193 protein-coding genes, 1 tRNA gene and 4 pseudogenes (2 of these 198 running past the window's edge) are annotated in these 230,686 nt (G+C 58.1%); 116 read left to right on the plus strand and 82 right to left on the minus strand.

Translation table 11 applies throughout. From position 1 onward, the window contains the following. A protein-coding gene (locus tag ACA061_RS13635; RefSeq protein ID WP_497299384.1) for an arylsulfatase crosses the window boundary here: on the plus strand, window positions 1–1,038 show its 3' portion. 606 nt of this gene lie to the left of the window's left edge; the window shows 1,038 of its 1,644 coding nt (coding positions 607–1,644); its start codon lies beyond the left edge, outside the window; its stop codon occupies window positions 1,036–1,038. 56 nt (window positions 1,039–1,094) lie between these two features. Here the strand turns inward: ACA061_RS13635 and ACA061_RS13640 are convergent, their stop codons facing one another. Continuing rightward, a complete protein-coding gene (locus ACA061_RS13640) occupies window positions 1,095–2,174 on the minus strand; it encodes a Rieske 2Fe-2S domain-containing protein (protein ID WP_497299385.1) in 1,080 nt (359 codons plus the stop codon). A 36-nt stretch (window positions 2,175–2,210) separates the two neighbouring features. Continuing rightward, complete coding sequence (locus ACA061_RS13645) at window positions 2,211–3,164, minus strand: PDR/VanB family oxidoreductase (protein WP_497299386.1); 954 nt, start codon at window positions 3,162–3,164, stop codon at window positions 2,211–2,213. Window positions 3,165–3,456: 292 nt separating this feature from the next. Here ACA061_RS13645 and ACA061_RS13650 point away from each other — a divergent pair, with 292 nt between their 5' ends. Together ACA061_RS13650 and ACA061_RS13655 are read left to right on the plus strand one after the other, a co-directional pair. Further along, window positions 3,457–3,927, plus strand: a complete 471-nt coding sequence (locus ACA061_RS13650; RefSeq protein ID WP_210554786.1) for a MarR family winged helix-turn-helix transcriptional regulator — start codon at window positions 3,457–3,459, stop codon at window positions 3,925–3,927. Window positions 3,928–3,991: 64 nt separating this feature from the next. Beyond that, window positions 3,992–4,615, plus strand: coding sequence for a dTMP kinase (locus ACA061_RS13655; protein WP_497299387.1), 624 nt, complete (start codon window positions 3,992–3,994; stop codon window positions 4,613–4,615). A gap of 38 nt (window positions 4,616–4,653) precedes the next feature. Here the strand turns inward: ACA061_RS13655 and ACA061_RS13660 are convergent, their stop codons facing one another. Together ACA061_RS13660 and ACA061_RS13665 are read right to left on the minus strand one after the other, a co-directional pair. Beyond that, entirely contained in the window at window positions 4,654–5,529 is an 876-nt protein-coding gene (locus ACA061_RS13660) for a LysR family transcriptional regulator (RefSeq protein ID WP_497299388.1), read from the minus strand. After that, window positions 5,530–5,664, minus strand: coding sequence for a hypothetical protein (locus tag ACA061_RS13665; RefSeq protein WP_497299389.1), 135 nt, complete (start codon window positions 5,662–5,664; stop codon window positions 5,530–5,532). A 127-nt stretch (window positions 5,665–5,791) separates the two neighbouring features. On the opposite strand from ACA061_RS13665, the gene ACA061_RS13670 reads away from it, so the two are divergent. Both ACA061_RS13670 and ACA061_RS13675 read left to right on the plus strand, forming a co-directional pair. After that, the gene (locus tag ACA061_RS13670) at window positions 5,792–7,132 is read left to right on the plus strand and encodes a nucleobase:cation symporter-2 family protein (protein ID WP_150615617.1); all 1,341 of its coding nucleotides are present in this window, start codon (window positions 5,792–5,794) and stop codon (window positions 7,130–7,132) included. Between the two features lie 31 nt (window positions 7,133–7,163). Further along, window positions 7,164–7,673, plus strand: coding sequence for a nucleoside deaminase (locus tag ACA061_RS13675; protein ID WP_150596364.1), 510 nt, complete (start codon window positions 7,164–7,166; stop codon window positions 7,671–7,673). A gap of 144 nt (window positions 7,674–7,817) precedes the next feature. Here ACA061_RS13675 and ACA061_RS13680 read toward each other — a convergent pair whose 3' ends face one another. The 7 genes from ACA061_RS13680 to xylA form a co-directional block, all read right to left on the minus strand. Next, window positions 7,818–8,939: an SMP-30/gluconolactonase/LRE family protein gene (locus tag ACA061_RS13680; RefSeq protein ID WP_497299390.1), complete on the minus strand. Its 1,122-nt coding sequence runs from the start codon at window positions 8,937–8,939 to the stop codon at window positions 7,818–7,820. A gap of 185 nt (window positions 8,940–9,124) precedes the next feature. Further along, a complete protein-coding gene (locus tag ACA061_RS13685) occupies window positions 9,125–10,258 on the minus strand; it encodes a pyridoxal-phosphate-dependent aminotransferase family protein (protein WP_497299391.1) in 1,134 nt (377 codons plus the stop codon). Window positions 10,259–10,349: 91 nt separating this feature from the next. After that, the gene (locus ACA061_RS13690; protein ID WP_210554790.1) at window positions 10,350–11,648 is read right to left on the minus strand and encodes an MFS transporter; all 1,299 of its coding nucleotides are present in this window, start codon (window positions 11,646–11,648) and stop codon (window positions 10,350–10,352) included. A gap of 378 nt (window positions 11,649–12,026) precedes the next feature. Beyond that, window positions 12,027–13,163 (minus strand): sugar ABC transporter permease, encoded by a 1,137-nt coding sequence (locus tag ACA061_RS13695; RefSeq protein ID WP_210554791.1) that lies wholly within the window; start codon window positions 13,161–13,163, stop codon window positions 12,027–12,029. Next, a complete protein-coding gene (gene xylG / locus ACA061_RS13700; RefSeq protein ID WP_497299392.1) occupies window positions 13,164–14,720 on the minus strand; it encodes a D-xylose ABC transporter ATP-binding protein in 1,557 nt (518 codons plus the stop codon). A 150-nt stretch (window positions 14,721–14,870) separates the two neighbouring features. Further along, window positions 14,871–15,872 carry a D-xylose ABC transporter substrate-binding protein gene (xylF, locus tag ACA061_RS13705; protein ID WP_150603518.1) on the minus strand — a complete coding sequence of 334 codons (1,002 nt, stop codon included), beginning with the start codon at window positions 15,870–15,872 and terminating at the stop codon, window positions 14,871–14,873. Between the two features lie 148 nt (window positions 15,873–16,020). Beyond that, window positions 16,021–17,337 (minus strand): xylose isomerase, encoded by a 1,317-nt coding sequence (gene xylA, locus ACA061_RS13710; RefSeq protein WP_210700013.1) that lies wholly within the window; start codon window positions 17,335–17,337, stop codon window positions 16,021–16,023. 175 nt (window positions 17,338–17,512) lie between these two features. On the opposite strand from xylA, the gene ACA061_RS13715 reads away from it, so the two are divergent. After that, window positions 17,513–18,694 (plus strand): XylR family transcriptional regulator, encoded by a 1,182-nt coding sequence (locus ACA061_RS13715; protein ID WP_497299393.1) that lies wholly within the window; start codon window positions 17,513–17,515, stop codon window positions 18,692–18,694. On the opposite strand, the pseudogene ACA061_RS13720 reads toward ACA061_RS13715, so the two are convergent. Then, window positions 18,670–18,837 (minus strand): annotated as a pseudogene (locus ACA061_RS13720) (DUF4113 domain-containing protein); the annotation flags it as partial. The gene ACA061_RS13715 and the pseudogene ACA061_RS13720 sit on opposite strands and share 25 nt — an antisense overlap. A gap of 166 nt (window positions 18,838–19,003) precedes the next feature. On the opposite strand from ACA061_RS13720, the gene ACA061_RS13725 reads away from it, so the two are divergent. From ACA061_RS13725 to ACA061_RS13740, 4 genes are read left to right on the plus strand one after another with little or no spacing between them, the layout of a single operon-like run. Beyond that, entirely contained in the window at window positions 19,004–19,438 is a 435-nt protein-coding gene (locus ACA061_RS13725; RefSeq protein WP_224450910.1) for a hypothetical protein, read from the plus strand. Beyond that, window positions 19,435–20,895 (plus strand): ATPase domain-containing protein, encoded by a 1,461-nt coding sequence (locus ACA061_RS13730; protein WP_150603521.1) that lies wholly within the window; start codon window positions 19,435–19,437, stop codon window positions 20,893–20,895. Before ACA061_RS13725 ends, ACA061_RS13730 begins: the two co-directional genes overlap by 4 nt. A 10-nt stretch (window positions 20,896–20,905) precedes the next feature. After that, window positions 20,906–21,970: a sensor histidine kinase gene (locus ACA061_RS13735; protein WP_497299394.1), complete on the plus strand. Its 1,065-nt coding sequence runs from the start codon at window positions 20,906–20,908 to the stop codon at window positions 21,968–21,970. Between the two features lie 43 nt (window positions 21,971–22,013). Then, window positions 22,014–22,877: a diguanylate cyclase domain-containing protein gene (locus tag ACA061_RS13740; RefSeq protein WP_497299395.1), complete on the plus strand. Its 864-nt coding sequence runs from the start codon at window positions 22,014–22,016 to the stop codon at window positions 22,875–22,877. A gap of 10 nt (window positions 22,878–22,887) precedes the next feature. Here the strand turns inward: ACA061_RS13740 and ACA061_RS13745 are convergent. Next, window positions 22,888–22,984 (minus strand): annotated as a pseudogene (locus tag ACA061_RS13745) (DUF190 domain-containing protein); the annotation flags it as partial. Window positions 22,985–23,151: 167 nt separating this feature from the next. Here ACA061_RS13745 and ACA061_RS13750 point away from each other — a divergent pair. Then, window positions 23,152–24,594 (plus strand): ATPase domain-containing protein, encoded by a 1,443-nt coding sequence (locus ACA061_RS13750; RefSeq protein ID WP_191627652.1) that lies wholly within the window; start codon window positions 23,152–23,154, stop codon window positions 24,592–24,594. 23 nt (window positions 24,595–24,617) lie between these two features. Further along, entirely contained in the window at window positions 24,618–24,980 is a 363-nt protein-coding gene (locus ACA061_RS13755) for a response regulator (RefSeq protein WP_150603525.1), read from the plus strand. Window positions 24,981–25,187: 207 nt separating this feature from the next. On the opposite strand, the gene ACA061_RS13760 is transcribed toward ACA061_RS13755, so the two are convergent. Further along, window positions 25,188–25,649, minus strand: a complete 462-nt coding sequence (locus ACA061_RS13760; RefSeq protein ID WP_210700012.1) for a PAS domain-containing protein — start codon at window positions 25,647–25,649, stop codon at window positions 25,188–25,190. A gap of 145 nt (window positions 25,650–25,794) precedes the next feature. Between ACA061_RS13760 and ACA061_RS13765 the strand changes: the two genes are divergently transcribed. Continuing rightward, window positions 25,795–27,366, plus strand: coding sequence for a gamma-glutamyltransferase family protein (locus ACA061_RS13765; protein WP_497299396.1), 1,572 nt, complete (start codon window positions 25,795–25,797; stop codon window positions 27,364–27,366). Between the two features lie 114 nt (window positions 27,367–27,480). Continuing rightward, complete coding sequence (locus ACA061_RS13770) at window positions 27,481–28,173, plus strand: GntR family transcriptional regulator (protein ID WP_210554799.1); 693 nt, start codon at window positions 27,481–27,483, stop codon at window positions 28,171–28,173. Between the two features lie 19 nt (window positions 28,174–28,192). Here ACA061_RS13770 and ACA061_RS13775 read toward each other — a convergent pair whose 3' ends face one another. The 4 genes from ACA061_RS13775 to ACA061_RS13790 are packed head-to-tail and all read right to left on the minus strand — an operon-like array spanning window position 28,193 to window position 33,972. Next, window positions 28,193–29,419 (minus strand): amidohydrolase family protein, encoded by a 1,227-nt coding sequence (locus ACA061_RS13775; protein ID WP_210554800.1) that lies wholly within the window; start codon window positions 29,417–29,419, stop codon window positions 28,193–28,195. Continuing rightward, window positions 29,416–31,908 (minus strand): branched-chain amino acid ABC transporter ATP-binding protein/permease, encoded by a 2,493-nt coding sequence (locus ACA061_RS13780; protein WP_497299397.1) that lies wholly within the window; start codon window positions 31,906–31,908, stop codon window positions 29,416–29,418. Before ACA061_RS13780 ends, ACA061_RS13775 begins: the two co-directional genes overlap by 4 nt. After that, window positions 31,905–32,774, minus strand: a complete 870-nt coding sequence (locus ACA061_RS13785) for a branched-chain amino acid ABC transporter permease (protein WP_497299398.1) — start codon at window positions 32,772–32,774, stop codon at window positions 31,905–31,907. The genes ACA061_RS13780 and ACA061_RS13785 overlap by 4 nt, the downstream gene beginning before the upstream one ends. Before the next feature lie 10 nt (window positions 32,775–32,784). Next, window positions 32,785–33,972, minus strand: a complete 1,188-nt coding sequence (locus ACA061_RS13790) for an ABC transporter substrate-binding protein (protein WP_497299399.1) — start codon at window positions 33,970–33,972, stop codon at window positions 32,785–32,787. Window positions 33,973–34,160: 188 nt separating this feature from the next. Between ACA061_RS13790 and ACA061_RS13795 the strand changes: the two genes are divergently transcribed. After that, window positions 34,161–34,559, plus strand: coding sequence for a nuclear transport factor 2 family protein (locus ACA061_RS13795; protein ID WP_497299400.1), 399 nt, complete (start codon window positions 34,161–34,163; stop codon window positions 34,557–34,559). Between the two features lie 163 nt (window positions 34,560–34,722). Here ACA061_RS13795 and ACA061_RS13800 read toward each other — a convergent pair whose 3' ends face one another. Beyond that, window positions 34,723–35,967: a saccharopine dehydrogenase family protein gene (locus tag ACA061_RS13800; RefSeq protein WP_150603534.1), complete on the minus strand. Its 1,245-nt coding sequence runs from the start codon at window positions 35,965–35,967 to the stop codon at window positions 34,723–34,725. A 27-nt stretch (window positions 35,968–35,994) separates the two neighbouring features. Further along, a complete protein-coding gene (gene nspC, locus ACA061_RS13805) occupies window positions 35,995–37,092 on the minus strand; it encodes a carboxynorspermidine decarboxylase (RefSeq protein ID WP_150603535.1) in 1,098 nt (365 codons plus the stop codon). 466 nt (window positions 37,093–37,558) lie between these two features. Between nspC and ACA061_RS13810 the strand changes: the two genes are divergently transcribed. Together ACA061_RS13810 and ACA061_RS13815 are read left to right on the plus strand one after the other, a co-directional pair. Next, window positions 37,559–37,633 (plus strand) — tRNA-Lys (locus ACA061_RS13810). A 55-nt stretch (window positions 37,634–37,688) separates the two neighbouring features. Next, window positions 37,689–39,980, plus strand: coding sequence for a hypothetical protein (locus ACA061_RS13815; RefSeq protein WP_497299401.1), 2,292 nt, complete (start codon window positions 37,689–37,691; stop codon window positions 39,978–39,980). Window positions 39,981–41,347: 1,367 nt separating this feature from the next. On the opposite strand, the gene ACA061_RS13820 is transcribed toward ACA061_RS13815, so the two are convergent. The 4 genes from ACA061_RS13820 to ACA061_RS13835 form a co-directional block, all read right to left on the minus strand. Next, window positions 41,348–43,750, minus strand: coding sequence for a TonB-dependent siderophore receptor (locus ACA061_RS13820; RefSeq protein ID WP_497299402.1), 2,403 nt, complete (start codon window positions 43,748–43,750; stop codon window positions 41,348–41,350). Between the two features lie 67 nt (window positions 43,751–43,817). After that, the gene (locus tag ACA061_RS13825) at window positions 43,818–44,765 is read right to left on the minus strand and encodes a FecR domain-containing protein (RefSeq protein WP_497299403.1); all 948 of its coding nucleotides are present in this window, start codon (window positions 44,763–44,765) and stop codon (window positions 43,818–43,820) included. Further along, window positions 44,765–45,274 carry a sigma-70 family RNA polymerase sigma factor gene (locus tag ACA061_RS13830; RefSeq protein ID WP_210552752.1) on the minus strand — a complete coding sequence of 170 codons (510 nt, stop codon included), beginning with the start codon at window positions 45,272–45,274 and terminating at the stop codon, window positions 44,765–44,767. The genes ACA061_RS13825 and ACA061_RS13830 overlap by 1 nt, the downstream gene beginning before the upstream one ends. 84 nt (window positions 45,275–45,358) lie before the next feature. Beyond that, a complete protein-coding gene (locus tag ACA061_RS13835) occupies window positions 45,359–46,267 on the minus strand; it encodes a helix-turn-helix domain-containing protein (protein WP_497299404.1) in 909 nt (302 codons plus the stop codon). A 161-nt stretch (window positions 46,268–46,428) separates the two neighbouring features. Between ACA061_RS13835 and ACA061_RS13840 the strand changes: the two genes are divergently transcribed. The 5 genes from ACA061_RS13840 to ACA061_RS13860 all read left to right on the plus strand — a co-directional run bounded on the left by ACA061_RS13840 (window position 46,429) and on the right by ACA061_RS13860 (window position 52,934). Beyond that, a complete protein-coding gene (locus ACA061_RS13840) occupies window positions 46,429–47,787 on the plus strand; it encodes a glutamine synthetase family protein (protein WP_150603546.1) in 1,359 nt (452 codons plus the stop codon). Window positions 47,788–47,938: 151 nt separating this feature from the next. Then, window positions 47,939–49,027 carry a polyamine ABC transporter substrate-binding protein gene (locus tag ACA061_RS13845; protein ID WP_497299405.1) on the plus strand — a complete coding sequence of 363 codons (1,089 nt, stop codon included), beginning with the start codon at window positions 47,939–47,941 and terminating at the stop codon, window positions 49,025–49,027. After that, a complete protein-coding gene (locus tag ACA061_RS13850) occupies window positions 49,024–50,325 on the plus strand; it encodes an NAD(P)/FAD-dependent oxidoreductase (RefSeq protein WP_497299406.1) in 1,302 nt (433 codons plus the stop codon). Before ACA061_RS13845 ends, ACA061_RS13850 begins: the two co-directional genes overlap by 4 nt. A gap of 385 nt (window positions 50,326–50,710) precedes the next feature. Further along, window positions 50,711–52,366, plus strand: coding sequence for a PqiB family protein (locus ACA061_RS13855; protein ID WP_210552756.1), 1,656 nt, complete (start codon window positions 50,711–50,713; stop codon window positions 52,364–52,366). A gap of 16 nt (window positions 52,367–52,382) precedes the next feature. Next, window positions 52,383–52,934 (plus strand): PqiC family protein, encoded by a 552-nt coding sequence (locus tag ACA061_RS13860; RefSeq protein WP_497299407.1) that lies wholly within the window; start codon window positions 52,383–52,385, stop codon window positions 52,932–52,934. On the opposite strand, the gene ACA061_RS13865 is transcribed toward ACA061_RS13860, so the two are convergent. Then, window positions 52,935–53,780, minus strand: coding sequence for a site-specific integrase (locus tag ACA061_RS13865; RefSeq protein ID WP_224788436.1), 846 nt, complete (start codon window positions 53,778–53,780; stop codon window positions 52,935–52,937). 384 nt (window positions 53,781–54,164) lie between these two features. Between ACA061_RS13865 and ACA061_RS13870 the strand changes: the two genes are divergently transcribed. The 5 genes from ACA061_RS13870 to ACA061_RS13890 all read left to right on the plus strand — a co-directional run bounded on the left by ACA061_RS13870 (window position 54,165) and on the right by ACA061_RS13890 (window position 60,273). Continuing rightward, window positions 54,165–55,544, plus strand: coding sequence for a UDP-glucose dehydrogenase family protein (locus ACA061_RS13870; RefSeq protein WP_497299408.1), 1,380 nt, complete (start codon window positions 54,165–54,167; stop codon window positions 55,542–55,544). A gap of 195 nt (window positions 55,545–55,739) precedes the next feature. Further along, window positions 55,740–56,918 (plus strand): MFS transporter, encoded by a 1,179-nt coding sequence (locus ACA061_RS13875; protein ID WP_210552759.1) that lies wholly within the window; start codon window positions 55,740–55,742, stop codon window positions 56,916–56,918. Window positions 56,919–57,073: 155 nt separating this feature from the next. Next, on the plus strand, window positions 57,074–57,769 hold the full coding sequence (locus tag ACA061_RS13880) for an HPP family protein (RefSeq protein ID WP_150615579.1): 696 nt from the start codon (window positions 57,074–57,076) through the stop codon (window positions 57,767–57,769). A 242-nt stretch (window positions 57,770–58,011) separates the two neighbouring features. Continuing rightward, window positions 58,012–59,118 carry an enoyl-CoA hydratase/isomerase family protein gene (locus ACA061_RS13885; RefSeq protein WP_497299409.1) on the plus strand — a complete coding sequence of 369 codons (1,107 nt, stop codon included), beginning with the start codon at window positions 58,012–58,014 and terminating at the stop codon, window positions 59,116–59,118. A 3-nt stretch (window positions 59,119–59,121) separates the two neighbouring features. Further along, window positions 59,122–60,273, plus strand: a complete 1,152-nt coding sequence (locus tag ACA061_RS13890; protein ID WP_497299410.1) for an acyl-CoA dehydrogenase family protein — start codon at window positions 59,122–59,124, stop codon at window positions 60,271–60,273. A 137-nt stretch (window positions 60,274–60,410) separates the two neighbouring features. On the opposite strand, the gene ACA061_RS13895 is transcribed toward ACA061_RS13890, so the two are convergent. The 6 genes from ACA061_RS13895 to ACA061_RS13920 all read right to left on the minus strand — a co-directional run bounded on the left by ACA061_RS13895 (window position 60,411) and on the right by ACA061_RS13920 (window position 67,429). Beyond that, window positions 60,411–61,184, minus strand: coding sequence for an enoyl-CoA hydratase (locus ACA061_RS13895; protein ID WP_210699994.1), 774 nt, complete (start codon window positions 61,182–61,184; stop codon window positions 60,411–60,413). Window positions 61,185–61,199: 15 nt separating this feature from the next. Next, window positions 61,200–62,327, minus strand: coding sequence for an acyl-CoA dehydrogenase (locus ACA061_RS13900; protein WP_150603557.1), 1,128 nt, complete (start codon window positions 62,325–62,327; stop codon window positions 61,200–61,202). Window positions 62,328–62,478: 151 nt separating this feature from the next. Continuing rightward, window positions 62,479–63,672 (minus strand): acetyl-CoA C-acyltransferase, encoded by a 1,194-nt coding sequence (locus ACA061_RS13905; RefSeq protein WP_497299411.1) that lies wholly within the window; start codon window positions 63,670–63,672, stop codon window positions 62,479–62,481. A 12-nt stretch (window positions 63,673–63,684) separates the two neighbouring features. Further along, window positions 63,685–64,446: an SDR family NAD(P)-dependent oxidoreductase gene (locus tag ACA061_RS13910; RefSeq protein WP_497299412.1), complete on the minus strand. Its 762-nt coding sequence runs from the start codon at window positions 64,444–64,446 to the stop codon at window positions 63,685–63,687. A 16-nt stretch (window positions 64,447–64,462) separates the two neighbouring features. Next, complete coding sequence (locus ACA061_RS13915; RefSeq protein WP_497299413.1) at window positions 64,463–66,127, minus strand: AMP-binding protein; 1,665 nt, start codon at window positions 66,125–66,127, stop codon at window positions 64,463–64,465. Between the two features lie 285 nt (window positions 66,128–66,412). After that, window positions 66,413–67,429 (minus strand): AraC family transcriptional regulator, encoded by a 1,017-nt coding sequence (locus tag ACA061_RS13920; RefSeq protein WP_497301936.1) that lies wholly within the window; start codon window positions 67,427–67,429, stop codon window positions 66,413–66,415. A gap of 306 nt (window positions 67,430–67,735) precedes the next feature. Here ACA061_RS13920 and efeU point away from each other — a divergent pair, with 306 nt between their 5' ends. Genes efeU through efeO (ACA061_RS13940) form a run of 4 tightly spaced genes read left to right on the plus strand, consistent with a single transcriptional unit; the run spans window position 67,736 to window position 71,951 of the window. Further along, window positions 67,736–68,575, plus strand: a complete 840-nt coding sequence (efeU, locus tag ACA061_RS13925; RefSeq protein WP_497299414.1) for an iron uptake transporter permease EfeU — start codon at window positions 67,736–67,738, stop codon at window positions 68,573–68,575. A gap of 8 nt (window positions 68,576–68,583) precedes the next feature. After that, complete coding sequence (gene efeO / locus ACA061_RS13930; protein ID WP_497299415.1) at window positions 68,584–69,783, plus strand: iron uptake system protein EfeO; 1,200 nt, start codon at window positions 68,584–68,586, stop codon at window positions 69,781–69,783. A gap of 17 nt (window positions 69,784–69,800) precedes the next feature. After that, window positions 69,801–71,099: an iron uptake transporter deferrochelatase/peroxidase subunit gene (gene efeB / locus ACA061_RS13935; RefSeq protein ID WP_497299416.1), complete on the plus strand. Its 1,299-nt coding sequence runs from the start codon at window positions 69,801–69,803 to the stop codon at window positions 71,097–71,099. A gap of 27 nt (window positions 71,100–71,126) precedes the next feature. Beyond that, window positions 71,127–71,951: an iron uptake system protein EfeO gene (gene efeO / locus ACA061_RS13940; protein ID WP_150603564.1), complete on the plus strand. Its 825-nt coding sequence runs from the start codon at window positions 71,127–71,129 to the stop codon at window positions 71,949–71,951. A gap of 150 nt (window positions 71,952–72,101) precedes the next feature. Here the strand turns inward: efeO (ACA061_RS13940) and pssA are convergent, their stop codons facing one another. After that, window positions 72,102–73,445 carry a CDP-diacylglycerol--serine O-phosphatidyltransferase gene (pssA, locus tag ACA061_RS13945; protein WP_210552768.1) on the minus strand — a complete coding sequence of 448 codons (1,344 nt, stop codon included), beginning with the start codon at window positions 73,443–73,445 and terminating at the stop codon, window positions 72,102–72,104. Between the two features lie 215 nt (window positions 73,446–73,660). Here pssA and ACA061_RS13950 point away from each other — a divergent pair, with 215 nt between their 5' ends. The 5 genes from ACA061_RS13950 (at window position 73,661) to ACA061_RS13970 (ending at window position 77,910) form a co-directional block, all read left to right on the plus strand. Then, window positions 73,661–74,224 carry a TetR/AcrR family transcriptional regulator gene (locus ACA061_RS13950; RefSeq protein WP_210699986.1) on the plus strand — a complete coding sequence of 188 codons (564 nt, stop codon included), beginning with the start codon at window positions 73,661–73,663 and terminating at the stop codon, window positions 74,222–74,224. 55 nt (window positions 74,225–74,279) lie between these two features. Next, a complete protein-coding gene (locus ACA061_RS13955) occupies window positions 74,280–74,759 on the plus strand; it encodes a nuclear transport factor 2 family protein (RefSeq protein WP_497299417.1) in 480 nt (159 codons plus the stop codon). A 211-nt stretch (window positions 74,760–74,970) separates the two neighbouring features. Further along, entirely contained in the window at window positions 74,971–75,828 is an 858-nt protein-coding gene (locus tag ACA061_RS13960; protein WP_150603568.1) for an SDR family oxidoreductase, read from the plus strand. Window positions 75,829–75,999: 171 nt separating this feature from the next. After that, complete coding sequence (locus ACA061_RS13965) at window positions 76,000–77,373, plus strand: cation:proton antiporter (RefSeq protein ID WP_497299418.1); 1,374 nt, start codon at window positions 76,000–76,002, stop codon at window positions 77,371–77,373. Window positions 77,374–77,613: 240 nt separating this feature from the next. Next, window positions 77,614–77,910, plus strand: a complete 297-nt coding sequence (locus ACA061_RS13970) for a hypothetical protein (RefSeq protein ID WP_150615566.1) — start codon at window positions 77,614–77,616, stop codon at window positions 77,908–77,910. A gap of 80 nt (window positions 77,911–77,990) precedes the next feature. On the opposite strand, the gene ACA061_RS13975 is transcribed toward ACA061_RS13970, so the two are convergent. The 4 genes from ACA061_RS13975 to ACA061_RS13990 all read right to left on the minus strand — a co-directional run bounded on the left by ACA061_RS13975 (window position 77,991) and on the right by ACA061_RS13990 (window position 84,497). Then, complete coding sequence (locus ACA061_RS13975) at window positions 77,991–78,527, minus strand: hypothetical protein (RefSeq protein ID WP_150603888.1); 537 nt, start codon at window positions 78,525–78,527, stop codon at window positions 77,991–77,993. Window positions 78,528–78,604: 77 nt separating this feature from the next. Next, complete coding sequence (locus ACA061_RS13980; protein ID WP_497299419.1) at window positions 78,605–80,524, minus strand: hybrid sensor histidine kinase/response regulator; 1,920 nt, start codon at window positions 80,522–80,524, stop codon at window positions 78,605–78,607. A gap of 5 nt (window positions 80,525–80,529) precedes the next feature. After that, window positions 80,530–82,848, minus strand: a complete 2,319-nt coding sequence (locus ACA061_RS13985; protein WP_497299420.1) for an ATP-dependent DNA helicase — start codon at window positions 82,846–82,848, stop codon at window positions 80,530–80,532. Beyond that, on the minus strand, window positions 82,845–84,497 hold the full coding sequence (locus ACA061_RS13990) for a VRR-NUC domain-containing protein (RefSeq protein WP_497299421.1): 1,653 nt from the start codon (window positions 84,495–84,497) through the stop codon (window positions 82,845–82,847). Before ACA061_RS13990 ends, ACA061_RS13985 begins: the two co-directional genes overlap by 4 nt. Window positions 84,498–84,691: 194 nt before the next feature. Between ACA061_RS13990 and ACA061_RS13995 the strand changes: the two genes are divergently transcribed. Beyond that, entirely contained in the window at window positions 84,692–84,916 is a 225-nt protein-coding gene (locus ACA061_RS13995) for a YgdI/YgdR family lipoprotein (RefSeq protein WP_150603884.1), read from the plus strand. Between the two features lie 113 nt (window positions 84,917–85,029). Here the strand turns inward: ACA061_RS13995 and ACA061_RS14000 are convergent, their stop codons facing one another. From ACA061_RS14000 to ACA061_RS14065, 14 genes are all read right to left on the minus strand, one after another. Then, the gene (locus tag ACA061_RS14000) at window positions 85,030–85,404 is read right to left on the minus strand and encodes a hypothetical protein (RefSeq protein ID WP_150615562.1); all 375 of its coding nucleotides are present in this window, start codon (window positions 85,402–85,404) and stop codon (window positions 85,030–85,032) included. Window positions 85,405–85,661: 257 nt separating this feature from the next. After that, window positions 85,662–87,515, minus strand: coding sequence for a polyurethane esterase (locus ACA061_RS14005; protein ID WP_497301937.1), 1,854 nt, complete (start codon window positions 87,513–87,515; stop codon window positions 85,662–85,664). A gap of 258 nt (window positions 87,516–87,773) precedes the next feature. After that, window positions 87,774–89,462, minus strand: a complete 1,689-nt coding sequence (locus tag ACA061_RS14010; protein ID WP_497299422.1) for a polyurethane esterase — start codon at window positions 89,460–89,462, stop codon at window positions 87,774–87,776. A 23-nt stretch (window positions 89,463–89,485) separates the two neighbouring features. Next, entirely contained in the window at window positions 89,486–92,572 is a 3,087-nt protein-coding gene (locus tag ACA061_RS14015; RefSeq protein WP_497299423.1) for an autotransporter domain-containing protein, read from the minus strand. A gap of 173 nt (window positions 92,573–92,745) precedes the next feature. Further along, the gene (gene eprS, locus ACA061_RS14020; RefSeq protein ID WP_497299425.1) at window positions 92,746–95,700 is read right to left on the minus strand and encodes an autotransporter serine peptidase EprS; all 2,955 of its coding nucleotides are present in this window, start codon (window positions 95,698–95,700) and stop codon (window positions 92,746–92,748) included. 177 nt (window positions 95,701–95,877) lie between these two features. Then, window positions 95,878–97,245, minus strand: a complete 1,368-nt coding sequence (locus tag ACA061_RS14025; protein WP_150615558.1) for a TolC family outer membrane protein — start codon at window positions 97,243–97,245, stop codon at window positions 95,878–95,880. Window positions 97,246–97,247: 2 nt separating this feature from the next. Continuing rightward, window positions 97,248–98,597, minus strand: coding sequence for an HlyD family type I secretion periplasmic adaptor subunit (locus ACA061_RS14030; protein ID WP_497299426.1), 1,350 nt, complete (start codon window positions 98,595–98,597; stop codon window positions 97,248–97,250). Further along, the gene (locus ACA061_RS14035; protein WP_210552777.1) at window positions 98,594–100,372 is read right to left on the minus strand and encodes a type I secretion system permease/ATPase; all 1,779 of its coding nucleotides are present in this window, start codon (window positions 100,370–100,372) and stop codon (window positions 98,594–98,596) included. Before ACA061_RS14035 ends, ACA061_RS14030 begins: the two co-directional genes overlap by 4 nt. A 205-nt stretch (window positions 100,373–100,577) precedes the next feature. After that, entirely contained in the window at window positions 100,578–101,003 is a 426-nt protein-coding gene (locus ACA061_RS14040) for an AprI/Inh family metalloprotease inhibitor (RefSeq protein ID WP_497301939.1), read from the minus strand. Window positions 101,004–101,096: 93 nt separating this feature from the next. Beyond that, entirely contained in the window at window positions 101,097–102,563 is a 1,467-nt protein-coding gene (locus tag ACA061_RS14045) for a serralysin family metalloprotease (protein WP_497299427.1), read from the minus strand. A 449-nt stretch (window positions 102,564–103,012) separates the two neighbouring features. Beyond that, the gene (locus ACA061_RS14050) at window positions 103,013–104,098 is read right to left on the minus strand and encodes a polyamine ABC transporter substrate-binding protein (protein ID WP_497299428.1); all 1,086 of its coding nucleotides are present in this window, start codon (window positions 104,096–104,098) and stop codon (window positions 103,013–103,015) included. Window positions 104,099–104,154: 56 nt separating this feature from the next. Continuing rightward, a complete protein-coding gene (locus ACA061_RS14055) occupies window positions 104,155–104,499 on the minus strand; it encodes a cupin domain-containing protein (RefSeq protein WP_150603870.1) in 345 nt (114 codons plus the stop codon). Window positions 104,500–104,529: 30 nt separating this feature from the next. Further along, window positions 104,530–105,936, minus strand: a complete 1,407-nt coding sequence (locus tag ACA061_RS14060; RefSeq protein ID WP_497299429.1) for an NAD(P)/FAD-dependent oxidoreductase — start codon at window positions 105,934–105,936, stop codon at window positions 104,530–104,532. Window positions 105,937–105,988: 52 nt separating this feature from the next. Further along, window positions 105,989–106,804, minus strand: coding sequence for a helix-turn-helix domain-containing protein (locus tag ACA061_RS14065; protein ID WP_210552782.1), 816 nt, complete (start codon window positions 106,802–106,804; stop codon window positions 105,989–105,991). A 263-nt stretch (window positions 106,805–107,067) separates the two neighbouring features. Between ACA061_RS14065 and ACA061_RS14070 the strand changes: the two genes are divergently transcribed. Further along, entirely contained in the window at window positions 107,068–107,340 is a 273-nt protein-coding gene (locus tag ACA061_RS14070; protein ID WP_150603867.1) for a DUF1652 domain-containing protein, read from the plus strand. Between the two features lie 50 nt (window positions 107,341–107,390). Here the strand turns inward: ACA061_RS14070 and ACA061_RS14075 are convergent, their stop codons facing one another. Next, a complete protein-coding gene (locus ACA061_RS14075; protein ID WP_497299430.1) occupies window positions 107,391–109,865 on the minus strand; it encodes a UvrD-helicase domain-containing protein in 2,475 nt (824 codons plus the stop codon). A 277-nt stretch (window positions 109,866–110,142) separates the two neighbouring features. On the opposite strand from ACA061_RS14075, the gene ACA061_RS14080 reads away from it, so the two are divergent. After that, window positions 110,143–110,838 (plus strand): pirin family protein, encoded by a 696-nt coding sequence (locus ACA061_RS14080; RefSeq protein ID WP_150603865.1) that lies wholly within the window; start codon window positions 110,143–110,145, stop codon window positions 110,836–110,838. 75 nt (window positions 110,839–110,913) lie between these two features. On the opposite strand, the gene pgm is transcribed toward ACA061_RS14080, so the two are convergent. The 4 genes from pgm to ACA061_RS14100 all read right to left on the minus strand — a co-directional run bounded on the left by pgm (window position 110,914) and on the right by ACA061_RS14100 (window position 117,140). Then, complete coding sequence (gene pgm, locus ACA061_RS14085; protein ID WP_150615550.1) at window positions 110,914–112,560, minus strand: phosphoglucomutase (alpha-D-glucose-1,6-bisphosphate-dependent); 1,647 nt, start codon at window positions 112,558–112,560, stop codon at window positions 110,914–110,916. A 105-nt stretch (window positions 112,561–112,665) separates the two neighbouring features. After that, window positions 112,666–114,066, minus strand: coding sequence for an aminotransferase-like domain-containing protein (locus ACA061_RS14090; RefSeq protein ID WP_150615549.1), 1,401 nt, complete (start codon window positions 114,064–114,066; stop codon window positions 112,666–112,668). Window positions 114,067–114,115: 49 nt separating this feature from the next. Beyond that, window positions 114,116–115,570, minus strand: a complete 1,455-nt coding sequence (locus ACA061_RS14095) for a hypothetical protein (protein WP_497299431.1) — start codon at window positions 115,568–115,570, stop codon at window positions 114,116–114,118. A 547-nt stretch (window positions 115,571–116,117) separates the two neighbouring features. Next, entirely contained in the window at window positions 116,118–117,140 is a 1,023-nt protein-coding gene (locus tag ACA061_RS14100; RefSeq protein WP_150603861.1) for a zinc-dependent alcohol dehydrogenase family protein, read from the minus strand. Between the two features lie 269 nt (window positions 117,141–117,409). Between ACA061_RS14100 and ACA061_RS14105 the strand changes: the two genes are divergently transcribed. Next, a complete protein-coding gene (locus ACA061_RS14105) occupies window positions 117,410–118,327 on the plus strand; it encodes a LysR family transcriptional regulator (RefSeq protein ID WP_224450859.1) in 918 nt (305 codons plus the stop codon). 50 nt (window positions 118,328–118,377) lie between these two features. Here ACA061_RS14105 and ACA061_RS14110 read toward each other — a convergent pair whose 3' ends face one another. Next, complete coding sequence (locus ACA061_RS14110; RefSeq protein WP_191623970.1) at window positions 118,378–118,530, minus strand: hypothetical protein; 153 nt, start codon at window positions 118,528–118,530, stop codon at window positions 118,378–118,380. Window positions 118,531–118,864: 334 nt separating this feature from the next. Here ACA061_RS14110 and ACA061_RS14115 point away from each other — a divergent pair, with 334 nt between their 5' ends. The 9 genes from ACA061_RS14115 (at window position 118,865) to ACA061_RS14155 (ending at window position 133,256) form a co-directional block, all read left to right on the plus strand. Then, the gene (locus ACA061_RS14115) at window positions 118,865–120,604 is read left to right on the plus strand and encodes a dipeptidase (protein WP_497299432.1); all 1,740 of its coding nucleotides are present in this window, start codon (window positions 118,865–118,867) and stop codon (window positions 120,602–120,604) included. 193 nt (window positions 120,605–120,797) lie between these two features. Then, window positions 120,798–121,145 carry a DUF4190 domain-containing protein gene (locus tag ACA061_RS14120; protein WP_150615545.1) on the plus strand — a complete coding sequence of 116 codons (348 nt, stop codon included), beginning with the start codon at window positions 120,798–120,800 and terminating at the stop codon, window positions 121,143–121,145. Window positions 121,146–121,160: 15 nt separating this feature from the next. Continuing rightward, window positions 121,161–121,613 (plus strand): DUF805 domain-containing protein, encoded by a 453-nt coding sequence (locus tag ACA061_RS14125; RefSeq protein WP_210552788.1) that lies wholly within the window; start codon window positions 121,161–121,163, stop codon window positions 121,611–121,613. A 272-nt stretch (window positions 121,614–121,885) separates the two neighbouring features. After that, the gene (gene mexE, locus ACA061_RS14130; protein ID WP_497299433.1) at window positions 121,886–123,139 is read left to right on the plus strand and encodes a multidrug efflux RND transporter periplasmic adaptor subunit MexE; all 1,254 of its coding nucleotides are present in this window, start codon (window positions 121,886–121,888) and stop codon (window positions 123,137–123,139) included. Between the two features lie 15 nt (window positions 123,140–123,154). Further along, the gene (locus ACA061_RS14135) at window positions 123,155–126,346 is read left to right on the plus strand and encodes an efflux RND transporter permease subunit (protein WP_150603856.1); all 3,192 of its coding nucleotides are present in this window, start codon (window positions 123,155–123,157) and stop codon (window positions 126,344–126,346) included. Further along, window positions 126,343–127,764, plus strand: coding sequence for an efflux transporter outer membrane subunit (locus ACA061_RS14140; RefSeq protein WP_150603855.1), 1,422 nt, complete (start codon window positions 126,343–126,345; stop codon window positions 127,762–127,764). The genes ACA061_RS14135 and ACA061_RS14140 overlap by 4 nt, the downstream gene beginning before the upstream one ends. A gap of 1,114 nt (window positions 127,765–128,878) precedes the next feature. Then, window positions 128,879–129,934 (plus strand): HEAT repeat domain-containing protein, encoded by a 1,056-nt coding sequence (locus ACA061_RS14145; RefSeq protein WP_497299434.1) that lies wholly within the window; start codon window positions 128,879–128,881, stop codon window positions 129,932–129,934. 155 nt (window positions 129,935–130,089) lie between these two features. After that, window positions 130,090–131,589 carry an ATPase domain-containing protein gene (locus ACA061_RS14150; RefSeq protein WP_210552790.1) on the plus strand — a complete coding sequence of 500 codons (1,500 nt, stop codon included), beginning with the start codon at window positions 130,090–130,092 and terminating at the stop codon, window positions 131,587–131,589. Beyond that, window positions 131,586–133,256, plus strand: a complete 1,671-nt coding sequence (locus ACA061_RS14155) for an ATP-binding protein (protein ID WP_497299435.1) — start codon at window positions 131,586–131,588, stop codon at window positions 133,254–133,256. Before ACA061_RS14150 ends, ACA061_RS14155 begins: the two co-directional genes overlap by 4 nt. A gap of 106 nt (window positions 133,257–133,362) precedes the next feature. Here the strand turns inward: ACA061_RS14155 and ACA061_RS14160 are convergent, their stop codons facing one another. The 5 genes from ACA061_RS14160 to ACA061_RS14180 are packed head-to-tail and all read right to left on the minus strand — an operon-like array spanning window position 133,363 to window position 139,910. Next, a complete protein-coding gene (locus ACA061_RS14160; protein ID WP_100846045.1) occupies window positions 133,363–133,740 on the minus strand; it encodes a response regulator in 378 nt (125 codons plus the stop codon). 44 nt (window positions 133,741–133,784) lie between these two features. Continuing rightward, the gene (locus tag ACA061_RS14165) at window positions 133,785–134,999 is read right to left on the minus strand and encodes a hybrid sensor histidine kinase/response regulator (protein WP_150615539.1); all 1,215 of its coding nucleotides are present in this window, start codon (window positions 134,997–134,999) and stop codon (window positions 133,785–133,787) included. Next, window positions 134,993–135,586 (minus strand): chemotaxis protein CheB, encoded by a 594-nt coding sequence (locus tag ACA061_RS14170; RefSeq protein ID WP_150615538.1) that lies wholly within the window; start codon window positions 135,584–135,586, stop codon window positions 134,993–134,995. The genes ACA061_RS14165 and ACA061_RS14170 overlap by 7 nt, the downstream gene beginning before the upstream one ends. Next, window positions 135,583–136,416: a CheR family methyltransferase gene (locus ACA061_RS14175; RefSeq protein WP_150615537.1), complete on the minus strand. Its 834-nt coding sequence runs from the start codon at window positions 136,414–136,416 to the stop codon at window positions 135,583–135,585. The genes ACA061_RS14170 and ACA061_RS14175 overlap by 4 nt, the downstream gene beginning before the upstream one ends. Beyond that, window positions 136,416–139,910 (minus strand): response regulator, encoded by a 3,495-nt coding sequence (locus tag ACA061_RS14180; RefSeq protein WP_497299436.1) that lies wholly within the window; start codon window positions 139,908–139,910, stop codon window positions 136,416–136,418. Before ACA061_RS14180 ends, ACA061_RS14175 begins: the two co-directional genes overlap by 1 nt. A 264-nt stretch (window positions 139,911–140,174) precedes the next feature. Here ACA061_RS14180 and ACA061_RS14185 point away from each other — a divergent pair, with 264 nt between their 5' ends. The 15 genes from ACA061_RS14185 (at window position 140,175) to ACA061_RS14255 (ending at window position 157,677) form a co-directional block, all read left to right on the plus strand. Next, window positions 140,175–140,537, plus strand: a complete 363-nt coding sequence (locus ACA061_RS14185; protein ID WP_497299437.1) for a response regulator — start codon at window positions 140,175–140,177, stop codon at window positions 140,535–140,537. A gap of 244 nt (window positions 140,538–140,781) precedes the next feature. Then, window positions 140,782–143,979: a hypothetical protein gene (locus ACA061_RS14190; RefSeq protein WP_497299438.1), complete on the plus strand. Its 3,198-nt coding sequence runs from the start codon at window positions 140,782–140,784 to the stop codon at window positions 143,977–143,979. A gap of 118 nt (window positions 143,980–144,097) precedes the next feature. Next, on the plus strand, window positions 144,098–144,733 hold the full coding sequence (locus ACA061_RS14195) for a hypothetical protein (protein ID WP_497299439.1): 636 nt from the start codon (window positions 144,098–144,100) through the stop codon (window positions 144,731–144,733). 80 nt (window positions 144,734–144,813) lie between these two features. Then, a complete protein-coding gene (locus ACA061_RS14200) occupies window positions 144,814–146,118 on the plus strand; it encodes a glycosyltransferase (protein WP_497301940.1) in 1,305 nt (434 codons plus the stop codon). 119 nt (window positions 146,119–146,237) lie between these two features. Next, window positions 146,238–146,582, plus strand: a complete 345-nt coding sequence (locus tag ACA061_RS14205) for a phosphatidylinositol-specific phospholipase C domain-containing protein (RefSeq protein WP_497299440.1) — start codon at window positions 146,238–146,240, stop codon at window positions 146,580–146,582. Window positions 146,583–146,652: 70 nt separating this feature from the next. Next, the gene (locus tag ACA061_RS14210) at window positions 146,653–147,129 is read left to right on the plus strand and encodes a hypothetical protein (RefSeq protein ID WP_497299441.1); all 477 of its coding nucleotides are present in this window, start codon (window positions 146,653–146,655) and stop codon (window positions 147,127–147,129) included. Between the two features lie 101 nt (window positions 147,130–147,230). After that, on the plus strand, window positions 147,231–148,136 hold the full coding sequence (locus ACA061_RS14215; RefSeq protein ID WP_150603843.1) for an AraC family transcriptional regulator: 906 nt from the start codon (window positions 147,231–147,233) through the stop codon (window positions 148,134–148,136). A gap of 321 nt (window positions 148,137–148,457) precedes the next feature. Then, window positions 148,458–149,768, plus strand: coding sequence for an ABC transporter substrate-binding protein (locus ACA061_RS14220; protein ID WP_150598277.1), 1,311 nt, complete (start codon window positions 148,458–148,460; stop codon window positions 149,766–149,768). A gap of 148 nt (window positions 149,769–149,916) precedes the next feature. Continuing rightward, entirely contained in the window at window positions 149,917–150,843 is a 927-nt protein-coding gene (locus ACA061_RS14225; protein ID WP_047301353.1) for a carbohydrate ABC transporter permease, read from the plus strand. An 8-nt stretch (window positions 150,844–150,851) separates the two neighbouring features. Continuing rightward, complete coding sequence (locus tag ACA061_RS14230; protein WP_150603841.1) at window positions 150,852–151,682, plus strand: carbohydrate ABC transporter permease; 831 nt, start codon at window positions 150,852–150,854, stop codon at window positions 151,680–151,682. Window positions 151,683–151,809: 127 nt separating this feature from the next. Then, window positions 151,810–152,913, plus strand: a complete 1,104-nt coding sequence (locus ACA061_RS14235) for an ABC transporter ATP-binding protein (RefSeq protein WP_497299442.1) — start codon at window positions 151,810–151,812, stop codon at window positions 152,911–152,913. 19 nt (window positions 152,914–152,932) lie between these two features. Beyond that, complete coding sequence (locus ACA061_RS14240; protein WP_497299443.1) at window positions 152,933–154,405, plus strand: mannitol dehydrogenase family protein; 1,473 nt, start codon at window positions 152,933–152,935, stop codon at window positions 154,403–154,405. A gap of 156 nt (window positions 154,406–154,561) precedes the next feature. Continuing rightward, window positions 154,562–156,058 carry a xylulokinase gene (xylB, locus tag ACA061_RS14245; protein ID WP_497299444.1) on the plus strand — a complete coding sequence of 499 codons (1,497 nt, stop codon included), beginning with the start codon at window positions 154,562–154,564 and terminating at the stop codon, window positions 156,056–156,058. Between the two features lie 13 nt (window positions 156,059–156,071). Continuing rightward, window positions 156,072–157,010: a carbohydrate kinase family protein gene (locus ACA061_RS14250; protein ID WP_497299445.1), complete on the plus strand. Its 939-nt coding sequence runs from the start codon at window positions 156,072–156,074 to the stop codon at window positions 157,008–157,010. A 46-nt stretch (window positions 157,011–157,056) separates the two neighbouring features. Further along, a complete protein-coding gene (locus ACA061_RS14255; RefSeq protein WP_150597843.1) occupies window positions 157,057–157,677 on the plus strand; it encodes a transglycosylase SLT domain-containing protein in 621 nt (206 codons plus the stop codon). A gap of 172 nt (window positions 157,678–157,849) precedes the next feature. On the opposite strand, the gene ACA061_RS14260 is transcribed toward ACA061_RS14255, so the two are convergent. Beyond that, complete coding sequence (locus ACA061_RS14260; protein WP_497299446.1) at window positions 157,850–159,151, minus strand: OprD family porin; 1,302 nt, start codon at window positions 159,149–159,151, stop codon at window positions 157,850–157,852. A gap of 375 nt (window positions 159,152–159,526) precedes the next feature. On the opposite strand from ACA061_RS14260, the gene ACA061_RS14265 reads away from it, so the two are divergent. From ACA061_RS14265 to ACA061_RS14290, 6 genes and pseudogenes are all read left to right on the plus strand, one after another. Beyond that, window positions 159,527–161,818 carry a type VI secretion system Vgr family protein gene (locus ACA061_RS14265; protein WP_497299447.1) on the plus strand — a complete coding sequence of 764 codons (2,292 nt, stop codon included), beginning with the start codon at window positions 159,527–159,529 and terminating at the stop codon, window positions 161,816–161,818. Continuing rightward, window positions 161,815–163,434, plus strand: a complete 1,620-nt coding sequence (locus tag ACA061_RS14270; protein WP_047301369.1) for a hypothetical protein — start codon at window positions 161,815–161,817, stop codon at window positions 163,432–163,434. The genes ACA061_RS14265 and ACA061_RS14270 overlap by 4 nt, the downstream gene beginning before the upstream one ends. Continuing rightward, window positions 163,431–164,384, plus strand: coding sequence for a PoNe immunity protein domain-containing protein (locus ACA061_RS14275; protein ID WP_210699944.1), 954 nt, complete (start codon window positions 163,431–163,433; stop codon window positions 164,382–164,384). Before ACA061_RS14270 ends, ACA061_RS14275 begins: the two co-directional genes overlap by 4 nt. A gap of 195 nt (window positions 164,385–164,579) precedes the next feature. Beyond that, window positions 164,580–165,524, plus strand: coding sequence for a PoNe immunity protein domain-containing protein (locus ACA061_RS14280; protein WP_497299448.1), 945 nt, complete (start codon window positions 164,580–164,582; stop codon window positions 165,522–165,524). A gap of 719 nt (window positions 165,525–166,243) precedes the next feature. Then, window positions 166,244–166,423: pseudogene (locus ACA061_RS14285) on the plus strand (PoNe immunity protein domain-containing protein); the annotation flags it as partial. A gap of 7 nt (window positions 166,424–166,430) precedes the next feature. Next, the gene (locus ACA061_RS14290) at window positions 166,431–167,201 is read left to right on the plus strand and encodes a PoNe immunity protein domain-containing protein (RefSeq protein WP_497299449.1); all 771 of its coding nucleotides are present in this window, start codon (window positions 166,431–166,433) and stop codon (window positions 167,199–167,201) included. A gap of 71 nt (window positions 167,202–167,272) precedes the next feature. On the opposite strand, the gene ACA061_RS14295 is transcribed toward ACA061_RS14290, so the two are convergent. Further along, window positions 167,273–167,569, minus strand: coding sequence for a hypothetical protein (locus ACA061_RS14295; protein WP_150591958.1), 297 nt, complete (start codon window positions 167,567–167,569; stop codon window positions 167,273–167,275). Between the two features lie 494 nt (window positions 167,570–168,063). Between ACA061_RS14295 and ACA061_RS14300 the strand changes: the two genes are divergently transcribed. Continuing rightward, entirely contained in the window at window positions 168,064–168,333 is a 270-nt protein-coding gene (locus ACA061_RS14300) for a DUF2790 domain-containing protein (RefSeq protein WP_210552809.1), read from the plus strand. A gap of 89 nt (window positions 168,334–168,422) precedes the next feature. Next, window positions 168,423–168,821, plus strand: coding sequence for a hypothetical protein (locus ACA061_RS14305; RefSeq protein WP_210552810.1), 399 nt, complete (start codon window positions 168,423–168,425; stop codon window positions 168,819–168,821). Here the strand turns inward: ACA061_RS14305 and ACA061_RS14310 are convergent. Further along, a complete protein-coding gene (locus ACA061_RS14310) occupies window positions 168,818–169,087 on the minus strand; it encodes a DUF1652 domain-containing protein (protein ID WP_497299450.1) in 270 nt (89 codons plus the stop codon). The two genes, ACA061_RS14305 and ACA061_RS14310, sit on opposite strands and share 4 nt — an antisense overlap. A gap of 371 nt (window positions 169,088–169,458) precedes the next feature. On the opposite strand from ACA061_RS14310, the gene eco reads away from it, so the two are divergent. Together eco and ACA061_RS14320 are read left to right on the plus strand one after the other, a co-directional pair. Further along, entirely contained in the window at window positions 169,459–169,944 is a 486-nt protein-coding gene (gene eco / locus ACA061_RS14315; protein WP_150603825.1) for a serine protease inhibitor ecotin, read from the plus strand. A gap of 21 nt (window positions 169,945–169,965) precedes the next feature. Then, a complete protein-coding gene (locus ACA061_RS14320; RefSeq protein ID WP_150603824.1) occupies window positions 169,966–170,271 on the plus strand; it encodes an NIPSNAP family protein in 306 nt (101 codons plus the stop codon). Between the two features lie 30 nt (window positions 170,272–170,301). Here the strand turns inward: ACA061_RS14320 and ilvA are convergent. Continuing rightward, a pseudogene (ilvA, locus tag ACA061_RS14325) lies at window positions 170,302–171,285 on the minus strand (threonine ammonia-lyase, biosynthetic); the annotation flags it as partial. 360 nt (window positions 171,286–171,645) lie between these two features. On the opposite strand from ilvA, the gene ACA061_RS14330 reads away from it, so the two are divergent. From ACA061_RS14330 to pncA, 5 genes are all read left to right on the plus strand, one after another. Then, window positions 171,646–171,981, plus strand: coding sequence for a DUF2834 domain-containing protein (locus ACA061_RS14330; RefSeq protein WP_210699940.1), 336 nt, complete (start codon window positions 171,646–171,648; stop codon window positions 171,979–171,981). Between the two features lie 181 nt (window positions 171,982–172,162). Further along, window positions 172,163–172,378, plus strand: a complete 216-nt coding sequence (locus ACA061_RS14335; protein ID WP_224796293.1) for a hypothetical protein — start codon at window positions 172,163–172,165, stop codon at window positions 172,376–172,378. A 12-nt stretch (window positions 172,379–172,390) separates the two neighbouring features. Further along, on the plus strand, window positions 172,391–172,906 hold the full coding sequence (locus ACA061_RS14340; protein WP_210553189.1) for an RNA polymerase sigma factor: 516 nt from the start codon (window positions 172,391–172,393) through the stop codon (window positions 172,904–172,906). Beyond that, entirely contained in the window at window positions 172,906–173,664 is a 759-nt protein-coding gene (locus ACA061_RS14345) for an anti-sigma factor family protein (protein ID WP_497299452.1), read from the plus strand. The genes ACA061_RS14340 and ACA061_RS14345 overlap by 1 nt, the downstream gene beginning before the upstream one ends. A gap of 49 nt (window positions 173,665–173,713) precedes the next feature. After that, window positions 173,714–174,340, plus strand: coding sequence for a bifunctional nicotinamidase/pyrazinamidase (gene pncA, locus ACA061_RS14350; protein ID WP_497299453.1), 627 nt, complete (start codon window positions 173,714–173,716; stop codon window positions 174,338–174,340). Between the two features lie 121 nt (window positions 174,341–174,461). Here the strand turns inward: pncA and ACA061_RS14355 are convergent, their stop codons facing one another. Then, on the minus strand, window positions 174,462–175,763 hold the full coding sequence (locus ACA061_RS14355) for an ATP-binding protein (protein ID WP_497299454.1): 1,302 nt from the start codon (window positions 175,761–175,763) through the stop codon (window positions 174,462–174,464). A gap of 4 nt (window positions 175,764–175,767) precedes the next feature. Continuing rightward, window positions 175,768–176,469 carry a response regulator gene (locus ACA061_RS14360; protein ID WP_042559319.1) on the minus strand — a complete coding sequence of 234 codons (702 nt, stop codon included), beginning with the start codon at window positions 176,467–176,469 and terminating at the stop codon, window positions 175,768–175,770. Window positions 176,470–176,760: 291 nt separating this feature from the next. Here ACA061_RS14360 and ACA061_RS14365 point away from each other — a divergent pair, with 291 nt between their 5' ends. The 8 genes from ACA061_RS14365 (at window position 176,761) to ACA061_RS14400 (ending at window position 187,337) form a co-directional block, all read left to right on the plus strand. Further along, complete coding sequence (locus ACA061_RS14365; protein WP_150603818.1) at window positions 176,761–177,918, plus strand: efflux RND transporter periplasmic adaptor subunit; 1,158 nt, start codon at window positions 176,761–176,763, stop codon at window positions 177,916–177,918. 15 nt (window positions 177,919–177,933) lie between these two features. After that, window positions 177,934–181,035: a multidrug efflux RND transporter permease subunit gene (locus ACA061_RS14370; protein ID WP_497299455.1), complete on the plus strand. Its 3,102-nt coding sequence runs from the start codon at window positions 177,934–177,936 to the stop codon at window positions 181,033–181,035. Window positions 181,036–181,177: 142 nt separating this feature from the next. Then, a complete protein-coding gene (locus tag ACA061_RS14375) occupies window positions 181,178–181,819 on the plus strand; it encodes a DUF1345 domain-containing protein (protein WP_210552818.1) in 642 nt (213 codons plus the stop codon). 163 nt (window positions 181,820–181,982) lie between these two features. Next, a complete protein-coding gene (locus tag ACA061_RS14380; RefSeq protein WP_497299456.1) occupies window positions 181,983–183,008 on the plus strand; it encodes a LacI family DNA-binding transcriptional regulator in 1,026 nt (341 codons plus the stop codon). A 161-nt stretch (window positions 183,009–183,169) separates the two neighbouring features. After that, window positions 183,170–183,952 (plus strand): sugar phosphate isomerase/epimerase family protein, encoded by a 783-nt coding sequence (locus tag ACA061_RS14385; RefSeq protein ID WP_150603810.1) that lies wholly within the window; start codon window positions 183,170–183,172, stop codon window positions 183,950–183,952. Then, entirely contained in the window at window positions 183,945–184,988 is a 1,044-nt protein-coding gene (locus tag ACA061_RS14390; protein WP_497299457.1) for a sugar kinase, read from the plus strand. Before ACA061_RS14385 ends, ACA061_RS14390 begins: the two co-directional genes overlap by 8 nt. A gap of 59 nt (window positions 184,989–185,047) precedes the next feature. Then, window positions 185,048–186,346 (plus strand): MFS transporter, encoded by a 1,299-nt coding sequence (locus ACA061_RS14395; RefSeq protein ID WP_042559329.1) that lies wholly within the window; start codon window positions 185,048–185,050, stop codon window positions 186,344–186,346. 13 nt (window positions 186,347–186,359) lie between these two features. Then, on the plus strand, window positions 186,360–187,337 hold the full coding sequence (locus ACA061_RS14400) for a 2-hydroxyacid dehydrogenase (RefSeq protein ID WP_497299458.1): 978 nt from the start codon (window positions 186,360–186,362) through the stop codon (window positions 187,335–187,337). A 142-nt stretch (window positions 187,338–187,479) separates the two neighbouring features. On the opposite strand, the gene ACA061_RS14405 is transcribed toward ACA061_RS14400, so the two are convergent. The 4 genes from ACA061_RS14405 to ACA061_RS14420 all read right to left on the minus strand — a co-directional run bounded on the left by ACA061_RS14405 (window position 187,480) and on the right by ACA061_RS14420 (window position 193,170). Further along, the gene (locus ACA061_RS14405; protein ID WP_497299459.1) at window positions 187,480–188,667 is read right to left on the minus strand and encodes a pyridoxal phosphate-dependent aminotransferase; all 1,188 of its coding nucleotides are present in this window, start codon (window positions 188,665–188,667) and stop codon (window positions 187,480–187,482) included. A gap of 41 nt (window positions 188,668–188,708) precedes the next feature. Next, window positions 188,709–190,334 carry a methyl-accepting chemotaxis protein gene (locus ACA061_RS14410; RefSeq protein ID WP_210552822.1) on the minus strand — a complete coding sequence of 542 codons (1,626 nt, stop codon included), beginning with the start codon at window positions 190,332–190,334 and terminating at the stop codon, window positions 188,709–188,711. A 313-nt stretch (window positions 190,335–190,647) separates the two neighbouring features. Further along, a complete protein-coding gene (locus ACA061_RS14415) occupies window positions 190,648–191,787 on the minus strand; it encodes a glycerate kinase (protein WP_497299460.1) in 1,140 nt (379 codons plus the stop codon). 258 nt (window positions 191,788–192,045) lie between these two features. Continuing rightward, window positions 192,046–193,170, minus strand: coding sequence for a sugar diacid recognition domain-containing protein (locus tag ACA061_RS14420; RefSeq protein ID WP_150615503.1), 1,125 nt, complete (start codon window positions 193,168–193,170; stop codon window positions 192,046–192,048). A 171-nt stretch (window positions 193,171–193,341) separates the two neighbouring features. On the opposite strand from ACA061_RS14420, the gene ACA061_RS14425 reads away from it, so the two are divergent. The 3 genes from ACA061_RS14425 to rarD all read left to right on the plus strand — a co-directional run bounded on the left by ACA061_RS14425 (window position 193,342) and on the right by rarD (window position 198,143). Further along, window positions 193,342–194,652, plus strand: coding sequence for an MFS transporter (locus ACA061_RS14425; protein ID WP_497299461.1), 1,311 nt, complete (start codon window positions 193,342–193,344; stop codon window positions 194,650–194,652). Between the two features lie 286 nt (window positions 194,653–194,938). Beyond that, window positions 194,939–197,062, plus strand: coding sequence for an acyltransferase family protein (locus ACA061_RS14430; RefSeq protein WP_497299462.1), 2,124 nt, complete (start codon window positions 194,939–194,941; stop codon window positions 197,060–197,062). A 199-nt stretch (window positions 197,063–197,261) separates the two neighbouring features. Beyond that, window positions 197,262–198,143, plus strand: a complete 882-nt coding sequence (gene rarD / locus ACA061_RS14435; protein ID WP_210552827.1) for an EamA family transporter RarD — start codon at window positions 197,262–197,264, stop codon at window positions 198,141–198,143. A gap of 123 nt (window positions 198,144–198,266) precedes the next feature. On the opposite strand, the gene hppD is transcribed toward rarD, so the two are convergent. Both hppD and ACA061_RS14445 read right to left on the minus strand, forming a co-directional pair. Beyond that, window positions 198,267–199,343: a 4-hydroxyphenylpyruvate dioxygenase gene (gene hppD / locus ACA061_RS14440; RefSeq protein ID WP_042559338.1), complete on the minus strand. Its 1,077-nt coding sequence runs from the start codon at window positions 199,341–199,343 to the stop codon at window positions 198,267–198,269. 243 nt (window positions 199,344–199,586) lie between these two features. After that, window positions 199,587–200,534, minus strand: coding sequence for a DMT family transporter (locus ACA061_RS14445; RefSeq protein ID WP_497299463.1), 948 nt, complete (start codon window positions 200,532–200,534; stop codon window positions 199,587–199,589). Window positions 200,535–200,611: 77 nt separating this feature from the next. Here ACA061_RS14445 and ACA061_RS14450 point away from each other — a divergent pair, with 77 nt between their 5' ends. From ACA061_RS14450 to ACA061_RS14460, 3 genes are all read left to right on the plus strand, one after another. Continuing rightward, on the plus strand, window positions 200,612–201,484 hold the full coding sequence (locus ACA061_RS14450; RefSeq protein ID WP_210552829.1) for a LysR family transcriptional regulator: 873 nt from the start codon (window positions 200,612–200,614) through the stop codon (window positions 201,482–201,484). A 115-nt stretch (window positions 201,485–201,599) separates the two neighbouring features. After that, entirely contained in the window at window positions 201,600–203,135 is a 1,536-nt protein-coding gene (locus tag ACA061_RS14455; protein ID WP_497299464.1) for an EAL domain-containing protein, read from the plus strand. A 234-nt stretch (window positions 203,136–203,369) separates the two neighbouring features. Beyond that, the gene (locus ACA061_RS14460; protein WP_150603796.1) at window positions 203,370–203,735 is read left to right on the plus strand and encodes a histone-like nucleoid-structuring protein, MvaT/MvaU family; all 366 of its coding nucleotides are present in this window, start codon (window positions 203,370–203,372) and stop codon (window positions 203,733–203,735) included. Window positions 203,736–203,949: 214 nt separating this feature from the next. On the opposite strand, the gene ACA061_RS14465 is transcribed toward ACA061_RS14460, so the two are convergent. Beyond that, window positions 203,950–204,468 carry a DUF4946 domain-containing protein gene (locus ACA061_RS14465; protein ID WP_497299465.1) on the minus strand — a complete coding sequence of 173 codons (519 nt, stop codon included), beginning with the start codon at window positions 204,466–204,468 and terminating at the stop codon, window positions 203,950–203,952. A 138-nt stretch (window positions 204,469–204,606) separates the two neighbouring features. Here ACA061_RS14465 and gloA point away from each other — a divergent pair, with 138 nt between their 5' ends. Beyond that, entirely contained in the window at window positions 204,607–205,128 is a 522-nt protein-coding gene (gloA, locus tag ACA061_RS14470; RefSeq protein WP_210552831.1) for a lactoylglutathione lyase, read from the plus strand. 131 nt (window positions 205,129–205,259) lie between these two features. On the opposite strand, the gene ahpF is transcribed toward gloA, so the two are convergent. The 3 genes from ahpF to ACA061_RS14485 all read right to left on the minus strand — a co-directional run bounded on the left by ahpF (window position 205,260) and on the right by ACA061_RS14485 (window position 208,593). Next, a complete protein-coding gene (gene ahpF, locus ACA061_RS14475; RefSeq protein WP_497299466.1) occupies window positions 205,260–206,822 on the minus strand; it encodes an alkyl hydroperoxide reductase subunit F in 1,563 nt (520 codons plus the stop codon). A 130-nt stretch (window positions 206,823–206,952) separates the two neighbouring features. Next, the gene (ahpC, locus tag ACA061_RS14480; protein WP_007958941.1) at window positions 206,953–207,516 is read right to left on the minus strand and encodes an alkyl hydroperoxide reductase subunit C; all 564 of its coding nucleotides are present in this window, start codon (window positions 207,514–207,516) and stop codon (window positions 206,953–206,955) included. A gap of 138 nt (window positions 207,517–207,654) precedes the next feature. After that, window positions 207,655–208,593 carry a site-specific integrase gene (locus tag ACA061_RS14485; protein WP_497299467.1) on the minus strand — a complete coding sequence of 313 codons (939 nt, stop codon included), beginning with the start codon at window positions 208,591–208,593 and terminating at the stop codon, window positions 207,655–207,657. Between the two features lie 177 nt (window positions 208,594–208,770). Between ACA061_RS14485 and ACA061_RS14490 the strand changes: the two genes are divergently transcribed. Further along, window positions 208,771–209,787, plus strand: a complete 1,017-nt coding sequence (locus tag ACA061_RS14490) for a DNA-binding protein (RefSeq protein ID WP_210552833.1) — start codon at window positions 208,771–208,773, stop codon at window positions 209,785–209,787. Here the strand turns inward: ACA061_RS14490 and gorA are convergent. Both gorA and galU read right to left on the minus strand, forming a co-directional pair. Further along, window positions 209,784–211,142, minus strand: coding sequence for a glutathione-disulfide reductase (gorA, locus tag ACA061_RS14495; RefSeq protein WP_497299468.1), 1,359 nt, complete (start codon window positions 211,140–211,142; stop codon window positions 209,784–209,786). The genes ACA061_RS14490 and gorA overlap by 4 nt on opposite strands. A 129-nt stretch (window positions 211,143–211,271) precedes the next feature. Further along, complete coding sequence (galU, locus tag ACA061_RS14500) at window positions 211,272–212,111, minus strand: UTP--glucose-1-phosphate uridylyltransferase GalU (protein ID WP_150591994.1); 840 nt, start codon at window positions 212,109–212,111, stop codon at window positions 211,272–211,274. 258 nt (window positions 212,112–212,369) lie between these two features. Here galU and ACA061_RS14505 point away from each other — a divergent pair, with 258 nt between their 5' ends. Together ACA061_RS14505 and ACA061_RS14510 are read left to right on the plus strand one after the other, a co-directional pair. Continuing rightward, entirely contained in the window at window positions 212,370–212,555 is a 186-nt protein-coding gene (locus ACA061_RS14505) for a hypothetical protein (RefSeq protein ID WP_007912238.1), read from the plus strand. A 149-nt stretch (window positions 212,556–212,704) separates the two neighbouring features. Then, window positions 212,705–212,992: a hypothetical protein gene (locus ACA061_RS14510; RefSeq protein WP_080896026.1), complete on the plus strand. Its 288-nt coding sequence runs from the start codon at window positions 212,705–212,707 to the stop codon at window positions 212,990–212,992. A 3-nt stretch (window positions 212,993–212,995) separates the two neighbouring features. Here ACA061_RS14510 and ACA061_RS14515 read toward each other — a convergent pair whose 3' ends face one another. Beyond that, complete coding sequence (locus ACA061_RS14515) at window positions 212,996–213,226, minus strand: hypothetical protein (protein ID WP_150602362.1); 231 nt, start codon at window positions 213,224–213,226, stop codon at window positions 212,996–212,998. 71 nt (window positions 213,227–213,297) lie between these two features. After that, window positions 213,298–213,654, minus strand: a complete 357-nt coding sequence (locus ACA061_RS14520; RefSeq protein ID WP_150602363.1) for a hypothetical protein — start codon at window positions 213,652–213,654, stop codon at window positions 213,298–213,300. A gap of 210 nt (window positions 213,655–213,864) precedes the next feature. Between ACA061_RS14520 and ACA061_RS14525 the strand changes: the two genes are divergently transcribed. The 4 genes from ACA061_RS14525 (at window position 213,865) to ada (ending at window position 216,234) form a co-directional block, all read left to right on the plus strand. Next, window positions 213,865–214,167, plus strand: coding sequence for a DUF1883 domain-containing protein (locus ACA061_RS14525; RefSeq protein ID WP_042559354.1), 303 nt, complete (start codon window positions 213,865–213,867; stop codon window positions 214,165–214,167). A gap of 28 nt (window positions 214,168–214,195) precedes the next feature. Next, window positions 214,196–214,372 (plus strand): hypothetical protein, encoded by a 177-nt coding sequence (locus ACA061_RS14530; RefSeq protein WP_191626414.1) that lies wholly within the window; start codon window positions 214,196–214,198, stop codon window positions 214,370–214,372. A 41-nt stretch (window positions 214,373–214,413) separates the two neighbouring features. Beyond that, window positions 214,414–215,079, plus strand: a complete 666-nt coding sequence (alkB, locus tag ACA061_RS14535) for a DNA oxidative demethylase AlkB (RefSeq protein WP_497299469.1) — start codon at window positions 214,414–214,416, stop codon at window positions 215,077–215,079. A gap of 87 nt (window positions 215,080–215,166) precedes the next feature. Further along, window positions 215,167–216,234, plus strand: coding sequence for a bifunctional DNA-binding transcriptional regulator/O6-methylguanine-DNA methyltransferase Ada (ada, locus tag ACA061_RS14540; protein ID WP_497299470.1), 1,068 nt, complete (start codon window positions 215,167–215,169; stop codon window positions 216,232–216,234). Window positions 216,235–216,248: 14 nt separating this feature from the next. On the opposite strand, the gene acuI is transcribed toward ada, so the two are convergent. Next, entirely contained in the window at window positions 216,249–217,232 is a 984-nt protein-coding gene (gene acuI / locus ACA061_RS14545) for an acrylyl-CoA reductase (NADPH) (protein WP_210699925.1), read from the minus strand. Between the two features lie 188 nt (window positions 217,233–217,420). Between acuI and ACA061_RS14550 the strand changes: the two genes are divergently transcribed. The 15 genes from ACA061_RS14550 to ACA061_RS14620 all read left to right on the plus strand — a co-directional run. After that, a complete protein-coding gene (locus ACA061_RS14550; protein ID WP_497299471.1) occupies window positions 217,421–219,877 on the plus strand; it encodes an autotransporter in 2,457 nt (818 codons plus the stop codon). A 112-nt stretch (window positions 219,878–219,989) separates the two neighbouring features. Then, the gene (locus ACA061_RS14555; protein ID WP_497299472.1) at window positions 219,990–221,054 is read left to right on the plus strand and encodes an NAD(P)H-dependent flavin oxidoreductase; all 1,065 of its coding nucleotides are present in this window, start codon (window positions 219,990–219,992) and stop codon (window positions 221,052–221,054) included. A gap of 168 nt (window positions 221,055–221,222) precedes the next feature. Further along, on the plus strand, window positions 221,223–221,990 hold the full coding sequence (gene modA, locus ACA061_RS14560) for a molybdate ABC transporter substrate-binding protein (protein ID WP_497299474.1): 768 nt from the start codon (window positions 221,223–221,225) through the stop codon (window positions 221,988–221,990). Continuing rightward, window positions 221,991–222,671 carry a molybdate ABC transporter permease subunit gene (modB, locus tag ACA061_RS14565; RefSeq protein WP_047301428.1) on the plus strand — a complete coding sequence of 227 codons (681 nt, stop codon included), beginning with the start codon at window positions 221,991–221,993 and terminating at the stop codon, window positions 222,669–222,671. It abuts the gene before it with no gap. A 3-nt stretch (window positions 222,672–222,674) separates the two neighbouring features. After that, window positions 222,675–223,754, plus strand: coding sequence for a molybdenum ABC transporter ATP-binding protein (gene modC, locus ACA061_RS14570; RefSeq protein ID WP_497299475.1), 1,080 nt, complete (start codon window positions 222,675–222,677; stop codon window positions 223,752–223,754). A 72-nt stretch (window positions 223,755–223,826) separates the two neighbouring features. Continuing rightward, window positions 223,827–224,864, plus strand: coding sequence for a DNA topoisomerase IB (locus ACA061_RS14575; RefSeq protein ID WP_210552842.1), 1,038 nt, complete (start codon window positions 223,827–223,829; stop codon window positions 224,862–224,864). 144 nt (window positions 224,865–225,008) lie between these two features. After that, on the plus strand, window positions 225,009–226,646 hold the full coding sequence (locus ACA061_RS14580) for an ATP-binding cassette domain-containing protein (RefSeq protein WP_497299476.1): 1,638 nt from the start codon (window positions 225,009–225,011) through the stop codon (window positions 226,644–226,646). Between the two features lie 71 nt (window positions 226,647–226,717). Next, a complete protein-coding gene (locus tag ACA061_RS14585) occupies window positions 226,718–226,948 on the plus strand; it encodes a hypothetical protein (RefSeq protein WP_497299477.1) in 231 nt (76 codons plus the stop codon). Window positions 226,949–227,069: 121 nt separating this feature from the next. Next, entirely contained in the window at window positions 227,070–227,300 is a 231-nt protein-coding gene (locus tag ACA061_RS14590) for a hypothetical protein (RefSeq protein WP_150615477.1), read from the plus strand. 260 nt (window positions 227,301–227,560) lie between these two features. Then, entirely contained in the window at window positions 227,561–227,845 is a 285-nt protein-coding gene (locus ACA061_RS14595) for a hypothetical protein (RefSeq protein WP_150615476.1), read from the plus strand. A 450-nt stretch (window positions 227,846–228,295) separates the two neighbouring features. After that, on the plus strand, window positions 228,296–228,853 hold the full coding sequence (gene folE, locus ACA061_RS14600) for a GTP cyclohydrolase I FolE (RefSeq protein ID WP_047301436.1): 558 nt from the start codon (window positions 228,296–228,298) through the stop codon (window positions 228,851–228,853). A gap of 82 nt (window positions 228,854–228,935) precedes the next feature. Further along, entirely contained in the window at window positions 228,936–229,478 is a 543-nt protein-coding gene (locus ACA061_RS14605) for a DUF3833 domain-containing protein (protein WP_210552846.1), read from the plus strand. Next, on the plus strand, window positions 229,475–230,185 hold the full coding sequence (locus ACA061_RS14610) for an SDR family oxidoreductase (protein ID WP_210552847.1): 711 nt from the start codon (window positions 229,475–229,477) through the stop codon (window positions 230,183–230,185). The genes ACA061_RS14605 and ACA061_RS14610 overlap by 4 nt, the downstream gene beginning before the upstream one ends. A gap of 14 nt (window positions 230,186–230,199) precedes the next feature. Next, a complete protein-coding gene (locus ACA061_RS14615; RefSeq protein WP_150602380.1) occupies window positions 230,200–230,505 on the plus strand; it encodes a DUF6482 family protein in 306 nt (101 codons plus the stop codon). Window positions 230,506–230,541: 36 nt separating this feature from the next. Then, window positions 230,542–230,686: the 5' portion of a hypothetical protein gene (locus ACA061_RS14620; RefSeq protein WP_224450865.1), read on the plus strand. The gene runs 98 nt beyond the window's last position; the window shows 145 of its 243 coding nt (coding positions 1–145); it begins with the start codon at window positions 230,542–230,544; its stop codon lies beyond the right edge, outside the window.

The following is a 230,686-nucleotide window of genomic DNA, read 5'->3' on the forward strand; positions in this document are numbered from 1 at the left end:
TTCTACACCGATAAGCTGATTGGTTATCTGCAAAACACCAAAAGCCAAGGCAAGCCTTTTTTCGCCTACGCAGCCTATACCTCACCGCATTGGCCGTTGCAGGCGCCCAAGGAGTACCTGGATAAATACCGCGGCCGCTTCGATCAGGGCTACGACAACGTGCGCCAGACGCGGATCGAGAGGATGAAGACGCTCGGTTTGCTGGCAAAGGACGCGCAACCGGCGCACCCCTTGCCGGTCAATCCAAAACTGCCGGGCTGGGACCAGCTAACGGCTGAGCAGCAACAGTTTGAAGCGCGAAAAATGGAGATCTACGCGGCGATGGTCGACAACCTCGACCACAACATTGGCCGCCTGATCGAGTATCTGCGCGAGAGCGGCCAGTACGACAACACGCTGATCGTGTTCATGTCTGACAACGGCGCGGCCGCTGAAAACCATGCGCAGTTCTATCCCCCCGGCGCAAACACCGACAACCGCTTGGCAAACCTCGGCCAACCAAGTTCGCAGATCGACTATGGCATGCGTTGGGCCGAAGTCAGCGCAGCACCGTTTCACCTGTTCAAGGGCACCACTGCCGAAGGCGGAATCAGCGTTCCGGCGATTGTTCAACTGCCCAGGACACTGCGTCGTCAGGGCGTGGAACGGGGCGTGGCACGGGTGGATGACCTGGCGCCGACCTTTCTCGAGTTGGCGGGCATCAGCTTGCCGAGCGAGGCGGGCAAGCACCCGATCACCGGCAAATCTATCCTGCCCATGCTGACGGGCAAAGGCAGCCCCCACGGCGATGGCATTCTGGCCGCAGAGTTGTTCGGCAACGCCTACTATCGCGAGGGCAACCTCAAGTTGTTGGGCATGCGCCCGCAGGCGGGATTCGGCGACCACGCGCAGCCGCCACAATGGCAATTGTTTGATGTCGCACAGGATCGCGGTGAAACCCATGACCTAGCGGGTGCCCAACCGCAAACCGTCGAACGGCTCAAAGCCGCCTGGCTGAAGTATGCCGCGCAGGTCGGTGTGGTCTTCGCGCCGCGCTGATACGGCGCAACCACCCAGCCGCCACGGGCTTTTGGCGGCGGCTGGGTGATGCATCGTCAGCCTTGAACGGGGCCGTTGCGCAGTCGCTCGATGATTCTACGAGCACGGTTGGCGCCCACATCGACATGAATATCGATCATCGGGCGTGTGCCGAAGCGGCACATGTTCTGGTACTGGGCTTCGATTACCACCTTGTCTTCGTCGAAGGTCAACATGGTCTGCTCGAGCACTTTGGCCATGACCGCCTGCGGATCATTTTCAGGGTTGGTGGCTATGGTCCAGAAGTAATGACTTGAGCTTTCGGTTTCTGGTGTCACGCCGTGAAAACCGCGCATATGGAAGCCGGCCCGGTCGGGGTCGTTCAGATTGTCGGTGCCTGCGTCTACCGCTCCGGTCCAGATGCGCAGGTGATTGATGTGAAATTCGATTTCCTGCCAGCGATCAACGTTGCCCTGGAACGGGTAAGCGGCGGTATAGGTCGGCGGTGGCACGGAGTTGGGCATGTGCCGAACCACGCGGACCATCGAGTCGTCACCGTCCACGTTCATCTGCGCGTTCATATGAATGCTGGCGTTGCCGCCGATGGTGCGTAAATGGACGTAGCCCAAATGGCTGAGGTCCATGAGGTTGTCGTGGATGAGCTGATAGGGCGCGTCGTAGTGATAGACATCACCGTCGAACAGGTATTTGCCACTGCTATGGACGTCGTAGGTGGGCGGCGCGAATGTCGGCTCAGGATGCTCGGCGCTACCGAACCAGATCCAGATGATCTGGTCCTGCTCGCGAACGTGGTAGGCGGGCACTTTCGCCTTGCTCGGAATCTTGTCCTGGCCGGGAATTTCGATGCACTTGCCGCCCTCGTTGAACAACAGGCCGTGATAGCCGCAGCGCAAGCCACGTTCTTCCAGGGTGCCATTGGACAACGGGAGGGCCCGGTGGCAGCAGCGGTCTTCCAGTGCGGCGACCTGGTTATCGGCGGTGCGAAACAGCACCACGGGTTTGTTCAGCAGCGTGCGGCCAATGGGTTGATCCTTCAGCTCCCAACCGAGCGCGGCGACGTACCATTGATCGAGTGGGAAACTCGATAGGGTGGGCGGCGCAATCTCGTGGGCAAGGGGCAGGGCGGCAGTCGTCATGGTGTTCTCCGGCGAGCGGGCAATGCTCGGTTCAGGTCAAAGGTCCAATACCAGGCGGGGCGATTTGGCACGTGAGCAGCACGGGGTGAAACGGTCATTGGCGGCATGTTCTGCGGCAGTCAAAAACTGGTCACGATGATCACCAATGCCATCGAGCAGACGCGTGACACAGGTGCCGCAGACGCCTTGCTCGCAGGAGGTTTCAATTTCAATACCGGCCTCATCGAGTACCTCGAAAACAGTCCGGTCGGCGGGGATGTGAAATATCTGCCCGCTGCTGGCTATCTGCACTTCAAAGGGCGTATCAGCGCTTTGATCGACTGGTGCGGCGGCGAAAAACTCTCGGTGCACACGGTCTTCGGGCCAGTTGGCTGCTTTTGCAGTGTCCAGAATGAAACTCATGAACCCTGACGGGCCGCATACGTAAAGGTGGCTCGCACAGTCCGGCATCGCTAACAGGGCGGCGGCATCAAGTTTCTGTTCAGGCGAGCCGCTGTCGTCGTGCAAGTACACGCGGCTGGCGAATGGCGCTTGCCCGAACCATTGAATGAAGGCAGCGCGCTCTGTGGATCTAAAGCAGTAATGCAATTCGAAATCCGCGCCCTGACGGTGAAGCTCATGTGCCATTGCCAGCATCGGCGTGATGCCAATACCGCCGCCAAACAAAAGGTGCCGCTTGGCTGCGGGTGCGAGTGAAAACAGGTTGCGTGGCGCACTGATGGTCAGTGTCTGGCCTTGGCTGACCCGCTCATGCATGGCGCGGGAGCCGCCACGCGAGGCCGGATCCTTGAGAACGCTGATCAAATAGCGATGGCGCTCCGTGGGGTCATTGCATAGCGAGTACTGGCGCGTGAGGCCGCCGGCAATGTGAACGTCGATGTGCGCACCTGCCTCGAAAGGCGGCAGCGGGCTGCCGTCGTTGGCACAGAGCTCGAAGCTGCAAATACCTTCAGCTTCGATCTCTTTGCGGGTGACGTTGACTTCAAACATGACTTCTCCCTCCACACTGAAGTGGCTGCTGAAAAAACAAGGGTGAAAAAGCGCGCGTGCGGGCTACAAATCAGCCAGGAGAAAAGGCGCAGGGAAGGGCAGAAGTTGCATTCGTCAGGGAAGGGCGCAACGGACAAGGATTCATGAGCAAGACCTGATAATTATTTTTTTGAGGTGGTGCTACGGCGTAGTATGCGGGCATTGCACGCATCGCTTGGCTGAGTAAATCCTTATCCGATTTGGTTGCGGTGTCAACTAATATTAGAGATCTTTGACCTTCGGTGTTTTCTTTATGCCTACCGAAACACAACTCAACCTGTCGCGTTATGTGCCTGGCCTGGTGACGTTCCTGGCGAACAAACTCGCCACTGGGGCCTCCCAGTGCTATCGCAAACATTTCGGAATTGGCGTGGTTGAATGGCGGATGCTTTCAATGCTGGCTGTTGAATCCGATATCTCCGCCAACCGCATCTGTCAGGCCATCGGGCTCGACAAGAGTGCTGTCAGTCGCTCATTGCAGACGCTGGAGGCGGCCGGGCGAATCACCAGTCGGCCTGATCCGGCAGATGCCCGGCGTTCGACTGTCCGGTTGACGGCCAGCGGCAAAGAACTGCACGACCGCGTGCTGAAAGTGGCACTCGAACGTGAGTCTCGCCTGTTAAGCGGGCTCTCGGCAGCAGAGATCGACACGCTGGTTGATTTGCTCGGCCGCCTGCATTTGCAAGTGCCGAACGTCAACAGCTACGACCCTGGTGACGCGTGAGGTGAGGAAACGCTGCCAGCGAACGTGCAGAGCCATAAACTCTAAATCCAACATTATGTGAACAATGAATCGTCAGCTGTTCGTCTCTCTGGATGGGCCCAAGGCCACCGGTAAAACCACACTGTTGGAGGCCGTCGCGAAAGTGCTGAGGGCCGACAACAACAAAGTTGTCCGGCTTTGCGAGAGAAAACGGGATCCCTACAGGGCAGAAACCATGGCCCTGGTCAACAATCTCGCCCGAAATCCCTCCAGGGATCTGGAGTGGGTTGTGTGCGGAGCCTTTGCTGAAAGCCGCAGCTGGATTTCCCGGCATGTGCTCACTGAACAACCGCCAGACAGCATCATCCTGATTGATCGCTGGTATCCGTCTGACGCCGCGTTTCGGCAAACAGTCCCGTTTGCCGACATTCTCCAGTTGAACATGGATCGAGACGTACGAGTGCCGGACCTGCATGTCGGCGTCGTTACCGACCCGGATATTTCATGGGCGAGGGCCGCGACACGATCGCGAGGACTGGGCGGCACTGTGATTCAGAAATATGCAGAGCACGTTTTGTGTACCGAATTGTTCGAGCAAGCGGTAGCCGATCACGGTTGGGTTCTATGCCGCAATGAAGGAACAATCGAAGAGGCGACGATGCAGGTGGTATCTGAGATCTATGGAGTGCTTGGAAGGTGTGACCGATGACTGATCAATCTCTCAATTGAGCGCCATTTTCAGCGTCGTCACAGCGTGGTGATCTGTCCATTTCGATCCAGCTCAAAAACTTTGTTTTCCTGCAGTTTCTCTTTCAGCCAGCGTTCAGCCTTGCCCAAGGGCCGCTGGCGAGCCCACAAAAGGTCCACGCCTATTTGCCAGTCGGTGTGCGGGTAGGCCGAGAGTTGAAGTTCTACCAACTCCCCTCTGGCCAGTTCGCGCTGGATGAGTTGACGGGGCAGGGTGGCCCAACCGAGGCCGGCGCGCACCATTTCCAGTAAAGCCAGATAGCTTTCCGCCTGCCACAGCTGCGTCGAGCGCAGGTATTCGCTGCTGGGCAGTTTGCTCGCGTGGGCGCTGAACGCCAGCCGTCGATGGACGTGCAGATCCTCGAAGCTGACGTTGTCGAGCTGCGCCAGCGGGTGATCGGGATGGCAGACGTGCAGCATGATCAGTTTGCCCAGTTGCTGGAACGCCAGCTCAGGGGGGTAGTCGGGCTGTGAAAACGCCACGCCGAGTATGGCTTCGCCGCTGCTGACGAGCTCGCTGACATCGCCGTACACCGGATGGCGGATGATCAGATCGACGAAGGGGAACGCTTCTTCGAAAGCTTTGAGTACGGACATGATCGGGCCGTACGGCGTTTCAATCGCGAGCGTCAGGCTGGGTTCGACGTCGTCCGACAGGCAGTCGGCGTGGGCTTCAAAGGTCATGCAGCGTTCGAGCACGGCTTCGGCCTGCAGCAGCAATTTGTGGCCACTGGCGGTGAGGGAAGGGCTGCGGTTGCTGCGGTCGAACAGGTCGACGCCGAGGTCGGTTTCGAGGTTGGCAATCGCCGCGCTGATGGTCGATTGGGTCTTGCCCAGTTTGCGCCCGGCGGCGGAAAACGATCCGCTTTTGACCACTTAGACGAACATCAACAGTTGATCGAGTGAGAAGCGCAAGCGGTGGACTCCCGGGTCGAACGTGAGGGTTATCAGCGTCTGGCGAATGCCTGATTGTGCCGTGTAAGTGCCATCGAAAAAAGCGATGGTTGCCAATTTGTTTCATCGTAATAAACGTTCAAATATGACCCCGCGTCAAACGATCTCCGGGGCGATGTTCCTTCAAACTCCCCTAAGCATGCCCGCGATCTCAATAGATGCTGCACCTTCAGGAGCGTGTGAAATGACCACACAACGCATTCATCCGGTGGACGAGGTTTTGCCGCTGCGACAGTTGTTCACGTTTGGCTTGCAGCATGTTTTGGTGATGTACGCGGGAGCAGTCGCGGTGCCGCTGATTCTTGGCAGTGCGATGGGCCTGACTTCGGCGCAGGTGGTGTTGTTGATCAACGCCAACCTGTTGACCTCTGGCGTGGCGACATTGATTCAAACCCTCGGTTTCTGGAAATTCGGCGCGCGTCTGCCGCTGATTCAGGGCTGCTCGTTTATTGCGCTGGCGCCAATGATCATGATCGGCAAGGAGTTCGGCCTCAGTCAGATTTTCGGTGCGGTGATCGCGGCGGGCTTTATCACCATTGCGCTGGCGCCGGTGTTCAGCCGTTTGCTGCGCTTTTTTCCGCCGGTGGTGATTGGCAGCCTGATCACCATTATCGGCATCTCGCTGATGCCTGCTGCTGCGATCTGGTTGGGCGGCGGTAATCCCGATTCGGCGGATTTTGGCAATCCCGCCAACTTGTTGCTGGGCTTGGCCACGGTCAGTGTGACGCTGGTCATCTATGCCAAATTCAGGGGTTTTATCGGCAACCTCAGCGTGCTGATCGGCTTGTTCGTCGGCAGTCTGATCGCAGCGGCTTGCGGCATGACTCACTTCAGCCGGGTCAGCGAAGCGGCGTGGTTTGAGCTGAGTGCGCCGATGGCATTCGGCGCACCGGAGTTCTCGCCGGTACCGATTCTGATCATGACCCTGGCGATGCTGGTGATCATGGCCGAAACCACCGGCAACTGCCTGGCAATCGGCAAGTTGACCGGCAAACCGACCACGCAACAGACCCTTGGCAACGCGTTTCGCGCCGACGGTTTGTCGACCATGCTCGGCGGCTTGTTCAACAGTTTTCCTTACAACGCGTTCACCCAGAACACCGGTTTGATTGCGCTTTCGAACGTTAAAAGCCGCTTCGTCGTCGCTGCTGCCGGGGCAATCATGGTGCTGATGGGCTTGTTCCCGAAACTCGGCGCGTTGATCGCGGCGGTGCCGACGCCAGTGCTCGGTGGCTGCGCGATCGTGATGTTCGGCATGACCACGGTGGCGGGGATTCAGGAACTGTCGCGGGTGCAATTCGAGGGGACGCGCAACGGCATCATCGTCGCCGTGTCGGTGAGTGTCGGCGTGCTGCCGATGTCCTTTCCGGCGCTGTTCGAACACGTCGGCCCAACGCTGAAACTGGTGCTCGACAGCGGGATTTTCCTCGGTGCGATCACCGCCATCGTCCTCAATCTATTGCTCAACAACGAAAAAAAATCGACCGAAACCATCGGCGCTACGTCGGCTGAACTGGCCGACTGACTGTGTGTTTTCCACTGCCCAGGAGTTACCCATGAATCAATTTACCCAGCTCATCCCGGCCGGTGTCAGCGATCTTGACCTGACATTGCTGCGCCAGACCATTGCCTTGTCCGAGGCATCGAAACAGCGCGGTCGCCATCCGTTCGCGGCATTGGTAGCCGACCGCAACGGCAAGGTGATTGTCGAGGCAGGCAACAACTCGATGCCGCCGGAAGGTGATCCGACCCAACATGCCGAACTGGTTGCAGCGGCTGCAGCGGCCAAGCTGCTGTCGCCGCAAGAGCTGGAGCTGTGCACGCTGTACACCAGCGCCGAACCTTGCTGCATGTGCGCAGGCGCCGTGTATTGGACGGGGATCGGGCGGGTGGTTTATGCCTTGTCGGAGCATGCGCTGCTGGGGTTGACGGGGGACCATCCAGAGAATCCGACGTTCTCGCTGCCGTGCCGCGAGGTGTTCGCCAAGGGGCAGCGCAAGGTCAGTGTATTGGGGCCGATGCTGGAGGGCGAGGCGGCTGAACCGCATAAAGGGTTCTGGTCGTAAACTGCTGTTGGGCACCTGCGACGTTGCGCTCACAATGTCCAGCGAGGCGGGGACAGTAAACAGGCTTGAATGCCGCGCATCCTCGGATGCGCGGCAGTCAATCGTTTCGCTACTCACGAAACTGTCGCAAAACGAACCTGGCTTTTACAACGCAAACGTAGTCCCTCGAGTATTCACAAAAAGCGAATAGATCGAGTGACTGCTGGCCATGAACAGCCGATTCCCTTCGCGTCCCCCGAAGCACAGATTCGGGCAGCGCTCTGGCAGCGAAATGTGCCCGATGGCCTTGCCCTGAGGATTGAAAACCCGCACGCCGTCGAGTTTTTCCAGGTCGGCCTTGGGATCACCATTGCCGCCCCAGCCGCACCACAGGTTGCCCGCTTCGTCGCATTTGATGCCGTCGATCGCGGCATATTCCAGCCCTTCAATGCGCTTGCGGCGTTCGCCGAGTGTGCCGTCGTCCTTCACGGCAATTGCCCAGACCAGACGATTGGGCTTGGCGCGACCTTCGACGACGTACAGGGTTTTTTCATCGGGAGAAAAGCACAGGCCGTTGGGCCCGTTGAGATCGTCGATGACTCGCGTGACTTTTTTGCTCTCGCCGTCGATGCGGTACACGGCGTGGGGTTGGCTCGGGGTGACTTTGTGGCCTTCGTAGTTGTTGCTGGTCTGGAAGGGCGGGTCAGTGAACCAGATCGATCCGTCACTTTTACAGACGATGTCGTTGGGCGAATTGAAAGGCTTGCCGTCGAAGCTGTCGGCCAGCACGGTGATCGTGCCATTGGATTCGGTGCGCGTGACGCGGCGGCCTTCGCTGGTCGTAGTGGAGCCTTCGCAGACAATCAGACGCCCTTGGCGATCCCGACACATGCCGTTGGAAAAGTTGGAGTGTTCGCGGTACACGGTGAAAGTGTCGGTGATTTCATCCCAGCGCATGATGCGATTATTGGGGATGTCGCTGACCAACAAATAGCGGCCATCACCGACCCACACCGGTCCTTCGGCCCAGCGCATACCGGTGGCAAGTTTTTCAACACTGGCGTTGAACACACGTAGCTCGAGGAAGCTGTCGTCGAGGATGTGAATCAGCGGATCCGGGTAGCGCTGACTCAAGGGTTCGGCGGCCTCGGAAAGTCGGGTTAGTGCGGTACTGCCGACGGTGGCGAGTGTGACGGAAACAGCGAGGGACTTTTTCAGAAAGCTACGGCGGGTGTTGCCCTTCGCTGGGGCAAGGCTTTCGGGCTTGGCGGACAGGGATGAGTCCATGTAGCAATCTCCGTGGTTTTATTTTTTTTGTGGGAGACATAGTAATACCTCGTGATAGGACATCGTACAACCTGTTCATTGCGCACGGGACATAGACCGTACGCAGCGATGGAAGCGATAAAGCATCACCGCCACCAGAAATATTGGCATGCGATAACTTCGTGCCCTGCGGGCACGAACAGGTCTTAGCCAACCATCACTTCATCCAATGCCTGCTCAAGCGTACTGATCGTACGCTCGATATTGTGCAGCTTCTCGAGGCCAAACAGCCCGATGCGAAAGGTCTGGAAGTCGGCCGGTTCGTCGCATTGCAACGGCACGCCGGCAGCGATCTGCAGGCCGTGGTGGGCAAATTTCTTGCCGTTCTTGATGTCGGCATCATCGGTGTAGCTCACCACAACGCCAGGGGCCTGAAAGCCGGCAGCCGCCACGCTTTTGAAGCCTTTGCCGGTCAACAGGGCGCGTACCCGGTCACCCAGCGTCTGTTGCTCGTCGCGAACTTTGTCGAAACCGTAGGCTTGCGTCTCTTTCATCACGTCGTTGAACCGCGCGAGGGCATCGCTGGGCATGGTCGCATGGTAGGCATGTCCGCCCTGTTCGTAGGCTTGCATGATCTGCAGCCACTTTTTCAGGTCGCAGGCAAAGCTGCTGCTTTGCGTCTGTTCGATGCGCTCAAGAGCCCGAGCACTGAGCATTACCAGGGCGCAGCAAGGGGAGGCGCTCCAGCCTTTCTGCGGTGCGCTGATCAGCAGGTCGACGGCGCATTTGTGCATATCCACCCAAATCGTCCCGGAAGCGATGCAGTCCAGCACGAACAGGCCGCCCACCGCATGCACGGCGTCGCCGACTGCCCGCAAGTACTCGTCGGGCAGGAGGATCCCGGATGAAGTTTCAACATGGGGCGCGAAGACTATCTGCGGCTTCTGCGCCGCAATGGCTGCCAGCACTTCATCCAGCGGTGGCGGGGCATAGCCCGCTTGGCGACCGGTTTCGACTGGCCGGGCTTTGAGTACCGTGGTGGCGGCCGGGATGTTGCCCATCTCAAGGATCTGGCTCCAGCGATAGCTGAACCAGCCGTTGCGGATCACCAGACATTGCTGGCCGGTAGCGAACTGCCGCGCCACCGCCTCCATGCCGAATGTGCCACTGCCCGGAACCACCGCAACAGCCTCGGCGTTGTAGACCTGTTTCAGGGTTCTGGAAATGTTCTTCATCACCCCTTGAAAGGACTGCGACATGTGGTTCAGCGAGCGGTCGGTGTAGACCACTGAGTATTCGACCAGCCCCTCGGGATCGACACTGGGGTAGAACTTGGACATAAGGTGACTCCTTGGGCAAAGAGGTAAACATCATTGCCAAGGAGTGTAGGCAAAAGGCACTTATGGGCTCATTCAATTACGCAAATTAGGTTTAGCGTGCTTCACATTGCGGCGAAGGCTCGCCGCTCAGCGCATCAACCATCGGCGGATGCTCCTGCACCGCCTGACGCAGATCTTCGGTCACCCGCAGCTCCGCACCTGTCGGCGAGAACGTGGCTGCCGCTGCAAACGGAGCTGGATTGGCCGGAACCGGGCGTTTGCCACGTCGCCACAGGAAGAAGGTGACCATGCACAGATTGACCAGCGCAAACACCCAGAACAAACCATTGGCACCGAACGAATTCATCACCGGCGAAATCATCATCGGGCTGATCGCCGAGCCCAGTGAGTTGATCAGCAGCAAGCCCTGAATCATCGGCACCAAGGCTTCGGCGGGGGCGCGGTCGGCGGCGTGGCTGACGGCAACCGGGTACAGCGCAAACACGCCGCCACCGAGCAGAAACAACATCACCGCGAGCATGCTTGAGGACAACGGCAGCAGGACGATCACTAGCGATAACACGGTGCACGCCACGGTCAGAATCGTCAGCACCTGCAAACGATCCTGGCGGTCGGACCAACGCCCGACCGGGTATTGCAGAAGCATCGCACCGAGGATCGTCCAAGCCATCATGCTGCCGACTTCACCGACATTCAGACCGCTGCGTTGCAGATACAGCGGCAGCAAGGTGTAAATCGCTGCGATGGTGATACCCGAGCCAAAACAACCGACCAACCCGGTCGGCGTCACGCCCAACAATTGCCGAGGTTTGAGTGGCTCGACCTGATCGAGCAATGGCGACACGCGCGGCAGGATCACGATCGGCAACACCGACAACGAGGCGAGCATGCCAGCGACCATAAACGGTGCGCTGTCGCTCAATCCGGTAATTTTCCCCAGCGTTGCCTGGCCCAGCACGCCGGCACCGTACAAGACGATCATGTACAACGCGAGCAAGCGCCCGCGAATCTTCGCGTCACCCGCCAGCAACAGCCAGCTCTCGATCACCAGAAACACGCCGACCGTGGCCCAGCCATTGATCAGACGCAGCGCGAACCAGCCCCAGGTGTCATAGAACAAACCCTGCAGCAGGATGGTCACTGCGATCAGCGAGGCAAAGCTGCCGTAGGCGCGGATATGGCCGATGCGCAGAATCAAGCGGTCATTGAACACCGCGCCCAGCGTCAACCCTATGAAGTAGGCCGAGGAGACGATACCGATCATCGTGGTTGAGGCACCGGCAGCGTCGAGGCGAAGGGTGGTCAGCGAAGACAGAAAACCGTTGCCCAGCGCAACAATGAACAGCCCGAGCAGGGGCGCCAGCGCCATGGCCAGCAAACGCGGAGACATAAAAACCTCTAGAAATCGAACAGCGCAACGTGCGCCTCTGCGCATGCGATTGCCAAGCCGGGGGGTGTTGTGGTGTAAGTGCCCGCCGATCGGGCAGGGCGGTTGAGTCCGAGGTGGGGTCAGCCCGTCAGGTATGCCTCGGGCGCCAAATCTGGCGACTGCAAGAGCGCGCGGATTCTAAGGCTTGTGCGGAATTTTCCAATGGCTGTTTGCTGCGACAGTTGGACGCAGGCCACTCAGGGCTGAGGGATAACGACAGGTCATCGTTTTGCACTGCACAAATGCACCAAAGCCTCACACCCAGGCTTTGACCTCAGCCTTGACGACTGACTTGCGATACGTCAGCAAAACGATGCCCGTGACCCCATTCACCGAGCCTCAACGGCGTCCGGTGCGCGTACTCACATCCACCCACACGGCCAACACCAGAATGCTGCCCTTGACGATCATCTGCCAATAGCTGTCGACGTCGAGCATGGACATGCCGTTGTCCAGACTGGTGATGACCAGCGCGCCGAGGAGGGCGCCGTAGACCGTCCCCGAACCGCCGCGCATGGAGGTGCCGCCGATGAAGCAGGCGGCGATGGCGTCGAGTTCACCCATGCTGCCGGCCGAAGGTGAACCGGCGGCCAGGCGCGCGGTATTGACCACGCCGGCGAGGGCGCACATGACGCCCATGATCCCGAAAATCCACAGCTTCACGGCCTGCACATTGATACCGGAAAGGCGCGTCGCTTCCATATTGCTGCCGACGGCATAGACGCGCCGACCGAACACGGTCTGGCTGGTGACGTAGCTGAACGCGCCCAGCAAAACAAGCAGCAGCAAGACCGGCACGGGAATGCCGTCGTAACTGTTGAGCGTCTGGACGAAACCGGCCAGCACGGCGCCGATTACCAACACGCGTATGACGTCTCGCAGCAAGGAATGCGCCGCCAGGCCGTGAAGGGCGCGATTGCGCCGTTGTTTCCAGGTCAGGAACACCGTCAGCGCAAACAGCAGAACGCCCAGGCCGGTGCCGATTGCGTGGGGCAAATAACCCTGACCGATGTAGACGAGTTCCGGCGACACCGGCGCGATGGTCGTGCCGCCGGTAATCCCCAGCAGAATCCCGCGGAACGCCAGCATGCCCCCCAGACCGACAATGAAGGACGGTATGCGCAAGTAAGCCGCCATGTATCCGTTGGCGAGACCGATCAAAAGTCCACAGAGGGCGACCAGGCTCAGATTCGCCAGCAGCGGGACGTGGTAAATCACATCAAGAATGGCGGCGAGGCCACCGAGCAGGCCCAGCAATGAGCCGACCGACAAATCGATCTCGCCGCTGATGATCACCAGCACCATGCCGCAGGCGAGAATTCCGGTAATGGACATTTGCCGCAGCAGATTGGAGAGGTTGCGCGGGGTGAGGAATCCGCCTTCGGTCTGCCAGCTGAAGAACAGCCAGATCAACACCACGGCAAACACCAGCGCGAGCATTTTGTAGCGGGTGAACAGTTGTTTGACCTGATTCATTTACGCGGATTTCCGATCATTATTGTTATGGCTGCCAGGCTGGCTGAGGGCGGCGGCGAGCACCTGCTCCTGGCTGAGTTCATGGTTGATGAAGTCGCCACGCAACTGACCTTCGCCGATCACCAGCACGCGGTCGGAAACGCCGAGCACTTCGGCCAGCTCCGACGACACCATGATGATCGACACGCCTGCGGCCGCCAGCGCGCCCATCAACTTGTAGATTTCATATTTGGCACCGACGTCCACGCCTCGGGTCGGCTCATCGAGAATCAGCACTCGGGGTTGGGTGAGTAGCATCTTCGCCAGGACGGCTTTTTGTTGATTGCCACCCGACAGGCTGGTGATCGGCAGATACGGGCTCGCGGTCTTGAGGTGCAGGCGGGCGATTTCATGATCGATGCTGCCCAGCTCGGCCTCCGCATCGATGCGGGTGAGTTTCGAGTAGTTGTCCAGCACGGCGAGGGTGATGTTCTGGCCGACGCCCAGGTCCGGAATGATGCCCTGGCGCTTGCGATCCTCCGGCACCAGGCAGAGCCCGGCACGAATCGATTTGAGCGGTGTACGCGTGTCGATGGGGTGACCGTCCAGCCAGACTTCGCCCTCATGACGACCCGGGTAGGCGCCGAACAGCGCGGTCACCAGTTCGGTACGGCCGGCGCCGACCAGCCCGGCGATGCCGAGGATCTCGCCGCGTTTGAGGACGAACGAAATATCGTCGACCCGTTTGCGCTTGGGGTTGTCGACGTCGTAGCAGGTGATGTGGCGGGCCTCGAAAATCACCTCGCCAATGTCGTGCGGTTCGCAGGGGTAGAGGTTGCTCATTTCCCGCCCGACCATCTGCGTAATGATCTGTGGAATGTCCATGTCGGCCATGGCGGTGGTGGCGATGTGTTTGCCGTCGCGGATCACCGAGATGGTGTCGCACACGGCAGCCACTTCATCGAGCTTGTGCGAGATGTAGACGCAGGCAACCCCCTTGGCTTTGAGGTCGCGGATGATGTCCAGCAACACCTCGATTTCCGAGCGGCTCAAAGCTGATGAAGGTTCGTCGAGGATCAGCAGGCGGGCCTTTTTGTTCAGGGCTTTGGCGATTTCCACCAGTTGCTGATAGCCACCGCCGTACTGCGATACCGGCAGCGCTACGTTCATGTCGGGGACTTTCAGCTCGCGCATCAAAGCTTCGGCGCGGTGAATCATCGCCGGGTAATTCATCCGCCCGCCAGGCAGCGTCAGTTCATGGCCCATGAAAATGTTTTCGGCCACCGACAGGTCGGGCACCAGCGTCAGTTCCTGGTGAATGATGACGATCCCGGCCGCTTCCGTCTCGCTGATCGATTGCGCTGTGAGCGGTTGCCCGTCCCAGAGGATTTCACCGTCCCAGGTGCCATGGGGATAGACCGCCGAAAGGATCTTCATCAGCGTGGACTTGCCGGCGCCATTCTCACCGCACAGGCCAACGCATTCCCCCGGTTTGACCTTGATGTCGATACCGTTGAGCGCTTTGACACCGCCGAAGGTTTTGACGATGCCGTTCATTTGCAGCAAATAGTCGGACATGGAGAGGGCTCGTATATCAAAGACTCACACACCACTGAACCTGTGGGAGCGAGCCTGCTCGCGAAAGCGGTGGTTCAGCGGGCATCGATACTGAATGTGCTGCCGTCTTCGCGAGCAAGCTCGCTCCCACAAGGGTTTTCGCACCGGAGATCACTTCCCGGCAATTTGCGCCTTGGTGTAGAAGCCGTCCTGTTCCAGCAAATCGATGTTGTCCTTGGTCAACGGTGTTGGCGTGAGCAGGATGGTGTCGACTTTTTTGCTGCCGTTGTCGTACTGCGAGCTGTAGGTGGGTTTCTCGTTGCGCGCCAGTTGCACCGAGAGCTTGGCCGCTTCGGTGGCGATGAGTTTCAGCGGCTTGTACACGGTCATGGTTTGGGTGCCGGCGATCACTCGCTTGACCGCTGCCAGGTCGGCGTCCTGCCCGGAAATCGGCACTTTGCCCGCCAGTTGCTGCGCGGCCAGGGCCTGGATGGCGCCGCCTGCCGTGGCGTCGTTGGAGGCGACGATGCCGTCGATTTTGTTGTCGTTGCGGGTCAGGGCGTTTTCAACAATGCTCAGCGCTTCGGTCGGGTTCCATTCCTTCACCCACTGTTGGCCGACAATCTTGATATCACCCTTGTCGATGGCCGGTTGCAGGACTTTCATCTGGCCTTCACGCAACACTTTGGCGTTGTTGTCGGTGGGCGCACCGCCGAGCAGGAAGTAATTGCCCTTGGGCGCCGCGTGCAGCACGCCGCTGGCCTGCATCTCGCCGACCTTTTCGTTATCGAAAGAGATGTAGGCGTCGATATCGGCGTTGAGGATCAAGCGATCATAGGACACGACCTTGATCCCGGCCTTCTTCGCTTCGGCCACCGCATTGGTCAGCACCGTGGCGTTAAACGGCACGATGACGATGACATCGACGCCCCGGGAAATGAGGTTTTCGATTTGCGAAATCTGCTTTTGCTCGTTGGCATCAGCCGACTGCACGAAGACCTTGGCATCCATTTTTTCTGCCGCCGCGACGAAATAGTCACGGTCACGCGACCAGCGTTCCAGGCGCAGGTCATCAATGGAGAAGCCGATTTTCGGGTGGGTAGCGTCTGCCATCACCGGCAGTGACAGCAACGCCAGGGCAGTGGCCAACAGCGTGCGTTTTACGTTCTTCATGTGGGGCGTCCTTTTATTTTTGTTGGAAAGACACGGCCTGACGATGAATTATCGGGCTGGTAAAACTGTAGAGAATCCGCAGGCGCCGCAGGCACAGATTTGTCGTTGAAATGTCACCACGTGGCGCGCCCACAGACTCTGTGGGTGATCAGCGATAGATAAACCGGTTGACGATGTTCTCGAGCATTTCCTGGCGGCCGCTGACGGCTTGCGGGTTCAACTCGTTCGTGAACGCGTGTTCGGCCAAGGATTCAAGATTGAAGTCACCCGCCATCACCGCCTGCCCGAACGGCTGCTTCCAGCCGGCGTAGCGTTGATCCTTGAGCCGTTGCAGTTCGTCGTTCTGCACCATGGCCGCTGCGCGTTGCAGAGACAGGGCAAGAACATCCATGGCACCGACGTGACCATGGAACAGGTCGATCTGATCGAGGCTTTGCCGGCGAACCTTGGAGTCGAAGTTGAACCCGCCATTCTTGAACCCGCCGGCCTTGAGGATTTCGTAGGTGGCCAAGGTCATTTCTTCGACGCTGTTGGGGAATTGATCGGTATCCCAGCCGTTTTGCGGATCACCGCGGTTGGCATCGATGCTGCCGAAAATCCCCAGCGAGACGGCCGTCGCTATCTCGTGATGAAAACTATGGCCGGCCAGGGTTGCGTGGTTGGCCTCGATGTTGACCTTGATTTCGTGCTCCAGCCCGAACTGCTGGAGGAAGCCGAACACGGTGGCGCTGTCGTAATCGTATTGGTGCTTGGTCGGCTCCTGCGGCTTGGGTTCGATCAGCAGGTCGCCAGTGAAACCGATCTTGTGCTTGTGCTCGACCACCATGCGCATGAAGCGGCCCAGTTGTTCGCGTTCACGTTTGAGGTCTGTGTTGAGCAGGGTTTCGTAGCCTTCGCGACCGCCCCACAACACGTAGTTGGCGCCTTTCAGGCGATGGGTCGCGTTCATGGCGCTGAACACCTGGGCGGCAGCGCAGGCGAACACTTCGGGATCCGGATTGCTCGCGGCGCCAGCAGCAAAACGCGGATTGCTGAAGCAATTGGCGGTGCCCCACAGCAGCTTGATTCCGCTGGCTTCCTGGTGTTGCTCGAGGTGATCAACCATTTGCGCGAAGTGGTTGCGGTACTCCCTTAAAGACTGGCCTTCCGGGGCGACATCGGTGTCATGGAAGCAGTAATAGTCGATACCCAGTTTGGTGAAGAATTCGAAGGCGGCTGCCGCCTTGCCTATGGCCAGTTCCATCGGATCGCCGGCGTGTTGCCATGGGCGCTTGAACGTCCCCGCGCCGAACACATCGGAACCCGGCCAGACGAACGTGTGCCAGTAACAGGCGGCCATGCGCAGGTGTTCGCGCATGGGTTTGCCGAGGATGACCTTGTCGGCGTCGTAATGACGAAAGGAGAGGGGAGACTCGCTGTCCGGACCTTCGTAGCGAATCGGCTCGACATCGGGGAAATACTGCATGGACCTTGTCCTTGTTGTTCTTGGCGGTGTCTCGATACTAGCAACGGCCCCGTGCCCGCTGATTATGAAAAACACCAACACGGGGTGCGATTTTGCGTATTGAGCTTCGTCGCCCACACGCCTAGTCTGTCTGCATCGCCTCCGGAACAAGGGGCTCAGAACAAGCATAAAAACAATGAAAACCGTACCGCCTGTTCACCGCATCGCCCTGTTGTTCAACGGCAGCAAGATTTACGACCGTGGCATCATCAGCGGCATCGGCAACTACCTGAGCAGCACCCGAGCTTCATGGGATCTGTTCCTGGAAGAGGACTTTCTCTGTCGCTTGAAAGGCATCGAGCGCTGGCAGGGTGACGGCATCATTGCCGACTTCGACGATCCGCTGATTGGCGAGGCGCTGGCCGATATCCAGATGCCGGTGGTAGCGGTAGGGGGCTCGTACGAAGACAAACGCGCCTATCCGAAAGCGATTCCGTATGTCGCCACCGATAACAACGCGCTGATGACACTGGCCTACACCCATTTGATTGAGGCGGGACTGCAGCGTTTCGCCTGCTTCAGCCTGCCGGAAGCGCAGGCCAATCGCTGGGCTCAGGAGCGGGAAAAAGCCTTTCGCAAACTGATGAAACGCGACGGCCTGCACGGCGAAATCTATCGCGGCATGGGCACCAGTGCACCGTTGTGGGACAGCGCCGTCGAACAGCTGATCGCCTGGCTGCAAAGCCTGCCCAAGCCCATCGGCATCATCGCCGTCAGCGACGCCCGCGCGCGCCAGTTGCTGCAAGCTTGCCTGACCGCCGGCATCGCCGTGCCGGAGCAGGTGGCATTGATCGGCATCGACAACGACCCGCTGACCCGCAGCCTGACCCGAGTCCCGCTGAGCTCAGTCATCCAGGGCACCGAAACCATGGGCCGTACCGCCGCGCAACTGCTGCACCAGATGCTGCACGGCATGCCATCCACCGGCACACAAATCCTGATTCCTCCCGATGCGGTCAATGTGCAGGTGTCGAGCTTGCACCAACCCTTGGGCAACCCGTACGTCATGCAAGCGCTGCTGTTCATCCGCCAATATGCTTGCCAAGGCATCAAAACGGCGCAGGTGGCGGCTTATGTCGGCGTATCGCGCTCGTCACTCGAAGCGCATTTCCGCGTTGAGCGAGGCTGCAGCGTGCATGACGAGATCCTGCGTTTCAAACTCGCGGCGGCCACCAACGGGCTGAAAAATACCGACTCGGTGATTGCCGACGTCGCACGCAGTTGTGGCTTCAAGTCGGCGCAGTATCTGCACACGGTGTTCCGACGGGAGTTGGGGTGTACGCCTCGTGAATATCAGCAAGGGGCAGGGATGAGCTGATGAGTGGGCTGTGTGCGAGTTTGTTGGCGGGCCTTTGTGCTGGTCCAAAGCTCACTGACCTTTGTTGTGTAAGTCTGGCTCATCAGCTCGCGACGCATCGCCCATCCAGGCTCCGCCGGCACGCTAGCTACCCGGAGGACTCCCTCTTGGGGAGGCTGCTCCAGAACTCAAAGCGGTCATTCAAGCTGTGCACCCAGCATTCCTGTTTCGCCACCACTCACTGTCGCATTTGTAATGTTGCGTCCAGGGGACTCAATAGTTCGCTTGAGGGTGTACCATCAGACTCTGCTCATCAGATATCAGTCAGCCATGTCCACGCTTAGCGAAGAGAGCCGCCGGATCGTAGCTTCTCTGGCGCAGGGTGTCGGTCTTAATGCTGACACTGCAAGCATCGCCGAGGCGATTGTTGCGAAATTGCAGGCTATGGACGCAGCCCTTACGCCGATTATTGGCCAGCAAGGGGTTGTCGCCCTGTACCGGCGCAGTTTACATCTGTGTGTTTCTGCTCATCCGCATCTCGCCGGCACCTATGACAGTCTGCCGGCCGCGATGGATCTTATTGCCCTTAAATCCATACTCGTCGAGCAGCAGGACACCGAAGCACTGTTTTGTGGTGAAGTGTTGCTGACTACTTTCTACGAACTTCTGACCACACTGATCGGGCCCTCGCTCACCGCTAGTTTGCTTCGTGGCGTGTGGGAACCTTCCTTGAGCGACACCCCCTCGCAGGAAAATTCGCCATGAGCACCAAAGTGACTATCAACCGTCTGGCCACCGGCGTGCCTGGACTGGACGAGGTGCTGGGTGGAGGATTGCCGGAATTTTCGTTCAATCTGATTGCCGGCCCTCCTGGTTGCGGCAAGACCACGCTGGCCCACCAGATGATGTTTGCCCTGGCAACGCCCGAACGCCCGGCGCTGTTCTTTACCGTCCTGGGTGAACCGCCCTTGAAAATGCTGCGTTATCAGCAGCAATTCGACTTTTTCGACAGCGAAGCGATCAACCAGTCGATCCGTTACATCAACCTGGCCGACGATACCCTGGCCGGGGATCTGGACGAGGTGCTGCGGCGCATCGTCAGCGAAGTCGAAGCGCATTCGCCGGCGCTGGTGTTTGTCGATTCGTTCCGCTCCGTGGTGCTGGCCAGCCAGACCCAGGACAACCCCAACAACAACCTTCCGCAGTTCGTTCAGCAACTGGGCATGCTGATGACGACCTGGCAAGCGACGACGTTCCTCATCGGCGAATATTTCACTGAAACCGACACCAACCCGATTTTTACCGTGGCCGATGGCCTGATCTGGCTTCGACAAAGCGTTCAGCGCAACTCCATGGTACGCAAGCTGGAAATCATGAAGATGCGCGGCCAACCGACGTTGCCGGGCCTGCATACCTTCCGCATTGCAACTTCCGGGATCAAGGTTTTTGCACCCGTAATAGCTAGCCCGTTTGATACGCCTCTGGAATCACCGATCAAGCGCTTGGGCATGGGGGTAGCGCGGCTCGACGAGATGCTCGGGGGAGGCCTGCCTCGGGGCTATTCGTTGCTGGTGGCCGGGCCATCGGGGTCAGGCAAAAGCATCCTCGCGGCGACCTTCCTCGCGGAAGGCGCGCGCAACGGCGAAACCGGCGTGATCGCAGTATTCGAACAACGGCCCAATCACTCGCAGAATGCGACCCTATCGGGTTTGATTGCGAGCGGGCAGGTCGGTCTGGTGGATAGTCGCGCTCCCGATCTTTCGATTGACGAAATTGTCCAGCTGTTGCTCGGCGAGATCACCCGGCTGAAAGCCACGCGCGTGGTCATCGACTCGCTGTCGGGCTTCGAACTGGCGGTGGCGCCGACCTTTCGCGAGGACTTTCGCGAGTCGCTGTCGCGCATGGTCACGGCGCTGACCAATTCCGGGGTCAGTGTATTGATGACCTCGGAGCTGGAAGACCGTTACACCGACTTGCGTTTCAGCCCTTACGGCACGGCGTTTCTGACGGATGCGATCATCGTCCAGCGCTATATTGAGGTGGAGAGCCGGTTGCTGCGCATCATGGCCGTGGTCAAGGTTCGCGCCAGTGCACACTCTGATGAGTTACGTCAGTACTTCATTGATGATAGTGGCCTACACATAGGTGACATGTTGCCGGAGCAAGAAGGTTTGCTCGGTGGGCGACCGACAAGGCAGGTTTTGAGCAAGGTCGATAGATGAGCGAAGAATGATGAGTGAGGCCAGCGGCAAGAATGAACAGGCTTTAGCCACTGCTGCACGCGAGCTGTTCCTACTGGGCCGGAAAACGGTCGCGGCTCGTGCGGCACTCGCGGCGCTGCACAAGGAACTCAGCGAAGCTAACAGTCAGCTTGTTGATACCTTGCAAGTCGAGCAACTCATTGAGGCCAATCAGCAGTTGGTGCTGGCAATTTTATCGGCGCAGTCGGATGTTGAAGATCAGAAAAACGCTCAGGCAGAACAGCATCTGTACCTGGAAATGCGCGAAGCCAACGAGCGATTGGTTATAGCAGCGCTTAGCGCCCAAGACCTGCAAATTGCAGCTGAACAGGCTCTGGAGCAGCAGCGCAATATTCTTTCTATAGTGGCCCACGAGCTGCGAAATCCACTGACGCCCATCAGCATGATTGCTGGCCGGCTGGTGCGAATTCCTCGCGAAGAATTGCCACGCATGCAGCTATTGATTGAAGGCCAGGTACAGCGGATGTCCCGACTGGTGGAAGATTTGCTCGACATTGCTCGTGCTTCCACCGGTAAATTTCGCCTGAACTTCCAGGTTACTAACATGGCTGACATCATTAGTGACGCAATAGCAATCTATACCCCGGTCATGCTCGCTCACGGCTTGAGTTTCAGCTCAGAACGCTTGGAATCTCGTTTAGCGGTGAACGGCGATCCTGTAAGGCTGACGCAGATTATTGATAATTTGCTGGGTAACGCAGCCAAGTACACGCCGACCGGCGGCACTGTCACACTTGCCGTTTCCGTTGAAGACAATCTGCTGGAAATTCGCATTCGTGATTCCGGCATTGGTATCTCAGCCAAAGCGCTGCCTTTCATCTTTGAGCCGTTTGTCCAGGATGATCATGCAGTGGGTTTCAATGGCGCAGGCTTAGGCATTGGTCTGACGGTGGTGCGAGAGTTGGTTGAAGCCCATAGTGGAACAGTGACCGGCACAAGTGCGGGGGAAGGTCAGGGAAGCGAATTCGTAGTGAAAATACCGCTGCTAAATCCCGGATTCCACTTCCACCAAGATTCCTCGCAGTCCACCCTGTAAATCGGGATATGATCGCGCTCAACGACTCAGACCCACATGACTTATGGCCATCGATCTTCAAGCGCTCTACCCCAAACTGATCCACCTGATGCTGGATACTGTTTTTGTGGTTGATGAAAGCGACCACATTGTTTTTGTGAGTGATGCCTGTAAGGCCCTGTTGGGCTACCTCCCTGATGAGCTGATTGGCACCACTATCACCAGCTATATGCATCCTGAAGATCTGGATGCGACGCGAGCTTCGATTTCCCGGGTCATGAATGGTCAACCTCATTTCGATTTCCGGAACCGTTACATCCGCAAGGATGGGGCAGTCGTGTACATCCTGTGGGCTGCATTCTGGTCGGAGGAGGTTGGTGCCAGGATTGGGGTCGCTAGAAACGTTACAGCTTTAGCTAAAGCCGAGGAGGAGTTACGCTTCCTCGCTCATCACGATCCGCTGACGAAATTAACCAATCGGTCGCTCTTTAGTGATCGACTGATATCTGCACTGCAGACTGCGCAGCACCACGGTAATGAGCTGGCTCTGCTTTTTTTGGATATAAATGACTTCAAGAGTATCAATGATGTCCATGGTCACGCAGCCGGAGATCGTGTTCTGCGCATTGTTGCCCAACGTCTAAAAAGCTGTGTGCGTGAGACAGACACCGTGGCTCGCATTGGCGGCGATGAATTTACGGTGCTGCTTACAGACGTCCAGTCGAGGGACACGATTTCCAAAAAGTTAGAGCAGATTCACACCGTCATGGCTGAGCCACTGGGCCCTGAGTTCGGCACACTCAAGATGCCATTGTGCAGTATTGGCGTTGCCTATTATCCCGAACACGGAAATGATGCCGATACACTGCTCACCCATTCGGATAGTGAAATGTACCGAATGAAGAGGTGTCGCTCCTTGGAGAGTTAAGCGTGGGCTCTGAATGTAGCTGTCCGGTATGTCCAAACCCCTTCAACTCCAGTGCAGAGCGTGGCGCCGCGTAACTCCATCTCTTTAGCCACATCGACGCTCCATTCGCAGCGCCGACAGATGATTTAAGGTGCTCCAAGCAATCAACCCGAGTCAGGCGTCCAGCATGTGGTAAGTAAACGCATGCCACCGATTACTGCATTGGCCCAGAGCGAAAATGGCGTTAGCATTCCCCCACTCGGCTTAAACAGCCTGTTTTTCAGATCAGGGTCGCATTGTGGAAAAGCTAAAACGCCTCGAAAGTGGAATCGAAGGGCTCGACGCTCTGCTCAAGGGCGGGCTGGTCGCGGGCTCTTCATACATAATCCAAGGGCGCCCAGGGTCTGGAAAAACGATCTTGGCCAACCAGCTTGGGTTCCATCACGCGCAAAAGGGTGGGCGGGTTCTAGTCGCAACCCTGCTGGCCGAGTCACACGATCGCCTTTTTCAATTTCTTTCGACTCTGAGCTTCTTCGACTCTTCCAAAGTCGGGGCTGAAATCCAGTTTGTCAGCGCATTCGATACTTTGGAAAACGAAGGTTTGGACGAAGTAGTGAAGCTGCTTCGGCGTGAGATAAGCCGTCAGAAAGCCACCGTTATGGTGGTGGACGGCTTGCTAAATGCGCGTTCAAAAGCTGATTCCCATATCGACACCAAGAAATTCATCTCTGAGTTGCAAGGGCACGCCGCGTTCGCTGGTTGCACGGTGCTGTTTCTAACCAGTTCTCGCCTTGACGATGGCAGTCCTGAGCACACGATGGTTGATGGTGTGATTGAGATGGGCGAAGAGTTGTATGGCACTCGTTCGGTGCGTCGAATTCAGCTGCGTAAAACTCGCGGCAGCGGAGCAATGACCGGTCTTCACGAGTGTGAAATTACCGACAATGGCTTGGTTGTTTATCCACGGCTCGAAAGTCTCTACAGCCATCCGTCCTCTCCCGACAGCGCCGACATGACGCGTATCGCCAGTGGCATTGAGTCACTGGACACTATATTGGGCGGAGGCCTGCACAGTTCCAGTGTGTCTCTGGTCATAGGACCCTCCGGGATTGGTAAAACGACGCTGGGCCTCAAATTCCTGGCCGAGTCGACCGTGGAAGCGCCGGGCCTGCATTTCGGCTTCTACGAGAGCCCACAACGGTTGCGACTCAAGGGCCAATCATTGGGCATCGATATAAAAAGCATGGAAGACAGCGGCGCATTGACCATTGCTTGGCAACCCACCACAGAGGGCCTTCTGGATGGGTTGGGCGCACGACTACTGAATCTCGTTGAAGAAAAGGGCATCAAGCGCCTATTTATCGATAGCCTGAGCGGTATGACGCGAGTCTCGACAAATCCGGCGCGGATTACAGACTTCTTCAGTGCACTGATGAACGAGCTGCGATCCAGGGGCGTTACAGTATTTGCCTCTTGGGAAATGCGCGATCTTTTTGGCTCCGAGGTCAGCGCACCGAACTCTGACCTGTCCAGTATCGTCGACAATCTGATGCTCATGCGGTTCTCTGAGAATCATTCTGAACTTAGCAGGACGCTTTCCATTCTTAAAATACGAGACAGCTCCTACGATCCTTCGCGGTTTGTGGTCGTGATCCGTGATCAAGATGTTTTCCTGGAAAAGGCTTCAAGACGTGAACCATCAGTTCCCGCTGAGTCATCGCACGGTTCAATTTCTTAAGCTTTTGAGTGGGTTGAATTAACATGTCCACCATCCTGGTCGTCGACGACGAGTATTTGATCGCTGACATTCTCAGCTTTGCGCTAGAGGATGAGGGGTTCATGGTGGTGACGGCCAGCAATGGTCGAAAAGGGCTGGAGGTACTGGATAGAGAACGACCTGCCTTGATCATTACCGACTTCATGATGCCGGTCATGGACGGTCTGGAATTCGCCACAGCCGTTCGAGCTCTCCCTTCAGCTAGTCAATTGCCGATCATCTTGATGAGCGGTGCTCAAGCACATATCGGTATGCAGAGATCGGATTTGTTTGATGCCGTATTGGCAAAACCATTCGACATCGACTTGATCATCGCCGAAGTTAAAAAACTCTTGGCTGCTGATTAGTCAACTGTCTCGCAAGGCGTATTTGATGGGCAGATCGACTGCGATCTCCATGGAGCAGGCTTAGATGGCCAGCTCGGTTCAGACCTACATACCTTCATGAGTCTCAAGCCTGGCTGCCTTCAGGTGGGCGGCTGCCGCGGCTATCGGTTACAAAGTGACTTTTGGCCGTAGATGAACGGAATTGTTTTTGCCGTTTTCTATGGCTCTTTAAATCGATGAAGTGTTTCGTTGTAATTCAGCCAACTGGGCTTTCAGATTCTCGACTTCAGCCTCCAACTGGCGGACACGCTCGCTAGCCTCGACCTGGACAGTAACGTCTTTCTGGATGCCGATGTAATAGGTGAGTTGATCCGCGTCGTTGAACACTGGGGTAATCGACAGCTCATTCCAGAAAGCACTGCCGTCTTGGCGATAGTTTCGAATGATTTGCCGGCAAGGCTGAAAATTCTTTAATGCCTCGCGGATAGCCACAATGCCTGGTTGGTCCCGGTCATCGCCCTGCAGGAACCGGCAATCCTGATACAAGGTGTCCTCAGTGCTGTAGCCCGTCAGGCGCTGGAAGGCTTGGTTGGCGTAAATAAGAACGTTCTCATCGCCTTCCTGCTCTGCCACGACGATGCCATCGTTGGATGTCTCGATCATCAGTTTCAGCAATTGTGCATCGATCATTTTCAGAGTCCCTGTGACTTTCACGGAAGTCTATACCAACCTTTCCGATCTGACGTTTAGAGGTGGCTGGCTGAATCGGCATATTTATTGCGTTGCTAACGATAAGTAGCGTTATGGCTAGCAAAAATAGGGAGGGCCTTTAATCATGATTGCCACGTCGCGCCGGGCGGTTATCTGTACACCTCATGCTGAAGCGAGTGCTGCCGGCATGCGCGTTCTCGAAGCGGGAGGCACCGCGATCGACGCGATGTTGTCGGCCAGCGCCATGCTTGCAGCGGTTTTTCCGCACATGACCGGGCTGGGCGGCGATGCGCTGTGGATGATCCATGATCGTCGGGTACGCACCATTGTAGGGATCGGGCAGGCCGGGCAGCGCTTGCCAGAGGCCTGCAAGATCAGCCTGCGCGGCCCGGCGTCGGTCGCCACGACAGCCGGAGCTCTGGCCAGTTGGCAGACAGCGGCGACTATCAGTCGCCATGAATGGGGCTCGAAACTGGGCTGGGCCGATCTGCTGGAGGACGCGGCATTCATGGCCGGGCAGGGCACGCCCGTCTCACAATCGCAATTGTTCTGGCAGACCCTGCGTCAGCCGCTGATCGAGCAACTGCCGGATCTCCATCACCTGTGCAAGACCGAGGGCCGCTGGTTGCACGAAGGCGACATTCTGCGTCAGCCAGAACTGGCCAATACCCTACGCCATCTTGGGCGGCACGGTGTTGAAGACTTTTATCACGGTGAACTCGCGCAAGCCTTCGGCGCAGCATTTGACCGCTTGGGTTGCGGCTTGACGGCCGCCGACCTGGCTCAGACCCGAGCCCTTGAAGCTGCGCCGATTTCCGTGCGTTATCGTCAGGGCACGCTGTACAACGTCGCGCCGCCTTGTCAGGGGCTCTACACCTTGCAAGCCATGGCCGCGCTGCAGCACAAGCCGTTGGCCGACGTTGGCAATGGCAGTGCGCTTTACTATCACTACCTGGTTGAAGCGATCAAACAAAGTCTGCTGCGCCGCAATGCGCAATTGTGCGATCCGCTGACGTCTGACCGGGATTTCACCTTGAGCCTGCACGCGGCAAAGATTCAAGCCTATGCGGATGCCATTGATGATCAGCGTGCGGCGCCCTGGAACGAACCTGGTCGTCCCGCCGACACGGTCTGGATGGCCGCAACCGATGCTCAAGGGCGTACTGCTTGCCTGATCCAGAGCCTGTTTCATGATTTCGGCTCCGGCTGCGTTATGGGCGATACCGGCGTGTTGTGGCAGAACCGTGCCGCCGGGTTCAATGGCGATGCGGGCCATGTCAACGGCTGGGCGCCGGGCAAGCGGCCGGCACATACACTGAACCCTTCCTGCTACTTGGCGGACGACGGCCGTCGCTGGTTTTTCGGTACGCAAGGCGGCGATGGCCAGCCGCAGACGCAAATGGTCCTGGCGACGCAGTTGATCGACTATCAGCAACCCATTGACCTTGCCCTGCAGACCCCACGCTTTCTGCTCGGCCGCAGCTTTTTCGACAGCACCGATAACCTCAAGCTGGAATTCGATATGCACGAGTCGACGATCACCGGCCTTGCCGCACTGGGCCACGAAGTGGAAGTGATTCCGGCACTGAGCGCCATGACCGGCCACGCCGGGATCATCGCGATTGACGTCGATGATCAACGCAGCGCCATGCACGATCCCCGGGGGGAGGGCGTCAGCCTCGGTCAATCGAGCTGAGCTGCCCGTCACAAGGTTTGCCGCCGCCGGGGCGGCTGGCGGATAATGCCGCCCATTGCTTGCCGCCAGCAGTTTTGCGTGACGGCATGAGGCCTTTTGGAAAAAGAGGAAAGGATGGGCTTGACCACAGTCACCGCCAAACAGCTTGAGGTCCAGCGCATCGTCGACGCGTTGTACAAGGCCATCGCCCAGCATCGCCTGCCACCTGGCACGCGATTGATCGAAGCGCAGATTGTCGAAACGCTGCAAGCCAACCGCAATCATGTGCAAGTCGCATTGCAGCGCCTGGCCATGCAAAAAGTCGTGACCATCGAAGCCAACCGCGGCGCCATGGTCGCCCAGCCAACCGCACGCGAGGCCAGGGATATCTTCAGCGCGCGGCGGGCCATCGAGCGGGCCATTGTCGAAGCGATCACCCCGGCGGTCATGCGTAAACAGCGCCAGCGCGTGGCCAGCCACATGGACAACGAACGCAAGGCCACCAACGACACCGACCGCCGCGCCATCGTCAGGGAACTGAGTGAGTTTCACTTGATGCTGGGCGAGCTCAGCGGCAATACCGTGCTCAGCGATATCCTCGCCAACCTGATGGTGCGCAGTTCGTTAATCGTCGCGTTGTATCAGCGTAACGACGTGCCGTCCTGTGCGTCCGATGAACACCAGGAAATCATTACGGCGCTGGAAGCGGGCGATAACGCCAAGGCAGTCAAGGTCATGATCGAACACCTGGACGAGCTGGAAGGGCAACTGGCTCTGGAAGAATCAGCGCCTGAAGAGTTCAACCTCAAGCAGGCGTTAAGCGACTGAAATATTGCCGCAAGCCACGCTAGGGCTTGAGTATTACCCCTGCTGGCCTGCTGAACGTTGGACGTCCAGCCTTGTAGCCCATTAACGGCGCGCTGATCTCAGCGATCACTGCAGACGGTGAAGGCGCGTCGAAGACGATGAAATCTGCACGGCAACCAGGTAGCAGGCCGTAATCCGTCAGGCGTAGCAGGCGCGCCGATTCGCTGGACACCCATCCCAGGCATTGCAGCAACTCCGGCACAGTACCCATCTGACTGACGTTGGCGAACAGGTTGGCCTGGCGAATCAGCGAGGCGTCGCCATAGGGCGTGAACGGGTTGCCGATGTTGTTGGTCGAGATCGAGCAGGTCACCCCGCAGGCGTGCAACTGAGCCAAGGGTGCAAGACCGCGTGGTTTGTTATGAAAGGCATCGCGCCCCATCAGGAACAGATCGGTGCTGGGCAGGCAAGTGACCTGCACGCCAACGTCCGCCAACTGCCGGCCCAACTCCATCAGATGTTCACGGGGCAACGTCGACAGTTTGGTGACATGGCCGATGGTCACTCGACCGCCCCAATTATGCAGTTGTGTACAGCGAGCCACTTCCATCACGGTCATGCCTTCAGGATTCAGATCGAAATCCAGGTGCAAGTCCAGATCACAATCGTAAGCCACGGCCAGTTCAAACAGGCGCTGAATCTGCCCGAGAGGATCAGTGTCCATGTAGGGGCAGCCGCCAAGCACCGTGGCGTCGCTCTCCAGCGCCTGGCAGAGCAGGGCTTCGGTGCCGGGGTTGTTGAGTAGCCCTTCTTGAGGAAATACACAGATTTGCAGCGTGATCGCCCAGGCGTAATCGGTCTGCAGGCGTCGGATCGCATTGAAGCCGATGAGCCCTATTTGCGGGTCAAGTTCGACGTGGGTGCGCATGAAGGTGGTGCCCTGCAGGATTGCCTTGTCCAGCACCTGTGCACCGCGCAGATAGATGTCTTGCTCGGTGAATTCGGCTTTAGCCGCCCGTGTCTGGACAATCGCCTCGGCCAGCGTGCCTTGCTGCAAATGGCAGCGCTGCATGATGCACGCCTTGTCCAGATGGATATGGGTCTCGATCAGCCCTGGCAGTATCAGGTGACCTTGCAGGTCGAGGGTTTCCCATGCGGTTGTGGCTGGGTTGAAGGCCGGGACGAAATAGCCATTCTCGATATACAACACCGCGCTCGCAGAGGTCTTTTCGCCGATGCGCGCATTAATGATTTTCAGGGCACTCATGCGCTGACTCCTTCACCCAGATACGCGGCAGCGAGTTCATTGTCGCCGCGCAACTGCGCGGCGCTGCCGGACTTGACGATGCAGCCGGTTTCCAGCACGTACGCCCGATCGGCGACTTGCAAGGCAAGGTTGGCCATTTGGTCCACCAACAACAAGGTCACACCATCGTCACGCAAGGCTGCCAAGGCGTCGTACAGCTCGCCGATCATCGCCGGGGAGAGGCCCAGCGACGGTTCGTCGAGCAGCAGTATTTTGGGTTTGGCCATCAAGCCGCGACCCACGGCAACCATTTGCTGTTCGCCACCGGACAGCAGGCCCGCCGGGCTGTCGATGCGGTCGCGCAAGCGCGGGAAGCGCCGCAGGATCGCCTCGATTTCGGCACCGGCATCGAACGCTTCGCGTCGCGAATAGCCACCCAGCAACAGGTTGTCGCGCACCGTCAGGTAGGGGAATACCTGGCGACCCTCCGGAACCAGTGCCAGGCCCTTGCCGGCGATGCCACTGGCGCTGGCCATCTCGATGTTTTCGTCGTCCAGCAGGATGCTGCCGCTGGCGGCCCGATGCAGCCCGGCCAGGCACTGCAGGATGCTCGATTTACCCGCGCCGTTGGCACCCAGGATCGCCACCATCTCACCGGGATTGACCACGAGGTTGACCTTGTTGACCACCGGCGCAGCGCCGTAATCGATCACCAGATCCTTGACGTATAACCGCGCGTCGCGACTGCCATTCCAAGTCTGTTCACGTGGCGTCGCCTGATAGTCGGTCCCACCCAGATAGGCGGCTATGACTTGTTTGTTCTGACGAATTTCGGCCGGTGTACCGGAGGCGATCGGCTTGCCCGCGTCCAGCACCAGCAGGCGTTCCGACACCGACATCACCAACGCCATGTCGTGCTCGACCAGAATGATCGTCAAGCCGAAATCCGCCAGTTTGCGCAGCAGTACCGCCAGTTCATCGGTGTCGCGTCGGCTCAGGCCAGCGGCGGGTTCGTCGAGCAGCAGCACCGCCGGGGTGGTCGCCAATGCCCGGGCAATCTCCACCAGACGACGGTCCACGTGGGGCAAATCCTCGGCGGCGATGTTGACCGCGCCGCGATAGCCGACCAATGCCAGCAGATCCAGGGCGAGGTCGCGTTGCTCGGCACTGCACAACCTGAACGGTGATCCGAGGCGGCCTTTCTGCATGGCCACCAGCAGATTGTCGAGTACCGACATATCGCCGAATAACTGAGTGGTCTGGTAAGTGCGGGCAATCCCGGCGCGAGCCGTTTTCCAGGCGGGCAAGCCGGCCAGGGCCGCTTGCAGTTCGATCTGGCCACTGTCAGGCGCGTAGAAGCCGCTGATCATATTCAGCACCGTGGTTTTGCCTGCACCGTTGGGCCCGATAATGCTGGTGATGCTGGCGGCGGGGGCGTGCAGACTTACGTGCTGCGCGGCCTGGACGCCGCCGAAGCGAATGCCGATGTCGGTGACGAGTAAACCGCTCGAGCGCCCACGACTTTGCAGATGCGTGGCCAGCCTCGCTTGATTGATCGTGTTGGGTGGCACCAGGTACGTGGGTTTGATCCAGCGCCGAGCGAGAGCGCCCAATAGGCCGTTGGGTGCGATCCACAGCACTACCAGGAGCTGGGCAGAGAAAATCAACAGACGATATTCGGCGAAATCCGAGAGCAACTCCGGCACCAGCACAATCAGCAGCGCACCCAGTAACGGGCCGAACAATGTCCCGCTGCCACCGACAATGACGGCCAGTACGAACAGGATCGACTGCGAAAACGGAAAGGATTCGGGGTTGATAAACATCAACAGTGGCGCCAGCACAGCACCCGCCAGACCGGTCAGCGCCGCCGACAGGGCGAAGGCCAAGGTCTTGCTCAGAACCGGATTGAACCCCAGCGAGCGAGCGGCGATCTCCGATGCCTTGACGGCGCGCATGGCTTTGCCAAAGCCGCTGTGGCGCAGACGCTGATAAAAGGCGAGGGCGCCGATCATCAAGGCTGCGGCAATCAGTGCCAACAGGATGGCCGGGTCGAGACCGGCGAACTCAGGCAACGGGATGCCCATCAACCCGTTGGAACCACCGGTAACGTCACGCCATTCGATCAGGCTGTGATGGACGATGAAGGCAAACGCGATGGTGATCATCGCCAGATACGGGCCGCTGACGCGCAATGCAGGAATCGCCAGCAACGCACCGATCATGCCAGTGACGACAGCTGTCACCGGCATCGCCAGCCACAGCGGCCAGCCCGCGATGGTCAGCAGTGCCGAAACATAGGCGCCAATGGCATAAAACGCGATATGGCCGAAGGAAATCTGGCCACTGAGGCCAATCAATATATTGAGCCCTACACCGACCACTGCCGCCAGCGCGCAGAGGGTGAAGACCAACAGGGAATAGCTGTCTAGCGTGAACGCCAGGCCAACGCAGAGCAGCGCCAGCAACGCGATGAACACCGGGCCGAGCAGAGTTTTGAAGTCATTCATACTTTCACCAGTGCCTGACTGCCGAACAGGCCGTTTGGACGGATCGCCAACGCCAGAATCACCAGGGCGAAGGTCAATATCTGCGTGAAGGCCGAGCCGAAATACAGGGTGATCAGCGCCTCCGAGAGACCGAACAACAACCCGGCGGCAAACACCCCGCCGGCGCTGGTAATTCCGCCAAGGATCGCCACGGCGAACGCCTTGAGGCCGAACAGCAGACCCATCTCGGCATTGACGCTGAACAGGGGCGCAATCAGCAGACCCGCCAGGGCCGCGAAGACAGTTGAGATGGCAAACGCGATGGCAACCACCCGATTGACGTTGATGCCCATCAGCATGGCCGCACGTGGATTTTGCACGCAGGCTTCCAGCACCTTGCCCAGCCGGGTGTAGCGCCGCACCAGAAATAGCGCGAGCGCAATGGTTGCGCCGGCCACCGGGATCAACAGTTGCAGTGCGCCAATACTGGCGCCTGCCAGTTCGACATTGACGTTGAGCAGACTGCTGGTGAATTGCCGAGGCTCCTTGCCGAAGGTAAACAACGCCAGGTTATCTACCAGAATGCCGCCGGCCACCGTTGCCATCAGCCATGCCTGCGAGCCACGACTGTGAAACGGCCGCACCAGCCAGCGCTCGATCACCAGGCCATAGAGCGCACTGAGGATCAGCGTGGCCGGCAGTGCCAGCCACATCGACCATCCCCAGGTAATGCAAAAGGTGTAGCCCAGCACGGCGCCGACCATCATGGCACTGCCTTGAGCGAAGTTGACGGTGCGTGAAACCACATAGGTCAGGTGAAAACCCAGCGCCAGCAGGGCGTACATACTACCTAGCCCAAGGCCGGTGACGATGGCAGCGGTGAACATGGCGAACTCCTCAGGGCTTGAGTGGAACGATCTGGTCGTCGACGAAATGAGTGAACAGATAGTCTTCCGGCCCCAGCGCGTCATGTTTTTTGGCTGTAAAAGGCTGCTGGTAGTGCTTGATCAGGCCCTCATAACCCTCGATCGCATAGAAGCCGTTGCGCACGGCAGGACCATCGGTATTGCCTGCCTTTTCAATGGCCAGAGCACTCAAGTGCAGCGCGTCGTAAGCATTGGCAATACCCACGGCGGGCGTGACGTCGGCCAGGCCTTTGATCTGCGGATAGGTTTTTTTCAGAGCGGCGAATACTGCGTCGCCCTTGGCGCTGTTGTGTTCTGTGAACACGTAGGTCTGGATGAAATGCACCCGCGAAGCGTTCGGGCCGGCCAATTCACCGAAGCGGCCACCGGCCGGCCCCCAGTGCGACACCACCGGCACGTCCCAACCCATACGATCCAGAGACTTGACCACTTGCGCTGACGGGCCGACGTTGCCGACCATCAGCAGGGTGTCGGCCCCGGCGTTTTTGAGGCGTGTGAGCTGTGGCACCACATCGAGGTCGCTGTCCTGGATCCGCTCGACGCCGGCATTGGCCAGCCCGCGCTTCTCCAGGGCGCGCTTGAAACCCGCTTCATTGGATTCACCCCACGGGTTATTGATGAGGATCATCCCCGGCTTCTTCATTCCTTTCTCGGCGCCGTATTTCACCAGCGCTTCATCCACCAGTTCATCGACGGCCGAGACGCGGAACACATAGTTATCCGCGGCACCGTTCTCGGTGATTTTCGTGCCGGCGGCCCAGATGCCCATGAAAGGCACTTTCAGCTGATTGGCCAGAGGCACGATGGCCAGGGAAACCGGGGTGTCCAGCCCACCGAAGAGCACGGTGACTTTCTCGCGCTGAACCAACTCGCGTGCCGCCAGCATGCCTTTGGACGGATTACTTTCGTCGTCGCGGCGCACCAGCTCGAGTGGCCGGCCGAGCACGCCACCCTTGGCGTTTACCTCATCGATGGCGATGGTCAGGCCGCGAGTCAGCGCCTCGCCGGATTTCGCCGACTGCCCCGACAGAGCAGCGACAAGACCAACCTTGATCGGAGGTTCGGCCGCTTGGGCACCACCAGACAAAGCCATATTGAGCGTGACTGCCGCAGCCACGGGAAACACAAGACGCTGCAGGTTTAAAAGCGGGAAGGCCATCGATCATTCTCCTGATTGCTAGCATTTGCATAATTATTGCTAGCAAGTAGGATGCCAGTCAGCCGCCTCAATAAAAGCGGGGGAGAGGGCGCAAACAACTTGAATCCAAACGCGCCAAATTAACGCGCCCTGCACTAAGCAGAGGCGTCGATCCAGTGCTTATCAATAGTCAGTCAGGAGATTCGACGATGCCGCAGGAAAATACAGACGTGCAGATTGTCAGCAGCTTTCTCGAGGCCTCCATGGCGCCCGATCCCGTCAGGGCCGCGACCTTCATGAGTGCCAATGTGAAGATCACTTTCACCGGCGGCCGGGTCATGCCTGATCCACAGGCCATCACGGCGTTCAACGGTTCCCGTTATGCCTGGGTAAAAAAAGCCTTGGGCAATTTCGACTGGATGGATCGCGGTGATCACACCGTGGTGTATTCCAACGGTACCTTGTACGGCGAGTGGTCCGATGGGCGCAGTTTTTCCGGTAATCGCTATCTGGATCGCTTCGAAGTGCGCAACGGCAAGATCACCCATATGGATGTCTGGAACGACAGCGCCGAATGGCTGTTAATGCCGGAAATCGCCAAGGCTTGAGTTCACACGTGTTGAGGCGACAGGTCGGGGCACCGGTCAGGAACAAGAAGCCAGCGCAACCATGTTCAGAAGTTGCGTGCTGATTTTTTGTACATACAAAAACGCCGCTCAATGAGCGGCGTTTTCGGAGCAGGCAGTGAAGCACCCCTGAATGTTGCGAGCCTTAGGCGTCGCCGTTCCAGGGACGATCTCCATTCTCGTCCTTGATGCGGGTCGGCAGACCCATTACATCCAGTGCCTTGAGGAACGGCTCAGCCGGCAACTCCTCGACGTTGGCCATACGCTGCACATCCCACTCGCCGCGGGCGACCAGCAGGGCAGCAGCGACAGGTGGTACGCCGGCGGTATAGGAAATGCCCTGGCTGTCGGTTTCGGCAAAGGCTTCTTCGTGGTCGGCTACGTTGTAGATGAACACTTCGCGCGGCTGGCCATCCTTGGTGCCTTTGACCAGATCACCGATGCAGGTCTTGCCGGTGTAGCCGGGCGCCAGCGAACTCGGATCAGGCAGCACGGCCTTGACCACTTTCAGCGGCACAACCTCCAGGCCTTCGGCGGTCTTGACCGGTTTCTCGGACAGCAGGCCAAGGTTCTTGAGTACGGTGAACACGTTGATGTAGTGCTCGCCGAAGCTCATCCAGAAGCGCACGTTGGGCACGTCCAGATTCTTCGACAGCGAGTGCACTTCATCGTGACCGGTCAGGTACAGGTTCTGCGACCCTACGACTGGCAGGTCGTCGGTGCGCTTGACTTCGAACATGGTGTTGCTGGTCCACTGGCTGTTCTGCCAGCTCCACACCTGTCCGGTGAACTCACGGAAATTGATTTCCGGATCGAAATTGGTGGCGAAATACTTGCCATGGGAACCGGCATTGACGTCGAGAATATCGATCGATTCAATTCGGTCGAAATACTGTTGCTGCGCAAGTGCAGCATAGGCGTTGACCACTCCTGGGTCGAAACCCACACCGAGAATGGCAGTGATGTTCTTCTCTTTACACTCTTCGAGGTGATTCCACTCGTAGTTGCCGTACCAGGGTGGGGTCTCGCAGATTTTGCCTGGTTCCTCGTGAATGGCAGTGTCCAGATAGGCTACACCGGTATCGATACAGGCACGCAGTACCGACATGTTGAGGAACGCGGAACCGACGTTGATGACGATCTGTGATCCGGTTTCGCGGATCAGCGACTTGGTCGCTTCGACATCCAGCGCATTCAGCGAGAAGGCTTTGATGTCGGCGGGTTGTTTGAGGCTACCCTTGGCCTTGACGCTATCGATGATGGCCTGGCATTTGGAGATGTTGCGCGACGCGATAGCGATACGACCGAGTTCATCGTTATGCTGTGCGCACTTGTGGGCCACCACCTTAGCGACACCTCCTGCACCAATGATAAGAACGTTCTTTTTCAATTGCTTTTACTCTCCTTTATCTGTCCGTTAAGAAAGGCTGGACAGGTAGTCTTCATAACCAAATTGGCGCACCACTTCGACCGTTCCGTCGAGTTGCTTGACCACGATGGATGGCATTTTCAGGCCGTTGAACCAGTTTTTCTTGACCATGGTGTAACCCGCGGTATCGATGAATGACAGTCGATCACCGATGGCCAGCGGACGGTCAAATTGGTACTCGCCGAAGATGTCCCCGGCCAGGCACGACTTGCCGCACACCATGTAGGTGTGATCGCCCTCGCTGGGTGCCAGCTTGGCATTGAGGCGATAAATCAGCAGGTCAAGCAAATGGGCTTCAATGGAGCTGTCGACCACGGCCAGGTGCTTGCCGTTGTAGAGGGTGTCGAGCACCGTCACTTCCAGTGAGGCACTGTTGGTGATCGCCGCTTCACCGGGCTCCAGGTAGACCTGCACGCCGTACTTTTGCGAAAACGCCTTCAACCGCGCACAGAAAGCATCCAGCGCATAGCCTTCACCCGTGAAGTGAATACCGCCGCCCAGGCTGACCCAGTTGACCTTGTGCAGCAGCTCACCGAAGCGTTCTTCGATGGTGCAGAGCATTTGGTCGAACAGGCCGAAGTCGCCGTTCTCACAGTTATTGTGGAACATGAAGCCGGATATCTGATCGATAACGCCTTCGATCTTCACCGGGTCCCATTCGCCGAGACGGCTGAACGGACGCGCCGGGTCGGCCAGCAGATAATCGGAGCTGCTTACTTGTGGGTTGACTCGCAGGCCGCGGACTTTGCCTTCAGCGCGCTTGGCAAAGCGTTGCAGCTGGCTGATGGAGTTGAAGATGATCTTGTCGCAATTGTCGAGCATCTCCTCGATCTCATCATCGGCCCAGGCCACGCTGTAGGCGTGGGTTTCGCCTTCGAACTTCTCCCGGCCGAGCTTGAGCTCGTACAGCGACGACGAGGTGGTGCCGTCCATGTATTGCTGCATCAAGTCAAACACCGACCAGGTCGCGAAGCACTTGAGCGCCAGCAGGGCCTTTGCCCCGGACTGTTCGCGCACATAGGCAATCTTCTGCATGTTGATCAGCAGTTTCTGTTTGTCGATGAGGTAGTACGGTGTTTTGATCATTTCGAGGCCTCCGGCAAGGCCAGCCAAAAAAGGATGCGCATTGTGCCCGGACTGACTCCATATCGAAAGAGCTGAGCGTACGAGTCATTCAGAGAACCCGAGATTTGCTTTGCCGTACCGCGAAGTATTTGCCAAGGGCCAGAGCAAGGCCAGCGTATTGGGGCCGATGCTCGAAGCCGAGGCCGCGCAACCAAATAGAGGATTGTGCTTATGAAGGGGTTTCGAAATGAACCTGATTGAGGGGAGGGAAGTGCCCATCCCCTACGGATCACTTCGATTTGTCATCGGGGCTTTCAGACTTGTGTCGGTCGGCGCTTCCTTTCCTGGTTGCTTAGCGATGACAAATGTTCATAGTTCCAAAAAAAACCTGAGAATTTCGAACGGGAATAATCTTGACACGCGTCACGAGCGGCAACGTTTTCAATCTTCACATCCCTTCGATGCTGGTAGACAATGCGCGCTCTGCTCCGGGGTAGTTCAGTGGTAGAACACTCGGCTCTTAACCGGGTGGGCGCTGGTTCGAATCCAGCCCCCGGACCCACTACATAGCAGGGTCAGAAGGACAAATGTCCAGGCACGATAGGGAATCGGATGCAATGGCCGGCATAAACGCCGGTTATGCGGTCTTTCAGTTATCTCGAGCATTGACCGCATCGGGTCTCAACACTGAGGCAAAAACACACGAACGGATTGAACGCTGGCAGCAGGTGGTCGAACACATGGTGCAGGGTACTGCGCTGTATGGCTCGCGCACACCGCTCGTGGATGTGCCTGAATGGGTCACCCTGGAGGTTGTCACGGGTGGTTTTGCCACTGGGCAGTATCTGGCCGGTGGCGCACTGACCGAGTACGAGCGGCGGTTGGCCGCCTCAATCCCAGGCATCCGCCCTGGTTTTGAACGACTTGATCTCAACATTTGGCACCTAACGGATGAGGGGGTCGAAGCACTGCAAAAGCAGCTGGTGAACAGCGACTATCGGGTCGATGTACCAGAAGAGGCTGCGCTACTGTACGTAGCTTGGTTGTTGGGCCAGCAGCGCACGGAGGACGCGCGCAAACTGATTGTGTCTATCGCTCCTTTTTTTGAGCAACTGCGTTTCTTTCCAATGGCTTCTGACGGGTTGCCACTCGCGGCGGCGGAAGTGCACATATTCGATGTCGGCGATATCAAAAAGCTGCTTTCAAAACTCCCAGCGCAGCAGCGCCTGGCAGTGCAAAAACATGTGGTCACGACTCGGTTGACTCTCTACGACGCAGCCATCTCGCTCTTCCTCTTGACGTACGAGGATGATTGGCCTTGTCAGCAGTATCCTGAAGGCTGGCTTGAGCAGGCCAATGCTCTAAATAGTCAGTTCGATGCCACCAGTAACAATGACATCCTCAATGTTGAACATTTCAGAGATCGGGTAGGGGAGTTATACGCGTTGCTGAGGCTCTGCTCCCGTGACCCAGCTTCGCTTACAGGGCGTCAAGTCGGACGTATTCGGCGGATCGTCAATGATTTCGTGTGCAAACATGGCCATCCAGAATCTGAACATCATCTACAGTACCGAGAAATACAGCACCGTCAGGTGGCCGCGCCCGAGCATCATCTGATCGCCAAGGTTGTTTCTGAACGTCTGACCAGCTATTCGAGCTCGGAAGGTATCTCTGATTTTTCGTCCCTGTTGGAGCCCGTTACCGGCGAGGAGGCGAAGGCATATTCGCTGATAACCGGTGTCGCCATTCCTCCGGCGGTTCGCCGACGCCTCGAGCGCTGTCGAAAGGGAACCATTACTGAGTTGATTGACAAGGGATTAATCACATCTGGGGATACCGTGGCGCGAGTACTGCCGGCGATGACAGCCGAAATCTGCAGTGCTGGATTTCGCGATACGACGCTGCGTATGTTGTCTGTCGCAACGTATCGTGCTTTTCGGCGACGCCGTTCATTACTGCTGCTCAACCTTCAGAGCCAAGTCAAAATCAGTGAGCTGCCTTGGGTAGCGGCCGTCGAAAGTGAACGTGAGGCACACGCTCTCAGTGTTGAGGGAGCCAGACAAGCTTTGATCGAATCCTCGGCAACGACTCTCTCAGCTTTTCCTCAGGCAATCCTTCCGAACAAACTACTTCAGGAGTTTGGTTCGCTTGCTGCCACCGCGAAGCTTGATCTTCCTTTTGTGGAGGAGGTCGCAGTGGACATTTTCATGGGAACCTTCTCGAACAAATTCGTGGAAGCAGCCAGACGAGCGGCTTCGTTGATAGGTGGCACCCTCTACGCCCATTATTACGACATCGACACGAACCAACTGGCGATCCTTCCCGATAAGCCGAAATCGAAGAGCAGAAACTATTTCCAGCGAGACTTGGATACCAGTGATGCATTGGCGAACCTTTGCGCACAGCGGGCTAATGCACCATTGGGTGCATGGCACTCAGCAACCAACGGAAGGATCATCGAGCAACAACAGATTCTGACGACGCAAAACCTTTCGCTTCTATTTGGTGAGCTCGGTTTGAAAGCGCTGCTACATCGCCACCTGGGTTCACTTGCTCAGCAGTGCTTCCAATGGATATGCATACGGCTGCAGATGAAAATCAAGTTCTACCACTCGAGCTTGGTGATGCTCAAAAATACCGCTTATGCCTGGCGCCAGATGGTGTTTTATTTATCCATGCTGGATGACGCCGAGAGGCGTTGCGCTATCGATAGCATGGAAGAACATTTCGCGGCTCAACCCACTGTATTCCGGGAGAGATTTCTACCGGCAATTATAGGGTTACGTGTGGCGGCTGCCGGGCTCCCGTTGACTCTGAATCGCCAGAAAAGTGAGGGGGCTCGTGTTTTTCTCGGATGGACCACCGAACGACATTGGTTGTTGCCGCCGCAAACGAATGACCTCAGGTAAACGCTCTGTATCGGCGATGCGTGCTTGAACGCATCAAAAGCGATGTTTGTGTGTCCGGCTGGAGTTCTTGTACACACGCGGTCAAAACTTTCATGCATACGCCAGGTGTCGAAGTCAGGATGAACGTCCAATGAGAAAAGCCTGGACGCTTGAAAAATCGAAAAGTGGTGAAGCTTGACCTCAAGCATAGGAAGTTCCGTACAGATATATGATTTAACATAATATACATTACACGTAACAAGGTATTTCCGGATTGGCCCGACTACCCAGAGGATTTAAACCTCCAGCAGCTCTCGGAAGTAATCTCTTTTCATTTTGAGAACTAAATCCCTTGCGTGGGCGCTGCGCTGCCAGGAAAAGACTTTACTTCTGCGGGCTTCAGAGCCCATTCCGTGCGGCCCATGCGATTTTTCTTGTTCCTGAACCTTCTACGCAGAATGCGAATATTGCGCAGAAATACTTGTGCTGGAGATCAAGCCAGCAGTTCTCAGAAGTAACGTGTAAAAAAATGGGAAGTAATAGTGTAAATCGAGCCTTTCGCCTCACGTTCACGGATTTGCTCGCAGATCACTTGTCCAGCAATCATCAGCGCGCTACAGGCTCTGGCGCGGCCTTTGTGCCCGTCAGCGTTCATGATTCTACGTCATGAGCAGCGGATCCAGAAATGTCGCCCTTGATGAGTACGCGGCGAGTCCATCCGAAAACACGTCGCTGCGTGAAATCTGAAGCGTTCAGCGTGGAGGTTGGTTCGTTGATTTCAAGGGCTGCCACACCGTGAAAAGCGCCGCCTGATTTACTTGCAAATGCTGACAGTTTGGGCGGTGAACACCTTGCGCTTGAAGGCTGTTGAACTTTCCTCCTACCAAACACCCCGGACACTCTCTTGGCTAGCCAGATAAAAGCTCAGAAAAATGCCAATCCGGTACCGTTGTTAACCACAATTTTGACTTGTTAACTACGGTGGTTAACAAGTCAGGAAACAGGTTTACAGAGTGTTTCTGCCCCTGAGTGTTAGTCTTTATTTGCCTAGCGCATCTGAGCTTTTAAAGCTCCGCAATGCTGTTCCAACTCCGGAATTGCCGCTTGGAACGGTTACACTTATAATTGCTAGCGCTGGTCTGTCAGCCGTAGGCTTCCATTGTTGGCCCCGCAAATTAGGTTGGACTACATCAGAGCGCGTGTCTGACGAGCGATATGTGCTCTTAAAGGTGGTCTACCGCCAATGGCAACCTAACAACCTTTACGTGAAGTCATTAGCTAACTCAACTAAACATCTATTTAGTATAGTTAACGGTGTATCGACGATATTAAAAGACGTATGGCGACGTTATCAGCAATATGATGCAGTCGCCCTTCACGCTTCAGCTTCAAAAATCGACGGTAGCCGACAACAGATAAGTCCGCGGCGTCGACAGCGTCAGCCCCGGCTCGCTGTCGTCCGAAGCGCCCGCCGAACTCCAATAGCGTTTATCCATCACGTTCTCGATGTTGGCACGCAAGGTAATGTTTTTGTCATCGACCTTGAACGCATAGCGCGTGCCTACGTCGAAGCGCTCCCAGGAGTCGATCTCCTTCTCGTTGGACTGATCCAGATACTGCGAACTGGAATAGATTCCGCGCCCGGTCAGCGTCAGCCCTTGCACAGTCGGCACGTCCCACTCAGCGCCCAGGTTGACGTTGTATTTCGGCGTTGCCGGCGCGCGGTTGCCATCGAAAGTGCCGTTGGTGGTGTGGGTCAACTCACTGTCGATATACATCACACCGCCGAGCAGCCGGAAACCTTTCAGCGGCTCACCGAACATGCTCAACTCCACCCCATTGTTCTGCCGTTTACCGTTCGGACCGAACACTCGCGTCGTGGCATTGGTTTCGTAGGCAGGCTGTTTGATCCGGAACACTGCAGCGGTCACTGCGTACGCGCCGGCGTCGTATTTGGCGCCGACCTCGACCTGACGACTGATGAACGGCGGGAAGATTTCATCCTCGTTCACAGAGGTCGAAGGCGCGATCTTGCCCTGACTCAGACCTTCCATGTAATTGGCGTACAGCGACAATTTATCGGTTGCCTTGAACAGAATGCCGCCCGACGGCGAAATCTTTTCCTCGTCGTAAGCGGTGTCGCCTTTCACGTCATCGCTCCAGTCGTCGACCTTGACCCGCTGCCAGCGGGCGCCGAGGGTCAGCAACAGGCGATCATCAAAGAAGCCCAGCGTGTCGGACAGCGCCACGCCGCTGAAGCGGTTTTCGGTATAGACCTTAGCATCTTGACGCGTCGGTGTGCCGGGCTTGGCCGTTGTCACCGGGTCGTAAAGGTTGCTGCGCCCTGCCGCATAGCGGGCGCCGCCGTTTTCAAAGTCCATGTAGAAGTAGCTGGCCGCGAGGTTGACTTCATGGCTGACCGGGCCGGTATGGAACCAGTTGCGCACGCCTGCCGTGGCCGTACGAACGTTCTCGTCGCGGGTGAAATCCCGAGGCAGCACGCTGAAATCACCGGCGTCGTTGGTGACGGAAACGGCATGGCGCAGGAAATCATGGTTGCTTTTACGCGCGCCGACACCGCCGTACACCATCACCGAATCGCTGACATCGAACTCACCGTTGACCGTGCCAAAGGTGTCTTTGGTTCGCGCCTGGCTCCAGGGCTGCGCGTAGTTGTCGCGCACGTCGTTGGCATTTGGAACCTTGGCGTTGGCCGCCACCTGAACGCGTTCTTGCGGGGCGTCAGTATCGCGCTCGGTATGACCGATGTCGGTCGACAGGCGCAGACGATCGCCACGAAAGTCCAGGCCCAGCACAGCCATATCGCGATCGACACTCTGGTGATCCCATTCAGTGTCGCCAGACTGTTTGACGCCGTTGAAGCGCAGGCCGAATTGATTGTCTTCGCCGAAACGTCGACCGACGTCCACTGCACCACCAAGCTGATTGTTGGAGGCATAACTGGTCGTCAACGAAGTGATGGGCTTGTCGGTAGCGTGCTTGGGCACGACGTTGATCCCGCCGCCCACGCTGCCCCGAGGTGAGATGCCGTTGATCAGTTGGCTCGGGCCTTTGATGATGTCGACGCGATCAGCCATTTCCATGTCAATCGTGTAAGTGGGCAAGACGCCGTAGAGGCCGTTATAGGCAACGTCACTGTTGAACAGACTGAAGCCGCGGATGGTGAATTGCTCGTAACGTCCGCCTGCCGGATTGGTCGCGCGCACCGAAGGATCACTGGCGATCAGATCTCCCAAGGTTCGGGCCTGCTGGTTCTTGACCGCTTCGCTGGTGTAAGTGGTCATGCTGAACGGGGTTTCCATGAAGTCCTTGGACCCCAACAGCCCTTGCGAGCCACGTCGTGCGACCTGGCCACCGGCAAACACGTCGGCATCTGACGAACCGGTGGCGCCGAGAATCGAGGTCGGCGCCAGTTCCAGACTGCTGCCGTCCGCCGCCGGAACCAGGATGTAGGCATTGCCGCCAACTGGCTGCAATTGCAAACCACTGCCCAGCAACAACCGGGTGAAGCCCTCCTCCACCCCGTATTCTCCGGACAGCCCTGCACTGTTACGCCCGCTGACCAGCGCCGGGTCCACCGACAGATTGACCCCGGCCAAACCGGCAAAACGCGTCAACGCCGCGCTCAGATTACCGGCCGGTACTTGATAGCTGCGGCGCTCGGCGCCATCGGCCCAACTGGTCGACATCAACAGGGGGCTGGCACTCAGGCTCAGCAGCAGACTCAATTGCAACAACGGACGCAAACGACTTGGGAATACTGCGGGCATTGGAAAAAGCTCTCGATTTTGTTCACTTGCCTGAAATGACCAGCGAGGCGAAAAAAAGGGACAGCCTTCAGCTAATGTTTTTTCGCGGGACGAGAGAAACCCAGAAACGGGTGCGCGTATGGACGTCGATTGGCAGACTCGCGGCGAGTAATGAAAGGACTTGATCAGTGTTGTCGAGACGGAAACTGCCGGTGATGCGCAAAGATTCCAGCGCCGGGTCCCAGCGCAAGAGCCCGGATCGATAACGGCTCAGCTCGCGCAGGAAATCACCCAGCGGCTGGTTCTGCGCCATCAACACACCTTCACGCCAGCCCGGCATCAACGCGTCGAACGCCGCGACAGGCCCGGCGCCGGAGGCTTGCAGACTGACCTGCTGGCCATGATTCAACATCAGCGCCGGCCCGTGCAGCGGCTGCAACTGCACCGCGCCACTGACCACCGAAACGCGGCATTCACGTTCGCTGAGGCGCAGGCAGACTTCACTGCGGCTGACGCTGATCCGCCCGTAAGGTGCGTTGATCAGCAAGGCTGAGTTGCCGGGAACCTTGAGCGCCATCTCGCCCCGCACCAGCGTCAATTGACGGGCAACCAGATCGATATTGACCGCGCTGTCCGTGTTCAACTGCAACGAACTGCCATCCGCTAACTGTAATTGACTGCGCTCACCAATGCCGGTGTGCAGATCGGCCCGCCACACGTCCAGCGGCAATTGCCGACTAATCAGCCACGCCGCCGGCACCAGCGCCGCCAGACCGAGTGCGCGTTTCAGCGCTGCACGACGTTCTGGATCCGGGCGATCCAGGGTGGCCATGGCCAATGCCGAAGGCAGGCTGGAAAACCGTTGGCGCAACAGCTGAATCTTCTGCCAGGCATTTTCATGGCGGTGATCGCTGCTGCGCCAGTGTTGCAGGCGCGTGTGATCATCATCCGTGGCCTCGCCCGACTCCAGCAACGCCAACCATTGCGCAGCAGCGCGGGCCACTTCACGCGCTTCGTCGCTGGGGGCAACGCGCATCAGAAATCCACCAGCAAGCAATGCTCGTAGGCCTGCGCCATGTAGCGTTTGACCGTGCGTTCAGAAACCTTCAAGCGCTCGGCAATCTCGCGATAGCCAAGCCCTTCGAGCTGACTCCACAAAAATGCCCTGCGCACTGCTCGCGGCAAACCATCGAGCAACTCATCCAGCGCTTGCAGGGTTTCCAGCAGCAGCCAGCGCTGCTCTGGCGAAGGCACGCTCTCCTCCGGCAATTGCGCCAGTGCTTGCAGATAGGCTTTTTCGAGTTGGCGGCGGGTGTAGAAGTTGCTCAGCAGGCGTTTGCCCACGGTCAGCAGATAGGCTCGCGGTTCCTGAATATCGATCAGGGGTTGCGCACTGGACAGCACGCGCAGGAAGGTATCCTGACTCAGATCAGCCGCATCCCAGGCGTTGCCCATGCGCCGACGCAACCAGGTTTCCAGCCAGCCCCGGTGATCCCGGTACAGGTCGTGCAGGTTCTGCTCCGAGGGCGCTGCTGCTTCAATCATCTCAAGAGACCCTGCGCGAAGTTAGATTCAAATGAGACTGATTCTAATTAACTTCACGTTTTAGACAAAGGTCTTTTTTGTTGGTCAGGCGATTCGCGAACGCTTGAGGGTCTCGCTGGGCAACTCTTTGAACAGCGCTCGATAGCTACTGGAAAACCGCCCCAAGTGCCAAAACGACCAATGCATCGCGACCTCGGCCACCGTGGTTTCCGTCGGCCTGCGCTTGAGCAACTCGCGGTGCGCACTGTTCAACCGGCGCAAGCGCAACCAATGGCTCGGCGTCATCCCGGTGAAGTGCTTGAAGGCTTGCTGCAATTGCCGCAGCGGAACACCCGCCACTTGCGAAAGCTCCAGCAGATTGAGCGTTTCTTCGGGTGAATCCGCCGCCCATTCGGCGACGCGCTTCATGATCATTCGCTCTTCGGTGCGGCGCTGCAATTCGCTGCGATCCAGATGCACCCGAGCGTTATCAAGAATGAACAAACAGTCCTCAAGCAACTGCTGAGTAAGCATCTCTTTTTCAATCAGATCAATGGGTTGCGGCAACTTCGTGAGAGTTGAGCTTAACCAGCGACTGAACAAGGCGTTCTGCCCGCCATTGAGCGGCGTCATGAACAGGCCTTCGAGTCTGGCCACATCCAGACCGTGCTGGCGAACGAATTCCGGGCCGAACACTACCGCAATTTCCTGATAGTTCTCCGGGGTGATCCAGATGTTGCGGCTCTCTTCATTGAGCAGGTACAGCGCGTTGTCACTGCGATCAAAACAGAACGCCAAAGCACCCGATGGCGCGCTGAAATTTTGCTCGACCCGGGTGTTCATCTGCTCTTCGTAGACCTCGACGCCCTGCAAATCCAGATAGCGGATCTGCCCGGCGAAATGGCCCGGCGACATCTGTTGGTAATGCTGAACCCAGCCCGGCGTGGCGCGGACTTGCTCGGCCACATCGGCGGTGTTGAAAGCTTGAACCTGGAGCGAATTACACGTTGTCATGGGGTGACCTTGCGCACTCTTTTGGTGCGCTTTGGTGTGCTTAAAGTGGATAGATGGAACGGTAAGGCTCGCCCAAGATAGTCGTCAACGCGCTACAGGGGAAGGGGCGGAAGATGAAACCCGCCCTCCCCGGCGTCAATAAAACCAATAACGAGGTCTTTATGAATGCCCCTTTCGATCAGCTGTTCACTTGGCTGAAAGATCACAAGATTACCGAAGTCGAATGTGTGGTCAGCGACCTGACCGGCATTGCCCGCGGCAAGATCGCACCGACCAACAAGTTCCTGCATGAGCGAGGCATGCGCCTGCCGGAAAGTGTGCTGCTGCAAACGGTAACCGGGGATTTTGTCGACGACGACATCTACTACGACCTGCTCGACCCGGCTGACATCGATATGGTCTGCAAGCCTGTGGCGGACGCGGTCTACGTGATTCCATGGGCGATCGAGCCGACCGCCATCGTCATCCACGACACCTTCGACAAGTTCGGCAACCCGATCGAACTGTCGCCACGCAACGTGCTGAAGAAAGTCTTGCAGCTGTACACCGATAAAGGCTGGAAGCCGATTGTTGCGCCGGAAATGGAGTTCTACCTGACCCAGCGCTGCGAAGACCCGGATCTGCCGCTCAAGGCGCCACTGGGCCGCTCGGGCCGTGCTGAAAGTGGCCGTCAGTCTTTTTCCATCGATGCCGCCAACGAATTCGATCCGCTGTTCGAAGACGTCTATGACTGGTGCGAGCTGCAAGGCCTGGACCTCGACACACTGATCCACGAAGACGGCCCTGCGCAGATGGAAATCAACTTCCGTCACGGCGACGCCCTGGATCTGGCCGACCAGATCACCGTGTTCAAACGCACCATGCGTGAGGCTGCGCTCAAGCACAACGTCGCGGCGACGTTCATGGCCAAGCCTGTGGGCGACGAGCCGGGCAGCGCCATGCACATTCACCAGAGCGTGGTGGAAATCGCCACCGGCAAACCGATCTTCGCCACCGCTGATGGGCAGATGAGCGAACTGTTCCTGCATTACATCGGCGGTTTGCAGAAGTACATCCCGAAAGTCCTGCCGATGTTTGCGCCCAACGTCAACTCGTTCCGCCGCTTCCTGCCGGACACGTCGGCGCCAGTGAACGTCGAATGGGGCGAAGAAAACCGCACCGTCGGCTTGCGTGTGCCGACGTCCAGCCCTGAGGCGATGCGCGTGGAAAACCGCTTGCCGGGCGCCGATGCCAACCCGTATCTGGCGATTGCCGCGAGCCTGTTGTGCGGTTACCTCGGCATGGTCGAGAAGGTCGAGCCGAGTGCGGGCGTCGAAGGTCGTGCCTACGAGCGCCGCAACCTGCGCCTGCCGATCACCATCGAAGAAGCGCTGACGCAGATGGAAGAGTGCGCCACCGTGGCCGAGTATCTGGGCAGCAAGTTCGTCCGGGGTTATGTCGCAGTGAAGCGTGCCGAGCATGAAAACTTCAAGCGCGTGATCAGCTCGTGGGAGCGTGAGTTCCTGATGATGAGCGTCTAAGTCCTTCATCGTCTGTACCGCCGCCATCGCGAGCAGGCTCACTCCTACATTTGAAATGCGATCCCCTGTAGGAGTGAGCCTGCTCGCGATGACGGCAGCCCAAACACCAGTGAACCACCTGAAAAATCCAATAATTTAAAGAGGTGTCGATATGCGTCTATTGAAATCCCTGATCCCGCTCAGCCTGAGCGTTCTGTTCAGCGCCGTAGCCCACGCCCAGCCACAGGTCAGCGTCTACAACTGGACTGACTACATCGGTGAAACCACCCTCGCCGACTTCCAGAGCCAGAGCGGGATCAAGGTGATCTACGACGTTTTCGACTCCAACGAAACCCTCGAAGGCAAGCTCCTCGCCGGCCGCACCGGTTATGACGTGGTGGTGCCGTCCAACCACTTCCTCGCCCGTCAGGTAAAAGCCGGGGCGTTCCTCAAACTGGACCGCTCGCAACTGCCCAACTGGAAAAACCTCGACCCGAAACTGCTCGAACTGCTGGAGAAAAACGACCCGGGCAACGAGCATTCCGTGCCGTACCTGTGGGGCACCAACGGCATCGGCTACAACGTCGACAAGGTCAAACAAGTGTTGGGCATCGATCACATCGATTCCTGGGCCGTGCTGTTCGAACCGGAAAACCTGAAGAAACTCAGCCAGTGCGGCGTGTCGATGATGGACTCTGCCGACGAAGTGTTCCCGGCCATCCTCAACTACATGGGCCTGGATCCGCGCAGCGAGAATCCCGAAGACTATAAGAAGGCCGAAGCCAAACTGCTGAGCATTCGCCCGTACATCACCTACTTCCACTCGTCGAAATACGTGTCGGACCTGGCCAATGGCGACATCTGCGTGGCGTTCGGTTATTCCGGCGACGTGTTCCAGGCGGCCAACCGCGCCAAGGAAGCCAAGAACGGCGTGAACATCGCCTACGCGATCCCGAAAGAAGGCGCCAACCTGTGGTTCGACCTGTTGGCGATTCCGGCCGACGCCGGTAATACCAAAGAAGCCCACGCGTTCATCAATTACCTGCTCGATCCACAAGTGATCGCCAAGGTCAGCGGTTCGGTCGGTTATGCCAACCCGAACCCGGCCGCCAAGCAGTACATGGATCAGGAGCTGGTCAACAACCCAGAGGTGTATCCGTCTCAAGCGGTGCTCGACAAGCTCTACATCTCCTCTACCCCGCCCCAGGCGATCATGCGTTTGATGACCCGTTCCTGGAGCAAAGTGAAGTCGAACAAATGAATCAGCACAGCCACGAACACGCCCGCTCCTACTACGCAGCCTCGGCTCGGGCGACCACACCCTACCCCGTCCTGGACGGTGATCTGAGCGTCGATGTCTGCGTGATCGGCGGCGGGTTCACCGGGGTCAACACCGCCATCGAGCTGGCTCAGCGCGGGCTGTCGGTGGTGTTGATCGAGGCGCGGCGGATTGGCTGGGGCGCCAGCGGCCGCAATGGCGGTCAATTGATCCGCGGGATTGGCCACGAGGTCGAAGGTTTCGCCAAGTATGTAGGCCAGGAAGGCGTGCGCTATTTGCAGCGCGCCGGGATCGATTCGGTGGACCTGGTGCGCCAGCGCATTACAGACAACGGCATCGAATGCGATCTGCGTTGGGGTTTCTGTGAACTGGCGAATACGCCGGCGCAATTTGCCGCGTTCAAGGACGAACAAGTCAGCCTCGCCGAACTCGGCTATGCCCATGAAACTCGACTGGTCGGCCCCGAGCAGATTCGCCGGCAAGTGGTAAATGCCGAAGGTTATGCGGGCGGTCTGATCGACATAGGCTCGGGCCATTTACATCCACTGGATCTGGTGCAAGGCGAAGCGCGACTGGCGGCGTCACTTGGCGTGAAAATATTCGAGCAGAGCCCGGTACTGGAAATCATCCATGGCACGACGGCTCAGGTGCGTTGCGCCACGGGCACTGTGCGTGCCGGCAGCCTGGTGCTCGGTTGCAACGCGCATCTGGATGAACTCGAACCTCAGCTCAGCGGCAAAGTACTGCCCGCCGGTAGCTACATCATTGCCACCGAGCCGTTATCAAAGGAGCGCGCCGCGCAACTGATCCCGCACAATCTGGCCCTGTGTGATCAGAAGGTCGGACTCGATTACTACCGGCTCTCGGCGGACCGGCGCTTGTTGTTCGGCGGTGCCTGCCATTACTCCGGGCGAGACCCGGCAGACATCGCCGCTTACATGCGCCCGAAGATGCTCAAGGTATTCCCGCAACTGGCCGACGTGCGCATCGATTATCAGTGGGGCGGCAAGATCGGCATCACCGCCAACCGTTTTCCTCAGGTCGGGCGCCTCAAGCAGCATCCGAATGTGTTCTACGCCCAGGGTTACTCCGGTCATGGCCTGAACGTCACTCACTGGTGCGCCAAACTGCTCGGCGAGGCGATTCATGCGGGCCACAGTCAGGGCATGGACGTGTTCAGCGGCGTGCCACACATGACCTTCCCCGGCGGCCCGGCCCTGCGTTCGCCGCTGCTGGCACTGGGCATGTTCTGGTATCGCCTGCGCGAACTTATGGGCTAACCCAAGCACGCCCCCTGTAGGAGCTGCCGAAGGCTGCGATCTTTTGATCTTGATCTGAAAGAAGATCAAAAGATCGCAGCCTCGTTTTACTCGACAGCTCCTACACCGCCACCCCACCACACTGGCACATGCACGATCCCCTGTAGGAGCTGCCGAAGGCTGCGATCTTTTGATTTTGATTTTGATTTGAATGAAGATCAAAAGATCGCAGCCTCGTTTTACTCGACAGCTCCTACAGGGGTTTGGTGAGCGCATTTCACCTGCCGATCATTATTCATGGCGCCCGACTGCTAGACATATTTGCTCTATCGCCAAGCACTTCTATATTGATGAAGTGCTTTTGCGTTCCTGACGCTCAGTGCCCAATTATCAGAGGAGGACACGGATGAAGTCGTCAGCCATCGACGAGCCACGAGCACCAGGCCAGGCCCCCATAAAAACCCGACGCTTCAGCATATCGCTGGTATGGATCGTGCCGATTGTCGCGGTGCTGGTGGGTATTTCGCTGGTCGTGCACAACCTGATGCAGGAAGGGCCGACCATCGTCATCAACTTCAAGACCGGCAGCGGGCTGGTGGCGAACAAGACCGAGGTCAAGTATCGCAACGTGGTCATCGGCCAGGTCACCGATGTCGAGCTGAGCGATGACCAGAAAAGCGTCAACGCCACCATCAAACTGGCCAAGCAGGCCGAAAGCTTTACCCGCGAAGACTCGCAGTACTGGGTGGTACGCCCACGCATCGGCGCTGGCGGCGTGTCCGGTATCGACACCCTACTCTCCGGCGACTACATCGGCGCCGACATTGGCCAGGCCAATAACCGCGCCAAGCAGTTCAAGGGGTTGGAGAACCCGCCGCCCATCACCTACGGCGAACCGGGCAAGCGCTTCATGCTGCACACCCAGGATCTCGGCTCGCTGGACATCGGTTCGCCGGTTTACTACCGCAAGATCCCGGTGGGCCAAGTGGTCGCCTACACCCTCAGCAAGGACGGCAAAGGCGTCGACATCGAAATCTTCATTCATTCGCCCAACGATGCCTTCGTCACTGAAAACACCCGCTTCTGGAACGCCAGCGGTATAGACGTCAGCGTTGGCGCCAACGGCTTCCAGGTCAAGACCGAGTCGTTGTCGTCCATGCTGGTCGGCGGCATTGCCTTCCGGGCGCCGGATTACAGCCCCAACGATGTCGCTGCGGCCGATGACAAAGATTTCGAGCTGTTCGAAGACCAGTTGACCGCCCTCGCCCCGCCCAACGGCAAGGCGCAATACCTGAGCTTGCGCTTCGACCAGGCCCTGCGTGGGCTGAAAGTGGGCGCACCGGTGGAGTTCCTCGGCATGGAGATTGGCCGGGTGGTGGGGATCAATCTGGATTTCGACGCGAAAAAACGCAGCTTCCCGCTGAACGTCGGCATCGTCATTTACCCGCAGCGCCTCGGTCAGGCCTACAGCAAAATGCTCACGGCCTTCAAGCACGACCCCAACGACGAAGCCGCCGGCATACGCCTGATGGGCACCTTTATCGACAACGGCCTGCGCGCCCAGGCCCGCAGCGGCAACCTGCTCACGGGCCAACTGTATGTGGCGCTGGACTTCTTCCCTAAAGCCGAAAAAGTCGCCTTCGATCCGACGGCTCGTCCCGTGGTCATACCGACCGTGCCCGGCAGCCTCGAACAGTTGCAGGAAAAACTCGAAGCGATGGTCGACAAAATCAACAAACTGCCGGTGGAACGGATCGCCAACAACCTCGATGGCAACCTGGTCGAGTTGCGCAAAGGCCTGACCCAGTTCAATGCGAAAACCTTGCCGGGCGTACAGAGCACCCTCGCCGATGTCAGCAAAACCCTGCAGTCCGCCAACTCCACGCTGGCCGATGATTCACCGCAGCGGGAAAAAATCAATGAGACTCTCGACGAGCTCTCTCGCATGTCGCGCTCCCTGCGTGAGTTCTCGGATTACCTGGGTCGTCATCCGGAATCGTTGATTCGCGGTCGTCCCGAAAACGCCGGGCCGATGGACCTTAAAGGACCGCCACGTAATTGAGCACAGGAGCTGAACCATGGCTTTACCGTTGAAGATCACCGTGCTCGCTGCATTGATGCTGCTTGGCGCTTGTCGTAGCGATCCGATCAGCTTTCACACGCTGGTACCGGCACAACCGGGTTCTGGCCGAAGCGGATCGGAGATCGCCATTGAAGGCGTCACCGTGCCGCCGCAGGTCGATCGCGCACAAATCGTCATCCGCCAGGGCAACAGTGGCCTGGCGATACTGGAGACTGATTGGTGGGGCGCGACGCTCGCGGATGAATTGCGCAGTGCCTTGGTCGACCAGTTGAGCAGTGCCAGCGGCCAGCAGAAACTCTCGGTGCGCGTCGACGTGCAGCGCTTCGATTCGATCCCCGGCCAGTACGGTTTGATCGACGTCAAATGGCGTTTGCGGCCACTCGGCGCGACTGACAGCGCACTGCTGACCTGCCGTTCCGTCCTGCAAACGCCTTCCGGGCCAAGCATCGACGAACTGGTGACGGCGCAGCAAAACAACGTCAAACGTCTTGCCGCGCAAATCATTCAGGCCGCCAGTGGGTCGCGCGGTTGCCCGCCCTCCTCCTGATCAGAGATCGAAGCGATCCACCGCCCGCCGCCGCTCGTTGTCGTCACGCACATCGTAGTTGGCGGTGGTCTGGATGTTGCTGTGATGCGCGAGTTTCTGCGCAATCGACAGATCATGCTCTTCGATCACCCGGGTGATGAACGAACGGCGGAAATCGTGGGGCATGATCTTCACCCCGACCTGCGTGCCACGTTGACGGGCGATATAATAGATCGCGTGTTTGGTGATGCGCTCGCGGGTGATGTGGCTGCCACGACGGATGCGATTGAACAGAAACCCGTCATCGCTTTCACCTTCCTTGAGCTGTGATCTACGCAGTTCCAGCCACGCATCGAGCTTGGCGAACGCCCACGCCGGGGCATACTTGATCAGTTGCTTGTTGCCCTTGCCGATGACGGTCAGGCTGCGCTCAGTGAAATCGACCTGATTCAAATCCAGATCCACCGACTCGGATTTGCGCATGCCGGTGCCGTACAGCAGCGCAATCACTGCTGCGTCACGCAGCCCCTGCGGACGCGGATCAGCGGCGCAGACTTCCATCAATTCATGAATCAGCGTGCGCTTGAGGTTGCGGCCCTGCGACAACCGCGTGCCGGCGATGCCCTTGACCGAACGCATCTTCAACAAATGATCCTGGCTGATCAGGCTCATGCGCCAGGCTTCGTTCATCACCCCGCGTACGGCATTCACGTAAAGCGACGAGGTGTTGGGCGCATAACCGTCGGCGCGCAATGCGGCGACCAATGCCACCACATCCTCAGGTTGCAGCGCGTGCCAGGGGATTTCCTCGATATTCACTTCTTCGAAACCGAGGCGGTCGGCGGCATCCTGCAAAACGTAGCGCATGGTCAACTGGCTGGAAGGCGCCAGACGTGCCAGATAAAGCGTCAGCGGATTAGTGTTGGACGGGGTGGATTCAATACTCGACAAGTCAATCAAACGAAACGGCCTTGAATGGAAAACAGTTCATTACAACATGACAAAAAACGGCAAAACCTGAATGCAACCGGTTGCCGGAAAAGGCTCACAACCTGCCGGCCAAGGGCTTAAAAGTCAATCAGGCATTCCCCGACCGGTATTCCAAGCCCTTGAAATTCCGTGTTTTTCAGACAACCGGGCGGACGTTGCAAGCGCGATAGACGAATTGAAACATGCCCCTGTCTACCCTGATCGCGGTCATCAACCGATCAACACTCATCTGGCTCGCGCGTCCGCATTCAGGAGTGCTTCATGAAAATCACGGTATTTGGCAGCGGTTACGTCGGTCTGGTGCAAGCGGCTGTGCTGGCCGAAGTCGGGCATGACGTGGTGTGTATGGACGTCGACCAGAACAAGGTCGACTTGCTGAGTCAGGGCCACGTCAGCATTTTCGAACCGGGGCTGGCCAGCCTGGTGCTCGAGGGGCTGGATGCGAAACGCCTGTTGTTCACCACCGATGAAAAACTCGCCGTCCAGCATGGCCGGGTGGCGTTCATTGCGGTGGGCACGCCGTCCCGTGAAGACGGCTCGGCCGATTTGCGCTACGTGCTCTCGGTCGGCGATGCGATTGCCCGTCACCGTGAGCAACCGCTGATTCTGGTAGAGAAATCCACGGTGCCGGTGGGCACGGGCGACACCTTGCGCGCGCACATCGAAAAGGCTTTGATCAAAGTGGGTCGGTTGCTGCATTTCGATATCGTCTCAAACCCGGAATTTCTCAAGGAAGGCTCCGCCGTCGCCGACTGCCGCCGCCCGGACCGCATCGTCATCGGCTGCGAGGGCGATGAGGTGCGTGATGTGATGCGCGATCTGTACGCGCCCTTCAACCGCAACCATGACCGCATCATGTTCATGGACCTGCGCAGCGCCGAGCTGACCAAGTACGCCGCCAACTGCATGCTCGCGACCAAGATCAGCTTCATCAACCAGATCGCCGAACTGGCCGAACACTTGGGTGCCGACATCGAATCGGTGCGCCAGGGCATCGGCGCCGACACGCGCATCGGATACCACTTTATCTATCCGGGTTGTGGTTATGGCGGTTCATGCTTTCCCAAGGACATGCGCGCGTTGATCCACAGTGCCGAACAGGCGCACTGCTCCAGCGACTTGCTGCAAGCGGTCGAAGCGATCAACCAGCGGCAGAAGCACAAACTGTTCGAGCGCATCAATGCGTTCTACCAAGGCGAACTGCGCGGCAAGACCTTCGCCCTGTGGGGTCTAGCGTTCAAACCCAATACCGACGACATGCGCGATGCACCGAGCCGGGTCTTGCTGGAAGAACTCTGGGCCGCCGGCGCCAGCGTGCGCGCGTTCGATCCCGAGGCCATGCAGCAAACCCAGAACCTCTACCCGGACGAGTCGAAGCTGATGTTGATGGGCACACCGGAGTCAACATTGCCCGGCACCGACGCATTGATCATCTGCACCGAATGGCAGCAGTTCAAGGCGCCGGATTTCGACCTCATCAAGCAGCGCCTCAACACCCCGGTGATCTTCGACGGTCGCAATCTGTACGACGCCGAGCGGCTGGCGCGTAACGGCTTCCAGTACTTCCCGATGGGCCGTGGCGAGTCGCGCAAATTGCCAATCCCGCTACAACAATGGCCCCATGCGTCCGACGTCGCCTGAGCGGTTTATTGCGAACACGAGGCCCCATGTAGGAGCTGCCGAAGGCTGCGATCTTTTGATCTTGATTGTTAAAGATCGCAGCCTTCGGCAGCTCCTACATAGGGGATTTTGTTGTGTCAGGTTGACCGGTGACTGAGACCCGGTGAGGATGGCGACGCCCGCCTGTGCATTTGAAATAAGGACATTGACCTCTTCGTGGCCACCTACTCTCCCCTGATCCGCCGGCTGATGATCAGCTCGCTGACAGTCGTCATCAGCCGTGCCCTGATCAGCCCATTGCTGACCTTGTTTCTCAGCAACAAACTTGGCCTCAACCCACAGGACGTCGGGCTGCTGCTGGGCATTGCGGTGTTCAGCGCCACACTGCTGTCGCTTTATGGGGGCTACATCATTGATCGGCTGAACAAGCGCCAGTTGCTGATTCTGACCATGCTGTCGAGCGGTATCGGCCTGATGCTGCTGACCTTCGCGCAGAATCTGTACCTGGTCACGCTGGTGCTGATCATCAGCGAAACCGCCTCGGCGCTGTTCCTGATCTGCTCCAAGGCGATCCTCAGCGAGAACCTGCCCGTCGGCCAGCGGGTCAAGGCGTTTTCCCTGACCTACACGCTGACCAACATCGGTTACGCCGTCGGCCCGATGATTGGCGTGGTGATTGCCGGCATCCAGCCTGCCGCGCCTTTTATCGTCGCCGGGGCGATTGCGTGTGGCAGCGTGTTCCTGCTGCTCGGCGCCGCCAGGGAGGTGAACCCGATATCGCCGCTCGGCCAGCCGCAAAGCTTTCTGAATACCCTGATCATTCTGAAAAACGACCGCACGATGGTCCTGTTCACTCTCGGCTGCCTGCTCAGCACGTTGGTGCACGGGCGATTCACTTTGTACCTGTCGCAGTACCTGCTGGTGACGCACACTCAGCAACAGACCCTCGACACCATGGCCGCCCTGCTCGCCTGCAACGCGATCACGGTTATCCTGCTGCAATACCAGATTGGCCGCTTCCTCAAACGTGAACACCTGCGGTACTGGATTGCCGGGGGCACCGCGCTGTTCATCGTCGGGTTGATCGGCTTCAGTTTCGCCGACAGCCTCATCGGCTGGTGCGTGGCAATGTTCATTTTCACCTTGGGCGAGATGATCATCTACCCGGCGGATTTCCTCTTCGTCGATACCCTGGCCCCGGAAGAACTGCGCGGCAGCTACTACGGCGCACAGAATCTCGCGGCACTGGGCGGTGCTCTAAGTCCGGTAATGTGTGGGTTTCTGCTGATGCACACGCCGGCGCCGAGCATGTTTTATGCGCTGAGTATTCTGGCGGGATTGGGTGGTTATCTGTGTTTTGTCAGTGGGCGCAGGGTCGCTTCAATGCAAAAGTAATGCACTCAAACTGCATTAATATGAATTTGTCAGCATCGAGAATGATCGGCACACTGTGCGCGTTCCTCCCCCAATGTTGGAACACTTCGAGGGCTTACCGGATTTACCGGGCAAGTCCTTTTTTTTGCCCGGATTTTTGCAAGGATCGGTTTTACATGCTCGCTCGCTGGTTACCCGCCGCCATCAACACCCGCCCGACCGAATGGAGCCGCGCCGCTATCGGCATGGCACTGGGGACGCTGTTCAGCGTGTGGTTGTGCGCCCAGGTCTTCGGGCATGAAGTGGCTTATCACCTGATCGGCCCGTTGGGCGCGTCGGCGGTGCTGCTGTTCGCCGTATCGTCCGGCGCCCTCGCCCAGCCTTGGTCGATTCTGGGCGGCTATCTGTGTGCCGGCGTCGTAGCGCTGCTGGTCGCTCATGTGCTCGGCCGAACACTCGGTAGCGCGTGCCTGGCGGCGGGCATGGCGTTGATTCTGATGTGCTGGTTGCGCTGCCTGCACCCACCGGCCGGCGCGTTGGCACTGACTCTGGTGCTGGCCGACCCGGCAACCATCGCCCTGGACTGGAAAGCCATGGAGCCAGTGATGCTGGGGGCTGCGTGCATGTTGGCCAGTGCCTTGGCCTACAACAACCTGACGCGCATTCGTTACCCGAAACGCCCCGCCGAACCTGCGCCCGTGGTTGCCCCGGTCGACAGCCAGGCGATTACGGCTGAAGACCTGAAACTGGCGCTGGCCGACATGGAGGCGTTCATCGACATCACGCCTGAAGATCTTGAGCAACTGATCCACGCCAGTGAACTGCATGCCAAGCGGCGCAGTATTGGTGAAGTCTTTACCCGCCCGTCCTGACTCCCTCGAACTCTTTGTAGGAGCTGCCGAAGGCTGCGATCTTTTGATGTGGATTTTTCAAGATCAAAAGATCGCAGCCTTCGGCAGCTCCTACACTGGTACTGCATTCCATCACCTGATGTAAAAACGCACACAGCCCCTGCAGATATCCCCGTTGTACACGGCAAATTTGCACTGTTACGATCCGTTAACGCTCGCGTGCGAGCTTCTCGAATAAAGACAATAAAAGCAGGGAGTTAGTGATGACTGCTCAGGCTTCATCCCCGCGGACTCTGTCCATGGATGCCACGCAAAACGAAGTGCTGGCCGAGGTTCGCAACCACATCGGTCACCTGACCCTTAACCGCCCCGCCGGCCTCAACGCCATTACCCTCGACATGGTTCGCCTGCTGCAACAGCAGCTCGACGCTTGGGCGAGCGACGCCGATGTGCACGCCGTTGTGCTGCGCGGTGCCGGTGACAAAGCCTTCTGCGCCGGTGGCGACATTCGTTCGCTTTACGACAGTTTCAAGAGCGGCGACACGCTGCACGAAGATTTCTTCGTCGAGGAATACGCCCTCGACCTGACGATTCACCATTACCGCAAACCGGTGCTGGCCCTGATGGACGGATTTGTCCTCGGTGGCGGCATGGGCCTGGTGCAAGGCGCCGATCTGCGCGTGGTCACCGAAAAGAGCCGACTGGCAATGCCGGAAGTGGCCATCGGTTATTTCCCGGACGTCGGCGGCAGCTATTTCCTGCCGCGCATTCCCGGCGAGCTGGGGATCTACCTGGGCGTCAGCGGCGTGCAGATCCGCGCTGCCGATGCGTTGTATTGCGGGCTCGCTGACTGGTATCTGGACAGCAGCAAACTGGCCATCCTCGATGAAAAACTCGATCAGATGGAATGGCAGGACACGCCACTCAAGTCGCTGCAAAACCTGTTGGCCAAACACGGCGTGCAAACCCTGCCCGATGCGCCGCTTGAAGCCTTGCGTCCGGCCATCGACCACTTCTTCGCGCTGCCGGACGTGCCAAGCATGGTCGAGCAACTGCGTGCCGTGACCGTGGCTGACAGCCATGAATGGGCGACCACCACGGCTGATCTGCTGGAAACCCGCTCACCGCTGGCCACGGCCGTTACCCTGGAAATGCTCCGTCGCGGCCGGCACTTGAGCCTGGAACAGTGCTTCGCCCTCGAACTGCACCTGGATCGTCAGTGGTTCGCCCGCGGTGACCTGATCGAAGGTGTGCGCGCCCTGCTGATCGACAAAGACAAGACACCGCGCTGGAACCCGCCAAACCTCGCCGCGCTGGACCCTGCGCATGTGGCGAGTTTCTTCCACGGTTTTGCTGAGAGCGGGAGCTGAGCCATGCACGATCTCGAACTGACTGAAGAACAAGTGATGATCCGCGACATGGCCCGGGACTTTGCCCGCGGCGAAATCGCACCTCATGCGCAAGCCTGGGAAAAGGCTGGCTGGATCGACGACGCCCTCGTGGCGAAGATGGGCGACTTGGGTCTGCTGGGTATGGTCGTGCCCGAAGAATGGGGCGGCACTTACGTTGATTACGTCGCTTATGCGCTGGCCGTGGAAGAGATTTCCGCCGGCGATGGCGCGACGGGCGCGTTCATGAGCATCCACAACTCGGTCGGTTGCGGCCCAGTGATGAATTACGGCAGCGAAGCGCAGAAACAGACCTGGCTGGCGGATCTGGCCAGCGGCGCGGTGATCGGCTGCTTCTGTCTGACCGAACCGCAGGCCGGTTCCGAAGCGCACAACCTGCGCACTCGCGCCGAGTTACGCGATGGCCAGTGGGTGATCAACGGCGCCAAGCAATTTGTCAGCAACGGCAAACGGGCAAAACTGGCGATCGTGTTTGCGGTGACTGACCCGGATCTGGGCAAGAAAGGCATTTCGGCGTTTCTGGTGCCCACCGATACACCGGGGTTCATCGTCGATCGCACCGAACACAAAATGGGCATCCGCGCTTCCGACACCTGTGCGGTGACGCTGAACAACTGCAGCATTCCCGAGGCCAATCTGCTTGGCGAGCGCGGCAAAGGTCTGGCGATTGCCCTGTCCAACCTTGAAGGCGGACGCATCGGCATTGCCGCGCAAGCGTTGGGGATTGCCCGTGCGGCGTTTGAAGCGGCGTTGGTTTATTCGCGGGATCGAGTGCAGTTCGGCAAGCCGATCAACGAGCACCAGAGCATCGCCAATCTGCTGGCCGACATGCACATGCAATTGAACGCGGCACGGCTGATGATTCTGCATGCGGCGCGTTTGCGCACGGCGGGCAAACCGTGTTTGTCGGAGGCTTCACAGGCCAAGTTGTTTGCCTCGGAAATGGCCGAGAAGGTTTGCTCGTCGGCGATTCAGATTCATGGCGGGTATGGCTATCTGGAAGACTATCCGGTCGAGAAGTACTATCGCGATGCGCGGATTACCCAGATTTATGAAGGGTCGAGCGAGATTCAACGGATGGTGATTGCTCGGGAACTGAAGAACTACCAGCTCTAAAAGCAAAAGATCGCAGCCTGCGGCAGCTCCTACAAGGAAACACATATTCCCGTGTAGGAGCTGCCGCAGGCTGCGATCTTTTGATCTTCTAAAAGCATCGCCAGCAGGCTGGCGATGAGGCCAGTCAAGCTCGCGAATTACTTACCCTTGAACTCAGGCGCCCGCTTGGCCACAAACGCTGCCATCCCTTCCTTCTGATCCTGCGTCGCAAACGCCGCATGGAACACCCGGCGCTCAAACCGCACACCCTCCGTCAGGTTGACCTCAAACGCACGGTTGACGCTTTCCTTGACCATCATCGCAATCGGCAGCGATTTGCTGGCGATCACCGCGGCGACCTTCAGCGCTTCGTCCAGCAATTCATCACTCGGCACGATCCGCGCGACGATGCCGCAACGTTCAGCTTCAATCGCGTCGATCAAACGCCCGCTCAGGCACATTTCCATGGCTTTGGCTTTGCCCACAGCACGAGTCAAACGTTGTGTGCCGCCCATGCCCGGCAGCACGCCGAGGTTGATTTCCGGCTGGCCGAATTTGGCGTTGTCGCCGGCCAGGATAAAGTCGCACATCAACGCCAGCTCACAGCCACCGCCGAGAGCGAAGCCATTGACCGCGGCGATGATCGGCTTGCGGCGGTTGGCCACGCGATCACTGTCGCTGAACAGGTCGTCCATGTAGATCTGCGGATAAGTCAGTTCGGCCATTTCCTTGATGTCGGCGCCGGCAGCGAAAGCCTTTTTTGAGCCGGTGATGACGATGCAACCGATGTTGGCATCCGCTTCCAGCGCATCAAGTGCCTGATTCACTTCGCTGACCAGTTGTGCGTTCAGCGCGTTGAGCGCCTGCGGCCGATTGAGCGTGATCAGGCCCACGCGGCCGTGATTTTCCAGGAGAATCGTTTCGTACGTCATGAATAAAATTCCTTGTCAGAGATTGCGCGAAATAACCATGCGCTGAATATCGCTGGTGCCTTCGTAGATCTGGCAGACGCGCACGTCACGGTAAATGCGCTCCAGCGGGAAATCGTTGAGATAACCGTAACCGCCGAGCGTCTGCAAGGCCATCGAGCAGACTTTCTCGGCCATCTCGGATGCAAACAGTTTGGCCATGGACGCTTCAACCAGCGCCGGTTGACCGCTGTCACGCAACGCCGCCGCGTAATGCACCATTTGCCGGGCGACGGCGATTTGCGTCGCCATATCGGCGAGGCGAAACGCAACGGCCTGGTGTTCGATGATCGGCTTGCCAAAGGTGTCACGGTCACGGGCGTAATCGCGCGCCGCTTCGAATGCTGCACGGGCCATGCCCACCGATTGCGAGGCGATACCGACACGGCCACCTTCGAGGTTGGCCAGGGCGATTTTGTAACCTTCGCCCTCCTCACCCAGCCGGTTGGCGACCGGCACTTTGACGTCTTCGAAGAGAATCTGGCAAGTGTCCGACGCGTGCTGGCCGAGCTTGTCTTCGACACGGGCGACCTTGTAGCCCGGCGAATCGGTCGGCACGATAAACGCGGTGATCCCGCGCTTGCCGGCACCGGGATCGGTCACCGCAAAGACGATCACGATCCCGGCGTTCTGCCCGGAGGTGATGAACTGTTTGCAGCCGTTCAGCACGTAATGATCGCCTTCCAGACGTGCGCGAGTCTTCAGGCTGCTGGCGTCGGAACCGGCCTGCGGTTCGGTCAGGGCGAACGCACCGAGCATCGCACCGCTGGCCAGCGGTTTGAGGAAGCGTTCACGCTGGTCGTCGTTGCCGAACTTGAGGATCGGCACGCAACCGACCGAATTGTGCACGCTCATGATCGTCGAGCAGGCACCGTCGCCGGCGGCGATTTCTTCCAGGGCCATGGCGTAGGCCAGGTAACCGGTGTCGCAACCGCCCCACTGCTCCGGCACGAGCATGCCGAAAAAGCCCAGTTCGGCCATCTCGCCAATGGCTTCCTTGGGAAAGCGGTGCTCGCGATCCCACTCGGCGGCGAACGGTTTCAGCCGTTCCTCGGCAAACTGCCGGGCCATGTCGCGGATCTGTTGTTGGTCTTCGTTGGGGATCATGGTGAGTCCTTAAATCCGGGTTACCACACGATTCCCTGTAGGAGCTGCCGGAGCCTCGGGCCGCGATCGGACGATCTTTTGATCTTTTTTTTTGCGAACTAAAGTCAAAAGATCGCAGCCTTCGGCAGCTCCTACAGGGGGATTGCGTGTGTCAGTAAACGCACTCCACGGCCATGGCCGTTGCTTCGCCGCCACCAATGCAGATGGCTGCGATGCCGCGTTTCAAATTGTTCTGGCGCAACGCCGAAAGTAACGTCACCAGAATCCGCGCACCGGACGCACCAATCGGATGGCCCAGCGCACAAGCGCCGCCGTGGATATTGAGTTTCTCGTGCGGGATGTCGAGGTGCTTCATGGCTGCCATGGCAACCACCGCAAACGCTTCGTTGACTTCAAACAGGTCAACCTCGGCCAGCGACCAACCGGCCTTCTTCACCAGTTTGTTGATCGCCCCGATCGGTGCCACCGGAAACAGCCCCGGCGTATCGGCGAACGCCGAGTGACCGTGAATGACCGCCAGCGGTTTCAAACCAAGTGTCTGCGCCTGCGACTGACGCATCAGCACCAGCGCCGCCGCACCGTCGGAGATCGAACTGGAATTCGCCGCCGTCACCGTACCGCCCTCGCGGAACGCCGGTTTCAGCGAAGCGACCTTGTCCAGCTTGGCTTTCGGCGGCTGTTCGTCATTGCTGATCAGCACCTGCTCTTTACCGACAGTCACGGTCAGCGGGACGATTTCTTCCTTGAAGCGGCCGTCCTTGATCGCCTGTTGCGCGCGGGTGGTCGAGGCGATGGCGAAGGCGTCCTGCGCTTCACGGCTGAACTCATTGGTGTCGGCGCATTCCTCGGCGAAGGTGCCCATCAGACGCCCCTTGTCGTAGGCGTCTTCGAGACCGTCGAGGAACATCGAATCCAGCACCCGGCCGTGGCCCATGCGGTAACCGGCGCGGGCACGATCCAGCAGATAGGGCGAGTTGGACATGCTTTCCATGCCGCCGGCGATCACCACATCGGCGCTGCCAGCGACCAGCATGTCGTGGGCCAGGATGGTGGTTTCCATGCCCGAGCCGCACATCTTGTTGACGGTGGTGCAACGGGTCGATTTATCCAGCCCGGCGCCCAGCGCTGCTTGTCGCGCAGGGGCCTGACCGAGGCCGGCGGGCAATACGCAACCGAACAGCACTTCATCGACCGCATCGCTGGCGACACCGGCACGTTCAACCGCTGCCTTGATGGCGGCAGCGCCGAGTTGCGGCGCGGTGAGGCTTTTCAGTTCGCCCTGAAAACCGCCCATCGGGGTACGAACGGCGCTGACGATAACAATCGGATCGTTGGAAATAGTCATGACAAATCCTCCTTACTTGGCGGCCATGCGCAAGGCACCGTCGAGACGGATCACCTCGCCGTTGAGCATGCTGTTTTCGATGATATGCCGAACCAGCGCGGCGTACTCGGCAGGCTTGCCCAGACGCGGCGGGAACGGTACGCCCGCAGCCAGCGAGTCGCGGACTTCCGGGGTCATGCCGGCCATCATCGGCGTTTCAAAAATGCCCGGGGCGATGGTCATCACGCGGATGCCGAAGCGCGCCAGTTCGCGGGCGGCTGGCAGGGTCAGGCTGGCGATGGCACCCTTGGATGCTGCATACGCGGCCTGACCAATCTGGCCGTCGAACGCCGCTACCGAGGCAGTGTTGATGATCACACCGCGCTCACCGTCGGCATTGGCCTCGCTCTCGGCAATCGCCGCTGCAGCCAGGCGCAGCATGTTGAAGCTGCCGATCAGGTTGACGTTGATCACCAGGGCGAAACTGGCCAGCGCGTGCGGGCCGGTCTTGCCGAGAATCTTCTCGCCACGGACGATGCCGGCGCAGTTGACCAGACCGTTGAGGCTGCCAAATGCAGTGACGGTCGCTTGAACGGCGGCTTCGGCGGCGGCTTCGTTACTGATGTCGGCGACGACGCTTTGCGCACCCAACCGTTTGGCCTGCGCGGCAACCGCTTCGGCGTTCATGTCCACCAGCATCACTTTGGCGCCGGCACTCACCAGCAACTCAGCGGTGGCTGCTCCCAGGCCAGACGCGCCGCCAGTGACGATAAAAACCTTGTTCTCGATCTGCATGACTGTTTCCTTCGATTCAAGCTGAAACGTTGTGCGCCGCGGCCTTTTGAGCCTTGGCGATTTCCTGGTTGCGCAAGATAAAGCGCTGCAATTTGCCGCTTGGGGTTTTGGGCAATTCGCTGACAAATTCGATTTCACGCGGGTACGAATGCGCGGCCAGACGCTTGCGTACGTGCTGGCGAAGTTCTTCCGCCAACGCAGGCTCCGCGCGGTATTGCGCGCTGAGCACCACGAAGGCTTTGACCAGTTCGGTGCGCTCCGGATCGGGTTTGCCGACCACCGCTGCTTCGACCACGGCAGGATGTTCGATCAGCGCGCTTTCGACATCGAACGGGCCGACGCGGTAGCCAGACGTGGTAATCACGTCGTCGCTGCGTCCGACGAAACTGATACTGCCGTCCGGGTTCCACTCCACGGTGTCGCCGCTCAGGTAGTAATCGCCGACAAAGGCTTTGGTTGGCGCGCCTTCATAGCCGCCAAACCAGCACATCGGCGACTTGGCGCGGTCGATGGCGAGGATGCCCGGCTGACCGACGCCGAGTTCGTTGTTCTGCTCGTCGAGCACCACAATGCGATGCCCCGGTGAGGCGAAACCGGCGGCGCCAACGTGAACCGCATGGTCGAGGCCATGGTGGTTGCACAGCACCATGCCCAGTTCGGTCTGGCCGTAATGGTCGTGGATGACCACGTCGAGGTTGTCGGCGAACCAGCGGATCACTTCCGGGTTCAGCGGCTCGCCCGCGCTGCTGATGATCCGCAGCTTGCCTTTTATCAACCTTGCGAACTCGTCACCGCCGGCAATCAGCAGACGATAGGCCGTCGGCGAACCGGTGAGATTGGTGATCCCGTACTTGTTGATCACCCGGCAGGTGCTTTCGAGGGTGAACGGGCCATCGTAGAAAGTGATCGGATGCCCCATGGCCAACGGACCGGTGACGCCGAAATAGATGCCATAGGCCCAACCCGGATCGGCTACGTTCCAGAATGCATCTTCCGGGCGCAGATCCACCGCATCACGGGTGTAACTCTGGAACGCAACAATCGCCTTTAGCGGTACCGACAGCGCTTTCGCCGGACCGGTGGTGCCCGAGGTGAACATCAGCAGGAACGGGTCTTCGCCGCTCAGCCGCACGGGTTCGCAGACGTTGGAATAATTGGCCAGTTCAGCCCAGAAACTGAAATCGCCACGGACAATGCCCTGGCCCTTGGGGCCGCCAACTGTGACCAGGGTCGGGCAGTCGGCGACTTCAGCGAGCTTCGGCCGGTTGACGGCGTCGGTCACCACGACTTTGGCGCCGGAGCTGTTCAGTCGATGTTCGAGGGCCTTGGGCCCGAACGCGGTGAACAGCGGTTGGTACACCGCTCCGATGCGCCAGGTGGCAAAAACGGTAATGAGCAATTCGACATTGCGTGGCAGCAGACCGGCGACCTTGTCACCCTTCTGTACGCCTTGGGCGAGGAGGAAATTGGCGAAACGCGCGGCTTTGTCCTGCAGGTCGCTGAAGGTGTACGTCGCGCTGGCGCCGTCGCGACCTTCCCAGAACAGCGCGATGCGCCCCGGCAATGCATGGCGGTCGCAGCATTCGACGCAGGCGTTGAGCGCCTCAAGCGAGCCGCTGAGCGCGGCGTCTACAGTGTGCTGATAGTTGAACTGTTCGGTGGCAGACAAGTAATCGCGCATTGCCAGAATCCCTCTGTGTTTTTATTAGGCTGGGAACCGTAAACAACAGAGGGATAGTCGCGCTGCACGGGGCTGGGGGCAATGGTCAAAGCCATCAAAGTGGCTGACTGGTTTGGCCAGGGTTCTGAATATGACTCACAACTTCTGTAGGAGCTGCTGTAGGAGCTGCCGAAGGCTGCGATCTTTTGATTCTGCTTTTTAAGATCAAAAGATCGCAGCCTTCGGCAGCTCCTACAGGGAATGCAGTTCCAATGTGGGAGCCAGCCTGCTGGCGATGGCGTCAGATCAAACAACTTCATTCAATATCAGCGTGCGGTAATGCCCGGGATTTGACCCCGACCACTTGCGAAACGCCTTGTAGAACGAACTGGCATCGGCAAACCCCAAACGGCTGGCGATCTCGACAAAGCTGATCGACGGCTCGGCCAGCCAGACAATCGCCAGCTCCTTGCGCACGCTGTCCTTGAGGCCCTGATATGTCTGCCCTTCTTCCGCCAGACGGCGGCGCAAAGTCGAGGCCGACATGCACAGTTGCTGGGCCAGCGCTTCGGTTTCCGGCCACTGCTCGGCAGGCAACTGACGCAAATCGTGTTTGATCCGGCTGGCCAGGCTCTGCGGGTCGCGGTACTTGACCAGAATGTTGGCCGGCGCGTGAGCCAAGAAGCGCTTGAGCTCCTCGGCGGAACGTTTGATCGGCAAATCGAGGCAATCGGCGGAAAAGATCATCCGCGTGCGTGGCCGATCAAAGCGCAGGTTGTCCGAGAACATCACCCGATAGTCATCGGTAAAGTCCGGCGCCGGGCAACGCAGCTCGATGGCCAGGATCGGAATCCGCCGCCCCGCCAGCCAGCAGGCCACGCCGTGGACGATCATCCAATAGGTGAAATAGGTAAACGCGCGGCGTGGTTCGGGATCGTCTTCGAGCAGGACAATTTCCGCCAGACTCTGCTGATGCACCAGTTGCGCCGGAAGGCGTTCGAGCATCAGCGACAGAAAGCTCAGCCCTGTGTTCAAACCGGCCGCCAGCGTCGGTTGTGCCATGGCGCTGCGACAGAGGAACTCCAGACTGCCGGACTTGAGCTTGCGCGGGTCCATGCCGAAAAACTCGTCATCACCCCGCCGAGCCAACAAGCGCCAGAGCTTTGCATATTGCGACGCCGGCACCCGGCCATCGACGGTTTGCAGCAATACCGGATCAATACCGACCTTGCTCAAGACTTCTTCCGTGGTAATGCCCGGGGCACAACTTTGCAGCAGCGCTTCACGCACCAGTTGCACGGCGATGGTGTCTTTTTCCGACATGGAACGCGGCAGACCTTGTTGTTTTTGAATGATGGGCATCTTACCGCAGCCACCCGCGCGTTGCTGTCTCGAAAACACTGCAAAACCCTGTGGGAGCGGGCTTGCCCGCGATAGCGATGGAACTGCTGGCATTTCTGTTGGCTGAAAGGACGCCATCGCGGGCAAGCCCGCTCCCACAAGGAATTGTGCAGAACAAAAATTCAGGTTGTTCAGCTTGTGTTCAGGTTCTTGTCAATCATTGTCATATGGGAATGAGTGTCATTATGTTACAACTTAGCTTCCTATCTAAATCACCGCGGATACCGAATGCTCGTTCCCTTTCTGATCATGTTGCGCGAAGGCATTGAAGCCGCGTTGATCGTTGGCATTATCGCCAGCTACCTGCAACAGACCGGCCGCGGCCAATGGATGCCCGCCGTGTGGATCGGCGTTTTTCTCGCAGCAGCCCTGGCATTGCTGGTCGGCGGTGGCCTGGAACTGGTCAGCGCCGAATTCCCGCAAAAGCAGCAGGAACTGTTCGAAGGCGTGGTCGGGTTGGTGGCTGTGGCGATTCTCAGCTCGATGGTGTTCTGGATGCGCAAGGTCGCGCGGTCGATCAAGCATTCGCTGCACGCGTCGCTGGATCAGGCACTGACTTCGTCCAAGCATCAGGTGATTGCGCTGATCGCCATGGTCTTCTTCGCCGTGGCGCGAGAGGGTCTGGAAACGGTGTTCTTTCTGCTCGCCGTGTTCCAGCAGAGCGAAGGCCCGGGCGCGCCGATTGGTGCCCTGCTCGGCCTTATTCTGGCGATCATCGTTGGCTTCCTAATCTACAGCGGTAGCATGCGCCTCAACCTCTCGGCATTTTTCAAGTGGACCGGGTTGTTCATTCTGGTCGTGGCCGCGGGGATTCTCGCCAATTCGGTGCAAGCCCTGCATGAAGCCGGCCTGTGGAATCACCTGCAAACCGTGCTCTTCGATTTCAGCGCGACGCTGCCGATGGATGGCCCGCTGGGCTCGGTGCTGGCCGGCATGTTCGGTTATCAGGATGCGCCGACGGTCAGCACCCTCGGCGCGTACCTGATCTATCTGCTGCTGGCGCTGGTGATGTTCTTCCTGCCCGCGCCCAAGCCTGACGCGCAATCGTCTTCCGTTTCCAGCCAATAAGGGCACTCATGTCAAAGCCTAATACTCCTCAGGCCTCGCCTCCCCGTGCCTTGCGTTGGGCGCTGGCCGGTTCGGTGGTCGTGATGATCGCCGCCGGTGGCCTGTTCTGGTACGCCTCGAAAATGGCCGCGGCCAAGCGTCAGCACAACCACGATGAAGTGGTGGTCAACATTCATCCGGGCAATTGCGAGCCGAACGCCCTGACAGTCCCGGCCGGTCGCGCCAGTTTCCGTATCGTCAACCGTTCCGAACGTGCGGTGGAATGGGAAATCCTCGACGGCGTGCTGGTGGTCGAAGAGCGTGAAAACATCGCCCCGGGCCTGAGCCAGGTAATCAATGCCAACCTGCAACCCGGCGACTACGCCATCACTTGCGGCCTGCTGAGCAACCCGCGCGGCACCCTGCATGTGACACCGACCGCCGCTTCTGACGCCGCCGCGAAAGCCAAGCCGTCGATGGTTGCCTTCATCGGGCCGCTGTCGGAATTCCGTGTGTATCTGGCCAGCCAGGGCAGCGCGTTGATCAAAACCACCACCGCGCTCAATCAGGCGATTGCCAATGGCGACTTGAGTCAGGCGCAGGCGTTGTACCTGCCGGCGCGGGCGGCGTATCAACGCTTGGCTCCGGCGGCTCAGCGACTGGCCGAACTGGACAACCGCATCAATGCGCGCGCCGACTACTTCGAGAAGCGCGAGCAGGATCCGGCGTTCGTCGGTTTCCACCGCATCGAATACTCGCTGTTCCAGCAACACAAACTCGATGATCTCGCCGTCGTCGCCCAGCGTCTGGTGAGCGACGTCACCACGCTGAAACAGCAACTGCTCGCACAATCGTTGCCGCCGGAGCAACTGGTCAACATCGTCGTGCGCAACCTCAACACTCTCGCCGACGTGCGTGCCGCCAGCGGTGAAGAAGAACGCTACAGCCACAGCGACCTCAACGGTTTCGCCGCCAATCTTCAAACCGCCCACAAAGTGGTCGATCTGCTGCGGCCGATGTTGAACAAATCGGCGGCGGATCTGTTGCCGAAAATCGAGCAGACGCTGGCCGACTTCGACAACGAAATGAACAGCTACAAGGTCAAGGACGGCTACGCCAGCTACGACGCCATCAACGGCGCGCAACGCAAGCAGATCGCCGACAAGGCGCAGGCTTTGGCCGACGCACTTGATGGCATCGATCCAGCCCTTGGCCTCTCCGGCCTGTAAGCAGAAGACCCGTACCGATGAAAGACTCAGAACAACTCAACCTGCAACGCCGCCGCGTACTGATGGGCATGGGCGCTGCCGGTGTCGCACTGGCCGGATCGGCCCTGAGCTGCCCGGCCATGGCTGCCGCACCTGCGCAAGTCACCGAAGCACCGAGCAGCGACAAGACTGAAGACCGTCACGATTTCCACGGCGTGCATCAAACCGGCATCGTCACCCCTCGCCCGGCATCGGGCATGTTGGTGGCGTTCGATGTGTTGGCCAGTGATCGCGAAGATCTCGAGCGATTGTTTCGCACGCTCAACGAGCGCATCGCCTTCCTGATGAAGGGCGGTCCGGTCGCGCAGCTCGACCCGAAACTGCCGCCGCCGGATTCCGGCATCCTCGGCCCGGTCGTCACCCCGGACAACCTGACTATCACCGTGTCCGTGGGCGACTCGCTGTTCGATGAGCGCTTCGGCCTGACGGACGCCAAACCCAAACGTCTGCAACGCATGGTCGGTTTCCCCAACGATGCGCTGGAGGCCGATTGCTGCCATGGCGATTTGAGTCTGCAGTTCTGCGCCAACACCGCCGACACCAACATCCACGCCTTGCGCGACATCGTCAAAAACCTGCCGGACCTGTTGCTGGTGCGCTGGAAACAGGAAGGCAGCGTGCCGCCGCAAGCCCCGGCCAAGCCCGGTGCGCCGGCGCAATCGGCGCGCAATTTCCTTGGTTTCCGTGATGGCTCGGCCAACCCCGATTCCAACGACGATAACGCCATGGATCGCCTGGTATGGGTGCAACCGGGCAGCGACGAACCGGCCTGGGCGGCGCATGGCAGTTATCAAGCGGTACGGATCATCCGCAACTTCGTCGAACGCTGGGATCGCACGCCGTTACAGGAGCAGGAAAGCATTTTCGGTCGGACCAAGAACACCGGCGCGCCGATGGGCGGCCACCACGAAAGCGAGGTCCCGGATTACAGCAAAGACCCGGAAGGCAAGCTGACCAGGCTCGACGCGCACATTCGCCTGGCCAACCCACGCACTGCCGCCAGCCAGGCCAATCTGATCCTGCGCCGACCGTTCAACTACTCCAACGGCGTCAACAAGAACGGCCAGCTTGACATGGGCCTGCTGTTCATCTGTTACCAGGCCGATCTGGAAAAAGGCTTTATCACCGTGCAGACCCGCCTCAACGGCGAACCGCTGGAGGAATACCTCAAACCGGTCGGCGGCGGTTACTTCTTCACCCTGCCGGGGGTGACGGGCGACAAGGACTTTATCGGTCGCTCGCTGCTCAACGCCACACAACCCAAAACAGCCGCATAAAACAACTTCAACACTGGAGCCGCCCCCATGAAAAAGACGCCACTCGCGTTATTGCTGACCCTCGGTTTGCTCAACACCCCGCTGTCGGCATTCGCCGCGACAGCACCGCTGGATCTGGTCGGGCCGGTGTCGGACTACAAGATCTACGTCACCGAACAACTCGATGAACTGGCCAGCCACACCCAGCAATTCACCGACGCTGTGAAGAAAGGCGACCTGGCAACCGCACAAAAGCTCTACGCACCGACCCGCGTTTTCTACGAGTCGATCGAGCCGATTGCCGAGCTGTTCAGTGACCTCGATGCGTCCATCGACTCGCGTGTGGATGACCACGAAAAAGGCGTGAAGGCTGAAGATTTCACCGGTTTCCACCGTATCGAATATTCGCTGTTTTCGGAAAAGAGCACCCAGGGCCTCGACGCACTAGCGGATGGCTTGAACAAAGACGTGCAAGACCTGCAAACCCGCGTCGCTGGCCTGACCTTCCCGCCGGAAAAAGTGGTGGGCGGCGCTGCTGCGTTGCTGGAAGAAGTGGCCGCAACGAAGATCTCTGGCGAGGAAGATCGCTACAGCCACACCGACCTGTATGACTTCCAGGGCAACATCGACGGCGCGAAGAAAATCGTCGATTTGTTCCGTCCGCAAATCGAGCAGCAGGACAAAGCTTTCATAGCGAAAGTCGACAAGAACTTCGCCACCGTCAACAAGGTGCTGGCCAGGTACAAGACTCAGGATGGCGGGTTTGAGACGTATGACAAGGTTAAGGATAACGACCGCAAGGCGCTGGTCGGGCCGGTGAATACCTTGGCGGAAGACCTTTCCACGTTGCGTGGGAAGTTGGGGCTGAACTGAGTGTTGTAAGGTTTTTCAGGGCCTCATCGCTGGCAAGCCAGCTCCCACAGGTTTGGCCGGTGTTCACAAAATCTGTGTGCACTGCAAACCCTGTGGGAGCTGGCTTGCCAGCGATGGCGTCAGCAGGCCCGCCGCATCATCCGGATCAATTTACAGAATCCGGTAAAGCAACCGCTCAATCCGCACCCGACTCACGCGCTTGAGAAACTTCGCCACCCCGGCCGGGTACTCCGGCAAGGTCTCCAGATCGTGGAAGCTGGAAATCCGCGAGGTATGGCGGAAGATCGCCTCCAGCTCCTGCGCTCGCGGGGCCACCCACTCGCCTTTGGGATCATCGATCAACAACGCATTTTCCAGGTCCAGGCGGAACGCCCTTGGATTAAGGTTGTTGCCGGTCAGCAGCGTATAGCGCTGGTCGATCCACATGCCCTTGAGGTGATAGGTGTTGTCGCCGTCACGCCACAGGTGCAGGTTCAACTGACCACTGTCGATGCTGCGCTGATGGCGTTTGGCGAACCGACGCAGGCTGATCTCGTACAGGTACGGCAACGCTGCGATCACCCGGAACGGCTCGCTCGGCGGGATGTAGAAGTCGTTGGCGGTCTTGTCGCCGACCACGATGTCGATCTTCACGCCACGGGCCAGCGCGCGGTTGATCTCGCGGATCACCCCCAGCGGCAGGTTGAAGTAAGGCGTGCAGATGGTTAGCTGCTTTTGCGCACTGGCGATCAATTCGAGAATCGCCCGGTTCAACGGGTTGTTCTTGCCCACGCCGAGCAATGGACTGACCGACAGCCCCTCTTTTGCAGTGCTGCCGGCACTGGTGTCGTAGGTCGCGTGCTTGAGGCGACTGCGCAGATCGCCGATGTCGTTGCGCAGGCTGCGGGTGGTCGGCAGGTTCGGCAGGTCGAGGCGATGCACCGCTTTTGATTCGATCAGGCCGTGCTTGACCAGGTGATGCATCGAGTCCGCCAGCTCATGGCTTTGCAAGACGTGATAGCGGTCGAACCGGTACTTGTCGAACTTGTGCAGGTAAACGTTGTTCAGGCTGGCGCCGCTGTAGACCACGCAATCGTCGATCACGAAGCCCTTCAAATGCAGCACACCGAACAGTTCGCGGGTCTGCACCGGCACGCCATAGACCGGCACTTCACTCTGGTGAGTGCGGGTCATTTCCTGATACCACGCCGAATTGCCCGGCTGCTTGCCGGCACCGATCAGCCCGCGTTGGGCGCGCAGCCAGTCAACCACCACGGCGATTTCCAGCTCGGGACGCTTGAGTTTGGCGGCGTGCAAGGCATCAAGGATTTCCTGACCGGCTTCGTCTTGCTGCAAATACAGGGCGACGATATAGATGCGCTGGGTCGCCGCAGCGATTTTCTCCAGCAGGCAACGACGGAACTCGGCGGCGCCGGACAAAATGGTCACGGCCTCGGCGGTCAGCGGAAAGCTGCGCAGTTTAGGCAGCAGAGAGCGTTTGAAAAGCAACGGCATAGGGCTCGCAATGGGTCGAATCCGAAGAACCCGAGAGCTTACACCATCGATCCCTGTGGGTCTTGTGAGGGGCTGTAAAGAGATCAAAAGATCGCAGCCTTCGGCAGCTCCTGCACGGGGGTTGTGAACACCTTGCAGGAGCTGCCGAAGGCTGCGATCTTTTGGCTTTAAAAAATACCTTGCCAATGAAGAACGTCCGTTCTACTGTGCGCAACATGAACAAAATCACTGACACCTCAACCCGCGACATCATTCTGGATGTCACCGAAAAGCTGATCTACAAAAGTGGCATCGCCGCCACGGGCATGGATCTTCTGGTGAAAACCGCCGGCGTCTCCAGAAAGAGCATCTACCGCTACTTCACCAATAAGGACGAGTTGGTGACCGCCGCCCTGCAACGCCGCGACGTGCGCTGGATGCACTGGTACCGGAGCGCTGTCGATCAGGCCGAAACGCCGGCCGATCGCCTGCTCAACCTGTTTACCGTGCTCAAGGGCTGGTTCGCCTCGGAAGGTTTCCGCGGCTGCGCCTTTATCAACACCAGTGGTGAGACCGGCGACGCGCAAGATCCGGTGCGTCTGGTCGCCAGGGAACACAAACAGAAACTGCTCGACTACGTGTGCGAGCTGTGTACCGAACATGGCGCCAAGGACCCGCAGTTGCTGGCCAAACAGCTGCTGATCCTGATTGACGGCGCCATTACCGTAGCGCTTGTGATGGGTGATCACAGTGCCGCCGATAATGCGCAATGCATGGCGCGAAAGTTATTGGACCTGTAACGCCTTAATAAGCCTGACAAGTTGTTTAAACGTTGAATCTATCGGGAGACTGATTATGTCTACTGCAGCTCAGGTACGTCCGCCATTGCCACCCTTCAACCGTGAATCGGCTATCGAGAAAGTTCGTCTGGCCGAAGACGGCTGGAACTCCCGCGACCCTGAAAGGGTTTCGCTGGCTTACACCCTCGACACGAAATGGCGCAACCGCGCCGAGTTCGCCAACAACCGTGAAGAAGCCAAAGACTTCCTCACCCGTAAATGGGCGAAAGAGCTGGATTACCGCCTGATCAAGGAACTCTGGGCCTACTCGGACACGCGCATTGCCGTGCGCTATGCCTACGAATGGCACGACGATTCAGGGAACTGGTTCCGCTCCTACGGTAATGAAAACTGGGAGTTCGACGACAACGGTTTGATGTTCCAGCGCTACGCGTGCATCAACGACATGCCGATTCAGGAAAGCGAGCGCAAGTTTCACTGGCCGCTGGGTCGCCGGCCGGATGATCATCCGGGGCTGTCGGACCTTGGTTTGTAACCCGCACCTGTAAGAGCTGCGGCACGCTGCGATCTTTTGATCTTGCTCTTAAAAAACGGATCAAAAGATCGCAGCCTCGTTTCACTCGACAGCTCCTACAGGGGGACTTGGGTTTTGCTCAGTGCAAAATCGTCAACGCAAATCCGATCGAACTCATGGCAAACCCGCCGGGTCAACCAGCCATACCCGCCATGAGACTCGGAGACCTACGATGACCGATTATCCAAAACCACCCTTCCCTGCGCAGGCCCAATCCGTTCCCGGTTCGCAACGCAAAATGGAGCCATACCCTGATTGTGGTGAGCAAAGCTACGTCGGCTCTGGCCGCCTGGCCGGCAAGATCGCCCTGATCACTGGCGGCGACAGCGGTATCGGCCGCGCTGTGGCCATTGCTTTTGCCCGTGAAGGCGCTGACGTTGTCGTCGCTTACCTCAATGAACACGAAGACGCCAAGGAAACCGCGCGCTGGGTCGAACAGGCCGGTCGCCAATGCCTGTTGCTGTCGGGTGACCTCGCGCAAAAGTCCCATTGCCAGGACCTGGTCGATCAAACCATTGAACGCTTCGGCCGCATCGACGTGCTGGTCAACAACGCCGCGTTCCAGATGACCCATGAAAACTTCGAAGACATCCCCGATGACGAATGGGTGATGACATTCGACGTCAACATCACCGCGATTTTCCGTTTGTGTCAGGCGGCGATCAAACACATGCGCCCCGGCGCGTCGATCATTAACACCAGTTCAGTCAATTCCGACATGCCGAAGCCGACCCTGCTGGCCTACGCCACCACCAAAGGTGCGATCGCCAACTTTACCGGTGGTCTGGCGCAGATGCTCGGGCCCAAGGAAATCCGCGTGAACTGCGTGGCGCCGGGGCCGATCTGGACCCCTCTGATTGTCTCGACCATGCCGGATGAAGAAGTGCAGAACTTCGGTGGCAATACACCGTTGGGGCGTCCCGGCCAGCCGGTGGAAGTGGCGCCGATCTATGTGCTGCTGGCCTCGGATGAAGCCAGCTACATCACTGGTCAACGCTATGGCGTGACCGGCGGCAAACCGATGCTCTGACGTCAGCCCCTGATCAGTGCCGCCCCCGTCCCGTGTAGGAACTGCCGCAGGCTGCGATGTTTTGATCTGGTCTTCTAGAATCAAAAGATCGCAGCCTGCGGCAGCTCCTACAGGGAATTCGGCGGGACAAATGAACACGACGCCCGGTCTACCCATTACGAGAGAAGAATCATGAGTTTTACCGTGTGGGTTGCCGTGCTCGGCGCCGTGTTACTGACCTTGGCGCTGACGTCCTCGTACTTGCGCTGGATGCCGGTGACCACCTCGGCGGTGTGCTTGCTGCTGGGTGTTGCGATTGGCCCCAGTGGCCTGGATCTGCTGAAACTGTCGCTGGAGGACGCCTCACTGTGGATGGAGCACCTGACGGAAGTCGCGGTGCTCTTTTCGTTGTTTGTCTGCGGATTGAAACTGCGCCTGCCGTTACGCGATAAACGCTGGCGAATCGCGTTCGGCCTGGCCGGCCCGGTCATGGTGCTGACCATCGCTGGCGTTTGCCTGTTGTTGCATTGGGGTTTGCAGCTGCCGTGGGGGCCATCGTTGCTGATCGGCGCGATTCTGGCGCCGACCGACCCGGTACTCGCGGCGCTGGTCCAGGTCAACGATGCGCGGGATGTCGACAGCGTGCGGTTCGGCCTGTCTGGCGAGGCCGGGCTGAATGACGGTATCGCCTTTCCTTTCGTAATCCTCGGGTTGTTATTGCTACAGGGCGATAGCAGCACCGGACTATGGCAGGACTGGTTTTTGCGCAGCGTGTTATGGGCTGTACCCGCCGGATTGCTGACCGGTTACTGGATGGGCCGCGGCATTGGCCGGGTGACGCTGTCATTACGCATCCACAACGAAGACAGCACCCTGAGCCCCAATGACTATCTGGCGCTGGCATTGATCGCGCTGGCCTATGTCGTGGCCGAAGCCATTGGTGGTTACGGCTTCCTGTCGGTATTTGCTGCGGGACTAGGCCTGCGTCAGGTGGAAGTGCAATCCACCGGTGCCGGCCAGCCGCCCGCCGAGCATCTGGTGCAACCGGTGGTCGGTCACCTGAACGCGGAGCCGCAGCATGCAGTGCATGGCGATACCGAACGTTTGGAAGACAGCCAGGTTGCTGCCGGGATCATGATGGGTGACATGTTGTCGTTCGGGGGCTTGGTCGAACGGGCGATGGAAGTGTTTCTCGTCACACTGCTGGGTGTTGTGCTGATTGCACACTGGGACTGGCGGGCGTTACTGATTGGCGGCGTGTTGTTCTGCCTGATTCGCCCGCTTTGTGTTGCGCTGATGCCGTGGGGATCTTTGCTGGAGGGACGGCAACGTTTGCTGATCGGCTGGTTTGGCATTCGCGGGATCGGCAGCCTGTTCTATCTGTTTTATGCCTTGAATCATGGGCTGAGCGATTCGGTGGCTACGTTGTGTACCGACCTGACGCTGTCGGTGGTGGCGCTGAGCATTTTGCTGCATGGCATCAGTACGCAACCGATCCTTGCGCGATATGAACAGCGCAAAAAGCGCTCTCCCCAAAAATCTCAGCAACCCCGCCAACCTGTGTAGGAGCTGCCGAAGGCTGCGATCTTTTGATCGTAAAAAACAAGATCAAAAGATCGCAGCCTTCGGCAGCTCCTACAGGGGGTTGTGGGGGTGGAAAATTGTTGTGAAAAAAATGGATCGCTCAGCAATTGTCAGCGGTCACAACCTTAACCCCCGTCGCACCCTGTGTCGGGGCACGGCAGGTTCGGTTCCCCTGCGGCGCTACGCCTTAGAAAAGGAATCCCGTCATTTAAGGTTACGGTCATGAAAGAATGCTCGACTCCTGCGCAAATCAAGGCTTGCAGGGCTTTGGCCCTGGAACGCAATCGTCAATTGTTCGAAGAAGCGCAGGCGCTCAATCGAGCGGCGCACCAGTTACTCGAATCCGGGCAACTGGACGCCGAACAGTTTGAGCACTATCGGGCGTTGCGAGGCAAAGCCGATGTGAAGTTTGCCGATGCGATTGATCATCTGTGCGTGTTGAATGAGGATTTTCCGCCGATTCCGATGTCGGTGCAGAATTCGCAGGGGTTGCGGCGGGAGCTTGAGACAGCGCAGTGAGGTCGGGCGCCGAGAGCCCTCACCCTCTGGGAGAGGGCTGGGGTGAGGGGCTGTTGATCTTCGATTCGGGTAGCTAAAACCTAGCCCCCCGGATTCGTAACCTGGATAAACACCGCATAACTGCCCAACATCACCCAGAACGTCGCAAAAATCCAAGGCGTACGCACCGAGAACAACAGTGACTTGCGATATCCCTTGTGGCTCGACTCCATCTCGCTGAACAGCGGCGACTCATCGTACGCCAAGCCCATCAAAGGCTCGCTCTGAAGCAAGTTGCTCTGTTTGAAGTGCCAGTGGTCGATGATGTCGTACGCAGCACGAATTCCGGGCCAGGCGTTTAGCGAGCTGAGCAGCCCCAACAGCGCCAGAAACGGTGGCACCACCAAAGTAAACAACTTGCCCCACTCCGGGTTGAGGTTGGACATGCACGACGCAAAGGCAATCACCAAAAACGATTGCGCCGCCAGATAGGCATCGGTGCGATTGGCGAGGATGCTGGTTTCGTACTGGATCTCGCGTCGATAAAAGTCCAGACGTTCCTTGGGTGAACCGAACATCTTGGCGTCATGTTCAGTCTGGATTTCTTCAGCGGTCGGGTGGGTCAATATGCGAGACACGAGACGCAGGCTCCGGGGCAGGTAAAAAACTTAGAAGCCGCCTGCCGCACACTAGTTCAGCCGAATATCCTCACACCTCATTTCATCGACCGAGCAATGATTTCCACAAGATTCAACTGCGTGAACGGTTTAGGCAGGCGCGGCAACTGCGCGGCAAAGCCTTCCAGACGCTCGGCATAACCGGTGGCCAGAACGATCGGCAGATCAGGTTTCAATACCCGCACCGCGTGAGCCAGTTGCGCGCCGCTCATGTGCGGCATGGCCATGTCGGTTATCATCAGGTCAATGACCTCGCCCCGGTCGAACAACGCCAGCGCCTCGGTGCCCGAGGTTGCGCTGACCACCCGGTGCCCGAGGTCTTCGAGCAGCACACTGGTGCTGGTCAACACCAGCGAGTCGTCGTCCACCACCAACACGCTGAGCCGCGGAACAACAATCGGAACGGCCGGCGGGAACAATGGCTTCGCCGTCGCGCCCTCGCCGGCCACCGGAATCCACAGTTCGGCAGTAGTGCCATTGGCTTGTTTACTTTTGAGGATGAAACGGCCACCGAGCTGTTCAATGAAGCCATGCACCATCGACAAACCCAGGCCAGTGCCTTTGCCAACGCCTTTGGTGGTGAAAAACGGGTCGCGGGCCGAAGCCAGCGTCTGTTCGTCCATGCCTTCGCCGGTGTCAGTCATGCTCAGGCAAATGTAACGCCCCGCCGCCAATTCCGAATGACTGAGTTCAAGCACAACTTCGCGTTGCGCGGCAATGGTCACGCTGCCGCCCTCGGGCATGGCATCACGAGCGTTGGTCGCCAGGTTGAGCAGCGCCAGTTCAAGTTGATTGACGTCCGCCAGCACCGGTTCCAGGTCTTCGGGAAAATCTGTTTCGATGCGAATGCCCGGCCCCAGCGAGCTGCGCAGCAAGCCGGTAATGCCTTGCACCAATTGCGAAATGTCCACCGACTCGGTCTTGAGCTCCTGACGCCGGGCGAATGCCAGCATGCGCTGGGTGAGAGACACGCCGCGCAGAGCGCCTTGAGTGGCGTTTTCCAACAAGCGGATGATTTTCGGGTCGTCGCCAATGCGTTTCTGCACGATCTCCAGGTTGCCGAGAATCACCGTCAGCAGGTTGTTGAAGTCATGCGCTATGCCGCCACTGAGCTGACCAATGGCCTGCATCTTCTGCGCCTGGGCCAGCGCTTCGCGGGTCTTTTCCAAAGACTGTTGGGCCTGATGCGCTTCGGTCACGTCGCGGGTGATCTTGGCAAAACCGAGCAACGTGCCGGTTTCCCCGCGGATCGCATCGACCACCACGTGCGCCAGAAATTGCGTGCCGTCCTTGCGCACACGCCAGCTTCGATTCTCGAAGCGGCCTGTTTCGGTGGCTATCGCAAGCGCCCGCTGCGGCTCGCCGCGTTCGCGGTCTTCGGGGGTATAGAAAATCGAAAAATGCTGACCGATGATTTCTTCCGGCAGATAACCTTTGATCCGTTGGGCGCCCTGGTTCCAGTTGCTCACCCGACCTTCGGGGCTGAGCATGTAGATCGCATAGTCGGTGACGCCCTGCACCAGCAGACGGAACTGCTGTTCGCTTTGCTTGAGGGTTTCCTCGGCCATCTTGCGGTCGGTGAGATCACGAGTGATCTTGGCGAAACCCAGCAGTTTGCCATTGGGGTCGATGATCGGATCGATCACCACATGCGACCAGAAGTTCGTGCCGTCCTTGCGCACGCGCCAGCCTTCGCCTTCGAACCGTCCTTCGCGGATCGCCGTATCGAGTGCCCGTTGCGGCAATCCGGCTGCGCGATCATCGGCGGTATAGAACCGCGAAAAGTGCTCACCGATAATTTCCGCTTCTTCATACCCCTTGAAGCGTTTGGCGCCGGAGTTCCAACTGGTGATGATGCCGTCGGGGTCGATCATGTAGATCGCATAGTCGACGACCGCATCGATCAGAAGCCTGAAACGCATCTCTTCGATCGCTGCGGTCTTGTTGTTATCGCTCATCACACTCACCAGCCGTTGTCATGAACGGAAGTATGCGGTAATCCGGCGAATTGGGAAGCCGCCGCCTCATTTTTGATTGCCCACCAGCGCGGCAACAGTTGCTGAATGCGGCTTTCGGCAAAGCGGTCGTCGATCAGCATCACTACCCCGCGATCTTCGCGGGTGCGAATCACCCGGCCGGCGGCCTGCACCACTTTCTGCACGCCGGGGTAAAGATAGGTGTAGTCGTAACCGGCGCCAAAGATCGCTGCCATGCGCCGCTTCAGTTGTTCATTGACCGGGTTGAGCTGCGCCAGCCCCAGGGTGGCGATGAATGCGCCGATCAATCGCGCGCCGGGCAAATCGATGCCCTCACCAAACGCACCGCCCAGTACCGCAAAGCCGACGCCCTGGCTGTGCGGGGTGAACTGATCGAGAAACGCCTGTCGCGCCCCTTCGACCATGCCCCGCGATTGCTGCCACAGGGTGATGTGCGGGTGCCGTTCGGCCAGCAACGTCGCCACTTGTTGCAGGTAATCGAAACTGCTGAAGAACGCCAGATAATTGCCCGGCCGTTCGCTGAACTGGCGGGCGATCAGCTCGACGATCGGCTCAAGCGATGCCTGGCGATGATTGAAGCGCGTCGAGATACGACTGACGATCTGTACCTGCAACTGCTCGGCGCTGAACGGCGATTCGACGTCGATCCATACGCTGTCGGCGGGCGTTCCGAGCAAGTCAGCGTAATAGTTGCGGGGGCTCAGGGTCGCGGAAAACAGCACGCTGCTGCGCGCAGCCTTCAGGCGTGGGCCGATGAATGCCGCCGGTACCACATTGCGCAAACACAGCTGCGAGAGTGGACGTTTGCGGTCGAGGTCGCGTTTGCTGATGTCGAACAGGTAATGCGCGTCGTACAGCTCCGCCACGCGGCCAAATTGCAGCAAGTCGAAATAGAAGTTCTGCAGACCGCTGTCGAGGCCCTGCGGATGATCGTTGAGGTAATCGCCAATCGCTGCGCAACACAGGGAAATCGCCTGCAAGAGCTTTTCCGGGGCTTTGTCGTAGGCCTGATACGCCGCCAGTTGCGGCGCATGCAGCGCGTTCCATTCGCGGTTGACCCGTTGCAGCGACTTTTTCAGCGGTTCGGGCGCGGTTTTGCGCACGCTGCCCAGCGTGGCCTGATCGAGACTGGCGCTGTACATCTGCCGGCCGCGCTCGACGAGGTTATGCGCCTCGTCTGCCAACACCGCGACTTTCCATTGATTGAGCTGCGCCAGACCAAACAGCAATGCGCTGAAATCGAAATAATAGTTGTAGTCGGCGATCACCACGTCAGCCCAGCGCGCCATTTCCTGACTCAGGTAATACGGACACACCGTATGCTGCGCGGCGACTTCACGCATCGCGGCTTGATCGAGCAGGTTGATGCGACTGGCCGCTTCACGGGCAGCGGGCAAGCGATCATAAAAGCCCTGGGCCAACGGGCAGGATTCGCCGTGGCATGCCTTGTCCGGGTGTTCGCAGGCCTTGTCCCGCGCGACCATCTCCAACACGCGCAACGGCAAGGTTGCCGATTGGTCGAACAACACCTGGCTGGCGTCCAGCGCCAGTTTGCGCCCGGGCGTCTTGGCGGTGAGAAAGAACACCTTGTCCAGTTGCTGCGGCGCCAGAGCCTTGAGCATCGGAAACAGCGTGCCGAGGGTTTTGCCGATCCCGGTCGGGGCCTGCGCCATCAGACAGCGACCGGTGCTGATCGCCTTGAACACCGATTCGGCCAGATGGCGCTGACCGGGACGAAAGTCTGGATGCGGAAAGGCCAGTTGCTGCGCCGCCAGATTGCGCGCCTCGCGGTGGGCCATTTCCTGTTCGGCCCAGTACAGAAACAGGCCGCATTGCTGCTCGAAAAAAACCTGCAAGGCCTCGACGCTGAACGCTTCGACCAGACAGGTTTCCTTCTCGCTGACGATGTCGAAATACACCAGCGCCACGTTGATCTGCGCAAGATCAAGCTTGCGGCACATCAGCCAGCCGTAGACCTTCGCCTGCGCCCAGTGCAACTGCCGATGATTGGCCGGTTGCTTGCTCAAGTCGCCCCGGTAGGTTTTGACTTCCTCCAGACAGTTCTGCGCCGGATCGTAACCATCCGCCCTGCCCTTGACCTTCAATTGGCGGAACGTGCCTTCCAGGGCCACTTCGCTCTGGTAGTTGTCACTGCGCCGCGAGGCCACGGTGCGATGGCCGGCAATGCCTTCCAGTGCCGTCGGTGATGGCGTGAAGCGCAGATCGAGGTCGCCAGTCTTGGCGGTGAACTCGCACAGCGCCCGCACCGCAATGCTGTAGCTCAAGCGCTCTGCTCCGCCCATTGCACGTAACACACGGCTACCGGCATCTGATGCTCATGGCAGAACTCCAGCCAGCGCATCTGGTTATCCTGCAAGCGATCACCCGGGCCTTTGACTTCGATCATTCGGTAGGTTTTGTGCTGCGGCCAGAACTGGATCAGGTCGGGCATCCCGGCGCGGTTGGCCTTGATGTCGAGCAGCAAGCGACTGAACCAGTGTTTGAGGTGGACCGCAGGCAAACAGGCCAGCGCTTGCTCCAGCAGGGTTTCATTCAACGCGCCCCAGAACACGAACGGCGACTGCACGCCCCACTTGGCGACGAATCGCTGGCGGATGGTATCGACATAACGGCCGTCATCCAGTTCGGTGAGGCAGGCCTGGAACAACTCGGCGCGGCGTTGCTGAAAGTCTTCATTGAGCAGATCCACCGGCCCGCGCTGGAATGGATGAAAAAACGCCCCCGGCAGCGGCGCGAAAATCGCCGGCCAGCACAACAGACCGAACAACGAGTTGATCAGGCTGTTTTCCACGTAATGCACCGGGCCATCGTCGTCGTGCAGATGCGCCTGCACATGAAACTCCACAGACCGCGCCGGATCGGTGCGCGGCAAGTGCAGATCCAGGCGCTCCACCGGTCGCGGTGCCAGCCGTTTCAACGGTGGGCCACCAAGTTTGCGCCGCAGCCGGGGCAAAATGCGTTGCAGGCCTTGCTGCTCGGTGGCGCTTTGCGGCGCCTGTTCGGCCAGCGTGCCGAGTTCCAGCGCCAGGCTATATTCGCCGCAGCGCTCCAAGACCCGGATCATGCGCAATCGCGCCCCCGGATAGGCGCACGTCCGGTAAATGTCCAAGGCCAGGGCAAACTCAGTGATGCGCTCGCAATACTGGCCGATCTGAAACAACACCTTGGCGCGTCGACGCTCCAGCCACGGGTTGGCGAAGTGCAAGGCGCTGACCTGCGCAACAATGGTTTCCAGCGGCTCACCCGCCTCGAAGCGCAACTGGCATTGGTGCAGAAACAGGCAGGCGTCGACGTCTTCACGGCTGCGCAAACCACGGGAATCGGCGCAGAACTCGACTTTTTCATAGGTGAAAATGCCAAGGTCGGCCAGCACGAACTCCGACCAGTCCTGATACAGGTTGCCGAAGAACATCAACCGCAAGCGGTCGCAGAGGTCCATGATGGTCAGGCTGAACAGGCGATCTTGCAGCGCCGGCGCCCAATCATGCAGCGTGCGCGCATCAGTGAACCGCTCGGCCAATGCGGGTAGCCAATCGTCCTTGCGCGCCTTGGGTTGCTCGATGAAAGCGCCGAAGGCCTGCAGGATTTCGGCTTTGAGCAATACGTCGAACAACTTTGTGATCGCCAGCGCCGCGTGCTCGTCGATCCAGCCCTGCTCCAGCAGCGGTTGCGCCGCTTGGCCGATGTCACCGATTTCCGGGTAGTTGAGTTTACCGGCACGAAAATGCACACCTTTGCGCATCACCAACCGCACCAGCAAACCCTGCGAAGCGCGCGGCATCACCTTGAAGTCACGCATGAACGCATGCTCTGCTTCACCCATCACATCGGCATAGCGAAGCTCAAGCCATTCAAGCACTTGCCGGAAGTTGTTGAGGTAATAGAACGGATCGTCGAGGGGATTGGCAGTCACGGGAATTCTGGGCCACGGGGAGCGAGTACTGGTTATGCGTACAGATACCAGTTCTGCCCCGCCCGGCGCAAACGGAAAAGGATCAATGGCATTTTTTCCCCGGCCTATCGAACTTTTTCTGGTTGAATGGCACCAACCGCGTTAGAACACCGACATCGCTCGGCATCACATGGATTAAGGAATTAGAGATGGGCATGAAAATCAAGACTCTGGGCATCCCCTTCGCGGTAGCGACCCTGCTGACTCTGGCCGGTTGCGCGAGCCCGACCGTGGTCACCCTGCAAAACGGCACCCAGTATTTGACCAAGGACATGCCGAAGACCGAAACCGAGGACGGCTTCTATGAGTTCGAGGATATTTCCGGCGCCAAGGTGAAAGTACGCGCGGCTGAAGTGGCTACCGTGCGCGAAGAAGACTGACGAAACACGACCTGTGTAGGAGCTGCCGAAGGCTGCGATCTTTTGATCTTGTTTTTTAAGATCAAGATCAAAAGATCGCAGCCTTCGGCAGCTCCTACAGGGGATTCGAGGTGTTATTGATCGAGGGTCATGCCGGGGATCGTGTTGTCGCAACGCAAGTACTGCCCGCCACGCCGGGCCAGTTCGCCCTGCAAACGCTGGCAACGTTCCTGATCCTGCTGGGCCATGCGGTCGATGCTCAGGTTGCCGGTGGTTTGCGGCTGCTTGCCGTCACCCAGGCGAATGGTCACAAATGGCTGTTCAGGCTGAATCTGAAAGCGGCTTTTCTCTTCGACCGGCTCGACCATTTCGCTTTTGGCCGGGCTCGGCAATTGATCGGTGGTGATGCCGTAACGGCTCAGAATCGAGCTTTGAGGCAGATCGGCCCAGGTGTTGGCCGAGAACAGCGCCAATCCCACAATCCCGACATACCCTTTGAAACCTTTCACGTTTGTATCTCCTGTGCTCAATGGCGGCTAGCTATAGAACGTGTGTGCACGTACTGGCTTTAGGCCGCTTTTCCTGTTTGCATAGGTTGAGAGTCGGATGATGGCCGGCGAGTCACTTTTGATACCGCATTATCGTTCTTCGCGAGCAAGCTCGCTCCCACAGGGTTTTCCGTCGGCCACATGTTTTGTGTTCGACGCAAATCCACTGTGGGAGCGAGCTTGCTCGCGAAAGCGTCCTTACAGGCGCCGCATCAACATCAGGCGATCACAATCCCATCGCCACTCAAGCTATTCAGCGACACCCCCACCAACGTCACCGAATCATTACCAAACGACAGCACCGTATCCTGCCCAACTGCTGAAGCATGAGCACGGAAGTCATCGCTCGGCAAAACACCCTGCACGCCGAGGAACACCAGTTTGTCGTTAGCGGTGAATCCCACCACCCGATCCTGGCCGAACGCGCCGTTGAACAGGAACGTATCCGCCCCGCCGCCGGACGTCATCAGGTCATTGCCCGCGCCACCGACAAACACGTCGTTGCCCGCGCCGCCGATCAGATGATCGTTGCCATCGAGCCCGAACAACCAGTCACCGCTGGCATGCGCCTTGAGCGTATCGGCGCCGTTGGTGCCCTTCACGCTGGATTCGTACGCCGTGACAGTGTTGCCAGCCTTCAAACCGCTGGCCGTGACGCTGTGGGTCACATCGTCCTTGAACAGCCCCCAGAGGAAGCCCGGCTCCTTGGTGACAATGCTGCCGATGTCGCGGGTGATGCTGATCCCGCCGTTGCCATCGCGGATGTACAGATTGCCCGCGCCGTCATTGGCGAAGTCGAAGGTGTTTACCGATTTCTGCAAGTCGAGGCTGTTACTGCCCTGCCCGCCGAGGATGACGTTATAGCCGCCGCCATCACGAAAGGTGTCGTTACCGGCGCGACCTTCCAGATAGTCATGGCCGCTGCCGCCCTGGATCAGGTCGTTGCCGTCGCTGCCGATGATGAACGTGCTGCCCTTGTGGGTTTCGGCGTTGCGGTTGAGGTCCTGCACCCAGGTGTTGGCCCGCGCCGGGTCCGACAGGTTGGCGACGATGATCGTCGAGTCCTTGCTGGTCAGGTCGTAGAACTTCGACTCTACGATCCGGTTCATGCCGTCGCCATACGCCGTCGGCAAGTGCGAGATCCATGTTGGAATATTCAGGATCGAGTACGGCAACACATTCCAGGCGTTAGAGGCGTAGTGATCGTTGAAGCTGACGATGTTGTCGGTGGCGGATTCCTTGGGCGCATCGTGTACGCCAACCGAAGCGCTGGTGAAGGTCGAGCCGTCGAGCGCGCGGAACACCGGGTCGTTTTCGTAGCCAACGTTGAGCACCTTGTCGGTACTGCTCTGGGTGGGCGAGGCGTAGGCGATGTAGTTGGAGTCACTGAAGAAGCCACCCCACTTGCCGCCGCTCAAGTCCGCCATGCTGTTGACGGCCAAACCACCGAGGCTGTGGCCGCTGACCAGCACGTCCTTGCCGCTGAGACCGTTTGCCGTGGCGAACGCGACCACGTCGTTGAGCAGATTGCCGAAGGCTTCACCGACGTAGTTCTTGGCGTAGTCCTTGGGGCCGAAGGCCGCGAGCAGGTCGTTGATGACGTCGCCGATGGAGTCGAGGATCAGGTTTTCTCGCGGGCCGCTGGTACCGCGAAAGGCAATGCCCAGTTCGGTTAGATGGCCTTGGGCGTCGTATTTTCCGAGGATCTCCACTTGGGCGCTGGTGTAACCGGCCTTCTCGCCAAAGAAGGTTCCGCGCGCGTCAGTCTTGCCGTCGTAGCCCAATTGCGAAGCGGTGATCGGCGTCCAACCGGCCTTTTGCACCGCTTCGAGGGCAAGTTTTTCTGAATCGGGATTCCACGGGATACCGGGGATGACGCCTTGCGAATCGGTGCCGCCAATCAGCGCGGTCACCAGCGTGGCCGGCAGGCCGAGGCCGAAACCGTTGTGCTGATAACCGCTGGCAAAGCCGTTATCGAGGTTGTGATAGGAATACAGCGTGATGGCCATGGCGTCGCTGAACAACGCCTTGGAATCGGCTGTACCGAAGTTTTTGTAGTCATACACACCCATTGCCATTGCCTCTCTTTTTGTTGGAATTGTCAGAGATAGCTCACAGCCGGGGCGCCCCTCGCGGGACGCCGCGGAGCATTTCGATACAACACTTCTCAAATAAAACTCTGTACCTCCTGATCACCGCTCCCCTGTAGGAGCTGCCGCAGGCTGCGATCTTTTGACTTTGTTTTTTAAAGACAAGATCAAAAGATCGCAGCCTGCGGCAGCTCCTACAGGGGGAGCGTTGTTTGCTTCAATTGCGTCGGTTGCGGGAATCTAGGCGAAGACGAAACTCGAATCCGACAGATTAGCCACTCCCACACCGATCAGCGTCACGGCAAACTCGCCAATCTTCAGCACGGTGTCGCCACCGGCCTGCGACGCATGCTGTTTGTAGTCGTAGCCCTGCCCCGCGCCTTCGACACCCATGAACAGCAGTTTGTCGCTGCCCTGATAACCATTGATGGCATCGAAACCGAACGCGCCGCTGAACAGGAAGGTATTGTTGCCGCCCACCGCGTTCATCACATCGTTACCTCCGCCACCGACGAAGGTCACATGGCCCTTGTCGCTGATAAGCGTGTCGTCGCCACCCAGGCCAAACAACCAGTCACCGTCGGCTGTGGCGTGCAACGCGTTGCCGTAGCCATCGCCGCTGAGCGAATGGTTGTACTGCGTCAGCTCGCTGCCATTGGTCAAACCTTTGGCCGTGACGCCCCAGGTGATCTCCTTGCTGCCCCACCACGACCCCGACTCCTTGCTCACCAGCGCACCAATGTCGCGGGTCATGCTGATGCCGCCGTAGGCGTCGCGCACATACAGCGTGCCGTCACCGTCGTTGGCGAAGCTGAAGTTCTGCAACGGCTTCTGCAGCTCGAAGGTGTTGTGGCCCTGGCCGCCGAGCAGGATGTTGTAGCCGCCGTCATCGCGAAAACGATCATCACCGCCCAGGCCCTCAAGGAAGTCGTTACCCGCCCCGCCCTTCAGCCAGTCGTTGCTCTGGGTGCCGATGATGAAGGTGCTGCCGGTGTGCGGCTCGCCACTGCGGCCCAGATCCTCGACCCAGGTTTTACCCCGGGACGACTCCTCAAGGTTGGAGACGATAATCGTAGAGTCCTTGTGGGTCAGGCCGTAGAACTTCGAATCGATCACCCGATTCAAGCCATCGGCATACCCCAAGGAACTGTGCGCCGACCAGTTCATCGGATTGACGATGCTGAACGGCACCAGGTTCTGCGCGGTCGACGCATAGTTGTCGGTGAAGTTGACGATGTTGTCGGTGGTCGAATCGTGCGGCTTGTCGTGCTTGCCCATCGATGCGCTGCTGAACGTGGTGCCGTCGAGCACGCGGAACACCGGATCGTTCTCGTAACCGATGTTCAGCACGTTGTTGCCAGTGCTGCTCTGGGTCGGCGAGGCGAAGGCGATGTAGTTGGCGTCCTTGAAGAACCCGCCCCAGTTGCCGGCGCTCAGTTCGGCCACGCTATTGACCCCGAGCCCGCCGAGGCTGTGGCCGCTGATCAACACGTCCTTGGCGCCAATGCCATGGGCGATGGAGAACGCCGCGACAGCCTTGAGCAGATTGTCGAAGGCATTTTTCGCGTATTGAGTGGCGTAATCCGAAGGCCCGACGGCGGCCAGCAGATTGTTTTTCATGTCGCCGAAGGTGTCGCTGTAACCCAGCCCCCCGGTGCCACGAAAGGCAATGCCGATGCCGATCAGTTTGCCGGCCGCGTCGTACTTGCCGAGCACTTCGGCCTCGGCGCTGGTGAAGCCATCCTTCTCGCCGAAAAACGTGCCTTGCGGCCCGACCTTGCCTTGATAGCCCAGCGCCGTCGCTGTAACCGGCGCCCAGCCCCCGGCCGGCAATGGCTTGCCGGTCGGGGTGTACGCATACAGCGTCAGCGCGATGGCATCGCTGTACAACGCTTTGCCATCGGCATTTTTGTAATCAAACAGTCCCATGTTGTGCTCTCTCTTCCTTGAAATCAGAACTGCCAGTCGAGCGTCAGACCCACGCCGTGGTCTTTCTCGTTCGAACCGATCAGCCCGTTGTAATCCAGGTTCACCCGCACATCGCGGTTGAGCGCCAGACCGGCGCGCACGCCGACCACCGCAGCATCACGATCCAGCGACACGCTCTGCACGTTGAACGCGCTGTTGCCATTGGCGAACGCCAAATGGTTTTCAGCATCGACGCTGCTCAGGTTGTGCTGCCAGCCCAGGGTTGCGCCCAGTTCCAGCTGATGCTTGTCCGACAGGGCAAAGGTGCGCTTGGCGCGAACGCCGAGTGTCGACAGCACCGCTTCGCGATTGTCTTCACCGCCCTTCAGCGCGGCGGCATCACCCTTCTCGGTGAAGCTGTCGCTGTTGAGGTGCACGTAAGCCAGGTTGGCGAACGGCTCCAGGTTCATCGGTTGCAGGCCCAGATCGTAAGCGGCTTCTGTGAACAATTGCGCAGTGCTCGCATCGCGTTTTACTTTCTGGTTACCACTGACATCGCCGAATTGCAGATCACGTTTCACATCGATACGGTGCCAGCTATAGGCGCCGCCCACGGTCAGACGCAGTGCGTCTATTTCATGGCCCAGGTACGCGCCCAAGTGGTAGCTGTCGACGGATGCCGACGAATGCGTGCCGCTGCCCATGCTCAGGGAACTGTCGCTATAACCAGTAACGAAACCCAGGCGAGTATCTTCAGCAATCAAGCCGTCGACGCCGGCCAGCAAGCCACCGATGGAGCTGTTGGAATCGGCATTTTCATGCCCGCCATCGCTCTTGCCCCACGCGCCCAGCACCTTGACCCAGGCGTTGCTGCGATCATCAGTCGGCGCGCCGGCGTCGAACAGATCACGTTCGCGCAGACGTTCGCCGACGGCATCGCGCAGGTAACGGCTATCGTTGATCAGCATCGTGCCGATGGCCGGATGAATCTCGCCGGACAACTGTTGGAACGCTTGTTGCGCTACGGCGGCAGTCGGTGACACCAGCAGGGTTTCGAACAGCGCATTGCCCGCGCCCAAACGCTCGGCAGCGGCACCCACGGCGCGCTGGTTCGGCGTCAGACCGACGCTGGCGAACGAAGCGTCATTGCGCCCCACCGCCAGTTGAATACCGTTCGCCGAGTAAGCGAGCGTGCCGCCGAGAAACGCGTAATCGGGCAACACCTGGCCGAAGCGCCCTTCGATACCGCCCGCCGCTTGCAGGATGTTGTACTGCGTACCGAGCAGGCTTTGCACTTCACCAGTGCTCAGCAGTGTCGGGCTGTTTTCCAGCGCCATGGTCACGGTGGCGCCATCGATTACGGCTTTACCGGTGGCGACGATCTGGTCGCTGCTGGTTGGCGACAGTTCCACCGCGTAAGTCGAGCCCGACGCGAAGGTCACGTCACCGGCGACATTCATCGTGCCGATCGAGTTACCCGGCGCCACGGTACCGCCACTGTTCACCGACAACGCGCCGATCCGGCCATTGCCGCCGAGGATACCGCCGTCATTCACCGTGACCGCAGAGGCCAGCGAGCCGTTGATAGCGAGTCGGCCCTGATTGACCAGGGTCGGGCCGCTGTAGCTGTTGTTGCCGGTCAGCACCAGTGTGCCGATGCCCTGCTTGGTCAGGCCGCCATGGCCGGAAATGTCGTTGCGCCAGGTATCGAGGCCGCAGGTGATGTCGTTGCACACGCGCTCGGTGGGTTTGCCCTGATCGATGATCGCGCCGATACCCGGCAAGTCCGCGACAAACTGGCCGGAGCCGTAAGCGCCGTCGATGCGGAACTCGCTCGGAATGTCCTGCTCGGTGACGAACATCGCCGGGCCATCAATGCCTTTGCGCAGGTTGATCATGCCCCAGCCATACAACGCGTCGATGCCCGGCGCGCCGAGGTCGGTAGCCGTTGTGCGCAACACGCTGGCGACCTGATCGCCGGACATGTACGGGAAGCGTTCCATCAGCACGGCCATCGAGCCGGCCACATGCGGTGCGGCCATCGAGGTGCCGTTGTAGTTTTTGTAGCTGGTGGTCAGATTGTCGGCGTTGGTGCCCTCGATGATCGCACTGAAGATCTTCGTGCCGGGCGCCGAAACGCAGAAACTCGCGGTGTAGCCGCAACGTGATGAGAACGTACTCATGATGTACGGATTGGCGCTGGTCTGGTCCGGGTTCTGCTGTAACGCGGCGACGGTGATCCAGTTCGGTGCGATGTCCGGGACGAAGTAACCGAGGCCGGCGATGGCGTCCGGGTTGTTCAGGTTGTAGTCGTTGCCAGCGGCGAAAATCGTCACGATGCCGCTGCGTGCCGCGGCAATTGCACCGTCATAGGCGCCGCCGGGTTTGGTGCCGAGCAGCGTGCGGATTTCGTTGAATTGCACCTGCGCGTCGTTGACGGTGAAGTGGGGGTACGCTGGATTGCGGCCACCGAGGTCGAAGCGATCGGTGATGCCAATGCCCCAGCTGTTGTTGATGATCCGCGCGCCACTGGCGATCAGCGCATCCCAGCCGGCCTTGTACACGGCGCCATCGTTACCGCGGACGATGCCGTCTTCAGGGCCGGGGTCGCCGTTGTCGGCACTGATGATTTGTGCGCCGAACGCGACGCCATGCATCGGCCCGCCGTCACGGCTGCCTGCGGCGATGCCACCGACGTGGGTGCCGTGCGCACCGAGTTTGCCGTCGGAGCCGACCGAAGGCGAACCGTCATAACGGAACGCGTCTCCTGCTTTGACCGGAATGTACGGATCGGTGTATTCGCGGATGCCGCTGGTGACCAGGGTGACGACTTTGTTGCTGCCGGAAAACTCCGGATGCGCGGCGTACACCGGTTGATCGAAGATCCCCAGTTTCACGCCTTTACCGGTGTAACCAGCGGCATAGGCGTGATCGGCACCGATTGCGCCCAGGCCCCAGTCAGCCTGGAATTCGGTACTGCGCCAACTGCCGACATCGCCCGTGCGACCGTTTTCCACGTAGGGCGCGGCCTGTGCGGTGCCCCAGGTTGTGAGCGCGCACAACACCGCGCCAGTCAGCGTTTTCAGGGCAAAGCAGCCACCCGTTTGCGCGGGGGTTTTATTGTTTTTCATCCTGCGACCTTCCTTAGTTGTGTTGCGAAAAATCCGTCTACGTTCAGCTAGCGCCCCCCCTGTAGGAGCTGCCGCAGGCTGCGATCTTTTGATCTTGCTTATAAAAATCAAAGTCAAAAGATCGCAGCCTGCGGCAGCTCCTACAGGGGTTTGCCTGTTTTTTAGGGGTTCGGTCAGAACTGCCAGTTCAGGCTCAACCCGACGCCATGGCTCTTCTCGCGGCTAGCCAACTGCCCGTTGTAATCAAGGTTCACGCGCACGTCTTTGCTCAACGCCAGACTGGCCTGCACACCGACCAACGCGGCATCGCGCACCAGCGCCGAACTCTCGACGCTGTAAGGCGTGCCGCCGCTGGCAAAGCGCAGATGCTGGTCAGACTCGATGTCGGTGAGGCTGTGCTGCCAGCCCAGATGGCCGCTCACATCCAGTGATTGCTGATTCGAAAGATTGAACGTCTTCACCGCACGCACACCGAGGGTGCTCAGCACTGCATCACGCTGATCGCCCGAGCTTTTGAGCGCCGCCGCATCGCCCTTCTCGGTGAAGCCTTCGGTGTCCACATGCACGTAGGCCAGATTGGCAAACGGCTCCAGCGCCAGGGGTTGCAGCTGCACGCGATAAGCCGCCTCGCCGAACACCTGAGTCGTCGCCGCATCAACCTTGGCTTTCTGTTTGGCGCTGACGTTGCCGTATTGCAGATCGCGCTTCACATCGGCGCGATGCCAGCTGTAGGCCGCGCCGGTGCTCAGGCGCCAGGCGCCGATCTCATGCCCGGCGTAAGCACCGAGGTGATAGCTGTCGACCTTGGCCGACGAGTGCGTGCCCGAGCCCATGCTCAGCGAGCTGTCGCTGTAGCCGGTGACCAGACCGATGCGGGTCTGCTCGTCCAGCGCGCCGTCGACACCGGCCAGCAGGCCGCCAATCGACGTGTTGTAGCCCGCCGTGTCATGGCTCGAATCGGTGCTACCCCACGCGCCGAGGGCCTTGATCCAGCCGTTGTTTTGCGTCGCCTTAGCATCGTTCAGGCGCTCACCGACGGCATCGCGCAACTGGCGGCTATCGTTGATCAGCATCGAACCCACGGCCGGGTAGATTTCGCCGCTTAATTGCTGAAAGGCTTGCTGTGCGGAGGCTGTATCTGCCGACAGCAGCACGCTTTCGTAAACCGAGTTGCCTGCGCCGAGGCCTTCGACAGCGGTGGCCACCGAACGCTGATTCGGGGTTTGGCCGACGCTGGCGAACGCGGTCGCGTTGCGTTCGATATTGAGTTGAATGCCGTTTGCTGCGTAATCGAGGCTGCCGCCGATGAACAGATAATTCGGCACCACGGCGCCAAACCGGCCCTGAACACCACCCGCCGCTTGCAGGATGTTGTACTGGCGCCCGAGCAGGCTTTGCGCCTCGGAGGCACTGAGTAAGGTCGGGCTGTTTTCCAGCGCCAGGCTGACGGTTGCGCCGCTGACTGTAGCCGTGCCGCCGGCAACAATCTGGTCGCTGCTGCTCGGTGACAATTCCACCGCGTAGGTCGAGCCTGGCGCGAAGGTCACGTCGCCAGCCACATTCAAGGTGCCGATGGAGTTGCCCGGCGCCACGCGCCCGCCGCTGTTGGCCATCATCAGCGAGCCGATTTGCCCGGAGCCGCCAAGGGTGCCGCCATCGTTGACGGTCACTGCAGAAGCCAGCGAACCATTAACGCTCAGCAAGCCGCCATTGACTGTGGTCGGACCGCGAAAGGTGTTGTCCCCGGTGAGAAACAGGCGCCCTGCCCCGGACTTGATCAGGCTGCCCTGATAAACCCGCGCCGTGGCGGCCGCATCACGGGCCATGCCCACCGCGTAGTCGGTCTGATCCTGCTGGCTGGCACCCGGCGCAACACCGTTCTGCCAGCCCTTGTCTTGCAGGGTTTGCTGCCAGGCAGTGTGTTCGGCGAGGTCTTCGTTCTGGCGCTGGATCAGCGCCTTGTCGGAAATGTCGTTACTCCAGACATCGCTCTGCCCGGCCGCCAGATTGGCGTCGAAGGCGCCGAGTAATTGCCCGGGCCCGCGCATCGCCCGGTTCAGGTTGGCCACGCCCCAGCCGAGCCGTTCGGTCGGCGCATCCGTCACCGAGCCATCGAGTTGCGTAGCGGTGGTCAACAGCACTTCGAGCGCCTGCTGATTGTTCATGTACGGGTAGCGTTCCATCACCAGCGCCAGGGCGCCGGTGGCGTGCGGTGCCGACATCGAGGTGCCGGACTTGATCGCGTAACCGCCACCGGGAATGGTGCTGTCGATCTTCGCGCCCGGCGTGGTGATGCACCAGTATTTGGCGATGCCGCACTGGTTGTACTTCTGCTGATTGCTCTGATCGAGACCGGAGACCGCCAGCCAGTGACCTTCGAGATCCGGCTGAAAGTACGGCAGCGCTGAGCGCACGCTGGCATTCGGATAACCGCTGTTGCCGGCGCTGAACACGTTGATGACCCCGCGACGGGAAACGTCGGCAGCGGCGTCGAGCCAGGTGCCTTTGTTCCAATGCTGGGCGTAGGCGGCATGCAGATCAGCCAGGGTGCGATAGCTAACATCCGGCGGCTGACTGCCCCAACTGTTATTGATGGCGCGCACGCCGGCATCGGCCAATGCGTCGTATACCGCTTTGAAATAACGCGGATCGGGATTGGGGCCGAACAGGAAACTGTCGTTCTTGTTGGTGTTGCCGACGTAGATTTGTGCGTTGTACGCCACACCGTGCATGCCGGTGCCGTCACGCGAGGCGCCCATGGTGCCGACCACGTGGGTGCCGTGGGAGTCGTTGTTCGGGTTGAGGGTGCCGTCGACGTTGAACGGCGAGCCGTCGACATAGCTGCCGTTGGCCAGCACCGGGTGGTAACGCTCAGTGGCGAATTCGGGATGGGCGGCGTCGAAACCGGAATCGAGCGCACCGATTTTCACGCCTTTGCCGGTGATGCCAGCGGCGTAGGCTTGATCGGCCTGCATGCGCGCAAGACCCCAATCGCGCTGGAATTCAGCGCTGCGCCAACTGGCGGGATCACCGGGCTGGCCGGATTCCAGGTACTCGGCATGGGCCTGGGAAACGGAAACTGCGAGCAACAGGGTGCCGACCGAAATCGGCTTGATACGTACGTCCATGTTCACTACTCACTTTTATTGTTTTATTCAGGAGTTGCCGAAAGCTGCAAACCAAAAAGCCAGATCAAAAGATCGCAGCCTTCGGCAGCTCCTACAGGGGCATGCATATTTCTGGATTAATCACTTTCCTGCTCTGTGTAGGAGCTGCCGAAGGCTGCGATATTTTGATCTTCGGTGTTATCGAGTTTTTGGGCCTTGTCCAAACGCCTCATCCACCCGCGCCAGATCCTGCTCATTCAAGGTGCCGGCGTAGTAATGCAACTTGGTCCACGCCATCAAATAGTCGTACCGCGCCTGTGCCAGATCGCGGCGGGTGGTGAACAGTTGTTGCTCGGCGTTCAACGCGTCGAGGTTGGTCCGCTCACCGCCGAGGATGCTTTGCTTGGTCGACACCACCAACGCTTCCGCCGAGCTCAGGGCCTTTTGATAGGCGCGCAATTTATTCACCCCCGACAAGCAAGCGCTGAACTGGCGACGCAGTTCGATCAGTGTCTCGCGGGTCTTGCCGTCCAGTTCGTACTCGGCCTGTTCCATGGTGCGGCTGGCCTGACGGGTCGAGGCCGACACGCCGCCACCGGCGTACAACGGCACGCTCACTTCGAGGCCGATGGTGTTGGTTTCGTAACGCTGGTTGTAGGTGTTGCCGCTTTCCGATTCGTTCTGGCGCATCGAGGCGTAGGCATTGATTTTCGGCAAGTGCCCGGCGCGGTTGCGCTCGACCTCGTAGCGCGCCACTTCCACAGCCTGGCGTTGCGAGGCCAGATTCGGGTTATTGCTGACCGCCATTTCGTGCCAGGTATCAAAATTGGCTGGCTGCAGTGCGAAGGTCTGGAAATTCTGATCCAGCGGCGCCAGATCACCGATATCCACGGCCGGCACGCCGACCAGTGCGCCCAGTTCGCGCAGCGCCGCGTCCTGCTCGTTACGCGCCTCGATCTCCTCGGCGGTCGCCAGTTCATAACGCGACTCGGCTTCCAGAATGTCCGTGCGCGTGCCTTCACCCTGCTTGAACATGTGTTCGTTTTGCTGGAATTGCTGCTCGTAAGCCTTCTTCTTCGCCAGCGCAATATCAATCTGGTCCTGGGCAAACAAGGCTTTGGTGTAGTTATCTAGCACGCGCACCAGCAGTTCCTGGCTCTTGCCGCGAAAGCTTTCGTCGGCAAACAGCGACTGCGCCACGCCCTTGCGATACGCCGCATAAGCTTCGTAATCGAGCAGCGGTTGTTGCAGGGTCAGGGCCGAGCCGTAACTGCTGTAATTGCGGTCATCGGTTTTATTGCGCGCCCGTTCATCAAGGGACGTGGCCTTCGACGAGTTACGGCCCTTGTTGTAGGTGTAACCGATTCGCGGCAGCAGCCCGGCACGGCCAATGGCGCGGTTTTCCAGGCCAGCATCACGCTCCTTGATTGCGCCGAGGAACACCGGGTCATTGCGCAACGCCTGTTCGTAGATCTCAAACGGCCCCATGGCCGCTACGACTGAGTGACTCGCGAACAGCGTCAGTGCTGCCGCGAGCATGCAAAGCTTATTCATACAGCTGAACATCCTTATTCTTCGGTCAACGCAGAGTTGGCGCGGTCGAGCAGCGGTTTGAACAGATAGTTGAGGAGCGAACGCTCGCCGGTGCGCACAAACATTTCTGCCGGCATGCCGGGCTTGATCACCAGGCCGTGGAGTTTTTCCATGGCCTGATCACTGACGCTGCTGCGCAACACGTAGTACGGCACGCCGGTTTTTTCATCGACCATCTGGTCGGCGGAAATCAGGCTGACTTCGCCCGGCACACGCGGGGTTTTGCTCTGGTTGAATGCGGTAAACAGGATGTCCACCGGCAGATGCGGGCCGACCTTGTCGATCAGATTGATCGGCAGGTGCCCTTCCACCTCCAGGGTGGTGCCTTGCGGAACGATCTCCAGCAGGGTTTCGCCCTGACGCACCACGGCGCCTTCGGTGTGTACGCCCAGATTGACCGCCACGCCATCGGCGGTGGCGACAATCTCGCTGTGTTGCAGGTCGAAACCGGCGGAGGTCAGTTGCTCCGACAGCGTGACGCTTTTGAGCTGCGCCTCAGCCAGTTGCGTACGGACTTCCTTCTGATATTCCTCGCTGTGCTGCTGCAGCTTCAGGCGCGATTCAAGAATGCCCTGCTCTACACGCCCGCTTTCACCGGTGTTTTCCGCCAGTTGCTGCTGGACCTGCGAGAGCTGGCGCTGATATTCCATCAAGCGGTTGCGCGGGATGTAGCCGTTGTCGGCCAGCGGTTGCAGGTTGCTCAACTGTTGTTGCAGCGAAGAGGCCTGGGCATTGAGGTCGCTGCGCGCGCGGCGCATGCCGGCCAGTTGCGCGGTGGCGCCTTCGATGCTGGCGCGCAGTCCGGCCTGTTCGCGATAGAACGCTTCGCGGCGACTGCTGAACAACTGGCGCTGACCTTCCAGCACCAACGCCAGGCGCGGATCCGGGTCATTGCTCAACGCAGCCGGAAAGGTCACTTGCTTGAGGTTGTCGCGCTCGGCCTGCCAACGCGCCAGACTCGCCCAGGCCATGCGGTACTGCGCCTGCAGCGATTGGACATCGGCAGCGACTTGCGTCTGATCGAGGCGGAACAGTGGCTGGCCCTGCTTAACGATCTCGCCTTCGCGAACCAGAATCCGGCTGACCACACCGCTGCTCATCGACTGCACGGCTTTGCGTTTGCCCGACACCACCACGGTGCCCTGCACCGGGATGCCTTGATCCAGCGGCGCCAATGCCGCCCAGGTGAAGAAACTGCCCGCGCCGACAATCGCCAGAATCCAGCCCATGCGCGCGAAGAATTTCGCGTCACGTTCCGGGCGTTCAGCGATGTACGCGTGCTCCATGCTCGCTTCGTTTTCAGTGTTCATGTTTGCGCTGCTCATACACCGGAATTCCTTGTCGTGGGCTGATACTGCCGGCTCATGCTGAGCCCGCCCGGTGCTTGTGCAGGTTTCTCGCGTGGTTGTTCATTGGCGGCGCCGGACAGCGCCTTGAGCACGTCCTGACTCGGGCCGAAGGCCTGCAGACGACCCTCGTTGAGCACCAGCAGTTTGTCGGCCTGGGCCAGCACCGAAGAGCGATGTGTCACCAGCACCACAGTGGTGCCCTGGGCCTTGAGTTGCGCAATAGCGCTGGCCAGTGCTGCTTCACCCACGGTATCGAGGTTGGAGTTGGGTTCATCCAGCACCACCAGGCTAGGCGTGCCGTACATGGCGCGGGCCAAGGCCACGCGCTGTTTCTGGCCGCCAGACAAACCGCTGCCGTCCTCGCCCAACTGCGTGTCGTAACCTTGCGGCAGGCGCAGGATCATTTCGTGAACGCCAGCCTGTTGCGCCGCCGCCACGACTTTCTGCGGATCGGCCTCGCTGAAGCGCGCAATGTTCTCGGCGATGCTGCCGCTGAACAGTTCGATGTCTTGCGGCAGGTAGCCGATATAAGGGCCGAGTTGATCGCGATTCCAGCGGTGGATGTCCGCACCGTCCAGTCGCACCGTGCCGCCGAGAGTCGGCCACACACCGACCAGTACACGGGCCAGGGTCGATTTACCGGAACCGGACGCACCGAGCACACCCAGCACTTCACCCGCACCCAGATTGAAATTGACCATGTGCAAGGTCGCAGCGCGTTGCCCAGGGGGGCCGGCACTGACTTGCTCGAAGGTGATCTGGCCTTTCGGCGCTGGCAGGGCCATCGCGTCATCACTCGGCGGGAAGGCTTGCAGCAACGCATCGAGACGACGGTAAGCCAGCTTCGCCCCGCTCCACTGCTTCCAGACGGCGATCAACTGGTCGATCGGGCTGAGTACGCGGCCCATCAGAATGGAGCCGGCGATCATCATGCCGGCGGTCATGTCACCTTTGATCACAAGCAAAGCGCCGAGGCCCAGCACCAGTGATTGCAGGCACAGACGCAGGGTTTTGCTCAGCGAGCTGATCACCGCGCCGGTGTCGCTGGCCTGATTCTGCAAACCAAGAAAGCGCGAATGCACCTGGAACCAGCGTTTACGCAACGCACCGAGCATGCCCATCGCCTGAATGGTTTCGGCGTTGTGCAGGTGGCTGGTGGCCAACTGGCTGGATTGCTGCGAGAAACCGGCGGCTTCGCCCAACGGCTTTTTGGTCATGTATTCGTTGAGGCACGCCAAGGCGATCAGCAGCAGCGCACCGGCGGTGGCGAGCACACCGAGCCAGACGTTGAACAGGTAAATAACGAACAGATACACCGGAAACCACGGCGCATCGAAAAAAGCGAACAGTGCCGGCCCGGTGACGAATTGGCGAATGTGGGTCAAGTCGCCCAGCGACTGCCCGGCATTGCCCTCGCCCTTGAACAGGTTGCGTTCGAACGCCGCCTGGTACACCCGCAGGTTGAAGCGGCGCTCCAGTTGGCTGCCGATGCGGATCACGATGAAGCTGCGCACCACTTCCAGCAGGCCGATAAAGAGAAAGAAGCCGACAACCATCAGCGACAGCATCGCCAGGGTGGTTTCGTTCTGCGAAGACAGCACCCGGTCATAGACCTGGAGCATATAAATCGAGGGCACCAGCATCAGCACGTTAATCAGTGCCGTAAAGCATCCGACGCTGATCAGAATGCTTTTATAGTCACCCAATGCCTTGAACAAGGGCGCGGTGGCTGGGGCCTTCGCCATCTTCATTGATTATTCCTGAGATCTAACTCTCGCCAATCTTTGGCGAGACTTCAAATTGATTATCCGCGCAAAGCCGGAACATATTTACAGGGTATTCGCTTACAAATTCATAACAACTTGCGCTATTTAATGCGGTGCAGTTGAGATTGAACATGCCGCTTATAACCTGACAGTGAGGCTTTATATTAAAACCTTGTCGTCTGATAGATCTTTACGACTGTTGCGCAACGCGCTCCAGGGTAATTTTCAGACCTGACTTCAAAGTTGCCAGATAAAGCCCGTCACGTTGTCGGCTGAAGAACTGGATTCTTGAGCCCTCTTTACCAGTAATCGAAATACCGTCCGGCTCGGGAAACCAGCCAATCGGTGCCTCTTCAAGCCATGCCCCCAGGCAGTCAGCGCCTTTACCAATCGTCTGGTTGGATTGCAGATCGACAGCGCAGGTATTCGACGGTTTATCCTGCAGTTTTTGCGCTTCAGCGCTGTCATTGCTAGCGCTCAGCGTCGCCTGCCACTGACCGGCAAATACCGAGGGTTCTTCGAGCCTGAGGCTGCTTGCCATGCTTGTCTCTCCTGAAATCATCAGCGCCGCCATCAGCCACGCCACCGTCATGTAGGTAAAAACGTTTCGACTCATAGGAAATTTCACCCCGTTGCGTAGCCTTGCCTACAGGGCAAGACGATGCAAGCGAAGAAAGCGGCGCATCACGCGCCGCCCTCTTGTTTCACATCAAGCCACGATGTCGCTGGTTGCTGCCTGGCCAACGGTGCTGACCTGGAAGTCGGCCGCGCCGAATCCGGAGAAGTCCACCGAGAGCAGGCTGTTGCCGCCCGACGAGGTCAACACTGCATCGCCCGCCGCACCGGTGAAGGCGCTGACGAAGTGCAGGCCGGCGCCCTTGGTGATGCCGGTCAGGTCGATTTTGTCCAGACCGCTGACAAAATCGAGGATCTGATCGATCGCACCCGGCTTCGAATCGGAGCTGGCCGCGAACACGAACGTGTCCGAACCCGCGCCACCCCACAGCTTGTCGGCACCGCCAGCCCCGTAGAGGATGTCGTTGCCGGCACCGCCCTTGAGCTCGTTGGCCACGCTGTTGCCGATCAGCAGATCGCTGCCCGAACCACCGATGGCGTTCTCGATGATCGCGCCCTTGGCAATGGACACGTTACCCACCATTCCGCCAACGTCGGAGAACGAGGCGTCATTGAGGTTGATCTTCTGGTTTTGGGTAAACCCCGAGAAGTCCAGAGTATCCTTGCCGCCCGCATCCCAGACCGAGAACACCACTTTGTCACTCGACGACGAAGCGCTGAGGAAGTCGCGACCGGTGTTGGAGTTGAACCCGTAGGTGGTGTCACCGGTACGGGTGGTGGTGTTGGCGCCGTAGAGTTTCTGGATCGCTGCAATATCATCCATCAGCGGGCCGGAGGCATAGGCTTCCACACCGTTCTTGCTGAAGTTCTGGTTGGTGTTGCTCTCGCTCCAGTAACTCATGATGCTGTAGCCGCGGGTGTCTTGCCCGTAGGAAGCATCGTTATAGGTCGGGTTGCCATTACCGGCGTTGTAGTCGCCAGGGTGGGCCAGACCGAGGCTATGACCGATCTCGTGAGTCAGGGTCTGACGACCGTAGTTGTTCAGATCCGGGTTCTTGTTTTGCGTGTAGCCACTGTTGATCAGATACCACGAAGTGCCGTCATAACCATTGCCGGTGCCCGGCAGATAGGCAAACGCTGCAGCGCCGTCCTGACCACCGCTGTAGTTGCCGAAGGTCATGTGACCGTCACCGCCCGTAGCTTTTTCGGTGAAGGTGACGTTGGCGACATCGGCCCAGGATTGCATGGCGAGCTTGGCCTGGTTTTGTTGTTGTGTACTGAACTGACTGAACCCGCTGATCCCGTGCTTGTTCATCGTGCTCGATGAAGCAGAAGTCAGGAACGTGTAGGTGAGTTCGATCTTGCCGCTGCCGTCCTTGTCCAAGTAGGCAGCGCCGTCGCGCAGCAACTGGGTTGCGGCCTGGTCGACGGAAAAGGAGGGTTTGCCATTGACCGTGAGGTTGCCGCCGCGATCGTATTGATGGCTGAAGCTATTGATCTGGTTCCAGGCGGAGCTGGATGCTGCCAGCGACTGCGCAGCCCCTACAGGTTGGAAAGCCTGTTCGGCGGTATCAATAGCGTTCTTTTTAACTTTCGACATAAACACACTTCCTTGTTAAGCAATGGAACAGTTTTTGTCCGATAGCGACAATCTCTGGCGAGATCGTCCTATCACTCGCCCAATGAAGGCGTAAGAAACCTGACACAATTTGAAATCTGACGTAAAGCATTTTTTTGAATTCAAATCGGGCTGTTCCGGGAATCTCCCGTAAACAAAGCATGTGCGGTCGAAAGAATGTTTCAGACGTCTCGATTGCGCCTAATTGTCTGACGATTTTCTATTTAATTATTAAATATGGCTAAGTTGTTTTTTGTCGAAGGCGTCTCACTTTCTGCTACTTATTAGTGCAAGTGCCAGCGCATTGATATCAACCACATACATTACCCCCTGTAGGAGCTGCCGAAGGCTGCGATCTTTTGATCTTGCTTATACAAAAACAGATCAAAAGATCGCAGCCTACGGCAGCTCCTACAGGGGGAAATCGTGGGTCAGCTACCGGTACGAATCTTGTTCCAGACCCGAGTACGAATCCGATCAATATTCATCGGCATTGCCTCCAGCGCGAATAATCTGCCCAACATCTCCGGGGTCGGATAAACCTTGGTGTCGTTCTTGATTGCCGGGTCGATCAGGCTGTCGGCCTGCTCATTACCGTTGGCGTAGTGCACCGAGTTGCTGATGTCGGCCATCACATCCGGGCGCAACAGGTAGTTCATGAAGGCGTAACCGGCCTTCTCGTCCGGTGCGTCGTTCGGCATCGCGACCATGTCGAACCAGATCGGCGAACCTTCCTTGGGAACCGCATAGCCGATCTCGATGCCGTTCTTCGCCTCTTTGGCGCGGCTCTCGGCTTGCAGGATGTCGCCGGAGAAACCGACCGCCACGCAAATATCACCGTTGGCCAGATCGCTGGTGTACTTCGAGGAATGGAAATAGCTAACGTACGGCCGCACTTTCATCAGCAGCGCTTCGGCTTTCTTGTAGTCCTCGGGGTTTTTGCTGTGGTGCGGCAGGCCCAGGTAATTGAGCGCCGCCGGGAGCAATTCCGGGCCGTTGTCGAGGATGGCGACGCCGCACTTCTGCAGTTTTTCCATGTACTCGGGCTTGAAGATCAGGTCCCAGGAATCAACCGGCGCGTCGTCACCCAACACCGCTTTGATCTTGGCAACGTTGTAACCGATGCCGGTGCTGCCCCACAGATACGGGAAGCCGTGCTCGTTGCCCGGGTCGTTGGTTTGCAGGGCCTTGAGCAACACCGGATTGAGGTTTTTCCAGTTCGGCAACTGGCTCTTGTCGAGCTTCTTCAACGCGCCGCCCTGAATCTGCCGGGCCATGAAGTGGTTGGACGGAAAGACCACGTCGTAACCGGAGTTGCCGGTCATCAACTTGCCATCGAGGGTTTCGTTGCTGTCGTAGACGTCATACGTGACGCCAATCCCGGTTTCTTTCTGAAAATTTTTGGTGGTTTCAGGCGCGATGTAGCTGGACCAGTTGTAGACCTTGACCGTGTCGGCGGCGTGACTGATGGAGGCGGCCAGCAACAGCGGCGCCAGAGTGAGGGTTTTCTGGATCATGGGTCGATTCCTGTAGAGGCTATTGTTGTTTGGCAGGCAATCAAAAGATCAAGCAATCAGAAAATCAGCACGTAGCTCTTGCGCACGGTTTCCTGGATATCCCAGATGCCGAGCGTGTTGGCCGGCAACATCAATGCGTCGCCACCTTGTATGTGCAGGGTTTCGCCACCGTCGTCCGGGGTGAACGTGCAACGCCCAGAGATGAAATGGCAGAACTCCTGCGCGGTAATCTGCCGGCGCCATCGGCCGGGGGTGCATTCCCAGACGCCGGTTTCGACACCATCGTCGCGCTCGACGCTGGTGGTCGAGGCAATGGCGATCGGCTCGCCAAGCGGTACGGCGACCGGATTGGATTCATCGAGTTGTAGCGTGGCGGTGTTTTTGAACTGGGTGATGCTCATGGCGTTACCTGTCTTGTGAATAAACAACTGTCAGTGCATGAAACCTTCCATGAACCCGGCCACCTGGCTGGCGAGTTTGCGCCGCCATGGCGCAGTCGCCGGGTTGGCCAGAGTCTGATCTTCGTGAACAAAGCTTTTGATGATCGCGTTGTAGCCAAGCCAGCGGCACGGTTCCGGCTCCCAGGCACGCAGCGCATGAATCCCGCCGTCCGGCAGCACCCACGGCTGGTTAACCAGTTCGCTGTCGCGCTCAAGAATCAGATCGGCCAGGGTACGACCGCCGAGGTTGCTGGCACCGACGCCCTCCCCGCCATAGCCGCCGGCCAGTGCAATACCGTTGGCCCGATCGCAAAGCATGTGCGGCTTGAAGTGTCGGGACATGCCGAGGTTGCCGCCCCACGCGTGGGTGATCTGCACATTTTTCAGTTGCGGGAACAGCTCACCGAACAGATAGCGACGCAGCTCCACTTCATCGCGGGTCAGATCAAAGTTGTGGCGCAGCTTGCCGGCGAATTGATAACCACCACGGGCGCCGAAAATCAGACGGTTGTCGGCACTGCGCTGGCCATAGGTGACCTGGCGACTGAATTCGCTGAACGCCTGGCCGCGGCTGAGGCCGATCTCGTCCCAGGTAGCGGCGGACAGCGGCTCAGTGGCGACGATCAGGCTTTGCACCGGCAATTGGTAGCGCCCCAGAGGTGGCAATGTCACCGAATAACCTTCCACCGCCGGCACGATCCAGCGACTGCGCACATGGGCTTTGGCAGTGCGCAAGCTGCCCGACTGCCAGTGCGTAACGGGGCTGTTTTCGTAAATCTTCACGCCCATGCCTTGTACGGTGCGCGCCAGGCTGCGCACCAGTTTGGCCGGGTGAATGGTCGCGACATGCGGCGCGTAAATGCCACCGTAAGGTTTGGCGACACGAATCTGCTGTGCCAACTGCTCGGGGCTTAGCCAGCGGTAATCGTCGTCGGTCAGGCCCTGGGCGTGGAGTTTGGCCAGATAGTCGCGCAGCGTGGCTTCCTGTTCCGGATATCGCGCCGCGCAGTACAGCACGCCGCCCTTGCGGTAATCGCAGTCGATACCCTCAAGTTCGAGGACGACTTCCACTTCATCAGGAATGCTGTGCAGCAGATCAAACGACGCGCGGCGCTGCTCGGGGGACAGGCCGGCGAGCAAACGATCCTCGCCAAGCAGATTACCCATCAGCCAGCCGCCGTTGCGCCCGGATGCGCCAAACCCGGCGGTTTGTGCCTCGATAATCGCGACATTCAGGCCCGGCGCGTGCTTTTTCAGGTAGTACGCCGTCCACAGCCCGGTGTAACCGGCGCCGATGATTGCCACGTCGACGTCCAGATCCCGCTCAAGCTCGGGCCGCGCGATCAGCGGCTCGTCGAGTTGATCCATCCACAAACTGATAGTGCGCCACGCTGGCATGCAAGACTCCGCCACTGAAAACCTTCGATGGCGTTGATCCTATTGCGCAAGCTCAGGGAATGTCTTGCGCGCGTGTCCGCAAAGAAATTTGTTTAACGTAGGCCTTGGGTGACTGGCCGGTATGTTGCCGAAAACAGCTATAGAAAGCCGACAGCGAATTGAAACCCGCGGCGAACGCCAACTCATCGATGCGCACTGGCGGCACGGCATCGTCCAGTGACTTGAGCAGATGTTGCAGCCGCGCGTGGTTGACGTAGCGGTAGAAACTTTGCCCGAGCACCTGATTAAGCAGGTAGGAAATCTGATTGCGGCTGTACCCGCACTCCTTCGCGACCCGTTGCAGGTCAAGCTCTGCATCGAGATACGGTTGCTGACGTTCAAAGTATTGCTGCAGATCGTCGGCCATAAAACTCAATTGTCGCGGCGACAGGCCCAGGCGACTGACGGCCGGGCGCTGGCTCGGCGCTGTCGTATTGCCGGCCTGCGCACGCACCAGTGAGGCGTATTCATTGACGCGCCAGATCAGCCCGTCCTTTACCGTGATCGCCTCGCTGGAGCGGAACGACACCAGCCCCTCGCCGCCGCGCAGGGTCACTTCGTACTGAATGAACGCCGTGTTGCCGTCGACGCGAATGCGGTCGCAATGCTCAAGCGCTTCGTCGGATTCACGCGGCATGCTCACACGCACGTACTCGCGCAACTCGTCGAGGCCGAGCACGCGGTTCTGGAAGAAATCGCTGTATTGAATCTCCGGGTGATACAGCGCCATGACGCTGTCCAGATCGCGGTGTTTCCAGCTCAAGTGATAGCGCATGACCGTGGCGGTCGTGGCCTGGGTCTGTGCGGGGCCGTCGTCGTCGGCGTGCATAAGGAGCTCGGCGAAAAAGAACCGAGCTTGCCCAAGTTCGGCACGGGCATCAATGACTAATCCGTGGTGGCATTTTGGCGATGAGTGCGTAGGCCGTGACCTACATCAAAAAATACGAATCAATCGCAAAATGAACTGAAAATTCTCACAGGAATTTCACATTGAGATGCTACTTTTAATGTCAGTCACCGGTTGAGCCAATGAAGGCTCTTCCCACCTAACATGAGCTAAAGGAAGCGCTCGATGAAGAAGGCGGGCAACACATGAATAAAGGGTCAAGCAAAGTCACGTTCCCCAACGCCTGCCAGCTGATGCGCTGGCATTTTCATCCCATGGGTTTCGAGGCAACGATGGATGCACCGGGCAGCATGATTGCCCGATTGTTTGATCGAGCCAGTGGTGAAACCATGATCGCTATCGCTGGCATCCCGTGCGCAACGGTGATGAATGCGGCAGACGTCGAGCGAATTATCGAGGCTGTGGAGGATGAGCTGGATGCTTTCATACCTCCAGAGTCTCTCAGGAATTACGCATAACCGTTTGATTTACAACAAAAAGCCCGCATTGATGCGGGCTTTTTTGTGGGTCACGCGGTTTGCTTTTCTGCTCGATGATCAGCGAAGAATGGCTTGCCTTTCGCCACGCGATCGGACGCTTTGGGCATGTTCACCGCTTGCGCCTCCTGCGGCTCGACATACCAGTAACAATGGCTGACCGCGCGGGTAATCCCTACGTACGCCAGGCGTAAAATTTCGTCCTTTTGCGCGCTGTCGTACGGCTCACTGTCACCGGTTTTGCCCAATCCGGCCATGCGATACACCTGATTTTTGTAGGGGGAACTGGTCAGGTGCTGACAGTCACCCAGCAGAAACACCGCGTCTGCCTGCAGACCCTTGGCGCTGTGATAGGTCAGTTGTCTCAAGCGGCGAGCTTCGTACGGCAAGCTAGAATCAACATTAACTACAGACTGAATATGCTGCTCAATCAATAACTTATCGCTGCTTTTTCGATAAAGCATCAAGATTGAATGTCCTTGTCGATAGTGCTCTGCAAGGCGCTCGCCCAGTGCCTGATCGTCGCGCTCCAGCACGTTGACCGGCTGCAATGGCTTGGGCTCACCGCTCGCCTTGGCCTTCTTGCCGGGGATCGCCGGCGCGGCACGTACGATGTGTTCCGCCGCATCGATGATGTGCTGATGACTGCGATAGTTGTCGCTGAGCATCACACGCGTGGTGCTCGGCGACGGGAATTCCTTGTTGAACTCCATGAAATAGCTCGGTGAACTGCCGCGCCAGCCATAAATCGATTGCCAGTCATCCCCCACACATAGCAGCGACGAGCGCTGCGCGCCTCGCCCGACATGCATGGCCGGCCCACGGCTGCGAATCTCCGAGAGGCTCGCGCGTATCCACGAAACGATCTGTGGCGAAACGTCCTGAAACTCATCGATCATCAGGTGCGACATCGGTCGCAGCAGTTCATCGCTGAGCAGTTTGAGGTTTTCCGGCGAGTGCTCGCTGAACAGCGCGAACATGCGGTTGTAGGTCATGATCGGGGGTTTCTGGTCGAGCAGATGATCTTCCAGGGCGCGCCAAAACAGGCTCAACGCCTCAAAGAAAAACCGGTCGGGGTCATCTTTGGCGAAACTCATTCGGCCAACAGCGTCTGGCACGTCCAGCCCCAGGTTCTCGATAAAACCGGCCGCGGCGACAAAACAGTCGAGCAACGGCGCTGAAGCGAGTTCGCCTTTAACCTTGTAGTCGAAGCCCGGGCCGGCACTGGCATCGCCCGCCAATGTCGCCAAAATACGCTTCGATGAGTCGTAACTATCCAGCCATATCAAAGGCTTACGGCAGAAAGCTTGAAACAGGGTGCGCTTTACTGCCCATTCTGCACGTATCGAAAGCTTCGCATTGGGTCGGCTCAGCTGCGCGTTTTCCCGGGGATCGAAACCGAGCACGACCCACGCGTCGAGGCTTGGAATGTAGCCATGGCAGTGGAATTTAGCGCCGTTGATTTCGAAGGTCTGGCGGTTTGGCTCAATGCCTTTGATAGGCCAGGCACCGGCGCCGAACCACAGATCTTCGATGGCATCGCACAGTTCTTCATCGCGTTTGGCCGCCAGCTCGGTGACAGCCATGCGCTTCTGCACATCAGGGTGATCACGCTCCAGCTCCTTGAGCTGCAAACCGGCCTTGGACATCGGCTGAATCAGTTGGCGGAAACGTTCGTCCTGAGTGAACAAGCGGTGATAGCAGGCATTGAGCTGTTGGCGCTGCGCGTCGTTGATACGCAGATCGAACGGATTGCTGTCGACCTCCTCGTCAGCGCCGGGCGCTCGATGGCTGAGGTTCTCGAAAGCCTGCAAACGCTCGAAACCCGCGAGGCTGCGCACCATCGGCAGGATTCGCGAGTGGAAGGTTCGCACCAGTTCCCGCGCCTGTTTCAGGCTCAACGCTCGCCCCCAAAGCGCAAACAGCTCGATCAACTTGTTGATGAAGTCCTTGCGCGACTCGCGGGTGAAGGTCACCACGGTCATCGAGTCGAGCTCAAAGCCCAGATAGTGAGTCAGCAATAGAATGCGCAGGACCAGCGTGGTCGACTTGCCCGCTCCGGCGCCGGCCACCACAGAGGTCGATGGCGTATCGCTGAAAATCATTTTCCACTGCGCAGTGCTTGGCTGAGCGTGTGCGGGGAGTAAACGCGCGACATCAGCCTTGATGCGCTTCTTCAGCTCCGCAGTGAGCGGCAGACGCCAGTCGTCGAACAGGAGATTGTCCACGCTTGGCGGACGATGTTCGGTGTTGCGGCTGTCGCGGATCAGCAACACTTGCCGACCTTCTTCAAACCCCTCGAGCTTGCCCTCTTTATACCCGTACTCGACACCCGCGGTGTGACCGCTACGAAAGCCATCCGCCTGACCATGCAGCCACGAAGCACGGTGTTGCGCGCGCAAACGCGTCAAACCGTGGCCGAAGAAACGTGCGGCCATACGTTTGAACCACGGCATCTCGGCCAATGGGCGAAGTTCGGGAGGAAGATCGGGGGTTTGTTGCGCCACGCTGACGGGCTCCAGTGGGTAAGGCTGATGAGGGCTATGGTGTCTTTATTTAACGCTGAGTTCTAGCGAAATGCTTACGCTTCATTGGTTTAGGCGATGAACTGAAGGTGGAATGAGAAATTCTCGAGTTTTTTTTGATCGACTTATTCGATGCTGATGCCGCACTTTTTACGCTTTTTATCGATACTTGGCTGATAGATGATCGCCGTCATAAACCACCGGTCTTGGGCCGGGCGCAATAAATGCGCCCCGTCATTAACCTTTTGAGGAGACGATCATGCTTGAACTCAGACCTTTCAACACACTGGGCGGCGCCCATCATGGCTGGTTGGATGCCCATCACCATTTTTCGTTCGCCGAGTACTACGACCCACAGCGTATGAGCTGGGGCAATCTGCGGGTGTGGAACGATGACGTAATCGCCGCGGGCAGCGGTTTTCCGCAGCACCCGCACCGCGACATGGAAATCATCACCTACGTGCGCGAAGGTGCGATTACTCATCAGGACAACCTCGGCAACAAGGGCCGCACCGAGGCTGGCGACGTGCAAGTCATGAGTGCCGGCACTGGTATCGCGCACAGTGAATACAACCTCGAAGCCCAGGACTCCAAAATCTTCCAGATCTGGATCCTGCCCACCGAAACCGGTGCCCCGCCGTCCTGGGGTGCAAAACCCTTTCCCAAAGGTCAGCGTGAAGGGTTTGTGACACTTGCCAGCGGTAAGGATGGCGATGATCAGAGCCTGCGTATCCGCGCCGATGCACGCTTGGTGGCGGCGAACATCAAGGCTGGGGAAACGGCGGAATATCGTCTCGACGAAGGACGCCGCGCCTATCTGGTACCGGCTACGGGTGTGATTGAAGTCAATGGCTTGCGTGCACAAGCTCGAGACGGCGTGGCGGTTGCGCACGAGCAGGTGCTGACCGTTACTGCGATTGAAGACAGTGAGATTGTGTTGGTGGATCTGGCTTGATCGCCTGATTGCAGGCAAAAAAAGGGGCAACCACAATGGTTGCCCCTTTTTTTGGCCCGTAGCCCTGTTTTCAGCTTATTTGCTGGAAATGGCGCCATCCACCAGAGCTTGCGCTTCAACCACCAATTGCTTGAGGTGTTCGTCGCTGATGAAGCTTTCGGCGTAGATCTTGTAGATGTCTTCGGTGCCTGACGGACGCGCCGCGAACCAGCCGTTCTCGGTCATCACCTTCAAACCGCCAATCGCCTGATCGTTGCCCGGTGCGTGGCTGAGAATGCTTTGAATCTTCTCGCCCGCCAATTCGGTCGACGTGACTTGCTCCGGCGACAGCTTGCTCAGCAGCGCTTTCTGCTCCGGATTGGCCTTGGCGTCTACGCGCACCGAGAACGGCTCGCCCAGTTCATCCGTCAGCGCCTTATAGGCCTGGCTTGGATCGCGTCCGGTGCGAGCGGTCATTTCTGCCGCGAGCAGTGCCGGGATCAGACCGTCCTTGTCGGTGCTCCATACACCGCCGTCCTTGCGCAGGAACGATGCACCGGCGCTTTCCTCGCCACCAAAACCCAGGGAGCCGTCGAACAAGCCGTCCGCAAACCACTTGAAACCGACCGGCACTTCGTAAAGACGACGCCCCAGACGCTTGGCCACGCGATCGATCAGACCGCTGCTGACCACGGTTTTACCCACACCAGCATCGGCACGCCACTGCGGACGGTTCTGGAACAGATAATCGATGGACACCGCCAAATAGTTGTTCGGCGCGAGCAAGCCACCGGAAGGGGTCACGATGCCGTGGCGATCGTGATCTGGATCGCAGGCAAACGCCACATCGAAACGCTCCTTCAAACCGATCAAGCCTTGCATCGCATGGCTCGATGATGGGTCCATGCGAATCTGGCCATCCCAATCGACGGTCATGAAACGGAAGGTTGGATCGACTTGCTTGTTCACCACGTCCAGATCCAGACGATAGTGCTCGGCAATCGCCGACCAGTAGCGCACCCCTGCTCCACCCAGCGGATCGACACCCAGATGCAGTTTCGCATCACGAATGGCATCGAAGTCGATCACGTTGATCAGATCAGCCACGTAAGTATTCACGTAGTCATGACGATGGGTGGTGCTGGCCTTGAGCGCCTGCTCGTAGCTGATGCGTTTCACGCCAGCCAGTTTATTCGCCAGCAGTTCGTTGGCCTTGGCTTCGATCCACTTGGTGATATGGGTGTCGGCCGGCCCGCCATTTGTTGGATTGTATTTATAGCCACCGCTTTGTGGCGGATTGTGCGACGGCGTGATGACGATGCCATCGGCCAGGCCCGAAGTACGGCCGCGGTTGTAGCAAAGAATGGCATGGGAAATGGCCGGCGTCGGCGTGTACTCGTCACCTTCGGCGATCATCACGGTCACACCGTTCGCCGCCAGCACTTCCAGAGCGCTGGCACCCGCGGGGGTCGACAACGCGTGGGTGTCGATGCCGACAAACAGCGGCCCGGTGATCCCTTGGGCCTCGCGATACAGGCAGATCGCCTGACTGATCGCCAGCACGTGCCATTCGTTGAAACTCAGGTCGAAAGAACTGCCCCGATGCCCCGACGTGCCAAACGCCACACGCTGCGTGGAAATGGAAGCGTCAGGCTGGCCGGTGTAATAAGCCGTTACCAGTCGCGGGATATCGACCAACAATTCTGCCGGTGCCGGTTTGCCCGCAAAAGGACTGAGTGTCATGCAAAACCTCTGAAATAGAGTGATTCAGGAATAGAGCGCAGTTTACTGGCAGTTTGACCGCAGTGCGATGGGATCTATCCGGAACACTTCCGATGTTTTTTAACGTTAACCCTCGGGTGCCAGACGCAATGCGTCGCCCAGCAGCCCGACGACATTGGCCAGATCGTGGTCCCCGTGGCTCAACGAGCTCAAGCGCAGATGGTGCGCGTGCAAACCCTGCAGGCTGAACAACTCCCCTGGCGCGATGATGATCTGTTGCTTGAGCAGGCGCTGAAAGACATTCCCCATGTCCACCGGACGCAACGAGCTTACCCAGACTGTCGCCCCGCCCTGCGGCTCGACAATCTGCAGCGAGTCGCCCAAGCGCTCGCGCAATAACTGGATCAACTGCGTCCGTCGCTCCTTGAGCATCCGCCGCAGTACCGACATATGCTGGTCCAGCCGCCCGCCGCCCAGCAGTCTCGCAATCGCTTTCTGGCGGATCAGCGACAAGCTGAACGCGCGTAACAGGAAATGGCGTTGCAACTCACTGCGCCAATGGCGCGACAGGATAAAACCGAAAGGCGCCTCTGCACCGATGAACTTCTCGAACGTGGAAAACACCAGCAGGCGATCCGGGTCCAGCCAGTCGCGCAGGCGTCGGGATTCGATCCCTTCATCGAGCTCGCTGTAGCAATCGTTTTCCAGAACCCAGGTGCCATGACATCCGAGCAGATGGGCGATGGCCTGCCGATTGGGCGCAGATAGCAGGCTGCCGTGGGGCATGCTCAACGCTGAGGACAACAGGATCAGTCGTACCGGTTCGGTCTTGAGTAAAGACTCCAGGCGCTGCGGATCAATCACCCCGTCGGCGAGCAGCGGCAACTCGATCACGCGTACTTCGGCTGACTCCAGCAGACGCAGGATCACCCAGTCACACGGCGACTCAACCACCACGGTGGCCCCACGCAACTCGAGTACCGAAATCAGAATTTCCAGTACCCCGCGCAAATCGGCGCCGATATAGACGTCATCGGCATGCCAGCAATTCACCGTCGATGAGGTGTAACGCGCAGCCAGAACGGTGCGCAACTCCAGCTCACCGCAAGGCTGCACCAGTATTTGCGGCTGTCGCGGATACTGGCGTAGCAACTCCCGCTCAAGCATCAATAAAGGACGGTCCAGCGGTTGCAGCGAAGCCGGCTCATCAGCGCTCAGTACACACATGCCCGGTCGCTTGGCATTGACGTAGACGGTTTCGAGCAGATCCCTGCCACAACCGGGCAAGTCCAGCGCGGGCAGTGCTTGCGCGTAATAACCGGATTTGGCGATTGAATAAACCCGACCCTCCTTTTCCAGCAACGAATAAGCGTACTGGACGGTCGAGATCGACACATTGAGTCGATCAGCCAGTTGCCGCAAGGATGGCAAGCGCCCTGCCGCGCCGCTCCCTGCTTCCTCGATCAGTAACGTCAGGTAGCGATAAACAGCCTGATAAACAAAGTCGTTTTCCCGCGACGTTTTCACGAGCCGGCATCCATTGGCTGTGATTCAGGGTTATGCGATGGGCTCACGGTCAGCCTTCCGCCGATCGATCGTTTGCTGGCTCGGCACCCGCCTCCTGCGCACTGGCACTGTCGCCGGACGCAAGTAACCGAACGGGCCCCATGGAGTAGAGACGCACAATCAATTTGACCGGCAACCCGCTGACGTCCGTCATCCACTTCAGCACTTGCTCGGGTGCATGCAGGCCCTGCATTGCCCGGTGCAGATCGGGCAATGCCACCAACATGCCGGGATGACAATTTCGCAGAAACCGTTCCAGCCCTGCCCCGCTATCAACAAACGGTGCAAACAGCAGGCACATCAGCTGGGTATCGTTCATGTCGAAACCGGCCGAGAGCCAGCCTTCCGCCTGCACCCGCAACTGTCGCGGATCCTGCAGATTGCCGAAGTTGGCGAGCATCTGTTCGCAAACCGGCTCGGGTACCTGTCTGCGCCGCATCGTCTCCAGACTGCTATGCAGGTATTCGCTGATTCCGGCCTCGTAGGTTCTCCCCTCGATGAATCGCGCCTGCATTCCTCGAAGATGCGCAGCGACCAGAGGATCTGCATATTCGTCGTCACTTTGGTAAAGGCTCAGGTCATCCGCCTGGAACCCGAGAAAGTCACTGAGCAACGGCCAGCGCTCCTCGAGCTTGCCGACAATCATGTCGTTGATGTTGATGAAACCGGTGCGCCGACACGCTTCGAATTCACCTTCGGGGCGCCACATTACCTGCTCCTCTTCGGTGTAGAACTCGCGGTAGTAATCCCCACCCAGCCCGTCAAGCAGCGGGAACAGCGCTTCAAAGCCAGCAGAGCTCACCAGCGGACCGGCAATGGCGGCTTTTTGAACAGCACGACTCAAGCCGTCGAGAAAGTGCTTCTGGCGGTGTAACGACTCACTGCCGATCATGGCATCGACGCCATTGTTCCAGCGGGCGATCTGACCGTAGTACTCGGCAGTCGCCAGATAAGCGTCATCCCACAATTCAAGCGCATCGCCGTAGGTTCTTCGATGACCGAGCAGCAGCAGGTTAAGACGATGGGTCTCGCGCCCCTCTTCGCAAATCGGTGCCTGATGGTCGAATGGCAGGACCTGGCGATGATCCAGCATCAACAGCTCGACCCGAGGATCGTCATAGAGGAACAGCGCCCCGTAGCTTCGGTGCATGTTCTGCAGTGCCGTGTCACTGTTGCCGCTCCAGCGTAAAGTCGCCACCCGTAGCTGAAACGTACCGGGCGCGCGCCCGGCGATACTCAACTGCGCTGCCCGCAGCAGCGCCAATGTGTAACAGCTGTCGCGCGACCCGGTCTGGTTGACCAGCACCTTGAATTGACCGATGTTCTCCATGCCGCCAGCAGCCACGGCCAATCGCTGAATCAGCAACTGCAATGCCGTGCGCTCCGCTCGAGAGAAAAAACTCAGCAAACGTTGCAATACTTGCTGGTAGACATAATTCATTGCCTGATCATGGATCGTGCTCATCGGTATTTACCCGGTATAAAAGGTTTCATGGCGCGCAGACAGAAGACCGACCGCACGACAATTAATCAATAAGTAATAGACGCTCAGATGCTAACACTTACAAATTCGTAGTTATTTGAAACACTTGACCTGAGAAAAACTCTATTTTCGCCACAGAGCGCTCTCAAGTGATTGTTATGCAAAGGTATTTTTTATTGACAAATAATCCTAGGAAACTTCCCACAACGTCCCACGACAAGTGATTACAAGAAAAAGAGAAGGAGTTTCGGAATAGCCCTACAGCAATTAAACAAAGATTGCCGTGTTTAACAAAACTGAGGTCTATATGTTGAGGACGGTAAATTGAATGCACAGCCATGGCTCATTCCTTGAGATGAAAGTAATCACTCAATTATCAGGGCTTACATTGCGATTAGAAGATACAGATCCAGAGCAAAAACCAGTTCAGTTGCTGAACAGGTCCCGGACATGGCGCCAGAGAGCTTTGCTTTTCAGACGGGGATAAACACGAAAGAGTCCGTGGGGCCACGGACTCTGATGACGAGGGTTACGCCGACTCGATTTGAAGGGCAACCCGTTCGCGGCATGGGCATTCGTCCATGTAGCGATGCGCTTCGACGAACTCGCTGAACGGGAACACCCGGGTCTTGAGCGGAAGCAACACGCGGTCAGCGGTCAACTGGTTGATGTCACGCAGGGCACGTTGCAGGGCCACGTGATCCTGGGTGATACCCAGCTCCGGTTTGCCGGTGAAGTTGCCGATGCAATGCACAAAGAACTGGATGTTCTTCTGGAACGCTGCGCATGCCGGGAACGGCGTCTGGTTCCCACCCTGAAGGCCGTACAGCACAAGGCTGCCACGGGGCGCCAGCACATCGCCAAGCAGCGACATCTGCGGACCGCCAAGGCCGTCGAACACCACATCGACGCCACGGTTGTCGGTGATCTTGTTGATTCGCATCAACAGATCTTCCTCTTCGGTGACAATCACCTTTTCCGCGCCCAGAGACAGCAGGTACTCGCGCTCTCCCGCCTCTTTGGTGGCGGCAATGACCCGCACGCCCATGGCCTTGCCCAGTTGTACAAACGAAGGGCCGGCGCAATGGCTGGCGTCAGTGACCAGGGCAAACTGCCCCGGTTTGACCCGTGCCAGATCGGCGTAGGCGAAATAGGCGATCAACAGCGGTGTGTAATGCACACTGGCTTCGATCGGGCTGAGCACATCCGGATAACGGGTCAGCGCGGTACGCGGCAGTACGATCGACTCGCCGTAGACTGGATAGTCGTTCGGACTTTCGGCCGGGAAACTGGCGACCTTGTCACCGACGGACAGGTCTTCGACATCAGCGCCAATCGCCGTGACCACGCCGGCCATTTCATGACCAAGGCCTGATGGCAGGCGTGCCTGGGACGACGCCAGATTCTGGCGCCAGAGCGTGTCGTACCAACTGATGCCGATTGCCTCGACACGCACCTGCACTTCGCCAGGACCTGGCTGAGCGGCCGCATGCTCTTCGCATTTGAGCACCTCGGCCGGACCAAACTTGTGAAAACGGATCGTGCGGGACATCGCAAACCTCGTCAAAGTAACCTCTAATGCCATGAACTCTATCTGGGCTTTTAACCCAAGACTATCAGTGGCTATTAATAGTCGACATGCCTGTCATTGATTCCGCAGTATGGGCGGTATTGGCAAAATCCTTGAAAAACTGCTGCCACCGTCTGAGTAAAGCTGAATTTTCCGGTGCAGAGTACCAGTCTTTCCCCGTAAGATTCATGCCGGCCATTGTTCTCATATGGCTGCCCTCGTCAAGCTTGATGACTCTGCCAGGACTCCAGATGAATCGTAATGACCTGCGTCGTGTCGACCTGAACCTGTTGATCGTATTCGAAACGTTGATGCATGAGCGCAGTGTGACCCGCGCCGCCGAGAAATTGTTCCTCGGCCAGCCGGCGATCAGTGCGGCGCTCTCGCGCCTGCGCAGCCTGTTCGATGATCCCTTGTTCGTACGCACCGGCCGGAGCATGGAACCGTCCGCCCGCGCGGTGGAAATCTTCGCCCTGCTCTCGCCTGCCCTCGACTCGATTTCGACCGCCGTCAGCCGTGCGGCAGAATTCGATCCGGCCACCAGCACTTCGGTATTTCGGATCGGGTTGTCGGATGACGTCGAATTCGCCTTGCTGCCGATGCTGCTAAAACGCCTGCGCGCCGAATCACCGGGAATTGTGCTGGTGGTGCGCCGGGTCAACTACATCCTGATGCCGGGCCTGCTGGCTTCCGGCGAAATCTCCATCGGCGTCAGCTACACCACCGACTTGCCGGCCAATGCCAAGCGCAAGGTACTGCGCCGTAGCGCGCCCAAGTTACTGCGCGCCGACACCGTGCCGGGGCCGCTGAGCCTCGACGATTACTGCGCCCGCCCCCACGCCCTGGTGTCGTTTGCCGGCGACCTCAGCGGTTTCATTGATGAAGAGCTGGAGAAACTCGGCCGCAAACGCCATGTGGTACTGGCCGTGCCGCAGTTCAATGGTTTGAGCACGCTGCTGGCCGGAACTGACATTGTCGCAACCGTGCCGGACTATGCCGCCGAAGCATTGACGTCTGCTGGTGGCGTCCGCGCAGAAGATCCGCCGTTGCCGACCCGCACGTTTGAACTGCACATGGCGTGGCGTGGGTCGCAGGATAATGATCCGGGCGAGCGTTGGTTGAGGTCGCGGATTCAGATGTTTTTTGGGGATCCGGATAGTCTCCAATAAAAGCCCCATGCGCGACCTGCAAACTCTGCATCGCTGGAACAAGCGCGCGACTACTTGCTCGGCTGCGCGTCATCCTTCTGCTGCATTTGGATCGATGACTTCGCACCGTCAGTGTTGTCTTTGGTCTCGTTGTCCGAGTTATCGAAACAGCCTTGCAGCATGAGTGCACAGCACAGGCTTAGAAACAGAAGTGGCTTGTTCATATCGGGTGTCTCCATCGTTGCGTGGTAGGGACGGCTCGGTTTCAGTGTCGCCAGGGCAGTCATAGGGGTGGACGCCAAAAGCACCTCGACAGTTCGTTTTTTTGATCATTCTCGGCGAGAGGAGACTGCGCCGCCGACTGAAAAACACCGTAATGAAAAAGCCCGGGATTTAAATCCGGGCTTTTTCGTTTCTGCGCCCCTTTTGCATTTCTGTGCGACAGATCCCGTTTCAGGGCTCCCCCAATCCTCTAGCACGGTGGTAGTTTGTAAGTGCATGTGTCTCAGCGTTGAGACACTCCTTTATTAACAGCACTGCCAAGGAATGCCCTTCTTAATGAATTTCCCTTTCAAAAAGCTGGCCGCCACCACACTGATGCTGGCCGGTCTATCCGCCTTTATTGCACCCGCGCAAGCCAACATCACTGCGCAGCAAAGCGCTGAAATCCTCAAGACGTTCAAGGCCGAGTCGACTACGGATTTCCGTCAGTTCCTCGGCAGCCTGGCTAAAAGTGACTTGGCCAAGACAGCCAATATCGGCCCGGCCATTGGCGCCTTCCTCGACAACAAGACTCTGACCGCTGAGCAGCAAAACGAGATCTATCGCCTGCTCGGCATCTACGCACGCGTTAAGTACAGCGCAGCAGCCACCGAGACTCTGCGCGAGTTGGTAGAGATCCCGACGTTTCGCAAGGACGGCGTTGCACAGCACGACAATCCGGAATTCATCAAGATCGGTGAGAAGATCAAAGACCTGGCCAAGTCTTTCAATCTGAATTTCCGCAACATCGACAACCGCGTCTACGAGATTTCCCTCGAAGGCTCCGGCGATGAAGTCGTCGGTATTCATGCGCACGCCGATGTGGTGCCGGTGACGCCGGAGAACTGGGTATTGAAGGACGGTACTCGTCTCGACCCGTTCAAGATCACTCTGATCGGCGATCGCATGTATGGCCGCGGGACCGAGGATGACAAGAACGGCATCGTGGTGACGATGTATGCCATGAAGGTCATCAAGGAAGAAAAGCTGCCACTGGCACGTAATTTCAAGCTGTTGGTGGACACCACCGAAGAAACCACTGGCGACGCGATCCCCTACTATTTCGAGCGTAACCCGACACCCAACTACAACCTGGCGCTGGATGGCGGTTACCCGGTGGTGATTGCCGAGAAAGGTTACGGCACCGTCATGGCCAATTTTGCCAAGCGCAAGGCTGAGGGCAAAGGCGCAGAAATCATCTCGATGACCGGTGGCCTGGCGACCAACCAGATTCCGTCGGCATCCGTCGCGACGTTGATTACGGACAAACCTGCCGAGCTCGTCGCCAGCCTGCAAAAGGCCGGCGCCGACTATGCCAAACGCAATGGCGGCAACTTCGAGATCAGCGCCAAAGTCGATGGCAAAGACGTGAAGCTGACGGTCACCGGGGTGTCCGCGCACTCCTCCGAGCCCGAGTCCGGGGTCAATCCGGTGGCGCGTATGCTCGACTTCATCAATGGCCTTGATGGCAAAGTCGCGCTCAAGCACAACCACATCACGGACGCCGCACGCTACGCCGCCGACAACTGGGGGCTGGATTACCTGGGCAACAAACTGAACGTCGGTTTCTCCGACGCCTTCATGGGTCCGCTGACCACGTCGTTGACCTACGTCGGCATGGATGACAAGGCCTTTAAACTGGCGGTCAACCTGCGCGTGCCGAAAGGCAAGTCGCCGGAAAAGCTCAAGGCTGAAATCGCTGAGAAACTGGCGGCGTGGAGCAAGAAAACCCATGTTGCCGTTGCCTTCGACTATTCGATCGCCGAGCCGATGTACCGCAATCCAGAGGGCGAGTGGGTCAAAGCGCTGCTGGCGGTTGCCACTGAAAATCTGGGCATGAAGCACGAATTCGGCACTTCCGCCGGCGCAACCTCGGTGCATGAACTGCCCAATGGCGTGCAGTTCGGTCTGGCCCGGCCAGAGGTCAAATACACCGGTCACACCGACGGTGAATTCAAGACCGTGGAGCAATTCCAGCTTGATCTGCAGATCGTGACGGAGATGATTGGCCGGATCGGTCAGTTACCGAAGCTCTGATGCACGTGTGGCGAGGGATCGAACTCCCTCGCCACCGCTCGTAAATCCCCCCGCAAAACATCTCCAAAACCCTGCTTTCAACAGCCATGCCGGATAATGGCAAAGTGCCGGGTGACAAATTTGGTAATAAAGTTTAACTTAGCGCGCCCCGCCAGATGGAAGGTCGGGTTTCAGCACTCAGTTAAGGAAAACGATGGCAATGGTTTATTGTCGTGCTTGCGCCAAGGAGCTTCACGAAACGGCGCTCAACTGCCCCCAATGCGGGGCTGTCCAGCAGGCCTTTGTGCCGCAAACGCAGGCTGAAATACCCTGGCTGGCCATCGTTTCACTGATCTTCGGGATTATCTGCGCACTCACCCTGTTTGATGACTCCGAATGGGACAGTGAGACGATCCTCGGCGTGGGGGTCTTCAGCATCGCAGGTCTCGCTTGCGGCATTATCTGCATCAACCAAAAACACTCAGGAAGAAACCTCGCGATCGCCGGCATTGTTTTGTCAGGCCTTACTGCGTTCGTTTTGCTCTGTCTATCGATTGAATAATTTTAGGGAAAAAATATGAGCATGGTTTTCTGCCGCGGTTGCGCCAAGGAAATAAGCACTTTGGCCGTGGCTTGCCCACAGTGCGGGGCGCCTCAAGCCACCCAACAGTCTTACCCAAGTGGCCCCGCCATTACGACGGGTAACCCGTACGTCGAGGCGTGGAGAAACTACGTAGTGTTCCGCGGCCGCGCCACTCGCCGTGAATACTGGATGTTCATTCTGATCAACCTGGGAATCTCTCTTGGCATCATCGCTGTTGATGCCATGCTGAACACCAAAGGCATGCTGTACAACCTCTACAGCCTCGCGATCCTCCTGCCATCGATCGCAGTAGGCGTGCGTCGCATGCACGACACCGATCGCAGCGGCTGGTGGTTGTTGCTGCCTATCGTCAACCTTGTGTTCCTTGCGCAAGACAGCCAGCCGGGCCCGAATCGTTTCGGTGAGAACCGTAAAGGCAACAACTGATACACATCGGCATCGCTGATCGAGACGGCCTTCATGGCCGTCTCTTTGTATCTGAAATCCGTACCCGTACGAATAGCTGCATCTTTACTGGCCGCGCAAAACAGAATTGTCATCAATCCGATTGATAGCCCCCTAACGAAAGGTGCATGCTAGAGGGCTTGTTCGGGTCTTATATCATTCCGAATGATAGTTACCTTCGCCTCATTCGATTCGTTTGCTCACTAGCCGCCGAGCATCATCCGCCCATCTTCAATACTTGGCGGATGCATTCCATGGAACAGTCACTCAAACATTTGCGCTTCCCGTTGGCCTTGCTGGCCGTACTGGTGATGAGCGCTTGCGGCAAAAATCCGGAAACCGCCGCCGCCCCGCCTGCTGCCAAAGTCAGCGTGGCCAAGGTGCTGGAACAACCGGTCAACGAGTGGGACGAATTCACCGGGCGCCTCGAAGCGCCGGAAACCGTTGATATCCGTCCACGGGTCTCTGGCCAGATCGACCAGGTTGCTTTCACTGAAGGCGCACTGGTGAAGAAAGGCGACTTGCTGTTCCAGATCGATCCGCGTCCATTCCAGGCTGAGGTTCGCCGCCTCGAAGCTCTGGTTGCGCAATCGCGCGCCAACGCCACTCGCAGCGAAAACGAAGCCGGTCGTGGTGAACGTCTGCGTGCCAGCAACGCAATCTCCGCCGAACTCGCCGACTCGCGCACCAGCGCCGCCCAAGAAGCCCGCGCCGCCGTGGGTGCACTGCAAGCGCAACTGGATCTGGCCAAGCTGAACCTGAGTTTCACCCGTGTGACCGCGCCAATCAGCGGCCGCGTCAGCCGTGCCGAAATCACCGCCGGCAACCTGGTAACCGCCGACACCTCGCCACTCACCAGCGTGGTTTCTACCGATAAGGTCTACGCCTACTTCGACGCTGATGAGCGTGTATTCCTCAAATACACCCAGCTCGCCCGTCAGGGTCAGCGCGGAGCCACCACCCCGGTGTACATGGGTCTGTCCAATGAAGACGGCAATCCGCATCTGGGCCAGATGAACTTCGTCGACAACCAGGTCAATCCGAAAACCGGCACCATCCGTGGTCGCGCGGTGTTCGACAACAGCGATGGCACTTATACCCCGGGCCTGTATGCACGCCTGAAACTGGTCGGCAGTGGCACCTACGATGCCATGTTGATCAACGACGAAGCCGTCGGTACCGATCTGGGCAAGAAGTTCGTGCTGGTGATGGATGCGGACAACAAAACCGTTTACCGCGCCGTTGAACTCGGCCCGAAAATCGAAGGCCTGCGGATCGTCCGTAGCGGCCTGATCAAAGACGACACCATCATCGTCAAGGGTCTGCAACGCGTACGCCCTGGCTCACCGGTGACGCCTGAAGTCGTCCCGATGGCCAGCGAGCAAACCATCGCGGCACTCGCTCAACAACGTCAAGCGCTGGAAGCCAGCAACCTGCCTAAAGTCACGCCAGCCAAAGGCGCGTCCGGTTCGGTTGTGAAGCTGGCCGCTACGACCCCACGCGGTTAAGGGACGACAACTCCGATGAATTTTTCCCAATTCTTCATTTCACGGCCGATCTTCGCAGCGGTGCTGTCGCTGCTGATCCTGATCGCCGGTGCGATTTCGCTGTTCCAGTTGCCGATCAGCGAATACCCGGAAGTCGTGCCACCGACCGTGGTGGTGCGTGCAAACTTCCCGGGCGCCAACCCAAAAGTCATCGGTGAGACCGTGGCGGCTCCTCTGGAGCAAGCCATCACCGGCGTCGAGAACATGCTGTACATGTCCTCGCAATCGACCGCTGACGGCAAGATCACCCTGACCATCACCTTCGCCCTGGGCACTGACCTGGACAACGCGCAGGTGCAGGTACAGAACCGGGTAACCCGGACCGAGCCGAAACTTCCCGAGGAAGTGACGCGCATTGGTATCACCGTCGACAAAGCGTCGCCTGACCTGACCATGGTTGTGCACTTGACCTCTCCGGACAAGCGTTACGACATGCTCTACCTGTCCAACTACGCGATCCTCAACATCAAGGATGAGCTCGCTCGTCTGGGCGGTGTCGGTGATGTACAACTGTTCGGCATGGGCGATTACTCGCTGCGTGTCTGGCTTGATCCGAACAAGACCGCTTCGCGCAATCTGACGGCGACCGATGTGGTGACCGCCATTCGTGAACAGAACCGCCAGGTGGCCGCCGGCCAACTGGGTGCGCCCCCTGCCCCGACTGCACAGAGCTTCCAGCTGTCGGTCAACACTCAGGGCCGACTGGTCACCGAGGAAGAGTTCGAAAACATCGTCATTCGTGCAGGTGACGACGGTGAAATCACTCGACTCAAAGACATCGCTCGCATTGAACTGGGTTCCAGCCAGTACGCGTTGCGTTCTCTGCTGAACAACCAGCCGGCGGTAGCAATCCCGATCTTCCAGCGTCCAGGCTCCAACGCCATCGACATCTCGAACGACGTTCGGGCGAAAATGGACGAGTTGAAGAAAGGCTTCCCGCAAGGCATGGATTACAGCATCGTCTATGACCCGACGATCTTCGTGCGCGGCTCGATCGAAGCAGTGGTTCACACCCTTTTCGAAGCACTGATCCTCGTAGTGCTGGTGGTGATCCTGTTCCTGCAAACCTGGCGCGCCTCGATCATTCCCTTGGTGGCGGTGCCGGTATCGTTGATCGGTACGTTTGCGGTGATGCACCTGTTTGGCTTCTCACTCAATGCCCTGTCGCTGTTCGGCCTCGTGTTGGCCATCGGTATCGTGGTGGATGACGCCATCGTGGTGGTGGAGAACGTCGAGCGAAACATCGAACTCGGACTCACACCGGTCGAAGCCACCAAACGCGCCATGCGTGAAGTGACCGGCCCGATCGTTGCCACGGCACTGGTGCTGTGTGCGGTGTTTATTCCGGCGGCGTTCATCTCCGGCCTCACCGGTCAGTTCTATAAGCAGTTCGCACTGACCATCGCGATCTCGACCGTGATCTCGGCGTTCAACTCGCTGACCCTGTCGCCAGCACTCGCCGCTGTATTGCTGAAAAGTCATGACGCGCCGAAAGACCGCTTCTCGAGAGTGCTCGACAAGATCTTCGGTGGCTGGCTGTTCCGCCCCTTCAACCGCTTCTTCGAACGTGCCAGCCATGGCTACGTCGGCACGGTGGCTCGGGTTATCCGCAGCAGTGGCATCGCCCTGATCTTGTATGCAGGCCTGATGGTGCTGACCTTCTTCGGGTTCTCGCACACCCCGACCGGTTTCGTACCCGGCCAGGACAAGCAATACCTGGTGGCTTTCGCGCAATTGCCGGACGCCTCAAGCCTGGATCGCACTGAGGACGTGATCAAGCGCATGTCCGATATGGCGCTGAAACAGCCGGGCGTAGAAAGTGCTGTTGCGTTCCCGGGCCTGTCGATCAACGGCTTCACCAACAGCCCGAATGCCGGCATCGTGTTCGTGACCCTGAAACCGTTCGACGAACGTAAAGACCCGAGCATGTCTGCCGGAGCCATCGCCGGCGCCCTGAACGGCCAGTTCGCGGACATTCAAGAGGCGTACATGGCGATCTTCCCGCCGCCGCCGGTACAAGGTCTGGGCACCATTGGTGGTTTCCGCCTGCAAATCGAAGACCGGGGCAACCTGGGCTACGACGAGCTGTACAAAGAAACCATGAACATCATCAACAAGAGCCACAACGTGCCGGAACTGGCTGGCCTGTTCACCAGTTACACCGTGAACGTGCCACAGGTCGATGCCGCTATCGACCGCGAGAAAGCCAAGACTCACGGCGTGGCGGTCAGCGACATCTTCGACACCCTGCAGATCTACCTGGGTTCGCTGTATGCCAACGACTTCAACCGTTTCGGACGCACCTATCAGGTCAACGTTCAGGCCGAGCAACAGTTCCGCCTCGAATCCGATCAGATCGGTCAGCTGAAAGTGCGTAACAACAAAGGCGAAATGATCCCGCTGGCGACCTTCATCAAGGTCAGCGACACCTCGGGCCCGGATCGCGTGATGCACTACAACGGCTTCATCACCGCAGAAATCAACGGTGCGGCAGCCCCCGGCTACAGCTCTGGCCAGGCCGAAAAAGCCATCGAGAAATTGCTCAAGGAAGAACTTCCGAACGGCATGACCTACGAATGGACCGACCTGACCTACCAGCAGATTCTGTCCGGCAACACCGCGCTGTTCGTGTTCCCGCTCTGCGTACTGCTGGCGTTCCTGGTACTCGCGGCACAATACGAAAGCTGGAGCCTGCCACTGGCGGTGATCCTGATCGTACCGATGACCCTGCTGTCGGCCATCACCGGGGTGATCATCTCTGGCGGTGACAACAACATCTTCACCCAGATCGGACTGATCGTACTGGTGGGACTTGCATGCAAGAACGCGATTCTGATCGTCGAGTTCGCCAAGGACAAACAGGAAGAAGGCCTCGACCCGCTCGCCGCGGTACTGGAAGCCTGCCGTCTGCGTCTGCGGCCGATCCTGATGACCTCCTTCGCGTTCATCATGGGTGTGGTGCCACTGGTGTTCTCCAGCGGTGCCGGTGCCGAAATGCGTCACGCCATGGGTGTGGCGGTGTTCTCCGGGATGCTCGGGGTGACCTTCTTCGGTCTGTTGCTGACGCCAGTGTTCTACGTACTGATTCGTAACTTTGTCGAACGCGGCGAAGCCCGCAAAGCGGCCAAGGCGCACTCTCTTCAAAAGCCACTGGAGGCGCAACAATGAGTCTGAAAGTCTTCCTGCCGAGTCTGCTGGTGCTGGCCCTGAGCGCCTGTGCCGTCGGCCCCGACTACAAGACCCCGGCGACGGAGGCGGCCAACATCACGACCGCCACCGACGGCGCCAACGGTCAGAAGAATTTTGACCGTTCGAAGTTCGAAGGCATCTGGTGGCAGCAGTTCGACGATCCGACCCTCAACCAGTTGGTGACGCAATCGCTGCAAGGCAACCGTGAATTGCGCGTGGCATTTGCCCGTTGGAAAGCCGCGCGAGCGATCCGCGATGACGCCAGCAATGACATCATGCCGACCATCACCAGCCGCGCCAGCAGTGACCTGGCCAAGGGGCAAATCCCCGGCCAGACCACCAACCGGGTCAACAGCGAACGCTATGACCTCGGTCTGGACATGGCCTGGGAGCTGGACCTGTTCGGGCGCATCCAGCGCAATCTGGAAGCCAGCGATGCCGATCAGCAGGCCGCCGAAGCCGATCTGTACCAACTGCAAGTCACCATGATTGCCGAACTGGTGGACGCCTACGGTCAACTGCGTGGCGCACAACTGCGCGAAAAGATTGCGGTGGCCAACCTGAACAACCAGCAGGAGTCACGCAAGATCACCATCAGCCTGCGTGATGCCGGCGTTGGCGATCAGCTCGATGTCGAACGTGCCGACGCGCGTCTGGCTTCGGTCGAAGCCAGCGTGCCGCAACTGCAAGCCGAGCAGGTTCGGCAGAAAAACCGCATCGCCACTCTGCTGGGTGAACGTCCGGACAAACTGACCGTCGACCTGAGTCCAAAAGACTTGCCGGCAATTGCCAAGGCCTTGCCAATCGGCAACCCGGGCGAACTGCTGCAACGTCGTCCGGACATCCTCAGTGCTGAACGCCAGCTCGCTTCAGCCACTGCGCGCATTGGCGTGGCGAAAGCGGATCTGTTCCCACGGGTCAGCCTCAGCGGTTTCCTCGGCTGGACGGCCGGGCGTGGTTCGCAGATCGGTTCCTCGGCGGCCAACGCCTGGGCACTCGGCCCAAGCATCACCTGGGCAGCGTTCGACCTCGGCAGCGTGCGCGCTCGTTTGCGCGGTGCTGATGCCGATGCCGAAGGCGCACTGGCGACCTACGAGCAACAAGTGCTGCTGGCACTGGAAGAGTCGGAAAACGCCTTCAGCGACTACGGCAAACGTCAGCAACGTCTGATTTCGCTGATCCGCCAGAGTGAATCGAGCCGCAACGCTGCCGATCTGGCAGAGATTCGCTATCGCGAAGGCACCACAGACTTCCTGGTGCTGCTCGACGCTCAGCGCGAACGTCTGAATGCCGAAGACAGCCAGGCCCAGGCCGAAGTAGATCTGTATCGCGGCATTGTTGCGATCTACAAAGCCCTCGGCGGTGGCTGGCAGCCGGAGACGGTCGCCAGCAAGTAACCATTGATTGTTAAAGAGCTCCTTTGGTTGGCCGCAACCAACCAATTTTTTGCCCCGCGTATCATTCGGTCGCGGGGCTTTTTTGTGCCTGGAATTGCAGGAGTTGCCAAAGTTGCTCCTACATTTGAAATGCGTTCCCCCCTGTAGGAGCTGCGGAACGCTGCGATCTCTTGATCTTGAAACAGCAAAGTCAAAAGATCGCAGCCTTCGGCAGCTCCTACATTTGAAATGTGTTCCCCCCCTGTAGGAGCTGCGGAACGCTGCGATCTCTTGATCTTGAAACAGCAAAGTCAAAAGATCGCAGCCTTCGGCAGCTCCTACATTTGAAATGCGTTCTCCCTGTAGGAGCTGCGGAACGCTGCGATCCCTTGATCTTGAAACAGCAAAGTCAAAAGATCGCAGCCTTCGGCAGCTCCTACATTTGAAATGCGTTCCCCCCTGCAGGAGCTGCGGAACGCTGCGATCTCTTGATCTTGAAACAGCAAAGTCAAAAGATCGCAGCATTCGGCAGCTCCTACATTTGAAATGTGTTCCCCCCCTGTAGGAGCTGCGGAACGCTGCGATCTCTTGATCTTGAAACAGCAAAGTCAAAAGATCGCAGCCTTCGGCAGCTCCTACATTTGAAATGCGTTCTCCCTGTAGGAGCTGCGGAACGCTGCGATCCCTTGATCTTGAAACAGCAAAGTCAAAAGATCGCAGCCTTCGGCAGCTCCTACATTTGAAATGCGTTCCCCCCTGCAGGAGCTGCGGAACGCTGCGATCTCTTGATCTTGAAACAGCAAAGTCAAAAGATCGCAGCGTTCGGCAGCTCCTACATTTGAAATGTGTTCCCCCCCTGTAGGAGCTGCGGAACGCTGCGATCTCTTGATCTTGAAACAGCAAAGTCAAAAGATCGCAGCCTTCGGCAGCTCCTACATTTGAAATGTGTTCCCCCTATAGGAGCCGCGGAACGCTGCGATCTCTTGATCTTGAAACAGCAAAGTCAAAAGATCGCAGCGTTCCGCAGCTCCTACAGGGGATTGCGTTACGATTCGCATGCTCGGGGTTTGACTCACGGCCCGAGCTGACCGAAGCTTGCCACTCTGCTCAAGTACGTCTGTTTTCGGAAACCCGCATGCCTCAGTCTCGCCGCTTTCTGCTTATCTGCCTTGGCCTTGCGCTAATTGTCGTCATGGCTTGGCTGGCCCTGCGCAGCACCACGCCGGTGATTCCGGACGCGATCAAGCACGGCTATAGCGAAGCGCTGGGCGCTGCCCGAACCGGCGAACCGGGGGCGGCGCGTCAGCTGTATCAGCAATTGGCCCGGCCGGATCTGTCGGTCAAGCGCCGCGTCTGGCTGCACGGCGAACTGCCCAATTACCCGAGCCCTCAGGCGTTGAAGCTTGCCGACGCTGACCTGCAGCACGAAGAACCCGAGGTGCGGCTGGCAGCGATCAAAAGTGTGGTTGGACTCGTGCCGGGTGGGCAACGCAGTCTGTTGCTGGGGCCGATGCTTGATGATGAGGCGCCGACTGTCCGGTTTGCCGCGATCAACGCCCTGCTCGGCCTGACCCCGGATGAACTCGGGCTGTATTTTGCGCCGTTGCAGCAGGCCATCGACGGCTGGGAGCAAGCACTCAAGGATCAACCGCCGAGCGCCACTTCTTATGCGCAACTGGCGCGCCTGCATCTACATAACGCCGAGCTGAAAGAGGCACAGCAAGCATTGGAGAATGCGCTGCGCCTGGACCCCGGCAACCTGCCGGCGCTAGTGATGCAGATCGACGTGCTCGACCGCCAGGGGCAGGCCGACGCCGCCCGACAGTTACTCGCCCAAAAGCTTAAAGCCCAGCCTGACTCCGCCTATCTGCAACATGCCCTGGGGCTGTGGTTGCTGCACCATGGTCAGCGTGAATACGCCCTGCTCGGTTTGTCCAAAGCGGTGGAGCTGGAGCCGGACAACAAGGATTACCGCTACGACCTCGCCACCACTCTTCACAGCGCAGAAGAACTGGAAGCGGCGCAGAAGCAACTGCAGGAAATCGTCCAGCGCCACCCGGCCGATCGCAAGGCGCGGGTGCTGCTGATCAACTACTGGAAAGAAAGCGGACAGTTGCAGAACGTACAGATTCTGCTCGCCCAGCTTGAACAGTTGAACCCCGACGATCCGGCAATACAGCAAGGCCTCTGAAGTTGTCCTGTGTGAGGGGATAAATCCACTCACACAGAGAATTCCCAACCTTCATGAAAGAAAAAGCGGAACTGCCATCACGGCTACGGGTCAAGTAAACAGGCAGTTCACACTAGACGGCTGCCTCGCTTCCCCTAGTCATGAGAGGGCATTTTTTGTCTACATCTAACGAGTTGATCAGTGCAAAAGCCGCCACCGGCATCGTAGGCCTGGATGACATCCTCGCCGGAGGCCTGTCTCGTGGTCACGTATTTTTGCTAGAGGGTGAGCCCGGTACCGGCAAAACCACCGCCGCGTTGCATTTTCTAATAGCTGGCGCGAAAGCCGGCGAACGCTCGTTGTACATCACGCTCTCGGAAACCGAGCGTGAACTGCGCCAAGGTGCGCTGTCCCACGGCTGGGAGCTGGACGAAAACATCAAGATCTTCGAACTGACGCCCCCGGAAAGCCTGCTTAATGCAGAGCACCAGCAGAGCTTGCTGTATTCCTCCGATCTGGAATTGGGCGAAGCCACCAAACAGATTTTCGAAGCGGTCGAACGCTTCAAGCCGACCCGCGTCGTCCTCGACAGCCTCTCCGAGATCCGTCTGCTCGCGCAAAGCTCCTTGCGCTACCGCCGACAGATTCTGGCAATCAAGCACTACTTCGTGCGTTACAACGCGACGGTGCTGCTGCTCGACGACCTGACCACCGAGTCTCTCGACAAAACCGTGCACAGCGTGGCCCACGGTGTGATTCGCCTGGAAGAAATCACCCCCAACTATGGCGCCGAGCGTCGCCGAGTGCGGGTCGTGAAGTACCGTGGCCAAAAGTACCGCGGCGGTTATCACGACTTCACCATCATGGGCGATGGCGTGCATGTGTTCCCGCGACTGGTCGCAGCCGAGCATCGCGGCGACTACCCACGCCTGCAGTTGAGCAGCGGTATCAAAGAGCTGGATGCGTTGCTCGGTGGCGGCATCGAGACGGGATCAAGCACATTGATTCTCGGCCCGGCAGGTACGGGCAAATCGCTGATTTCGATGATCTTCGCGGCTTCTGCTGTAGCACGCGGGGAAAAAGCTGCGCTGTTCATCTTTGACGAAGAGCTGGAACTGCTTTTCGAACGAATGAAACACATCGGCATCGATCTCAAGGCACTGCGTGCCTCCGGCAATTTGCTCATCGAACAAGTGGATGCCGCCGAGCTGTCACCGGGCGAGTTCTCCCATCGGGTACGTCGTTGCGTTGATGAAGGCCAGATCAAAACGGTAGTCATCGACAGCATTAACGGCTATCAGGCCGCGATGCCGGAAGAAAATGCGCTGGTGCTGCACATGCACGAACTGCTGCTGTACCTCAACCGCAAAGGCGCTGCGACCTTCATGACGGTCGCTCAGCACGGTCTGGTCGGCGACATGCAGGCACCCGTCGACATTACCTATCTGGCCGACACGGTGATTCTGTTGCGCTACTTCGAAGCCATCGGCAAGGTGCGCCGCGCCATCTCCATCATCAAGAAGCGCACCGGCAGCCATGAATCGACGATTCGCGAATACCTTATTTCGACGCAAGGCATGATCATCGGCGAACCGCTGGAAGCCTTTCAGGGCGTACTTCGTGGCGTCCCGACCTACCTCGGTGAGAGAAAACCGCTGCTGCAGGAAGGCTTATGACCGGCTCGGTGCCGCTCGCCGAACGGGCGCTCATTCTGGCGCCCATGGGTCGCGACAGCCAAATTGCGCTGATGATTCTCAACGAGGCTGGGTACAGCGGCCTGATTACACCGGATCTCGCCACACTGTGTACGCAATTGGAGACGGGCGCCGGCATGCTGTTGATCGCCGCCGAGGCGCTACGCGGCCCGGAACTGGAGGCGTTGTTCCTGTATCTGGACCAGCAGCCAGCGTGGTCGGATCTGCCGATTGTGTTGCTCACTCATCACGGCGGACAGGAACAGGGTCCCTCCTCTCACCTCAGCGATCAGTTAGGCAACGTGACGTTCCTTGAGCGGCCATTTCATCCGGCAACGCTGATCAGTCTGGTGTCCGCTGCCCTTCGCGGCCGGCGACGACAGTACGAAGCCCGCGACCGCCTGATCGATCTGAGTGAAAGCGAACGACGCCTGCAATCGACACTGGAAACCCTCGAACAGCAAGTCGAGGAGCGCACCGCGCAACTGCGGCACAACGAAGAAGCATTGCGTCAGTCGCAAAAAATGGAAGCAGTCGGTCAGCTCACCGGCGGTATCGCTCACGACTTCAACAACATGCTCACCGGCATTATCGGCAGCCTTGAGTTGATTCGCCGGCGACTGGCCCGAGGGCGCACCGAAGACCTCGACAGCTTGATCGACTTGGGCGTGACCTCGGCCAATCGTGCCGCCAGCCTGACTCATCGCCTGCTGGCCTTTTCCCGTCGGCAATCGCTCGACTCCAAAGCCGTGCAGATGAATAGCCTGGTGCTGTCGATGGGCGAGCTGCTACAGCGCAGTATCAACGAAAGCATTCAACTGGAAATGCGTCTGGATGAAAAACTCTGGGTAGCCGAGGCGGACCCCAATCAACTGGAAAGCGCCCTGCTCAACCTCGTCATCAATGCCCGCGATGCCATGCCCGATGGCGGCAAACTGGTGGTCGAGACCAGCAATCAGGTGCTGCATCGTGAATTCACCGTGGCCTACCCAAACCTGGAGCCCGGCGATTATGTGATGTTAAGCGTCACCGACAATGGCAGCGGCATGCCGCAAAGTGTGATCAGTCGCGCGTTCGATCCATTTTTCACCACCAAGCCGATCGGTCAGGGAACAGGCTTGGGCCTGTCGATGATTTACGGGTTCAGCAAGCAGTCACGCGGCCATGTTTCGATCGACAGTGAAGTTGATCAGGGCACAACCGTCAGGCTTTACTTGCCGCGTTACCGTGGCCAGGAACTTGAGCAGCCCACTTGCGATATCCAGCAATCGCCGCACGCAATAGATGGCGAAACCGTGCTGATCGTCGAAGACGACCCGGCCGTTCGCGTGCTGGTCAGCGCAGTGCTCAGCGAGTTGGGTTATGCGTTTGTGGAGGCTGCAGATGCCGACGGCGCGGTGCCGATTCTCAACTCGACGCAGCGCATCGACTTGTTGATCAGCGACGTTGGTTTGCCGGGCATGAACGGTCGGCAGTTGGCTGAGATTGGCCGGCAATACCGGCCTGAGCTCAAGATTCTGTTCATCACCGGATACGCCGAGCATGCGGCGGTGCGCGGTGGTTTCCTGGATTCGGGAATGCAGATGATCACCAAACCGTTCACCTTTGATCTGTTGACCGCCAAGGTGCGCGAGATGATCAAAAGCTGAGACCCTGAAAAACCTGTAGGAGCTGCCGCAGGCTGCGATCTTTTGATCTTAAAACAAAGTCAAAAGATCGCAGCCTGCGGCAGCTCCTACATGAGGTCGATTTCGATCAGGCCAGCAGTTCCTGAATCTTTTCCTGCAACACGTCCAGATCAAACGGCTTTTCCAGAATCGGCGCCTTAAGCGTAATCGGGCTACCGGTCTCGCGGATTTCCTGCGGATAACCGCTGATGAAAATCACCTTGAGGTCAGGTCGCAGCTTGACGGCGGGTTCGGCGATTTGCACGCCGGAGATGCCGCCAGGCAAACGGAAGTCAGTGATCAGTACGTCCAGATGCGGCTTGCTCGCCAGAATCTCGAAAGCCTGCTCGCCGCTTTCCGCCTGGAGCACGCGATAGCCTTGCCCCGACAGATAATCCGTCAGAACCATCAAGATAACCGGTTCGTCCTCGACGACGAGTACTACATCTTGTGCATCTACGCTCATGGGAAGCCTATGTTCGGTCAATAGCTGCTGATACGACCGTGCGGTCACTCAGAGGTTGCGTCGGATTTGCCGTTTTCCTCGATCGGCAGACAAACGCGAAACAGGGCGCCCTCGTTGATTTGACTCTCGACGACGATGGAACCGCCATGGGCGGCGACGATCTGCTCGGAAATGAACAGACCCAACCCGAGACCGGCCACTACCGTCTTGGCGGAAACCCGTTCGAACTGTTGGAAAATACGTTTCTGATTCTCGGCGCTGATGCCAATCCCGTGGTCCTGAACCTCAACCCGGGCTTCGTTGCCTTGGCGATAGACGCGGACCTGAATCGGGCTCCTGCCGCCGTAACGCAGGGCGTTGGTCAACAGATTGGAAATCACCTGCTCGATGCGGAACTCATCCCAGCAACCTTTCACCGGCATATCCGCTTCGAAGGTGACGGTGGTTTCGGCGGCTTCGATTTGCGCCGCAAAGTTTTGCAGCAGATTGCTCACCAACTGCACAAGGTCGAACGAATTCGGCCGGATCGACAGCTTGCCGGTACGAATCCGCGACACGTCGAGCATGTCCTCGATCAAGCGGATCAGGCTTTTGATCTGCCGCTCATCGCGATCGACCATGGCGTGCATCTTGTCGAGGGTGAACGCCGCGGCGTTGTCCCGCGCCAGGTGCATCTTGCGCAATTGGGTTTCGAGTATCAGGCCATTGAGTGGCGTGCGCACTTCGTGGGCGACGATTGACATGAAGTCATCGCGCATCCGCACCGCTTGTTCAAGCTCCGACTGGGTGCTCTGCAATTGTTGCAGCAGCGCTTCCTGCTCCCGTCGAGCCTGCTCCAGCGCTTCGACCTGTTGCTTCATGGCCTTGCTCTGGCGATATAGATCGACGAACACGTTGACCTTGCTCTTCACCGCGTGGATATCCAGCGGTTTGTGCAGAAAGTCCACCGCGCCGCTTTCGTAACCTTTGAACGCGTAGTTCAGTTCACGGCCAGCGGCGCTGACGAAAATGATCGGGATGTTCTTGGTTTTCTCGGTGCCGCGCATCAACTCGGCCAGTTCGAAGCCGTTCATGCCGGGCATCTGCACGTCGAGAATGGCCATGGCGAACTCGTGTTGCAGCAGCAGCGACAATGCTTCGTCGGCCGACAACGCCTTATACACGGTGCGGTCTTCGCGTTTGATCAGCGCTTCGAGAGCCAGCAGGTTCTCGGGCAGATCGTCGACGATCAGCAGTTTTGCCTGGATATTACTCAGCATGCGATTCGTTCCAGCTCGACTAACAGACGGCCGATGCCGTGAATGGGTAAGACATGATCCGGCTGCTGAATTTTCAGCGCAGCCAGGGGCATAGTGGCGATCTGGGCGTCATCAGGATCCTGCACGATGGTCAGCCCGCCGGAGCGTTTGACCTGCGCCAGCCCGCGCGCGCCATCGTGATTGGCACCGGTCAGCAGCACCGCCGCCAACCTCGGCCCGTACACGTCGGCAGCTGACTCGAAAAGATAGTCAATCGATGGCCGCGAATGATGCAGCCGGTCCTCAAGGCTCAAGGACAAACTGCGGTCCTGTTCCACCGACAGGTGATAACCGGGCGTGGCGAAATACACCGTGCCGGCCTGGATGTCCTGTTTGTCGGTGGCCTCTTCGACCGGCAGTTGCAAACGTCGGGCGAACACTTCGGCCAACTGGCTGCGACGCTCCTCCGGCAAATGCAACACGACGATGATCGGCAGCACAAAACCTTGGCGCAACGGGCCCAACAGGTTCATCAATGCCTCGACGCCACCGGCGGAAGCCCCCATCACAATAGCCTCGATTCGAGGCAAATCCGCAGTCTCGTTCATTTTTTGCGGTAGATCCGTTCTTGCTTTACCAGCGGCTCGAACTGGTTCGCATAGCTGGAAAAATCCAGCGTCTCTTTGCTGCCGAGCACCAGAAAACCGCGATGACAAAGCGATTCATGGAACAGCCCGAACGCCCGATCCTGAAGCTTCTTGTTGAAGTAGATCAGCACATTACGGCAGGAAATCAATTGAGTTTCCGAGAACACACTGTCAGTGGCCAGACTATGGTCGGCGAACGTCACGTTCTCACACAGGCTCTTGTCGAAAATCGCGTAACCATAAGCGGCAGTGTAATAGTCGGCAAATGAACACTGACCACCGGCCTGCTGATAGTTGGCGGTGTAGGCGCGGACATTTTCCATCGAAAAAATACCCTGCTTGGCCTTGTCCAGCGAGCGCGGGTTGATGTCGGTGGCATAGATGATCGTGCGCTCGAGCAGGCCCTCTTCGCGCAGCAGAATCGCCATCGAATAGACCTCCTCCCCCGTGCTGCACCCGGCGATCCAGATCTTGATCGAAGGGTAGGTGCGCAGCAACGGCACCACTTCCTTGCGAATGGCGAGGAAGTGCGACGGATCACGAAACATCTCGCTGACCGGGATCGTCAGCAATTGCAGCAACTGCATGAACGCTGTCGGGTCATGCAGGACTTTCTCCTGCAACGCCGAAATGGTCGCGCATTCGAACTGGCCCAATGCGTGCTGCACCCGACGCTTGATCGAAGCGCCGGAGTAATCACGAAAATCGTAGCTGTACTTGAGGTAAATAGCCTCAATCAACAACCGCAGTTCGATCTCACTGTTGCGCTCTGATGAGTTACTGCCTTCCACTAAATGCGTTCCATCTTCGGTAACCACACACGAATCAGCGAGAACAGGCGATCCAGGTCGATAGGCTTGGCCAGATAATCGTTGGCGCCCGCCTGCAGGCAGCGCTCCTGATCATCCTTCATGGCCTTGGCCGTCACCGCAATAATGGGCAGTTTGCGCCAGCGCGGATCCTTGCGGATCTCTATGGTGGCTTCGAAACCATCCATTTCCGGCATCATCACGTCCATCAGCACCAGATCGATGTCGTCGACTTCATTGAGTTTTTCAATCGCCTCACGACCGTTCCGGCCGATCACCACGACTGCACCTTTTGTTTCCAGCGCGCTGGTCAGGGCGAAAATGTTGCGCACATCGTCGTCCACCAGCAGCACTTTGCGACCTTCAAAGACCTTGTCGCGGCTGCGCGCGGTCTTGAGCATCTTCTGCCGTTCATGGGACAACTGCGATTCGACTTTGTGCAGAAAGAGTGTGACCTCATCAAGCAAACGTTCCGGTGAGCGCGCACCCTTGATGATGATCGAGCGCGAATACTTGCGCAGCTCGGCCTCTTCGTCGCGGGTCAGGTTGCGCCCGGTGTAGACAATCACCGGTGGGAACGAACAGATGTCCTCGGTTGACATGCGCTTGAGCAGCTCGTTGCCGAGCATGTCCGGCAGCTTCAGGTCGATCACCATGCAGTCAAAGATTGTCGTGCGCAGCAGATCCAAAGCATCTTGAGCAAGACCCACCGCGGTGATTTCGATGTCGTCATCGCCAATCAGCCGCGCAATGCTTTCACGCTGCAGATCATCGTCCTCGACCAGCAGCACGCGTTTTACCTTTTGCGTCAGTTTGGCTTCGAGACGGGCAAACACGTCCTTGAGCTCTTCGCGGGTGGTCGGCTTGACCGCGTAACCGATGGCGCCCATGTGCATGGCTGCTTCGACACGATCCTCGACCGAGATGATATGGACCGGGATGTGACGGGTTTCGGCGCGTTCTTTCAAGCGCTGCAACACGGTCAGGCCAGAGTGGTCCGGCAGGCGCATATCGAGGAGGATCGCGTCCGGTACAAATTCCCGCGCCAGGTCATAACCTTCGTCGGCCCCGTGGGCGACCAGGCACTGATAACCCAGTTCATGCGCCAGGTCATAAAGAATGTGGGCGAAATTCGGCTCGTCCTCGACCACCAGAATGCAGCGGGTGGCAAATGGTGCCTTGTCGCGGTCATCGGCAAAGCGCGGGATGTTGACCGGTGCCAGCGATGTAACCGGCGCCGCTGGCGCGGCAACGTGCGTGACTGGCGCGGGTGGAGTGAAGCTCAGCGGCGCGAACGGCGTGTCGCCCGGCTCGCTGTACTGCAACGGCAAAACCAGGGTAAACACACTGCCCTGCCCCGGTTTGCTGCTGACGCTGATCGAACCGCCGAGCAACATTGCCAGATCCCGGGAAATCGACAACCCCAGCCCGGTGCCGCCGTACTTGCGATTGGTGGTGCCATCGGCCTGACGGAAGGCTTCGAAGATGCTTTCCTGCTGATCCGTGGCAATGCCGATCCCCGAATCCTGAACGATGAACGCAATGCGCTCATCGGGCTGACTGGCAATCGTCAGGCTGACCGATCCTCGCTCGGTAAACTTCACCGCGTTGGACAGCAGGTTCTTGATCACTTGTTCAAGGCGCTGGCGGTCAGTGAACATCGTCGTCGGGGCGCCGGGTTGCACTTCGACATGGAACGCCAGCTTCTTGTCCGCCGCGATCGGTTCGAAGACACCCCGCAAACCGTCCGCCAGCCGCGCGACGTGAGTGTTTTCCGGTAGCACTTCGAGCTTGCCCGCCTCGACCTTGGAGATGTCGAGAATATCGTTGATCAAGTTCAGTAGATCGTTGCCGGCGGAATAGATCGACTCGGCAAACTTGACCTGCTCGGGACTGAGGTTGTCCTGCGGGTTTTCCGCGAGCAACTTGGCGAGGATCAGCGAACTGTTCAGCGGCGTGCGCAGTTCGTGGGACATGTTGGCGAGGAACTCGGACTTGTACTTGCTCGAACGCTGCAACTCTTCGGCGCGCTCTTCGAGTTGCACCTGTGCTTGATTCAGCTCGGTGTTTTTCAAGTCCATGGCGTCGCGTTGTTCTGCAAGTGTCTGGGCCTGTTCGGCCAGTTGCTCGTTGGTCTGCTCAAGCTCCACTTGCTGGGTTTCCAGATGCGCCTGGGATTCCTTGAGGATCCGCGACTGCTCTTCCAGCTCTTCGTTGGCGGTTTTCAGCTCTTCTTGCTGCACCTGCAACTCTTCGTTGAGTTGCTGGGTTTCGGCCAACACTTCCTGCAGCCGCTGGCGATAACGGGCCGCCTCGATAGAGGTGCCGATATTGCTGGCGATCAGCTCCAGCAGCTCGATGTCGCGGTCATTGAGCGGACGCAGGAAACCCAGTTCGATCACGCCGTTGACGCGGTCGTCTTCACTGGTCGGCACCACCAGCACACTGTGCGGCAGACCTTCGCCAAGACCGGAACTGACCTTGAAGTAATCGAATGGCACGGAATCCAGCCGAACCAGACGCGCCTGCTGCACCACTTGACCGACGATGCCTTCGGCACTGTGAATCGCCTGATCCTTTTCTTCCTGTTCACGCGAGAAGCCATAGGTGGCGACCCGCTTGAGGCCACCGTGTTCTTCGCGAACATAGAGCGCAGCCACCGCGACGCCGAGATATTGGGCGCAGAACTGCAGAATGTTGCGCCCCAGCAGATTCAGTGTCAGTTGCCCCAGCACCTGCTCGGCCAGTTCGGTCTGGCCGTTACGCAGCCAGGCCTGGCGCTCCAGGCGCTCGGCGCTGGCCTGCTGCGCTGCCAGCGTGGCACCGTAGCTTTCAGACAAATTGACCAGATCGCGACGACCAATGTAGGCCAGCAACCCGCTGATACCCGCAACGAACAGCAGATAGAGGGTGATGCTCCAGATCGTCGTGCGGCGCACCTCTTCATTGCGCGTGGCGCGCAACTGCTGCTCCATGTCGATCACGTCTTCGAACTGCTTGCGAATCTCGTCAGTCAGGCGCTTGCCGCGCCCGGCCCTCACCGCACCACGGTAATCACCGCTGCTGCGCTGTAAATCGATCATCGATTGCGCGTAGGTCGCCCATTCGGTCTGCAAGGCTTGCAGGCGGCGTAAACGATCGGTTTGCACTGGGTTGTCGCCGGTCAACTCAAGCAACGTATTGAGCGCCACGGCGATTCGCGGTTTGGCCGTTTCATACGGATCGAGGAAGTGCTCATCGCCGCTTAACAGGAAACCGCGCATACCGGTTTCCAGATCCACGGTCAGTTTCACCGCTTCGTTGGCGTTATTGATCACCCGGTCAGTGTGTTCAACCCACTGGATGACCGATAGCAGGTAAGCGATCAGCGACACGAAGAACACCGCGCTGAGCACGCCGACGCCCAGTGGCAGACTGACGTTGCGACTCAGGAGTTTGCGAAAGCGTTGCTCATCAACCGAAGACGGAGAGGACATGGGGCAGCCTTGTCGAACTGTTGAAAACCCGAGAGTTTGCCCCAAAACACCGGCCTGGATCCATTTTTCTGACGAATTTAGCAGCAAATTCCTACATTTGCCTGCGCGTGGATGCGTGCCAACAGTTATCCTTGCGCGCCCCGCAGCTGCTAATCTTTTTTGTATCAAACCGGGAACTTGTGGCTATGCGCCACTTACTCATGCAAAAGCACGGTATTTTTGATCGACCGGCGCACCCGATTACTACCCTTTGAGAGCTTAATTATGTCCGCCACCCTTTCCACCATCCTGGTCGTCGAAGACGACGCCATCGTGCGCATGCTGATCGTCGATGTGCTGGAGGAACTGGACTTCAAAGTGCTGGAAGCGGACGGCAGCGAGCAGGCGCTGGAAATTCTCGTGGATACGGCCAAGCACATTGATCTGATGATGACGGATGTCGGTTTACCGGGCATGGATGGCCGTGAGCTGGCCCTGGAAGCGCGTAAAATGCGCCCCGAATTGCCAATCCTGTTTGCTAGTGGTTACGCCGAAAGTATCGATGTGCCAGATGGCATGCACGTTATCGGCAAACCTTTTTCGATTGACCAGCTGCGCGACAAAGTGAAGGGAATACTTAAACCATAACGTGTTCGCCCTTCACCTTTTAAGCAAAATAACCTCGAACACGGGGTTCAATCGATCATTTACGCAACAGACTATTACCGGTCTGTTGCGCTGCACAACTTGCAACTCTTTTAAACTTTAAAAGTCGCGAAAACAGATTTACTGTGCGCCCACCTAACGGCGCAAACACTTACCTGTGTGTTTCACCTAATTGAACTCACCAAGGCCGGAGAGGAACTACAAGCAACTGACAAGGATGAAATCAGTGAAGCCATCACCAAAACAAAGTCTCGTCGAGCAGCGTGACGGAAAACTTGCCCCCTCAAATTTCAATGCTCCGGAACAACGGGACATTGAAGAAAAAAACAATATTCTTGCTGCCATCAAAGCAAAAATCGGCGAGCGCACCGACGAAGAAACCCTGGACCTCAATAAGTTATTCGCCTCACGAGTCACCGACAGCACTTTCGATCATGCCTGTGAATTTGCGCGAATAGAATTGCAGAAGCTCACGAAAAGGGATGCCTTTCTCCTACTGGATGACAGATACATTTTCTGCGAAGAAACAGTGTTTGAAGTTGATGAAAACGCCAGACTGCGCGGACTCGATGATGACTTCTGGCTGGATCTGGATAACTCATCCGGTCTGATAGAACCTCCTGATCGTGACTGGTTTGATATGAGCACGGATTCGCTTGTCACCACCTATCTTAGCGAGGATCTTACCCTGCTCGCCGAATGTGCAGCCAACCTTGGTGGCCGAGTACTTATCGGGAAATACATCAGCGTCGGACAGTGGCTTCGCTTTCAAAAACACGACCTGCCCCACACGGTGCTGGAAGCCAGGCAATTGATCGCGCATCTCACGTTCAAATTACCGTCCCCCCCGCCACTGGGCAACTATCACGAGTTGATCTTCGCCGCGCAAGACAGCCCCTTTCGACTCACCGATATTGACCGCCAGACCATCAAAGCGTTGATCGAGGAAACCACTGGCGGGGTGACATCGCTGTTTCAGCACATCGTTCCTTACAACAATTTCAATGAAATAGGCGTTGCTGATCGCAGACAGCATGCCGCTACCTTTATTGAACAGTTCCTGAAAAAACCCAAGGCGCAGGCCTTCGGCGCAACGATGCATACCCGGCTGAACTGGAATCTTGAACAAGACGATAGCGAGGTCGCCCGCATGCAAATCATGCATCTGGTCGTATCCGCATTGATCATTGACATCATTCCTACACTGCAACACCACAGCGCAGTCATTGCCGGGTTCGACATGTACCACCCGAACAACGCGTCATTGACCCCCGCGTACGTCGTCGAGAACCTTGAACAGCACTTGCTGCAAACCACGGCAATTGAAGCGACCAATGTGCAAATTGCAGCACACCTGCTGCTGTCCGGGACAGCGCCAGAATTTTTGATCGCCGATACACCGGCGGAGTTGACATTGGGTAAGCCAGGTTGGGTCGTGCTGTCGCAAACAGTCGCGACGATTGAACTGGCCACGCCCGGAGCCGCGCGCTTGTTGAGTTACGCGGACATCATAGCGTTTTCCGAACTGAGCCCAATTAGCAGCGATCAGCGCACACTGCAGGAATTAACGTCCGCCTTGCCGGTCATCAACTGGGCCGTGATGAACAATCTTGTCCCTTATGCACAGGGAAAGGATTACAGCCACGAAACGTTTTTAAAAGCGGCTACATACTTCGACCGTTACAGCGATGCATTGCACCAATCCGAAAAAGGTCTGTCAGGCGTCGCGCCCGACCGAACAAAGTTGTCGCTAAAAGCGCTACAGCAAGTTCTTGCACCTGGTGATTACCTGCAACGTAAAGCGTTTTCGATCAAATACGATAAATCCTTCACTGACCGCAACTGGCTCGACCTTCTGGGCTCACTCAACTTGAAGGGGCTGGCCGAGGAAATATTCGACTATTCACTGGATAGACGAGGTATGAGCAAATTCGCCTTGAGCGAACTGCGTAAGTTACGCCTCAGCGTGGTTGACCTCTACATGTCCGGTGATTTGAGCGAAAACGGCAAGCTGACCTCGAAATACAAAACCGCAGCTAACTTCGCGGCACCCGTGGGCGCTTTTCAACGTCTGAATGAGCTGGAGCCCGCAGCCGCGATCTTTGATCGCGCATTCACACAATATTATGAAGAATTGCAGGCGGGTCGGGACGCGTTGATCAAGCTTGCCATTTGCAATCTGCCCAACCGCGACAGACAAGCACTGATGAACGGCCATGTCTCGATCTATACCGTTCGCGAAACAGCCAATCCTATCAACGCCTTCGAGGAAACCCAGAATCATCGCGACGCGAAGAAAGGTCGCTTTGGCGTCATTCTGTGCACCCAGTCCGCGGGGGTGACCCGAAGCTACGAGCTATTCACATTGAGGGGATTGTGCCGGGAGTGCCCCGAACTGGCGTTGATGTTACGGAAGACCGGTGTGATCAATCAGAATCCCCAGCTCTCGTACACAGGAAAAAAAACCGATTTCCAGAAGAAAAATCAAGACCACGTCTGGCCACTGGACTTCAGTGCCTATGCCAGTGGCAGCGAACCCCGCAGTGGCATGACATCCAGCGTCGTGGTGGAGAAACTATGTCAGATGCACCTGCAGGCAGACAATGTCGGGCAAGTAGCACTGTTCTTCGCTCCGGCGCTGAAAGAACTGACTGATTGGGTGCTGACCTATCACCCTGTTCTGACTCGCGAAGAAATGTATGCATCGCTGAATACGCAGACCGAGCTGCAGGTATTGCGTCAGCACAACAGAGTGGTGGATAAATTCCTCGTGGATCTGGTCGTGCCTTTCAAAAAATGCATTGAGGATATCCAGTCCGGGGATGCACCGCGTGTTTCCGAAGGCATCGGAGGCTGCATTCTGGACGGTCTGGCCTTGGTCGGTTTGCTGGTCGGTCTGGGTGTTACGGTGGCGAACATCGTGACCAAATCTGTATCGACCACCGCAAAGGTCTTGAGTATCGCCAAAGCCTCGCTCAGATTTGCTGTCGCTGTGGTCAATCCACTGGACGGTTTACCCGATCTGGCGCAAAAGGGTGCGCGGTTGGCCAAGCGTGGGGCGCTGTTGTTGTCCAAGCGCAGTTCGCAAGCTCTGGAAGTTGCCAGCAGTCAAATCCGCAGATTGAGCGGCAGCTCGCAATCCTATGATTTGATCAAGGCCGCCAAGCGCACTGATCTCATGCAAGGCCAGTGGAAAGCGGTCGATGATCTGGCTGAACCGCTCGAACTCGTGGCCCTGCAACGCAACAACGAGTGGCATGCGCTGCACTTCAAGACAGGCGGCGCCTGGGGACCGAAGCTGCCGAATTTCAAGATTCTGGATTTTTCGCCTTTGCGGCGTTTTTTTTGCGCGCTTCAAGCCGCACGGTTACACCCGGCGTTACTTGAAAAGGTCGCTGCCCCTCGCCAAAAGCAAGTTGGATAACGCCATTAGCGTATGTACCGACCCTAACTGGGAGGCCCAGGTTCGACTGGTTTTTGAACACGTATTCGGGACATATTCCGACGATGCCCTGAAACATGTGCTGCAGAGACTGCGTGCCATGCGCCACGATCTCAACGGTGTCTCACTGGCCAACATGTCGTTCAAGAAAGATCCCGTCAACGCCTTGGCAGCCTTGCGAACTACGGACTATAAACAGTGGAAAGCAGCCAGGAAAAATGTTGACGATCCTGCGGGTTCGTTCAAACGCTTTTTGAAGATATTTCCCGACCAGATGGATGAGTTCTACCGCACCAGCCGTTACGACGACAGCCGGATCGCCGACGTGCTAATCCATGAGTTATCGCACGGTGCACCAGGAACGCTCGATTTGTATTACGGGCATGTGACCCCGTTTTCCCAATTAGACGTCACCTCGCTGGTTGATTTGGCAAGGAGTTCGACCCGGGCTCACCCGCGGTTCCCGGACAATCCCCACGCGGTATTGGCGCGACCAGGCGACTGGAAGATTCTTGACTCCAGCGCCGCCAGTCAACCGCTGTTGGTGCGTCAAAATCCGGCACTACTCAATGCCGACTCCTATGAACTGGCCGTGGGTCTGCTCGACCAGATCAAAACCGAGCGCCCTATGTTCGAGTTGAACATCGACGCAATCCGTTTCCCGGTATACCACGCCCACCCCGAGCGCTTCCTGGACCAACCGGTCCTGGTCAACCTCGGCACGCCGATTACCTGATATAGACAAACCGGACACCGTCCGGTTTGTGTTTTAATCCGCGCTGTTTTTTTCCCACCGTACGTTTAGGAATCCGCGTTATGAGCCAGCCTGCAACCAAAGTTCTCGTCATTGGTTACGTCTGGCCCGAACCCCGCTCATCCGCCGCCAGCGGGCACGTGATGCAGATTCTCGAGACGTTCCTGGAGCAAGGCTGGGAGATTACCTTCAGCAGCCCGGCAGGTCCCGGTGAGCACAAGGCCGATTTGTGTGCACTGGGGATCCGCGAGGTGCCGATCGAACTCAATAACAGCAGCTTCGACACCTTCATCAGTGACCTGGCGCCCGACATTGTGTTGTTCGACCAGTTCATGATGGAAGAGCAGTTCGGCTGGCGGGTCGAAAAGCACTGTCCAGGCGCCCTGCGTGTTCTGGAAACATCTGATCTGCAAAGCTTGCGACATGCCCGCCATCAACGGCTCAAGGATCGTCTGAAAGCCAATAACGATCAGGATGACTTCAGCGATTTGTTTATTCCTGCGTTGCGCGAAGAATTCGAATTGATGGCTACCACCGACCTGGCCAAACGGGAAATTGCGGCGTTGTATCGTTGTGACTTGAACCTGATGATTTCCGAAGTGGAAATCGAGTTACTGGTCAAACAGTTCGGTTTACCGCGCCAGTTGCTGCATTGGTGTCCACTGATGGTTGACCTGCCAGAGGCACCAGCGCGAACCTTCGAAGATCGGGAACATTTTCTGAGTATCGGCAATTTCCGTCATGCCCCCAACTGGGATGCCGTGCTCTGGATGAAATCGACCATCTGGCCGCTTATTCGCCAACAATTGCCTGAAGCACAACTGCACATTTACGGCGCCTACACGCCCCCCAAAGCCACGGCTCTGCACAACGCGGCGCAGGGCTTTCATGTAATGAACTGGGCTGAAGATGCATTGCATGTCATGTCTGCGGCGCGGGTCTGTCTGGCGCCTCTGCGCTTTGGCGCCGGGATCAAGGGCAAGCTCGTTGACGCGATGCTTTGCCGCACTCCGAGTGTCACAACGCCGATCGGTGCCGAGGGCATGCACGGTGAATGCCGATGGCCTGGAGATGTCACCCGTACCGCGACTGAATTCGCCGACTGCGCGATCAAGTTATATAAGGACGAAACTTACTGGCAAGCTGCCAGCCTGGCTGGCGACAGGTTATTGAGCGAGCGTTACCAACAGAAAACCCATGGACCAGCGCTCATCGCGAAACTGCAAGAATGCAAAATAAACTTACAATCACTGCGAGCCAATAATTTTATCGGCAGCATGTTGCGCCATCATGCCCACAAAAGCACACAATATATGGCTCAGTGGATTGAAGCCAAAAACAACAACACCCCGTCGACCCAGGCATAAAGATACCAGCACTACAAAACTTGTATTACATCGGCTATTGGCGAACCAACAACCCAGACTTATAAACATCCTGCCTGTGCGAACGTTATTCGCACTTATTGAATTACGCAGGATACAACATGAACAACTACACCTTTAAAAACCTGCTCCCTTATCAATGGATGGGGAGCACTCCAGAAATTGACAATCTGTCATTGTTCGAAATGACATTGCCCGGCACGCATAACGCTGGCTGTGACTGGGAGGCCTCTTATGCACCATTCGTCGCAAACTGGGTAGTTTGTCAGGATGTCTCTTTTTATTCGCAACTCAATCGCGGTGCGCGGGCGCTTGACCTGCGCCTGATATACGACTCAAAGTCCAGCGGACTCGCAAAATTCCGCTTCCTGCATAACAGCGAATTGTCCTCGCGCACGCTGGAAGATCTCGTTCGCGACATCAAAGGTTTTCTGGAACTACAATGAATTCATCATCCTCGACTTCCACGAATTAAAGGGAGGCAAGGAGCCCTTCGATTACAAGTACTTCAGCGAAATGATGATCAAGCATTTGGGCGAGTACATAATACCGTCAGAAAACATACACCTCACTCTTGGACAATTGAAAAAAGTCAGCCGAACGCAACGATTGTTGGTGGCAACTCCATCGCATTACGATCTGGACTGGAAGTTGTTCTGCGGGCAGGTCGTTCACAAGTGGGCTGGAAATTCTTACGTCCAGGAAACCCTGCACCCTACTTCCTCATTGTTTGCTTACGTGATCGAAGTCATGAAAAGCCCCCCTTCGAGAGACTATCTTTGGTCGCTCTCGGCAGCCATCTGGACTTTGGAGGGGCCGCAAAGAATCCTTGAAGTCCTTGATGACTGGTTTGATCCTGAGAGAAGAAATTGGGTGGAGCACTGCAACATCATCAGTTTCGATTTTATTAAAAACTCCAAAATCGTATTTTTTTGCCAGGCAGCCAATCTGGGAAAAGCTGCTAAAAAATCCACAACAGGCGCCGTGACTTGATCCAATGCCGGGCCGCTTCAGCCGCGGCCCTTCAGCAAGCTGGCGCACAACCGGCGGAACGAGGCATGATCGCCGGGCGATAACAAAAAAAGCGCCCAGCCATGACCCGAACCGCACGCGTGACCGACCCCTCTTACGAGTTGATGGATGACCATAACGGGTTGTCCATCATTTACCGTCAGCATGGCTTTCCCTGCCCGCTGGTGCGCTGGCATTTCCACAAGGAATACGAACTGCACCTGATCGTCGCCAGTTCAGGCAAAGTGTTCATCGGCGACTACATCGGCAACTTCTACCCACAAACCCTGTTCCTCACCGGGCCCAATCTGCCCCACAACTGGATCAGCCAGGTGGCGGAAGATGAAATCGTCGAAAAACGCGACATGCTGGTCAACTTCACCGACGAGCTGTTCGAGAGTGGCCATCAGGTGTTTGCTGAACTGAAGACGCTGGCGCCATTACTGGAGCGTGCTCAATACGGCATCGAGTTCCGCTGCAAACGCACGATTGGCCAGGCCATGACGCTGATGCAGCGAATTGCCGACAGCCGCGGCATCACTCGACTCGGGCACTTTTTCATCCTCATGGAATTGCTGGCGGCCAGCGATGACTTCCAGTTGTTGTCCGGCGCCACCACGTCGCAATTGGCGGATGAGCACAATATCGACCGCACCAACCGCGCCGTTGATTACATCTTCAGCCATTACGCCCGGGACATTTCACTGGAAGAAGTCGCCGAGCATCTGGGCATGACACCGACCTACTTCAGCCGCGTATTCAAACAGGCGACCGGGCGCACCTTCATCGAGTTCGTCAATCGCTTGCGCATCAGCAAGTCCTGCGAATTGTTGGCCGATGGCGATAAACCGGTGACCGATGTGTGCTTCGAGTCGGGCTTCAACAATATTTCCAACTTCAATCGACGCTTTCAGCAGCTCAAGGGCATGACGCCTTCGCATTATCGACGCCTGGCAGTGCAGCGCCTGACCGAGCAAAACCACAGCTGAAAGCAGGATCAAAAGATCGCAGCCTTCGGCAGCTCCTACACCGGTCATCTGTAGGAGCTGCCGAAGGCTGCGATCTTTTGATCTTCGCTATTAATCTCTGAAAACCTGTACGTATCCGCTGCCCTCCCAGCGCTGCAATCCCCTTCCCTGCGTTTAGCTCATCAAAGTGCAGTGCAAAAAAGTATCAATCAAAGTGCGACGGATGATTTGTCAGCCCTGCGATTGAAGGCTGTAATCAGCGCACATTCTTCCTGCACTGGAAGACACAAAAACAATAACCGTCCTTCTGCCTCCCCCGGGGTGCAGAAAAAGGAGTGCACGATGCAACCCACTGCAAAAGCTCTGCTTGCCCTCACCTGCATGACCCTCAGTAGCGTCAGCCTTGGCGCCCAGACCCTGACCATCGCCACCGTCAACAACAGCGACATGATCCGCATGCAGAAGCTCTCGAAAACGTTCGAGACCGAGCACCCCGACATCAAGCTCAATTGGGTAGTGCTGGAAGAAAACGTGCTGCGCCAACGCCTGACCACCGACATCGCCACTCAGGGCGGGCAGTTCGACGTACTGACCATCGGCATGTACGAAGCCGCACTGTGGGGCGCCAAGGGTTGGCTTGAGCCGATGAAAGATCTGCCGGCCAGTTACGCCCTCGACGATGTGTTCCCGTCGGTGCGCGAAGGTCTGTCGGTCAAGGGTTCGCTGTACGCCCTGCCGTTCTACGCCGAAAGCTCGATTACCTATTACCGCACCGACCTGTTCAAGGAGGCCGGCCTGACCATGCCAGAGCGGCCGACCTGGGAACAGATCGCCGGTTTTGCGGAAAAACTCACCCACAAAGATAAAGAGCAATACGGCATCTGTCTGCGCGGCAAGGCCGGTTGGGGCGAGAACATGGCGCTGATCACCACCGTAGCCAATGCCTATGGCGCGCGCTGGTTCGATGAACAGTGGAAGCCGGAATTCACGGGGCCCGAGTGGAAAAACGCGCTGAATTTCTACGTCGACACCATGAAGAAATCCGGCCCGCCGGGCGCCTCCAGCAACGGTTTCAACGAAAACCTTGCGCTGTTCAACAGCGGCAAATGCGCGATCTGGGTCGATGCCAGCGTCGCCGGTTCGTTCGTCACCGACAAGACCCAGAGCAAGGTTAGCGACCACGTCGGCTTCACCTTCGCACCGCATCAAGTCACCGACAAAGGTTCGGCCTGGTTGTATTCGTGGGCGCTGGCGATTCCGACCAGCTCCAAGGCCAAGGATGCTGCGAAAACCTTCAGCGCCTGGGCCACGTCGAAAGAATACGGCGCACTGGTTGCCGAGAAGGACGGGATCGCCAACGTACCGCCGGGCACCCGTGCCTCCACGTACAGCGACGCTTACATCAAAGCCGCGCCGTTTGCCAAGGTCGCGCTGGAATCGCTGAAGGCGGCCGACCCAGGCAAACCGACCCTGAAGCCCGTGCCGTACATCGGCATTCAACTGGTGACCATCCCTGAGTTCCAGGCGGTGGGAACGCAGGTCGGCAAGCTGTTCTCGGCGGCGTTGATCGGCCAGACCACGGTGGATCAGGCGCTGGCGTCAGCGCAGCAGACCACTGAACGCGAGATGAAGCGTGCGGGTTATCCGAAGTAACTTGCACCGCTCGCTCTTGCTTTTGTAGGAGTGAGCCTGCTCGCGATAGCGGCTCTCCATCCAACAAAGCGGTGACTGACACACCGCTATCGCGAGCAGGCTCACTCCTACAGGGGATCTTCATTCGCCTGTCGAATCGGTTACTGCCATGAATACTTCAACTGCCAAAGCCCAAATCGACCTGTCCCGGCCGCAGCGCAAAAGCCGCGTGGCCAATCCCGGCTGGTTTCTGGTCAGCCCCTCGGTGGCCTTGTTGCTGCTGTGGATGATCGTGCCGCTGGGCATGACCATTTACTTCTCGATGATCCGCTACAACCTGCTCTACCCCGGTGAAAACCAGTTCGTGGGGCTGGAGAACTTCACTTACTTCCTGACCGACTCAGGGTTCATGCCCGGCGCTACCAACACCTTGTTACTGGTCGGCAGCGTGTTGCTGATCAGTGTGGTGTTTGGCGTGTTGATCAGTGCCTTGCTGGAGGCCAGCGAGTTTCTCGGGCGTGGCATCGTGCGGGTCATGCTGATTTCGCCGTTCTTCATCATGCCCACGGTTGGCGCGCTGATCTGGAAGAACCTGATTTTCCATCCGGTGTCGGGAATCCTCGCCTACATCTGGAAACTGTTCGGCGCACAACCGGTGGACTGGCTGGCGCACTACCCACTGCTGTCGATCATCATCATTGTGTCGTGGCAATGGCTGCCCTTCGCGATCCTGATCCTGATGACGGCCATGCAGTCCCTCGACCAGGAGCAGAAAGAAGCTGCGCGCCTCGACGGCGCGGGCCCCATCGCCATCTTCTGGCACCTGACGCTGCCGCACCTGGCCCGGCCGATTGCGGTGGTGGTGATGATCGAAACGATCTTCCTGCTGTCGGTGTTCGCCGAGATTTTCACCACCACCAACGGCGGCCCCGGCTACGCCTCGACCAACCTCGCCTACTTGATCTACAACCAGGCGCTGGTGCAGTTCGATGTCGGCATGGCCTCGGCGGGCGGCTTGATTGCCGTGGTCATCGCCAACATCGCCGCGATCATTCTGGTGCGGATGATCGGCAAAAACCTGACTGACAAAGCCTGAGGCCTGCCATGACTCTTCAACAATCCCGCCGGCTGCAAAGCCTGCTGCTCGGCACCCTGGCCTGGGCCATCGCGATCGTGATTTTCTTCCCGATCTTCTGGATGGTGATGACCAGTTTCAAGACCGAAATCGACGCCTTCGCCACGCCACCGCAGTTCATCTTCACGCCGACGCTGGAGAATTACCTGCACATCAACGAGCGCAGCGACTACTTCAGTTTTGCCTGGAATTCGGTGGTGATCTCCTTCAGCGCCACCGCCCTGAGCCTGCTGATTGCAGTGCCGGCCGCCTACTCGATGGCGTTCTACGAAACCCAGCGCACCAAAGGCACGCTGCTGTGGATGCTCTCCACCAAAATGCTGCCGCCGGTGGGCGTGCTGATGCCGATCTACCTGCTGGCCAAGAGTTTCGGCCTGCTCGATACGCGCATCGCGCTGATCGTGATCTACACGCTGATCAACCTGCCGATTGTGGTCTGGATGATTTACACCTACTTCAAGGACATCCCCAAAGACATCCTCGAAGCCGCCCGCCTCGACGGCGCCACGCTGTGGCAGGAAATGGTCCGCGTGCTGCTGCCCATCGCCAAGGGCGGCCTGGCCTCGACCGTGCTGCTGTCGCTGATCCTGTGCTGGAACGAGGCCTTCTGGTCGCTGAACCTGACCTCATCGAAAGCCGCACCACTGACCGCGTTGATCGCCTCGTACTCAAGCCCTGAAGGGTTGTTCTGGGCCAAGTTGTCGGCGGTGTCGACCCTGGCCTGTGCGCCGATTCTGATCTTCGGCTGGATCAGCCAGAAACAACTGGTCCGCGGCCTGTCGTTTGGCGCTGTGAAGTAGATATTTCAGAAGCAAAAGATCGCAGCCTTCGGCAGCTCCTACACAGAGCACACCGTCCCCCTGTAGGAGCTGCCGCAGGCTGCGATCTTTTGATCTTAAAAAAACAACAATGCGGAGGCCCATCACCATGGCCAACCTGAAAATCAAGAATCTGCAAAAAGGCTTCGAAGGTTTTTCCATCATCAAGGGCATCGACCTGGAGGTGAACGACAAGGAATTCGTGGTCTTCGTCGGCCCGTCCGGTTGCGGTAAATCGACTCTGCTGCGCCTGATCGCAGGGCTTGAAGAAGTCAGCGGCGGCACCATTGAGCTCGATGGCCGCGACATCACCGAAGTCAGCCCGGCCAAGCGTGACCTGGCGATGGTGTTCCAGACCTACGCCCTGTACCCGCACATGACCGTGAAAAAGAACATGTCCTTCGCCCTCGATCTGGCCGGCGTACCGAAAGCCGAAGTCGAGCAGAAAGTCGGTGAGGCGGCGCGCATTCTTGAGCTCGGGCCGATGCTCGAGCGCAAACCTAAACAGCTGTCCGGCGGTCAGCGTCAACGTGTCGCGATCGGCCGCGCCATCGTGCGCAATCCGAAAATATTCCTGTTCGACGAGCCGCTGTCCAACCTCGACGCCGCGCTGCGCGTGCAGATGCGCCTGGAACTGCTGCGTCTGCACAAAGACCTGCAAGCGACCATGATCTACGTGACCCACGATCAGGTTGAAGCGATGACCATGGCCGACAAAGTCGTGGTGCTCAATGGCGGCAGGATTGAGCAAGTCGGCTCGCCGCTGGACCTCTATCACAGCCCGGCCAACCTGTTCGTCGCCGGTTTCCTCGGCACGCCGAAAATGGGTTTCCTCAAGGGCAAGATTACCCGCGTCGACGGCCCAAGCTGCGAAGTCGCACTGGACGCCGGCACCCGCATCACCCTGCCCTTCAACGCCGCCCACCTGAGCGTCGGCAGCGCTGTGACCTTGGGTATTCGCCCGGAACATCTGGAGCTGGCGCAACCGGGTGACTGCACCCTGCAAGTCACCGCCGATGTCAGCGAACGTCTGGGCAGCGACACCTTTTGCCACGTCAAAACCAACGCCGGCGAAGCCCTGACCATGCGTGTGCGCGGTGATCTGGCGAGCCGTTATGGCGAGCAACTGAACCTCTATCTGGACGCCGCTCACTGCCATTTATTCGATGCCGAAGGCGTGGCGCTGGCCCGTCCGCTGCGTGCGGCTGCCTGATTTTTTCGAGAGTTTTCCCATGAAACTGAACAAACAGAATCTCAACCGCCTCGCCACCGAAGTGCAACTGCCGGCCTACAGCCTCAGCGACACCCGCCAGGGCATCGCGCACATTGGCGTCGGTGGCTTTCACCGGGCGCATCAGGCGTATTACACCGACGCGCTGATGAACACTGGCGAAGCGCTGGACTGGGCGATTTGCGGGGTCGGCTTGCGCGCCGAAGACCGCCGCGCCCGCGACGATCTCAAAGAGCAGGACTACTTGTTCACCCTCTTCGAACTCGGTGACAGTGATGACACCGAAGTACGCGTCATCGGCGCAATTCGCGACATGCTTCTGGCCGAGGACGGCGCGCAGGCGTTGATCGACAAACTCGCCGATCCGCAGATCCGCATCGTCTCGCTGACCATCACCGAGGGCGGCTATTGCATCGACGACAGCAACGGCGAATTCATGGCGCACCTGCCGCAGATCCAGCACGATCTGGCACACCCGGGCGCACCGACAACCGTGTTCGGCTTCCTCTGTGCGGCCTTGGAGAAACGCCGTGGCGCAGGCACGCCGGCGTTCACGATCATGTCCTGCGATAACCTGCCGCACAACGGCGCGGTGACCCGCAAGGCACTGCTGGCCTTCGCCACCCTGCGCAACACGGGGCTGCGCGACTGGATCGAGCAGAACGTCAGTTTCCCCAACGCGATGGTCGACCGCATCACACCAATGACCAGCACCGCGCACCGTCTACAACTGGCCGACAAACACGCGGTGGACGACGCCTGGCCGGTGGTCTGCGAACCGTTTGTGCAGTGGGTGCTGGAAGACAAATTCGTCAACGGTCGTCCCGCGTGGGAGAAGGTTGGTGTGCAGTTCACCGACGACGTGTCGCCGTACGAAGAGATGAAGATCAAATTGCTCAACGGCAGCCATCTGGCGCTGACTTATCTGGGTTTTTTGAAGGGCTATCGCTTCGTCCACGAAACCATGAACGACCCGCTGTTCGTGCGTTACATGCGCGCCTATATGGACCTGGATGTCACGCCGCAACTGGCACCAGTGCCGGGTATCAACCTGGACGATTACAAAGACACGCTGGTGGCGCGGTTCTCTAACCAAGCGATTGCCGATCAGCTTGAGCGTGTGTGTTCAGATGGTTCGTCGAAGTTTCCCAAATTCACCATTCCGACGATCAACCGGTTGATTGCCGATGGGCGCGAGACCCGCCGCGCGGCGTTGGTGGTAGCGGCTTGGGCGTTGTATTTGAAGGGCGTGGATGAGAATGGCGACACCTATTCCATTCCTGACCCGCGGGCTGTTTTTTGTCAGGCGCTGGTGGCGGATGATGCGTTGATGACGGAGCGTTTGTTGGCGGTCGAGGAGATTTTCGGCACGGCGATACCGCGCTCGGCGGAGTTTGTAACAGCGTTTGAATGGTGTTGCGATAGTTTGCGGGAGGTGGGTGTTACGCGGACTTTGGAGCGGATCCTGGCCTGAGTTATGCGGTGAAGCTACCGACGTCATCGCTGGCAAGCCAGCTCCCACATTTTCTCGATGGCACTCAATACTTGTGAACGACTGAGAACCCTGTGGGAGCTGGCTTGCCAGCGATTGGCCACACCCGGATTGACCTGACTCCTTGAGGATATTCTTGTGACAACCCGACAACTCTTCCTCGGCATAGATTGCGGCACCCAAGGCACCAAAGCGATCATCCTCGATGCCGCCAGCGGTCAGGTGCTCGGCCAAGGCGCCGCAGCGCACATGATGATCAGCGGCGCCAATGGCCGTCGCGAGCAAGACCCTCAGCAATGGCTTGAAGCTTTCGCCCTCGCCACCCGCCAGGCACTGCTGGCGGCGGCTGTCGACGGTCAATCAATCCTCGGCATCGGTGTTTCCGGGCAGCAGCACGGTCTGGTGTTACTCGATGATGAAGGCGAAGTCCTGCGCCCGGCCAAACTCTGGTGCGACACCGAAACCAGCGCTGAAAACGATCGACTACTCACCCACCTCGGCGGTGAAAACGGCTCTCTGGAACGCCTCGGCGTGGTCATCGCGCCGGGCTACACCGTGTCAAAACTACTCTGGACCAAAGAACAACATCCAGACGTATTCGCGCGTATCTCCCGCATTCTGCTGCCCCACGATTACCTCAACTATTGGCTCACCGGCCGAGCCTGCAGCGAGTACGGCGATGCTTCCGGCACCGGTTATTTCAACGTCCGCAGCCGCCAGTGGGATTTGCAGCTGTTGCGCGACATCGACCCCAGCGGACGCCTGCAAGCGGCGTTGCCGGAGCTGATCGATGCGCACGAAGCCGTAGGCACGATCCTGCCCGCGATTGCCGAACACCTCGGCATCAACCGCAACGCATTGGTGTCCAGCGGTGGCGGTGACAACATGATGGGCGCTATCGGTACCGGCAACATCCAGCCCGGCGCGATCACCATGAGCCTCGGGTCGTCCGGCACCGTGTACGCCTACGCCGATGCGCCGACGGTCAGTGCGGATGCTTCGGTCGCGACTTTTTGTTCCTCCAGCGGCGGATGGCTGCCGCTGATCTGCACCATGAACCTGACCAACGCCACCGGCGCGATTCGCGAACTGTTCGAACTCGATCTCGATCAGTTCAACACCCTCGTCGCCCAAGCCCCTATCGGTGCTGAAGGCGTGTGTATGCTGCCGTTCCTAAACGGCGAGCGCGTCCCCGCCCTGCCCCACGCCACCGGCAGCCTGCACGGCTTGACGCTGGACAACCTGACGCAGGCCAATCTGTGCCGCGCAGCCATCGAAGGCACGACCTTCGGCTTGCGTTATGGACTGGATTTACTCCGGCACAATGGTTTACAAAGCCGCAGCATTTGCCTGATCGGCGGCGGTTCGAAGAGCGCCGTGTGGCGCCAAATCGTCGCCGACATCATGGACACCCCCGTCATCTGCACCGAACAGAGCGAAGCGGCTGCCCTTGGCGCGGCGATTCAGGCGGCGTGGTGCAAGTCATGGTCCAATGGCCACGAAGACACCCTTGCCGAACTGTGCCAGCGCTGCGTGAAAGTTGACCTGAGCAGTGAAACCCTGCCGAACGCCGCCAATGTCGCGGCATTCCAGCAGGCTTATGAACGCTATCAACAGCATGTCGCAACCCTATAAAGAGCAAACAATTATGTATTTGGTGTGTGGCGAAGCGCTGTTTGATTTCTTCAGCGAAGACGATGCCAGTGGTCTGGCCTCGAAAGTGAATTTCAAGGCGATTGCTGGCGGCTCGCCGTTCAACGTCGCGGTGGGTTTGCGCCGTCTGGGTGTGGACTCGGCCTTGTTCGGCGGGCTGTCCACCGACTACCTCGGCCGCCGCTTGCAACAGGTGCTGCAGGACGAAGGTGTGCGCCCGGATTATCTGGTGGACTTCGCTGCACCGACCACGCTGGCGATGGTCGCCGTCGGTGCCAATGGCTCGCCGCATTACAGCTTTCGCGGAGAAGGCTGCGCTGATCGGCAACTGAGCCTGGCGCATCTGCCCACACTAGGCCCTGAGGTGCGCGGCTTGCACATCGGCTCGTTTTCGCTGGTGGTGCAGCCGATTGCCGACATACTGCTGGCGTTGGTGCAGCGTGAAAGCGGCAAACGCCTGATCAGCCTCGACCCCAACGTACGCCTCAATCCCGAGCCGAATATCGACCTGTGGCGCGAACGAATCGCCACGCTGGTGCAATTGGCCGATCTGATCAAAGTCAGTGATGAAGACTTGAGCCTGCTGTATCCCGAGCAGGATCCGCAGCGGGTCATCGAAGGCTGGCTGGAGCATCGCTGCCACATGGTATTCCTCACCCGCGGCGGCGAAGGCGCAAGCGTGTTCAGTCGCGCCCACGGCTCCTGGTCAGTGCCAGCCTGTTCCGTGAAGATCGCCGATACCGTTGGCGCCGGTGACACCTTCCAGGCTGCATTGATTACCTGGCTGACCGAACAGGGTCTGGACTCGGTCGAAGGCTTGCAGCAATTGGCCCGCGAGCAGATCGACGCCATGCTCAAGTTCGCCGTGCAAGCGGCAGCGCTGACCTGCAGCAAGACCGGTCCGGATCTGCCCTATCGTCATCAATTGACCTGAACGCGTAAACTGTCGCCCTTTTACGCGCATCACAGGATGACGGCTTTTGAATTCTCGGCAGACGATTGGACTATTGATACTCGCGGCGCTGTTGACGGGCTGCGGCACCTCGCCGCCCCGCTCGCCTGAAAACATCTGCGAGATCTTCCGGGAAAAAAGCGATTGGTACGACGCCGCGCAAGTCACGCAAAAGCGCTGGGGCGTACCGATCCAGGTGCCGTTCGCGATCATGTATCAGGAGTCCGGCTACCGCTACGACGCCAAGACTCCACGCAAATACCTGCTCTGGGTCATTCCGTGGGGCCGCGTCTCGACCGCATCGGGTTATGCGCAGGCCAAGGATGAAGTCTGGTCCGACTACCAGAAAAGCACTGGCAGAAACTGGGCCGACCGCGAAGACTTCGACGACGCCATCGACTTCGTCGGCTGGTACATGGACAAGACCACCTCGATCAACGGCGTCTACAAATACGACGCCTATGGCCAGTACCTCAACTATCACGAGGGCTGGGGCGGTTATCGCAACAAGACTTACGCCAGCAAGGCGTGGCTGATGCCGACAGCGCGCAAGGTGCAGAATCGTTCCGACATGTATGCGCAGCAATATGCTGGCTGCAAGGAAGACCTCAACCGAGGTTTCTGGAGCCGGTTCTGGCATTGGCTATAAATCCATACCCCTGTAGGAGCTGCCGCAGGCTGCGATCTTTTGATCTTGTTTTTGAAAATCAAAAGATCGCAGCCTTCGGCAGCTCCTACAGGGGATTTGGGTGCGGCGCAGGTCCAGTGTGGGAGCTAGCTTGCTAGCGATGGCAACCGTTCAAGCGCTATAAATCCAAGGTTTACAACACCGAAAAGTTGTAACTCACAATCAACCGGGTTTCATCCACATCCCGGGCAAACTGCTGGTAATTCGTCCGGTAAGTCGCATTACGCAAGCGCAAACTCACATCCTTGAACGTCCCCGTCTGAATCACGTACTTCAACTCGCTGTCACGCTCCCACTCTTTGCCTTCCTGATCACTGCCCACGACCTTGATGTGATCACCGTTCACATAACGCGTCAGGAAACTCAGACCGTTGATGCCGATCGCCTTGAAGTCATAGTCATAACGCAGTTGCCAGGAGCGCTCCTGCGCGGCGGCGAAGTCGTTGACCTGCACATAGTTGACCAGATACGGGTTGCTGCCATCGAGGTACGGCATCGAGTTGTCGCCGTTCATGCGCTGCCAGCCACCACTGAAAGTGTGGCCGCTGATGGCGTAAGACAGCATGCCGCTCAGTGCACGGTTGTCGATTGAGCCGGCTTTCGCATCGCCGCTGTCAGCACTTTTCAGCAAGCGCAGATCAGCTTTCAATACACCGTTGCCCAGCGGCTGATTACCCAACAGCCCCACGAAGTGCTGACGATAGATGTCTTCAAGTTCCGCGTAGTGATACTGCGCAGTCAGACGATCGTTGATCTTGTAGTCGAAGCCGTACATGTCGAAATGGTCGGCGGTGGTGTTACACGCGTAGCGCTTGTTCTTGCAGTGCACGCGGATGTCTTGCGAATCGGTGGAATCACGCGCGGTGTACTTGTCCAGACGCGCCGCCATGAAGGTCAGATCCTTCACTTCTTTTGAAGTCAGCATTGCGCCATTGAACATCGTCGGCAGCAGACGACCATCGTTGTACTTGAGCAGCGGCAGATCCGGCAGCAGCGCGCCGTATTTCAGCACCGTGTCCGAAACCTTCACCTTCGCGGTCAGGCCCATTTTCGCGTACTGATCTTTCGATCCGCGCGGATCCTGCCCGCTGGACGGCAGCAAACCGCTGTTACTGCTGTCGGCACTGGAATCGAGTTTGAAGCCGAGCATGCCCAGCGCATCGATACCGAAGCCAACCGTGCCCTCGGTGTAACCCGACTGCAGATTGAGAATGAAACCCTGCGCCGACTCTTCACGCTTGGAAGCGCCCTGATCATTGGACGTGTGCCCATCACGGAAATCGCGGTTGAAGTACACCGTGCGCGACTCGATTTTCGCCGTTGTGTCTTCAAGAAATCCGCTGGCCTGAACTTGCGCGGTAAAACAGGCGCACAGCACAAAGGCTCCGAAGCCAAACGACTGGCGCGGGGTGATGAGGGGAAATGGGGGACGCATGAAAAACTCCAACATTGAAGCGTTTGCGCAAACGCGCAATAAGCCAGAAAAATAACTCCCGTCCCGGATCAATGAAGCGCCGAGAGGCAGTGAACACGCAGGGGTGAGTCGCAATGATGGCAGATGGCTTTGACGTGCTACAGGCGACTTTAGTCTGAAACTGACTGGCTATTCTTCGGCGCTTTGCCGTTCGAACCCTCCAGATTGGTAAGCCATGCTTTTGGGGAAATGCCCGATTTTATTGGGCCGAACGTTCGTCCTAAGGGTTTTCCCTATAACCCGCACAGGCTGGGCGTACGGCATTTGCGCCTTGAACCAGACGGTCTAATCCTGCAACATCCACCTCCTGCTTATTCAACGGACGGAATTCAAGGCATGCTGGACGCCAACGCAACCCACATCACCCTCACCCTCGAAGGCGTTTCCGCTGACCTGCAAGTCCTGAGCTTCACCGGTCGCGAAGCCCTCAACGAACCGTTCCGTTTTGACCTCGAACTGGTCAGCGCTCGCCCCGACCTCAAACTCGAAGAGCTGCTGCACAAGCGCGGCGTGCTGACGTTTGGTGCCACCGGCGAAGGCACGATCCACGGTTTGGTGTACCGCATCGAGCAAGGCGATTCCGGCAAGACCTTGACGCGTTACAGCATCAGCCTGGTGCCGCAACTCGCTTACCTGCGGCACAACCACGATCAGCAGATTTTCCAGCAACTGACCGTGCCGAAGATCATCGCTCAGGTGCTGGAAGATCGCGGCATCCTCGCCGACGCCTACAGCTTCCAGCTCAGAGCCGAGTATCCGGAACGCGATTACTGCGTGCAGTACGACGAGTCCGACCTGCATTTCATCCAGCGTTTGTGCGAAGAGGAAGGCATTCACTTCCACTTCCAGCACAGCAGCAGCGGCCACAAATTGGTGTTCGGCGACGACCAGACTGTTTTCCGCAAACTCAAGGCCGTGAGCTACCAGCAAGACTCCGGCATGAGCGCTGACAAACCAGTCATCAAGCGCTTCAACCTGCGCCTGGAAACCCGCACCACCCGCGTCAGCCGTCGCGACTACGACTTCGAAAAACCGAAGATCCTGCCCGAAGGCGCGGTCAAGTCCGAGTTCGCTCCGGACCTTGAGGACTACGACTACCCCGGCCGCTTCACCACCCGCGAGCGCGGCAAATTCCTCTCGACTCGAGCACTGGAACGCCATCGCAGCGACTACAAACTCGCCGAAGGCAAAGGTGACGAACCGACCCTCACCAGCGGTCATTTCCTCACTCTCGCCGAACACCCACGCGCCGAATGGAACGACCTGTGGCTGCTGCTGGAAGTCCTCCACGAAGGCAAACAACCGCAAGTGCTCGGCGAAAACGTCACCAGCGACGTCACCGACAACAAAAGCGATTTCCACCAGGGCTACCGCAACAGCTTCATCGCGACCCCGTGGGACGCGCACTACCGCCCTGCCCTCGAACACCCGAAACCCAAAGTCCTCGGCAGCCAGACTGCCGTCGTCACCGGCCCGGCCGGCGAAGAAATCCACTGCGATCAGTACGGCCGCATCAAGGTCCAGTTCCACTGGGACCGCGACGGTCAGTCCAACGACAAAACCACCTGCTGGATGCGCGTCGCCAGCGGCTGGGCCGGCGCAGCCTACGGCGGCATCGCCATCCCGCGCATCGGCATGGAAGTCCTCGTCACCTTCCTCGAAGGCGACCCCGACCAGCCCCTCGTCACCGGCTGCCTGTACCACAAGGAAAACGTCGTCCCCTACGACCTGCCCGCAAACAAAACCCGCAGCACCTTCAAAACCCTCAGTTCACCGGGCGGCAAGGGCTACAACGAATTTCGGATCGAAGACAAGAAAGGCGTCGAGCAGATCTACATCCACGCCCAACGCGATTGGGACGAAAACATCGAGCACGACCAGAAGATTCGTGTGGGTAACGAACGGCACGACACCGTTGAAGCCAATACGCTGAGTGAGTTCAAGGTTGAAGAACACCGGATTACGCATCTGGATCGCAAAAGCGAAATGCGTGCGGATGATCATTTGACCGTGGGCGTGACGCAGCATGTGAAAGTCGGCACTGCTCAATTCGTCGAAGCCGGCACCGAAATCCACTACCACGCCGGCGACAAGGTTGTGGTTGAGGGGGGCATGGAACTCACGGCCAAGGCTGGCGGGAGTTTTGTGAAGGTTGATGCGGGTGGTGTGACCATTGGTGGTGCTGAGGTGAAGGTTAATACCGGGGGGGCGCCAGGGGTGGGGACCGGGATTGGGATTTTGATTCCGTTAATTCCGGGGTTGGCGGCGGCCGACATTGCCGGCAAGTTGATGGAAACGGCCAAAGCCAATCCGACGTGGCTGGAGTTGAATTTGCACTACGACAATCTGGAACCGGTGCCGGGCGCGTCTTATCGCGTGGATTTTGCCGATGGCTCGACCCGCGAAGGCGTGCTGGACGATGACGGCTTCGCCCGTTTGGAAGACGTGCCGAAAGGTCCGGCCAAAGTCTATTACGGCGAGGATCCGCGGCCTTTTGATCGCAAACCAGTGAAAATCGTCCAAAGTAGCGATGCAAAGGTCAATGAGGACATCCGAAAACTTGGACTCGATCCAGACAACGTTGATTTACAAGCACTAGTGGAGAAAGCCGCAGGGAGGCTGACATGAGTGAAGAAGCGCAAACTGAAGACCGTACAGCAGCTTATAAAGAGGCAGCAGTCGAACTTGCGAAGGGTATTGCCTTAGGAGCCGTACCCTTTCTAGGTCAAGCGATCGACGCGTACGACACAGTAGAGTCCTCTATCGTCCTCTACAATGCGGAAACTGCAGACGGTAAAGATGAAGCAAAATTTGATTTACTCCTTGCAGTTATCGGCTGGATTCCTGGACCAGGTGATGGTCTGAAAAAAAGCATGCGCATAGTCAATAAAGATCCTCAGCGTTATGCCCCGGTTCTATTTGATTTGTTGCGTTTTGTATTGCAAGAGTGTGGTATCAAGACAAGTCCGGAGGAGTTGCTAAAAGAAGTATTCAACGCGTCGAAGCTCCGAGGTGAACTTGACGACATCATTAGCGCGGTAAAAGGTTCTTCAGCTTTCCAAAGCCTGCCCAACTGGGCTCAATCCGCAGTTGTCACCGTACTCGCGACCGCTCGCGACAACATGCCAGAAATGATCGGCATTGTGGAAAGGCGCTTAACAAAATGGAAAGGGATGCAACGTAATAGTTCCGCATTATCTTCAGGATCTACCCACCCCAAGAGGGTAGAAAAACCTGCTGGCAAGGACGCGACCGTAGCAAAAAATGGCAAAGACGGTCCAAGTTCCGCTCACTCCAACCAGCCTGCTAACACGAAGCTAGCCGTTGCCACCGCAGACATCCTCAACGAGGGCTTAGGTGTGTGCGGAGAGCATATCGCAGACTATATATGCGCAGAGAAATTTGGCTGGGGAAAAAAGTGGGACGGTCATGATAAAGGTTCAGAAGGCAAATGGCTGGACGGGAAACCGAACGGCGATACGCTTGGAAAGTTGTCAAAAGGTGGCAACCCCAAGGCTAGACATGTTCTATACAAACTTACAGATGGGGCAAATGGAACCGGAATCGACTCCATCTGGCGAGCGAACCCAAGTACAAACAATAATAAAAAATTCGCTATAGTTGAAGCGAAAGCTAGCAAGCGGGAAGACGCGCCTAAGTTTCTGCAAAAAATTGAAGGTTCAAAACCAAAGATTGCTTCCAAGCTAGGACTTTCCGGGGTTCTGGATCCTTCTGAACTTCTCGAACCGATTACGGATGACGCAGATCAGAATAAACCCGCCAAACAAAAGGCAGGTGGAAAAGCTGGCGGAAAATACGGTGGTAAATCAGGCGGAAAAACCTCAAGTGACAATGCAAAAGCTACTAACGACAAGAACATTCCGAGTGGCAAAAACAATAAAAAAACAGATGAAAAGTCAAAGAAACACATAGTTCAGATGAGTCGCGTTTGGATAACATCAAAGCTACCATTGGCGATAAAAAATATTGAACTACGAGAAAGCATCATGAAGTCCTATACTCGCCACTTATTTTTCACTCCTCTTTATCATAAGAGCCTCAGCCCCAAAGCGCATGCTGACGCTCAGCTGGCAAGTTCACATGAAGAAACTCACCGCGATCACGACGGGTTTCATTATGGCGAGGAGGAAGTAAGAGAGGCCGTTAATAAACGATTAGCCTCATTACGAAAAAAATATGGGAATTTGGACGTATTAAAAGAAGAGGCTAGAATACCAGCATGAACAGACGCCAAAAATTCATTTTCGACTCTTACTATCAAAAATCCATAAAACTTTATGACGAAACAGAATCCCGCTGGGAAAATGAAACCATGCAGGCAGATAACCCTGCACAGGAAAAGGCTCTTCGCACAGGCTACTTTAAAGATTCTGCATTCAATGCACTACTGATAAGCTATACCGCAGGGGAACCAATAGAAACGCTACTCCCAAGGCTAGAAAAGCTTATAACTTGCTATGAAATCTATCAGAATGCTCTAGCTTTGGAAGACGGCGAACCTGACATTTCACCATTAGCAATAGATGATTGGCCTGAGCAATATGAAGAGTGTGTCCAAGTTATCAGCCTATGCATATTACTGCATCAAAAAGATTTACTTATCCGCTTTGTCAACTTGATTGATCGCGCAGGATATGCACACGAAGATACTTTATACGAAGATCTTCTGCGCAAAATTCTTCCTGGACGGTCAGATCTTGATGAATGGTATCACGAACTTTATTCGCCGCTAGTGAAAGCAATTTACTCTGATGACGAAAAAGAAGCGAGCGACCTGCTACTTGAATACTGCAAAGAATGGTACCCCGCGTTCGGAAAACTACAAACCAACTGGCATGATAGCCACTTAGACATAGAAGATGATGATGGAAACTATGTTGGGTATTGGGCTTTCGAAGCCGCTGCTGTCGCTTTTCTGTACGGAATAGATGATCGTAAGATCAGTCATATGGTCTACCCTAAAGATTTAGTCGAATATGCTAGAAACTATCAATCATCAAGCTCCTCGCAAACATCTCGAGTGGACGCGGGAAAACCGTGCATAAAGTCAGGCTTTTGGTTCACTCCCGCTCAAAACGATTCTCGCCGTTACTTCAACCAAGGAGAAATCATGCCAAAGTTTGATAATTCTGCTTGGGGCGACACGATCTGGTATTGGTCTGGCGAAGAATAAGCTGCTCTACCGTTCGCTCGGCGCTAATTTTCCGGCGCTGAGCGAAGAATGCAAGAGAGCGAAAAACACACTTGGATATAGTGTCAGAACCATTCTGCACATTACTAAAATAAAAACCAAGTCAAAGCAAGTTGAAAGCATTTCACTGAAAAATATCGGCAATACTAATTTTTACCCTTGAGTGAAAACTCTACTATGAACGGAAGACAAGAATTTTTAACCGAGGCCAGATATTTCGATTTTCGCGATTACAGCGACGAAACCAAAGAGTTCTGGGCGAACAACACATTCGAGTCAGACACTCCAGAGCAAGAAGCCTCATTAAGAGCTACGCACTTCAAAAACGTAGCCTTAAAGAAACTGTTCATCTCGTACACTGCCGGATTAGAAATAACCTCGTTAACACCGCTTCTCGATGAACTCATTACACACTATGAGAACCGCCAGAAAAAACTATCTCTATCTGAAAATATAGTAGATATATCGCCTCTTGCCATTGACGACTGGCTAGATGAGTACGAAGAGTGTGTTCAAGTAATTAGTTTATGCATTCTGCTGCGCCGCACAGATCTACTAAAGCGATTCGTCGAACTCTTTGATAAAGCAGGCTACAACGGTCAAGATGCTTTGTATGAGGATCTTCTCTGTAAAGTACTCCCCGACAGAGAAGACATTGACGACTGGTACCACGAAGTTTATACGCCTCTTCTTCAGGCCATCTACGCAGATGAAAAAGACGAAGCATCTGATCTGTTGACAGAATATTGCAAAGAATGGTACCCGGCATTTAAACAAGCTCCTTGGCACGACTCTCATCTGCAGGGTGACGAAGGAAGCTATGTTGGATACTGGGCGTTCGAGGCAGGTGCTGTAGCGTTTCTATACGGCATAGATGATCGCAAGATTAACCATATGGTTTATCCAAAGGATCTTGTTGAATACGCACGAGGCCATACTACTTCAGATAAAAATAACACCATCAACCGCATTGAAGCGGGCCAACCTTGTAGCAAAACAGGTTTTTGGTTTACGCCAGCCCAGGAAAACTCTCGCAGACACTTTCAACAGGGTGAAATCTTTCCTGACTTCACCGACTCCCGCTGGGGCGATACACTCTGGTATTGGTCAGGAGAAGAATAAATCGTTCGCTCAGCGCTTATTTTTCGGTGCTGAGCAAAACATACAAAAAACACATTTATATTAGAGATATGGGCTGTTGCTCTACAGTGACTTGCCGTTGCAGCCAAGTTTAGGCATTAATATATGCAGAAAAGACAAAAACTCTTCAGTGATGCCCACTACGAGAATTTCTTGAGAGAGCACGGCGAAGCTAATGAAATCTTAAAAACAACCAAATTCAAGTCCGACACATCCGAAGGTGAAGCAACACTTCGCTCAAGGTTTTCTCAACGTTTAGCACTTCGAAAGCTAATGGCGATGTATACAGCAGGCGAAGAAATATCCTCGTTGATTCCTCAGCTTGAATATCTAGTTGAAAAATATGAAATCCGGCAGGCGGCACTAGCCTTATCTGAGCAATCTCCTGAAGTTTCACCACTTGCAATAGACGATTGGCCACACGAGTACGAGGAGTGCGTTCAAATTATAGGCCTTTGCATTCTATTACATCGCACAGACCTGCTTAAGCGCTTTGTTAAGTTGATAGATAATGCTGGATATGCAGGAGACGATACACTGTACGAAGATTTACTCTGTAAAATATTACCTGACAGAGCTGATGTAGACCAATGGTACCACGATGTTTATTCTCCGCTAGTGCAAGCTATATATGAAAAAACAAAAGAAGAAGCCACAAACTTTCTAAAAAATATTGCAGCCAATGGTATCCGGCCTTTAAACAAGCTCCTTGGCATGATACTCACCTGCAGGGAGAAGAAGGAAATTATGTCGGACACTGGGCGTTCGAGGCAGGAGCTATCGCATTTTTATATGGGATAGATGACAGAAAAATCGATCACATGGTTTATCCAAAGGACTTGGTCGAATATGCCAGAAGTGTGGCCATTCGATTGGAATAGAATATTCATGAACATACGACAGACACTCTTCAGCGCCGCACGTTATGAAAATTTCATCAGAGAATATGATGAGCTTCTAAATTTGTTCTCAACGAACAAATTCAAATCAGACTCTGCATTAGAGGAAGCATCTCAGCGCGCCAGATATTTCCAGACGCTCGCTTTGGAAAAGCTATTCGCCACCTATACAGCGGGTGAGCGTATAGAAAAACTTATTCCTATGCTTGAAGAACTGATAGAGAAGTATGAAATTCGCCAAAAGACTTTGGCCGAGTATCTAGGCGTGCCGAACATTTCTCCTCTGGCGATCGACGACTGGCCCCATCAGTACGAAGAAGCCGTTCAAGTCATCAGTCTTTGCATACTTTTACACCGGACTGACCTGCTCCTACGCTTTGTGAAACTCATTGACGACGCAGGGTACGGAGGTGAAGACACCCTTTATGAGGCCTTACTAAATAAAGTTGTGCCACATCGGCACGACATAGATGAGTGGTATCACGACGTCTACACACTACTCATCCAAGCGATCTACAGCGACAACAAAGGCGAGCCGCCTAAACTTCTTAAAAAATACTGCCAGCAATGGTATCGAGCCTTCAAGCAAGCCCCTTGGCACGATTCCCATCTTCAAGGAGAGGAAGGAACCTACGTAGGGTATTGGGCATTTGAAGCAGGCGCTGTTGCCTTTCTGTATGGCATTGACGACAGCAAAATCGATCACATGGTCTACCCCAAGGATCTGGTCGAATACGCTCGCAACCTGCAACCCCAATGAGCTTTTCGAATGCCGCGCCACCCACCACTCAGCCTGCCCTCTTTCGACGACAGGCTTTTTTCAGAGAAAAATCAAACCGGCGCCTTCCAGTTCAACATCTGCTGCTGCGCCACCTGAAGCAAATCATTGCCGTCCTGAATCAGCAGGTACAACGCATGTGTAATGTGCGGAATGTCCTGAACATCGGCGTGTTTGAAGCAGAGGCAATGCAGGGTTTCGAGCAGGTCGGCCGAGGCGCGGACGCGCTGGACGGCGGCTTCGAGGATGTCTTTGGGGTTGGCTTCGGTGTCGATGAGCAGCGTTGGGCTTTCGGTAACGTTGCTGTTGAGGGCGAGATAGCGGTTTTGCAGCGGTTTAATTATTGGCATATGTGGTTACTCAGACTGGGGCGATAGTAACCGCCAGCACTGTGACCAAACAGTGGGAGGCGGACTGTATGCAGGCTTGGTCAACCGAGAACAACCCCAAACTCAGCTCGCCCGAAGGCGTCCTGCACACAGCCGCCACAGCAATGCACCGCGAGGACATAGATGTCCGCAGCGCAAATGATGGCACATCTGCAATGGGGGAGGTTATCAGGTGACCAAACCCGAATCGCTGATTTTGCAGCGACACCGAACCATAACCGCCCCACTCCAGCCGCCGAAAGCAGACAAGGCATCTGGCCTTGTAGGAATCCGCACTCCCTCCCGCAGAAATCGTCCCGCTCCCTGACAGCCGGCGTTCAGCTGGGTTAACCATCACTTAACGCCGTGGTCAAAAACTCTACTGAACCGCACGCCCTCAGCCTCTCGCTGACGCCCAGTGCGGCAGGTTCGGCTGCATTGCGCCGAACTCTCATCCGTCGTACGGGAGTCGCACCATGAACATTCGCACGCTACTGCTCACCACCGCCCTCGCCTCCACCGCATTCGCCGGGCTGGCCCAGGCCAATGACGCGTCCACTTCGTCCAGCGCCGTTCCTTATCAGTACGGCATGCCGCTGCATGTGGCGAAAGTGGTGTCGTTGACCGAGCCGCCAACGCAGGATTGCAAGGTGATTACTGCCGACATGAAGTACATCGACAACAACGGTAAGCCTGAGGAAATCAGTTATCGGAAATTGTCTGACGCGTGCAGTTACCAGAACTGACAGAAAAGTCTGATTTATGGCGTTGCGGTAGGTTTGGCGGGCTCGCGGGGTTATGCTCGGGGCCCGCCTCACTGCCGCAAGGATTAGCCATGCAGTTGCCGTTTCGCACGTTGTCGAGCTTCACGTCTTTGTTGTGTTTTCTACTGGCCATCGTCTGGGGATTTTTGCCGGATGTGTTGTTGGCGATCTGGAGCATCGAGTATTCCGAGGTCGCGGGTTTTGTTGCGCGGCGCAGTGCGGTGCTGTTCGCGGCGTTGGGGGTGATGTTTTATCTGGTGCGCAAGGTACCGCCGTCGCTTGGGCGTAATGCGCTGAGCAACGGGTTTATCGTTGGGTGTTTTGGTTTGGCAGTGCTGGGTTTTGCTGAATGGCTGAACGGCCATGCCGGCCCCGGGATTCTGCTCGCGGTGCTGGTCGAGTTCGCGCTGGGCCTTGGATTTTTGCAGGCCCGGCGCGTGACGGTCGAACTGGGTGAAACGGTGCGTTAAACGGCTCTGGATCGTGGGCTGTAATGATGCGGCGACGTTTTTCGCGCAAGATCCGAACGCAGCCCGGCGATCAGTTCATTGATCTCACGACAGCCGTTGAGGTGGCTGGCATCGATGTCACTAACCAGCAGTTCGACCTGGTCGGTCTTGTGATCGCCGAAAACCTTGACGGTCATCGACAGGTCCGACGACAGCGTGCATTGGCAACGTTTAGGCAGAAAGCTGCTTTCAATGATGTTGCGTAGTTCCAAGGCAGAAAGAAACATGGTGAACCTCTCCTTATTGATGAGACTGCCAATCAACTCTTCACGTTGACCGTTTTTGCTGCCCCTGCACGGGTGTGTCCCCGCTTATTCCTTGGGTTTAGCAAACGGTGGTACGGCGAAATGCCTCTTGGAGTGTAGGCGCCCGAATCCGGTGCGCTGCACCAGACAGACGCATAAAGCATGCCTCTCATCGGATCGTTTTGACCCTCGTGAAATCAAGCACTTGCCGACAGGGCCAGCATTAAGCCAGTTGCAAATTGCATGAATCGCCCATGGAGGCACTGCAAATTGCATGTCGGCGGCGGTTTGCATTCAGCGCCGGTGACGGTAAGAATGGCGCTCAACCACACTACACCTGCAAGGAGGCTTTTATGGGTTCTTTCCCAGCTTACGCGACCGTCGGCCTGATGATCGCCAGCCTGTCCACCCTCGCCCACGCGGCCAAACTGGAAGACGTCGCGCCGTATCCCAAGGCGGAGACAGGTTTCACCCGTCAGGTCATTCATTTGCCCAAGCAGGACAAGGAAGAGAATTTCCAGGTCGAGATTCTCGCGGGCAAAACCCTTGAAGTGGACTGCAATCTTCAACGCCTCGGCGGGATGCTGGACGAGAAAAACCTCGAAGGCTGGGGTTACCCGTTCTACCGACTGGAAACAGTCATCGGCCCGATGAGCACGATGATGGCCTGCCCACCCGGCTCGCAGAAGAAACGCGCGTTCGTGCCTGTCGTCGGCGACGGCTTCATGCTGCGCTACAACAGCAAGCTGCCAGTGGTGGTCTACGCGCCGTCGGACGTCGAAGTGCGCTATCGCATCTGGTCCGCCTCGGACAAAGTCGGCACTGCCCTTCAGGAATGACCTGAGCAAGGAGCGTCATCGGTGATTACCTGCCACGTCAGATACGTGATCGACCCTTACCAATTGACCGAGTTCGAGGCCTACGCCAAGGCCTGGCTCGGCATTGTCGAGCGACTGGGCGGCACCCATCACGGCTATTTTTTGCCGTCCGAGGGTGCGAGCAATATCGCCTACTGCCTGTTCAGTTTTCCGTCGCTGGCGGATTACGAAAGCTACCGCCATATCGCGATGACCGACCCGCAGAGCACCGCGCTGGTGGAATCACTGGTCGAGAAGAAATTCATCATCAGCTACGAGCGCAGCTTCCTGCGCCCATTGCTGCCCTGATCGCCATCACGCCGGGGCGCCGCATGCAGCGGCGCGCTCGGCGACGTGGCGCAGGCTGTCGAAGTTGATGTTGGCGCCTGAGTCGATTGCCACGAAGGTCTGCTCGCGCACACCACTTCTCGCCACGTATTGCTTGATCCCCGCCACCGCCAACGCGCCGGAAGGTTCGGTGATCGAGCGGGTATCGTCGTAGATATTCTTGATCGCCGCGCAGAGTTCGTCGTTGCTGACGGTGATGACTTCATCTACGCAAAAGCGACACACTTCAAACCCGTACTCGCCGATCTGCGCCACGGCCACGCCGTCGGCGAAGGTGCCGACGCGGGGTAAAACCACCCGTTGCCCGGCGTTCAGCGCAGCTTGCAGGCACGCCGAGTGCTCTGACTCGACACCAATGATGCGCACTTCCGGGCGAAGGTATTTGACGTAAGCCGCGATGCCGGCGATCAAACCGCCACCGCCTACCGGGATGAAGATTGCGTCCAGTGCACCTTGATGCTGACGAAGGATTTCCATCGCAACGGTGCCTTGTCCGGCGATAACGTCCGGGTCATCGAAGGGTGAAACGAAGGTGCGCCCTGACTGCTCGGACATTTGCAGTGCGTGGGCCAGGGCGAACGGGAAGCTCTCGCCGTGCAGCAGCGCTTCGGCACCGCGACTTCGTACGCCCAGCACTTTGAGTTCGGGCGTAGTCGATGGCATGACGATGGTCGCCGCGATGCCCAGTTCACGCGCTGCCAGTGCCACGCCTTGCGCGTGATTGCCGGCCGACGCGGTGATCACGCCACGCGCCTTCTGCTCGTCGCTCAGTTGCATCAATTTGTTGTAGGCACCGCGGATCTTGAAGGAGAACGTGGGTTGCAGGTCTTCGCGCTTGAGCAGGATGCGGTTGCCGAGCGCTTCGGACAATGCCGGCGCAGCCTGCAATGGCGTGCGTACGGCAATGTCATACACCGGCGCTGCAAGGATCTTTTTTACGTAGTGCTCAAGCAGGGCTCGCTGGTCGTTCATCATCGTCTCCTGACTCACGGTCCTTGTAGGAGCTGCGGCACGCTGCGATCTCTTGATCTTGCAGTTGATTGCAAAAACCAAAGTCAAAAGATCGCAGCCTTCGGCAGCTCCTACAGGGGTCGGTGTTTTTCGTTAAAACCCGGGAGACAGAAAGTGAAAACCCGCCTCTAGGGCGGGTTGGGTGCTGCAGTCGTGAGCTAGCCCGCCAAATGAGGAATGGCGGTAATAATGCTTGGCTGGCAACGCAATACATTGGAAGTCATGGCGTGAAAATTAGCCCGAGCACTGCTGGCAAGTCAATGGCCAATTTCCGGCACAAAAGATAGGCTGGCGGTTCTGCTCATCACTTCAAGGAATGAACCCATGATGTCTATCGCCCTGCCCCTCACGGCTTTGCTCGCCTTTACCGGCTATACAGTTTCGGTGATGCTCCAGGCCGAGCAGTCGTTGATCGATTTCGGCATCAGCCTCATGTCGCGGCCGGATACCGCGCAAGTGGTGATTGATCTGTATCTGCTGGCGACGCTGGCCGGGGTCTGGATGGTCAAGGATGCCCGCTCACGTGGGCAGACGGTTTGGTCGGTGGTGCCTTATTTATTGCTGACGGCGGTTTTTGTGTCGATCGGGCCGTTGTTGTATCTGGTGGTTCGTGGGGTAAGGGATCGGAAGAAAATGATCGATACGCGTCAACTGAGTTGATCCGGATTATTTGTTGGTGCTCGATCAGCCTTCGCGAGCAGGCTCGCTCCCACCGTGGATTTTGCCAGACGCCATATTCCTTGAATTTACCTGCGCCCTGAACAGTCACTGTCTATGTAATGAATAAAATTTCGCTCTGTGCTTTTCAAACACAGACATGTCCCTTCGTGGAGCCTTGCCCATGACTATCCGATCCGTTATGTTCGCCGCCCCGTGGCTACTGGCCGCCGCCCTGTCCAGCCCAATGGTCATGGCCAGTGGCGATGAAAAGAACCCCGTGCAGAAACCCGAGTGTCCAAAAGGCCAGGTCTGGGACAGCAAGACTCAGAAATGCGTGCTGCTCACCAGCGGTGCCCACGCACTGACATCGATTCATCAAGCATCTGAAAACCCATAAACGGAGTCCATCATCAGCGATCAGGCATTCAGAGCAGAACTGGCACAGCACCTCGCACGACTGTGGCGCTACGGTCTGCTGCTGTCGCGCAATCGGCATGTGGCCGAGGACCTCGTGCAGACAACGTGTGTGCGTGCGCTGGAGCGTTCTGCGCAATACGTCGCGGGTACGCGCATGGATCTCTGGCTGCTGAGCATTCTGCATTCGATCTGGCTCAATGAAGTACGCGCCCGCCGCGTACGTCAGGATGGTGGGCAGGCGGATGGGCAACTGACGCTCGACGGCGAATATGCGGCGCAAACACACGTCATGGCGGCGCAGGTGATCCGCCGCGTCGATGCATTGCCTGAAACCCAGCGCGAGACGGTGTATCTGACCTATGTCGAGAGCCTTTCGTATCGCGAAGTCGCCGAGATCCTGCAAGTACCGATCGCTACCGTAATGAGTCGTCTGGCCACCGCCCGCCTGAAGCTCGCCGAATACCCGCCACTGCAAGCGGTCCCGAAAACCACCGAAGGCGATCGCTGATGAACACACCTTCGGATGAGCAACTGGTGGCGTATCTGGACGGCGAAATCGCCGAGGATTATCGCCGCCAACTCGACGCTGCCATCGCCGACGATCCGCTGCTCAACCTGCGCGTGCAGTGGCTGAACCGCAGCAGTCTGCCGTACAGGAACGCCTACGATGAACTGGCGCAACAGGCACCACTCGATCGCCTGCAAGCACGACTGGATGCCATACCTTCGCCAGAAAACCCGGGACTGAGTCGGCGCTGGTTTATCGGCGCTGCCGCCGCAACACTGGTGGCCGGCGGCGTACTCGCCGACCGCTTGTTTCTCGGCTGGCAGGCGCAGCAAACGCATGAGTGGCGAGGCTTGGTCGGCGACTATATGGCGCTGTACGGGCCGCAGACGCTCGACCACCTTCCTGCCGACGAAGCCACACAACGCGCGCAGTTGCGCACGGTCGATGCGCGAATGGGCCTGAGTCTTTCGCCCACCGTATTGAAACTGCCGGGCGCCGAATTCAAACGCGCACAGATGCTTGAATATGACGGTGTGCCGATTGCGCAGATCGTTTATCTGGATGCCAGGCACGGGCCATTGGCGCTGTGCGTCACCCGCTCGAACAGCGGCAGCCGGCCGCTGGAACATGAACGTCGGCACGCAATGAATGTGGTGTATTGGACCGAGCGCGAGCATGCCTGGATGCTGATCGGCCACGACGCCCCGACGGCACTGGAAGACAAGGCAAAATTGTTGAAAAGCCGCATAAGTGCATGACCCAGACTGCTCTATGCTGAGCGAGTGATTTTCCGAGGATGATTCACCGATGCCCATTTCTTCTCGTACTGCTTTACTGGTGATCGATGTTCAGAACGACTTCATTCCCGGCGGCCAATTGCCGGTGCCTGAAGGCGATAAAATTGTGCCGCTGATCAACCGCCTAGCCCGCCAGTTCAAACAGGTCGTTATTGCCCAGGACTGGCATCCAACCGGTCATGCTTCGTTCGCGTCCAGTCACCCCGGCCACCAACCTTACGATGTCATCCAGCTGCCTTACGGCGAGCAAACCCTGTGGCCAGAGCATTGTGTGCAAGCCACACCCGGCGCCGAGTTTCACCCGGAACTCGACCTGCCCCACGCCCAATTGATCATTCGCAAGGGCTGCAATCCTGACATAGACAGTTATTCGGCGTTTCTGGAGGCAGACCGTCGCACGACCACAGGGCTGTCCGGTTATCTGAAAGAGCGCGGTATAGACACGGTTTACATGGTCGGCCTGGCGCTGGATTTCTGCGTTATGTACTCGGCGCTGGACGCTCGGGCCGCGGGGTTCAATGCGTTTGTCGTGCTGGATGCTTGCCGGGCGATCGACATGAATGGATCGCTGGCGGCCGCGATCGACCGGATGCAGGGCGCTGGCGTTGGACTCATTCAATCGACCGAGCTGACCTGAACAACGCTCCCCCCTGCAGGAGCTGCGGCACGCTGCGATCTTTTGATCTTGATCCTTAAAAAACGAGATCAAAAGATCGCAGCCTCGTTTTACTCGACAGCTCCTACAGAAGACTTGAGTTTCAGGCGGCGGTCGGCAACCACAAACGGAATCGCGCCCCACCCAAAGGCGAAGACTCGACTGTCAAAGTCCCGCCTTGAGCTTCGAGGGCCCTGCGGCTGATCGCCAATCCCAGCCCAAACCCGCCCGTGGCACGATCGCGGCTGCGATCCAGTCGATAAAATGGCTCGAAAATCCGTTCGCGCTCATCGTCGGGAATCCCAATGCCGTCGTCATCCACCCAGATCTCGCAACCCTCAGCGTTGACCTGCACGCCGATCTGTATGCGTTTCTCGCAGTAGCGCATGGCGTTGCGCACCAGGTTCTGAATCGCTCGGGCGGTCAACCGCGGGTCGAGCGAAAAACGTTCGAGCTGACCGTGCAGCAGCACGTCGATGACGATTTCTGGCGACTCCAACTCTTCATCGACGCTGCCCAGGATGCTATCGATGAACTCATCGAGCGAGACTTCGACCTGTTCCGGTGAATGCGCCGGATTTTGCAAACGACTGTAAGACAGCAATTCCAGCACCAACTCATCCAGCTCACGAATGTGCGCAACCAATCCCTGCAAACGTTCGCGGCTTGCGGGCGGCAAGTCGTCGGACAGCGCCAGCGCGAGGCCGAAGTCCAGGCGCGTCAACGGCGTACGCAATTCGTGGGACACCGCATTGAGCAGATCGCGTTGCTGATTGAGCAGGTTCTCGATGTCACCGGCCATGGTGTCGAACACCACCGCCAGGCTGCCGATGTTGGAGCTTGAAGCGATTTTCGTACGTTCGCTCAAATGGCCTTTACCGAAGCGTTCGGCGGTGCCTTTGAGGCGTTCCAGATCACGCCAGTGCGGGCGCAACCACATCAACAGGCAGGCGAGCAGTGTCGCGCCGATCAATACGTTGATGCTCCAGTACAACAGATCGACGTCCATCGGATCCGGCGGCACGATCATTTGCACTGCCATGCTGTCGTCCAGCGGCGCTACCGCGAGGGTACGCCAGCCCCAGTCACCAATGCGCACCACGTTCTCGCCGCGCCGCAGCCGTTCACGCTCAATGTCGGTAAATTCAGCGTCATCGATACGCGCCAGCACGATGTGCAACGGCTGGAAGTCCTCGTCCATCGACGCCGCCAGCGCTGGCCATTGATCTTGCGGAACCGCTCGGAACTGCTTGGCGATCAGCGATTGCAGACCACGGGAATAATCCAGGTTGTAGGTGACGAAGCGATCCCGGAAGGCCATGACCACCAGGTCTGGCACCAGATAGATGGCGGCGCTGTACGACACAATCGTGACCAGATACAGGCGAAACAGGATGCGAAACATCAGCTCAGCATTCCCATTCGGAACGGCTGAACAGATAACCCTTGCCCCACACGGTCTTGATCTTGCGCGCCTCACCGGCGTGGTCATCGAACTTGCGCCGCAACTTGGAAATCGCCACATCCACCGAGCGGTCGGTGCCGTTGAACTCTATGCCGCGCAGGCGTTGCAGAATCTGATCGCGGCTGAGCACTTCGCCAGCGTGTCGAGCTAGTACCACCAGCAAGTTGTATTCACCGCTGGACAGTTCGACCGGCTGATCGCGCCATGTGACGGTGCGTTCGGACAAGTCGATACACAGATTGCCCATGATGATGCGGTCGTTGGCCGTCAACGGCTCCCCGAGACTGCTGCGCCGTAACAGCGTCCGCACCCGCGCCAGCAGTACACGCGGCTCGCAGGGTTTGGTGACGTAGTCGTCGGCGCCCATTTCCAGGCCCAGCACCTGGTCGTGGCTGTCATCACGGGCGGTGAGCATCAGGATCGGCAGCGTCGCCGAATCGGCGCGCAGCAAACGGCAGACTTGCAGCCCGTCCAGACCCGGCAGCATCAGGTCAAGGATAACCAGATCCGGCGGATTGACCCGTGCCCGTTCACGCACATGGTCGCCCCGACCAATGACGCTGACGGAATAACCGTTGCGTTCCAGGTAGCTGGAAATCAGTTCGGCGAGGGCGGTGTCGTCTTCGACCAGGAGGATGTTGGGCATGGGTGATCCAGAAAGTGCTGTGGCGACGGGTCGGGCCTCATCGCGAGCAGGCTCACTCCCACATTGGAACTGTGTCAGCCACAAATTCTGTGACCAACACAAACACTGTAGGAGTGAGCCTGCTCGCGATAGCTATTTAACTGTCGCAATAAATTTCAATGGCTTAAGGATATACGCCCTCAACCGTCCCTGAGTAAAACCCTTACACAATTTCACACAGCGCCTACAAAGCTTCACCGCTACTCTCGGCAACTGCCCGTAGGATGCGGGCATCAATATTGGGGGTGGTAAATGTCGAACAAACTGCTGGCCGGGCTCGGCCTGATCGCCGTGGCGCTGACGCTGAGCGCCTGTGACTCTTCTTCGAAGGCCGAAGAGCAGGCACCGCCAGCAACCGTGCGCATCGAAACCATTGAAGCGCGCCCACTGTCGATCAGCAGCGAACTCAGCGGCCGGATCGCTGCTCCGCGGATTGCCGAAGTCCGCGCCCGTGTGCCCGGCGTTGTGCTGCAACGTAACTTTCGCGAAGGCAGCGACGTGAAGAAAGGCGACGTGCTGTTCCGCATCGACCCGGCGCCGTTCAAGGCTGACCTGGACAGCGCCGAAGCAGCGTTGCGCAAAGCCGAGGCCAATGCGTTTCAGGCGAAGCTGCAGGAGCAACGCTACGCCCAGTTGATCGACGACAAAGCCATCAGCGCTCAGGATTATGACAACGCCCGCGCCAATACCCGGCAAACGGCCGCTGATGTCGCCGGCAACAAGGCTGCGGTGGAACGGGCCAGATTGAACCTGGGTTACGCCACCGTCACCGCGCCAATTTCCGGCCGTATCGGCCGCGCGCTGGTCACCGAAGGCGCGCTGGTCGGGCAGAACGAAACCACGCCACTGGCGCTGATTCAGCAACTCAATCCGATCTACGCCGACCTCACCCAGTCGACCCGCGAGCTCAACGAACTGCGCCGGGCATTCCGCTCCGGACAATTGCAGGAAGTCGGTCAGGATCAAGTCAAAGCGACCCTGATTCAGGATGACGGCAGCCTGTATCCGTTGCCGGGCAAACTACTGTTCAGCGACATCACCGTCGACCCGGGCACCGGCCAGATCATTCTGCGCAGCGAGTTCCCCAATCCCGACCTCGACCTGCTGCCCGGAAGCTTCATTCGCGTGCGCCTGCAACAGGCAACTATCCAGAACGGCATCACCGTGCCACAACGCGCCGTGCAGCGTGACAGCGCCGGTATTGCGCAAGTATTGACCGTCGATGAGCAAATGCGTGTAGCCGAACAAACGGTGCAACTGGGCGCCGTGCAAAACAATCGCTGGATCGTCACCGGTGGCCTCAAGCCCGGCGACCGCATCGTTATTGAAGGCCTGCAACACGCCCGCCCCGGTGACAAGGTGCAGATTGACGACACCCCTCTTCCACTTGCCCAGACCTCTGGTCAGTAAGCAGGACGCTTTTATATGCCGCAGTTCTTTATCGATCGCCCCGTATTTGCCTGGGTGGTCGCCTTGTTCATCCTGTTGGCCGGTGCGCTGGCCATCCCGCAATTGCCGGTGGCGCAATACCCCGACGTCGCGCCGCCACAGATCGAAATCTACGCCGTGTACCCTGGCGCATCGGCGCAAACCGTCGATGAGAGCGTGGTCAGCCTGATCGAGGAAGAGCTTAACGGCGCGGATCACCTGCTTTATTTCGAATCGCAGAGCAGTCTGGGCAGCGCCACGATCAAAGCGACTTTCCAGCCGGGCACCAACCCGGAACTGGCACAGGTCGACGTGCAAAACCGTCTGAAAGTGGTCGAGTCGCGCTTGCCGCAAGCCGTGAACCAGCAGGGTTTGCAGGTGGAGAAAGTCTCCTCGGGTTTCCTCTTGCTGATCAGCCTGACGTCCAGTGACGGCAAGCTCGATGACGTTGCGCTCAGTGACTATCTGGCGCGCAACGTGATGAACGAAATCAAGCGTCTGGACGGCGTCGGCAAGGCTCAGCTGTACGGAGCCGAGCGGGCCATGCGTATCTGGATCGACCCGCAGAAACTCATCGGTTTCAACCTGACCCCGGCTGACGTCAACGCCGCCATTGTCGCGCAGAACGCCCAGGTGTCAGCGGGCAGCATCGGTGACTTGCCCGGCCCGTCGACTCAGGAAATCACTGCAACAATTTTGGTCAAAGGCCAGTTGTCGACGCCGCAGGAGTTCGCCGACATCGTGCTCAAGGCCAACCCGGACGGTTCCACCGTGCGTATTGGTGATGTGGCGCGGGTCGAGATCGGCAGTCAGGACTATCAGTTCGGCACACGCCTCAACGGCAAGCCGTCCACCGCTGTCGGCGTGCAATTGTCGCCGGGCGCCAACGCGCTGAGCACCGCGACGCTGGTGCGGGCGAAGATGGATGAGCTGGCGCGCTACTTCCCGGCCGGCGTGGAATACAAGATCCCGTATGACACTTCACCCTTCGTTAAAGTCTCGATCACCAAAGTGATCTACACCCTCGGCGAGGCGATGCTGCTGGTGTTTGCGGTGATGTTCCTGTTTCTGCAAAACGTGCGCTACACGCTAATCCCGACACTGGTGGTGCCGGTGGCGCTGATGGGCACGTTTGCAACCATGTTGGCGCTGGGTTTCTCGATCAACGTGCTGACCATGTTCGGCATGGTGCTGGCCATCGGCATTCTGGTGGACGACGCGATTGTCGTGGTGGAAAACGTCGAACGGATCATGGCCACCGAGGGCCTGTCGCCCAAGGAGGCCACGCGCAAGGCGATGACGCAGATTACCGGCGCCATCATTGGCATCACCCTGGTGCTGGTGGCGGTATTCATCCCGATGGCGTTCATGCAGGGTTCGGTCGGGGTGATCTATCAGCAGTTTTCGCTGTCGATGGCGACGTCTATTCTGTTCTCCGCATTCCTCGCCCTGACGCTGACGCCAGCGCTGTGCGCGACACTGCTCAAGCCAATCGCCAAGGGCGAGCACCACGAGAAGTCGGGATTCTTCGGTTGGTTCAACCGCCGCTTCGAGCAACTGACCGAGCGCTATCAAGGCTGGGTCGGTTATGCGCTGAAACGCACCGGGCGATATCTGCTGATCTATGGCGTGTTGTTGGTGGGCCTGGGGATTTGCTTCATGCGTCTGCCCTCCTCGTTCCTGCCGGTCGAGGATCAGGGTTACACCATCACCGATATCCAACTGCCGCCCGGCGCGACCAAGAACCGCACGGTGCAAGTGGCCGAACAGCTTGAGGCACATAACGCCGGTGAGCCCGGTATCAGTGACAGCGTGGTGATTCTCGGTTTCAGCTTCTCCGGTAGTGGGCAGAACGCGGCATTGGCGTTCTCTACCCTGAAGGACTGGTCGCAACGCGACAGCGAAGATTCGGCCAGCTCGATTGCCGACCGCGCCAACGTCGCCCTGAGCCAGATCAAGGACGCGATGGCGTTCTCGGTTTTGCCGCCGCCCGTGGATGGCCTCGGTACTTCCAGCGGTTTCGAGTTCCGTTTGCAGGATCGCGGTGGCCTCGGTCATGCAACGTTAATGCAAGCGCGCACGGAACTTCTGGCAGCCGCCGAGAAAAGTCCGGTGCTGATGAATGTGCGTGAAAGCGCACTGGCCGAAGCGCCGCAAGTGCAACTCGAAGTGGATCGCAAGCAAGCCAATGCCTTGGGGGTGTCGTTCGCCGACATCGGCAACGTGCTGTCCACTGCCGTGGGCTCGGCCTATATCAATGATTTCCCCAATCAGGGACGTATGCAGCGCGTGGTGGTGCAGGCTGAAGGCGATCAACGCAGTCAGGTCGATGATTTGCTGAAAATGCACGTGCGCAACAGTGCCGGAAAAATGGTACCGCTGTCGGCATTCGTCCAGGCCAACTGGATTCAAGGGCCGGCGCAACTGACCCGATACAACGGTTATCCGGCGATTGCGATCTCCGGCGAACCGTCACCCGGCCACAGCACCGGCGAAGCCATGGCCGAGATTGAACGCCTTGTCGCGCAGGGACCGAAGGGTCTGGGACAAGAATGGACCGGCCTGTCCTTGCAGGAGCGTTTGTCCGGCAGTCAGGCGCCGATTCTGCTCGGCCTGTCGCTGCTGATCGTGTTCCTGTGTCTGGCGGCGCTGTATGAGAGCTGGTCGATTCCGACCTCGGTGTTGCTGGTGGTGCCGTTGGGTGTACTCGGTGCGGTGCTGGCAGTGACGCTGCGCGGGATGCCCAACGACGTGTTCTTCAAGGTCGGGTTGATCACCATCATCGGCCTGTCCGCGAAGAACGCGATCCTGATCATCGAGTTCGCCAAGAGCCTGCATGACGAAGGTCACGACCTGATCGACGCCACGTTGCAAGCCGCCCGCCTGCGCCTGCGTCCGATCGTGATGACGTCGCTGGCATTTATCCTCGGCGTGGTGCCCTTGGCGATTGCCACCGGCGCCAGTTCGGCGAGCCAGCAAGCGATCGGTACAGGGGTGATCGGCGGGATGATCACCGCGACGTTGGCGGTGATCTTCGTTCCGGTGTTCTTCGTCGTGGTCATGAAGCTGGTAAAAAGATTCAGCAAACCCCACCTGTAAAAATGTAGGAGCTGCCGAAGGCTGTGATCTTTTGATCCTGGGTTTAAAAAACAAAGTCAAAAGATCGCAGCCTTCGGCAGCTCCTACAAAAGCCACATGGCGTGCGCTATGGTGCAGGAATCGACCACCAAAGTGAGTCCCCATGCGCTTCCTCGCCCGTACCCACCCTCGCCTTTCCGCAGCCGCCCTGCTCGGCCTCGCCGTGGGTCTGCTTTCGCCCGTCGACTCCATCGTCAGCAAAATCCTTTACGGCTGGAACGCTGGCGTGTGGACCTACCTGATACTGATGTTCTGGCTGACCGCGCGCTCCAAAGCCCCGGACGTCAAACGCATCGCCGAAGTCGAAGATGAAAATGCCGGCCTGGTGTTGTTCGTGGTGTGCATCGCCGCGTTGGCGAGTCTCGCCACCATTACCTTCGAATTGGCCGGCAGCAAGGATCTGGACACCACTCACAAACTGATGCACTACGGCTTCACCGCCCTGACGGTGATTGGTTCGTGGCTACTGATCGGGGTGATTTTCTGTGTGCACTATGCACGCCTGTTTTACACCTGGGACGGCAAGGAACCCGCACTTCGTTTCGCCGAAGGGCTGACCACGCCCAATTACTGGGATTTCTTGTACTTCTCTTTCACCATCGGCGTGGCTGTGCAAACTGCCGACGTCGGCGTGGCGACACGAGACATTCGTAAAATCGTCCTCGCACAGTCGTTGATCGGTTTCGTGTTCAACACGGCGATTCTCGGATTCTCCATCAATATCGCGGCAGGCTTATTCGGCTGACGGGTGCAAGGGCGGCCTGATTTCCAGCGCCGCCCGTCAGGACCTGACAAATATCAGACGATCCTTCACTTGACGGACGATTGGGTTCTGGTGTTTCCTGAAACCGGTTTCAGCGCTACACCAGCGACTGAACCTGATAAATCCAATAATAAGGTTTCAGACCGTGAACGACTTCTCCGCCGCCCAGCGCAGCCGCGTCACCATGCTTGATGTCGCCGAGCGCGCGGGCGTATCCAAGGCCAGCGTCTCGCGTTTCATCGGCGACGACCGCGCCCTGCTTTCCGATGCAATCGCCCTGCGCATCGAGCAGGCTATCGATGAACTCGGCTATCGCCCAAACCAGATGGCGCGAGGCCTCAAGCGCGGGCGCACTCGCCTGATCGGCATGCTGGTGGCCGATATCCGCAACCCATATTCAATTGCCGTGATGCACGGGGTGGAAACCGCCTGCCGTGCGCACGGCTACAGCCTGGTGGTATGCAACACCGACCGCGATGACGAGCAGGAACGCCAGCATCTGGCGCTATTGCGCTCGTACAACATCGAAGGGCTGATCGTGAACACCCTCGGCCATCACCGTGACGAGTTGCACGAGCTGCGCCGCGAGATGCCGCTGGTGCTGGTCGATCGCAAGGTCGATGGGCTCGACAGCGACATGATCGGGCTGAACAACCCGCAGGCAGTGGAAATGGCCCTGGCCCACCTGGAACAACGTGGTTATCGCGACGTGTTGTTGGTAACCGAGCCCTATGACGGCACCAGTTCGCGGATCGAACGAGTCAGCAGTTTTCAGGCGCAGATACAGCAGCGCTCGGGATTGATCGGGGCAGTGGTGGAAACCGGCGACGATCTTGCGACGCATCTTCAAACCTTTTTACACAAACCCGATGTCGGCCCGAAAGCGCTGTTTTGCGCCAATGGCGTGGCAGCGTTGGCCGCCACTCATGCGTTGCGCAAGATCGGTTCGCGGCTGTTCGAGGATATCGGGCTGATTGCCCTGGATGATCTGGATTGGTATCCGCTGGTGGGCAGCGGGATTACTGCGCTTGCCCAGCCAACGCAAGAGATTGGCGCGCGGGCGTTCGAGTGTTTGCTCAAGCGTTTGCGAGGGGATGATGAGGCGGCGCGGGTGGTGGATTTTGCGCCGGTGCTGGTTGAGCGTGGGTCGAGCCTGAGGGTTTTGCAGTGATTGATCGGGCTCCATCGCTGGCAAGCCAGCTCCCACAATGTCCGTGTCGCTCACTAAACCTGTGGGAGCTGGCTTGCCAGCGATGAGGCCCTCGAAAGCAATACAGCACTGACTGATATTTTTTTGAACAAAAATGAAACCGGTTTCAGAGGTAAACAACAATGAATAAACCTGCCGTTTCCATCAGCCTGTCCAGCTACGGTGCCGAACTTGTGCGCCAACGCGGGCAGGACTTTTTTATCGACGTGCTGGCCGCTGCCGGGGCTGATCGTATCGAGTGGCGCGAAGAGTTGCTGACTCGCGAGAACCCCGCACAGTTGAGCGCAGCCACCCAGGCACTGGGCCTGCAAAGCATCTATTCCTCGCCCACCGAACTGTGGCTGGCCGGTCAGTCACGTCCAAATCCCGAGTTGATCACCGCCCTGCAACACGCCGAGGCGTTCGGTTCGAAATGGCTGAAAGTCTCCCTCGGCTACTTCACCGACAATTGCGATCTGACGGTTTTGCAGCAACTGCTCGGCAACAGCCCTGTGCACCTGCTGGTGGAAAACGATCAGACCCTGCACGGCGGGCGGATCGAGCCGTTCCAACGCTTCTTCACGGCTGTTGAACAGCACAACTTGCCGATCAAAATGACCTTCGATATCGGCAACTGGCAGTGGCAGGACCAATCCGCTGCCAACGCCGCACGCCTGCTCGGTCGGCACGTCGGCTATGTGCATTGCAAAGCCGTGGCCCGGCGCGCCGACGGCAAATTGGTAGCAGTGCCGCCCGCCGTCAGCGACTTGCATCTGTGGGAACAACTGCTGCGACACATGGACCAAGGCGTTATGCGCGCCGCCGAATATCCGTTGCAGGGCGATGACCTGGTGGAGTTGACCACCGAACACGTCGCCACCCTCGCCCGCCTCGGCCAATCCCGTCTGGAGCCCGCTCATGTCTGAGATCGATATTCTGTCGTTCGGCGAGACCATGGCGATGCTGGTGGCCGAGCAAAGCGGTGATCTGGCCGCCGTCGAACACTTTCATAAACGCATTGCCGGCGCCGACAGCAACGTGGCGATCGGCCTGTCGCGACTGGGTTTCAACGTCGCGTGGCTGAGTCGGGTGGGCAATGATTCGCTCGGCCGTTTTGTCGTCGACACCTTGGCGCGCGAGGGTCTGGATTGCAGCCAGGTTGAAGTCTGCAAAACGCATCCAACCGGCTTCCAGTTCAAGTCCCGTTGCGACGATGGCAGCGACCCGCAGGTCGAGTATTTCCGTCGTGGCTCGGCGGCCAGTCATCTGTCGCCGCAATCGATCACGCCCGAACTGCTGAACGCTCGGCATCTGCATGCCACCGGCATTCCTCCGGCGCTGTCCGGTACGGCGCGGGAAATGTCATCCGAACTGATGACCCGCATGCGCAATGCCGGAAGCAGTGTGTCGTTCGACCCTAACCTGCGCCCGAGCCTGTGGGCCAGCGAGCGCGAGATGATCCGCGAGATCAACCGCCTCGCCGCCCTCGCCCACTGGGTGCTGCCGGGCTTGAGCGAAGGGCGTTTGCTCACGGGTTTCGAAGACCCGGCAGATATCGCTGCGTTTTATCTCGATCAAGGCGCCGAAGCGGTGGCGATCAAGCTTGGGCCGCAGGGTGCCTATTACCGCACGCAGCTGGATCAGGGCTTTGTTGCCGGGGTGCCGGTGACCCATGTCGTCGATACGGTTGGCGCGGGGGACGGGTTTGCGGTGGGCATGATCAGCGCCCTGCTGGAGCACCAGAGTTTTGCCGAGGCCGTGCGGCGCGCGAACTGGATTGGCAGTCGCGCGGTCCAGAGTCGCGGGGATATGGAGGGGTTGCCGACCCGGGCTGAACTCACTGTTGAATTCATGGACCCCATCGCTGGCAAGCCAGCTCCCACAGGGTCCTGTGGTGTTCACACAACCTTTGAAACACCACAAACCATTGTGGGAGCTGGCTTGCCAGCGATGAGGACCTGACAGTCAACCGATTAACTAAACCTGCTGCGACAAAAACAACAAGCTCAGGAGCAACACCCATGAAAACTGCAACCCTCGCCGCCCGCCGCTGGTGGTACATCATGCCCATCGTGTTCATCACTTACAGCCTGGCGTATCTCGATCGCGCCAACTACGGTTTCGCGGCCGCGTCCGGCATGGCCGAAGACTTGATGATCACGCCAGGTCTGTCCTCATTGCTCGGTGCCCTGTTTTTCCTCGGCTACTTTTTCTTCCAGGTACCCGGCGCGATCTACGCGCAAAAACACAGTGTGAAGAAGCTGATTTTCGTCAGCCTGATCCTTTGGGGCGGGCTCGCGACGTTGACCGGTGTGGTCAGCAATGCCTATTGGCTGATCGTCATCCGCTTCATGCTCGGCGTGGTTGAAGCGGCGGTGATGCCGGCGATGCTGGTTTACCTGTGCCACTGGTTCACCCGCGCCGAACGCTCACGGGCCAACACCTTTCTGATCCTCGGCAACCCGGTGACCATGCTGTGGATGTCGGTGGTGTCGGGTTATCTGGTGCAGCATTTCAGCTGGCGCTGGATGTTCATCATTGAAGGTCTGCCGGCGGTGCTCTGGGCGTTTATCTGGTGGAAACTCGCCGATGATCGTCCGGCCCAGGCCAAGTGGCTCAGCGACCAGGAAAAACACGATCTGGAAAGCGCCTTGGCCGCCGAACAGGTCGGCATCAAAGCGGTGAAGAACTACGCCGAGGCGTTCCGTTCACCGAAGGTGATCATTCTGGCCTTGCAGTTTTTCTGCTGGAGCATCGGCGTCTACGGCTTTGTATTGTGGTTGCCGTCGATCCTTAAGGCTGGCGCGCAAATGGACATGATCGAGGCCGGCTGGCTGTCGTCGCTGCCGTATCTGGCGGCCGTGATCGGCATGCTGGTGGTGTCGTGGGGCTCGGACAAACTGCAAAAACGCAAACGCTTCGTCTGGCCGCCGCTGTTGATTGCTTCCATTGCGTTTTACGGTTCGTACGCGCTCGGTGCGGAACATTTCTGGTGGTCGTACACGCTGCTGGTGATCGCTGGCGCCTGCATGTACGCGCCTTACGGGCCGTTCTTCGCGATCGTGCCGGAGATTCTTCCGGCCAACGTTGCCGGTGGCGCGATGGCGCTGATCAACAGCATGGGTGCGCTCGGTTCGTTCGGCGGCTCGTACCTGGTGGGTTACCTGAACAGCTCGACCGGCTCGCCCGGTTCTTCGTATCTGCTGATGAGCGGCGCGCTGCTGCTGTCGGTGGTGCTGACGATTTTCCTCAAGCCCGGCGCCAGTGATCGCGTCGTGGCCAAAGCCGTCGCCACGCCTGCCGTGCCGGCTCACTCCTGAAGAGATCCTTGCCATGAAAAAACAGATCGTTCTGTACAAGAAACTATCGCCCGCGCTGATGGCGCGCCTGCAAGATCAGTTTGATGTGACGCTGATCGAAAGCCTCGATGCCGACGGCCTCATGCAACTGCGTGATGCCCTGCCCCGCGCCCACGGCTTGCTCGGCGCCAGCCTGAAACTCGACGCTGCATTGCTCGATCTGGCGCCACATCTGGAGGCCATTGCCAGTGTGTCGGTGGGCGTCGACAACTACGACATCGATTACCTGACCCGCCGCAAGATTCTGCTGACCAACACTCCGGACGTGCTGACCGAAACCACCGCCGACACCGGTTTCGCATTGATCCTTGCCGCCGCGCGGCGCGTGGTCGAACTGGCGAACATGGTGCGCAGCGGTCAGTGGCAGCGCAACCTCGGCCCGGCGCATTTCGGCACCGATGTGCATGGCAAGACGCTGGGCATCATCGGCATGGGCCGCATTGGCGAGGCGCTGGCCCAGCGTGGTCATTTCGGATTTGGCATGCCGGTGATTTATCACAGCCAGTCACGTAAACCGGCGGTCGAGGCGCGTTTCGATGCGCAGTATCGCAGCCTCGAAGATTTGCTCAAGCAGGCCGATTTCATCTGCCTGACATTGCCGTTGACGGCGCAGACCGAGGGGTTGATCGGCGCCGAGCAATTCGCGTTGATGCGCCCGGAAAGCATCTTCATCAACATCTCGCGCGGCAAGGTTGTGGACGAGGCGGCGATGATCGATGCACTGCGCCATCAACGGATTCGTGCGGCAGGTCTGGATGTGTTCGAGCGTGAGCCGTTGAATCAGGATTCGCCGTTGCTGCAACTGGATAACGTGGTGGCGACCCCGCATATGGGCTCGGCGACGCACGAGACACGCGAGGCGATGGCGCGGTGTGCGGTGGAGAATCTGTTGCTGGCGTTGGGTGGGGAGAAACCTTTGAATCTGGTGAACTCAGCGGCTTGGCAGGCTTAAGAACTTCAGTGCCTGAATGGGCCCCATCGCTGGCAAGCCAGCTCCCACAGGTTATGCAGTGTTCATCAAATTTGTGAACGACACTAACCACTGTGGGAGCTGGCTTGCCAGCGATGAGACCAGTGCATCCCATACAAAACTGTCAGGCACTACGCGCCTGTAACAGCTGCGCCGCACACAGTGAAATCCGCGCGCAGGCATCCGCCAGTTTCACTCGATCCACCACCAGCCCGATGCGAATATGCCCCGCCGCACTGGGCCCGAACGCCTCCCCGGCCAGCACCGAAACGCCATACCCTTCCAGCAATCGTTCGGCAAATGCCTGCGCGCCGAGTCCGGTCTGACGCACATCGACCATCACGAACATGCCGCCATCAGGACGCACCGGATGCAGCCCCGGGCAACCTTGCAAGCGCTCGCAAACCAGGTCGCGGCGCAGGCGATACTCATCACGCATCTGCGTCACTTGCGGCAGGTCCGTTTCCAGCGCGACTTCGGCGGCTTTCTGCACGAAATCCGGCAGGCCAAAGAGCATGCTCAACGACAGATTGACCAAGTGCCCCGCCAACGATTTCGGCCCGATCGACCAGCCGATACGCCAGCCGGTCATGGCATGGGATTTCGACAGACTGTTGATTGTCGCCGTGCGCTCGGCCATGCCCGGCAGGCTCGCCGGACTGATGTGCTGGCCTTCGTAGAGAAGTTCGCTATAGACCTCGTCGCTGATCAGCCACAAGTCATGACGCACGCACAGCGCGGCCAATTCCTGCCAGATCAGCAACGACAGGCTCGCGCCGGACGGGTTGTTCGGGCTGTTGAGCAACATGGCACGGGTTTTCGCCGTGATGCGCGCAGCGACATCGGCGGGGTCGACGCGAAAGCCGTTTTCCGGACGAACCGGGACCGGCACTACCGTCGCCCCGCACGCACCGAAAACGGCTTCATAGGTGACGTACATCGGTTCGGCAATGATCACCTCGTCACCCGGATCAAGCAGACATTGCGCCACCGAATACACGGCGCATTGCGCCCCGGGCATCACGATTACATGGTCGGCATCGACCACTTGGCCACTGCTGCGCCGATGACGTTCGGCAATCAGCTTGCGCAAGGCCAGGCGGCCACGGATTTCGGAATAATGGGTGTCGCCCGCCAGCAGACTGTCGATCGCGCCGTGGATGATCGGCAGCGGCGTATCGAAATCCGGATCCCCCACACTCAGCAATAAAATGTCGCCCCCCTGGGCGCGCAACTCCAACGCCCGGTCGTGAATCTGCCATGCCGCTGCGCCTTCGCCGGCGATTCGTTGGGTCAAGGCTGAATAGCGCATGCACGTCTCCTGATTGCGCAGTGTCCAGCCTTCACCCTATCTCAAATCACAAAACGCGCCACCATGGCGTTCAAATCCACTGCCAGGCGCGACAGTTCGTGGGTCGCTGCGCTGGTCTGGTTGGCGCCGGCGGCCGATTGAGTGGCCAAGTCGCGGATGTTGACCAGGTTGCGGTCGACTTCGCGCGACACCTGCGCCTGTTCTTCCGACGCGCTGGCGATGACCAGGTTGCGTTCGTTGATCTGGTGGATCGACTGGGTGATCTGCTCCAGCGCAACGCCGGCGGCGCGGGCCATTTCCAGGGTGGATTGGGTGCGCTGGTTGCTTTGTTGCATCGACGAAACCGCCTCGCCAGTGCCGTTCTGGATGCCGGCGACCATTTTTTCGATCTCTTGCGTCGACTGCGCGGTGCGATGAGCCAGCGCCCGCACTTCGTCCGCGACCACGGCAAAACCGCGTCCGGCTTCACCAGCACGCGCTGCTTCGATGGCGGCGTTGAGCGCCAGCAGGTTGGTCTGTTCGGCGATGGCGCGGATCACGTCGAGCACCTTGCCGATGTCGCGACCCTGTGCGGCGAGGCCTTCGATCATTTGCGAGGTGTTTTGCACGTCGTGGGTCATGGTCTGGATCGCGTCGACGGTTTTCACCACTTGATCGCGACCTTCGCGGGCGGCGTGAGTCGACTGGTTCGACGCTTCGGAGGTCGACACGGCGTTGCGCGCGACTTCCTCGACAGCAGCGGTCATCTCGTTGACGGCGGTGGCTGCTTGTTCGATTTCATTGTTCTGCTGTTGCAGGCCACGCGAGGCTTCTTCGGTCACGGCGCTGAGTTCTTCGGCAGCGGCACCCAGTTGCGTGGCGGATCCGGCGATCTGTTCGATGGTTTGGCGCAGGTTGGTTTGCATCGCTGCGAGGGCTTCGAGCAGGCGAGCCGGTTCGTCCTTGCCATCGACTTCGATGAGTTTGCTGAGGTTGCCGCCAGCAATGGTTCGCGCTGCTTCAACGGCGCGGTTCAGTGGGGTGACGATGCTGCGGGTCAGCAGCCAGGCCAGCAGCACGGTCGCCAGCGCAGCAACGACGGCGACAATGATGATGCCGGTGATGGCGCTGTCGTAATACTTGCCGGCCTGAATCGACGCGGCTTTTGCATCGGCAGCGTTCATTGCGATCAGCTTGTTGAGCTGCTCGCCCATCTGGTCGGTGCCGTCCTTGATGCGCGTGTTGATCAAGGTGCGCATTTCGTCGAGCTTGTCCTGACGCGACAGCTCCATCATCTGGTTCTGCGCTTGCAGGTAGTTGTCCAGCGTCGTGACGAATGTCTGGTAAAGCGCCCGTTCTTCCGGGCCTGCGGGCAGCGCGGCATAGCTGGCTTGAGCATTGCGCACTTTGTCCACCAACACATTGATGCGGGCCTGCGCCTCTTGCAAACCAGTGGGCTCGCGATTGACCAGTACGCGGAACGATAGAATCCGCAGACGCAGCACGTTTTCCGTCACCACGCTGAGTTGCGTCACGCTGGGCAGTTGCGTTAAGTCCATGTCGATTGACGCCTGGCGAATGATCGACATGCGGTTGACGGCGAACATGCCGAGCACGATCACCAGCAAGGCGATGAAGGCAAAACCGAGGAACGCACGGGGCGCGATATTCAGGTTACGCAAGGACATAGTTGGACTCTCGGAGGATAGAAACTACGAGCATCCATGCCGTGATCATCAGCCCGTGGGGCGGGCTTCAGTGCGGCGTCACTGTTTTTTGAGATTTGTTGCGCGCGCCTATTGGCTGTATCGGCCAGGCTTGAGGAAGGATGTGGGTAAAGATGAAATATTTTTCAGGGTGTTGCGGCAATGAAACACCTGACCGTAGATGTCGACAGCGCTTTATGTAGGAGCTGCCGAAGGCTGCGATCTTTTGATTTTGACGTTTGAAAACCAGGATCAAAAGATCGCAGCCTTCGGCAGCTCCTACAGTGCGGATGTCTCAGGGTTTTGCGGCGAGTTGCCACACGCGGGCGATATCGGTAGCGCGTTCGCGCAGCAGTCGTGGTGCTTCGGCGCAAGCTTGTTCGAGCGTCATCGGGCCGCTGGTCACGGCGAAAGCGGCATCGATGCCGTGGCCATAGAGTTCTTGATAACCGTCACCCAGGGTACCGGCGATAACGATCACCGGCACTGCATAGTGCTTGGCAATCCGCGCCACGCCGAACGGGGTTTTGCCACGAAGCGTCTGGGCATCGAAGCGCCCTTCGCCGGTAATCACCAGATCCGCGCCCTTGACGGCTTCGGCCAGCCCGACCAGTTCGGCAACCACCTCGACCCCGGCCTGAAACTGCGCGCCGAGAAATGCCTTGGCGGCAAAACCCAATCCCCCCGCCGCGCCACTGCCCGGTTCATCGCGCACGTCCTTGCCTAGCACTTCCGCGCACAATTGCGCGAAATGGCCGAGGGCCTGATCGAGTTGTTTCACCTGCGCTGGCGATGCCCCTTTCTGCGGTCCGAAAATCGCCGAGGCACCGTGCGGGCCGCACAACGGATTGTTCACGTCCGCCGCGATATCAAACCGCACCTGCGCCAGACGCGGATCAAGCCCAGTCAAATCGACACGCGCCAACTGCGCCAATGCCAAACCGCCCGGCACCAGCGTTTGGCCTTGTGCGTCGAGCAATTTCACACCCAACGCCTGCATCGCCCCAGCGCCGCCATCGTTGGTGGCGCTGCCGCCAATCGCCAGGATCACCCGTTGCGCACCGGCATCCAGCGCGGCGCGAATCAGTTCGCCGGTGCCGAACGTGCTGCTGATGCACGCATCGCGTTGCCCCGGCGGCACCAGTTGCAAACCGCTCGCCTCGGCCATCTCAATGATTGCCGTGTGGTTGTGCGGCAACCAGCCCCACGCGGCATCAACCGCCGTGCCCAACGGGCCACGCACGCTAGTGCGGCGCAACTCGCCTTCGCACGCCGCCAGAATCGACTCGACCGTGCCTTCGCCGCCGTCAGCCATCGGGCATTTGACCAGCGTGGCGTGCGGCCAGACTTGCGCCAGCCCCAGCGCAATGGCTTCGGCAACGCCTTGGGCACTCAGGCTGTCCTTGAACGAATCGGGGGCGATGACGATTTTCATGTGAATTCTCCAGTTCCAATGCCCTTCATGCTGCCAGTCGGCATGCGCATTGACGCCTGTCTGCTGCACAAGTGGCGCAGGCGTTTATTGTTCATTTCTACAAAAGGCCCGGGATTGCTGCTGAATGTTCCGACCCCATCGCTGGCAAGCCAGCTCCCACAGGGGGCCATTGCAAACACAGGCCTGTAGGAGCTGCAGCAGGCTGCGATCTTTTGATCTTGAAAAACCACATCAAAAGATCGCAGCCTGCGGCAACTCCTACAAGAGAGCCGGGTCTGTTTGGGGTAGGAGTTGCACACCCAGATACAACGCCAACATCCCCTCCAGCCTTAGCGGATCCACCCCGCTGATCTCGGCAATCCGCTCCATTCGGTAGCGCAAGCTGTTGCGATGAATCCCCAACGCATCGGCACAGGCCTGACTCTGGCCATCGTGATCACACCAACTACGCAATGTCGCCAGCAATTGTCCGTTGCCGTCCTTGGCGATCACCTTGCGCAGGGGTTTGAGCAGTTCGTCGAGCGCATCGTCGTTGCGATGGCGCCAGAGCATGACCGGTAGACGATAGCGATTGAGGGTCAACAGGCGCGAATGTGGCAACACCTCGCGGCCATAGGCGAGCAGATCACCGACCCGGCGATAACAACGGCGCAATCCGGTGAGACCATCCGCCTGCCCGCCGACGGCGATGCGCAGGATCTTCCAGCCGAGGCCGTCGAGCTTTTCAAGAAGGCGATCATGCTCGACGTGCTGACTGGCCGGCCGACACCACAGCAGCGACGACTTGGCCGAACTCACGCACCAACTGTCCGGGTACCGCGACGTCAGCCAGGCACTCAGCGCTTCGACCGTTTGCCCCGGCCCGTGCTCAAGACCCAACTCGAACAGATACGGCACACGCGTCAATTGCGGCTTGAGCCCGAGTTGCTGCGCCTCGTCGACCAGACGCGGTGAATCCCCCGCTTCGCTCAGCAGCAAGGCCAGCAGGTCATCGCAACGCTGGCGCCGCCATTGCTGCTCGGCCTGCTGATTACGTTGGCCCACCAGCATTTCGGCGGTCATGCGCACCAGTTCGGCGTAAGTGCGCAGATGCTCTGGCTCGCCGGTAATGCCCAGCACACCGATCAAGCGCTGATCGAGCCACAGCGGCAGGTTGATCCCCGGCTGCACACCCTTCAAATGCATGGCAGTCGGCGCGTCGATCTCGACCACGCGACCGTTGGCCAGCACCAGTTGCGCACCTTCGTGGCGGGTGTTGATGCGCTCCGGCTCGCCGCTGCCGAGGATCAAGCCCTGGCTGTCCATGACGTTGACGTTGTACGGCAAAATGGCCATGGCCCGGTCGACGATGTCCTGAGCGAGGTCGTGATCGAGTTCGAACATAACGGCTGAAATCCTATTAAACAGGCGCGGACAGTTGGTCACCCGCACAGGGTCTGGTGGCAAACCCTGTGCTCAGGCACAAAGACAATCCGGCCGAAGGTGGCCGAGACTCTCAGGGCGATCAACGTTACCCTTTGCATCGCAAAAAATCATAATAAAGAGAGAGCCGCTATGTCGCAGAGCGCCGCAGCTACCCAGACCATCGACGACGATAAGAACGCCGTTTATAAACGCATTACCCTCCGCTTGATCCCCTTCATTTTCATCTGCTACCTGTTCAACTACCTCGACCGGGTCAACGTTGGATTTGCCAAACTACAGATGCTCGACGCGTTGAAATTCAGCGAAACCGTGTACGGCCTCGGTGCCGGGATTTTCTTCATCGGCTACGTGCTGTGCGGCGTACCGAGCAATCTGGCCTTGACCAAATTCGGTCCTCGGCGCTGGATTGCGCTGATGATGATCACCTGGGGCACGCTGTCGACCTGCCTGTTGTTCGTCACCACGCCGACCGAGTTCTATACCCTGCGCCTGTTTACCGGTGCGGCCGAAGCCGGGTTCTTCCCGGGCGTTGTGCTGTATCTCTCGCAGTGGTTCCCGACCTTCCGCCGGGGCCGGATCATGGCGCTATTCATGTCGGCGATCCCGGTGTCCGGTCTGCTCGGCAGCCCGTTTTCGGGCTGGATTCTCAATCACTTCGCGGCGGGCCAGGGCGGTTTGGCCGGCTGGCAGTGGATGTTTTTGCTGCAAGGCATTCCGACCGTGGTGCTGGGCCTGCTCGCTTACTTCCTGCTGAGCGACAGTTTTGCCAACGCCAAATGGCTGACCGCGCACGAGCGTGCAGTACTGGAAGCGGATCAAGCCGAGGACCTGGCGAACAAACCGAAAACCACCACCGATTCGCTGTTGGCAGTGTTCAAGAACCCGGCGATCTGGGCGTTCGGCCTGATCTACTTCTGCATCCAGAGCGGCGTCTACGCGATCAACTTCTGGCTGCCGTCGATCATCAAGAACCTTGGTTTCAGCGATAACCTGGTGATCGGCTGGTTGAGCGCTATTCCGTATCTGCTGGCGGCCGTGTTCATGCTGGTGGTCGGCCGTTCTGCGGACCTGCGCAAAGAGCGGCGCTGGCATCTGGTGGTACCGATGCTCATGGGTGCGATCGGCCTGGTCATTGCGGTGAATTTCGCCGGCAACCCGGCTATCGCTATCCTGGGTCTGACCATCGCGACCATGGGCGCGCTGACCGGCCTGCCGATGTTCTGGCCGGTACCGACGGCCATGTTGAGTGCGGGCGCTGCTGCCGGTGGGTTGGCGTTGATCAACTCGATGGGGCAGATGGCCGGATTCCTCAGCCCGTACCTGGTGGGTTGGGTGAAAGACTGCACCGGATCGACGGATGCGGCGTTGTATCTGTTGGCAGCTGTCATTGTTGGCGGGAGTTTGTTGGCGTTGCGCATGACGCGGACGTTGCGCGCTTAAGCTTCAATGAGTGCAAAAACGGCCCTTTGTTGGGCCGTTTTCATTTTAGATCCGGCTCGGAACGGATCAAAGTCTCGCGAGAGTTTCTGCAGCCCCGCTGCTTCGCGGAGAGCCATTATTCGGACGACTACGCCAGTCGTTTCGTTGCAAGGCCGGAACCGATCGCAGGCGATTGAAAAAATCTCTGTAACATTTCTGATACCCTGCGCATCCCGCTTTTTTCCAATGAATTGAGCGCAATCAAAAAAACAAATCAGATCGTTCGAGACTGTTTCAGGATAAGTAAATGCTCAATCGCCCTTTTGAGTTTGCATGGAAGCCTTTGCGCGCGATATGGCATAAAGCACTCGGCGCCAATGATAAAACCGCAGAAGCCCCCTCTCCCTCGGCACAGGCCTCTGCGACCCAGCATCGCAAACCTGCCATTGAATACCGCGCAGACATAGACGGGCTGCGGGCGATTGCCGTTCTGCTGGTGTTGATTTTTCACGGCGGTTTAACGTTGTTTCCGTCGGGCTATATAGGCGTGGATATCTTCTTCGTGATCTCGGGGTATCTGACGACCTCGATCATCATGAAGTCGCTGGACAATGGGACGTTCAGCTTCTCGGGGTTCTACGCCCGTCGTATCTGGCGATTACAGCCGGCCATCATTGCGTTGCTGATAGTCACACTGATCATCACCACGTTGCTTTACTTGCCCGATGACTATGTCGATTTCCTGAAAAGCGCCAAGTACACCTCGTTACTCCTCTCTAACCAGTATTTTTCCAACGCGACAACCGGCTATGCCACACCCGATGCGGCGACCCTGCCTCTGCTGCACACCTGGTCGCTGGCCATCGAGTGGCAGTGGTATCTGGTCTTGCCTTTGGGCATCTGGCTGCTCAACCGCTATGTGGCGAAAAAAGCCTTCAAGGCGACCGTTCTTGGTTTAACCGTGGCGGCAATGGCGCTGGGCTTGTACTGGTCTCACACACTGGCGGATAAAAACTACTACCTCTTTACCGCTCGAATTTTCGAATTGATGATCGGCTCCTGTGCGGTGATTTTCAGCACGGACAAATTCAGGCTCAATCGGTTGAGTGCATCGCTGGTCTGTGCGCTTGCGCTGGCGACGATTCTCTACTGCGCGACGCGAGAAGATATCCTCGCGGGGTTTCCGGGTTACCACGCCATAGCGGTTTGTATCGCGACCGCAGCATTGCTTTTTCGGGGCATTGGCGATGCCAGCATTACTTCCAGAATACTGGCCTTCAAACCGCTGGTATTTATCGGCACCCTCTCCTACTCGTTGTACTTGTGGCACTGGCCAATCCTGGCGTTCGTGACCTATATCGGCATCACACTTACGCCGATGGTCACAGTCATCTACTTCGCCGCCACGTTTGTGATTGCCTGGCTTTCGTTCGTCCTTATCGAAAACAGATTCCGCAAGCCAAGGGCTGGCTTTACCAAAACCCTGATATTGCTGATGCTGGTGCCCGCGATCGGACTTTCGTTACTGCACACTTCCGGCAAGAAGCACGATGGATGGCCCGAGCGTTTTGGCGAAGATTCGATCCAGGTCTTCAGTGGTCTGAAGGCTTATGTGCCCGCCCAACGGGAAAAGTGCCTGGGTGTCAGTGATGGAACCGACCTTGGTTGCATCATGGGTGCCGCCCAGGCGGACCCGCAGGTATTTCTACTGGGTGATTCGTTTTCGAACCATTACTGGGGATTTGTTGAAACGCTGGCTAAAGACGCCAACCTGTCGGCACTCGCACAGGGTTACCCGGCGTGCCTGGCACTGCCCAAGGTTTACCTCTACGACGCGAAAAAATACAAGGGCGGGCTGTATCAAAAGTGCCATGCCGCCGCTCGGCAATATTACGACCTGATCAGCAAAAGCCATTTCGAGTACGTGATCGTTGGCCAATTCTGGGAGGCCTACCTGAACGCTGACATCGTCACGAAACAGGATGACCCTCGCAGCCTCGAACTGTCCCGACAACGCCTCGGCGTGGCGATCCGCGAAGCCCTGGATATCATCATCAAGTCGGGCGCCACGCCCCTCTTCCTGATGAACACGATGCCAATGCCCGCGGGTATCAACGAATGCCTGTTGAAACGAGTCAAGTTGCGGGGCTGGATGGGAAGCACCGAGCAGAGCAGCCTGTGCGCCACCTCACCATGGTCGGGTGGCGAAGATCCGGTATTGGCGAAACTGTTCAGCGAACTGCAGGATGAGTACCCGAGCTTGATTGTTATTGATCCGAAAGGTGTTCAATGCCAGGACGGCAATTGCGCGACGGTCATCGACGGTTTTCCGGTCTATCGTGACATTGGCCACGTGACCGACTATGCCTCTTACAAGCTCGGCCAAATGTACCTCAAGCGCTTCAGTAATCCGTTGAAGGCTACTCGGTAAGCTTTCTGCAGGAGGGGCTGCGATCTTTGATTCTGTTTTGGTAAAGCATGATCAGAAGATCGCAGCGTGCGGCAGCTCCTACAATGGATTCGACCCACCGCCGTATCGGATGTGTGGAATATTGAGCACTCGAGCAATATTCAGCACAAAAACCACGTATCCTTCGCGCCCCGTTTGATCACCCACCCGCGAGGACAGTTTGTCTAAAGGTATCGCTTTATCGGTTACAGCCTCGGTGCTGTTTGCCGTCATGTACTACTTCACTTCGTTGCTCACCCCGTTGAGCGGCGTGGAGATTTTCGGCTGGCGGATGCTCCTGACAGTGCCATGTATGACAGTGTTCATGCTGGTCTCCAGCGAATGGCGGCGGGTGCTGGAGTTGATTCGCCTGATGGCGGGCAAGCCAAAACTTATTGGCGGGTTGATCGTCTCGGCTGCGTTGCTCGGCGTGCAGTTGTGGCTGTTCATGTGGGCACCGCTCAACGGTTACAGCCTCGACGTGTCGCTGGGCTATTTCCTGCTGCCGCTGGCCATGGTGCTGACCGGGCGGATTGCCTATGGCGAGAGCCTGTCGTACCTGCAAAAGGTCGCGGTGTTCTTCGCAAGCCTGGGCGTGTTGAACGAGTTGTATCAGGTCGGCGGATTTTCCTGGGCGACGCTGGTGGTCGTGGTCGGCTATCCGCTGTACTTCGTGCTGCGCAAATACCTGAAAACCGACCACCTCGGCGGGCTGTGGGTCGACATGACCCTGATGCTGCCGGTCGCGTACTGGTTTGTGCAGAGTGGTGAGCAAGGCCTGGACGTGTTCAATCAATATCCGGGGTTGATGTGGCTGATTCCGCTGCTCGGGTTGATCAGTGCTTCGGCGCTGGTGGTGTACATCATTGCCAGCAGGTTGTTGCCGTTCAGTCTGTTTGGGTTGTTGAGTTATGTTGAACCGGTGTTACTGCTGGGTGTGGCGCTGATCCTGGGTGAAAGCATCAAGTCCACTGAGTGGCTGACCTACATTCCGATCTGGCTGGCGGTTGTGGTGCTGGTGTTTGAAGGGTTCAAGCATCTGATGCGCCAGCGCAGACCGTAAAAAGCAAAAGATCGCAGCCTTCGGCAGCTCCTACATCAGGAAGGTAAATCCCCTGTAGGAGCTGCCGAAGGCTGCGATCTTTTGATCTGAAAAAGCCTGGCCGATGCCAGGCTTTTTTATCGCTTACTCGGTCGCGAGTACACCACGGCGAACCTGGTCACGCTCGATCGATTCGAACAGTGCCTTGAAGTTGCCCTCACCGAAACCATCATCGCCTTTACGCTGGATGAATTCGAAGAACACCGGGCCCATCAGGGTTTCCGAGAAGATCTGCAGCAGCAGTCGCTTGTCGCCCTGCTCCGATGAGCCGTCGAGCAGAATGCCGCGCGATTGCAGTTGATCAACCGGCTCGCCGTGGTTCGGCAGACGGCCTTCGAGCATTTCGTAATAGGTTTCCGGTGGCGCGGTCATGAAGCGCATGCCGATTTTCTTCAGGTGATCCCAAGTCTTGATCAGGTCATCGGAGAGGAACGCGACGTGCTGGATGCCCTCACCGTTGAACTGCATCAGGAACTCTTCGATCTGCCCAGCGCCCTTGGACGACTCTTCGTTGAGCGGGATGCGGATCATGCCGTCCGGCGCGGTCATCGCTTTGGAGGTCAGGCCGGTGTATTCGCCCTTGATGTCGAAGTAGCGGATTTCGCGGAAGTTGAACAGCTTCTCGTAGAAGTTCGCCCAATAAGCCATGCGACCGCGATACACGTTGTGCGTCAGGTGGTCGATGATTTTCAGGCCGGCACCGACCGGATTGCGATCAACACCTTCGATAAACACGAAGTCGATGTCATAGATCGAGCTGCCTTCGCCAAAACGGTCGATCAGGTACAGCGGCGCGCCGCCAATGCCTTTGATCGCCGGCAGGTTCAGCTCCATCGGCCCGGTTTCGATGTGGATCGGCTGGGCGCCGATTTCCAGTGCGCGCTTGTAGGCCTGCTGCGAATCCTTGACGCGGAACGCCATGCCGCACACCGACGGGCCGTGCTCGGCCGCGAAGTAGGAGGCTACGCTGTTCGGTTCGTTGTTGAGGATCAGGTTGATTGCGCCCTGACGATACAGGTGCACATTCTTGGAGCGGTGGGTGGCGACTTTGGTGAAGCCCATGATCTCGAAGATCGGCTCCAGAGTTCCAGGGACCGGCGATGCGAGCTCGATGAACTCAAAGCCCATCAGGCCCATTGGGTTTTCGTATAAATCTGCCATGGTGACGCCTCATCATTCTTATCAATTAACCAGGGTTATTTGTCAGTAATGAGGTGAGTGGGTGGCGCACAGGAGATGCCACGCACACTGCGGGCGAGGAAGTCACCGTAGATCAGTTGAAACCCGAATATCTTCATTGTCGACCCAAGGCTCTTGCGGGCGAGGCTTCTGCTGCCAGAAGACGATTATTATTGTATGCGTAACCCGATTCTACACAGCGTAAACAGGGTTTGTCTGCCCTCTCTATAAAATCCGCTTTTCTGGCGCCGGTGCAAGGGGTTTGTTGCACAGGTAAATGCCCGCCAGGATCAGTACGCCACCCAGGCCCATGGCCGGCGTCAGTTGTTCGCCGAGCAACAAGGCGCCGAGAATCACCGCAGTCAATGGATTCAGGGCAATGAACACGCCAGAGCGGGTTGCACCGATTTTGCGGATGCCATCGTAGTAACCGATATAGGCCAGTGCCGAGCCGAAGACACCGAGGTAGAACAGACTCAGCCACTGCGGTGTGCCGAGCTCAATCAGCACCACCCAACTCAATTCGCCACGCACTGCTGCCAGCGTCCAGAGCATTGCCGTGCCGATCAGGATCGAGTACGTCACCGTCTGCACCGGGCCCAGCGTCTGGTTGAGGCGTCGGGAAAACAGCGAATAACCCCCCCAGCCGAGCACGCACCCCAGAATCAGCAAGTCGCCGATCCACGCGTCCGGCGTGGCAGCCAGCAATTGCGGATTACGACTGACGATCACCAGCCCGGCACCGACGATGCAGATTGCGATGCCAGCGACTTTCCCGCGCCCAAGGTGCTCCTTGAACAGCAGCCAGGAAGCGAGACCTATCACCGCGGGATTCAACGCAACAATCAACGAGGCTCGCGAAGCATTGATGTACTGCAAACCATAAAAGAAGCACAGGTTGTAAAAGAAGATGCCGAAGAACCCCAACACTGCCAACTGCAGCCACTCCCGCACCGAAGGTCGGGCCAACGGAATCCGCGCCAGCCATAAAAAACCCAGTAACGCGGCACTGGCCAGCAGAAATCGCAGGCTGGCGGCGAAAATCGGATTAAGGCTGCCAGCCAGAAAGCGCCCGGCGACAAATGTTCCACCCCATATCATGGTGACTGCTGCCAATGTCAGATAAACCGGCGTTTCGGTTGGAGTTAGGTGGGTTCGCTCAACGTTTCGCATGACACTCCAAAAGGAAAAAGGACAAGATGGCGTATCATTCGCTTCATTCCTGATCATCGTAAAATGAGCATTCACTCATGACCCTCACTCAACTGGAGATATTCTCTCAGGTGGCCGAACTGCGCGGTTTCACGCTCGCCGCCCATCATTTGGGGATCTCACAGTCGGCGGTGTCTCACGCAATGAAGTTGCTGGAGCAGGAACTTGGCGTCGAACTGCTGCGCCGGCATCAGTCGCAAGTGGAACTCAGCGATATCGGCGAGCAATTGCTGCTGCGCGCCCGCGCCATGCTCGGTCTGGCCAATACGATGCGCCAGGAAGCCGCTGATGCCCGCGGCATGAAACGCGGCACGCTGCGCATCGGTTCGTTCGGCCCGACTTCATCGATCAAGTTGTTGCCGAATATTCTGCGGCACTATCGCCAGGCCCATCCGGGCATCGAGGTGCATATTGATGAGGGACCGGATCGGCAAGTCATCCAGTGGCTGGAAGAGCGGCGGATCGACATTGGTTTCGTGGTGCTGCCCGAAGAACGTTTCGACACTTTTGCCTTGATCGAAGATCAGATGGTCGCCCTGCTCCCCGCTGCGCATCCCCTCGCAACACGATCCGAGCTGAGCCTGAAAGCGCTTTGCGCTGATCCGTTCATTTTGACCGAGGCAGGGTCGTCGGAACTGGTGTCGCGATTGTTCAACGCCGCACGCCTGCAACCGAATATTCGTTATCGTTGTTCGCAATTGCTCAGTACGCTCGAGACGGTCAGCCGGGGCGATGCGATCACCGTGATTGCCGAGGCTTCGTTGCCAGACTCGCCAAATGCCGGTTACGTAAAAATACCGCTGTCGCCGGCGGTTAAACGCCAAGTCGGTCTCGCCGTCCTCGACCAGCGCCAGGCATCACCGGCAGCGCTCGCCTTTATTGCGTTGGCAAAACGCTTGAATCCGCAATGAGCGGCGCAAGTGTCATCTGCCATCTATCCTGCGCACTGGCTGAAGTGTTTTTCAGCGGTGCGCCGGTGCCCGGACCAAATTCGGGAGCCTCACTTTTTCGCGACAGGATGCGCCCATGCCGTTGACCGTCAGACCTCGCCGCAAACGTAGCGTGCGCATCGCCATCACCCTGCTCAGTGCCCTGCTGCCAGTCTTGCTGGGTGGCGTGATTCTGTACATGCAGGCCGAGCGCACCCTTGCGCAGAGTTCACAGAAGACTGCCGAAGAAGCGCTGCGCCAGTTCGAGTTGATGCTCGACAGCACAGCCCAGGCGGCCCGGGATCTGCTGCCACTGGCCGGACAACCGTGTGAATCCGTCAAATTGGCCCTGCGCGAGCAAGTGACCCGCCGCCCTTTCGTGCGCTCGACCAATCTGGTGTGGGACAACAATCTCTATTGCAGTTCTTTGTTCGGCGAGTTCAAGGAAGCCGTCAGAGCAGGCGACTATGTTCAGGGCAAGTTGTGGTTGATGAACGGCAATCCGGTCACACCCAACACCGCGCTGCTGGTGTATCGACTCAGCGAAGGTCGCGGCGGTGCTCTGACGACACTGGATGGCTATCACCTGAGCAACATGCTGCGACTGATCGGCCGGCAAACACTGCTGTTATTGCAGGTGGGTGATAACTGGATGTCAGCCAATGGCCAGGTCCGCGAAGGCGTCCTGCCCGCGCTGCCAGTGGCGCAAACAATGCTGGACTCTTCGCGCCATGCGTTCAGCGTGTCGGCGGGTTTTCCAAAGGGCGAAACCTGGCGCTACATGGCCGAACAGTACCCGCCATTGTTCAGCCTGTTGATGTTCTTTGGTGTGGTGTCGGGCGCCATCGGCCATGTCGTGCAGAAGCGCTCGACTTCGCCGAGCCATGAAATGCTACGTGCTTTGGAGGCCGGCGAGTTCATTCCGTACTTCCAGCCCGTGGTGCACGGCGACAGCAAGAAATGGTCGGGCGCCGAAGTGTTGATGCGCTGGAATCACCCCAAGGAAGGCCTGGTGCGCCCGGACCTGTTTATCCCGTTCGCCGAGCACTCCGGGCTGATCGTACCGATGACCCGCGCCTTGATGCGGCAAACAGCGGCGCTGCTCGGGCCCCAGTCATCGACCTTTGCCGCGCCGTTTCACATCGGCATCAACATCACCGCGAGCCATTGCCGGGATCTGCAACTGGTCAAGGATTGCCGTGAGTTTCTCGCAGCTTTTGCGCCCGACAGCGTTAGCCTCGTGCTGGAGTTGACCGAGCGCGAGCTGATCGAACCCACCGACATCACGCGCCAGTTGTTTGAGCAACTGCATGCACTGGGCGTGATGATCGCCATCGACGACTTTGGCACCGGGCACTCAAGCCTCGGTTACTTGCGCAAATTCAATGTGGATTTCCTCAAGATCGACCAGAGTTTTGTGGCCATGATCGGCGTCGACGCGCTTTCGCGGCACATTCTGGACACCATCATCGAACTCTCGGCCAAGCTTGATCTGGGCATTGTTGCCGAAGGTGTCGAAACACAGGCACAAGCCGATTATCTGACCGCGCATAACGTTAACTTCCTGCAAGGCTATCTGTACGGCAAACCCATGCCGGCAGCAGACTTCATTAGTGCATTAAGTCACCATTAACTAAATGGGCTTAAGCGAGATGCGCCGACAAGGCGCACAAAATTGATACAAAAGACCACTACGGTTACATGAGGACAACATCAGGATTTACTCCTGACGCATTAACAACTACAATTTTTCTTGCCTGTGCAAAGATTGGCAGGCGAGCCACTTATCACCGAGTCGCTACAAGGCTCCAGTTTTAAGCTTTGTTTGCGGTTGGTATCAGCCAAATACACTATTGGAGTAAAGATATTGTCCAGACTCGCTGAATTTCGTGCAGCTGAAAAGGCCCTTCAGGAACAGCTCAAGCAGTTGGAATCGCTGAAGAACGATGCCGGGCTCAAGAAAGAAATCGAATTCGAAGAAAAGCTCCAGGGGCTGATGAAAAACTACGGCAAGGGCCTTAAAGACATCATCGCCATTCTCGATCCGAATCCGGCCAAATCCTCGCTGCAAAGCTCTGCAGCACCAAAAACCCGCCGCGCTCGCGTGGTCAAGGTCTATCAGAATCCGCACACCGGCGAACTGATCGAGACCAAGGGCGGCAACCACCGCGGCCTGAAAGCCTGGAAGGAACAGTACGGTGCAGGCACTGTTGATTCCTGGTTGCGCGGTTAATCCGGCACCCATCAAAGCCCTGCATGACGCAGGGCTTTTTTATTGACAATATCTAACAAATGAAATGAATTTCATCGAGCAAGTTCCCACTCTTGTGTAACGTTACTGAGTCAAAAACCTAAACAATCTGCAGCATCATGTTGCGAGCGGCGCCAACGTTAAACTTTGTGCTTAATCCCTTTGGGCATCTAACACGACGCGAAGAGTACAGAGCCTAAAGTTTCAGGCTGTTTCTCACCGCGACTATCTCTTCTGCGCTCGCCTTATAAGCCTCGGCCTGACCAGCATAGGAAAGTACATAGGCCTTATCCGCCGCGACCGCCGCCACCAGTGTTTGCGATAACACATGCCGACCGTTTTCGGTCACCGTGCAAGTCGTCTCCAGCGCAGACAAAGAACCGAGCGTCGCTGGATGCACCTTGTTGCAGACACTCTGATAGCCACCCCGGAAAAAGTCCTTTTGTATCGACTTGCGCATTTCCAGCAAAACACCCTGCAAATTGACTTGATGACCCGTTTCAACCTGAGTCATGGTCAACTCCATCACCATCACCTGATTGCCATCGGCATCGTTCTTGACCGCCCGCTGGCGAGAAACCTGCGGTGCCGTATCGGCTAGTGCCTCCACCTCCCAGCCTGCGGGCCAGGTGATGCTCGGCTCTTCGGCAAACACGGTAGCGGCGGCCAGAAACAAGCCTAAGAAAACTAACGGAGTTTTAAACAGTCGGATCATTGCCGGGCGCACTCGAAGATAGAGCCGCAAAGTCTGAGCCCCGGCCGCGCGCACGGCAAGCCTGCCCTTTCATTTGGCGATGCCGGCAGGCATGCGTATCATTGCGCCCATCACTCGCCCATAGTTATTGGAGGGCCCATGAGCCTGCACGAACTGAACACTTTCCCCGGCGTTACCGCCACGCCAGACAGCGCAACCCGCAACTTCGTTTTCAACCACACCATGCTGCGCGTCAAGGACATCACCAAGTCGCTGGATTTCTACACCCGCGTGCTGGGTTTCTCGCTGGTTGAAAAGCGCGACTTCCCGGAAGCGGAATTCAGCCTGTATTTCCTGGCACTGGTCGACAAGGCGCAGATCCCGGCCGATGCCGCTGCTCGCACCGAATGGATGAAGTCGATCCCGGGCATTCTTGAGCTGACCCACAACCACGGCACCGAAAACGATGCTGATTTTGCCTATCACAATGGCAACACTGATCCGCGTGGTTTCGGCCACATCTGCATCTCGGTGCCGGATATCGTCGCAGCGTGTGAGCGTTTTGAAACGCTGGGCTGTGATTTCCAGAAGCGCCTCACCGATGGCCGCATGAAAAGCCTGGCGTTTATCAAGGATCCGGATGGTTACTGGGTCGAGATCATTCAGCCTGCGCCGATGTGAAAGGCGAAAATCCCCTCACCCTAACCCTCTCCCTCTCCCTCGGGAGAGGGCTGGGGTGAGGGGCTGCATTTTCACGCACAATAAAAAACCCCATGATCGCTCATGGGGTTTTGTCTTTTCAGGCCTGGCGTTTACGCCGGAGCCGAAGTTCGGATCAAGTGATCGAAAGCGCTCAGCGAAGCCTTCGCGCCCTCGCCCACTGCAATCACGATCTGCTTGTACGGCACAGTGGTCACGTCACCTGCAGCGAAGATGCCCGGGATCGACGTCTCGCCACGGTTATCGACAATGATCTCGCCACGCGGCGACAGCTCGATGGTGCCTTTGAGCCAGTCAGTGTTCGGCAGCAGACCGATCTGCACAAAAATCCCTTCCAGCTCGACAGTGCGCAACTCATCAGTGTTGCGATCCTTGTAGCGCAGGCCGTTGACCTTCTGGCCGTCGCCGGTGACTTCAGTGGTTTGCGCACTGGTGATCACGGTAACGTTCGGCAGGCTGTGCAGCTTGCGCTGCAACACGGCGTCGGCTCGCAATTGCACATCGAATTCCAGCAGCGTCACGTGAGCCACGATACCCGCCAGGTCGATGGCTGCTTCGACGCCAGAGTTACCGCCGCCGATCACCGCGACACGCTTGCCTTTGAACAGCGGGCCATCGCAGTGCGGGCAGTACGCCACGCCTTTGTTGCGATAGTCCTGCTCACCCGGCACATTCATTTCACGCCACCGCGCACCGGTCGCCAGAATCACGCTCTTGGCTTTGAGGGTCGCACCGCTGGCGAAACGGACTTCATGCAGCTCGCCATTTTTACCCGGGATCAGCTTGTCGGCGCGTTGCAGGTTCATGATGTCGACGTCGTACTGCTTGACGTGTTCTTCCAGCGCCGTGGCCAGTTTCGGCCCTTCGGTTTCCTGCACGGAAATGAAGTTCTCGATAGCCATGGTGTCCAGCACTTGACCACCGAAACGCTCAGCCGCAACACCGGTGCGGATGCCTTTGCGTGCAGCATAAATTGCCGCCGACGCACCGGCCGGGCCACCGCCGACGACCAGCACGTCAAAGGCTTCCTTGGCGCTGATTTTCTCGGCCTGACGCTCGATGGCGCCGGTGTCGAGTTTGGCGAGGATCTCTTCCAGGCCCATGCGGCCCTGGCCGAAGTTTTCGCCATTCAGGTAAATGCTCGGCACGGCCATGATCTTGCGATCGTTGACTTCGTCCTGGAACAGCGCGCCGTCGATGGCGACGTGGCGGATGTTCGGGTTAAGCACGGCCATCAGGTTCAGCGCCTGAACGACGTCCGGGCAGTTCTGGCAGGACAGCGAGAAATAAGTCTCGAAACTGAACTCGCCTTTGAGCGAACGAATCTGCTCGATTACTTCGACACTGGCTTTCGACGGGTGGCCACCGACTTGCAGCAGGGCCAGTACCAGCGAAGTGAATTCGTGGCCCATCGGGATACCGGCGAAACGCAGACTGATGTCGGCGCCCGGACGGTTGATCGAGAACGATGGCTTGCGAGCATCGTCACCGCTGTCGATCAAAGTAATTTGGCTCGAAAGACTGGCAACGTCTTTCAGCAGGTCAAGCATTTCACGGGATTTCGCACCGTCGTCGAGGGAAGCAACGATCTCGATCGGCTGGGTGACCCGTTCCAGGTACGATTTCAACTGGGCTTTAAGATTGGCGTCCAACATACGGGCGATTTCCTTTGATTTGTTTCAGACATAAAAAAACGCCCGAGCGAATCTAGCCCGGGCGTTTTATTGGGCGGTGCAGCTAACTTAAGTAGGTGCGGAGTTCCGCCCTGAGTTGTGTGTCACGGACTTAGATCTTGCCGACCAGGTCCAGGGACGGAGCCAGAGTGGCCTCGCCTTCTTTCCACTTGGCTGGGCAAACTTCGCCTGGGTGAGCAGCAACGTACTGAGCAGCCTTGATCTTGCGCAGCAGCTCGGAAGCGTCACGGCCAACGCCGCCATCGTTCAGTTCAACGATTTTGATCTGGCCTTCAGGGTTGATCACGAAGGTGCCACGGTCAGCCAGGCCAGCTTCTTCAATCAGCACGTCGAAGTTGCGGGAGATCACCTGAGTCGGGTCGCCGATCATGGTGTACTGGATTTTGCCGATGGCTGGCGAAGTGTTGTGCCAGGCAGCGTGAGCAAAGTGGGTGTCGGTGGAAACGCTGTAGATCTCTACGCCCAGCTTCTGGAAAGCAGCGTAGTTGTCAGCCAGGTCTTCCAGCTCGGTTGGGCAAACGAAGGTGAAGTCGGCTGGGTAGAAAAACACGACCGACCACTTGCCTTTCAGGTCAGCGTCCGAGACTTGAACGAAGTCGCCGTTTTTGAACGCGGTAGCTTTGAACGGTTTTACTTGGCTGTTGATGATAGGCATTGATGACTCTCCGTCAGGGGTTATGAAGTTGATGGGGTGAATCCTACCCACTCACTCGACGGATGGCTCATTGGCAAACCTGATGCTGCTGATTTGTTTTCGCTATTAGCTGACTGTATTAATAGAAGAAAACGATCTCTAGGGCGTAACCGGTTTATCCGTAATCCGAGCCATCCCCTGGAATGGGCTGGCTTCAACATAGCGCATGGCTGACTTCATATCCTTCCAGCCGACGTAACTCATCAACGATTTAAGGTCCCAGCCACTTTGATGGGCCCAGGTTGCAAAGCCGCGTCGCAACGAGTGACTGGTGTAGCGTTCGGCGGCAATCCCGGCGCGTTCCAGCGCCTGGCGCAATAACGGGATGATGCTGTTGGCGTGCAGGCCCTCCTCGTTCAGATTGCCCCAGCGATCAATGCTGCGAAATACCGCGCCGCGCACGAGCGCAGCCTCGTTGATCCAGTCGATATAAGCCTGCACAGGACAGAGTTTGAGCAGTGCCGGAGTTTGATACGTCTGGCCGAGGTTTTCCCGATCGCCCTTGCTGCGCGGCAGATACAAAGTGATGCCGCTGCCGGCGTGCGCCTGCACATGCTCGATCTGCAAGCGGCACAACTCATCGCTACGAAAGCCACGCCAGAAGCCCAGCAGAATCAGCGCGCGATCCCGATAAGCCTTGAGCAATGACGGACGATCCTGCTGCGCCTTCGCGTCCTGAGCTTCCTGCTCCAGCCATTCGATGACTCTCTGCAAATCCTGCAGTTGCAAAGGTTCGGCCTGTTTTTCCTGCGCCGGATGCAGCGCCCGAATGCCTTTGAACACTTTGCGCACCACAGGGGCTTTCGTCGGGTCGGCAAAACCCTGGCTGTTGTGCCACTGCGCCAGCGCCGACAGACGCAGCTTCAACGTATTGATCGCCAGCACACCCGCATGCTCGACCAGATACCGCGCAACGCTGTCGGCTGTGGCCGGCAGAAATCCACCCCACGTAATTTCGAAATGCTCAATGGCGGCGCGATAGCTGCGGCGGGTGTTGTCACGGGTGGCGGCTTGCAGATAGCGATCCAGATCGATCATGGGCTGTTTTCTCGCTGGCGTACTGATTCAAGGGTATCGAAACGCATTTTGCCGTCTGACACTGGGTAATACCATTATATCCCGCCTCTTTAATATCAAAGATTTAACTTTATTTTCAGCATGGTACACTGAGTACTTTAGTGGCATGTACCACAGTACGTAACCGTAGGAGTTCACATGGCCCGTGGCGGCATTACCAAAGCACTGGTTCAGATCGCGCGCACAGCGATCCTGGCCCGCGGCGAACACCCGAGCATCGATGCAGTACGCATTGAAATGGGCAATACCGGCTCGAAAACCACGATCCATCGTTATCTGAAAGAGCTGGATGACGGCGCTCAGCCAATCGAAGCGTCGGCAGAGCCTATTGATGACGAGCTGACCGCACTGGTTTCGCGCCTTGCTCAGCGCCTTAAAGAGCAGGCGCAAGAACCCATCGAACAGGCTCGCGAGCAGTTTGAGGAGCAACGCGAGGCACTCGAATCCGAACTGAAACAGGTTCGCCACGCTCTCGAGCAACTGGAGCATCAGCACGAGATTCAAGGCGCGGCACTGGAGCGCGAATCGGAAGCGCTGGGCAGCACCCGCTCGATGCTGCAAACCGAGCAAACCCGCAATGCCGGGCTGAATCAGGCATTGGCCGACTTTGAATTGCGCTTGCAGGACAAGGACGAGCAGATCCGCTCGCTGGAAGAAAAGCACCTACACGCCCGCGATGCGCTGGAGCACTACCGCAACGCCACCAAGGAACAGCGCGAGCAGGAACAGAGCCGCCACGAAGGCCAGGTGCAGCAGATTCAGGCGGAGCTGCGTCAGGCGCAGCAAAGCGCGCTGGTGCGCCAGGATGAAATTACCCAACTGCATCGCGACAACGAACGCTTGCTCACCGAGAACCGTGGCACTCAACGCGAACTCAGCCTGATGCAAGACCAGCTCAAGCACAGCAACCAGCGACAAGATCAACTGCTCGAACAAGCCACTCGCGTTGACAGCGAGCGCACCCTCCTCCAGGAACGTCTGCGTGTGGCAACACTGGAAAGCCAGACACTCAAGCAGAGCGTCGAAGAGCAGACGCTGCTGAATCAGTCACTGGAAAAGGAATTGACCAAGGCTCAAGCGAGTCTGGAAGACAGCCTGCGTCTGGCGGCTACCGTTGCGGCAGCGCCAGACTCGGCCAAACCGAAAGACGCTTAAGCGCCGACCGGTGTACGCATGGTGACAAACTCTTCGGCGGCCGTCGGGTGCACCCCGATCGTGTCGTCGAAGTCGCGCTTGGTCGCGCCAGCCTTCAGCGCAATCGCCAGGCCCTGGACGATTTCGCCCGCATCCGGGCCGACCATGTGGCAGCCAAGAACCTTGTCAGTCTTGCCGTCGACCACCAGCTTCATCAGCGTTTTCTCCTGACACTCAGTCAGGGTCAGCTTCATCGGCCGGAAACGGCTCTCGAAGATCACCACGTCGTGACCCGCGTCGCGCGCCTCTTCTTCGGTCAAACCGACCGTGCCGATGTTCGGCAGGCTGAACACTGCCGTCGCGATCATCTTGTAATCCACCGGACGGTATTGCTCCGGCTTGAACAGACGCCGCGCCACCGCCATGCCCTCGGCCAATGCCACAGGCGTCAGTTGCACACGACCAATTACATCGCCCAACGCCAGAATCGAAGGTTCCGTGGTCTGGTATTGCTCATCGACCTTGATGAAACCTTTGTCGGTGAGTTGAACATCGGTGTTTTCCAGCCCCAGGTTGTCCAGCATCGGACGGCGACCGGTCGCGTAGAAAATGCAATCAGCCTCCAGCACTCGACCATCCTTGAGCGTGGCTTTCAAACTGCCGTCAGCCTGCTTGTCGATGCGCGCAATGTCGGCGTTGAATTGCAGATCCATGCCGCGCTTGGTCAGCTCTTCTTGCAAGTGCTTGCGCACCGAACCATCAAAGCCGCGCAGGAACAGATCGCCGCGATACAGCAATGTGGTGTTGGCGCCGAGACCGTGGAAGATTCCGGCAAACTCGACCGCGATATAACCACCACCCACTACCAAAACACGCTTGGGCAGTTCTTTGAGGAAAAACGCCTCATTGGAACCGATCGCATGTTCATGCCCCGGAACCTCTGGAATCTGCGGCCAGCCACCGGTAGCGATCAGAATATTTTTCGCGGTGAAACGCTCACCGTTGACCTCGACTTCATGCGGACCAACGATCTTCGCGTGCGCTTCGTGCAGGGTCACGCCGCTGTTCACCAGCAGATTGCGATAAATGCCATTGAGGCGATTGATCTCGCGATCCTTATTGGCGATCAGCGTCGCCCAATCGAAATTCGCCTCACCCAGACTCCAGCCGAAACCGGACGCCTGCTCGAAGTCTTCGGCGAAATGCGCGCCGTAAACCAGCAGCTTCTTCGGCACGCAACCCACGTTGACGCACGTCCCGCCCAGATAACGGCTTTCAGCCACCGCTACTTTCGCGCCGAAACCGGCAGCAAACCGCGCAGCCCGCACACCGCCGGAACCTGCACCAATCACATAAAGGTCAAAATCGTAGGCCATCTCTATCTCCTCGGCAGGCGATCAGCATACCTGCAGACACCCATTGGGCAAGCACTGCCATCCATATGAGGGCTGAAAATGAAAAAGCCACCCGAAGGTGGCTTTCTCGTACAGACGGATCAAGCGCTCTTAGTAAGCCTTGCCAGTCTTGTAGAAGTTCTCGAAGCAGAAGTTGGTCGCGTCAATGTAGCCTTCAGCGCCACCGCAGTCGAAACGCTTGCCTTTGAACTTGTAGGCCATTACGCAGCCGTTCTGGGCTTGTTTCATCAGGGCGTCAGTGATCTGGATTTCGCCGCCCTTGCCTGGCTCGGTCTGCTCAAGCAGGTCAAAAATGTCCGGAGTCAGGATGTAGCGACCGATGATTGCCAGGTTCGATGGCGCATCTTCCGGCTTTGGCTTCTCGACCATGCTGTGAACGCGGTAGATGTCGTCGCGAATCATCTCACCGGCAATTACGCCGTACTTGTGAGTTTCTTGCGGATCGACTTCCTGAATGGCCACGATCGAGCAGCGGAACTGCTTGTACAGCTTGACCATCTGGGTCAGTACGCCGTCGCCTTCGAGGTTGACGCACAGGTCATCCGCCAGTACCACGGCGAACGGTTCGTCACCGATCAGCGGGCGGCCGGTCAGGATGGCGTGGCCCAGGCCTTTCATTTCGGTCTGACGGGTGTAGGAGAACGAGCACTCGTCCAGCAGCTTGCGGATGCCGACCAGGTATTTTTCCTTGTCGGTGCCTTTGATCTGGTTTTCCAGCTCGTAGCTGATGTCGAAGTGGTCTTCCAGGGCGCGTTTGCCACGACCGGTAACGATCGAGATTTCAGTCAGGCCAGCGTCCAGAGCTTCTTCAACGCCGTACTGGATCAGTGGCTTGTTTACCACCGGCAGCATTTCTTTAGGCATGGCTTTAGTCGCTGGCAGGAAGCGAGTACCGTAACCGGCTGCTGGGAACAAGCATTTCTTGATCATATAAGTCCTTGAAAAGGCTGTGTGTACGAGTTTCGGCGCAGTCTAATCAGGCGGCGTGCACCTTACAATGCCCCGCACTGGCTAACCGATGCCAACATAGAGAAATATTCTCGCCGATAGTTCCATCGGCATCTGCAGACCATCGCTCAGCTTAGCTCAAAGTGACCGACGAGCTGGATTACCATACGCTCATCGCCCCCATTGTGAACATTTTGCCGGTATCATGGCGACTTTGAATCAGCGAACGAGACAGATTAGATGGCCGCCGTAAAAATCATCAACGGGTATGTGATCGACAAGAAAGACGGAAAGTGGACGCTCACCACGACCAATGGCGAACACATTGCCGGGCCTTTCGACAGCGAGCAGATGGCGACTGATGTAGCGTCGGTATTTACTGACACCCCTGCGTCGGCAAAGCGCCGCGGCAAAGATCAGGACTGATCTGCTGCGAAGCGCCGCAAGCCCTGCCGTGAGCAGGGCTTTTTTGTGCCTGACACACGACCGTCGAAAACAAGTGGCCAATCGCTATAACCTTTTCATACCGGCGCTGTCAGAGCGTCTAGTCCCCCACCGCTGAAGACGACACAACTATGAACATGAACAGATTTTTGCCACTGATCGCGGTACTGGTATTGAGCGGCTGCGCCACATCCCAACCGACCACCCTGAACAACGGCGAACAGGGGCTGACCATCGACTGCTCCGGTGAAGCCAATTCCTGGGCCACCTGCTATGAAAAGGCTGACGCCTCCTGCGCAGGCACGGGCTACCGCATCGTCGGCACTGACGGCACACCGGCGCCGAAGGAAAGCGAAAAAACTTTGGGCGTCGATGTCGGCAACTACAAAAACCGCAGCGTGGTAGTGGTCTGCAAATAGACTCTACATGTGAATTTCCGCGAACTTGATCCCGAGTCCGCGTACGACTTCGATCAGATCGTCGAGCCGATTGAAAGACTCGACTTCGTCGTTATCGTCCACCAGGAAATAACTGCGCCCGGCGCTTTTCTTGAAAAATACGATCCATTCCCCGGAATTTGCCGGGTTCTGAATGACATGTGTGGCAGAGATCAGGCCCTCTGCATGGCGTTCCCGCACTTGCTCTCGCTTCATCGCGACTCCAGAAATGAAAATGCCGTCACAGCATGACTGTGACGGCATTGATGCTGATGACCAATAGTCTATCAGCCGGAAATACAGGCGTTGGCCGCGTTACGCACATCACGTGGGCGCACCGGCACATTCGACATGCGCTCATGCAGCTTGATACTGCTACCGCCGGAGCGATCTTCGATATCAAACACGGCGGCCGGGCCAGAGGACAGTTTGCCCGGAACAATCACGCGAACCCCCTCCTTTTGCGGCTGTATCTGCAGCGCGCCGCGGCTGTCCGCCAGTTTTTCGGTCAGGCACTGCGCATACTCATGGGGCTTCTTGCCGGAAATTACGCTCACGGTCGGTAGCGTTTCATTGATTTCGGAAACGTTCGCACAGCCACCCATAGCCAAAACCAACGGCAGACACACCACACCCCACTTCATAAAAAACCTCCGTTAAAGACCGTCCGACAGCACAAATGCCGTTTTTCTCCGGGGCCTTCTGCATTTAACCCGCATCCAATCGCGAATATCTGTTCAAAATTGTCAAACCAACGCCCGACGGCCAGATAATAACCCGTGCAGGCTGATAAACTGCGCCCAATTACAAGCTATCGTTTTGATTTTGTAGCAAAAGCCCTTCTGGAGGCGCCCATGAAATTCATTCACCAGCGCGAACACCTCAACGAAGACGACATCGTCGTCATCCAATGCTCGCAAACCTGCAACATCCGTTTGATGAGCGACGCCAACTTCCGCAGCTTCAAAAATGGCGGTCGTCACTCCTACCACGGCGGCGCTTTCGACACGTTCCCGGCCCGCATCACCGCGCCGAGCACCGGTTTCTGGAACATCACCATCGACACCGTCACCACCCGGGCAATCAGCGTTACACGCAAACCGACGCTGACGCATTCGATCAAGATCATCCGCCGCTCCAGCTCCAAACTCAGCTGAGCCGCCCCGCCCACACAGACAGGTATTCATGACCGTGGCCCAAACGACCAAATACGTCATCAAGTACAAGCTCAACGGCGAGCGCCGTTTCGAGTTCGCGCAACTGGAAAACGGCACCGAGGAAGAAGCCAAGGCTGCTCTCGACGCAATCCACGGGCAGACTGAAGATGTGATCAGCGATATCGCCGTCAGCAAGGCGCTGTAACGCACCGACAGAATGACTGCCGCAAGGTTTTGGTGATCGCCATGCAACCGCACACTTTCGATCTGTTCGCTGACCACGAACCCGCGCCGCAACCCCACGCCGAACAGATCGGTGAGCAATCGTGGGTACTGCGCGGATTCGCCTTGCGGCTGACCGATCAATTGCTACCGGCGCTGGACGCCGTCCTGCTCGCTGCCCCACTGCGCCACATGGTCACGCCGGGCGGTTTCAGCATGTCGGTGGGCACCAGCAGTTGCGGGCAACTGGGCTGGATCACTGATCGCAGCGGCTATCGTTACTCAAGGGTCGATCCTCTCAGCGGTTTGCCCTGGCCGGAGCTGCCGCCGGTATTTGCCGATCTGGCAGAGGCCGCGGCGCAGGAGGCCGGTTTTTCTGATTTCAAAGCCGACTCCTGCTTGATCAACCGCTATATCCCCGGCGCCAAGATGTCATTGCATCAGGACAAAGACGAAAACGCCTACGCTGCACCGATCGTTTCGCTGTCGCTGGGCTTGCCGGCAATGTTTCTGTTTGGCGGTTTCGCTCGTGGTGACAAGAGCCAGCGGATCCCTCTGCTGCATGGCGACATGGTGGTTTGGGGCGGTGTCGATCGCTTGCGGTTCCACGGTGTTTTACCGATCAAGCAAGGGCAGCATCCGCAGCTCGGTGAACAACGCATCAATCTGACTTTTCGTGTTGCCGGATGACCCTTGAAAGTTTGACCGCAAGGCCCGGAGTGTTGTGTTCACCAACGCTGGTTAACCTGAATCAAACAGGTCAACGGATTAGCCATCATGAAAACGTTTTCGACCACGCTCGACATTGAAGACGATCCACGCTGGGCCGCTGTTGTTGCGCGGGATGCGCGGGCGGACGGGACGTTTGTCTATGCGGTGAAAACCACCGGCATCTACTGCCGCCCAAGCAGTCTTGCGCGTTTGCCGAAACCGCAGAATGTGGAGTTTTTCGATACGGCGCTTGAGGCTGAAGCCGCCGGCTACCGGCCGAGCAAAAGGGCCAGCAAGGATCAGAGCGATGTGCTCGCGCAACACGCCGCAGTTGTGGCGGTAGCATGCCGGCAGATCGAGTCCGCCGACACTTTGCCCGCGCTCAATGAACTTGCTGCAACGGCCGGTCTGAGCCCGTTTCATTTTCACCGTGTGTTTAAAGCCGCGACCGGACTGACGCCCAAGGGTTACGCCAGCGCCCACCGCTCGCGCCGCGTGCGTGAACGCCTGGCAGACGGCGGCTCAGTGACCGACGCGTTGTATGACGCAGGTTTCAATTCCAACAGTCGTTTCTATGAAAATGCCGATCACCTGCTGGGAATGAAACCCGGTGACTACCGCGCCGCCGGGCAAAACAACGACATTCGTTTTGCCGTCGGACAATGCTCGCTCGGGGCTATTCTGGTGGCGCAAAGCGAGCGCGGGGTTTGCGCGATTCTGTTGGGCGACGATCCTCACCAACTGGTGTGTGATCTGCAGGACCAGTTCCGCAAAGCCAATCTGATTGGTGCCGATGCGGAGTTTGAGCAACTGATCGCCAAAGTCGTCGGCTTTATCGAAGCCCCGGCCATTGGCCTCGATCTACCGCTGGACGTGCGCGGCACGGCATTTCAGGAGCGCGTTTGGCAGGCGCTACGGGAAATCCCGGTTGGCAGCACCGCCAGCTACGCCGACATTGCCCAACGCATCGGCGCACCGACATCCATGCGCGCCGTGGCTCAGGCATGCGGTGCCAATCGATTGGCCGTCGCGATTCCTTGCCATCGCGTGGTGCGCAGCGATGGCAATCTTTCCGGTTATCGCTGGGGTGTCGAGCGTAAACGGCAACTGCTGGAACGTGAAACGCAGCCCTGAAGCTGCGTGATTCTTCAGCGATTGACGTCCACCACAACGCGTCCGCGAAGCTGCCCTGCGAGCAGTTTCGGCGCGGCATCGATAACGTCACCTAGGGCGATTTCATGGCTGATCAATGGCAGTAAGGCGAAGTCCAGATCCTGCGCCAGTCGACCCCATGCCTCCACGCGGCGCGCCTTTGGCTGAGTCACGCTGTTGATGCCGGCCAGGGTGACGCCACGCAAAATAAACGGCGCCACCGAGGCAGGGAAATCCATCCCCTGGGCCAGACCGCACGCGGCGACGGTGCCTTCAGCACGCGTACTGGCGCAGGCATTCGCCAGCGTGTGACTGCCGACCGAATCGATTACCGCTGCCCAACGCTCCTTGGCCAGCGGCTTGCCCGGTTCGGACAGAGTCGCGCGGTCGATGATTTCAGTCGCGCCCAATTGCTTGAGATATTCATGCTCGGACACCCTGCCCGTGGACGCCACAACCCGATAGCCAAGCTTGCTCAGCAGCGCGATGGCAAAACTGCCCACGCCGCCATTGGCCCCAGTCACAAGCACCTCGCCCTGCGCAGGCGTCACGCCATTACGCTCAAGCGCCAAAATGCACAACATTGCGGTGTAACCCGCCGTGCCGATCGCCATTGCCTGAGCAGCGGTAAACGCTTTTGGCAAAGGAATCAGCCAGTCGCCGTTGAGCCGGGCCTTTTGCGCCAGGCCGCCCCAATGGCTCTCGCCTACGCCCCAGCCATTGAGCAGCACCTGATCACCCACTTTATAGTCGGGATGTGAGCTGACCTCGACGGTGCCTGCCAGATCGATCCCCGGCACCAAGGGAAATTTGCGCACCACCGGGCTGCTGCCCGTAATCGCCAAGCCATCCTTGAAATTCAACGTGCTGTACGCAACGGCCACGGTCACGTCGCCCTCGGGCAACTGGTCTTCGTTGATCTGTTGAAGGTTGGCGCGATAACCGCTGTCGTCTTTATTGATCAAAATACCGTTGAACATGATGGCCTCTCATGGATGGGTTTCAGGGGGTCATGGCTTTCAAATATCACATCGCAATACGTTGCCACACTCGACTTTCAGCCAATCCGCGAATCGGCCGGGTATTTCCATGGTGGCCGACTATGCTTTTTCGACGGTGGTGCGTTCGCTGTTATTCCTCGGAAAACGGCCAGTCGAAGGAGCGATCCATGTCTTACCCGCGTTCTTTTTCAGTGATGCTGATGCTGTGTCTGCTGGCCTTCAATAATGCGTGGGCGGCACCGGCCACCAAGCCCGGCGAGCCGGCACCCAGTGAGCCATCATGGCCGCAAGTCATCACCAGCGAGAAGGCCAAACTGACCGTATATCAGCCGCAACTCGACAGTTGGGACGGCTACACCCTCAATGCCCGCGCTGCCGTTGAAGCCACCGGCGCCGATGGAAAAACCACTTACGGCATCGTTCACTTCAGTGCCCATACGCTGGTCGACAAGGCCACGCGCTGGGTTGCACTCGATCAATACAAAATCATCAAAGCCGACTTCCCCGCTGATGCCGCTAAGGCTGACAAATGGCTGGCGGTGCTGAAAAAAGACGCCGAGAGCCGGAAAAAAACCATTTCACTGGATCAACTCGAGGCCGCCGTCGGGGTGCTATCGGCAGAGCAGAAAGCTGACAACGCGCCTCTGGAAAACACCCCGCCCGCGATCATCAGCTCCGACGTCCCGGCGATGCTTGTCTACATCGACGGCGATGCAGCCTATCGTCCGGTTGAAAGCACAGCGCTGCAACGGGTGATCAACACCCGACCTCTGCTGCTGAAAGATACGCAGGGCAAACATTACCTGCATGTCTTCGATGGCTGGATGGTTGCTGACCAGCTCAACGGCGATTACACCCGTCTGGCCACGCCGCCCGCCGAACTGGAAAAAGCCAAACAGGCCGCCATCGCCAGTCGCCAGGTGGATCTGTTGACCGGGCAGAGTGACCCGAAAGACAAGGTTCCCAGCCTGGCCAAGCCGCCGCAGCCAAAAATCTTTGTCGCCACTACGCCCACCGAGCTGCTTGTCACCGATGGAGCGCCACAGTGGCTGCCGATTCAGGGCACTCGGCTTTTATACGTGACCAATACCACCGGGCACATCTTCAAGGAGATCGGTGATCAGAACAGTTACGTGCTGATTTCCGGTCGCTGGTTCCGCGCCGGTGACATGAACGGCCCATGGACGTTTACATCAGCGGACCAGCTGCCGGCAGACTTCGCCAACATCCCCGACGACAGCCCGAAAGAAAACGTCAAAGCCTCGGTCGCCGGTACGCCACAAGCCAAGGAAGCCGCGATTGCTGCGACCATCCCGCAGACCTCGGCAATCAAGAAAAGCGCGGTGAAAATGACCTCGCCGCAGTTCGATGGCGAACCACAACTCAAAGCCATCAACAGCACGCCGCTGCAGTATGTGGTCAATAGTGCAACGCCGATCATCCGGGTCGACAACAACAGTTGGTATGCGGTGGAAAACGGTATCTGGTTTACCGCCACCACAGTGAATGGCCCGTGGATCGTGGCCAGTTCTGTGCCGGCGGTGATCTACTCAATCCCACCCAGCTCGCCCATGCACTATCTGACTTACGTGAAAGTCTATGAGGCCAGCGGCGATACCGTGGTGGTCGGCTATACACCGGGTTATCAGGGTTCCAATGTAGATCCCGCCACCGGCGTGGTGGTTTACGGCACCGGTTACCCATACACGCCGTGGGTTGGCAGCGTCTGGTACGGGCCGCCAGTGACTTATGGGTTCGGCGTCGCCATCCGTTACACGCCCTGGACTGGCTGGACCTTCGGTTTCGGTTTCGGCTGGAGTTGGGGCAGCAGTACCGTCGCCATGGGTTGGGGCTGGGGTGCGTATCCGTGGTGGGGCAATTATGGTTGGGGTTACGCCTGGGGCCCGCGCTTGTATCCGGCACCGCTGGCGTGGGGTGGCGCAGCTTACGGATATCGCGGCGGCGCCGTGGCCTGGGGACCGGGAGGATGGGCCGGCACCACGGGCAATATCTATCATCAATGGGGTGACCGGGCGACGGTCAGCCGCGCTGGTGCCGGTTACAACGCCTGGACCGGCAATCGCTGGGCGGGTCAGGTTGGCTCTTCGTATAACTCGCGCACAGGCGTTGCGGCAGCAGGCCAACGCGGTGCCGTGCACAATGTCTATACCGGTAACTATGCGGCCGGACGCAGTGGTGTGGCGACGGGACCGAACGGTGGCGCGATCGCCGGCCAGAAGGTCACCGCCGGCAATGCCCGCAACGGCACCCAAGTCACAGCCAGTCGCGGCGCGGCGTACAACCCCAATACCGGTAATACCACCCAATACGGCAGTGTTCGCGGCAAAAACGCCGGCGCCGCACGCGTAGGCGACAACGTGTATGCCGGCCGCGATGGCAATGTCTACAAAAAAACCGATGATGGCTGGCAATCCGTGGTCAAGGGCGGGGCAAACCGCCCAACTCCGATCAATAACAACGCCCAATTGCAAAACCTCAACCGTGAATCCGCCGCGCGCAACCTGGGCAATCAGCGCACCCATAATTTTCAAAACTCCTCACGAAGCATGAACCGCTCCTATGGAGGAGGAGGCGGTGGTGGCGGCGGATTTCATCGACGCTGAGAACCTGCGTCAGGCGATGTTCACAATTTCAAAGTGGCCCGGAGCCTGGTTTTGCTGGTAAAAAACCGGCTTCGCCGTCCCTGCCCCGTTTCATCGTTCGGAGTCCGCTTCCATGAGCCAATGGCCAGATACACGTATTCTCGACCTGCTCGGCATTCAATCGCCGATCATTCAGGGCCCGATGGCCGGTGCGACAAACTCATCTATGGTGATCGCCGTGTGCAACGCTGGCGGCCTGGGTTCGATGCCGGCGGCGATGCTGAGCATCGAGCAGTTACGCGAAGAGCTGAAGACGATTCGCGAACACACCGACAAGCCCTTCAATGTGAATTTTTTCTGCCACCAGCCACCCACTGCTGATGAGCAACGCGCACGCGAGTGGAAGAACCTGCTGGAACCTTACTACCGAGAACTGGGTGTCGACTTCGATGCGCCTACACCTATATCCAACCGGGCGCCGTTCGATACGGCGGCGTGCGAAGTGCTGGAAGAATTCCGGCCGGAGGTGGTGAGTTTTCACTTCGGTTTGCCAGAGAAATCCCTGCTCGATCGAGTGAAGGCCACTGGCGCAAAAATCCTCTCCTCGGCAACCACCGTCGATGAAGCGATCTGGCTCGAACACAATGGCTGTGACGCGATCATCGCCATGGGCTACGAGGCCGGCGGTCATCGCGGGATGTTTCTCAGCGAGGACTTGAGCAGTCAAGTCGGCACGTTCGCACTGGTGCCGCAGATCGTCGATGCGGTGTCCGTGCCGGTGATTGCCGCCGGTGCAATCGCCGATGCGCGAGGCGTCGCGGCAGCCTTCATGCTGGGGGCGTCAGCGGTACAGGTCGGCACCGCATACCTGTTCACCCCGGAAGCCAAAGTCAGCGCCTCTCATCACAAGGCTCTGCGCACTGCCAAAGAGAGTGAAACCGCGATCACCAACATTTTCACTGGACGCCCGGCGCGGGGCATTCTCAACCGCGTGATGCGCGAACTGGGGCCAATGTCGGCCAAAGCACCGGCATTCCCGTTGGCCGGTGGCGCCCTGATGCCGCTGCGTGCAAAAGATGATGCGCAGTTCGCCAACCTCTGGGCAGGCCAGGCTTTCACGCTGGGCCAAGACCTCAGCAGTGCTGAACTGACTCGCCAATTGGCCGAGGGTGCATTGGCGAAGCTGATTGTGCGTTGATGCCGCGCGGGGGATGCGTTTCAGGTCAAGCGGTCCGTCAGGATAAATCCTCTCGCCACACAGTGGGGATCGCTATATATTTCGCTACATAGCGATTTCCCCCTTTGCAATGGCGCAGTCCACCTCGAGTAAAACTGCCCTGTGCACCGCCCACAACGGAGCTGCTACATGACCATTCGTGCCTCACGTTTTGCCCCTGTCTGTCTCACCTCACTGCTTGCAGTATTCGCCATCAGTGCTGCTCAGGCTGATGAAGTGCAGGTTGCTGTTGCTGCGAATTTCACGGCACCGATTCAGGCCATCGCTGCCGATTTCGAAAAAGACACCGGTCACAAACTGGTCGCAGCCTATGGCGCCACCGGCCAGTTTTACGCTCAGATCAAGAACGGCGCACCGTTCGAAGTGTTTCTCTCGGCGGACGACACCACGCCGGAAAAACTGGAAAAAGAAGGCGATACCGTCAAGGGCTCGCGCTTCACTTACGCCGTTGGCACTCTGGCGCTGTGGTCGGCGAAGGACGGTTACATCGATGCCAAAGGTGAGGTCCTGAAGAAAAACGAATACCGGCACCTGTCCATCGCCAATCCGAAAACCGCGCCATATGGCCTGGCAGCCACGCAAGTGCTGGAAAAACTGAAACTGACCGAAGCGACCAAAGCCAAGATCGTCGAAGGCCAAAACATCACTCAGGCCTACCAGTTCGTTTCGACTGGCAACGCCGAACTCGGCTTCGTCGCGCTGTCGCAGATCTACAAGGAAGGCAAAGTCACCAGCGGTTCGGCGTGGATCGTACCGGCCAGCCTGCATGACCCGATCAAACAGGACGCGGTGATCCTCAGCAAAGGCAAGGACAACGCCGCGGCCAAGGCACTGGTTGAATACCTCAAGGGCCCGAAAGCCGCTGCGGTGATCAAGTCTTACGGCTACCAACTCTAAATGTCGCTGACGAGTGCCGATTTCGCGGCGATCTGGCTGACCCTGAAACTGGCGTCCCTGACCACCGCGATCCTTTTGGTTATCGGCACGCCGATCGCGCTGTGGTTGTCGCGTACCCGCTCATGGTTGCGCGGCCCGGTCGGGGCGATCGTCGCCCTGCCCCTCGTGCTGCCGCCGACCGTCATCGGTTTTTATCTGTTGCTGATGATGGGACCACACGGTTTTCTTGGCCAGTTCACCCAATGGCTGGGGCTCGGCACTCTGACGTTCAGTTTCACCGGGCTGGTGATTGGTTCTGTGATCTATTCCATGCCGTTCGTGGTGCAACCGTTGCAAAACGCGTTTTCGGCAATCGGCACCCGCCCGCTGGAAGTTGCCGCAACGTTGCGCGCCAATCCGTGGGACACCTTTTTCAGCGTGATCCTGCCCCTGGCCCGCCCCGGTTTCATCACAGCGGCCATCCTCGGGTTCGCACATACCGTCGGTGAGTTCGGCGTCGTGCTGATGATTGGCGGCAATATCCCCGACAAGACCCGCGTGGTCTCGGTGCAAATCTACGATCACGTTGAAGCGATGGAATACGCACAGGCCCACTGGCTGGCTGGCGCGATGCTGGTGTTTTCGTTTGTGGTGTTGCTTGCGCTGTACTCCAGCCGCAAGACCCGCGCGGGCTGGAGCTGATCGATGATTGATGCACGTTTGAAAATGACCTATTCAGGCTTCAGCCTGAACGTCGATCTGCACTTGCCGGGCCGCGGCGTCAGCGCGCTGTTCGGCCATTCCGGGTCGGGCAAAACCACGTGCCTGCGCTGTATCGCCGGGCTTGAACGCGCAGAGCAAGGCTTTATCCGGGTCAACGACGAGGTGTGGCAGGACAGCGACAACGGTATTTTCGTCCCGCCGCACAAACGCGCACTGGGTTATGTATTTCAAGAGGCCAGCCTGTTTCCACATTTGTCAGTGTTGGCCAATCTGCAATTCGGCCTCAAACGCATTGCCAAGTCCCAGCGCCGGGTCGACATGACGCACGCGACTGAATTGCTCGGCATCGGTCATTTGCTTGAGCGTCATCCCCAGCATCTCTCGGGTGGCGAGCGTCAGCGTGTCGGCATCGCCCGTGCGCTGCTGACCAGCCCGAAACTGCTGTTGATGGACGAGCCGCTGGCAGCACTCGACAGTCAGCGCAAAAACGAAATCCTGCCCTATCTGCAACGCTTGCATGATGAGCTCGATATTCCGCTGCTGTACGTCAGCCATGCGCAGGACGAGGTCGCGCGCCTGGCCGATCATCTGGTGCTGCTCAGCGACGGCAAGGCCCTGGCCAGCGGGCCGATTGGTGAAACCCTGGCCCGTCTGGACTTGCCGATGGCCATGGGCGATGACGCGGGCGTGATCATCGAAGGTCAGGTCTGTGCCTACGACGCGGATTATCAGCTGCTGAGCCTGCAATTGCCGGCCACCGAAATGAGCATCCGCGTAACGCATGCGCCAATGGCGGTGGGCCAGACCTTGCGTTGCAAGGTACATGCGCGCGACATCAGCCTGACCCTGCAAAACAGCGAATCCAGCAGCATCCTCAATCGCCTGCCGGTCACCGTCATCAGTGAGCAGGCGGCGGACAATGCCGCGCATGTGTTGATTCGTCTCGACGCGGGCGGCACGCCGTTGCTGGCGCGCATTACCAGGTTCTCTCGCGACCAATTGGGCGTGCGTCCCGGCCTGCAATTGTGGGCGCAAATAAAGGCAGTCGCGGTGCTCGCGTAAATCATTCGGCACGACGGCTTCGGCGTGCGGTCAATGGTTTTAACGACCACCGCGCCACCGAAGGAAGCCGCCATGCCCGACACCGAGCTGACCGATGCACTGCCATCCGACCTGCATTACGTCGATGACACACAGCCCGGCATCACCCGCAAAAAACTGCGCGGCAAGTTCAGTTATTTCGAACCGTCGGGCCAACGCATTACCGATGCGGATGAAATCAAACGCATCAACGCCCTCGCCGTGCCGCCAGCCTACACCGACGTGTGGATCTGCCCCGACCCGAGCGGTCATCTTCAAGCCACCGGCCGCGATGCCCGTGGTCGCAAGCAATACCGTTATCACGCGCGCTGGCGTGAAGTGCGTGATGCCGACAAGTATTCGCGGCTACGCGAGTTCGGCCAGGCATTACCGAAGTTACGTAAACAACTGGAAGCACTGTTGGCTGCACCGGGCTTCAGTCGCGACAAGGTCATGGCCACGGTGATCACCTTGCTCGATGCGACTTTGATTCGAGTCGGCAATACGCAATACGCGCGGGATAATCGCTCCTACGGTCTGACCACCCTGCGCAGTCGGCATGTCGAGGTCAACGGCAGCGCGATTCTGTTCCAGTTTCGCGGCAAGAGCGGTATCGAACACCAGATCACCGTGAAGGACCGGCGCCTGGCGCGGGTCATCAAACGCTGCCTGGAACTTCCCGGGCAGAACCTGTTTCAGTATCTGGATGAACATGGCGAACGGCACACTGTCAGCTCTTCCGACGTCAACACCTACCTGAAAACCCTGACCGGCGCCGACTTCACCGCCAAGGACTACCGCACCTGGGCCGGCAGTGCCTTGGCCCTCGCCGTGTTGCGCGAGCTAAAACATGAGTCAGAAACCGAAGCTAAACGGCATGTGGTGGACATGGTCAAAGGCGTTGCCAAACAGTTGGGCAACACGCCTGCAGTGTGCCGCAAGTGCTACATCCACCCTGCCGTGGTGGAAAATTTCATGCTCGGCGCGCTTGCCGAATTGCCGCGCCCACGCGTACGCAAGGGGCTGCGCACCGAAGAAGTGGCGCTCGCGATGTTTCTCGAACGCATGAGCGAGATGGCAGTCGCCCCTTGATCGGCTGTGCGTCGTCCTCTAGGCTAGCCACCTTCCCTCCTCAGGATGATCGCAAACGTGAACAACCCGGCCTTCTAAAAATGTAATCGCGACTTGCCGCTTATTAGCGCTTGTCAGTTTTCACGACATTTTCTGGAGGTGCCGATGACTCACGTCTCGCGTACGCCTGCACTCGTCTCCCTGAATCAAATGGGCTTTCAATTCGCCAATGGCGAGACGATTTTCAACGACCTCAATCTCAAATTCGATCATCTGCCGACGGCTATCGTGGGTCGCAATGGCGTCGGCAAAAGCGTGCTCGCGCGGCTGATAGCCGGACAATTGCAGCCTGGCACCGGCAGTTTGGTGCGTTCAGTTTCGGTGAATTACGTTGCGCAAAACTTCGTCGCCTCCTGCGGGCAAACAGTAGCCGACGCAACAGGCACGGCGCCGGGACTCGCGGCGCTCGAGCGGCTGGAGATGGGTTGCGCCAGTAGCGAGGATTTCGACCTCATCGGCGAACGCTGGGATTTACCGGAGCGCTTGCGTCAGCGACTGGATGAAGCCGGACTGCCCGACATCGTTGCCACCGACCTGACGCAAACGCTCAGCGGTGGCCAGCAGGCCCGAATCGCCCTGATCGGTGCGCTGCTGAACCCCGTGCAATTACTGGTGCTGGATGAGCCGACCAACCACCTCGACAGCGCGGGTCGGCAATGGCTGTTGAAAACACTGGAAGCATGGCGCAGTGGCCTGATTGTCGTCAGTCACGACCGCCAGTTACTGGAACAGATGCGTCGAATTGTCGAACTCACGCCATTGGGGGCGACTGTCTTCAGAGGGCGCTATTCAGAATTCACTGAACAGCGGCAGATCCATCAAGCTGCGGCGCAGGCAAAGCTCGATCAGGCCCGAGTCGAACGCCAGCGCCAGCGTGCACGACTGCAACGCGAGCACGACACAATCCAGCGGCACGCCGCCAGCAGTCGACGCGACGCACAGACCGCCAACATGGCCGGCTTCGAACGGGCGGCGATGAAAGCGGCTGCGCGGGAAATCATGGGCCACGTGCGCCTTGGCCAGCAGTCACATAAAACCGATCTCGATACCCGGGTGCGAGACGCCTTCGCGAAGGTCCTACCTGACGGCGGCGTCTTGATCAATCTGCCGGGAAGCATCGTGCCGAGCACGCGCCAGGTCTGCACGCTGATCGACGCCCGTTTGCCGTGGCTACCGGTTGACGCGCCATCGACACGGCTGAACCTCGCCATCCACGGGCCGATGCGCATTGCGGTCAGTGGTCCGAACGGCTGCGGCAAATCGACTTTGTTGAACCTGCTAAGCGGTGAACTGAAGCCACTGTCCGGCGCCTGCTTCGCCCATGTGCCGTTGGCTTTCCTCGATCAGCAACTGACGTTGCTGGATGATCGTATGTCTATCGTTGAACAGCTGAAGGAGCAACAAACACCGCTGAGCGAAGGCACGTTGCGCAGTTACCTGGCACACCTGCAACTCAACGCGCAACGCGTCACCCTGCCCTGCGGTTCACTCAGTGGCGGTGAACGCCTGAAAGCCGCGCTTGCTCTGGCGTTATGGCGCCAGACACCCGCGCAATTACTGCTGCTCGATGAGCCGACCAATCACCTTGATCTGACCTCGGTGGAAGCTTTCGAGCAAGCCTTGCAGACATTTCCCGGGGCGATTGTGGCGGTTTCCCACGATCAGGCGTTTCTACGGGCGTTAAACCCAACCCATGAACTGCAGTGGCACGCCGAAGGATGGCGCCTGCAACCGACGAATTGACCTGACTGTTTTTTGCACAATTGCTTAAGGCTTCTATAGTAGATGTGACACGAATCAACTGCGGTGACGCCATGGAAGACATTTTCGTCGTGAAGCGTTGCAACAAGATCATCATTCACGGGCGACGCGCCACTGATAGCCAGCATGATCCCGCAGAAGCCAAGAGCTGGTTTCGCATCTGCGATACTCGCACTGGCGGTTTCATTGGCGATGGCTACGACGTGGAAGGGGACGCCCGAGACGAATGCAAGCGTCTCAACGCAGCCAGTTCAACCACACCGGCCCGACAGTTATCAAGCTGATGCCGATCAGCAGCGGGTCTATACTGAAACCAGCTGAAGGAGCAGCGCCCCATCGGCAGAAAGCTCGCAACTCGCGGGCTTTTTGCTGCCGCTCAGCGGTTTCAAAGTACGGAGGTGTTTCATGTCCGAAAAAGAGTCCATCACCACCCTCCTCACCCTGCTCGACGCCCGGCAGGCGCGCCTCGCGGCCGCTTGCAAAGAGATAGCCGACTGGGTCGATCATCAAGGCGGGCACCCGACAGCCCTGCGCATCCGCGATCGCCTGAATGACATCGAAAAAGATACTCCGCTGATCCGCAACTCACTGTCGGCGCTAAAGCCTATTGATCGGCCACTGCCTCGCTTCAGATGACAACGGGTTTTCAGCGGTAATCACCCGAGGTGGCACGAGTGTCACTGAAATCCTGCTTGGGCGCGTTTTATCTGGATTGTGAACTGGCGTGGTTCTTTTCACATAACCATCACATCTGCTGGCCTACAGTAGCGTCACTCCTTTAGAAACACCCCTCTCACCCGCCCGCATGCGGGTGTTTTTTTGCCTGCCGAAAACCGCCCCGAACGTCGTTGTATTGAAATGGTCAAAATCTATACACGTCACGAAGGAGACAGTGCATGGTCATCCATTTCAACGTCGACGGGCACCTGGCCTGTGGTCACAAAGGCGAACAACTGAGCGCGAGCAAAGAACTCAATCGCGTGAAATGCCGCAGTTGCCGCAATACCGATGCCTTCAAACAAGCAAGAAAAGACCAGCGCAACGCGGCCCGCCGCACCGCGCGACACGCAAAAACCTCACACGGCCCAGCAAACTGGCGCGCCGAATGGATTGAACGGCTGACGACGATGGTCGGACTTCAGCGGCTGCCCCGCGGCTTTAGCGGACAAGCCTTTGTTTAGGACAGCATAAAAAGGGCCGATTCTCTCGGCCCTTTTTTCGTGTCTCTGCGTAGATCCATCGCCTCACATTCGACGGGTCGAAGAATCAAAGAGACGCATCATTCACGCGTTCGTCAAACGCGTTGCTATCGCCTGCTTCACCCTTCTGAGCATTAACACTGAACTCAGGTTCGCCGCCGATACCGCGATGGTTGGCGGCACTGCCATGTAAGTGTTTCCCATCCCAGGTTGTAAGTGCACGTCGTGAGCATTGGCTTCCGAGAAGCTATCCGAGCAACCTCATACATCTGCGATGTGAAGTTTTCGCATCTGCACAAAAAGATTGCCGATTCATTGTCAGATGATTTTTTTCAGCCTATCTTGAATAAAACCTATACAGCGCACTTAGCGGCGTACAACTTTTTAGCTATGGATTGGCCCTCACCCATACCAACGCCACGAGACACTTCAATGAACCCACTACTAGCCAGCCATTACCGTGAAATTCTCGTCGGCGTCGGTGAGAACCCCGAGCGCGAGGGGCTGTTAGACACGCCCAAGCGTGCCGCCAAAGCGATGCAGTATCTGTGCAATGGCTACACGTTGAGCCTGGAAGACGTCACCAACGGTGCCTTGTTCGAGTCGCAGAGCGATGAAATGGTGATCGTCAGCGACATCGAGCTTTATTCCTTGTGTGAGCACCACATGCTGCCCTTTATCGGTAAGGCGCATGTGGCCTACATCCCCACCGGCAGGGTGCTGGGGCTATCAAAGGTCGCGCGAGTGGTTGATATGTTCGCGCGTCGCCTGCAGATCCAGGAAAACCTCACCCGGCAGATTGCTGAAGCCATCCAGCAGATCACCGATGCCGCCGGTGTGGCGGTGGTCATTGAAGCCAGGCACATGTGCATGATGATGCGCGGCGTAGAGAAGCAGAATTCGGTCATGACTTCCTCCGTAATGCTGGGCGCCTTCCGTGATAGTTCGACGACGCGGCAGGAGTTTCTGCAGCTGATCGGACGGCGATAAACCTATACAGGGCCTGCCCATTGTACAAGCCCATAGTTCGAAACTTCACACTCGTCACCTTTGTACTTCAGGGAGTAAGGCAATGACCCGATTTCTACTGATACTGGCAATGGCCCTCAGCGTCGGGAGTTGCAGCAGTGTGGATGTCGCCCGTTATGCGGATCAGCAACCGGCATTGAATCTGGAGCATTTTTTCAGCCAGCCCGTCAAAGCCTGGGGGATGTTTCAGAAGCGCAGCGGTGAGGTTGTCAAGCGCTTCGAGGTCAACATCGTCAGCCACCGCGAGGGCAACAACCTGATTCTCGACGAGCGCTTCAAATACAGCGACGGCACACGCCAGCGCCGCGTCTGGACCCTCACGCCCGAGGGCCAGGGGCGCTGGAGCGGTCGCGCGGATGATGTGGTGGGTGTCGCCAAGGGCCAAATCGCTGGAAACACGCTGCACTGGCGTTATCGCCTGAACCTCCCGGTCGACGACTCGACCTACGAAATGAGCATGGACGACTGGATGTACCTGATGGACGAGGACACGTTGATCAACCGCACCGCTATGTCCAAGTTCGGGGTAGAGGTCGGCCTGGTGACGCTATTCTTCCGTCGCCAGGGCGCCGGAGCGAGCCAATGAATCGCGTATTGACCATGGCCTCGCTAGGCGACGGTTATCGCGCGCTGGTGATCGGCGCCAGTGGAACCCTCGGCACGGCTTTTTGCGAACAGCTCGAACAGGATCCGCTCTGTGCCGGCGTTCGCGCGCTGGGGCGCCATACCGTTCCGGAGCTGGACCTTGAACGACCCGAAACGATTGCCAGCGCCGCCACCGAGCTGGCATCCGAAGCACCGTATCAACTGATCGTACACGCGGCCGGCCTGCTCCATCGCGACGGAATCAAGCCGGAAAAAAGCCTCAGTGCAATTGAGCCGGAGGCGCTTCAGACCGTGTTTCAAGTGAACGCGCTGGGGCCGGCATTGGTGCTGCGCCACTTTCTGCCGCTGCTCGATCCTATGGGAGCGATGGCGATGCTTTCGGCAAAGGTCGGGAGCATTGGCGACAACCGTTTGGGCGGCTGGTACGCCTATCGCGCCTCCAAGGCTGCACTGAACATGCTGATCAAGACCGCCGCCATCGAACTGGCACGCACTCGCCCGCAGAGCCGCTTGCTCAGTCTGCACCCAGGCACGGTTGTCTCGGGGTTGTCGCAACCTTTCCGCGGAGCCTCCAGTGCCCGGCCGGCAGACATTGCCGCGGCCCAATTACTGACCTTGATAGACCAGTTGACGCCGGCCGACAGCGGCCATTTCTTTGCTTACGATGGAGAACGCCTGCCCTGGTAGGCAAGGAGTGAAGCATGAACCTGAAGACCCTCACCGAACACGCGGCCAACAGCGAAATACGCGAGCTGGAACTGCTGTCACTCGAAGGTGGTTTTTATCTGGCACGGATTCGCCTGGACCACGGCAAGTTCACCTTGCTTGATGATGCGACCAAGCCGATGCACCTGCGTTCGATCACCCACCTGCGTGACTTGCTGCAAACCGTCCCTGCATTTCCTTGCGTGCTGGTGCAGCAATGCGTGCACGACGAAATGTGCGGCAGGGATACAGGGCCTGTCGAAGAACTGCGCCTTCCGTTTTCGCTCACCACGCCATTATGAATCGGACAACGCCGAGTTCCACTGAATGAATGTTACGTGCCGGTTGCGCCTGAATTCCGCAAGCAAAATTTCAAATTCGGGATACGAGCAAAAGCGAAAGCGGGCGAAGAGGAGCCAACAGAGAGCATCCACGCAGCTCGAGGCCAGTTAGGGCATGCATCTGTCGGGCTGAAAGAACAGG

The sequence above is a fragment of the Pseudomonas sp. LBUM1668 genome (assembly GCF_059695715.1).

Bases quoted from the DNA above. Each gene is read 5' to 3' on its own strand.
- ACA061_RS14270 (WP_047301369.1), top strand. From the start codon at position 161,815: ATGAGTGAAGAAGCGCAAACTGAAGACCGTACAGCAGCTTATAAAGAG.
- ACA061_RS13870 (WP_497299408.1), top strand. From the start codon at position 54,165: ATGAAAATCACGGTATTTGGCAGCGGTTACGTCGGTCTGGTGCAAGCG.
- ACA061_RS14370 (WP_497299455.1), top strand. From the start codon at position 177,934: ATGCCGCAGTTCTTTATCGATCGCCCCGTATTTGCCTGGGTGGTCGCC.
- ACA061_RS13920 (WP_497301936.1), bottom strand. From the start codon at position 67,429: ATGTCGGAAAAAGACACCATCGCCGTGCAACTGGTGCGTGAAGCGCTG.
- ACA061_RS14225 (WP_047301353.1), top strand. From the start codon at position 149,917: ATGAATACTTCAACTGCCAAAGCCCAAATCGACCTGTCCCGGCCGCAG.
- ACA061_RS14195 (WP_497299439.1), top strand. From the start codon at position 144,098: ATGCGCCACGATCTCAACGGTGTCTCACTGGCCAACATGTCGTTCAAG.
- ACA061_RS14280 (WP_497299448.1), top strand. From the start codon at position 164,580: ATGAACGGAAGACAAGAATTTTTAACCGAGGCCAGATATTTCGATTTT.
- galU (WP_150591994.1), bottom strand. From the start codon at position 212,111: ATGATCAAGAAATGCTTGTTCCCAGCAGCCGGTTACGGTACTCGCTTC.
- ACA061_RS14015 (WP_497299423.1), bottom strand. From the start codon at position 92,572: ATGAAAAACAATAAAACCCCCGCGCAAACGGGTGGCTGCTTTGCCCTG.
- ACA061_RS14515 (WP_150602362.1), bottom strand. From the start codon at position 213,226: ATGAAGCGAGAGCAAGTGCGGGAACGCCATGCAGAGGGCCTGATCTCT.
- ACA061_RS14265 (WP_497299447.1), top strand. From the start codon at position 159,527: ATGCTGGACGCCAACGCAACCCACATCACCCTCACCCTCGAAGGCGTT.
- ACA061_RS13820 (WP_497299402.1), bottom strand. From the start codon at position 43,750: ATGCCCGCAGTATTCCCAAGTCGTTTGCGTCCGTTGTTGCAATTGAGT.
- ACA061_RS14530 (WP_191626414.1), top strand. From the start codon at position 214,196: ATGACCGTGGCCCAAACGACCAAATACGTCATCAAGTACAAGCTCAAC.
- ACA061_RS14485 (WP_497299467.1), bottom strand. From the start codon at position 208,593: ATGATCGATCTGGATCGCTATCTGCAAGCCGCCACCCGTGACAACACC.
- ACA061_RS14135 (WP_150603856.1), top strand. From the start codon at position 123,155: ATGAATTTTTCCCAATTCTTCATTTCACGGCCGATCTTCGCAGCGGTG.
- mexE (WP_497299433.1), top strand. From the start codon at position 121,886: ATGGAACAGTCACTCAAACATTTGCGCTTCCCGTTGGCCTTGCTGGCC.
- xylG (WP_497299392.1), bottom strand. From the start codon at position 14,720: ATGTCCGACTATTTGCTGCAAATGAACGGCATCGTCAAAACCTTCGGC.
- ACA061_RS13905 (WP_497299411.1), bottom strand. From the start codon at position 63,672: ATGACTATTTCCAACGATCCGATTGTTATCGTCAGCGCCGTTCGTACC.
- ACA061_RS13995 (WP_150603884.1), top strand. From the start codon at position 84,692: ATGAAAATCAAGACTCTGGGCATCCCCTTCGCGGTAGCGACCCTGCTG.
- ACA061_RS13680 (WP_497299390.1), bottom strand. From the start codon at position 8,939: ATGGACTCATCCCTGTCCGCCAAGCCCGAAAGCCTTGCCCCAGCGAAG.
- ahpF (WP_497299466.1), bottom strand. From the start codon at position 206,822: ATGTTGGACGCCAATCTTAAAGCCCAGTTGAAATCGTACCTGGAACGG.
- ACA061_RS14010 (WP_497299422.1), bottom strand. From the start codon at position 89,462: ATGGGACTGTTTGATTACAAAAATGCCGATGGCAAAGCGTTGTACAGC.
- ACA061_RS14235 (WP_497299442.1), top strand. From the start codon at position 151,810: ATGGCCAACCTGAAAATCAAGAATCTGCAAAAAGGCTTCGAAGGTTTT.
- ACA061_RS14100 (WP_150603861.1), bottom strand. From the start codon at position 117,140: ATGTCCCGCACGATCCGTTTTCACAAGTTTGGTCCGGCCGAGGTGCTC.
- ACA061_RS13885 (WP_497299409.1), top strand. From the start codon at position 58,012: ATGACTGCTCAGGCTTCATCCCCGCGGACTCTGTCCATGGATGCCACG.
- ACA061_RS13730 (WP_150603521.1), top strand. From the start codon at position 19,435: ATGAGCACCAAAGTGACTATCAACCGTCTGGCCACCGGCGTGCCTGGA.
- ACA061_RS14220 (WP_150598277.1), top strand. From the start codon at position 148,458: ATGCAACCCACTGCAAAAGCTCTGCTTGCCCTCACCTGCATGACCCTC.
- ACA061_RS14405 (WP_497299459.1), bottom strand. From the start codon at position 188,667: ATGCGCTATTCAGCCTTGACCCAACGAATCGCCGGCGAAGGCGCAGCG.
- ACA061_RS13965 (WP_497299418.1), top strand. From the start codon at position 76,000: ATGAGTTTTACCGTGTGGGTTGCCGTGCTCGGCGCCGTGTTACTGACC.
- ACA061_RS14005 (WP_497301937.1), bottom strand. From the start codon at position 87,515: ATGGGTGTGTATGACTACAAAAACTTCGGTACAGCCGATTCCAAGGCG.
- ACA061_RS14095 (WP_497299431.1), bottom strand. From the start codon at position 115,570: ATGAGCACGATCCATGATCAGGCAATGAATTATGTCTACCAGCAAGTA.
- ACA061_RS14355 (WP_497299454.1), bottom strand. From the start codon at position 175,763: ATGTTTCGCATCCTGTTTCGCCTGTATCTGGTCACGATTGTGTCGTAC.
- ACA061_RS13760 (WP_210700012.1), bottom strand. From the start codon at position 25,649: ATGATCGATGCACAATTGCTGAAACTGATGATCGAGACATCCAACGAT.
- ACA061_RS14450 (WP_210552829.1), top strand. From the start codon at position 200,612: ATGACCCTCACTCAACTGGAGATATTCTCTCAGGTGGCCGAACTGCGC.
- ACA061_RS14505 (WP_007912238.1), top strand. From the start codon at position 212,370: ATGGCCGCCGTAAAAATCATCAACGGGTATGTGATCGACAAGAAAGAC.
- ACA061_RS14040 (WP_497301939.1), bottom strand. From the start codon at position 101,003: ATGAGTCGAAACGTTTTTACCTACATGACGGTGGCGTGGCTGATGGCG.
- ACA061_RS13795 (WP_497299400.1), top strand. From the start codon at position 34,161: ATGCCGCAGGAAAATACAGACGTGCAGATTGTCAGCAGCTTTCTCGAG.
- ACA061_RS14555 (WP_497299472.1), top strand. From the start codon at position 219,990: ATGAGCCAATGGCCAGATACACGTATTCTCGACCTGCTCGGCATTCAA.
- ACA061_RS14080 (WP_150603865.1), top strand. From the start codon at position 110,143: ATGCTTGAACTCAGACCTTTCAACACACTGGGCGGCGCCCATCATGGC.
- ACA061_RS13855 (WP_210552756.1), top strand. From the start codon at position 50,711: ATGAAGTCGTCAGCCATCGACGAGCCACGAGCACCAGGCCAGGCCCCC.
- ACA061_RS13735 (WP_497299394.1), top strand. From the start codon at position 20,906: ATGAGTGAGGCCAGCGGCAAGAATGAACAGGCTTTAGCCACTGCTGCA.
- ACA061_RS14330 (WP_210699940.1), top strand. From the start codon at position 171,646: ATGATGTCTATCGCCCTGCCCCTCACGGCTTTGCTCGCCTTTACCGGC.
- ACA061_RS13775 (WP_210554800.1), bottom strand. From the start codon at position 29,419: ATGAGTGCCCTGAAAATCATTAATGCGCGCATCGGCGAAAAGACCTCT.
- ACA061_RS13865 (WP_224788436.1), bottom strand. From the start codon at position 53,780: ATGCGCTACGTTTTGCAGGATGCCGCCGACCGCCTCGGTTTCGAAGAA.
- ACA061_RS14390 (WP_497299457.1), top strand. From the start codon at position 183,945: ATGTCTGAGATCGATATTCTGTCGTTCGGCGAGACCATGGCGATGCTG.
- ACA061_RS14410 (WP_210552822.1), bottom strand. From the start codon at position 190,334: ATGTCCTTGCGTAACCTGAATATCGCGCCCCGTGCGTTCCTCGGTTTT.
- ACA061_RS13830 (WP_210552752.1), bottom strand. From the start codon at position 45,274: ATGATTGAAGCAGCAGCGCCCTCGGAGCAGAACCTGCACGACCTGTAC.
- ACA061_RS13690 (WP_210554790.1), bottom strand. From the start codon at position 11,648: ATGTCTCCGCGTTTGCTGGCCATGGCGCTGGCGCCCCTGCTCGGGCTG.
- ACA061_RS14050 (WP_497299428.1), bottom strand. From the start codon at position 104,098: ATGATCCAGAAAACCCTCACTCTGGCGCCGCTGTTGCTGGCCGCCTCC.
- ACA061_RS14300 (WP_210552809.1), top strand. From the start codon at position 168,064: ATGAACATTCGCACGCTACTGCTCACCACCGCCCTCGCCTCCACCGCA.
- ACA061_RS13950 (WP_210699986.1), top strand. From the start codon at position 73,661: ATGAACAAAATCACTGACACCTCAACCCGCGACATCATTCTGGATGTC.
- ACA061_RS14490 (WP_210552833.1), top strand. From the start codon at position 208,771: ATGGCCCGTGGCGGCATTACCAAAGCACTGGTTCAGATCGCGCGCACA.
- ACA061_RS14145 (WP_497299434.1), top strand. From the start codon at position 128,879: ATGCCTCAGTCTCGCCGCTTTCTGCTTATCTGCCTTGGCCTTGCGCTA.
- ACA061_RS14115 (WP_497299432.1), top strand. From the start codon at position 118,865: ATGAATTTCCCTTTCAAAAAGCTGGCCGCCACCACACTGATGCTGGCC.
- ACA061_RS13695 (WP_210554791.1), bottom strand. From the start codon at position 13,163: ATGAATCAGGTCAAACAACTGTTCACCCGCTACAAAATGCTCGCGCTG.
- ACA061_RS14385 (WP_150603810.1), top strand. From the start codon at position 183,170: ATGAATAAACCTGCCGTTTCCATCAGCCTGTCCAGCTACGGTGCCGAA.
- ACA061_RS13910 (WP_497299412.1), bottom strand. From the start codon at position 64,446: ATGCAGATCGAGAACAAGGTTTTTATCGTCACTGGCGGCGCGTCTGGC.
- ACA061_RS14065 (WP_210552782.1), bottom strand. From the start codon at position 106,804: ATGCACGCCGACGACGACGGCCCCGCACAGACCCAGGCCACGACCGCC.
- ACA061_RS13670 (WP_150615617.1), top strand. From the start codon at position 5,792: ATGACCACACAACGCATTCATCCGGTGGACGAGGTTTTGCCGCTGCGA.
- ACA061_RS13970 (WP_150615566.1), top strand. From the start codon at position 77,614: ATGAAAGAATGCTCGACTCCTGCGCAAATCAAGGCTTGCAGGGCTTTG.
- ACA061_RS13765 (WP_497299396.1), top strand. From the start codon at position 25,795: ATGATTGCCACGTCGCGCCGGGCGGTTATCTGTACACCTCATGCTGAA.
- ACA061_RS14200 (WP_497301940.1), top strand. From the start codon at position 144,814: ATGAGCCAGCCTGCAACCAAAGTTCTCGTCATTGGTTACGTCTGGCCC.
- ACA061_RS13655 (WP_497299387.1), top strand. From the start codon at position 3,992: ATGAATCGTCAGCTGTTCGTCTCTCTGGATGGGCCCAAGGCCACCGGT.
- ACA061_RS14260 (WP_497299446.1), bottom strand. From the start codon at position 159,151: ATGCGTCCCCCATTTCCCCTCATCACCCCGCGCCAGTCGTTTGGCTTC.
- ACA061_RS14120 (WP_150615545.1), top strand. From the start codon at position 120,798: ATGGCAATGGTTTATTGTCGTGCTTGCGCCAAGGAGCTTCACGAAACG.
- ACA061_RS13815 (WP_497299401.1), top strand. From the start codon at position 37,689: ATGGCCGGCATAAACGCCGGTTATGCGGTCTTTCAGTTATCTCGAGCA.
- eprS (WP_497299425.1), bottom strand. From the start codon at position 95,700: ATGGACGTACGTATCAAGCCGATTTCGGTCGGCACCCTGTTGCTCGCA.
- ACA061_RS14110 (WP_191623970.1), bottom strand. From the start codon at position 118,530: ATGAACAAGCCACTTCTGTTTCTAAGCCTGTGCTGTGCACTCATGCTG.
- ACA061_RS14455 (WP_497299464.1), top strand. From the start codon at position 201,600: ATGCCGTTGACCGTCAGACCTCGCCGCAAACGTAGCGTGCGCATCGCC.
- ahpC (WP_007958941.1), bottom strand. From the start codon at position 207,516: ATGCCTATCATCAACAGCCAAGTAAAACCGTTCAAAGCTACCGCGTTC.
- ACA061_RS14060 (WP_497299429.1), bottom strand. From the start codon at position 105,936: ATGCCAGCGTGGCGCACTATCAGTTTGTGGATGGATCAACTCGACGAG.
- ACA061_RS14250 (WP_497299445.1), top strand. From the start codon at position 156,072: ATGTATTTGGTGTGTGGCGAAGCGCTGTTTGATTTCTTCAGCGAAGAC.
- modB (WP_047301428.1), top strand. From the start codon at position 221,991: ATGTCGCTGACGAGTGCCGATTTCGCGGCGATCTGGCTGACCCTGAAA.
- acuI (WP_210699925.1), bottom strand. From the start codon at position 217,232: ATGTTCAACGGTATTTTGATCAATAAAGACGACAGCGGTTATCGCGCC.
- ACA061_RS14240 (WP_497299443.1), top strand. From the start codon at position 152,933: ATGAAACTGAACAAACAGAATCTCAACCGCCTCGCCACCGAAGTGCAA.
- pgm (WP_150615550.1), bottom strand. From the start codon at position 112,560: ATGACACTCAGTCCTTTTGCGGGCAAACCGGCACCGGCAGAATTGTTG.
- ACA061_RS14105 (WP_224450859.1), top strand. From the start codon at position 117,410: ATGAATCGTAATGACCTGCGTCGTGTCGACCTGAACCTGTTGATCGTA.
- ACA061_RS14125 (WP_210552788.1), top strand. From the start codon at position 121,161: ATGAGCATGGTTTTCTGCCGCGGTTGCGCCAAGGAAATAAGCACTTTG.
- ACA061_RS14520 (WP_150602363.1), bottom strand. From the start codon at position 213,654: ATGAAGTGGGGTGTGGTGTGTCTGCCGTTGGTTTTGGCTATGGGTGGC.
- ACA061_RS14025 (WP_150615558.1), bottom strand. From the start codon at position 97,245: ATGTTCAGCTGTATGAATAAGCTTTGCATGCTCGCGGCAGCACTGACG.
- ACA061_RS13780 (WP_497299397.1), bottom strand. From the start codon at position 31,908: ATGAATGACTTCAAAACTCTGCTCGGCCCGGTGTTCATCGCGTTGCTG.
- ACA061_RS14160 (WP_100846045.1), bottom strand. From the start codon at position 133,740: ATGAGCGTAGATGCACAAGATGTAGTACTCGTCGTCGAGGACGAACCG.
- ACA061_RS13715 (WP_497299393.1), top strand. From the start codon at position 17,513: ATGAAAACCGTACCGCCTGTTCACCGCATCGCCCTGTTGTTCAACGGC.
- ACA061_RS14415 (WP_497299460.1), bottom strand. From the start codon at position 191,787: ATGAAAATCGTCATCGCCCCCGATTCGTTCAAGGACAGCCTGAGTGCC.
- alkB (WP_497299469.1), top strand. From the start codon at position 214,414: ATGCAACCGCACACTTTCGATCTGTTCGCTGACCACGAACCCGCGCCG.
- ACA061_RS14420 (WP_150615503.1), bottom strand. From the start codon at position 193,170: ATGTTCGAACTCGATCACGACCTCGCTCAGGACATCGTCGACCGGGCC.
- ada (WP_497299470.1), top strand. From the start codon at position 215,167: ATGAAAACGTTTTCGACCACGCTCGACATTGAAGACGATCCACGCTGG.
- ACA061_RS14185 (WP_497299437.1), top strand. From the start codon at position 140,175: ATGTCCGCCACCCTTTCCACCATCCTGGTCGTCGAAGACGACGCCATC.
- ACA061_RS14070 (WP_150603867.1), top strand. From the start codon at position 107,068: ATGAATAAAGGGTCAAGCAAAGTCACGTTCCCCAACGCCTGCCAGCTG.
- ACA061_RS13740 (WP_497299395.1), top strand. From the start codon at position 22,014: ATGGCCATCGATCTTCAAGCGCTCTACCCCAAACTGATCCACCTGATG.
- ACA061_RS14275 (WP_210699944.1), top strand. From the start codon at position 163,431: ATGAACAGACGCCAAAAATTCATTTTCGACTCTTACTATCAAAAATCC.
- ACA061_RS14525 (WP_042559354.1), top strand. From the start codon at position 213,865: ATGAAATTCATTCACCAGCGCGAACACCTCAACGAAGACGACATCGTC.
- ACA061_RS14360 (WP_042559319.1), bottom strand. From the start codon at position 176,469: ATGCCCAACATCCTCCTGGTCGAAGACGACACCGCCCTCGCCGAACTG.
- hppD (WP_042559338.1), bottom strand. From the start codon at position 199,343: ATGGCAGATTTATACGAAAACCCAATGGGCCTGATGGGCTTTGAGTTC.
- ACA061_RS14445 (WP_497299463.1), bottom strand. From the start codon at position 200,534: ATGCGAAACGTTGAGCGAACCCACCTAACTCCAACCGAAACGCCGGTT.
- ACA061_RS14605 (WP_210552846.1), top strand. From the start codon at position 228,936: ATGACCCGATTTCTACTGATACTGGCAATGGCCCTCAGCGTCGGGAGT.
- ACA061_RS14180 (WP_497299436.1), bottom strand. From the start codon at position 139,910: ATGTCCTCTCCGTCTTCGGTTGATGAGCAACGCTTTCGCAAACTCCTG.
- eco (WP_150603825.1), top strand. From the start codon at position 169,459: ATGGGTTCTTTCCCAGCTTACGCGACCGTCGGCCTGATGATCGCCAGC.
- ACA061_RS13790 (WP_497299399.1), bottom strand. From the start codon at position 33,972: ATGGCCTTCCCGCTTTTAAACCTGCAGCGTCTTGTGTTTCCCGTGGCT.
- ACA061_RS14550 (WP_497299471.1), top strand. From the start codon at position 217,421: ATGTCTTACCCGCGTTCTTTTTCAGTGATGCTGATGCTGTGTCTGCTG.
- ACA061_RS13915 (WP_497299413.1), bottom strand. From the start codon at position 66,127: ATGCGCGATTACTTGTCTGCCACCGAACAGTTCAACTATCAGCACACT.
- ACA061_RS14425 (WP_497299461.1), top strand. From the start codon at position 193,342: ATGTCGCAGAGCGCCGCAGCTACCCAGACCATCGACGACGATAAGAAC.
- ACA061_RS13850 (WP_497299406.1), top strand. From the start codon at position 49,024: ATGAATCAGCACAGCCACGAACACGCCCGCTCCTACTACGCAGCCTCG.
- ACA061_RS14610 (WP_210552847.1), top strand. From the start codon at position 229,475: ATGAATCGCGTATTGACCATGGCCTCGCTAGGCGACGGTTATCGCGCG.
- ACA061_RS13825 (WP_497299403.1), bottom strand. From the start codon at position 44,765: ATGCGCGTTGCCCCCAGCGACGAAGCGCGTGAAGTGGCCCGCGCTGCT.
- efeB (WP_497299416.1), top strand. From the start codon at position 69,801: ATGAAAGACTCAGAACAACTCAACCTGCAACGCCGCCGCGTACTGATG.
- efeU (WP_497299414.1), top strand. From the start codon at position 67,736: ATGCTCGTTCCCTTTCTGATCATGTTGCGCGAAGGCATTGAAGCCGCG.
- ACA061_RS13890 (WP_497299410.1), top strand. From the start codon at position 59,122: ATGCACGATCTCGAACTGACTGAAGAACAAGTGATGATCCGCGACATG.
- ACA061_RS13645 (WP_497299386.1), bottom strand. From the start codon at position 3,164: ATGTTTGAAGTCAACGTCACCCGCAAAGAGATCGAAGCTGAAGGTATT.
- ACA061_RS14290 (WP_497299449.1), top strand. From the start codon at position 166,431: ATGAACATACGACAGACACTCTTCAGCGCCGCACGTTATGAAAATTTC.
- ACA061_RS14345 (WP_497299452.1), top strand. From the start codon at position 172,906: ATGAACACACCTTCGGATGAGCAACTGGTGGCGTATCTGGACGGCGAA.
- ACA061_RS14305 (WP_210552810.1), top strand. From the start codon at position 168,423: ATGCAGTTGCCGTTTCGCACGTTGTCGAGCTTCACGTCTTTGTTGTGT.
- ACA061_RS13895 (WP_210699994.1), bottom strand. From the start codon at position 61,184: ATGACGTACGAAACGATTCTCCTGGAAAATCACGGCCGCGTGGGCCTG.
- ACA061_RS14295 (WP_150591958.1), bottom strand. From the start codon at position 167,569: ATGCCAATAATTAAACCGCTGCAAAACCGCTATCTCGCCCTCAACAGC.
- pssA (WP_210552768.1), bottom strand. From the start codon at position 73,445: ATGCCGTTGCTTTTCAAACGCTCTCTGCTGCCTAAACTGCGCAGCTTT.
- ACA061_RS14430 (WP_497299462.1), top strand. From the start codon at position 194,939: ATGCTCAATCGCCCTTTTGAGTTTGCATGGAAGCCTTTGCGCGCGATA.
- ACA061_RS14575 (WP_210552842.1), top strand. From the start codon at position 223,827: ATGCCCGACACCGAGCTGACCGATGCACTGCCATCCGACCTGCATTAC.
- ACA061_RS13725 (WP_224450910.1), top strand. From the start codon at position 19,004: ATGTCCACGCTTAGCGAAGAGAGCCGCCGGATCGTAGCTTCTCTGGCG.
- ACA061_RS13755 (WP_150603525.1), top strand. From the start codon at position 24,618: ATGTCCACCATCCTGGTCGTCGACGACGAGTATTTGATCGCTGACATT.
- ACA061_RS14375 (WP_210552818.1), top strand. From the start codon at position 181,178: ATGCGCTTCCTCGCCCGTACCCACCCTCGCCTTTCCGCAGCCGCCCTG.
- modC (WP_497299475.1), top strand. From the start codon at position 222,675: ATGATTGATGCACGTTTGAAAATGACCTATTCAGGCTTCAGCCTGAAC.
- xylA (WP_210700013.1), bottom strand. From the start codon at position 17,337: ATGCAGTATTTCCCCGATGTCGAGCCGATTCGCTACGAAGGTCCGGAC.
- ACA061_RS13880 (WP_150615579.1), top strand. From the start codon at position 57,074: ATGCTCGCTCGCTGGTTACCCGCCGCCATCAACACCCGCCCGACCGAA.
- ACA061_RS13650 (WP_210554786.1), top strand. From the start codon at position 3,457: ATGCCTACCGAAACACAACTCAACCTGTCGCGTTATGTGCCTGGCCTG.
- ACA061_RS14215 (WP_150603843.1), top strand. From the start codon at position 147,231: ATGACCCGAACCGCACGCGTGACCGACCCCTCTTACGAGTTGATGGAT.
- ACA061_RS14585 (WP_497299477.1), top strand. From the start codon at position 226,718: ATGGAAGACATTTTCGTCGTGAAGCGTTGCAACAAGATCATCATTCAC.
- ACA061_RS13980 (WP_497299419.1), bottom strand. From the start codon at position 80,524: ATGAGCGATAACAACAAGACCGCAGCGATCGAAGAGATGCGTTTCAGG.
- ACA061_RS14055 (WP_150603870.1), bottom strand. From the start codon at position 104,499: ATGAGCATCACCCAGTTCAAAAACACCGCCACGCTACAACTCGATGAA.
- ACA061_RS14580 (WP_497299476.1), top strand. From the start codon at position 225,009: ATGACTCACGTCTCGCGTACGCCTGCACTCGTCTCCCTGAATCAAATG.
- ACA061_RS13675 (WP_150596364.1), top strand. From the start codon at position 7,164: ATGAATCAATTTACCCAGCTCATCCCGGCCGGTGTCAGCGATCTTGAC.
- ACA061_RS14155 (WP_497299435.1), top strand. From the start codon at position 131,586: ATGACCGGCTCGGTGCCGCTCGCCGAACGGGCGCTCATTCTGGCGCCC.
- ACA061_RS14205 (WP_497299440.1), top strand. From the start codon at position 146,238: ATGAACAACTACACCTTTAAAAACCTGCTCCCTTATCAATGGATGGGG.
- ACA061_RS13900 (WP_150603557.1), bottom strand. From the start codon at position 62,327: ATGATCCCCAACGAAGACCAACAACAGATCCGCGACATGGCCCGGCAG.
- ACA061_RS13770 (WP_210554799.1), top strand. From the start codon at position 27,481: ATGGGCTTGACCACAGTCACCGCCAAACAGCTTGAGGTCCAGCGCATC.
- ACA061_RS14335 (WP_224796293.1), top strand. From the start codon at position 172,163: ATGACTATCCGATCCGTTATGTTCGCCGCCCCGTGGCTACTGGCCGCC.
- ACA061_RS13685 (WP_497299391.1), bottom strand. From the start codon at position 10,258: ATGTCCAAGTTCTACCCCAGTGTCGATCCCGAGGGGCTGGTCGAATAC.
- ACA061_RS14230 (WP_150603841.1), top strand. From the start codon at position 150,852: ATGACTCTTCAACAATCCCGCCGGCTGCAAAGCCTGCTGCTCGGCACC.
- nspC (WP_150603535.1), bottom strand. From the start codon at position 37,092: ATGATCAAAACACCGTACTACCTCATCGACAAACAGAAACTGCTGATC.
- ACA061_RS13860 (WP_497299407.1), top strand. From the start codon at position 52,383: ATGGCTTTACCGTTGAAGATCACCGTGCTCGCTGCATTGATGCTGCTT.
- gloA (WP_210552831.1), top strand. From the start codon at position 204,607: ATGAGCCTGCACGAACTGAACACTTTCCCCGGCGTTACCGCCACGCCA.
- xylF (WP_150603518.1), bottom strand. From the start codon at position 15,872: ATGAAGAACGTAAAACGCACGCTGTTGGCCACTGCCCTGGCGTTGCTG.
- ACA061_RS14590 (WP_150615477.1), top strand. From the start codon at position 227,070: ATGTCCGAAAAAGAGTCCATCACCACCCTCCTCACCCTGCTCGACGCC.
- ACA061_RS13840 (WP_150603546.1), top strand. From the start codon at position 46,429: ATGAATGCCCCTTTCGATCAGCTGTTCACTTGGCTGAAAGATCACAAG.
- ACA061_RS14035 (WP_210552777.1), bottom strand. From the start codon at position 100,372: ATGAAGATGGCGAAGGCCCCAGCCACCGCGCCCTTGTTCAAGGCATTG.
- ACA061_RS13835 (WP_497299404.1), bottom strand. From the start codon at position 46,267: ATGACAACGTGTAATTCGCTCCAGGTTCAAGCTTTCAACACCGCCGAT.
- ACA061_RS14310 (WP_497299450.1), bottom strand. From the start codon at position 169,087: ATGTTTCTTTCTGCCTTGGAACTACGCAACATCATTGAAAGCAGCTTT.
- ACA061_RS14165 (WP_150615539.1), bottom strand. From the start codon at position 134,999: ATGCTGAGTAATATCCAGGCAAAACTGCTGATCGTCGACGATCTGCCC.
- ACA061_RS14510 (WP_080896026.1), top strand. From the start codon at position 212,705: ATGAACATGAACAGATTTTTGCCACTGATCGCGGTACTGGTATTGAGC.
- ACA061_RS14045 (WP_497299427.1), bottom strand. From the start codon at position 102,563: ATGTCGAAAGTTAAAAAGAACGCTATTGATACCGCCGAACAGGCTTTC.
- ACA061_RS14615 (WP_150602380.1), top strand. From the start codon at position 230,200: ATGAACCTGAAGACCCTCACCGAACACGCGGCCAACAGCGAAATACGC.
- ACA061_RS13960 (WP_150603568.1), top strand. From the start codon at position 74,971: ATGACCGATTATCCAAAACCACCCTTCCCTGCGCAGGCCCAATCCGTT.
- ACA061_RS14400 (WP_497299458.1), top strand. From the start codon at position 186,360: ATGAAAAAACAGATCGTTCTGTACAAGAAACTATCGCCCGCGCTGATG.
- ACA061_RS13845 (WP_497299405.1), top strand. From the start codon at position 47,939: ATGCGTCTATTGAAATCCCTGATCCCGCTCAGCCTGAGCGTTCTGTTC.
- ACA061_RS13955 (WP_497299417.1), top strand. From the start codon at position 74,280: ATGTCTACTGCAGCTCAGGTACGTCCGCCATTGCCACCCTTCAACCGT.
- gorA (WP_497299468.1), bottom strand. From the start codon at position 211,142: ATGGCCTACGATTTTGACCTTTATGTGATTGGTGCAGGTTCCGGCGGT.
- ACA061_RS14030 (WP_497299426.1), bottom strand. From the start codon at position 98,597: ATGAGCAGCGCAAACATGAACACTGAAAACGAAGCGAGCATGGAGCAC.
- modA (WP_497299474.1), top strand. From the start codon at position 221,223: ATGACCATTCGTGCCTCACGTTTTGCCCCTGTCTGTCTCACCTCACTG.
- ACA061_RS14395 (WP_042559329.1), top strand. From the start codon at position 185,048: ATGAAAACTGCAACCCTCGCCGCCCGCCGCTGGTGGTACATCATGCCC.
- ACA061_RS14465 (WP_497299465.1), bottom strand. From the start codon at position 204,468: ATGATCCGACTGTTTAAAACTCCGTTAGTTTTCTTAGGCTTGTTTCTG.
- ACA061_RS13640 (WP_497299385.1), bottom strand. From the start codon at position 2,174: ATGACGACTGCCGCCCTGCCCCTTGCCCACGAGATTGCGCCGCCCACC.
- folE (WP_047301436.1), top strand. From the start codon at position 228,296: ATGAACCCACTACTAGCCAGCCATTACCGTGAAATTCTCGTCGGCGTC.
- efeO (WP_497299415.1), top strand. From the start codon at position 68,584: ATGTCAAAGCCTAATACTCCTCAGGCCTCGCCTCCCCGTGCCTTGCGT.
- ACA061_RS14595 (WP_150615476.1), top strand. From the start codon at position 227,561: ATGGTCATCCATTTCAACGTCGACGGGCACCTGGCCTGTGGTCACAAA.
- ACA061_RS14365 (WP_150603818.1), top strand. From the start codon at position 176,761: ATGTCGAACAAACTGCTGGCCGGGCTCGGCCTGATCGCCGTGGCGCTG.
- pncA (WP_497299453.1), top strand. From the start codon at position 173,714: ATGCCCATTTCTTCTCGTACTGCTTTACTGGTGATCGATGTTCAGAAC.
- ACA061_RS14170 (WP_150615538.1), bottom strand. From the start codon at position 135,586: ATGAACGAGACTGCGGATTTGCCTCGAATCGAGGCTATTGTGATGGGG.
- efeO (WP_150603564.1), top strand. From the start codon at position 71,127: ATGAAAAAGACGCCACTCGCGTTATTGCTGACCCTCGGTTTGCTCAAC.
- ACA061_RS14210 (WP_497299441.1), top strand. From the start codon at position 146,653: ATGATGATCAAGCATTTGGGCGAGTACATAATACCGTCAGAAAACATA.
- ACA061_RS14140 (WP_150603855.1), top strand. From the start codon at position 126,343: ATGAGTCTGAAAGTCTTCCTGCCGAGTCTGCTGGTGCTGGCCCTGAGC.
- ACA061_RS13785 (WP_497299398.1), bottom strand. From the start codon at position 32,774: ATGTTCACCGCTGCCATCGTCACCGGCCTTGGGCTAGGTAGTATGTAC.